Here is a 230,686-nt window from a genome sequence, read left to right as displayed (position 1 = left end):
TGTCTTACGTTTTTAAATAATTTACTAGAAAAACGTGTTATAAATTGATGCTTTAAGGTATTTAAAGAGTAGCGAGACAAGTCTTTATTTTGTTCTAAAATATCATCATTTAAGAAATTATACCCAAAAGACACCGTCTGGTTAAATTCCTTTATTTTAAAACGATAATCTGTATTTACTTCAAAACCTTGGGTATTTACTTTTGAAATATTTGTTGCGGTAAATTTAGAATCTGTTGTATTCTGACGAATAAAATCAATTAGATTCCTAGCATCTCTATTAAAAACAGCAATAGAAGAAGTAAATCTTCCAGAATTATATTTCAACCCAATTTCTTGTGCAAATGCTTCTTCTGGTTTTAAATTAGCGTTTCCTATTGTGCTTCTGTCATTGTAATACAAATCTGTATACGTTGGTATTCTGTACGTAATTCCTAAATTTCCGTACGCCTTTAAATTATCTGACAATTTAAACCCAATATCTAACCCTGGAAAAGCATGAAATTTGAAGTCAGAAAAATAGGTAACTGCAACTCCTGGTGTAAGATCTATTTTACCATCTGCCAATTTAAAACGGTGTTCTAAAAACAGGTTTGCCATGGTTCTATCTCTCTTCCCTAAATTATTACTACTAATAGAAACTCTAGAAACATCTATACCAAAACCTGTAATTCCTAAATTAGATGTATAAGAAGCATTTGTTTCTACCCCAACTTTGTTCGTAATATGTAAATTTCTAGAAAAGCTAGGGTCGTCTCTTTTCAATAAAAAGATATCTTGTCCTCTTTTCCAATACACTTTTGGTGTAATTTTAAATTTTTCCGTTCTAAAAGTTGTCGAAACTCCTAATAAGCTATTCTGTGTTTCTTCATACTCACTAAAACCAAATGCGTCTGGTGTATAAAAATTTTGTGCTCCGAATTTTTTATCGAAAAAAGTAGCTAACACTTCTATGGCTTGCTTTTTCTTATTGAAAACCCCTTTTAAGAAATAATTGTAATTGTTATAATCAGAATTATTACGGTATCCATCTGAAGTTAACGCACCAACATGTGCAAGTATTGATGCATTTTCAAATTCTTTACCAACCGTTACAGAACCATTTAATTGACCAAAAGAACCGGTTTCAATATTTGCAGAAACCGTGTTCTCTAATTTCTTTTTAGTTACAATATTTATAGCTCCTGTAAATGCATTTTGTCCGAAAACCCTTGCTGCAGGACCTTTAATAATCTCTATTCTTTCAATCACTTCAATTGGTAAAGCAGCATTCATGGTGTGATGGCCCGTTTGTGCATCATCCATTTTAATACCATCAATTAACAATAACGTTTGATCGAAACCGCCTCCTCTAATGTATAAATCTGCTTGACTTCCTGCGGTTCCTCTTCTTCTAATATCTACACCAGCAACTTGTTGTAATAAATCTGCAACATTTGTAGCAGCACTATTTTTAATAGCTTTAGCTGTAATTACTTCTAGAGTTCTAGAATTTTCTTTAAATGGCAAATCTATTCTGGTAGATTTTATTATAATAGAATCTAACTTCTGAACTTCCTTTTTTTCTTGAGAAAACAAAGTTGTCTGCAATACTAAAAATGCAATAGTTAATAATTTACTTCTTATCATTTTAATTGTTATTTTAATTTTAAAACGCTGCAAAAGTCGTAACTTTCCGGACGACTAAACTAGTCCAGTTTTAAAATGATAGATAGTCCGGTTAATACTTTATTACAACAACTAATCGATTTCGATAAATCGATACCTCAACCTGTGTACATACAAGTTTCTCAGCAAATTATAAATGCGATACAACGTCGGTATTTATCTAAAGGTACAATTCTACCAGGAACCAGAGTATTAGGGCAAATTTTAAAGATTCATAGAAATACAGCAGTTGCTATTTACGAAGAGTTGGCTTCACAGGGTTGGGTAGAAATCATACCGAATAAAGGCACCTTTGTTTTAGAGCCAGAGCAAAAATCATCAAAAATAAAAGTACCTTCTCAAAAAATAAATCAGGCATATACAACTGCCAAAACAACAGGGTTTCCCTTTCAAAAATCATTTCATTTAGCATCCACTTCTCAATTAACAGCTGCGAAATACACAATTAATGATGGAAAACCAGATTTACGGTTACATCCTGTAAACGAATTTACAAGATGGTACAGCGCTGCCATGAAACGAAAAACATTAATAAAAAAATGGAACAGCCCCAATGAATCTTCCTATTCTTTATTTCAAACGCAACTATGTAATTATTTAAATGCAACAAGAGGGTTTCATATAAGTTCTAATAATCTAATAAATACACGTAGTACAGAAATGAGTCTGTACATTGTTTCTCAATTATTAATAAAACAAAATGATGTCGTTTTAGTTGGTAATTTAAGTAATTATGCCGCTAATATGATTTTTCAAGAAGCCAACGCAACTATTAAAACAATTCCTGTAGATGCTAATGGTTTAGATGTAGATTATATTCGAAAACATTTTATAAAAGGAAGTATTCGATGTGTGTATGTCTGTGCACATAGAGATTACCCAACCATGGTAAAATTAAGTGTAGAGCGACGTTTGGCTTTATTACAATTGGCTGCAGCATATGGTTTTGCTATTATTGAAGATGATTACGATTACGATTTTCAGTTTGATGGTTCTGCAATGTTACCCATGGCAAGCGCAGATACAAATGGAATGGTTATTTATTTAGGAAAATTGGGGCAATCTTTATTCCCTAGTTTTCAAACAGGATTTGTAGTAGCACCAGTAAATTTAATTTCTGAAGCAAAGAATTATTTACAATTGCTAGACAAACAAGGCGATTTAATTCAAGAACAAATGTTGTCTGAATTAATTAATGAAGGTGAAATTTATCGTCTTATGAAAAAAAATATTGTTATTTATAAACAAAGAAGAGATTGTTTGTGTAAACTCTTAACGCACTACTTTTCAGAAATAGCACAATGGAAAATTCCTTCTGGTGGATTAGCAATTTGGTTACAATTTCAATCGAATACATCACTAGTACAACTAGCAGAAGAAGCTGAAAAAAACGATTTATTTCTGCCAAAAACAGTCCTCTATCAAGATAAAAATACGTGTGCAATCCGTTTTGGTTTTGGTCATTTAGCCCTAGAAGAAATAGAGCCCATAATTATAAAGTTAAAAAATGCTTATAATAAGGTGACTAAAAAATCTATTGAAGATTAGTTTTTTTTTTGAAGATTAAGATATTAACATCGCCATTTTGCTTGCTATTTTTTGATACTTTTATAGCATGTTTGCACTCGTAGATTGTAATAATTTTTATGCTTCTTGTGAGCGGGTTTTCAACCCCAATTTACAAGGAAAACCAGTTGCTATTTTAAGCAATAATGATGGTTGTGTTATTTCTATGAGCGATGAAGCTAAGAAGTTACAACTGCCTTTTGGTGCGCCTATTTTTAAGTGGGATGCCTTTTGTAAAGCAAACAATATTACCGTTTTGTCTTCTAATTATCCTTTGTACGGAGATATGAGTGCTAGAGTGATGAATATTTTAGCAGATTTTTCACCAGACGTAGAAGTCTATTCTATTGATGAATCTTTTTTAGAATTGAAAGGTTTTGAAAATTATAATTTAGAGGAATATGCAACAAAAATTAGAAGTCGTATTTTAAAATGGACAGGCATACCTACCTGTGTAGGCGTTGCTCCAACCAAAGCACTAACTAAAGTTGCCAATAAAATTGCGCGTTCGAATATCAAACAGTCTAAAGGAATTTGTATTATAGATTCTGAAGAAAAAAGAATTAAGGCTTTAAAGTGGACAAAAATTGGCAACGTTTGGGGAATTGGAAGACAGTTAAAAAAGCGTTTGCAAGACAAAGGTTGTATTACTGCGTATGATTTCACACAACTTTCTAGTGATTGGGTTTTAAAAGAATTTTCTATTGTAGCATGGCGTTTGCAAAAAGATTTACAAGGCATTTCTAAAATACCTTTAGAAGAAGCTGTTTCTTCTAAAAAAATGATTGCAACTACTAGAAGTTTCGAATACACCTATTCTGATATCGATAATATAAAAGAACGAATTTCTACGTTTGCAACAAGTTGTGCAGAAAAATTACGGAATCAAGAATCGAGTTGTCACATGTTAATTGTGCAACTTTCTAGCGATCGGCATAAAAAAGAACTTCAACAACACAGAGAAAGTACCACTGTTGTTTTTTCTTCTCCAACAAATTCTACTTTAACCATTGCAAATGCCGCTGTAGCAGCTGTAAAATCTATTTTTAAACCGGGCGTTAAATACAAAAGAGCAGGTGTAATTGTTACAGGATTGGTGCCAAATGATAATTTTCAATTAAATTTATTTTCAAGCGAAAACCCGAAACATAAACCTTTAATGTTTGCAATTGATAAACTGAACAAAAAGTTTAAGGCAGACAAAATTAAGTTAGGAAACCAAGATTTACAGCGCACTTGGAAAATGCGTCAGGAGCGTTTATCTAATAAATTTACAACCAATATCAATGAAATTTTAATCGTGAAATAAAATACGAATAAGTTTAAAGAAAAGTTATAATTTGCGCACGAATGGAAACATCAAAAACACTTACTTTTTTTACTCCTAAAACTTCTACTGGCAATGGTGCTGTTTTAGTTGATGTTGGCATTTCTGCTGGGTTTCCTTCTCCTGCAGATGATTTTAGAGAAACTAGAATTTCTTTAGATGATGAACTAATTCAGAATAAAGACGCTACTTTTTTCGCAAAAGTAAAAGGTCAATCGATGATTGGTGCTGGTTTAGATGATAATGATTTGTTAGTAATCGACAGAAGTTTAGAACCTACAAACAATAAAATTGCTGTCTGTTTTTTAGACGGCGAATTTACCGTAAAACGTTTACGCGTAGAAAAAAATGAAGTTTGGTTACAACCAGAAAACCCTAATTACCCAATTATAAACATCACAGAAGAGAATGATTTTATGATTTGGGGAATTGTAACAAGTGTCATAAAAAAAGTATAATTTTTTACTTCACTTAGCCTTCTTTTCAACAAAATTAATATCTTTATTTATCAATTTAAAAAACTATGGAAAACACTTTTGGAAACAAAGTATTGTTAATCGAATCTACAAATGAGGTTCGTGTTGCATTTTATAAAAAAACATACGCACACGTTGCTGGTGGCGTGCTATTATTTGTACTTTTTGAATATTTACTATTACAAAGCGATACAATTGTAAATTTTATGATGTCTATGACACAAGGTTGGCGTTGGCTGGTAATGTTAGGTGGTTTTATGTTTGTTACTAGCTATGCAGAAAGTACTGTTTTAAAAACTGCCGATAAAAATATACAATACATGGCGTATGCTTTATACGTTTTTGCACAAGCAATTATTTTTGTACCGCTTTTATACATCGCAATTTATTATACTGAAAGTGCTGAATTAGTGCAGCAAGCAGCAATTGTTACTTTGGCTTTATTTGCAGGTATTTCTGCAGTAGTTTTTATAACCAAAAAAGATTTTTCTTTCTTAAAAGCAGGTTTAACAGTTGGTTTTTTTATAGCTATGGGTTTAATCGTTGCAGGCTCTTTATTTGGTTTCGATTTAGGTTTGTGGTTCTCTGTTGGAATGTGTGTTTTGGCTGCTGGCTCTATTTTGTATCAAACTTCTAACTTGGTAAATAAATACGGAACGGAAGATTATATTCCTGCTTCCTTAGGTTTATTCGCTTCTTTAATGTTACTTTTTTGGTATGTATTATCCATATTTATGTCTAGAGATTAAGACTTAATTTAAGAATATAAATTATTCTAGACCTCACAGATTTTAAAATCCTGTGAGGTCTTTTTATTTCAATTTATTTTTTCACTAAAATTAAATAATTATCATTTTAAAGTATTTTATTATTGTTTATCAATAATTATTATATATTTGTAGTGTTAAATTATATAATAAATATGCGAAAAATTACTATTTTAAAAGCAATTGTAGATTTACTTTGGATATTTTCGATGCCAATAATAGTATTAATCGTTGGCTTTTCATTTGCGGTTTTCTTTATTGATTTAACTGATTTTAATATAAAAATAAACGCTGCAATCATCAACCAAAATGATCTGCTGTCAAAAGTATTGTTTGTAATTTCTGCCTTAAATTATTTATTAATTATTGCCGCTTTATATTTCTTTAGAAAAATATTAAATCACTTTATAAGAGTGAAAATATTTGAAGCAACTGTTATAAAATCGTTTCAACAAACAGGAAATCTACTTATAATTTCTGGTTTCATTTCATTAACAATTTCAATAATAAGTAAAATTTATTTTGAACAAAAAATAACTTTAGAGTTTGGGTTGAATCAGCATTTAGTAATTATTTGTTTAGGCTTATTCTTCTTAATATTAAGTGAAGTATTCAAAATTGCAAAAAAGACAAAACGAGAAAACGACTTAACCATATAATTATGGCAATTATAGTAAACTTAGACATTATGCTTGCCAAAAGAAAAATGCGTAGCAAAGAGTTGGCAGAAATTATTGGTATCACTACCGCTAATTTATCCATCTTAAAATCGGGCAAAGCAAAAGCAGTTCGATTTTCTACTTTAGAAGCTATTTGTGAAGCGTTGGATTGCCAACCAGCAGATATTTTAGAATATGTAAAAGGTTAGCTCTTTTTTATGTAGCTTTGGGTGATTTCTAAAAACTCAACCTTATGAAAATTACCTTTTTAAAAACACTACTTCTTACGTTTTTTATCCTCTTTATTTCTTGTGATAAAAATGAAAGTGTTAAAGAAAAATCGACTACAAAATATCATATTTCTTTTGAAAACGCGCTCCATCATGAAGCTGAAGTAAGCGTTCTTTTTTCTGATATTTCTAATGGTAAATTTACCTTTAGAATGCCAAGATCTTCTCCTGGAAGATATGCAATTCATGAATTTGCTAAAAATGTATACAATGTAAAAGCTACAAATAGTAACGGGGAGGATTTAGAAATTACAAGACAAAATCCGTATGAATGGATTGTAGAAAAACATGACGGAACTGTAAATGTTTCTTATACTGTTTTTGCAAATCGTGGTGGAGGAACTTACGCCCAAGTAGACGAAACTCATGCGCATTTAAATATTCCTGCAACGTTTATGTTTGCAAAATCACATGCTGAAAATCCGATTGAAATTACTTTTAAGACAAGGAAAGATTTAAACTGGAAAATAGCAACGCAATTAAAAAAAGAATCAGAAAACACCTATTCTGCCCCAAATTTGCAGTATTTTATGGATTCTCCTACAGAAATTAGCAACCATCAAGTTCGTTCTTTTGAAGTTGATAATCAAAAAATAAACTTTGTATTACATCACAACGGAACAGAAACGGAGTTAGACGAATACTTTGAAAAAGTAAAAAAAGTAGTATTGCAACAAAAAGCTGTTTTTGGCGAATTGCCAAAATTCGATTTTAATGAATACACGTTTTTAGCTTGCTATATTCCAAATGCATCTGGTGATGGAATGGAACATCGAAATTCAACCATTTTAACAAACACAAAAAGTTTAGCTAATGGCGGTATGAAAGATAATATTGGAACCGTTTCTCACGAATTTTTTCACTGCTGGAATGTAGAGCGAATTCGCCCGAAGTCTTTAGAACCGTTTGATTATACCGCAGCAAATATGAGTGGTGAATTGTGGTTTGCAGAAGGTTTTACAAGTTATTACACCAATTTAATTTTATGTAGAGCAGAACTCATTACCAATGAAGAGTATATTAACGGATTAAACGGAACATTTAATTATGTATGGAATTCTCCTGCAAGACAAGTTTTTAACCCTATTGAAATGAGTTATCAAGCTCCGTTTGTAGATGCTGCAACTTCTGTAGACCCTGTAAATAGAGAAAACACGTTTATTTCTTATTATTCTTACGGAAGTGTTTTGGGTTTAGCATTGGATTTATCCTTAAGAAATGAAGGTAAAAATTTAGATGATTTTATGAAATCTGTTTGGGAAAAGCATGGAAAAGATGAAAAACCATACACGAATAAAAACCTTAATGATGCTTTAAATGAATTTGCTGGTGATGAATTCGGAAATCAGTTTTTTAATAATTATATCTACAAAAGTAACAGACCAGACTACGAAAAATTATTTGCTTCCGTTGGAGTTTCTATTGAACAAAAAGAAGTAAAAAGCGATTTCGAATCATTTTTAAACGGAACAAACATTAGTGGAAACCCAAAAAAGGGAAGCTCTCTTTACAAAGCTGGTCTAGACAAAGGTGATACCATTTTGTCTATAGATAAAATGAGTGTAGCTAATAAAGATGATGTTTCTTCTGCATTAAAAAACACAAAAATTGGTGATGAAATAGAAATTATTTTTAAGCATTATGGGGTTGAAAAAACAACCAAATTAACTCTTCAAAAAGACAACAAGTATTTAATCTCTGTAATCGAAAAAGAGAAATTATCTACGGAAGTCTTAAAAAACAGAACAGCTTGGTTAGCTGCTAAATAATTAATTTTCCTACAAGGTTTTTTTTGATTTTGTAGGAATTATTTTTAACATAAAAAAACCTGCAAAATTTTAAAAATCTTGCAGGTAAATAATAATTATATTGAAGTTGTTAACTTACTTATTCATCGGCTTATCCATATTCATATACAAAATATCTGCATCCATAGCTTCTTTTCCTAGCAAGTACTTACTAAAATGATCTGCTCTTAACCAGAAAGAGTACTCTGTCATGCTTCCAAAACCATGTCTTTGTCCTGGCATAATCATAAATTTAAAACGTTTATTTGCTTTAATTAATGCATTTGCCATTCTAATAGTTCCAGCAGGATTTACATTATTATCCATATCTCCATGAATCAACATTAAATGTCCTTTTAAGTTTTTTGCCAAAGATTGATTATCATCAATTTTATATTTATGAGAAATTTTTCCTTTCGCATCAATTTCTTCTTTAACTCCATGATGTGTTTCACTCCACCAAGAATTATACACATTATTATCATGATTTCCGGCAGATGAAACTGCTGCTTTAAAGAAATCTGGATAGACTAACATTGCTGCTGTAGACATAAAACCTCCACCAGAATGACCATAAATTCCTACTTTCTCAATATCTATAAATTCATGCTTGTTTGCCAATTGTTGTGCAACATATTTCTTATCTGCCAAACCATAGTCACGTAAATTTCCGTAACCATAATTATGATACCATTTAGAACGATCTGGATGCCCTCCTCTATTTCCTAAAGTAATAACCACAAAACCAACTTGCGCCATTCTATCTAACCTATCCATTCTGTAAGAAAAAGCTTTGTTTACAGCTTCTGTTTGCGGCCCAGGATACACGTATTCTAAAAGCGGATATACTTTTGTAGAATCTAGATCAAATGGTTTATACATTACGCCGTAAATATCTGTAATTCCATCATCTGCTTTCACTTTAAAAGGTTCTGGAAATTTATAACCAGAAGCCATTAATTGCGACAAATCTGCAGTTTCTAAATCCATTACTTTTCTCCCATTAACATTTCTTAATTCAGATTTTGGTACTGTATTTACTCTCGAATAATTACTTACAAAATACTCATTAGAATCTGTCATAGAAGAACTTGCTGTAAAATTTCCTGTATCTAAAGTACGCATTCCACTTCCGTTTAAATTGATTTTATGCGTATGTAAATAATAAGGATCTTGCGTTGTATCTACTCCATTTGCTGTAAAGTAAAGAGTTCTAGATTTCTCGTCTAAACCTGCAAAACCATCAACATGGTAACTACCTTCTGTAACCTGATTTTTTAAGTTTCCATCTGTATCATATAAATAGAAGTGTGCCCAACCATCTCTTTCTGCCCAGTGCAACATTTCTGTTTCATTGTTTAACAAAATTAACGGACGCGATTCTATATATGTATTAAAACGTTCTTCTATTAAGGTTTTATATTCACCTGTATTTAGGTCTGCAACATTAATATCATATTTTTTACGATCTCTAGAGATTACACTAAAATAAATTTTCCCTTTCTTAGAAAGTAATAAAGAAGGTTTAAAATCGTCATCTCTACTAGATTGTTTTCTAGATGCTCTAAAAACAGAAATACTTTGTTGTTTAATAGTATCTAAAGCTACTTTTACATGCGATTTTGTAGGAATATCAAAAATTAATAATTCAGATTTGTAATACTCTTGTTCACCTGGCATGTGATATTTATAGGTTTCTAAAGTTGGTCTTTTCTTACCTGTAGAATTAATTACCCATAAATCTTTAATATGTCTAGAATCAGACTTTTGAAAAACAAACTTTTTAGAATCGTGAGACCAAGTTCCCCAAACCCCTTTTCTTTTGTCTTTATTCTTCTCTTTGTCTACATTATCTTCTCTAGAACCACCACCATAACCGTAGTTTTCTTCACCATCTTTAGTCCATTGGTTTTCTACAACGGTACTATCTTTTTCATTTTTGATAAACTTTTTAAAGTTCATCTTATCCATCCAATATAAATTGTAATTCTTAGAATATAAAACGATAGAACTGTCTGGTGCAACATTTGCCCACTTCTTCCAATCTTCTTTTTCTTTCTTTTTAGTATCAATAATTGTTAAGCCATTTCCACCCAATCGGTATTCTAAATGGTAGACTTTTGGCTCCATTTTAGGCTTCTTATTTTTTTCCTTTTTTATTGAAGTAGAATCTTTCTCTATTTCTTCTTTTTCGTCGTCCTTTTTATCATCAATAACTGCAACTTCTTCTGTTGAGGTTACCCTAAAACGAATTGCATTTTCGGCTTCATTAAATTTAAAACTGAAACGCGGTAAATGTTTGGCATCATAAGGATCTTTGGTTATTTCTGTTAACCATTTTGCCATTTTAACATTGTCAAATAATAGTTTTTTAGATTTTTTATCTGCATCAACTATATAATAATTAGAACCTTCTGAGGTTTTGTAAGAATACCAGAAACGATTTCCTTTTTTTAACCAATGCGGACTCACACTTGTAGAGTGTACCATTTTCGCTAGGTTTTTCGGGGAAAACTTAGCAGCAGCTCTGTAATTTGGTTTAGGTGTTTTTTGTGCAGAAATTACTGAAACAGTAAATAAAAACACAAAAAGTAACGTAATTTTTTTCATTTGTAATGCTTGTTTTATTTGAATTAAAAGCTAAAGTTCTCCAAAACAATTTACCTCACAAATTTTTAAGATTTTTTTATTAAATATTTAACAATTCAAAAACAATAAACATTCTGTTAAAACTCCTCTTTTTTAAATTTATACTTTAACTTTAACCATAAAAAACTAAAAATCCTAAACACCATTTTATTGTATTTAAAATTAAACAGACTATCTACAAGAACGTCCATTGAAAAATTTTGTTGAAAGAAATCTACCCTATTTTCTATTTGCTCATCAGAGTATTTACTATACATTCTTTTAGAGGAAGCTTCACTTAATCTCCATTTTAATAGTTTTTTTTGTTTCCACTTCTTTTCATATTCTTTAAAATTTTCTTTGCCTGTTTTAAAATAGCTATCTATATAATCACTCGCTAAATCTGCACTTTGCATGGCATATCTAATTCCTTCTCCACCCCTTGGGTTTACTGCAGAAATAGCATCTCCAATAGCAATTACTCCGTTTTTATAATAGGTATCGTTTAATCCTTCACAATATCTTAATATGCCTCCATGCACATCAATCAACGTATACTCTTGTGGTTGAATATATTCTTTAATAATTTTTTCTGTTATCTTTTTAGTAGACTTATCTGTATTTTCTTGATTTTTAGACTTTAAATGAGTTCTACCAGAGCCTACTTTTAAAATTCTATTTTCCATAGGAAAAATCCAAGAATATCCTTTCAAAGTCCATTTATGACCTAAGAAAAAAACTAATCTTTCTTTGTATTTATCATAAGTTACTTGGTCTACTTCAATTAAGTATTCTGTACCACTACCTACATCCATTTTAGGTTGCTCTTCTTTAGAGTCGTACATAACCTTTCTTAAAGGCCCCGTTGCATCTATTACAAGCCTTGTTTTTATCGTTTTAATTACAGCTGTTTCTTGGTCTATAAGATCTACTTCTACTTCAGAGTTTTGTACTCTTTTTTGCACATATTTATGTCCCATTAATACTTCACCTCCACTAGAAACAGATTCATCTGCTAAAAACTGACGTAATTTACCAAAGTCTAAAACAACCCCTTTTGGCTTTTCCCCAAACCAATCATATCCTTTTTTTGTACATTGTATCGTAATGTCTTTCCAATAAGAACCAATAATGTTATCAGGTAAGTTAAATTCATCTAATGGCTCTAAAGTCATGCCTGCACTAGAAAAATTATTATCATTAAAGCTCTTATAACGCTCTACTAATAATGTTTTATATCCTTTTTGAGATAAGTTTCTAGCTGCTTGTCCTCCAGCAGGACCTCCGCCAATAATTACAACATCGTATTTTTCTTCTTGCATAAAATTTAATTTAAATTACGTTTTTCAACGAAAAAACGCTTTAAAAGTTGCGAACATTCATTTTCTAAAATCCCGCCAACTACTTTTGTTTTTGGGTGAAGTGTTGTTTTTAAATTGATAAAACCCCTTTCTGACTCTGTTGCTCCGTAAACAATTTTACCAATTTGTGTCCAATAACTTGCACCAGCACACATTTGGCAAGGTTCTAATGTTACATATAAGACACAATCTTTTAAATATTTTCCGCCTAAAAAATCTGCTGCAGAAGTAAATGCTTGCATTTCTGCATGCGCAGTTACATCATTTAATGTTTCTGTTAAATTGTGTGCTCTTGCTATTATCTGGTCTTTCAAAACAATAATTGCTCCGACAGGGATCTCGCCTTTATCAAATGCATTTTCTGCTTCCTGAAAGGCTTTTTTCATAAAATAAATATCGTCGAAAGGTTGAATCATGTGTGATTATTATGAATGACAAAACTAAGTAAAATATTTGCGATAGATCTGTATTTATTACCCATCTGTTTTATGAACACACAAACTTATATTGTATTTTTGTATTCGAATGAAGAACTTGTTAGACAACATATCAAATCCAAAAGATTTAAGAAAGTTAAGTGCTGCTCAATTACCGCAATTGGCAAAAGATTTACGCAAATTTATTATTGATATTGTTGCTACCAAAGAAGGGCATTTAGGTGCAAGTCTAGGTGTTGTAGAACTTACAATTGCAATTCATTATTTATTTGACACTCCTAACGATTTATTAGTTTGGGATGTTGGACACCAAGCATACGGACATAAGATTCTTACTGGAAGAAAAGATGTTTTTCACACCAATAGACAGTTTGGTGGCATTGCAGGATTTCCTTCAAGAAAAGAAAGTGAATTTGATACTTTTGGCGTTGGCCATTCTTCAACTTCTATTTCTGCTGCACTAGGAATGGCAATTGCATCTAACCTAAAAGGAGAAACAGAAAAACAACACATTGCCGTTATTGGAGATGCTTCTATTGCAAGCGGAATGGCTTTTGAAGCCTTGAACCATGCAGGCGTTTCTAACGCAAACTTGCTTATTATTTTAAATGACAATGCCATAGGAATAGATCTTTCTGTTGGTGCATTAAAAGAGTATTTAACGAAGGTTAAGACTAACAAAAGGTTAGCAATTCAAAATAACATTATAAAAGCTTTAAATTTCGATTATTCTGGTCCTATTGATGGACATGATTTACCGAAAGTACTATCTGAATTAGAAAGATTAAAAACGGTAAAAGGTCCTAAGTTTTTACATGTAATTACTACAAAAGGAAAAGGTTTACAACAGGCAGAAGAAGATCAGGTCACCTATCATGCTCCTGGTAAATTTGATAAAATTTCGGGAGAACGCATACCAAAAGCTGCAAGTTTATATACTAAATACCAAGATGTTTTTGGAAAAACAATTGTAGAATTAGCTTCACAAAACGATAAGATTGTGGGCATTACGCCTGCAATGTTAACAGGAAGTTCTCTAAAACTTATGCTCGAGAAGTTTCCGAAAAGAACTTTTGATGTTGGTATTGCAGAACAACATGCAGTAACTTTGGCAGCAGGTATGGCAACACAGGGTTTAATACCCTTTTGCAATATTTATTCTACATTTTTGCAACGCGCTTATGACCAGGTAATTCATGATGTTGCACTTCAAAATTTGCCAGTTATTTTTTGTTTAGATAGAGCTGGTTTAGTTGGTGAAGACGGAGCTACACATCACGGTGTTTTCGATTTGGCATATTTACGCTGTATTCCTAATTTAATTATTTTTGCACCAAGAAATGAAATTGAGTTGCGTAATATTTTATACACTGCTCAATTAGGATTAAAAAATCCGATTGCAATTCGATACCCAAGAGGAACAGGAACTATTATCGATTGGCAACAACCTTTTGAAAAGATTGAAATAGGAAAAGGAGTTCAATTAAAGCAAGGTAATAAAGTAGCAATTTTGTCTATTGGTACAATTTCTAAAAATGTTTCTGAAGCTATTGATCTATCAGAAAAAAGTGATAAAATTTCTCATTTTGATATGCGTTTTGTAAAACCTTTAGATGAGAAACTATTACATGCTATCTTTAAAAACCATACAACTATTTTCACAGTTGAAGATGGCACTATAAAAGGTGGTTTTGGCACTGCTATATTAGAATTTGCTTCAGAAAACGAATATCTACATAAAATAAAAACAATAGGTATTCCAGATAATTTTATAGAACATGGAAGTGTTTCTCAACTTCAAAACAAAATAGGTCTAGATGCTGAAAATTTAGCAAACCTATTTTCTAAAACATAAAAAGACACTAATTAAAGTGTCTTTTTTATTATAACGGATGAGTTCTTGACTGTGCTCGAACTAACGTTTTGTAATTTACTCTATCATAATCTTTTTAGAAGATTTCTTATTGCTTTCATCAACTAAATTCACAATATAAATTCCTGAACTTACATTTATTGAAATCGTTTGTTTTTCATTAGAGTTAAAATCTAGTTTAGCTGCGTAAACTTGTCTTCCAGAAATATCAAAAACACTCACTTTCGCTTTCCCTAAAGAACTTTTAGCGAAAACAGTAAAGTTTCCTTTAGAAATTGTTGGATATACTGTAAATGTTTTATTATCTGTTAAAACATCGTCTACTGAAGCTGTACCATCTGTAAAATTACTTGTAAACAGACCTCTACCATGAGTTGCTGCTAAGACTAAATTATCTGAAGCTCTGTGTTGTAGCATATCTACTCTAACATTTCCCATTCCAGAGTTTGCAGGTTCCCAAATAACAGTTGCTGCTGTAACATTACTTGTTTTCCAAATACCAGCCTCAGTTGCTAAAATTACTTCTTTTCTATTTAAAGGATTAAACAAAGACCATCTAACAGGAATATCTGGTAAATTTCCCTCTACATCTGTCCAAGTTGTTCCAGCATCTGTAGAATACCAAACACTTTTTACACCATAATTAGAATAAGTTATTAATAGTTCATTATCTGATGCACCAATCTCTACGCAAGAAATACTACCAAACACTCCTGAAGGCTGATTTAATATCGTAAAAACATCATCATTTGCATCCATTCTTAAAACCCTACCTGTACTTGTACCAAAAAACACTTGCCTTTTACCTTTATTATAAGGAGAGACTCTAATATGAGTTACTTCTGCACTAAAAAATTTAAAATCGTTTATTACATCTTTTTCTCCTAGAAAATTACTTCTATTTCCTTGATCCTGATAATCTGGCTTTAATTTTGCTCTTGTTATTTCATTTGGTCCATCATAAGAATAAAAAACATTGTTCTCATCATCATAATCTGACGCATTTATAAAACTTCCTTTTTTACCATTATCTATTAAAGTAATATAATCTACCTCTGGTTTAGAGTAATCATATAAATACGAAACATTATTCTGAGTAGATGCAATATAATAAATACCATCTACACCATCGTTTGCCGTTTGATCTATAAAACTAAAACCACCATCTCCTCCTAATATTTCAAAAGAATTACTTATTCCTGATTCATATATATAATTGGTACCATTATCTTGCGCACCGCCTATAAAACCATTTACATTTATAGGGTCTATTGCTGCAGAATAAAATTGCGTGATGTTAAAGTTTAAGTTTCTAGGAACAATAGATCCTTCTAAATGAATAATGGAATTATTTGGTGAATAAAAGATACCTCCATCAGTTGCTATAAGTAATTCATTATGGTTTGGTCTAAATATTATATTATGTATATCTGCGTGAACATAACTTGCCGAATCGTCAATAGAAAGTTCCCAACTAGATGTCTTAACCCATGAACTTCCTCCATTAGAACTTTTAAAAGTATTTATACCTCCTACATAAACTTCGTTTTCATTTGTAGGGTTTATATTTATAATTAAGTCATACCAAGCTTGCCCACGAGTAAAATCATGATTTGGTATTGTATAATCCCAAGAGTCAGAAGGTTTTTCTACACTAGTCCATGTTACTCCATCATCATTTGTTTTAACAACTTCTCCCAAACCAGGAACAGTTCCAGTATTATTTCCATTTGAAACGCGTGAAACGATTAACGCATACACAACACTAGAATTAGATTGAGCTGTAGCTAATTCAACTCTACCAGGAGAGTTCAAGGATCCTGCTGTATATTTAGAGGTAAAGGTTGTACCATTTGAAGAAGAAAATATAGAGCCTCTTGAATCTCCTGCCCATATTTTATTATCTGCTCCTAATTCTAAATCTCTAATTGCTTCTGTAGATGCTACCATCCAAGTTGTACCACCATCTACAGATCTAAATAAATCTGTACCGTCTGACAGGGCATTTTCAACATCTCGCATTGCAGCGTATATTACTCCTATCACTCCACCTTCATCTCTAACGACAAGATCATACACATATTCAAAATTAGTTGTAGAAGCAAGATTGTTCCAGGTGACACCACCATCCATAGTTTTCCAAATTCCTGCACCATTTACTGCATCTACATTTCCCCAGCCTTCACCAGTACCCACATAAAACGTATTATTTTGCACAGGATCATAATCCATTGCAGAAATTGCAAAGTTTAACATATCTGGACTTACCATACTCCAAGCAGAATTTTCATTTGTAATATCTTCATTTTTCCAAATACCTCCACTTACTCCTCCAGCAAAAACTCTTTTATTAGTTGCATCATTTGGGTCGAACATTAAAGCTCTAACTCTACCCGCTACTTTTTTTGGCCCTCTAGACTCCCAACTAAAATTAGTTCCTGCTTTCTTACTTAAAGCAACTTCACTCTTTACCTTTTTTCCATATTTTAAAGCTTTTACTAATCGATCTTGATGTAATTTTTTGGTACTAGGATCCATTGTTCTTAAAAAATCTTGCTCAAATGCTAAATCTGGGCGGTCTTTTTTAGGTGTTGCCTTTAACTCTTTTCTACTTAAAAATGCTCTATTTGCATATGGATGATTTGCTAAATACTCAGCATATTCTTTTTGTTTTTTTTCAAAATCAGTTTCTTTATTATTATTTATCAAAACAACTGCAAATATGGCAACTACAGCCAAAATAGAAAGAGATAGTTTTTTACTCATATTTTATATTTTCTTTAAAAAGTGACTGAATTTGATAAATATTAATAATTTTACCTGATATTTCCTGTTAATTTTTTATGCATTCGTATTGCATAACTATCTGAAATTCTAGAGACATAACTACAAACCTGCATAATTCTATCATACAAATTAACCGATTCCGTTTTGTATTCTTCAGGTAATAAATTTAGTACTAAGCTATCAAAATTAGACGGATTGCCATCGAACTTATTATTAAGCGCAGTAACAAATACATCTAACAAGTCTGCAATAATTCTATAACCTGCCACCTCTTTCTCTACAACTTCTGTGCTTTTGTATATTTTATCAATACTAATCTTTATTATGTCGTTAATTTGTGCCTCATATTTACACTTGTTTAATAACGATTTTTCGAAAGTTCCGTTTAAAATGGCTTCTTCATTTGCTAAAAAGATATCGACAGCCTCATTTATTAAAACTCCAATTGCCAAAGCTCTTAAATAACTTACTCTGTCTGTGGTGTGTTTTAGTGAATGGTATTTTTTACTATCAATGGTATTTTTTACTAACTTAATCATGTATTCTAAAGCGAATTCTTCATCAATTAAACCTAAATTAATTCCGTCTTCAAAATCGATAATTGTGTAACAAATATCATCCGCAGCTTCTACCAAATAAGCTAAAGGATGTCTGTAATAAGAAATAGCTTCTGTAGATTTTTGCAACATTCCTAAATCTTCTACAACCTCTAAAAACGCTTGTTTTTCTGATTGAAAAAAGCCGTATTTTTTATCTACAACATGGTTTGTTGGTTTCTTCGGAAGACTCTCTTTTGGATATTTTAAAAAAGCTCCTAAGGTTGCATAAGATAATCTTAAACCGCCAGAAATACCGGCTCTAGATTCGGTTAAAATCTTGAATCCGTTTGCATTTCCTTCAAAATCTACTAGATCTTGATATTCTTTTATAGTAAGTTGTTCTTTGTATTTTGCGCCATTTCCTGTTTTAAAATACTCGCCAATTGCTTTTTCACCAGAATGCCCAAAAGGCGGATTCCCAATATCGTGCATTAAAGAAGCAGTACCTACAATGGCACCAAAATCGTTAAAAGTATATCCTAATTCTTGTAAGTTTGGATGACGTTCTAGCAATACTTTACCAACTCTTCTACCCAAAGTTCTACCCACTACAGAAACCTCTAAGCTGTGCGTTAAACGCGTGTGTACAAAATCGGTTTCAGATAACGGAATTACTTGTGTTTTGTCTTGTAAGCTTCTAAATGCAGAAGAAAATATAATTCTATCGAAATCTACATCGAAACCCAAACGAGTTTCGTCTTGTGCTATTCTTTCGCGTTTTTGTGTGTCGCCAAAGCGTTTTAAAGAAAGGAGTTGTTCCCAGTTCATTACTTATTATTCTTTTAATTTTAATTTTAATTTCCAATAACCTCTACTTCCATCAATTCTAATAATATAACCTTCTTTTTTTAAAAAGGTTAAGTGCTTTTGAATTGCAGATTCATTAATATTTAACTTTTTAGAAATCTTTAATCTGCTTATTTTATTGTCATTTTTTATAAGGTTTAAAATTTCTTTTTGTCTATCCGTTATTTTTTTTATTTCTTCACCTATCTGACCACCTATCTGACCACCTATCTGACCACCTAAATTTTTACTGTAAGAAAATGTCATTCTAAGAAAATTATCAGAAAAAATAAAACATTTTTTACTGTAATAATCAAGAATTCTTGGAATCCCAGAACCTAATTGTTCAACTAATTTTAAATCTTTATAAACTCTAATTAATTGTTTATTTCTTGGTACAGAAAATCCTTCAAAAAACTCTATTTCATTTAATCCTTCGGGTAAACCACCTGCAGATGTTATCTCGAGTCTGTCTGAAAATAATTCAAATTTTGGCGATACTTCTTTGCTGTAATCATTGTGCACAAAAGCATTAATAACTGCTTCTCGAATTGCTATTGAGTTCCAAAGCTGGTGTTGCTCTCTTTCTTTTGCTGTTATTTTAGTAAATGTTGAATTTTCTAACGCTAATTTATCTAAAACCTGTTTTGTTGCTTTTATTAAAGATTCATAACCGTATTCATTACTTTCTATAAGATTTGTACGGTCTTTTGTTAAGTATTTAGCAACCTTAAAAGATAAATTATTTTTATCTGAAAGTAAATACGCTACGTAATTGTATTTTTTATCTTCTGTTAAAAGTTCTAAATTTTGTGCAAATTGCTTTGGAAGGTTTACATCTATTTCTTCGTAATATATTTTTAACTGACTAAAAGATAATTCTTGAATATTAGATTTTATATTACTGATAGAGTTTCTTGTTCTTCTAAAAAATAAATTATCAATATTTACCTGTGATAATTGTTCTGCTGAGGTTCCTATTCTAATAAAACTTCCTTTTGGAGTCATTCCATATTTCCTAAAATAATAAGGTTTTTCTGAACCACTTGCTAAAATAATTTTTATAATAGATTTGCCCTCTTTTTCTTCAACAATGATGTCAAATAGCCCCATTACAGAAGGACTTATATTATTTTTTATTTTATCTTTTAATATTAAAGCATCTTTATCTGCATTTTGCAAACCAATGGTATTTCCTTCATCATCAATACCTACATAAATAATTCCGCCTTCTTTATAGTTAAGAAATGCAATAATTTCTTTTTCTATAAAGTGGGTCAACTCCTTTTTATACTCTATTCTGTTGGTTTCCATTGAAGTTCCAAAATACAAAAAAAAAGAGAAGCCTTTCAACTTCTCTTTTTATTAACTTTTAATAAAAAATAATCGAAACGATTATCCTTCACAATTTAAACAGTCTTTCTTTTGTTTAAATTTCTGAGCAGCATTCATACTGTGTTGGTAATACATCGATTTTACACCTAATTTCCATGCCGTAATATATACATCGTTTACTTCTTTAATTGGCATATCTGGGTGCACCATTATATTTATAGATTGTCCTTGATCTATATGGTTTTGTCTATTTGCCGCTTGATAAACAATTACTTTTTGATCTATTTCTGAATAGGTTTTAAATACATCTTTCTCTGCTTCTGTTAAAATATCTAAATGTTGTACAGAACCATCATTGTCTCTAATGCTTTTCCAAACATCTAATGTATTATGCCCTTTTTCTTCTAAAAGCTTTTCTAAAATAGGATTCTTAATTGTCGTTTTTATCTTCGCAATATCTTTTACATAAATGTTAGACCAAATTGGCTCGATACCTTGTGATACTTGTCCTAAAATAAATGCAGATGATGTTGTTGGTGCAATTGCGTTTAACGTTGTATTACGTCTTCCGTATCCTTTTAAAACTGCTGGTTCACCATACATTTTAGCCATTTCTTCAGATGCTTTGTAAGATCTTTCTTTAATTACTTTAAAGATTTCACTATTTAAATCATACGCTTCTGGACTATCAAATGCCAACATTTTAGATTGTAATAAAGAATGCCATCCTAAAGCACCTAAACCTAAAGCTCTGTTATCTTTTGCAAAATTATATGCTTTTTCCATAAAACGGAATGTAAACTGATCATCTCTATCTGGAGAATCTCTGTACACTTCCAATTTATTGATAAATTCTTGCATTACTGCATCTAAAAAGTACGTCAATGTTTCTACTGCATCTGTATCTTTCCATTTGTCGTAATGCACCAAGTTAATTGATGATAAACAACAAACAAAAGACCAGTCTTCATTAGACGGTAACATAATTTCTGTACACAAGTTACTTGCATAAATTTCGTGGTTTTTGTCTTTGTAAACATCTACCGTTCCGTTGTTTGCATTGTCTCTAAAAAGAATATAAGGATATCCTATCTCTCCTCTTCTTTGTAATATTTTTGCCCAAATACCTCTTTTTTCTACATCACCATCAATCATGGCTTGCATCCACTCATCACTTACAGTAACACCATGCGTTAGTTCTTGTATTGGGTTTCCTTCTGTTCCTATTTCTAAAAACTCTTTAATATCTTCATGATCTACTGGTAAGTATGGCGAGAATCTTCCACGTCTTACCGAACCTTGACTTACAACATCAACCATTTTTTCAAACAACTGCATAATGTGAACAGAACCAGACGAAGAACCATTATTTTTAACATCTGCCCCTCTTTGGCGTAATTTACCGAAATAACCAGACGTTCCTCCACCTAACTTAGACATCATACCAACTTCCGATTGTGAGAATAAAATATCTCCCATATCATCTGCCACGTGCGAACCAAAACAACTAATAGGCAAACCTCTTTTCTTTCCGAAATTAGACCAAACTGGTGATGACAAAGAGAAATAACCCGCTGCCATATATTTATAAAATTTATCAGAAAAACCATCCATTTTTAAAATACGTTCTGCATTGTCTGCAATTTCACGTATTCTTTCTTCTGGTGTTGTATCTCCTGTTAAATACCCAGATTCTAAAAATTTACGACTATTGTCTGTTAGCCATTCAATTTCTGGTTCATTTTTATCTTTAAGCATTTTCTCTCTAGAAATATTTCTTGCTTGAATTAATTTTTCGTGTTCGGTAAGTTCGGTGGTCTTAAGGTCGTTTAGGTTCATATATTTAAAATAAGTCGTCGCTGGTTATACTTTTAGTTCTTTTACTATAATTAATAGATCTTTTCACAAAGAAATCGCCATGTTTGGTTCCAATAATTTCATCATCAAACCAATCTGTTTGAGACAATAAAGCCTCATCAACATCAAATATTTTTGTAACACCAATACTTGTTAACGAATTGTTAAATCTATTTTTTATAAATTCTTTAATTACTTCTTTAGGTAAGAAATCTAATTCTCCTTCTTCGAAAATCCAATCGATTAGTTTGCTTTCAGAAAGAAATGCTTCTTTACACGTTTCTTGCACTAATAAACTATGCTCTTCATCGAACCATTCTGGGTTTTCTTCTTTTATAATTTTGATAAGATCGATACCGAAATCTCCATGAATTTGTTCTTCTTTAGAAGTTGCCTCTACTACATTAGAAATTCCTTTTAATACATTCTTATGCTTATTAAAAGCCATAATAATAAGAAACTGAGAAAATAAAGATACATGCTCTATAAATAAAGAAAATAAAATAATAGACTCTGAAAAATCTTTATTGTTTTCGCTGTTTACGTTTTTTAAGGCTAATTCTAAGTAATTAACACGTTTCATAATTACAGGGTTTTTTCTTAAGTTTTTAAACTCATTATTTAACCCTAAAATTTCTAATAAATGCGAATACGCATCATGATGGCGCACTTCACTTTCTGCAAACGTAGCACCAACCGAACCAATTTCTGGCTTTGGCATCTTCTTATAAATATCTCCCCAAAAAGTTTTTACTGCAACCTCAATTTGAGAAATAGCCAACATCGTATTCTTTATGGCATTTTTTTCGACAGGTGTAAGAGACGTCTTAAAATCTTGTATATCGCTTGTATAATTAAATTCTGTATGAATCCAATAAGAGTGTCTAATAGCATCTACATATTCACCCAAAGCAGGATAATCGTATGGCTTTAGATTTAATCTCTTTTCAAAAATATTGCTTTTTCTACTTCTAGTTTGTTCATCTCTATATAAAATGTAAGCCTTCGCAACATCATGAAAAGGACTGTCCATTAATTTATATTCTACAATATCTTGAACCTGTTCTACTGTGGGCGTATAATCTGGCTCATTTAATTTTCTCTCTAATAAAGTACCATTTACAATGTTTGAAATTGCAATAGCATCTTGTCTAGTACCATGACTTACAGTAATCATTGCTTTTTCGATAGCGTTGGTAATTTTCTCTAGCTCGAAAAGGGTAGTTTCAGAGTCTCTTTTAATTATTTGCGTAATTTCCACAGTAAGTTGGTGTTATTTTGAATGTTAATTAATCGTTAAGAACGACTTCTACAAAGATTGGCTTTTTTGTTCCAAAATGAAAGTCATAGTTATTCACAAATCCCTTGAAGTTTTTAACAATAGCACTAATTTTTCCAATATTCCAAAAAATGAACGATTTTTCAAATAAATGATAATCAATATTTTAAAACCCTAAAAACACCTAAGTTACTGCTACTGTTGACATTCTTAAAACCTTGTTTTTATAAAAATTTCTATCAAAAAAAATAAAAATTAGGTTATGAAGTAAACTTGAAAAACAATTTTTATTTACACAAAAACTTGCTTTATTTAGAATTTTTACAGATAAGAGAAGACTGCTTAAAAACTTTTAGACGGTTTATTTTTGAAGTATCTTTACAAAAAGTTTTTTCTGATGAAAAATAGGTTTCCACAAATAGTACAAATAGCTATTATTTCTGTTTATTTAATATTTTTAGCAGGTTCTGTTGTTAGAATGACAGGTTCTGGAATGGGTTGTCCAGATTGGCCAAAATGTTTTGGCTATTACATTCCACCAACTTCTGAAGAACAAATTACATGGAAACCAAACACTATATATAAGGAAGGTTTTATTATTATTAAAGATGAAGTTTTGTTTGTTGCTGAACACGATTTAAAAACGGAAGCAAACTTCAACGCTAAAAACTGGGCAAACTACACAAAGCACGATTACAATAAATTTAACAAGTATCATACTTGGACGGAATACATCAATAGATTAGCCTCTGTTTTAGCTGGTTTTGTCTTTCTATTCCTAATTTATGGTGCTTTTAAGCTCAGAAAAACTGATAAGAGAATTCCAATTTTGGCTTATACTGCCTTCTTTTTAATGCTTTTCGAAGCCTGGTTAGGCAAAACCGTAGTAGACTCTAATTTAACACCTGCAATTATTACCATTCACATGGTGGTTGGCCTTATAATTATTGCACTTTTATTATGGTTGAAGTTTATTGTTTCTGATAAAAAGCCAACGTTTAAATACAATGCCGTTTTTAATAAATTATTGATTATTTCTGTCCTTTTTTCATTGATACAAATTGCATTAGGAACGCAAGTAAGACAATTTATAGACGAGCAAGTAAAACTATTTGGCTTCGAAAACAAAGATTACAGCTTAATGAATCCTAGTTTTAAATTCTATTTTCATAGATCTTTTACCATTGCAATTGTCTTGGTAAACTTAGGAATGTTCTACATCAATCAAATTAAAAATTTAGGCTACAATTTAGTAAACTGGATTCTCTTTTTAATCTTCCTAGAAACTATTACGGGTATGTTAATGTATTATGCAGAATTTCCTTTAGGTACACAAGCCACGCATTTATTAGCTGGCGCAGTATTATTTGGAGTACAATTTTACTTGTGGCTACAGAGCAGAAAAGTAGTTAGCAGTTTAGAGTAACCGTTTTCAGTTTTTTTTGCGGTTATGCATATTCAACCGTCAACTGAAAACAACCAACTAAACCTACGGATGTGCGTTTACCCAAACCTCACCATCAGAAAAATGTTCTTTTTTCCAGATAGGTACAGTTTCTTTTAACATATCTATGGCAAATTCACATGCTTCAAAAGCTGCTTTTCTGTGTTTAGAAGAAACGGTAATTATTACAGGAATTTCGCCAATTTGCAACATTCCTTCTGCATGATGAACGGCTATTTTTTTAATATCAAATTTCACCAAAGCCAAATCTGCAATTTTTTGCATTTCTTTAATTGCCATTGGTTTGTAAGTCGAAAAATCTAATTGTGTTACCTCTTTACCTTGTGTATTGTTTCTAACAGTTCCTACAAATGCAGTAATTCCGCCACAAGCATCATCCTCTACAAAACTGTAGCACTCATTTAAATCTAATTTTTCTGAAGTAATTTTTATGGAAGTTCTCTGCATTGTTCAACAAAAATAGGGAAACAATTTTGTATTTTTGTAATTATAAAATGAAACGTCATTACGAGGAAGTTCTAACCAAGGAACCACTCCTTCAATCAGCAGATTGCTTCGTAAATTCGCAATGACTAATTAGATAAAAAAAATGAAAAATATCTTTAGAATTATCAGCCTTTTAGAAGGAACCTCTTACTTATTGTTACTTTTTATAGCTACACCAATTAAATATTTTCAGGGAGATGCTTCTTATGTAAAGATGCTAGGAATGCCACACGGAATTTTATTTATGCTATATGTTGTTTTGGCAATTCTTATCAAAAAAGAAATGAATTGGAACAATAAAACCTTAGCAGTTGTTTTAGTTGCTTCTATAATTCCTTTTGGTACTTTTTATGTTGATAAAAAATATTTTAGTAAAAAGGCAACTGCTTAAAAACTATCAACACGCAACATTTTACAGATAAAAATACTAATAAATTATTATTTTTTAAGAATTTTCGAGTCTATTGTTCTTAAAAAACTAAACACATTGGCACGCAGAAAATAAAGAAACACGTTCTATAAAACGTGTTTTTTTTTGTATCAATTAAAAAAATTACCCACCACTAACTGGCGGAATTATAGCCACCACATCATCTTCTTTTAAAAACAATTGATCTTCGGCATAAGCTTCATTTACTGCAATTGCATACGAATTGATATTTTTCAACTGCGGATATTTTTCTTTTAAAACCGATTTAAAATCAGCTACAGAAATTAAGTTTTCTAACTCAACATTTAGCTGCGTTTCACCAATTAAATCTGAAGTAATACCAAAAAGAAGGACTTCTATTTTCATCTATCAAAAATAGTTAAAACATACTTGCTCTAAACACAAAACCATTTTCTTTTATACCATTGTAGCTCGCATTTACATATTCTACACGTAAAAAACGCCATTTACCAAAACCTAAATTTGCCAAACCAATAGCGTATTCTGTATACGGACTCTTATCTGCCATAAACAGCGCTTTTCCACCAGCAACTAAGTGAAAGTTCAATTTGTTTAATAACGGAATTTTACCCAAAATAGCACCTCTAAAATTGTGCTCTACATGTATTTCTGCATACTTATCATTTGAATAAAACTTGTAATATTCTAATAAATTAAAACTACTTAAAGACCTATCTATTGGAAACAATAATTGGTTTCCATTTGCTTGTAAATTATCCATAAAAGCAATGTTTTTTTTCTCTAAAAAAGCACCCGCCCTAAACGAATAAGCAAATTTACCATAATTGCCAACATTTACATCTTGCCTAAGATTTGCTATAAAAAGATCTGAATTTAATTCAGAATTACTCGCACCAAATCTTTTTGTATAATTAAGACTTAAAGTTGGGTATTTGTCATTGCCTTCGTTCGATTTACTATCTGGGTAAGAAGCATATTTTTGTCCGAATACAAAAGTAGCACCAACATTTAAGGTTGCAATATGGTGTTCTGCAAAAGCGGCGTTTGTAAAATCTGTAGGATCTAAAGGATTGTTAGACGTGAAGCCATTCGTACTTTGTTTTGCAAAAGAATAATTAGTGGTATTAAAAAGTGGTGTTCTTTTTGCGTATTCTAACGAAGACGTAAAGTAGATTCCATTTTTAATCTCCTCTGAATAACGAATTTTAGCAAACGTTTTTTCATAAATCTTAAGGTAATTCGATCTATAGAATAAAGAAGAAATAGTGTTATTCAATTTAAAAACAGGATCTCTACCATTAAATTGTCTTGTTGTAATTCCTCCAGAAATATTTAATCTTGGTCTCGAAAAGTTGTTCCATTTTTTAGAGAAAGAGAACGTTGGTCTAAATGTTTTGTCTGAAAAACCATAATTTACATTTACGCTAGCATTCCACCATTTTCCAGCTTCATTTATTTCTTCAAAATAACTAAAACCCGCAGCAGTATATGCCCCTTGAACTGTATTAAAGCCTGTTCTTAACAAAGGACCATTATAAGAAAACGATTTGTTTTTATAAGAATTTCTATACGTATATCCCATTACTGGATCTAGCCAACCAAACTTATTTCCTTTTGCATCTATAGAATCTAAATATTTTTTAGATTTTTTAAGAACCTTAATACTATCCTTAATTTTATAATCTGTAACCTCTTCTTTTGTAAGTGGAACGGGTCTTAATTTATTCCAAAAAACAGTATCTTTTTTTGTCGCATCTTTTTCAAAGGACAAAATCTCATTTGTAAAAGTTTTTTCTGTAAAAGTTGGCTTAAAATTATAATCTGAATATGCGTAAGAAAATTTTCCACTTGGTTTAAAACCAAAAATAGAAATATCAAAATCTATAGTTTGACTAATTAAAACCCAACCTTCTATTTCTTCGGAATAATTATACCCTTGTTTTAATTTTAGAGAATTTACAATTGGTATATTTACTTGCGCTCCTGTCGCAGTAACATCTGTACCGTATAAAGCCCAATCATTTTCTACAATATAGATAAAACCCTCAAAAACACGATCGTTTTTACGCTTAGGTATTATTTTTATTTTGTTAATGAGCTTTCCGTTTTTATCATAAAAAGTTCCAACTAATTTATATTTGTAATAACTAAATGCGTTTGTAGAAATTGGAGAAACTAAACCGTTAAAAACTTCTAAACTATTTTCATACAAATCTAAATTAGAATCTTCTGCTCTATTAAAACTAACACCGTTATCTTGACCAGAAACCTTAGAGGCCACTATCTTTTCTTTGAATTTTTTTGGTTTTTTCTGAAATGATATATTCGAAAAAGTCTCTGATAAATAAATAATTCCACTTCTTGTAGAGTCTAAACCTCCACCAAGATCGCCTGTAGTTTGTCCGAAAAACTTCTCTGGTGCATCTTTAATTCTCGTCAATCCTCTTGAATAAAACTTCGCTGTATAGTTTGCATATTTGTCTGTATTCTTATCTTTATTTGCAATTACATTTCTAATAATTCTATTTGCAGGATTGTCTTTTGTTGAAATAACAATCTCTTTCAACGTTACATTTTCTTCTTCTAAGGCAACATTTAATTCAAAAGGAAAAGAAGTAACATTTACCTCTTTTTTTAATGTAGTAAAGCCTATAAATTGAAAAATTATAGTATATTTTCCTGGTTTTTTTAGGTTTAAAACATAATCTCCATTATCGTTTGTAGTAGTTCCGGTTACCGTATTATTTAAATAAACACTTACAAAAGAAAGTGGCTCTCCTTTAACATCTGTAACGTTTCCTTTTATTTGCGCATTTATAGAAAATGCAATAAATAAAAAGATAAAAGTAATTTTTTTCATAGAATAGGTTTGTTAGTTGACACAAACATAAAGTTTATGCTACAAGAAAATCATTAATATTTGTTAAACAACTTATAATGCTTTCTTAATTTCAAAGACGTTCTTAAAGGCTTAAAAGTTGCCTGCTCGTAAAAGTCTGACTAAAATATTAATATTACATCAAAATAAATCCATAAAAAAAGGATCTTATAAAAGAACATCAGTCTATAGATTTAGAAGGGAAGTTCAATTTACAAAAGATTCCTTTTCATCGTTTTCTCTTCCGTTGAAAACCATATATTTGTGGGTTCAAACAAACAACAGATTTATGAGTGATTCTAGAAAAAGACATGAAGCTTTACTATATCATGCAAAACCGAAACCAGGTAAAATTGAAGTTGTACCAACTAAAAAATATGCAACGCAACATGACCTAGCACTGGCATATTCTCCAGGAGTAGCAGAACCTTGTTTAGAAATAGCAAAAGATAAAAACAACGTTTATAAATATACTGCTAAAGGTAATTTAGTTGCTGTAATTTCTAACGGAACTGCCGTTTTAGGTTTGGGAGATATTGGTCCTGAGGCTTCAAAGCCAGTAATGGAAGGAAAAGGTTTATTATTTAAAATTTTTGCAGATATAGATGTTTTTGATATCGAAGTAGACGCTACAGATGTAGAACTTTTTATACAAACAGTAAAAGCGATTGCACCAACTTTTGGTGGAATAAATTTAGAAGACATTAAAGCGCCTGAAGCTTTTGAAATTGAAAGACGTTTAAAAGAAGAATTAGACATTCCTGTAATGCATGATGACCAACATGGAACTGCAATTATTTCTGCTGCAGCTTTAAAAAATGCCATCGATATTACAGAAAAAGATATTAGTAAAGTAAAAATTGTAGTAAACGGAGCTGGTGCTGCGGCAATTTCTTGTACACGCCTATACTTAAAACTAGGTGTAAAAAGAGAAAATGTTGTTATGTGCGACAGTAAAGGTGTTATTAGAAATGATAGAGATAACCTTACTTCTCAAAAAGCAGAATTTGCAACAGATAGAGATTTACACACCTTAGACGAAGCAATGCACAATGCCGATATTTTTATTGGTTTATCGAAAGGAAATGTAGTTTCTCCAGAAATGCTTTTATCGATGTCTAAAGACCCAATCGTATTTGCAATGGCAAATCCTGTGGCTGAAATAGAATACGATTTAGCAGTAGCCACAAGAAAAGATATTATTATGGCTACAGGTAGATCAGACCATCCTAACCAAGTAAATAATGTACTTGGGTTTCCGTTTATTTTTAGAGGTGCTTTAGATGTTAGAGCCACTAAAATTAATGAAGAAATGAAAATGGCTGCTGTACATGCTTTGGCTGATTTAGCAAAGAAATCGGTGCCAGAACAGGTAAATATTGTGTATGACGAAGTAAATTTAGCATACGGAAGAGAATATATTATTCCTAAACCATTTGATCCAAGGTTAATTTATGAAATTCCGCCAGCAATTGCAAAGGCTGCAATGGATTCTGGTGTTGCTTTAGAGCCAATTCTAGATTGGGATAAATATAGAGAAGAATTAATGGAGCGCTCTGGTACTGGTAGTAAAGAAATTAGACTTTTACACAACAGAGCAAAAAGTAATCCAAAACGTGTTGTTTTTGCTGAAGCAGATCATTTAGATGTTTTAAAAGCTGCACAAAGAGTACATGAAGAAAAATTAGGAAAAGTAATTTTATTAGGTAGAAAAGAAGTAATTCTAGAACTAAAAGAAGAAATTGGCTTTACAGACGATGTAACTATTATAGACCCTAAGACAGATGAAGAAGACGAGAGAAGAAGTCGTTTTGGCGAAGCGTATTGGAAAACTCGTCAAAGAAAAGGACGTACTTTTTCTGAAGCAAAAAAATTGATGCGAGAGCGTAATTATTTTGCAGCGATGATGGTAAATGAAGGAGAAGCAGATGCACTAATTACCGGTTACTCTAGACCTTATCCGTCTGTTGTTAAACCAATGTTAGAACTAATTGAAAGAGATAAAGACGTCTCAAAAATTGCAGCTTGTAATTTAATGCTTACAAAACAAGGCCCATTATTTTTAGCGGATACTACTATTAATGAAAACCCAACGGCTAAAGAATTGGCCAAAATCGCACAAATTACAGGTAAGTTTGTAACAATGTTTGGTATGAAACCAAATATTGCCATGTTGTCTTTCTCTAATTTTGGTTCTTCGAATTCAGAAACCTCTAAAAAAATTAGAGAAGCCGTTTCTTACATTCATCGTCATTTTCCAGACACGGTAATCGATGGAGAAATACAAGCAGATTTTGCTTTAAATCCAGAATTGTTAGCAAAAGAATTTCCTTTTTCTAAATTAAACGGCAAAAAAGTAAATGTTTTGATTTTTCCTAACTTAGAATCTGCAAACATTACCTATAAATTATTAAAGCAAGTTGAAGGAGTAGAATCAATTGGTCCTGTAATTTTAGGCTTTAATAAACCTGTACATATTATACAATTAGGTGCAAGTGTAGATGAAATGGTAAACATGGCTGCTTTGGCGGTTGTAGACGCTCAACAAAAAGAAAAAAGAAACAACAAATAAAAAGTATTACTTTAGAAGCCTGAAAAGATTTTTATGATTACACAAGTTAGAGGAAGATTAGTTGAGAAAAATCCAACAGAGGTTGTTGTAGATTGCAATGGTGTTGGGTATTTACTTCATATTTCCTTAAATACGTTTTCTGCATTACCTGCAGATGAGAACGTAATTTTGTATACGCATCTTTCTATACGGGAAGATGCGCATACACTTTTTGGGTTTATAAATAAAACAGAAAGAGCCATTTTTAAGTTCTTAATTTCTGTTTCTGGTGTTGGGCCAAGTATTGCAAGAACCATGTTGTCTTCTATGACTTCGGAAGAAATTCAGCAGGCAATTGCATCTGAAAATGTTGCATTGATACAATCTGTAAAAGGAATTGGTGTAAAAACAGCACAAAGGGTTATTGTAGACTTAAAAGATAAGATCTTAAAGACTTTTGATATTGATGAAGTTTCTATGAGCACAAGCAATACAAACAAAGATGAAGCGTTATCTGCTTTAGAAGTTTTAGGTTTTCAAAGAAAACAATCAGAAAAATTGGTTTCTATTATTGTAAAAGAACATGCAGATGCTTCTGTAGAAAAAATAATAAAATTAGCCTTAAAAAGTTTATAATCAATTGAGTACATTTTATAAAAGTACGTTTTTATTTATAGCAATTACTTTCGTAGTAAGCTTGTCTACTTACGCTCAAAAGAACACAAAGAAAGATTCTGTATCCGCCGCAATAGATTCTCTAAATCTACGCTACGATTTTAAAAGTACACAAAAGGGAGGCCTCTATTTAGATGATCTAGCAGAGAAAGAAATTATTTTTGACAAGGTCTTAAACAAATATGTTATTGTTGAAAAAATCGGGAATTACTACACAAGAACTCCTATTTATTTATCTCCAAGAGAATATCAACAATACCGTTTAAAAAGAGATATGTTGCAATACTTTAAAGATAAAGTAAGCGCAACAAACAGTAAGAAAAAAGGTTCAAAGGATGCCCAAAAAGACTTATTGCCAACTTATTATGTAAATAATAAGTTTTTTGAAACCATTTTTGGAGGAACCGAAGTAAAAGTAACACCTACAGGAAATTTAAACCTAAAGCTTGGTTTTATTTATCAAAACACAGACAATCCGCAAATTTCCGAAGAAAATAGAAGTAGTCTTACTTTTGATTTTGATCAACAGATAAATGCAAGTATTCGTGCAAAAGTTGGGGAACGCTTAGAGTTTACTGCAAATTATGATACACAAGCTTCTTTCGATTTTCAAAATTTAGTGAAAATTGGTTTCACACCAACTGAAGATGATATTATACAGGGTTTGGAAGCAGGTAATGTTTCTATGCCTATTAAAAACTCTTTAATTAACGGAGCACAAAGTTTGTTTGGTGTAAAGACAGATTTAAAATTTGGAAACACAAATGTTACCGCTGTTTTCTCTCAACAAAATTCTGAAAGTAAAACGGTTATTGCAGAAGGTGGTGCCTCTATACAATCTTTTGAATTAAGAACTACAGATTATGATAATGACAGGCACTTTTTCTTATCGCAATATTTTATAGACAATTATGCCAATTCGCTAAAGAATTATCCATTAATAAATAGCCCTATAAATATTACCAGAGTAGAAGTTTGGATTACCAATAGAAACGCAAGTACAGAAGACTTTAGAAGCATTGTTGCCTTTGCAGATATTGGTGAATCTGAAGTAGCTGTTTTGGTTGATGAAAATGGTGTGGTTTTAAACCCAGCAATTACACAAGCAAAAGTTTCTGGGAATAACTTACCTTTTAATGGTGCTAACAGAATTGGTACCGAAATTATTCCTGCTGGTGGCATTAGAGACATTTCTAATGTAGACAGTTCTTTACTACCATATAATATGCAAAACGGAACGAATTATTCCGTTCTTCAAAATGCTAGAAAATTAGAGCAAAATGAATATCGCTTAAATCCGCAATTGGGTTTTATCTCTTTAAATAGAAGGTTAAATGATGGTGAAGTTTTAGCAGTTGCGTATGAATATACCGTTGCAGGTAACGTAAACGGAAGTACAAAAAATTCTTTTAAAGTTGGTGAGTTTTCAAATGACGGAATTCAAGCACCAAATAATTTAGCGGTAAAATTATTACGTTCAGAAATTTTACAAACCAAAAGACCCGATGGAAACGGTGGTGAAGAATCTTTTCCTACATGGCGTTTAATGATGAAAAACGTGTATGCTTTAGGTGCTTTTCCGTTAACGCAAGATGGTTTTCGTTTCGAAATTCAATATAGAGATGACCAAACAGGAATACCATCTAACGTTTTACAAAACGCGCAAACTGCTGGTATTTCCAACATCCCATTACTACAGGTTTTAAAATTAGATCAATTAGACCAAAGTCAATCTAGAGAACCAGATGGTTTTTTCGATTACGTAGAAGGAATTACTGTAAACTCTGAAAACGGATTTGTATTTTTCCCGGAACCAGAACCTTTTGGAAAAGATTTAGAAGATGCGTTAACAAATTCTGCAGATGCTAAATTCTTATTTAAAGAACTATATTTAAATACAAAAATCAACATTAAAAACAACTTTCAGAATAAAGATAAATACTTTTTAAAAGGGTATTTTAAGTCAGAAAATTCTGGTGGAATTCCTATTGGAGCCTTTAACGTACCTAGAGGTTCTGTAAAAGTTTCTGCTGGCGGAAGGCAATTGGTAGAAGGTGTAGATTATGTAGTCGATTATCAATTAGGAAGAGTTCAAATTATAGATCCTGGGCTGCAAGCATCTGGAGTACCTATTAGTGTTTCAACAGAAAATAATGCTGTTTTTAATCAACAAAGAAAAACCTTTTTTGGTATTGATGTTGAGCATAAATTTTCTGAAGATTTTATTGTTGGTGCAACCTATTTAAATATTGAAGAAAGACCTTTAACGCCAAAAGTTAATTTTGGTGCAGAACCTATTGATAATACCATGTTAGGTTTCAATTTTAATTATTCTACCGAAGTACCATATTTTACAAAATTAGCAAATAAATTGCCTTTTGTAGATACAGATGCACCGTCTAATTTATCTGTAAGAGGAGACATGGCGTATTTAATTCCAGGAACGCCAAGTGGAATTGACGTTGCCGGAGCTGCTACTTCTTATATAGATGATTTTGAAGCGTCTCAAGTACCAATTAGCCTATTATCTTCTTTTGATTGGTATGAAGCGAGTACACCAAAATATTTCCCTAATTTTAATGGAGAAAGAGATGATTTATCTTACAATTACAAAAGAGGAAAATTAGCGTGGTATAGTGTAGATCAGATATTTTATGGTGTTGGAGATACACCTGCAAGTGTAGACGCAAATGAACTTTCTAGAGCAGAAACAAGGCAAATTAACTACAGAGAGTTGTTTCCTAATGTGCAGTTAGACATTACGCAAAACTCTTTGGTTAGAACATTAGATTTGGCTTATTTTCCGCAAGAAAGAGGTTCATATAACTATGATCCATCTGCAACAATACAAGGGCAAAAAGTAACATTACCAAACCCGGAAACAAGATGGGGTGGAATTATGCGTCCATTAACAACCAATAATTTTGACCAGGCAAATGTAGAATACATGCAGTTTTGGATCATGGATCCATATCAAAATTACTCTTTAGATGAAGATGAAGGTGTACCAGCAGGAGTTAATCCAAATAACCCTGCAAATCAAGTAGGAGATTTATATATTAACTTGGGTAATATTTCTGAAGACATTTTAAAAGACAACCGTAAAATGTACGAAAACGGTTTACCTGAAGATGGTTTAAAGGTAGATGGTAGCAATGTAAATAGAACTACTTGGGGAGATATTCCTAGAAACCCATCTATAATATATGCATTTAACGAAAATGATACTGATCGATTAAATCAAGATATTGGTTTTGATGGTTTAAACGATACTGAAGAAAAAAACCTTGCTGGTATTGGGCAATTTGCAGCACTAAATGATCCTGCTGGAGATAACTTTCAGTTTTTTAGAGGCTCTAACTTAGATGCTATCAATGCATCTTTAATAACAAGATATAAAAACTTTAACAATACCCAAGGAAACTCGCCAACCTTAAATCAATCTACAGAAGCGTATCCTACTTCTTCTACAACTTACCCAGATACAGAAGACATTAACAGAGACCAAACCATGAATACTGTAGAAAGTTATTATGAGTATAAAGTCTCTATGAACAAGGCAAGCTTAAGGAAAGGTGTTGGTTATATTGTTGACGAAAAAACGACCACAGTAACTTTAGAAAACGGAAATACACAACAAACAAAATGGTATCAATTTAGAGTTCCTGTAAGAAGTGGAACTCCTGTAAATGGTATTTCAGATTTTAATAGCATTCGCTTTATGAGAATGTTTTTAACTAATTTTAAAATTCCAGTTGTTATTCGTTTTGGTGAATTAGACTTAGTTCGTGGAGATTGGAGACGTTATGTAAGAACATTAGATCCTGCAACAAACCCAGACAGAGAATTAACGCAAGATGAATTAAATGATTTTGAAGTTGGTGTTGTAAGTATAGAACAAAATGAAGGAAGCTACATTCAACCTCCAGGAATTGAAAGAGAACGTTTGCAAGGAAGCACTACGGTACAATTACAAAATGAACAATCTGTAACGCTAAAAGTAAAGAGATTAAAACCAGATGAAGTAAGAGCAATCTACAAAAACATAAGTATCGATTTAAGACGTTTTAAGCAATTAAAAATGTTTATGCACTTGCAAGAAGTGCAAGGAGAATCTTTTGTAAATAATGGTGACATGTCTGCTGTTATTAGATTAGGAACCGATTTAAATGAAAACTTTTATCAACTTGAAATTCCGCTTACAGTTACAAAAAATGGAACATCTGCATTAGATATTTGGCCAGAAGCTAACAATTTAGATGCATTCTTAGAAACCTTTGGTAAAATAAAATTAGAAAGAAATAGTGCTAACTTTCCTGTTAATGATATTTTTCAATCTCAAGAACAAGATGCAAATTTACCTTATAAAATTAGCGTAAAAGGAAACCCAACTTTAGCACAATTAAGAACCATTATGTTAGGTCTTAAAAACACGTCTTTAACCGCAAAAAGTGCAGAAATTTGGTTTAATGAATTACGTTCTGCTGGTTTCGATAATAAAGGTGGTTGGGCAGCAGTTGTAAATGCAGATGCAAATTTTGCTGATGTTGCCAATGTTTCTTTAGCAGGAAGTATGTCTACAATTGGCTTTGGTAATGTACAAGATAGAGTAAACCAACGTAGTTTAGACGAAACGAAACAGTATGATGTTGCTACTACGATTAACTTAGGTAAAGTATTAACACCGAAAAGTTGGGGAATTCAATTGCCAATGAGTTATAGCATTGGTGAGAAGTTTATCGACCCGAAATTCGACCCTCAATACCAAGATGTTACCTTAGAAGATGCTTTAGAGCAAAACCCCAATAGTGAGTTTTCTAGAGATTATACAAAAAGAACAAGTATCAGTTTTATTAATGTAAAGAAGAATAGAAACCCTAATTCAACAAAAAAACCAAAATTTTATGATGTTGAAAATGTATCTGTATCTTACGCACATAACAAAGAATTCCACAGAGATTATAACATTCAGAAATATATAAATGAGAGTGTAACTGCAGGTGCCACGTATACTTATAACTTTCAAGGTAAATCGATAGAACCTTTTAAAAACATAAGCTTTTTAGAGAGCAAATATTTAAAGCTGATTAAAGACTTTAATTTTAACCCAATTCCGTCTACAATAGCTGTAAATTCAAGAATCAATAGAAATTTCACAGCGCAACAATCTAGAAATTTGGTAGTAGGTTTGTCTGAGCAGCCAGAATTAAAACAACGTAGATTTTTATTTGATTGGGACTATACCGTTGGTTTCGATTTGACAAAATCACTTCAGTTTAACTTTAATGCAACCAATAGTTACATTTATGATACGTTTGGTGCTAATGATGATATTCAAATCTATGATGAATTTTTTAATACAGGAAGAGCGAATCATTATCATCAAAAACTAAACGGAACCTATCAACTACCAATAAATAAAATTCCTTTTTTAAGCTGGGTAAAAGCAGATTATGCTTACACGGCAGATTTCGATTGGCAAGCAGCTGCACAAAGTAGTATAGATGTTGCTGGGGCCGAAGTTGCCTATGTAGATTTGGTTGGTAATGTAATTCAGAATGCAAACACCCACAATGTAAATACCACATTTACTTTTGAGAAATTCTATAAAGATTTAGGTTTCGAGAAGCTTTTAATGACTAAAACTCAAAGAAAGAACAAAAAAGGACTTCCCGGAAATAGTTTACCTGCGACTCCTGGAAGAATCAATAAAAAGAAAAACCTTTCTTTAGGAAAACAAATTTTAAAAGGTGTTTATGACGTTGTAACATCTGTAAAACAAGGTAAAATAAGTTACTCTGAAAATAACGGGCAATTTTTACCAGGTTATACAGAAGATGTTGGCTTTTTAGGTGGTGCACCAACTTCATTTGCTTTTGGTAGTCAAGTAGACATTAGAAATAAAGCATTGCAAAATGGTTGGTTAGTTGGCCCGAGAGATCCTAATAATAGCGAATATTACAATAAAACATATAGCAGAACACAGTATAATAAAATAGATTACACTTTTACAGTAAAACCTTTTAAAGATTTAAATATCGATGTTCGAGGGAATAAAATTAAAACAAGAGACTTATCGCAACAATTAGATGTAGTAGAAAACGGTTCTTCTACAGGAGCATTAGATTATAGTGCACCAGCATTTGAAACAGGAAACTTTAGTACAAGTCACTCTATGATTGCTACCGCTTTTAAAGATGGAGATGTCTTATTTCAAAAGATGAGAGCTTATAGAACTACAATAGCAAATAGGTTGGCTACAGAAAATAGCGCACCAGTTGCTGGTTATGGTAAAAATAGTCAACAAGTATTGTTACCCGCATTTATGGCTGCGTATTCTGGTTCTAACCCAGATAAAGTAAATACAGGTTTATTTAAAAACATACCAATTCCTAACTGGACTTTACGTTACACGGGGTTAATGAAACTAGATTTCTTTAAAAAGAACTTTAGCAATTTTGTTGTTTCTCATGGTTACAAATCTTCATATACAGTATCCAATTTTACAAACAATTTACAATATGATGGTGCAAATGCATTTTCAGCTACAAATTCTGCAGGAAATTATGAGCCAGAATTGTTAGTTTCTGCTGTTACTTTGGTTGATGAATTTTCTCCTTTAATAAAATTAGATATGAAAATGAGAAATTCTTTTTCTTTAAGAGGAGAAATTAAAAGAGATAGAACACTAACAATGAATTTTAACAACAGTACGTTAACAGACATTAAAGGAACAGAATATATTTTTGGAATGGGTTACGTTTTTAAAGATGTAAAAATGAATACCCGTTTTACAGGAAAGAAAACTACCTTAAAAGGAGACGTTAATTTAAGAGCAGATGTATCTTTAAGAGATAATTTAACACAAATTAGAGCTGTCGATGAAGATAATAATCAAATTAGTGGCGGACAAAGATTATTTTCTATTAAATTTACAGCAGATTATAGATTAAGTAGTAATTTAACAGCATCGTTTTATTACAATCATCAAACATCTAAATATGCTATTTCTACCACTTTCCCGCGACAAGCAATAAATGGTGGATTTAATATTATTTATAACCTAGGAGGAAATTAAACAATTAACAACTATAAAAATTTATTAAAAATGAACATTCCATCAAACTTAAAATACACAAAAGACCACGAGTGGCTTAAGATAGAAGGCAACATTGCAACTGTAGGTATTACAGATTTTGCACAAGGAGAATTAGGAGACATCGTTTATGTGGATGTAGATACTTTAGACGATACTGTAGAAGAAGGAGACGTTTTTGGTTCTGTTGAAGCTGTAAAAACGGTTTCAGATTTATTTATGCCTTTAAAAGGAGAAGTTATCGAATTTAACGAAGCATTAGAAGAGGAACCAGAATTGGTAAACTCAGACCCTTATAATAAAGGTTGGATGATTAAGATTGATATTTCTGACAGCTCACAAATAGATGATTTATTAGATGCTGAAGCATATCAAAACCTTATTCAAGGGTAAAATAATACTAATTGCAATAGGTATAACTATTTGTATTTTGTTCTTAAGCCTTATGAAGCTGCCTAAATATGACGTTTCAATTAGCCATTTAGATAAGTGGCAACATTGTTTTGCATATTTTACATTATCACTTTCTTGGCTATTTGCACTTTACAAAAAAAGTAAGAAATACTTAATTGTAGTCTGTTGCATTCTATTTGGCATAGTTATTGAATTTTTACAAAATACAATAACAAATTATAGAACAGGAGATTACTTTGATGTTGTTGCAAACTCTGTTGGTGTTTTATCAGGATTATTAGCTTTTAACCTTCTTTCTAAAAAAAAACCGGTTAAATAAAAAAAAACTTGTAATTAACACAATAATTTAGTTAAATTAGCGAACTATAAAAACTCTTATTCCATGGAAATAAAGAAGAATCCGAAATCGAACTTAGAAAATTACAGTAAAATATTTATGCAAATTGGTCTTGTATTGGCACTATTTGTAACGTATGCTGCAATTGAAAAGAAAACTTATGATAAAACTACTAGTGACTTAGCTGTTATTAGTATGAATGCAGATATGGAAGAAGATATTCCAATTACGGAAGTAAAACCACCTGCACAGCCTAAAACACCTCCACCACCAACACCAGAAAAGATTGAAGTTGTTGAAGATGAAAAGGAAGTTGAAGAGACTGTAATAGAATCTACAGAAACAGATGAAACTGAAGCAATAGTAGTTGAAGAAATCGTAGAAATAGCAGAAGCGGAAGAAGTTATAGAGGATGTTAACTTTATGATTATTGAAGATTCACCTGTATTTCCTGGATGTAAAGGAAATAAGAAAGAGTTAAAAAAGTGTTTTAGTGATATGGTGGGAAAACATTTCCAACGAAAATTTGACACAGATTTACCTAATGAATTAGGACTTTCTCCAGGTAAAAAAAGAGTTTTTATTGGTTTTAAAATTGATAAACAAGGGAACATTGTAAATGTTCAAGCTAGAGGGCCACACCCAAAAATTGAACAAGAGGTTATTAAGGTAATGAAGTTATTACCTAAAATGAAACCAGGTAAACAAAGAGGGAAGCCAGTAGGCGTAAGTTTTAATATTCCTTTTACTTTATTAGTAGAATAACAATATTTAATAGTAAAGATATAAAACGTTTAGAATGATTTCTAAGCGTTTTTTTTATGCTTAACAATAGAAGTATTTGTGCTTATAAAACTGTTCTAAATAAAGTTATAATAACTTGCCATAAACACTAAATTAATTCTAACAAATAGCGTTTAAAGTACATACTAAATAGTATTTGTAAAACATAATATTAAGCTTTCTCAGCTAAAACTTCTAAAGTGTTGTATAGCATTTTAAAGTTAGTACATGCTTTTAATTTAATAATGCATATAGTATAAAAGATCCTTTGAAGGTTTCTTTTTAAGAATTAAGCACAAAAAAATCCAAAGTAACTTACTTTGGATTTTTAATAAAATTAATAAATTAACTTTATATATTATTTATTTGTTGCCACTTTAGATTCCGCTTTCCACAAGTTAACACCTTCAATAGAATTGTTATTATAAGTTACTTCTTGTAAAGAACCTTCATTCCAAAAAAACCATTTGCCTGTCTTCTTACCTTCTTTGTAAAATGCTAACTGAGTTTTATTACCTTGTTTGTCAAAACGTGTCCACTTACCAGTTAATTTTTTATTTTTGAAATAACCCTCTGTACTTACAGAACCATCTTCATGGTAATAAGTAGCTTTCACTAGTTCTCCTTCTGCTTCGTATGTAGGTTTTATGTCTTGAGAGTACCCTATTGCTGCTATACAAAAAAGTGCGATTGTAAATATATTTTTCATGATTTGTTTTTTTTATGTTAATACTACTTACACAAATATACATTTAATTTTAACAATTTACAAACATTTAGATAACATTAAATTAACATTGAGGTTTTTTTAAACATTAACTAATTGATTTTACTACATTTACATAATACAAAATTTAAATAAGAAACATATTATGGCAATAATGAAGGTTATAGAAGTATTGGCAAACTCAGAAAAAAGTTGGGAAGACGCTACGAGAAAAGCAGTAATACAAACCTCAAAAACGGTGAAAAATATAAAATCTGTTTTTGTACAATCGCAAAGTGCAGTTGTATTTGGAGATGAAGTGACGGAGTTTAGAGTAAATCTAAAAATTACTTTTGAAGTACACTAATTCAACAAAAAAGATAGTTTTATATACTTAATCTATACCAACAATTATTGCAATAATCTTAACTTTGTGGATCTAAAAATTATAAACAGAATAATGATGGAAGAATATATTGACAAATTGAAGATAATACTGGTAGAATACACTCCAAAAATTTTAATGGCTTTAGCCATGTTAGTTATTGGATTAATAATTATTAAAGTGGTTGTTAATACAACTAAAAAGGTTCTTAGAAAGAGAGGGATTGATGTTACACTTCAAAAATTTCTGGGAAATTTATTAAGTTGGATTTTAAAAATACTGCTATTTATAACTGTAATTGCAAAATTAGGGGTTGAAACGGCTTCTTTTGCAGCAATTTTAGCAGCAGCAGGTTTGGCTGTTGGTTTAGCTTTGCAAGGCTCTTTAGCAAACTTTGCTGGAGGAGTTTTAATTATGATCTTTAAACCGATTAAAATAGGCGATTTTATTGAAGCACAAGGTGCGAGTGGTACCGTTAAAGAAATTGAAATTTTTACAACTAAATTAAACACAACCGACAATAAGGAAATCATAATTCCTAATGGGGCACTTTCTAACGGAAATATAATCAATTATAGCACAGAAGATACGCGTCGTGTAGATTTTACATTTGGTGTTGGTTACGACTCCGATATTAAGAAAACCAAAGATGTTATTTATGGTGTTATAAATGCACACCCATTGGTACTAAAAGAACCTGCTAGTGCTGTAAATATTTCTGAATTAGCAGACAGTTCTATCAACTTTTTTACGCGTGGTTGGGTTAAAAAAGAAGATTATTGGACCGTTAAATTTGATGTTTTAGAACAAACAAAGGAAGCTCTTGATGCAGCAGGAATTGACATTCCATACCCACACAGAGTAAACATCAACAAAAACGAATAAAATTAAAACGTTGGTTTCTTTTTCTTTTCTGGAATAACTACGAAATCTTTTAAATAAAAAGGCTCAAAATAAGCGACATCTTCAATGTCGTTTTTTTTGTACTTAATATAAGATAATACTGCCATTTCTTTTGAAGAAGGAAATTTATCATCAATAAAAACTGCATTTGTATGTGTAATTACTTCTTTACACTTCTGAGAACCATCACCTAAAAAATAAACTTTTCCTTTCTCTAACTCTTCATAAAAAGAAGTTTCATTTATAATTTCTGCTTTAATATCTCTTATTTTTTGGTGATTTTCATCAAAAACCGCAGCATAGACCTCCATTCTTCTTGCATCTAACATGGGTACAATTATGCCTTTATCTATAGAAATTGCGTAAGACAAAGATGTTAATGTATCTATAGAAATTAACGGCTTGTTTAACGCAAAAGAAAGTCCTTTTGCGGCAGAAACACCTATTCTTAACCCCGTATAAGAACCAGGGCCTTTGCTAACGGCTACAGCATCTATTTTGTCAATAGAAATATTGCCTTCTTTTAAAATATTATCAATAAAAGGGTGTAAAACTTCTGCGTGTGAGTAATTACCATTGTTCAGTTCTTTCATTGCAATAATTTTACTATTATTTGCTAGACTTACAGAACAGTTTTTGGTTGAAGTTTCTATGTTTAGTATAATTGCCAATTGCTATCTTTTTTACAAAGATAGCATTTCAGAAAAACAAAAACCTCACAGGTTTAAAAAACATGTGAGGTTGCATTTTAGGTTTTTAATTATACTAAAATACTAATTCTCCAGAATAGAATTGTAATACTTTGGTTTTAAAGACATAGTCGTATTTAGAACGAATCATAGCACCTTCTGCATTTACCAAACGAGTTCTTACTAAATCGAAATCGAACAAGGTCATAGCACCATAATTATATCTTTCTTGTGCATTTTTAAATGCTTCTTTTTGTGCGTCTAAAGATATTTTTGCAGCTTCGAATGCTTTTAAACCTGATTTTACATCTAAAAAAGCTTGCTCTATAGTTTGTTTTAACTGTAATTTCTGACTTTCTAATCTCGTTTCAGAAATTTCTTTATTAATTAAAGATTGCGATACTCTATTCTTAGTTTGAAATCTATTAAAAATTGGAATACTTACATTGAAACCTAATCCATAACCAAGATTATTATCTAACTGTGTAAATAGCGCTGTATTTGACACTCCATCAGGTAAATTTAAGTTAAAACCATAATTTGTTGATAAACCCGCTGATGCAGTAATTGTAGGTAAAAAACTCCCTTTTGCAATAGCAATATTGAAATCAGCATTTTTAATATCTAATTTTGCTCTTGCAATTTCTGGCATATAATCTAAAGACTTTTTAAATACAGAAGAAGAATTTGCATACAGTAAATTAGCAGAAGGTGTTTCCACTTCTATTGAAGCAACATCAAAGTTTTCTGTTGGTTCTTGTAGTAATTGAGCAATGTTTAACAATGCTAAATCCAGAGCATTTTCTTGCAAAATCACATTCTGTAAATCGTTTGCTGCTGTAGATTTAAAATTTAATAGTTCTCCTTTTGCAATTACTCCAGCCTCAAATCTAGCATTAGCAGCCTCAATCTGTTTTTTGCTAATTTCTGCTTGTACTTTTGCTACTCCTAAATTTTCTTTAGCAAAAAGAACGTTTAAATAGGTATTTACTACTCTCAGAGAAATATCATTTTCTATTTGTTTTAAATCATACAAACTAGTTTCAACGCCTAGTTGCGCTTGTTTATAAGTATTTGTATTTCTGAACCCATTAAATACAGTATAACCAGAACTTAAACCAACAGAACCCCCAAAAATACTTGTAGAAATTCTATTATTTGAAACAGGATCAAAACCAGAACCAAAATTTAAATTACCACCAGTGTTACCATTTAAATTAGGTAAAAAATTACCTTTAGCAATTTCCACATTTTTCTTAGCGAGTTCTACACTTAATTTATTCTGTTGAATAGAAATATTTTTTGCTAATGCTTGATCTACAGCTTCTTTTAAAGTCCATTTTTTCTGTGAAAAGGTAGCAATTGAAGTACATAGTGCTACAAATAGGATAAGTTTGGTTTTCAAAATCTTTAATTTTTTATTGTTATAACTAATTTTTCAATAGTTGTACCAAACAAAGAATAAAACCTAAATCACTTAAAATCAATTATTTAAAATATATTTGCTAATCGTTTTGGTTTAAAAACGAACACATTCTATCTAAAATTGAACAATTTTATCTTTTGTTAGTGATAGTAAGACGACTAAAAGTAAAATTTGTTACAGCTTTTTACTCTTATTTGAATTTTAAATTTTAGCTTTCTTGTTATGACGATAGATAGCAAGAAATAGTATACCCACTAAGAGGTAAGGAAAAATCATTAAGTATGTAATTCCATTATTCACGCCTTCTGCCATAGAAACATCACCATTCTCTAAAACGGCTTTACACATGGCACATTGTGCGATGGTAGTTTTTGAGGTAAAAACCAATACTAATAAAAAAGAGGCAATCGTTTTATATTTAAACATAATAAGGAGATATCATTAGATAGACTATAACACCAGTAATAGCAACATAAAGCCACAATGGAAAAGTTTTCTTAGCAATTTTCTTATGCTCTGGAAATTTGCCTAGTTTTGCTTTCATGTAAGTGATTAAAACAAAAGGGATAACCACAACAGACAAAATAATGTGTGTAATTAAAATAAAATAATACACGTATTTTATAACTCCTACTCCGCCAAATGTGGTAGAATCTGAAGTCATGTGATAGGCAATATACATCAACAAAAACAATAGAGAGCAGGCAATTGCTGCTGTATTAAATTGTTCGTGCAACTTTTTGTTTCCTTTTTTTATAGCGATCACTGCCGCAATTAATAAAACTGCAGTTAGACCATTTATAGTTGCGTAAATTGGCGGAAGAAATTTTAACGGTTCTACATCAAAACCTAAACTTCGAAGATTTACACCAAATAAAGCAGCAACAGCCAAAGGAATGATGACTGATAATGCTGTAATTATTTTTTTATATTTTTTTTCTTGAGCTAAATTATTCATTCAACAATATATTAATATCTTCTTTTAATTCTTTTATTTGATCTTCAAAAATTTGTTCTTTAATTGCTCTATAGTACATAATTGGGTTACCATATTCATCTCTTCTAGACCTAATATAACCATCTTTATCTACTAAAGCAAACAAACCAGAATGTTCGAAACCACCATGCTCGTCTTCCCCTTTGCCAACATATAATTTAAACCCTTTGTTAGAAAGTTCATATACAATAGCATCACTTTTTCCTGTTAGAAGGTGCCAGTTTTTATGTGTAATACCATTGTCTTTAGCGTATTTTTTTAAGGTTTCTGGTGTATCTATTTCTGGAGTAATAGAGATTGAAGCAATTCCGAAATTCGGATTTCCAAAAAAATCATCTTGAATGGTCAACATTTTTTCATTCATAATAGGGCAAATAGTTGGGCAAGTAGAAAAGAAAAATTCTACAACATACACTTTACCCTCATACGATTTGTTCGTAATTGTTTTTCCCTCTTGATCTATAAATTCAAAATCTGGTACTTTATTAAACTTCACCAAGTCATTGTCTTTAAAACGCTCTACTACCTTTGGTACTGTGTAAATTCCAAATAATAAAATAATAAATGCAATTCCTATATAAGAGTATTTCTTGTTCATGCTATTTTATATTTTTCTGTCTGCTTTGTTTTCATTTTTCTCTTTAAAAGCAGCGTAGTATTCATAATAAACCACCTTAATATCATCTTTCAGTTTGTTCTTTAACTCTGCAACTGAATTCATATCATAGCCAAAAATGTTTTCTTCATCACCAATTCTACCTCTTAGATTTAAACCTTTATCAATCAAAAAAGCTTTCGAAGAAGATAAATCTGTAAGTGGTTCATCTATAGAAAAACTCGCGTAGAAACTTTCTATATTGTTTTTAGAAGCAGCTAAGAAATGCCAATTCTTCATATCTGTAAATGCACCCAATTCTTTTTTTAATTTTTGTGCATCACTTTCCTTTCCTTTAGGCAAAACAGCTATAATTTGAAACTTTTTATTCTTTGTAAATTCCTTGTAAATCTTTTCATTTAGATTGAATAAACCTGCTTTATTTTTATCTACATCATTTCCTAAGAAACAAATTACAGAAACATGATCTATTAATTTAAACTGATTTGTTTCGTCTATTTCAGAAACATCAATTACATCTTTTGTTATGATGGGTAATTTTGTAAAATTATTAGTTCCGGTAGAAAGCAACAAAAAACAGATTAGCGGAAAAATAAATAACAAAAACAGGACAACTCTTTTCTTTGTAAAAAACTTCATAAGCGACTCTTAAAATGTGTTATTTAATTAATTTTTGCTGTATAAAAAAAGGTGGTTAAAACCACCTTTCTACTATTTTATATTACCATTTTACTAGTGGTGATAGTGTGTCGTATATGTAGCCTCCTTCAATTAATAATAAGGTTATTAAATAGGTTATTAAAAAGACTGCCGTCCAAATAATAGAACGTCTAAACCATTTTTTTTCTCCCTCTAAGTGCATAAAAACCCATGCAATACCGTAAGCTTTCGCTAGGGTTAAGATGATAAAAATCCAATTTAACCAACTTGTTCCTGGTCCATGTAGGTGTAAGGCTTCTGGTTTAATAATACCTAAATAAACTTCTACTAATGTTATAACAGAAAGAATACCAAAAACTATCCAAATTCTTTTTGTGTTTGATTCGTGTGCGTGTGCCATCTCTATCTATTTTATTTATTATACTAAGTAGAAAAAGGTAAATACAAATACCCAAACTAAATCTACAAAGTGCCAATATAAACCAACCTTTTCTACCATTTCATAATGTCCTCTTCTTTCGTAAGTACCTAAGATTACATTAAAGAAGATGATGATATTAATTATAATTCCAGACAATACGTGAAAACCGTGAAAACCTGTAATAAAGAAAAAGAAATCTGCAAAAATTGTATTACCATACTCGTTTGCTCTTAGATTTGCTCCTTCAACAACCATTTTAGTTTTAGCTAATTGAAGTGAACCTTCTTCTCTAGAGAGAATTGTTTTTTGTTTTTTTTCTAAATCGATTAGTTCTGTTCTTACTTGAATTGTAGGGTTTGCATTGTAAGCATTTATAACTTGTGCTACAGAATAGGTAGCAACTGTTTCTCCACTTTGAAACCACAATCCGTTTTTTCTAGAATGCTCTTCTATTGCATCTGTTTTAGGCCCCGTAACAAAGTCTGCCAAGGCAATCTGTTTTCCATCTTTTACAAATTGCAACACTTTACCTTCTGTTGTTTTTACAGCACCATAAGAACCTTTAATAAAAGTATTCCATTCCCAAGCTTGTGAGCCCACAAAAATAATACCTCCAATAATAGTAGCAAACATATACCAAGCTACTTTATTTTTTTTCATTTGATGCCCAGCGTCTACCGCTAATACCATTGTTACCGATGAAAATATTAAGATAAACGTCATTATAGCAACGTAAATCATAGGAAAATCTCCATGTACAAAAGGAACGTGCGTAAAAACCTCATCTGCAATTGGCCAAGAATCAATAAACTTGAAACGAGTTAAACCATAGGCTGCTAAAAATCCGGTAAAAGTTAATGCATCTGATAAGATGAAGAACCACATCATCATTTTACCATAGCTAGCACCAAATGGTCTAGCATTTCCACCATCCCAGGTTTCTTTTTTGTCAGTTGGTACAGCAATATTTGCTTCCATAAATGTTTTCTATTAATTATATGTTAAAAATAGTTTTGCAAAAATAATCTTTTTTCATCACCTAATAAAATAGAAAAAGAAAAATAGATAAATCCATAGTATATCTACAAAATGCCAAAAGATTGCACCGAGTTCAAACCCCAGCAAATCATTTGGTTTATACTTATATTTAAAATGATTATAAATAACAACTAAAAGCACAATTACACCAGCCAAAAGGTGTAAAACATGCATTAAAGTAATACCAATAATAAACGATGTTGATACTGTACTACCTTTACCGGTAAAATATAAACCAAGTCTTTTAAGCTCATTAAAGCCTTCGTACTGTTGCCAAATAAAACCGATTCCTAACAATAAAGTTACTACTACTAATATCAGTGATAATTGTCTTTTATCTTGTTTTAAAAAGCGTTGAGACAGCATTAGTGTAATACTGCTAGATATAATTAAAAAAGTTCCTATGTAAAAAGCATCAGGTAAATCAAAAGTTACCCAATCATCTCTTTTCATACTAATTACATACGCACTTGTTAAACCTGCAAAAAACATTACCATACTTATCATAGAAACCCATAACATAGGTTTTGCAGATTTTCTTTTAGCAACTGTTAATTCTTGTTGTAACGTTTGTTCTACCATCTTCCTTATTTAATGTAAAAATTTATCTACTACATATATAATTTGTACAACTGTTATGTACAAAACACTAGACAGCATTAATTTTCTTGCGTCTATATTTTCCTCACTTTTATAAAGTTTTATTCCATAATATAACATTACAACTCCTAATAAAGCTATAATTACAGCAGTTATAGGATAAATATAAAAAGAACCTGAGACTCTTAAAACAGGTGCTATCGATACTAAAATCATAACTAGCGTATAAAAAATAATCTGTTTTATGGCACCTCTATCTTTAGTTCCCATTGGCAACATATTAAAACCTGCCTTTTTATATTCTTCAAACTGCAGCCAACCAATTGCCCAAAAGTGAGGAAATTGCCAAAAAAACTGAATCATAAATAAAAAACCTGCTTCGATACCAAAATTATTTGTTGCCGCAACCCAACCTAGCATAAAAGGTATTGCTCCAGGAATTGCCCCTACAAAAACAGTTAAAGGCGTCACGGCTTTTAACGGCGTATATACACAAGTGTATAGAAATATTGAAATTGCGCCAAATAACGCAGATTTAGGATTAATGCTATATAATATTGAAAGACCTAGAATAGTAAATAAAATTGCAGTTGTTAGCGCTACGTTTACAGACATTCTACCAGTTGGCAAAGGTCTGTTCTGCGTACGCTTCATAATAGCATCTGTATCTTTTTCTATAATTTGATTAAATGCGTTTGAAGCACCAACCATAAAGAAACCTCCAAGGGCTAAGAGAAAAAGTGTAAAATAATTAACAGTTTCTATTGCTAAAAGATAACCAGCAACAGAAGAAAATACAACACTTAAAGACAAACCAACTTTGGTTAGTTGTTTAAAGTCTGAAATAATAGTTTTCATAAATGTTTTCTTGTCTGAAATAACTGCTGTATTCATATCACCACAATTAGCTTGCAAAGATATTTGATAAATATGAATTTACCATAGTTTTTAAAGCTTTTGATGTTAAATAAATAAAAAAAACCCACTCAATAAATTGAGTGGGAAAATTGCTATGAAAAAGAAAAAGTGTGGTTCTTCAGAAGAACCACACTGCAAATATACGCTTTATTTCAATATAAATTTCACAGAAATCTTAAAGAAATCTTAAATTTTAAAAATCTAAGTACCAATTGAATAAATCTGCTCTAATTCCTGCAGAAAACCAAACCGTATTTCCTTCTGATAAAATTTCGGTAGCAGCTTTGGGTGAAAATTTTCGATAGGTAAAGCTTGCAAAAATATTTAAATTATTGGCTGGGTTAAGTAAATAGCTACCTTGTAAATCTGCAATAAACAGATTTGCTGTGTTTCCTTGTGCCAATTCATTGCCTGTGTCTCCAAATCTATCTTCATAAGATTGATATATATTTCCACCATAGCTTATTGCTTCATCTTCAAAATCAAACCCTTTTTTACCTAATGTTAATTTACCACTAAAAGACCATCTGTCTTTTTTATAACGAGCTATTGCAATTGCTTCATAAAAGTTTGCACCCCATAAGTGACCCATTGGTTGACTGTAGTTACCATAATTTAAAATTGGCGATTTATGAGCAAACGTATATGGTCTGGCATAATTGTATTCAAATTGAAGAAATAAATCATCAACATTAAAAGCATCAAAATATTTTGCACCTAACTGGTATGCAAACTTATTTTGCCATTTACCAAGGTCGTTTAAATTTCCGACAGAAAATTCGTCTATAATAAATTGAGAATAGAGAGAGATATTATTATTTAACTTGTATTTACCCGTTAAACCAATAATAGCATTACCAGAATCTTCACCTCTATTAAATTCTACAGATCTATAAAAAATAACGGGATTTAAAAATCCTGCATCAAAACCATTTTCTCCCGTAGAAATAGCTGTTTCAAAGAAACCTATATTTAATTTTTTAGTTAAATTTAGACTTAAATAGTGTGCTGCTATATATTTTCTTGCATGTTCATTTGGGTTAGATACTGAAGACATTGATGGTTCTGTATTCCACATCCAAACATTGGTGTATTGAAATTTCCAGAAATCTACCTTCATCTTTAAGTATGTTGTTGGTGCAGAAACATCAGATAGAATAAAAGATCGATACCCGTCTCCAATAAAACTTCTACCATTACCAAACTGAAATTGCATAAATTTATTTGGCTGAAATGCTAAATATCCTTCAGCAACAGGATAATCAAAAGCATCCTCCTTAAATCCTTTTGCTTTTCCTCTTCCAGGAACTAATCCTTCAGAGTTTTTTGGTCTTGTTAGTAATGAAGTATTTGAAATATAACTATTTATGTAACCGGCAAATCTTGCTTGACTTTCATAAACTGTAGCAGAATATGAAATTTTATCTCCTAAACCTCCATTTACTGTTAAAATTCGTGAATTATTATAAGTATAAGAAACATCGGAGTTGTCTTTCCCTGCCTGAACATCCAATAAAAAATCTAACGTAAACCAAAAATCTTTCTTTTTTACTTGTAATAAATGCTCATTCCAAATTTTATTTCCAACCCAAGATTTAATTTCGGGTTTTAAGAATTTCTTCTTTTGGTCTGTTAGGTTTAGATACTTATTAATCTCACTATAAATATATGGTTTAGAAGCTGTATGCGTTCCATTCGCTTTGTGTAATGCAAATTCATAATCTACATATTTTTGATGCGTAAAAGGTATATTTAACTGACTAGTGTGCTCTAAAAACACAGAATCTGCAATTCTACTTTTTTCTACAATTACAAATAAATCTTCTTTTGGTTCTAAAGGTTTTTCTGCAGATAGATTCACTTCTATATATTTTACAACAGGAAACTTAATAGGAAGCTCGAATTGCATCTCTATATCTCTATTATTATATTTTGCAGGAACAATCTTCGGAAAAATCTTAAATGCTCTCTCTACTTCCTTCTTAATTTCTTCATAAGGTGTATTTACATAGATTATCTTAAATTCTCCTTCTTTAGTAACTACAAACAATACATTTGCACTTCCTTTATAATGCTCATTTTCTACAATTGGAGGTGTTTTAAATTCTGCAAAAAAATGTTTTTTTGTTGTTGATAGAAAACAATCTTCAATAGAAGAGATTTCTGAACCCTTACAACCATCGTAAACAGGAAATCTTTCTGATTGCGCATTGAATATTGATGGAAATAATAAAACTAGAAATAGGTATTTTTTAATCATTCTATAATTTTATAACAGCATTATTTTTTAATTGATATTCTTGTTGGCTCTCCTTACATATTGCAAAACCATTTTCATTAAACTCTAAACGATGCCCATATTCGCTAACCCAACCTATTTGCTTTGAAGGATTACCAACAACCAGAGCAAAAGGTAAAATTTCTTTAGTAACAACTGCTCCAGCACCAACAAAAGCATATTCTCCTATATTATTACCACAAACAATAGTTGCATTTGCACCAATACTTGCACCTTTTTTAACAATAGTTTCTAAATATTCATTTTGCCTTTTAATAGCACTTCTTGGGTTGATAACATTTGTAAAAACCATTGATGGTCCTAAAAAAACATCGTCTTCACAAATAACACCTGTATAAATAGAAACATTATTCTGCACTTTAACATTTTTACCTAAAATAACTTTTGGAGAAACCACTACATTCTGACCAATATTACAGCCATCACCAATAATACAACTAGGCATAATATGACTAAAATGCCATATTTTTGTACCTTTACCAATAATACAACCTGCATCTATAACGGCTGTTTCGTGTGCAAAAAAATCTTTCAAAATTAGTAACCTTTGTTTGTGTTGTGTTCTTTATTTATTATTTCTTTTGATGATGATGTACCAATTCGATCTACACCTAAAGCAATCATTTTTATTGCCATTTCATAATCTCTTACACCGCCTGCTGCTTTAATTTTTAATGGTTTTGCATTTTTAGAAATTATTTTCATTTTTTCTAAAGTAGCTCCATTGGGGATACTCTCTTCCGTTTTATAAAAACCTGTAGATGATTTTACAAATACATTTTTTGCATTTTCTTCTCCGAAATTATCTAATACAACTTGTTTTATAAGTCGTGAAATTACAATTATTTCTTCATTTGATAATGCAGCAATTTCTATAATGAATTTTGCGACTTTATTATTTGTTAGACAAATTGAAATGCAATTGATTACTTCCTTTTTTATTAAATGGAGATTACCTTCTTTAAAGGCTTTGTAATTTACAACGAAATCTAATTCATCTGCCCCTAAAAGGATTGCCTTTTGTGCTTCTTCTAGTTTTTTTTCTAGAGATGCATTTCCTTCAGGAAAATCGATTACAGTTCCAACTAATACTGTCGATTTTGCCTCTTGTAAAAGTTTTTTTACTATCGAAATGTAATTTGAGCGAATCATAACCAACTTATAATTGTAAACAATTGCCTCTTCTACAAGTTGCATTACTTTATCTAAATTTCTTTGCTCAGAAACACCTGCTTGCGCTGCTGTTTTTAAATAAGTGGCATCTAAAAATTGATTAATTTTCATAAAGCAAAAGTAACATAATCTAAATTACAAGTATCAAAAAACCCAACCATTTGGTTGAGTTTCAATTTTTACTCTACACTAAAAGAAATTGGTAGTGTGTACCTTACTCTTACTGTTCTATTTTGTTGTTTACCTGGTGTAAATTTAGGGAGTTTATTAATAAGTCTTTGAGTTTCATTTTCTAACTGTTTATGTGGTGCTCTAATTTTAATATCTACCACATTTCCTTTTTCATCAATTAAAAACTGTGTCTGTATTTTATGTATTCCTGAATGTAAACCCAATTCATTCGCTAAACCTGCATCAAAATTACGTTGTACAAATTGTTTCATTTTTTTATCAAAACAAAGTTTGTTTTCCTTTTTAGACAAACCTTCACAACCTTTAAAAACAGGTGCCTCTTCAATATTTATAAAAGGAACATCTTCTATTATTGGCTCATCATTAGGAATATCTACTTCAATAATATCATCCGAATTTACAATAACAGGCACTTCTTTTGGAATGTCAATAATAGTTTCCGGAACATCATTATCTACTTTCTTTATTTCATCTGGAATAAAAATTTGAGGTTGCTGAGCTTGAGGTTTTACTGTCACCTTAACTTCTTTTACAAATTCTAAAATGCGATCGGGTTCGATGTATACAATATCTGAACTTCGATCACCAATAACTGCTACCGTTTTTTCTTCAGTTTTATGTTCTAAAGAAATGTAAACTACAAAAAGTACTAAGACAAGTCCTAACTGGGTAAAAATGTTAGAGAACTTTTCTAATTGTTTGGTTGGTATTTTTTTTAAGTTTTTCATAATTAGAAATTTTATATGTTAATACTTTGTTAAAACAAAGAGCATGCCATAAAAAAACAGCATCAAATTTCTTTGATGCTGTCTGTATAGTTCTAAATGAAAATAGTTGTTATTCTAAATGTTTTGCTGCGACTTTTTCTAATTCATCATACCAATTTTGCCCAAATTTCCTAATCAAACCCTGCTTAACAAACTTGTAAACTGGTACTTGCAACTCCTTTCCTAAAGAACAAGCGTCGTCACAAATTTCCCACTTGTGGTAATTTACAGCAGAAAACTCACTATAATCTTTTACTCTTATTGGATATAAATGACAAGAAACTGGTTTTTTCCAATCAATAGCACCAGAATTATAAGCCTCTTCAATACCACAAAGTGCTGTTTTTTTCTCATCGAAAATTACATATGCACAATCTGCATCATTAATTAGAGGAGTTTCTAACTCTCCCCATTCATTTGTAACCCAAGCACCTTGTTTTTCTATCTCTTCGATTCCTTCTTTTCGTAAAAAAGGTTTTACTTTCGGATAGATTTCTTCTAAAATTTTGATTTCCTCTTTTTCTAAAGGCGCACCTGCATCACCATCTACACAGCAAGCACCGCCACAAGCAGAAAGGTTACACACAAAATCTTTTTCGATAATATCTTCTGAAACTATTGTTTTTCCTAGTTGAAACATATTGCAAAAATAAGGTAAATATTTTCTTTAACTTTACACTTTGATAAAGTTAGTTGACTAATTTTGCAAAATAAAAAAAAACGATCATGGATTTTAATTTTAAAGAAATTGTTACTGCCTTTATGGTATTGTTTGCTGTAATAGATATTATTGGAAACATACCTATTATTATAGATCTGCGTAAAAAAGCAGGTCATATTCAATCTGAAAAAGCATCTTTAATTGCAGGTGTTATTATGATACTTTTTCTGTTTTTAGGACAAAGTTTATTAAGCTTAATAGGTATTGATGTAAATTCTTTTGCCGTTGCAGGTTCCTTTATTCTGTTTTTTATCGCTTTAGAGATGATCTTAGGTATTACTCTTTATAAAGATAATGATGGTGATATTAATGCTATTACAGCTTCTGTTTTTCCTTTAGCCTTTCCATTAATAGCAGGCCCAGGAAGTTTAACAACGTTACTTTCTTTACGTGCAGAATTTCATATAGAAAATATAATTACCGCAGTTTTATTAAACGTACTTTTAATTTATGTTGTATTAAAAACTTCATCTAAAATAGAGCGCATAATTGGTCCTAACGGAATTCAAATTATTCGAAAAGTTTTTGGAGTTATTTTATTAGCCATTTCAGTAAAACTTTTTGCTCAAAATATTAAAGCTTTATTTATTTAATATGAATTTCGATGCATTAATTATAGGTGGTGGCGTTTCTGGTTTACAGTGTGCTTTGGTTTTGGGTTCAGCAAAAAATAAACCTTTTGCCATTAATAAAAAAGTGGGAATTGTAATGCACCAAAGAACATCTCATTTACAAAATGCGTTGTTTAATAATGTCTTAGGTCTTTCTCCAAAAACATTAGGAGCAAGTATTTTAAATGAAGGAAAAGAGCAGTTATCAACATTATATCCTAATGTTTTGCAAATAGAAGATGAAAAAGTGCTTTCTGTTGATTCTTTTAAAGAAGGGTATAAAGTAGTTACAAATAAAAATACCTACAGCTCTAAAGTTGTAATTATTGCTTTAAACTATTCAAAACCTTTTACTATTGAAGGTTTGGATCGTTTTATTGAGCCTCATAAAAAAGCGAATCCAGAAAAAGATAGAGTTCAACTTAAAAACACAGATCACTTTATTAAGAAAGGTTTGTATTGTTGTGGTACAATTGCCGGTTGCAGAAGTCAGTTTGCAATTGCCGCAGGTAGTGGAGCTGCTGTTGCTACAGATATTTTAACACTCTGGAACAATGGGAATCACGTTAAAATTCATGATAAAATATAACTAAAAAAATCCAGCTAAATAGCTGGATTTTTTTTTTATTTGAAACAAAAAACAATTACTCTACAGTAACAGATTTTGCTAAATTTCTTGGTTGATCTACATTTTTACCTAACATTACCGCAATGTGATATGATAATAATTGAAACGGAATTGTAGTTAACAAAGGTGTTAAAGCCTCTTCAGTTTCAGGAATTTCAATTACATGATCTGCAATTTCTTTTACCTGTGTATCACCTTCTGTAACTATTGCTATAATCTTACCCGCTCTAGATTTAATCTCTTGAATGTTACTTACTACTTTTTCGTAGTGTCCTTTATTTGTTGCTATAACAAAAATAGGCATGTTTTCATCAATTAAAGCAATTGGGCCGTGTTTCATTTCTGCTGCAGGATACCCTTCGGCATGAATATAAGAAATTTCTTTTAATTTTAAAGCTCCTTCCAATGCAACTGGAAAGTTAAAACCTCTTCCTAAATATAAACAGTTTTTTGCATCTTTATAAACAGCTGCAATTTCTTTAACTTTTTCATCAATTTTTAATAGTGCTTCTATTTTTGCCGGAATTAATTGCATTTTCTGCAAATACATTCTAAAAGCAGAATCAGATAGTGTTCCTTTTGCTTTTGCTAACTTTAATGAAATTAAAGTTAGCACAGTAATTTGAGTTGTAAATGCTTTTGTTGATGCAACTCCTATTTCTGGACCTGCATGTGTATAAGCACCTGCATGTGTTTCTCTAGCGATAGAAGAACCAACAACATTACATACACCAAAAACAAATGCTCCTTTAGACTTTGCTAATTTAATAGCTGCTAAAGTATCTGCAGTTTCACCCGATTGAGAAATGGCTATTACCACATCTTTCGGTGTTATAATTGGATTTCTATATCTAAACTCTGATGCATACTCTACTTCTACAGGAATTCTAGCCATATCCTCTAAAAGATATTCTCCAACCAAACCTGCATGCCATGATGTACCACAAGCAATAATTATTATTCTTTCGGCATTTAAAAACTTATTAATGTTATCATCTACACCAGACATTTTAATTATGCCTTCGTCTGCTAACATTCTACCTCTATAAGTATCTATAATTGCTTTTGGTTGTTCATGAATTTCTTTCAACATAAAATGGTCATAACCACCTTTTTCTATCTGCTCTAAATTCATCATTAACTTCTGAATATTAGCATCAACTATAGAATCGTCATTTATTTTACGAACTTTAACGCCTTTTCCTAGCTTTATAATCGCCATTTCTTCATCTTCTAGATAAATGGCATCTTTTGTATATTCAATAAAAGGCGATGCATCTGAAGCAACAAAAAACTCAGTATTATCTTTACCAACACCAATTGCAATAGGGCTACCTAAACGTGCTACAACAATTTCATTAGGCTTCGTTTTATCAAATACTGCAATTGCATAAGCTCCAATTACATTCTTTAAAGCTAATTGCACTGCTTTACCTAGCTTACAACCTTCTTGTCTTTTTACTTCTTCAATTAAATTTATAAGAACTTCTGTATCTGTATCACTATGAAAGGAATACCCTCTAGAAATTAACTCTTTCCTTAAAGTGTCATAGTTTTCTATGATCCCGTTATGAACTATTACTAAGTCTCCAGATTGAGAGAAGTGTGGATGAGAATTAACATCGTTTGGCACACCATGTGTTGCCCAACGTGTGTGACCCATTCCTATGTTTCCTTTTTTTCTTTTCTCCTCTTTATTTGTGATAACTTCTAGGTCAGCTACTTTTCCTTTAGTCTTGGTAAGCTGTATTTTTTTTCCATCATACATCATTATCCCAGCACTATCGTACCCTCTATATTCAAGTCTTTTAAGCCCGTTTATTACAATAGGATATGCATCTCTAAAGCCTATATAACCAGTAATTCCACACATAGCAATTATTTTTTTTTTGTTAATTCTTTTTCTTAGTATATGATAATTTTAATCTTGCTTTTTTAGTTCCATCCTCATCGAACAAAACAACAGCTCTAGGATTCCAGTTATATTGAAATACATTTCTATTTAGTGCCCCAGTAAGTATTGCATTATCTGTAGTATTATAAACCTTTAAGGCTAGTGGAGAAAAATCTTTAGATGACCCATCCATTAAATCAGAAATATAATCTGTTATCTTAAAACTATAACTTTGGGGAACATTATCATTAGATACTAAATTTCCATTAAAACTAACAGCTTCTTCATAAGAATCAGTTAAATGTGTTGGTATTAGAACACCGTTTCCATTGTCTTTATTTTGATAAACATACAATCTTTGTGGTAAAACAGCTGAATTTGTACTTAAAGTATTATTAACACCAAAAGTTAAATCTGCATCATTTATTAGAAATCCGAATTCGTTATTACTTGTATTTCTAATTGCAGCTAATTCTTCTAGATCAATATAATTATTATTATCTAAATCTTTATCACCATAAGTAAGAAGAAAAGGGTCATCTGCTTCTAAACTTAATAAATTAACTCCTAAAACTTTAATTTCGGCAGATAAACCAGTAGTTCCCTGAACAACAAAACTATTTGCAGGTGTAGAAGCAGCACTTTCTGTTTTATAAATAGTGTTTTTTATTCCTCCTAAAGGAAAAGAATATGCAGCTTTAATAACGGTATCTACCGCCATATCTTTTAAAACTGTTTTAGAGTATAAAAAATCTACTGATACTTGTGAATTTGAAAGGTTGAATGGAATCAATGCTCCGTCAACTCCTTTTGCTTTAACAATAATTCCTCTAAAATATTTCTGAAACTCTTCTGAAGAAGAGAACTCTGTATCATTAAATTTATTCCAAAACGATGTTTTCATCTCTTCTAAGTTTAACGGAATAGCTAGAAAAGGAGTGGCTACTTGAGATGTGTTTAACACTTTTAAAGTATCTTTAACTGTGGTAGTACTATTTACATCTACACTTCTATCAATTCTATCAAAACGAAAAATAGTATCGGTAGCTCGCGGTTTAAAAGAAAAACCAGCTTCTGACAACATTTTTGTTTCTTGATAATCAAAATTAGACAAATAAGAATTTTGTTTTGATGGGTCAGATGGATTCAAAACATTTAAAAAAGTTGGATTTCGATACACATCAATAGCTGTTAATGCTGAAGTGTTTCCTAAAATTGAATCTAACCTATAAGTTGTTATTCCATTAGTATTTTTACCTAATGAAACAGCTGTATAAGGAATTTTTAAAACAACTTTATCTAAATTGTAAATGGTATCTCTGTCAACAACGTCTTCACTATTTTTTAAACTACTAGGAAGCCCTAATTGAGAAACAAAACCAGCTTCTAAATTTTTAGCATTTGCGTTTTTGTAAATACCCAACCAATAATCTACCTGAGGAATGCTATTATCTTGCAACCTAGGTAAACCGATGTTGTCTGCAGCAATATTATCTATATTTATAGTGCTTATTTCTAAGTCTAACACAACTTCTCCTGTAGAGAATTTTGTATTACTTACTACACCACTTTTAATATCTGTAAAATCCTCTTCACAAGAGATAGTAACAGATGAAACCAACACTAAGGCGCTTAAATAAGCACTTTTTCTAAAAATATTTTTCACTCTAAAATAATTAAGTTGCTGAAACTATATCAGCATAAAAATTTAAATAACTTTCTTTAAAATTCTCCTCTTGATATCCTAAGACGGGAATGTTTTTTTCTTCAATAAAAGCAGACAATTCATCAGAAATATCTTCACTACCATGAATAATCGCATCAGAATTTTCTATGGCACTTTTTAATATGTTAGTATGATTAGGTGTATTAAGTATTGCTATTTTTTTGTTTTCATTTAAATCGAACTTTACTTTTTCTGCAAGGCTCTCATCTAACGTTCCTTCAAAAGGATTATTATAAATAGATGTTATAATCTTACTTTCTGTAAACAAAGGCTCTTCTTTATAGAATTCTTTTAAATAAAGAGGCAACAAAGAAGCCATCCAACCATGCACATGAATAATATCTGGTGCCCAATTTAGTTTCTTTACAGTTTCTACAACCCCTTTTGCAAAGAAAATTGCGCGCTCATCGTTATCTTCAAACAACTCGTCATCTTCATCTGTAAAAACGGCTTTTCTCTTAAAGTATTCTTCATTGTCTATAAAATAAACCTGCATTCTTTCTTTTGGTATCGAAGCAACCTTTATTATCAATGGCATGTCCATATCATTAACAACTAAGTTCATTCCAGAAAGACGAATAACCTCATGTAACTGATGCCTTCTTTCATTAATAACACCATATCTTGGCATAAAAATTCTGGTTTGTACCCCTTTAGAATGTGCATTTTTCGCAGCATTAAATGCCGTTAACGATAGTTCTGTTTCCGGTAAGTATGGTACCACTTCAGACGAAACAAATAAAATTCTCTTGTCCTTCATTAAATCAAACTCTTTTATGAGATTGCCAAAAGTACGAATTATTATGCTAATATCGTGTTAAATTGGTAAGTTTGCACACTTTAGCAACATTTTTACAATGAAGATATTTAACAACAAAAAAGACCTAAAAGACTGTCTTTTAGAATATAAAAGGAATAAAAAAACCATTGGTTTCGTACCAACTATGGGGGCTCTACATGAAGGTCATTTATCTTTAATTGAAAAAGCAGCCCAAAAAAATGAGATTGTTGTGGTAAGTATCTTTGTAAATCCCACACAATTTGATAATGTAGAGGATTTAAAAAAATACCCAAAAACGATAGAAAATGACATCAAGTTACTAACATCTGTTTCTTGTGATATTTTATTTTCTCCTTCAGTAGAAGAAATTTACTCAGCAAATATTATTTCAGAAAAATTCGATTTTGATGGTTTAGAGCATCAAATGGAAGGGAAGTTTAGAGATGGTCATTTTGATGGTGTTGGTACTGTGGTGAAAACACTTTTTGAAATTGTTGAACCAAATAAAGCATATTTCGGACAAAAAGATTTTCAACAATTGCAAATCATCAAAAAAATGGTAGAGAAACATCATTTAAAAGTAAAAATTAAAGGTTGTCCTATTTATAGAGAAGAAGATGGCTTAGCTATGAGTTCTAGAAATACAAGATTATCTACAGAGCATAGAGAGATTGCACCTTTTATTCATAAAACACTTAGAAAGGTTCAAAAGAAATTTAGCACAAAAAGTATTTCTGAAATTAACAAATGGTTAGAAAATCAATTTAAAAAACAACCTTTATTAAAATTAGAATATTTTACCATTGCTGATGAAAAAACATTAAAAACAGCAAAAAACAAAGAATCTAATAAACAATACAGAGCTTTTATTGCCGTTTTTGCAGGAGAAATTAGATTAATAGATAACATCCGTTTAAAAAATTAATAATTAAAAAATTACTATTTTTGCCATATGTTAGTACAAGTTGTAAAATCTAAAATCCACCGTGTAAAAGTTACAGGTGCAGATTTAAATTATATAGGAAGCATAACCATAGATGAAGATTTAATGGATGCAGCCAACATTATAGAAGGAGAACGTGTTCAAATTGTGAATAACAATAATGGCGAACGTTTAGAAACATACGCAATTCCTGGCCCAAGAGGAAGTGGAGAAATCACCTTAAATGGCGCTGCCGCCAGAAAAGTTGCAAAAGGAGATGTTTTAATTTTAATTGTCTACGGATTTTTAGAATTAGAAGAAGCAAAGAAGTTTAAACCAGCATTGGTTTTTCCTAACGAAAAAGATAACACACTTACATAATTTGGATATTAAAAAGATCTTAAAAGTTATATTACCACTCGCTTTGGGTGGTTTTTTAGTTTGGTACTCGCTATCAGATATTTCTATAGAAACGTTAGGCACGTATTTTAAAGAAGCCAATTATAGTTGGATTTTACTAGGGCTTTTCTTCGGAATCTTAAGCCATCTTTCTAGAGCATATAGATGGAAGTTTATGCTAGAACCTTTAGGTTTTAAACCTAAATTTGTAAATAGTGTTTTAGCCGTTTTAGTAGGTTATTTAGTGAATTTAGCATTACCAAGAGCAGGGGAAATTTCTAGAGCTACAGTAATGGCAAACTATGAGAAGATTCCTTTTGAAAAAGGATTTGGAACCATTGTAGCAGAAAGAATTGCAGATTTAATAATGATGCTTACCATTGTTGCAATTACTCTTTTTGTGCAGTTCGATTTTATTTATGAATTACTAACAAAAAACTTCGATCCTATAAAAATCGGAATTGGTTTAGCAATTTTAATCATCGGATTTTACATTTTCACTTCTTTTGTAAAAAAAGCAAAATCAGGGTTTTTATTAAAAATTAAAACCTTTGTTTCTGGTTTAATAGAAGGAGTAACAAGCATCTTCAAAATGAAAAATAAATGGGCTTTTATTTTTCATACCGTTTTTATTTGGGCAATGTATGTAGCTATGTTTTGGGCAACAATTCCTGCAATTGAAGGTTTAAATGTTCCTTTTGGTGGTATTTTAATCGGTTTTATTGCTGGTGGATTCTCTATTGCTGCAACAAATGGCGGCATTGGCTTATACCCTTTAGCAGTAGCTGGCGCCTTAGCTTTGTTTGATATTCCTACAGAGCCCGCAACTGCATTTGGTTGGATTATGTGGACCGCACAAACTGCAATGATTGTTGTTTTTGGTGGTTTAGCTTTTCTGTTTCTTCCTATCTACAACAAGAATAAGTGATTTTTGGGCGTTCCCTAAAAAGGTCGCGCTTTACGTTATATCTTTTTTTGAGATTGTCATTATCAAGAAATTTTTTCACTTTCTATGGCAATCTTCATTCTAAAAAGAGATTGCTTCGTGCCTCGCAATGACGAATCTCCATAAAAAAGGATGCCACTTCAATCGCTAACGTAAATACTTGCTAACTTTTAGAAAAATTGCAACATAAAATACTTCAAATTTTAATACTTTTCAAAGTCCTTCTAAACTACCTAAATAATTAGCGTAAATTTGTGAAAATCGTGTCTAAAAAATAAAAATGGCTAAAACAAAAACAACCTTTTTCTGTCAAAATTGTGGTACTCAACATGCAAAATGGGTTGGGCAATGTGGTGCTTGTAAAGAATGGAATACCATTGTAGAAGAAGTAATTCAAAAAGAAGAAAAACGCGTTTGGAAACAATCTACAACCGCAAAACAGACTGTAAATAAGCCTTTAAAAATTGCAGACATTGTTTTAAATCCAGAAGAAAGAATTGTAACTAATAACAACGAATTAGACACGGTTTTAGGTGGCGGATTGGTAAAGGGATCTGTAACACTTTTAGGCGGAGAACCAGGTATTGGAAAATCGACTTTATTATTACAAGTCGCTTTAAACATTCGTCAGAAAGTACTGTATGTTTCTGGTGAAGAAAGTCAGTCTCAAATAAAAATGAGAGCAGAAAGGTTAGATGCAAAAAGCTCTAACTGTTTAATTTTAACAGAAACCAACACGCAACAAATCTTCAAAAACATTGAAGAAACAATGCCAGAAGTTTTAGTGATAGACTCTATACAAACATTACACACAAGCTCTATAGAAGCCTCTCCTGGTAGCATTTCTCAAATTAGAGAAACTGCTGCAGAATTGATAAAATATGCCAAAGAAACGGCAACTCCAGTTTTATTAATTGGGCATATAAATAAAGATGGAAATATTGCTGGACCAAAAATCTTAGAACACATGGTAGATGTTGTTTTACAATTTGAAGGCGACAGAAATCATACCTATAGAATTTTAAGAAGTCAAAAAAACAGGTTTGGTTCTACCTCAGAATTAGGTATTTATGAAATGCTTTCTAACGGATTAAGAGAAATATCAAATCCGTCTGAGATTCTAATTTCAAAGAAAGATGCAGATTTAAGCGGAACCGCAATTGCATCAACCCTAGAAGGAATTAGACCTTTAATGATCGAAATACAAGCGTTGGTTTCTACTGCTGTTTACGGTACACCACAACGCTCTACAACGGGTTATAATTTAAAAAGGCTAAACATGATTTTAGCTGTTCTAGAGAAAAGAGCAGGTTTTAAATTAGGTGCAAAAGATGTCTTTTTAAATATTACCGGAGGAATAAATGTAGATGATCCTGCAATAGATTTGGCGGTTGTTGCTGCAATATTATCATCAAATCAAGATGTTGCCATAAACCCAAATGTTTGTTTTGCTGCAGAAGTTGGTTTGGCAGGAGAAATTAGACCGGTTTCTAAAATAGATCAACGAATATTGGAAGCAGAAAAACTAGGCTATAAAACACTTGTTGCATCAAAATACAATAAAATAACTTCTAAAAACCACGGAATAAGATTGGTTTTAGTGGGTAAAATTGAAGAGGCTTTTGCTACTTTGTTTGCTTAATTTAACCTTTTAAGTTTTGCTTCTCATAATAAATCTAATGTTAAAAAAAAAGCGAGAAATTTAATAATTTCTCGCTAACAATTTTAAGTATGAATATTTAAAATACTATGATTTAATATTTAAATCACAATGAATTTTCCATTCATAACTGCATAATGCCCAGGAAAACTACAAATAAATCTATAAGTTCCTGCTGCTGGTGCATCAAATTCGATTGTTGTTACTTCACCTCCACCAATTAATTTGGTATGTACAATAACGTCTTCTGTATCTTCTGGTATATATTCATTTGAAGAAGCACTTGCTGCCTTATTCCCAAATGAGGACATACTGACACCTTTTTTAAGCAAAACAAAATTATGCCCCATCACTTTTTTATCCATTTTACCAGTATGTTTAAAAGTGATTTTTACTTTTTTTCCTCCTTCAACCTTTAATATTTCTTTGCTAAATTTCATAGCATCATTAGAGGATAAATCTATGTCATTGGACGCCTCAATATCGCTGTACAAATCAACTTTAGGTTTTATTTCTTTTGGAGTTTCTGTTCTCTTGTTATTATTTGGTGCTTGCTTTTTTTCCCCTTTTCCTCCACAACTTATTATGGTAAATAAAAAGATGAATAAAACTGATAATTTGAATGTTTTCATATTTTATGTTTTATATTAAAATTTCAATACAAAATTAACAATAATGTCTTAAATAAAATAAACTATAGCCATAAAATTTAATTAATACCATCAAACTGTATTTCTGAAGAATGTATATCTGTTTAAAGAATTTTATTATTAAATTTAAACTAAAAAAACCGAACATTTCTGCTCGGTTTCTATCAATTTTATAAACTTAAAATAAGATTTTATTTCTTATTTACAGATTTTATATATTTATCTAAAGCCATTGTCATAGAAGGTGTGTCTGGAGATGGTGCTTCTATATCGCACTTTAAACCGGCTTCTGTTACAGCATTTACAGTAGAATTACCAAAAGCAGCAATTCTAGTGTTGTTTTGTTTAAAATCCGGGAAATTTTGAAATAATGATTCTATTCCTGAAGGACTAAAAAACACTAAAACATCATAAAAAACATCTTCTAAATCAGACAAATCACTCACCACGGTTCTATATAAATCTAAACGTGTCCACTTAACACCTAACTTATCTAACTCCTCTGGAACCAAAGGTTTTAATTTATCTGAACTTGGTAATAAGAAATTTTCTGTTTTATGCTTCTTAATTAACTTTGTTAAATCAGGAAAAGTTCTAGCACCAACATATATTTTACGTTTTCTATACACTACATATTTTTGCAAATAATAAGCAACAGCTTCAGACTGACAAAAATATTTCATGTCATCTGGCACTTTAAAACGCATTTCTTCAGCAATTTTAAAGAAATAATCTACAGCATTTCTACTTGTTAAAATAATAGCAGTAAAATCTTTAAAATCTATCTTTTGATTTCTAATTTCTTTTACAGAAATACCTTCAACATGAATAAAAGATCTAAAATCAATTTTCACTTTTTGTTTATCAGACAAATCAAAATAAGGAGAAGTTTCTGTCTTTGGTGCTGGTTGCGATACTAAAATTGTTTTCACTTTCATAAGCTGTCGTTTTTTAATTTAAAGCATCAATTTAAACAGTGTTAATAGCGGTGCTATTTCGAGAGCGCAAATGTACAAAATAAAATAAAACAACTCGCTAAAAATCAGGTTTTTGTTATTACTCACATGAAAAATGAATCTTACTATAAATAAACCCAAAACAATATATATATAAGACGAGGTGTTTAAAGGACTATATTGAAAGACTACAAAGGAAATTAAAAGCAAAAAACTAATAGAATATAAGTAGCTAAATTTAGAAACTACATAAAAACGAACTTGCTTTTTTACCAAAAAAAGTCTTGTAAGTGCAACTTCAAACAAACTTTTAACGATTAAATAACTAAAAACAATTCCTAAAACGGATAAGAAAGATGAAAAATTAAGGATAAAATCTACCTTTTTTTCTGAAACAATTAAACTAATTACAAGTGCTAAAACTGTAGATGAAAAAACAAACAGCAAACTGTAAAAAGAGCTAAAAAAAGAGGTATCTCCTTCTACCTCATCTTCTACAAAACCTTTGTTAAGTATTGCAAAAACATACCCCTTTAATTTTTCTGAATCTATTACTTTTAAGACACCAATAATTGCAAATAGAAACACCAAAACAAGGGGAATCCAATTTGTATTTATCGTTATTTTTTCTAGTGCTTGCACTTTTTTTTCTTTGATAAGATTAACACAAAATTAGTAATTAAAAAATGTATATTTGTATTCTTACCACATGAAATTTCATTTATGTCAGATACGTTAGTTATCATTCCTACTTATAACGAAAAAGAAAACATAGAAGCCATTATTAGAGCTGTTCTTAAGGAAGAAAAAATATTTCACATTTTAGTTGTTGATGATAATTCACCTGATGGAACTTCAATAATTGTAGAAAAATTAATATTAGAATTTCCTAATCAACTTTTTATAGAAAAAAGAAAAGGTAAAAGTGGCTTAGGAACTGCATATATTCATGGTTTTAAATGGGCTTTAGCTAGAAAATATGAGTATATCATAGAAATGGATGCCGATTTTTCTCACAATCCGAAAGACGTAATTCGTTTATACAATGCTTGCGCAATTGATGGCGGAGATGTTTCTATAGGATCGAGATATGTAAATAACCAAGTAAATGTAGTAAATTGGGACATTAAGCGATTGTTACTTTCTTATTTTGCTTCAAAATATGTACGCTTTATTACTAGAATACCTGTTTTTGATACTACTGCGGGTTTTGTTTGCTGGAAACGCAACGTTCTAGAGACCATAAATTTAGATAAAATTAGGTTTGTTGGCTATGCTTTTCAAATTGAAATGAAATTTAAGGCTTGGAAACACAAATTCAAAATTAAAGAAGTATCTGTAGTTTTTACAGACAGAGATTTAGGTACTTCTAAAATGGACGGGAACATCGTTTCCGAAGCGCTATTTGGTGTAATAAAAATGAGGTTAAAAGGGTTGCCAAAATAGCACATAAATGAATAATATTTCTATTAGAACCGCAAATTCAAACGATTTAGAAACGCTTTTAGAGTTTGAACAAGGAGTTGTAGCAGCAGAAAGGCCCTTAGATTCTTTCTTAGGTGACGGTGAGCTAACTTACTACAATATTCCCGAACTAATTACGGCTAAAAACATTCACTTTATAGTTGCCGTTTCAGATGAAGAATTAGTTGGTTCTGGTTATTTAAGAGTAGCCGATTCTAACCATTATCATAAGAATTTAAAACACGGTTATATTGGTTTTATATTTGTAAAACCCTCTTTTAGAGGTAAAAGAATTAGCAATCTAATTTTAGAATCTTTAAAAAATTGGGCAAAAGAAAAGGAACTGAAAGAGTTAAGGTTAGATGTGTATAGCAATAATGCTAGCGCCATAAAATCTTACGAACGTTTCGGGTTTACAAAGAGTTTAGTTAACATGAGAATTGATATTTAAGAAGGAAATGAAAAAATCAACTTTAATAAAAAACGCAACAATAGTCAACGAAAACAACATCTTTAAAGGTGATGTTCTTATTGAGAACGAAATAATAACAGCAATTTCATCAGAAATAAAAGCAACTGAAAATATTGAAGTTATAAATGCTGAAGGTAAATTTCTAATTCCTGGTTTTATTGATGATCAAGTGCATTTTAGAGAACCTGGTTTAACGCATAAAGCAAATATTGCAACAGAAAGTAGAGCTGCAATTGCTGGTGGAATTACTACTTTTATTGAAATGCCAAATACCGTTCCGCAAGCTACAACACAAGATTTATTAGAAGATAAATTTAAAATTGCAGCAGCAAATTCTTACGCAAACTATTCTTTTATGTTTGGTGGAACGAATGATAATTTAGAAGAATTATTAAAAACAGATCCTAAAAAAGTTGCCGGAATTAAATTATTCTTGGGTTCTTCTACCGGAAATATGTTAGTAGATAATGAAGATATTCTAGAGAAAATTTTCTCATCAACAAAAATGATTATTTCTGTACATTGTGAAGATGAAGCAACCATTAGAAAAAATACGGAAGAGTTCAAAGCAAAATATGGTGATGATATTCCTGTAAAATACCATCCAATTATTAGAAGTGAAGAAGCTTGTTATTTATCGTCTTCTAAAGCAATAGAATTGGCAAAGAAAACAGGTGCTAGATTGCATATTTTTCATGTATCAACTGCTAAAGAAACCGAGCTTTTTAGAAATGATATTCCTTTAGAGGAAAAACAAATTACTGCTGAAGTTTGTATTCATCATTTATGGTTTTCGGATAAAGATTATGAAGAGAAAGGGACTCATATTAAATGGAATCCTGCTGTAAAAACTGAAGCAGATAGACAAGGTTTGTGGGAAGCTTTGTTAGATGATAGAATAGATGTTTTAGCAACAGATCATGCACCGCACACTTTAGAGGAAAAAAACAACAACTATTTAAACGCACCAAGTGGCGGGCCTTTAGTGCAACATGCTGTTATTGCCTTATTAGAAAAAGTGAAAGAAGGCGTAATTACGATCGAAAAAGCAGTTGAAAAAATGAGTCATAATCCTGCGAAATTATTTCAAATTGAAAAACGTGGATTTATTAAGGAAGGTTATTTTGCAGACTTAGTTTTAATTGATACAAACAAACCACAAACGGTTTCTAAAGACAATATTTTATACAAATGTGGTTGGTCTCCTTTTGAAGGCACCACTTTTTCATCTACCATAACACATACTTTTGTAAATGGTAATTTAATATATAATAATGGTGTTTTTAACGATGAAATAAAAGGGAAAAGAATCACTTTTAATAGATAAAATGAAGAAAATTAGCTGCTTATTTATTTTTATACTTGTTGCTTCTTGTACAAGTAATACTATTTTTGAAAAACCAAAAGACTTAATTCCTAGAGATACGATGAGCCTTTTGTTACAAGAAATGATGATTGCTTCTAGTGCAAAATTTGTTAAAAACAAGAATGAACAAAAGAACATTAACTACATGCCTTTTGTATATGAAAGATTTAATATTGATAGTACTCGTTTTGAAAGCAGCAACTATTACTATATGTCTAAAATAGATTTGTATCACGAAATTTTAGAAGATGCCAAAACAAATTTAGAATCAAGAAACGATGTATTTAAAGAAATGCAATCAAGAATAGATTCAATTAGAAAAGACTCTGTAAACAACGTGAAAGATATTCAGAAAAGACTGGACAGTTTAAAATTAGACTCTATAAAACGTAACAAAAAGATTTTGGGAAAGACCCTTAAAAAACAATAAAGGTTTTAACTCTCATAATCATTACAAACTTCTTTAACAACCGTTTCTATTTCATCGAATTGAAAATTAATTGTTTCTTTAATCTTTTCTGAAGAATATTTAGAAATTTCATGTGCACTTTTTGCAGCGTATTTACCTAACAAAGGTTCCTTTCTGGTAAACAAAGAAAGTATTGAAGAAACACGCCAAAGAAGACTCGTTTGCCAAGGTTTTATCTTTTTTGAGGGTCTTTTTTTACCAAAAGCATCTGCAATTAAAAATAAAATTTCTTTATAAGTCTTGTTTTCTGAGACCAAGATGAAACGTTCATTTTTAACATCAGAATTCATTAATAAAATCATTGCTTTTACAACATCTTTTACACCTACAAAGCCAGTAATTCCTTCTGTGTAATACTTAAAACCATTGTAAACCTCACTGAATAATTCTCCTGAACCAGCAAACCAAAATCCACTTCCAAGAATAACACCTGGATTTACAATTACAACTTCAATTTCTTCTTGACTTGCGCGCCAAACCTCCATTTCGCCACCAAATTTGGTAATTGAATACCCACTATTATCTTGTTCTTTATTCCACTCGTTCTCCTCTGTAATTAAATTCCCGTTCAAAGAATCTCCAACCGAAGCAATAGATCCTACAAAACACATTTTTTTTATTTTCGCATCAATAGAAAGATTTACAATAATTGCGGTTCCATGAATATTTACTTTTCTCATTTCTCTATAATCTCTCGGATTAAAAGAAATAAATGCAGCACAATGATATACTTTTTCAATTCCAACAAATGCAGGAATCATCGAAGGAACATCTGTAATATCTGCTTTAAACCATTCTATTTTAGAGATTAGCGAAACATCATCCGTATAAAAAGAAAAAACTTTTTTTACTGCTTTTATTTTTTCTTCAGAACGATAAATTGCACGTATTTTTTCATCATTTTTTAATAAATGATACAATAAATGTGCTCCTACTAAACCTGTTCCTCCAGTAACTAAAATCATACTGCTAATTTATGATTTTTTCATTGATAAGTTTATCTTTGCGAAGAGAAAAGACCTTACAAGTTTCTAAAAACCATAAGGTTTAAAAACATACCTTTATAATGAAAAATTTTGTTGAAGAATTACGCTGGCGTGGGTTATTACATGATATTATGCCAGATACAGAAGAGTATTTATTAAAAAATAAAACTGCCGGATATATTGGTTTCGACCCAACTGCAGATTCTCTACATATTGGTAGCTTAGTACAAATTTTTATCTTGAAACACTTTCAAAATGCAGGGCATAATCCTATTGCTTTAATTGGTGGTGCAACGGGTATGGTTGGAGATCCTTCTGGTAAATCTGCAGAACGTAATTTGTTAGATGAAGAGACTTTGGCGAAAAATGTTGCTGGTGTTAGAGAAAATTTAGAACGTTTTTTAGATTTTGACGCTTCCGCAGAAAACAAAGCAGAGTTGGTAAATAATTACGATTGGATGAAAGATATTTCATTAATCGATTTTGTTAGAGATACAGGAAAACATATTACTGTAAACTACATGATGGCTAAAGATTCTGTAAAAAAACGTTTAAACTCAGAATCTACTGTTGGTATGAGTTTTACAGAATTTACCTACCAATTATTTCAAGGATACGATTTTTATCACTTATATAAAGAGAAAAATTGTATGCTACAAATGGGTGGTTCAGATCAATGGGGAAACATTACTACTGGTACAGAATTAATTCGTAGAAAAGCACAAGGAAAAGCATACGCTATTACGGTTCCTTTGGTTACAAAAGCAGACGGAACAAAATTTGGAAAAACTGAGGGTGGAAATGTTTGGTTAAATACAGATAGAACTTCACCATATAAATATTACCAATACTGGTTAAATTCTTCGGATGAAGATGCAGAAAACTTTATTAAAAAGTTTACATTTTTAGACAAAGAAACCATAGAAAATTTAATTGCAGCACATAAAGAAAATCCGCATTTACGTTTGTTACAAAAGAAACTAGGAGAAGAGGTTACTATTTTAACACACGGAAAAGAGGCGTATGAAAATGCCTTAAAAGCATCTGCTATTTTATTTGGAAAATCTACAGCTTCAGATTTAAAATCTTTAGACGAACAAACATTTTTAGATGTTTTTGATGGTGTACCACAAGCTACAGTTTCTGCTAAAGATATAGAAGAGGGGTTAGATATGATTGGTGCTTTGGCTGCAAAAACAAACTTTTTAGGTTCTAATGGAGATGCAAGAAGAGCTTTAAAAGAAAATGCAATTTCTGTAAATAAAGAAAAGATAAAAGAAGATTACATCATTTCTAAAGAAGATTTAATTGCTAATAAATACGTGTTATTACAACGTGGTAAAAAGACGTACTATTTATTGGTTGTAGCATAACCCACTTTAAATGTTTCCTGTTTTTAAAGATTTAGACTTTAGTAATATTACAGTTGTATTTCTGTTATTAACTGTTATCATTTTTTTTAGGTATTTAGTTTTTTCTACGGTTTATTATAGTTTGTTTTTCATTTTGTTAAAAAATAAAATTACAAATAGAATTATAAACCCTAGAAAGCCTAAAATAAAGCAAATTAAAACAGAAATATATTGGTCTGCTATCAGTGGCGTTATTTTTGCCGCGGTGGGTGTAATCATGTATTTTTTATACATAAACGGACATTCTACTATTTATATGGAGACTTCAAAAAACTCGATTTGGTATATTCCTTTAAGTATTTTTATTTTTCTGTTTGCACAAGACACGTATTATTATTGGGCACATAGATGGATGCATCTTCCTAAAATTTATAAATATTTTCATTTGGTACATCATAAAAGCATACACACTTCTGTGTTTACTGCTTTTTCTTTTCATCCTTTAGAAACTATTATACAAGCGCTATTTTTGCCAATTATTATTATAATATTACCAATCCATTTTTATACCTTGTTGGCTACCTTACTAATAATGACGGTTTCTGCAACTATAAATCATGCTGGTATAGAAATTTATCCTTCAGGAAAATTTGGTGATTGGTTAAAAAAAAGAGTTATTGGTGCTACACATCATGATTTTCATCACCGAAAATTTAATTACAATTACGGATTGTATTTTACATTCTGGGACCGCACAATGAAGACTGAATTTTACAAAAAAAAGAGCTGAATGAATTTAGCTCTTTTTTTTCCACAACATTCACAAACTCCCCCAAGCTTGCTTTCAACTACCTTTCTTTATTAATTGCTATCCAGTTTTTATCTGCTTTTAGTTTTAGTTTTTCTGCACCTTCTTCTTTCCATAGTGCTAACGTATTTGTTCCCCAAGAATTGTAAAACAAATATAATTTACCGTCTCTAATTTCAAAAGTTTTAGGGTCGATTGAGACCTTTTCTGCTTTTGCACCAACTGCATACGCACAATAACCACCATAAGCAGGAATATATTTTTTAGGCGAATTTTTAAAAATACCTAAATTTTCTTTTGTTGAAAACTTAAATTTAACTCCATCAAATTCTGTGGTAAAGTCTTTATTTCCTTTTTCTGTTTTATTGCTAAAGTAAGCCACAACATCATAACCTTCTGCAACATATCCTTTTTTGGTATTATAATCTTGTCCAAAAAAAGTTGTTGAAATAGTTAGAAATAAAATAGTAATTATGTTTTTCATCGATTTTGCTTTATCTCTTAGTCGATAAAATTTTAGAAAAATTACACTGAAAATACTTAACCTTATCTGATTCAGATAGATTAACAATTAATAAACATGGTAATACGAGTATATTATTAGCCTATTCTATATATCAAAAATAAAAAGACCTATTCTTTTTGACCATCTATTTATTTTTATTTCATAATGTTGAGTTTTTTATTTCAACCTTTTTAAAACAGTTATTATTTCTGTGGATTCTGCTCTTTCTCTATAATTCGCATCTAAAAAAGCATATTGAATGCTTCCTTTTTATCGATAACATTGGTTGCAACCAAAGGTAATTGATTACTATCATCTCCATTTTTTTTCACTTAAACCAAATCCAGCTTTATAAATAACTGAACCTCATCTGTTAATTGAAATACAACCTACTATATTCTTTTCCAATAACATTACCAACATCACTTAAAACGGTAAATTCTAAATTGTTTTTTTCTGAAGTATTTAAAGAGTTATCTGACAGCTCTGGAGTTAGTGCAATTAGTGTGGCTCCTTCTTTTTGAAATTCGGGCAATTTTCTTTGTAAATAATGTAAGGTTACATTACAATAAGGACACCAGCCATCTCTGTGCCAAGTTAAAAATACAGGTTCGTTTTCTAATTCACTATATAAATAAACCGATTTGTTTAAAGCATTTTTTAAAGTGAAATTTGGCGCTTTATCCCCTGATTTTAATGCCTTTTCAAGGATTCCTGAGTCTGCTACACTTGTAATTTCATCTGCATAAATCTAACTTTTTTTTTCTGTAAATTTTGCTACACCTTCTTTTAGTTTTACAGCTAACAATGCTTCTAATTCTCCTTTATTTTTATTCGTTTCCATCCTTTAAATTTTTCAACTAATACGAGCCTCATCCATTTTTTTAGATTCTCTTATCAATGCACTTGCAAGAACAGTAGTCGCATCAATAATTAAGCTATCTTCTATTTTTTCATACTGTATTGCAAGTGGAATTTCAGTACATCCTAAAATTACAGCTTGTGCTCCTTTTCTAGATAAATAAGTTGCCGCCATACTTAAATTTTCTTTTGCTTTCTCGTTTACCGGATTAGAAAAAGCTTTAATACCGTAACTAGTATCGTAAATTGAAGGATGCACAAATAAATCTTGAATATCTTCTGATGGTTGTATTACTTCTATATTATATTTCGCCAAAACTTCTGGATAGACCTTCGCTAAAATAGTACCAGTAGTTCCTAAAACTCCAACTTTTGTGATTTCTGGGTACTTGGTAGAAATATGTAAACCTACCTCTTCGATAAGATTAACTAGCACACAAGATTCTGGTATGCTTTTCTCAATTAAACTTAAAATAGGTCTTGCGTGTGCTGTATTACAAGGAATACCGATAATACTAGAACCGCTCGCAATTAGCGATGCTATAATTTCTGCTATCGCAATACCTGGGTTTACATCGGTTTCACCTAAAAGATATTTCGTACGATCTATTATTTTATGAGGTACAGAAAGCATCGAAACAGGCAAATGTTCTTGGTCTGATTTTGCTTCTGTAAGATCGTACACTTTCTTTATTAAATCGATTCCTGCGTAACTACCTACGCCACCCACGATACCTATCATTTTATTTTGCATTGCTATAATTTTGTGCTAATATCGCCTTTATTCAGCAAGTAATTCGGTAAGTACCTGTTTAAAAGTAGCTACAGGTTGCGCACCAGTTACCGCACTTTTTCTGTTAAAAACAACCGTTGGTACAGAGTTTACGCCTAAGCTTTTCCAATAATCTTGTTTGGTTCTTACTTCGTTTCTAGCATCTTCATTGTCTAACTTTGCTAAACCTTCTTCAGCATTTAAACCAACAGCTAATAAAGCCTCTTTCAAAATATTTCTCTTAGAAACATCTTTTCGTTCGCTAAAGAAAGCAGTTGTTAGGCACATTTTTAATTCAGTTTGTTTCCCAAAATCTTTTGCATATTCTAATAAAACGTGTGCTTCAAATGTATTTACCATGCGCATCTCATCAAAATAATCGAATTTAAAACCAAGTTCTTCACCAACTTCTGTCATATTTTGTTTCGATGCCCTTTGTTGCTCTAAAGTACTACCATATTTTTCTGTAATATGTTCATTTACATTCTGACCTTCTGCAGGCATATTGGGATTCAACTCAAAAGGTTGCCATTCAATTTCTACTTGATCTTCTATGCCAAGTTCTATAATTGCTTTTTCTAAACGTTTATATCCAATAGTACACCAAGGACACACAACATCTGATACGATATCTATTTTTAATTTTTCTTTCATTTTATTTCTATTTAATGCGAACTTAAATATAAACTTTAAAGTCCTAATTATCTCTTTCTATTACCCCTTATTTTCGTTACATGGGTTAAAAAAAGTGTTTATTATTTGCTGATAACCTCAGTCTTTAAAAAACTCTTTTCTTTTTTCTCATCTTCAATAATATTGTCTTTTGACAACATATTAAAAATCACTGAGTTTACTATTCTTGTTTTATTTACATCAGGTTTTATCATCTTTGCTTTATGAAATACACCTAAAGTTTCTGGTTCAGATTTTGGGTTGCTATTGTTTATGAATACAATTTTATAAGTATTTCTATCAAACGATTTTATCTTGGTGGTATAAGGCTCAAGTAAAGATTCATCCTCTTTAAATACTGGTGTAAAATGTTTGATATAATCTTTCGGAGCGACCGAACTATCATTCGCATATTTATGATAATCTGCGATATGTAGCTCACTATCAATTTCACTGGGCTCGTAACCTAGCATTAAAAAAGATTGCTCTTCTGCATTATCCAAATGAAAAGGTGTATTTACCTGTTGATCAAAGCGTACCAACCAATGATAACTTAATTTTTTGTGGAATTGTTTTGTTGTAAACTTTGATAATTCCTTTTTTAAGGCAACCATAATAGACCTCAGCTGATAGGAAGTTCTGTTTTTTCCGAAGTCAATATGCACAAACCCTGGCTTATCAGTACTTGTTCTGAACACATTTTTAATACAATATTCTGAAATTTCTTTAATGTTAATTTCGTTGACCTCCATCTTGTCTTAAAATTTCTACTGTTATAGTGTGACAATACCTACTACTTATACGTTACCAGAATATCCGCTACTTTTTTCAAGTTCGTTGCCACAATTTCTGTTTTTGGTGCTAACGGAAATATTTGTTGCCCAGGTCTGCTTATAAAAGCAGCTCTCCAACCTGCCCAAAGTGCGCCTGCAACATCCCAACCATGTGCTGCAATTAACATGCATTCTTCTAATTTAACGCCCATTTTATGTGCTCCCCAAGCATACGTATCTGTAAAAGGTTTAAATTTACCAGTATCTTCAACGCTTAGCCTTTCATCAAAATAAGCTGTTAATTCTGCATTCTCAAATTGTTTTTTTAACCCTTCGTTTGATGAATTGGTAAACGCAACTAATTTATAACCTTCTTTTTTTAATTGCGTTAAGGCTTCTTTTACTTCTGGGTGCGGAGGTAAGTTTTGCATAGATTCTGCAATAATCTTACGTGCTTTTTCTTCTGATATTGTAATATTATTATTTGCAGCAACCATTTGCAAAGCAGCAGCACCAATATGTCCGAAAGGTTTATAGTGTCCGCTTGCAGAAGTTACTAAAGAATAATGCAACATTGTTGTAAACCACAAAGAAAGTACTTCTTCTTTCCCCTCTAAAACCTCACCAACTCTTTTTTTCATCGGTGTAAGATCTAAAAGCGTTTCGTTTACATCAAAGAATAAAACTTTAGGTCTTCTTGTTTCTATGGATTCACTATTATTTTTCATCTTTAAAATGTTATCAATTCACTAATTTGAAGTTCTCCTTGTACATTGGTGTAATTTTTTACATCTGCAGCAAATGTTTCTGCATGCGGACCAAATGCGGCTTGAAAAGAAGCTACATCATTAAATTTTAAATGTGCGATAGCAACATAAGGAGCCAATTCCCCAGGAACTCTACTTCCAATTCCTAAGTCTAATTCTAAACTTTTAAGCGCATCGCCTAAAGCGTTTACAATCATTGGTAAATGACTATTTTTATAATAAGCTGCATCAAACTGGACATCTTTACCATTAGGATACATTACGGATACTTTAATCATAAGTATTTGTTTTATAAACCTTCCGTATGGATAACGGAAGGTTAGTTTTTATCAAAATTGAATATAAGAAACTTATTTTTTCCATGCAAAAGCTTCAAAAGCTGAATCTACAGGTGTATTTGCAATATGATTTGTATAATTACTAATCACTTTTTGAGACAATCCTAAGATAATTTCTAAGACTTGTTTCTCTTCATAACCAGCTGCGTAAAATTCATTTAAGTCATCTTGTGTAACGTTACCACGATTGCGAACAATTGTTAATGCCATGGTACGTAAAGCTTCTAATTTAGGGTTTTCTAACGGTGCTTCATTACGTAAAGCTTCTGTAATAGTATCGTCTACTTTCATCATTTTTGCAATACCCGTATGTGCAGGTACACAATAATGACAAGCATGTTCTACATTTATTGCTTGCCATACAACTGTTAACTCTTCTTCGTTAAAAGATGTATTTGTAAATAACTCATGTAATATTTGGTACGCATCTAAAAGCTGAGGAGAACCCGCAAGAACACCATGCAAACCAGGAATCATTCCGTATGCTTTTTGAGATTTATCTAATAATACTTTACTTTCTTCTGGTGCCGTTTTGTTGTCGTAAATTTTTAAAGTTGTCATAATTTCTATTTTTAAATTTATTATTTGTGTTAACTTTAACTAAACAATCGTTTAGTTATTTAGTAAAAAAAATGTTTATATATTTATAAAGGTCATTTCTATGTAATCTTCTATTTCTTTCTGAGTATTCACTCTTGCAGCAGCAGCTAAACCATGTTTTGCAAGTAATAGAAAATTAGCTTGTTTTAGAATCGTTTCCTCATCTTTGGTGGTATCCATTTGTAACTTTTCTATGAGTAAGTCTTTTAGTTTATCCATAAAATGGGTCATCTGCTCTTTAATTAATAGGTCTTCTTTTTCTGAAAACTCATTATACGTATTTGTTACTAAACAACCTTTCTGAGTGCTTCCTTTATAATCTATATCCAAAGAATCGTAAAAAAACTGCTTAATATCTTCAACACCATTGGATGCTTTTTTAAACTTTTCTAAAATAACACTCACTCTTGCTTTATAACATTTTAAGCTTTCAAGAAAAAGACCATGTTTATTTCCAAAACTTGCATATATAGAAAACTTATTAATGCCCATTTCTTTTTCAAGCATTTGCATAGACGTTGCTTCATAGCCATTACGCCAAAACAGCTGCATCGCTTTTTCTACTACTTCCTCTTCGTTATATTCTTTTTTTCTAGCCATTGTTTCTAAGTACACTGCAAAACTAAACAATCGGTTAGTAATAAAAAAATATTTAACTCTTTTTTATGTATTTGTATTACTACCATGCTTAGTTCCTGTAAAAGAATCATCTTTTACAGGGTGCTTCTCTAGAAAAAGACAAAAATTACTTCCAAGTTACGATAGCATCAAAATTTCGTCTAGATTTCTCATGTAAAGGATCTTCTTTTCTGTAACCAAAAGCAGTCATAAAAGATAGACCATATTTATCTGTGTCTACACCAAACTTTTCTTTTAGCAATACTTCTGCTTTTTCTTGATGAAAACCTTCAATTGGGCAAGAATCAATTCCTCTTAAAGCTGCAGAAGTCATCATGTTTCCTAGAGCAATATAAGTTTGTTTAGAGGACCAATCGAATAATTTTTTGTCTGTATCTAAATCAAAATCTCGTTCTTGAAATTCTCTGTAGAATTTTGAATACGTTTCAATAACATCTGCTGGTAATTGTTTTACTTCTTTCATCATGTGCATAATGTATGCAGCATCATGTTTTATCATAGGTGCCTTCATACTTAAACCTAAAACAAAATGGCTAGCAGTATCTAACTTTAAAGGTGCTCCCCAAGCTACTGGTTTTAATAACTCACGTAATTCTTTATCTTGAACAACAATAAAATGCCAAGGTTCAAAGCCAAATGAACTTGGTGACAAGCGTGCTGTTTCTAAAATAAATTTTATATCTTCATCTGAAACCGTCTTTGTAGCATCAAACTCTTTAGTTGCATGTCTAAAATAAAACCCTTTTAAGATATCTTCTCTTGAAATATTTGGTGTGTTCATATTTTTATTTATACTATATTAATTATAGTTACAAAATTAAGTATAGTTTTGTAACTTTGCAATAACGGTCTAAAAGGATAGTATAAGTTTATGGAAGATTTAAAAGAAATAAAAACCAGTATTTTAAAATTTAAAGAAAAGGAATACCCATGTTGTACTAGTTTAACAATGGGAATTATTGGCGGTAAATGGAAAACTGTAATTTTATATCATTTAATTGATAAGACACTTAGATACAATGAGCTGAGAAAAGAAATGCCAACAGTTACTGAAAGAACTTTAAGTTTACAATTAAAAAATTTAGAAGAAGATGGTATTATAAGAAGGAAAGTTTACACATCTAAACCGCCTTTAAAAGTTGAATATTCATTAACTGATTTTGGAAAAACCTTAACACCCTTGATACAATCTATTGCAAGTTGGGGCGATTTTGCTTCTAAAAATTATAAGTAAGAAACTATTTTTTATCTCCCAAAACCTTCATTAAATATTCATTTTGCTTTTCTAAAAGTTCATTGGTTTTATTCATTAGTTCGATATTCTTAGGAGTAACTACTGTTTTATTTTTAGGGTCGTCTGCTTTTTTCTTCATAGAATTCATCAACTTTACAACAATAAAAACAGTAAAAGCAATTACTAAAAAATCGACTCCGGCTTCAATTAATTTCCCATAACCGATTGCAATTTCTTCTGGTTTTGGTTTTCCATCTACCACAATTGCTTCTCGTAAAATAATTTTTTTATTTTCCCAATTAGCGCCATCGGTCATAAAAGACAACGGAGGCATTAAAACCTCTTTTACAAGCACATTTACTACTTTGTTAAAGGCAGTACCAATTATTACCCCAATGGCAATATCTATCATATTCCCTTTTACAGCAAACTCTTTAAATTCTTGAAATAATTTAAACTTCATCACTAAGCTTTATTTATAAAACCATTAAATTACAACCTCTAATATCCGAATTATCAAAACGACCAATAATTTCAAAAGTGCCATTTTTATGAACTTTTCCTAAATCTTGTGTTGCAATAAAAGAACACGAATTGTAATTTGCTAAATCTATAACATTGATGCCTCCATTTTTTTCTGATGGATTTATAGTCAAAGCATCTTCGGTATCTCTTGTTAAAATTTTCATCCAAGGAGGCGTTTCAAAAACACCATTTCCTTTCGAATAACCCTGACTTAATAATTCTGTCATTCCATATTCTGAATGAATTTCGGCAACCCCAAATCCGTCTTGAAGAATAGTGTGTAATTCTTCTCTAACCAATTCTTTTCTTCTTCCTTTCATACCACCAGTTTCCATTATAATGGTGTTCTTAAGCTTAAAATTTTGCATTTCAATTAAATCTAATAAAGCAAATGAAACTCCAATTAAGAGTGTTTTTCGTCCCATTTTATCTAATTCTATTAACTTTTTAGCCAATTCGTTAAGATTATCAAGATAAAATCCGCTTTCTATTTTTTTAGATTTCCGAATTAAATCATCTACCATATAAACCAAAGAAGAACCTTTACGCTCTAAATAATTTGGTAACAAAGCAAGTACTGTGTACGCTTCTATGTTTCCGTAAAAATGAGCAAATCCTTTTAAGTAGCTTTCTTTATAGAGATTTATATCGGTTACAAGATGTTTACTAGTTACACTACCTGTTGTACCAGAACTTGTAAAGGTTTCTTCAACGAAATCTAAGTTAGCAACGACCTCTCTACTTTTAAAAAACTGAATTGGTAAAAACGGAATTTCTTGAATAGTTTTTACATCTGAAGGATGAATATAAAGCAAATCACAAAAAGATCTATAGACTTTATTGTTCTTAAATTGATGTTTAAAAACTGTTAAAGCAGTTTCAGCGAACTCTTGTTCGTTTTGTATGTTAAAAATGTTGTTTTCCATATACTTTTGCAAAAATAGAATTATTTAACGCAACCTTTTTAAACTTTTTGCATCTTCTAAGAAAGAACCAAATTTATGAAGTTTATTTATGCTTTTATATTCACACTATTTTTTATCAGTTGTAATAATAATAATAATAATGATTCGAGCAAAGATACAATTGCAGATAAATGGAATGTGACAGAAATAATTGGTGGTTTCTCTCAACCTAAAAGCTATAAAAAAGAGACTTTTACTTGGGAATTTGATATGGTGAATAAAACAGTTACCATTGTAAATACCTCAGATGTATTTACAACACTAGCGGCTCCTAGTTTTACAAACAACCAAGGTGGCGTGTATTCATTTGAAATACTAGAAGAAAATAACAGTAAGTTTTTAATCGTTGATGATAGAAAAGGAACTATTTATTTTACTGAAAAAGATTTAAAAATAGATTACGGAATTGCATTTGACGATATAGCTTACATTTTTAAGAGATAAATTTATGAAAACAATATCTAACATCTTATTATTTGCCTTTTTCCTTTTTTTTGCATCCTGTAAAGATTCAGAGGGGTTTTTAGTACAAGAAACAAATTATATCGTTGCTTCTTCTAAAGCAGATTGCCAAGGTATTGGTCCTCAAAAATGTTACCTAATAAAAGAAAAAAACACCCAAGATTGGCAATACTTATATAGCACTATTATCGGATTTAAGTATGAAGAAGGTTTTGAATATGAGGTATTAATTTCTGAAAAAGAAATTGAAAATCCGCCCCAAGACAGTTCTTCAATAGCATATACTTTATTAAAAGTAATTTCTAAAATTGAAAAAACATCAGAAAATTTACCTAATTAAATTAAACCTTAAATATTAATTATTAAACCTTAAATTATGAGAAAAGTAGTATTATTATTAATTAGCATCATTTTATTTTCATCTTGTTTAAACGATGATGAACCTAACTTTACATATGATTTTCTAAAAATTGACAGCGCAGAAACCCCTGATAGTTTCACTTTTGGTAAAACAGATACTATTAAAATAAAATATACTTTACCAAATAAATGTTATTCATTTAGCCAACTATACTACCAATACAAAGATTCTACAAGAGTAGTTGCAGTAACTGCTTTGGTTAATTTAGATGATACTTGTGCTGAAGTAACAAAGCAAGAAGAATATTCATTTCCTGTAAAAGCAACTCAAAAAAAAGATTACGTTTTTAAGTTTTTTAAAGGTAAAGATGCAGATGGCGAAAGTATTTTCGATGAAGTTATAATTCCTGTAAATTAGTAATATCAAACTAGAAAAACTCATACAGGAATGTTGCCAACAAAAGTTGGAAGCACAATCTGAAGTTTATCAGCTTTTTGCTGATAAACTTTTTGTTGTATGCTTAAAATATTCTCGAAACTATCAAGATGCAGAAGACACTTTACAAGATAGTTTTATCGTTATTTTTAATAAAATTAAACAGTACAAAAACAAAGGTTCTTTTGAAGGTTGGTTAAAACGAATAACCATAAATACTGCACTACAAAAATACAGAACAAAGACTTGTTTAGAACTTGTAAATGAATCACCTAACCAAGAAATCATAGAGGAAATTGATTTTGAAGACGATAACCTAGATGTCGGTTTTTTATTACAATTAATTCAAAAATTGCCAGACAGGTATCGTTTGGTTTTTAACTTATATGTGTTAGATAATTACGCTCATAAAGAAATTGCTGCTTTATTAAATATCTCTGAAGGAACCTCAAAATCCAACCTATCTAGAGCAAGAAAAATATTAAAGAATCAACTAGAAATTCATCAACAAAAAGAACAAAATGCATAACTGATGGAAAATAAAAAGATAGACCGTTTATTTCAAGAAAAACTAAAGAATTTGGAGGCAACTCCAACAAATAGAGTTTGGAACAATATTGAAGCGAATCTAAAAAACAAAAAACGCAGAGTATTACCAATATGGTGGTTTTCTAGTGGAATTGCAGCCATTTTAGTTGTTGGTCTCTTGTTATATCCTTTTTCTAAAACGGTTATAGATGATGTAAAAAAACAACCAATAATTATTGCAGCTCCAGAAAGAAGTTTAGAAGATTTCAATACTATAAAAACAGATACTTTTAATACTAAAAGTGAAGAAAAAACAATAATTGTTGAAGAAAATAAAGCAAATAAAAAAAGCATTGAGAAAACAACCATTTTAGTTGCTGAGAAATCACAAAGAAATATTGAAAAGGGGAATGAGTATTCAGTTCGTAAAAAAGCTATGAAAAAGATTTTTTTAACTGACAATAAAATTAATAGAACCATAGATTCTTTTCAAAATAAAACAATTATTGTTCAAGAGAACATAGAAAAAAAAGAATCAATTTCCTCAGAAAACTCTGCGGATATGACAAATTCAATTTATAAAGATAAAAAGGAAATTAAAAATGTTAAAAAGGAAGTTATAATAGCTTTTAAAAAAGACAAGGAAGAAAAGAAAATAAATATAAATAAACTCTGGACCATTTCACCCGTTGTAGCTGTTTTAAACTCTAATTCTTTTTCTAACACTTCTCCATTAAATAAGAATTTAGAAAACTCTACTAGAGGAGATAATTCTTATTCTTATGGCGTGCAAATTGGCTATCAACTTAATAATAAATGGTCCATTCAATCAGGAATTCATTTACAAGAGATTCAATTTTCTAACAATAAGATAGCTGTGGCTTCTTCAAGTTCAAGTGTTTCTAGTGTTATTTTTAATTCGGGAGATAATTATTCTTTAAACAATACTTCTTCTGAAAGTTTTAATTCAAATACTATTCCCTTAAACGCAGTAAGTTTAGATGGAAATTTAGCTCAAAAATATGGTTATATTGAAATTCCTATTGAATTAAAATACAGTCTATTAGAAAATAGTAATCTAAAAACTCAAATAGTAATAGGCTTTAGTTCCCTTTTTTTAAATAAGAATACAGTACACATAAATGCTGGTACTCTTTCTAGATCTGGAAAAGCAAATAACCTAAACAACCTTAATTTTAGTGGAAATTTAGGTTTAGATTTTAATTATAAGTTAGATAAAAATTGGGCATTAAACTTAAACCCAATGTTTAAAACTCAGTTAAACACGTTTGATAATAATGCAAATGGATTTAAACCTTATTTTATTGGTATTTATACAGGAATAAATTATCAATTTTAAAAACAAGTAACAACCTTTTTTAAAAAGTAGATGAACATCTAACACCTATTTTTAATCATATTTATGAATTAACAAAGTAGTATTTTAATAATTTGGCTTACTTTTTGATTTGTGTTTAATAAAAAAGAGGGTATTAAAAGACATAAAAAATGAAACTATTAGCAACAACATATAGAACTTTAAGCGGTACAAAAGAAATTATCGAGCTTCCACTAAAGAAAAATTCGCAATGGATTATCTACAAAGACGGAAAACCTTCTTTCTTTGTAGATTTTTATGATTTACAAGAAGAATCTAATGCAATGATGAATAGCTTGGTTTTGTGTTCAAAAAGAACCATAACCGAAGCCTTAGAGCTAATTAACAAGAAAAACAATATTAACTTATCAATTCCAAAAATATCTCGCCTAGGCTTTAGTAAAAAGATAAAATCGGAAAGCACAAATTTAGATTTACAGCCAATTCCTAAAGAATGGTTGTCTTATTCTTTGTAGATTTTTACAACTAATTCACCTTTATCATCCATAGAAGCTCGGTACATTCCAGCGGTATTAAACTCAAAAGACATATTACCGTTTTTGTCTAAAGCGACTACGCCACCTGTTCCGCCGAGTTTTGTTAGTTTGTTTTGAATCACGTCTTTTGTAGCTTCTTTTAATGTTTTTTGTTGATATTGCATTTGCGCAGAAATGTCATACGCTACTTGGCTTCTTATAAAATATTCTCCCCAACCTGTTGATGAAACTCCGCAAGTTAAATTATTTGCATACGTACCAGAACCAATTATTGGAGCATCTCCAATTCTTCCCCAACGTTTATTTGTCATTCCTCCGGTAGAAGTTCCTGCAGAAATATTTCCATCTTTATCTAATGCCACACAACCAACGGTACCGAATTTTGCATTTTTAATATCGGCATCATAAAAAGCGGCTTTTTTATCGTCATGATCTAATTCCGTTTTTGTTTTATTTTTTATTCTTTGAAGCGATTGAAATCTTTTTTCTGTATAAAAATAGCTAGGGTCTACAATTTCCAATCCTTTTTCCTTTGCAAAAATAGATGCTCCAGCACCAGAAAGCATTACATGGTCTGAATCTGTCATAATTTTCACAGCCAGTTCAATCGGGCTTTTTACATTTTTTACACCTGCAACTGCACCAGCATTTAACGTTTTACCATCCATAAAAGAAGCATCTAATTCATTGGTTTCTTCATGGGTAAAAACAGCTCCTTTTCCAGCATTAAACAAAGGAGATTCTTCCATTACTTGTATTGTTTTAACAACTGCTTCTTGGCTAGTTCCTCCATCTTTAAGAATAGCATAACCCGTTCTAATAGCTTCTTCTAACTTAAATTTATATGCTTTTTCTTTTTCTTCAGATAGGTTTTTCTTTAAAATAGTTCCGGCACCACCATGAATTATAATTGCAAATTCATTTTGTTTTATGTTTTCTTTTTTTTCTTCAGTAGACGACTCTGACTTGTTCTTGCATCCAAAGGAAATCAATAAAACTGCTGCTGCAAAAAATATTTTTTTCATGATAACGTGTTTAGTATTAAACAATAATTATGTTTTTTGTTAAATTTATTTATTTGTTAAATAATTCGTATTTTCGAACTTCTAAGTTAAACAACTAAAACGGAACTGCAAAATGACAGACTTTGGAATAAAAGAAGCATTAAAAGAATTAGGTTTAAAAGACGTAAACAACGGAACCTCTACAGGTTCTAATAATTTTTCTAACGGAGAAGTTATAGAAAGCTATTCTCCTGTTGATGGAAAACTGATTGGAAAAGTAAAATCGACCACAAAAGAAGACTATGAAAAAGTGATGGAAGCTGCTACAAAAGCATTTTTATCATTTAGAAATATGCCTGCTCCACAAAGAGGAGAAATTGTACGTCAATTTGGTAATAAATTAAGAGAAAAGAAAGAAGCTCTTGGTAAATTAGTTTCTTATGAAATGGGGAAAAGTTACCAAGAAGGTTTAGGTGAAGTACAAGAAATGATTGACATCTGTGATTTTGCAGTAGGTCTATCTAGACAATTAAACGGACAAACAATTCCTTCTGAACGTCCAGGGCATGTTATGAGAGAACAGTGGCATCCAATTGGTGTTGTTGGTATTATTTCTGCATTTAACTTTCCGGTAGCTGTTTGGGCTTGGAACACAGCTTTAGCATGGATTTGTGGTGATGTATGTGTTTGGAAAGGTTCTGAAAAAGCACCTTTATGTACAGTTGCTTGTCAGAATATTATTGCCGAAATTTTAAAAGAAAACAATTTACCAGAAGGTATTTCTTCAATTATAAATGGAGATTATAAAGTTGGTGAAATGATGACCAATGATACTAGAATTCCTTTAGTTTCTGCAACAGGTTCTACAAGAATGGGAAGAATTGTTGGTGCAACGGTTGCACAACGTTTCGGAAAATCTTTGTTAGAGTTAGGAGGAAACAATGCTATTATTATTACACCAACTGCAGATTTGAAAGTAGTGGTTCCTGGTGCTGTTTTTGGTGCTGTTGGAACGTGCGGACAACGTTGTACATCTACAAGAAGATTAATTATTCACGAATCGGTTTATGATAAAGTAAGAGATGCCATTGTTGGTGCTTACGGACAAATTAAAATAGGAAATCCTTTAGATGAGAACAATCATGTTGGTCCAGTAATCGACCACGATTCGGTAAATACCTATTTAGCAGCTATTGAAAAAGCAAAAGCTGAAGGTGGAAATGTGTTGGTTGAAGGTGGTGTTTTAGAAGGCCAAGGTTACGAAAGCGGATGCTATGTAAAACCAGCTATTATTGAAGCTGAAAACCATTATGAAATTGTTCAGCATGAAACATTTGCTCCAATTTTATATTTAATAAAATATTCTGGAGAAGTAGAAAATGCTATTGCGCTTCAAAATGGAGTAGCACAAGGTTTATCTTCTGCAATTATGACCAATGAAATGAAAGAAGCAGAGAAGTTCTTATCTTATGCAGGTTCAGATTGTGGTATTGCAAACGTAAACATCGGAACTTCTGGCGCAGAAATTGGTGGTGCTTTTGGAGGTGAAAAAGAAACTGGTGGTGGACGAGAGTCTGGATCAGATGCTTGGAAAGTATACATGAGAAGACAGACAAATACTGTAAATTATTCTGATGAATTGCCTTTAGCGCAAGGAATAAAGTTCGATTTATAAGCTAGTTCTTATTATAAATAACAAAAAACCATCTCAATTGAGGTGGTTTTTTTGTTTAAAGGAAGTAATTAAACTATTATGACTATTTTTAGATGTACAAAAAGAAATTATTTATGAAAAAAATTATTTACTTATTTATTGCGCTGGGCATGTTTTCGTGCAAATCGGAAAAAACATACGATGTAGGGCAGATTATAACACCAAAAGGAGAAATTTTAATTTGGCTGCATGATGAAACACCAAATCACAAATCAAGTTTTAAACAATTAGCAAATGATGGCTATTGGGAAAATTATACATTTAATCGTGTAATTCCAAATTTTGTTGCTCAAGGTGGATGCCCAGATACACCTGAAGGATTTACAGACCCTGAGTATTTATTAGAACCTGAATTTAATGATAAGTTAATTCATGAATATGGTGCTGTAGGTGCTGGTAGAGATGACAACCCAAAAAAACTTTCTGCAAGATGTCAGTTTTATATTGTTCATAATAAAGAAGGCTTAAGCAGATTAGATGGTGACTATACCATTTTTGGAAAAGTAATTAAAGGTATGGATATTGTAGATGCGATTATAAATGTAGAACGCGATTCTACAAACACACCAATTACAGATATAAAAATAGATGTAAATGTGATTAAAATGAAAGCATCTGAGTTAGAAAAAGTGTATCCCAAAAGCTTACAAGCAGAATAATATTAATGCTATACATTCTGATGGTGGTCGTGAGTCTAATTCTTATAAAGTATACATGAGAAAACAGACAAATTCGGTTAATTATTCTAAGGAATTTCCTTTAGCACAAGAAATTAAATTCGATATATAAGAGGCTTTATATATTTGTAATATATTCTAAAACTCAACTTTTAAAAGTTGGTTTTTTATTATTTAATATTCCTTAACTTATCTATACAGGTGTTAATAACAATCCTTTTTAACCAAGAACCAAAGCTTGTCTTATCTTTATAAGAATTTAAACCTAAAAAACCCTTCAGAAAAGCATCTTGTATAGTGTATTTTGCATCCTCTTTATTTTTCAGACAACAACAACCAATAAAAAACATCCCCTCGCAAAACAGTTTATAAAGCTTTATATGTGCTTTTTGATTTCCTTTTTTACTCTTAATAATTAAAAGATGTAGTTCTTTATATTAAATAGTTTGGTTCTATTATTAAAAACGAATTAAAAATTGAAAGGTTTCATTATTTTTAAATTTGCCGCAAAAAAAAAGAGCTTATCATTTCTGATAAGCTCTTTTAATATTTTATAAAAAAGTATTTCTAGTTGTTAAAAGCTGTTGCTTTTCTATAATTTAACTTCTTTTACGCTATGTTTAATTATTTAAAGCTTCTGCACCACCAACAATTTCTAGAATTTCATTGGTAATTGCTGCTTGACGTGCTTTGTTATATGTTAACAACAATTCGTCTCTTAAATCTGTAGCATTATCCGTTGCCTTGTGCATTGCAGTCATTCTTGCTCCGTGTTCAGAAGCAAAACTATCTCTAATAGCTTTGTATAATTGAGTTTTTAAAGATTTAGGAATCAAAGCTTCCACAATTTCCTCTTTAGAAGGCTCGAAAAGGTAATCTGAGTTTGCTGTATTTACATCTCCATCTTCAATTGGTTTGATAGGTAGAAATTGCTCTACTTGTGGCAATTGAGTTGCTGCATTCTTAAACTGATTGTAAATAAGCTCTATTTTATCATAAGAACCATCAATATACATTTCCATTAACTTTTCTGCAACTGCTGCTACATTATTAAAAGTTAAATCATCAAATAGATCATTTCTTGTAGCTACAATACTGTATTGTTTAGATAAAACATCACCACCTTTTTTACCGATAGCAAATAAATCTACTTCAACATTACTGTATTTTTCTTCAATTGTTCTTACAGTTGTTTTAGTGATAGATGAATTAAAACCACCACATAAACCTCTATTAGAAGTAATAACTACTAATAGAACTTTAGAAACCTCTCTTTCTTTTGAATATGCTCCACCAGCATCACTGTCTGATGTTGCGCTTAAATTCTGCAACAACTCAGTTAGTTTAGATGAATAGGGTCTCATTGCCGTAATTGCATCTTGTGCTTTTTTCAACTTTGCAGCAGATACCATTTTCATGGCAGATGTAATCTGCATTGTCGATTTAATAGAGGTAATTCTATTACGTATTTCTTTTAAGTTTGCCATTCTATTGGTGTTTTGAAATTCCCGCTTTCACGGGAATGACAACTATATGTTAAGCAAAGTGCTTCGATATCTTACTTGCTGCTGCTTCTAAAACAGAAATTGTTTCTGGTGTTAATTTACCAGATTTTAATACATTTAAAGTATCTCTATGCTTTGCGTTTAAGTAATCGATATATTCTTTCTCGAATTTTTTTACTTGATTCACAGGAACATCTTTTAACAAGTTCTTAGAACCTGCATAGATAATTGCAATTTGATCTTCTACTGAGAAAGGATCATTTTGAGCTTGCTTTAAAATTTCAACATTACGTTGTCCTTTAGAAATTACACTCATAGTTGCAGCATCTAAATCTGAACCAAACTTAGCAAACGCTTCTAATTCACGATACTGAGCTTGATCTAATTTTAAAGTACCAGATACTTTTTTCATTGCTTTGATCTGAGCGTTACCACCAACACGAGATACAGAAATACCTACGTTAATTGCCGGACGAACACCAGAGTTAAATAAATCTCCATCTAAGAAAATTTGTCCATCTGTAATCGAAATTACGTTTGTTGGAATATATGCTGATACATCACCTGCTTGTGTTTCAATAATTGGCAATGCAGTTAAAGAACCTCCACCTTTTACAATTCCTCTCATAGAATCTGGTAAATCGTTCATTTCACTTGCAATCTTGTCATCATTAATAACTTTTGCAGCTCTTTCTAATAATCTTGAGTGTAAGTAAAATACATCTCCAGGATACGCTTCACGCCCCGGTGGTCTTCTTAATAATAAAGAAATTTCACGGTATGCAACAGCTTGTTTAGATAAGTCATCAAAAACAATTAAAGCTGGTCTTCCAGAATCTCTAAAAAACTCTCCAATAGCAGCTCCAGCAAATGGTGCATATACTTGCATTGCTGCAGGATCTGATGCATTTGCTGCTACGATTGTAGTGTAAGCCATTGCGCCTTTTTCTTCTAACATGTTTGCAATTGCTGCAACTGTAGAAGCTTTCTGACCGATAGCAACGTATATACAGTATACTGGCTCGCCAGCATCGTAAAATTCTTTTTGATTTAAAATAGTATCTAAAGCAACTGTAGATTTACCTGTTTGTCTGTCTCCAATAATTAACTCACGTTGCCCTCTACCAACAGGAATCATTGCATCAATAGATTTAATACCAGTTTGTAATGGCTCTGTAACCGGTTCTCTATAGATAACACCTGGCGCTCTACGCTCTAAAGGCATTTCATAAGTAGTTCCTTCAATCGGTCCTTTACCATCAATTGGGTTACCTAAAGTATCTACAACACGCCCTACAATTCCTTCACCTGTTTTTAAAGAAGCAATTCTTTCTGTACGTTTTACAGTAGAACCTTCTCTAATTGCAGTTGAAGCACCTAATAATACAACACCTACATTGTCTTCTTCTAAGTTTAATACGATACCTTCTAATCCGTCTTCGAATTCTACTAATTCACCATATTGAACATTAGATAGACCGTAAACACGTGCGATACCATCACCTACTTGTAAAACAGTTCCTACTTCATTTAAAGTAGCTTTCGTTTCGAAATTTGTTAACTGTTGCTTTAAAATTGCTGATACTTCAGCTGGTTTAATACTTGCCATCTTATATGATTTGATGTATAATTAAATTTTTGGAATGAAATGACTATTGTCAAATTCCTTTCTTAATTCGTTTAAATAATTAGAGATACTTGCGTCATATTGCACATCTCCAACGCGTAAAATAAAACCGCCTAAAATAGCTGGATTTATAACGTTTTCTAGATTTGCTTTTTGACCAGTTAAAGATACAATTTTGTCTGAAACTAACTTCTCTACCTCTTCTGTTAAAGCAACTGCTGTAGTAACTACTGCAACTTGCGTATGTTTTAAGTGATCAAAAACAATTGCATATTTTCTAGCAATAGCATCTAACATTGCTATTCTTTTATTGTCTTTCAATAAATGAAACATGCCTAAGGTAATGTTATTTACCTTACCTTCAAACAATGCATTTAATACATTTATTTTATCTGTTGCTTTTACAATAGGACTTCTTAACATTACTTCTAAGTCTTTATTCTCAGCAATAGTAGCAGCTATTAATGACATATCATCATTTACTGCAGTTTCAGACTTAGAGTCTGTTGCAAGATTTAAGATTGCTTTGGCGTAACGTAATGCTGCTCTTGCGTCTTTCATTTATACTTAGTTTAAAGTAACATCTTTTAAGATTCCTTCAACTAATTCTAGTTGATCTTTCTTGTTAGATAATTCTTTCTTAATTACAGTTTCCGCAATACCAATAGATAATTCTGCAACGCTTTTCTTAATTTCTGCTAAAGCTGCTTGCTTTTCTTGCTGAATAGATGCTTGCGCTTTTTCTATTAAAGCAGAGGTAACTTCTTTTGCATCTTCTTTTGCTTCAGAAATTATATTGTCTTTAATTTCTCTAGCTTCCTTCATCATTGCATCTCTTTCTGCTCTAGCTTCTTTGATTAACCTATCATTATCTGCTTGCAGATTTTGCATTTCTTTACGTGCGTTTTCAGCAGCTTTTAATGCATCTTCGATACCTGTTTCTCTTTCTTCTAATGAATTCAAAATTGGCTTCCAAGCAAATTTTTTCATCAAAAATATTAAAATTATTAAGATAACAAGTTGCATAAAGAACAACCCTGGTGAAAAATCGTTTAATAAAGTTTCCATTCTATAACCTAATTATATTGTTTTTGTTTAATTTAAAAAACACTTTCTGTAACCAACCGTTACAGAAATGTGTTCTTGTTCTTTTTTTAGGAATTTTAGTTCCCTCCTAAGATTAATGCACCAAATGCTAAACCTTCTAATAAGGCACCAATGATGATCATTGCAGTTTGAATTTTACCAGCTGCTTCAGGTTGACGAGCAATACTTTCCATTGCTTTACCACCGATTTGACCTAATCCAATTCCTCCTCCGATTACGATTAATCCTGCTCCAATTAAATTGTACATACTAATTGATTTTTAAATATATTAATTAAACAAATTCTAATTCTCTTCTATACTCGATTTATTTTCGAGCTTTTAATGATGCTCATGTTCTTCAACAGCCATACCAATAAATAACGATGATAACATCGTAAAAATAAATGCTTGTAAAAAGGCTACTAAAATTTCAATTACCATGATAAACAATGCCAATGCTAAAGACATTCCTGTAGACGCTACGGGCCCGAATGCTTCTTTCATGGTAACCATTAATGCAATTAAACTCATAACAACAAAGTGACCTGCTGTAATGTTTGCAAATAAACGTACTAGTAATGAAAATGGTTTAATTAAAACAAAACCTGCCAATTCTATTACTGCTAATATTGGTCTTAAAACATAAGGTACACCTGGCATCCATAATGTATGTGCCCAGAAATCTCTACTACCGTTTGTTAAGTAAATTACCATCGTAAATAATGCCAAACAAACTGTTACTGCAATTTGCCCTGTTACATTAAAACCTAATGGAGTTAAACCTAATAAGTTTAGAATCCAAATAAAGAAAAACACGGTTAATAAAAAGCTCATGAACTTTTTATATTTCTTTTCGCCAATATTTGGTCTTGCTATTTCGTCTCTAACATAAATTACTAAAGGCTCTAAAACACGTCCGAAACCTTTTGGCACTTCTCTTGTTTTATATTGTTTTGCTAATCTAGAGAATCCTAAAAACATTAAAAGACCTGCAAATAAAATACCTACAACACTTTTTGTAATTGAAAAATCTAAAGTTTTATGTGCATTTGTTGCGTGATGTGCTTCGTCAAAAGAAACAACTGTAGCTCCTTTATCTATTTCATAAATCTGGCTATGAATCTTCGCGAATTTTAATCCTTTCTTCTCTACAACGACATGACCATCATCATTATGATGAAATTCTGATGACATAAAAGCAACCAAACCTTCACTTGACCATAAAATTACTGGTAAAGAAAAACCAAAATGCTTTCTTTCTCCTGAATCTGTCGAATACGAGAAAAACGTAAAGTCGTGAGAATCTTTAAGGTGGTGTTTAATGTAAGCTTTTACTTCTGCTTGAGTATTTACCTCTCCACCATCTTTTTGGGGATGGTCTTTTTTGTCTGCTTCTGATGCAAAAGTTGTACTTGTAATAACCGCTATTACTGCTATTGTAAGAAACTTGATTGTTTTTTGTGCAATCTTCATTGTAAAAATACGCTTTCTAAATTCGCCGCAAAGGTACGCAATAATTCAAAAGTACAAACTTTTTTTTAAAAATAAAATTTAATGCTTTCTGTTCAATATTTTTACAACAAAAAACACTTCTGTTAATAAAAAAATAAACGTGGGTACTAATAGTGATAATTTTGCCGCCATTATTAGGTTTTCCCCTTTAATTATAGCTTGGTAAAAGGTTGCAGAAAACAACACAATTTTTATTAACATGGTTCCTAAGTATATAAAACCTAGTTGTTCTAGCAACTTATTAACAGAGTTTAAGAGTACTAAGTTAATACAAACTAGAATAGAAAAACCTGCATGAAATTGATACAATTTCTTTATGGAAAAAGGAACCGTTATTCCTTTATTTTCTAAAATTTCAGTATGCATATACATACCAATAAAGTATAAAGTAATAAAAACTAAAAGTATACTTAAAACCCTTTTAATCATTTATTTTATTTGCTTGTTTAATAAGTGCGTACGTTGCTATAAAAACGGCAATTAATGTAATTGTTGCCGTTAAAAAAGTAGTTGTAAATTTTTTATCTAACCATTCTCCTAAAAGAAAGCCTAAATAAATAGTTAAACCCATTTGCAACCCTGCTCCAGAAAGTTGAATGGCTTTATTAAGCGGTTTTTTCTGCGTGTTTTTTTGTTTCATTTGCTTTATTTAATTCTTTTAAAGCACCTTTCATTACGCAGGTTGCATTAAATGTTGCTCCCGGCTCTATAGATAACTTACCAATAATTACGTCTCCAGATATATTTGCAGTCGCCTTTATTGTTAATGTGTTTGCAACAGAAAGCTGACCAGAAAACTCACCCTCTACATCAGCATTTGTAGCCTCTACAGTACCCTTAATTAACCCCTCTGCCCCAATAATAACTCTACCCTTTGTTTTTAATGTCCCTTCTAAAACACCATCTATTCTAAAGTCTCCATCTGAAATTATATCCCCTACAAATGTTGAGTTTTTTGCAATTACATTTCTTTCCATAGTTCTAGGTTTTCCTTTTTGCTTTTCCTGTTTTTTATCTTTACTGTTAAACATAATTATTTGTTTAATTTTTTTAAAATTTCTTTTGCTTTCTTTCCTTCTTCTGTGTTTCCATAGTTAATAGCAACAAACTCTAATGCTTTTTTATAAATTTTTCTATCTAAATATTTACCTATAGCATATGCCTTTAAAAGCTCGAATTTCGGTTTTAATTTAGAGTTGGTAATTGTTGGCAGTACCTCGTTTACACTTACCAGTACTTTTTTGTACTCGCCTTTTTTATATAAATAATATATTTTCTTATAAGATTGTTCTACCTCATTCACGGTTACATCTTCTTCAAACTTTTTCTCAGGATTTTTAATAAGCTGAGCAAAAACAGTATTTGAGTGCTCGGTAAGAATTATATTTTTATAAAGGTTCGCCTTTTCATTTTCGCTTAAATTTTTATAAACTTGGTATAAATGCCAGTTAATTGGAAGCACCAATTCTTTTCTTGGGTTTAATGTTGATACTCTTTCTAGCCTTTCAATTGCCAATTTAGGATTCTTAAACTGCTCTTTATAAATTAAACCTAACTCATACAAAGCCTGATTTCTATCTATCTTTAAAGTGTCTATTTTTTGCTTTTCTGTTGGAATAGTTTCTAAATAACTAGCCAAATCATACCTCGTATCTTTTACAATAGTTGCCACAGAATCTTTATTTGTGCCACTAAAAGTTACGCTTGCAGACCAACGCCAATTGTCTTCTAACTTTCTAGTTCCCCATGTTTTTTGAAACTCCGTTTTACCAAAACCCAATGTTTGTGTATTATAAAAATACCATTTCCCTTTATTTACAGATTGTAAAGAATTGTTTGTACCACCAAAAGCGATCTGATTCAATCGTAACTGAGCAGCTTCTTCATCTTTCTTTTTTAAGTTTTCTATGTAATTCTGAAAAAACGATGCTTGTGCTGTTTTAGACAATGATGCTATTCTAATAATACTATCATTTACTGCAACTACCTCTTCAAATTTAATTAGAGAAGCTAAGTTTTTATGTTTTCTTTTTACGCGTCTAATACGTAGGTCTAAACTATCTTTAGAAACCTCTAAAACACTGTCATAGTAACTGCTTGCATATTGGTATTCTGAGTTCTTAAAATAAATATCTCCTAAATTCTCATAAGTAAAACTCTTTTGCTTGTCTTCTCCATTTTTAGCTCGTAAAGACCTATTGAAATAATCTAACGCTAAAGAAATGCTATCGTTCTTTTCATGCAAAACACCAACTTGGTAATATAATTGATCTAGATAAGGTCTATTATCTCTGTCTTTAATTAACTTTTCTAACCTTGTTAAAATACTTGATGAAAGTGAATCATTAGAAGCATTTTTTGCGAGTTCTATATTTGCATGAATTTTGTATTTGTAAGGTGCTTTTCTAAATGCTGTTAATCTATTAAATACCACAGCAGCAGAATCTTTTTTATTTTCGTTTGCATACAGCTGCCCTAAAACAAACATATTTCTTGCGGCTTGCTCCTTGTTTTTTTGAGTTCTAATAGCTAGTGTTAAATGTTTTTTTGCTTTTTGCAAACTATCTGTCTGTACATAAGCCATAGCCAAAGCAGTATTTGCTTGTTCTTTAATTTCGTCTGCCAAGTCTACCTCTAAAGTATCTGTTACCACCAATAAAAGCTTCATGGTTTCGATAGCAAACTCTTCATTATTCATTCTAATGTTGGCTTTTGCACGCCAAATTTTTGTTTCAGCAATTAAGTTTGCATCGGGGTAATTTGCTATAACATAATTAAAAGCTTCTACCGCAGGAATAAAACGTTGTGAATAATAACGTGCTTTTCCTAACAACAAATAAGCATCATCTATTTGACGGTTTCTTTCTAAACCATTTATATTCATACCATGCCTCTGAATTGCCTTTACTGCTTTTTCTTCTGCTTTCTCAAAAGGACCAGATGCTTGGGTTTCTGTAATTTCTTCTTTTTCACCAAAACCTGCTCCCGGAGCATTGTTTTTAAAGGTTGGTGCAGCAATTTTACGATCATCAAACACAATTGGTTCTATAGGTAATTGCAAAAACCAATCATCTTTATAACCTTGATTAATCTCTTCTATTCCTTTTTTAAAAGCTTCTTCACCATTGAATAAAATATTAAAATGTGAAGTTAATGCATGGTAGTTTCTACTGATAACAGTATCTTTTTTTGTGCTACAGGCATATATTGTTCCGAAAAGAACCGTAAAAAGAAGTATTTTTTTGATGTGTTTCATAAATTAAAAAACTCTTATCTAAAACTAATTTCTTATGAAAATAGTATAAGTAAGAGTGTAAAAATAGCAATAAAATAAGAATAGAGAGAAATGTGAGTGATAATTGTGTTTTTTATCTCTTTTTATTTTAAATCAACCCGTTAGTCATTGCGAGGAACGAGTAATATTTAACTACAAAGCAAAATAACTTTCTAATTCTTTTAGCGTTTCTTCGGATGTTTTAATGTCTTTTACCACAGTTCCTTTATCTAAAACCACAATACGCTCGCATACTTCGGTTACGTGTGTTAAATCGTGACTAGAAACTAAAACAGTAACTTCTTTATTTTCTGTTAGTTTTTTAATCATTTGTTTTAATCGAATCTGTGTAGTTGGATCTAGATTCGCAAAAGGTTCATCTAAGATTACAACTTTCGGATTTCCCATCATTGCAGCCACAATTCCTGCTTTTTTCTGATTTCCTTTACTTAAATCTCTTAAATATTTCTTCTTCCCAATAATTTCTCCGTTAAAGAAATCTTCAAACTGAGCAATAAAACTAGCAACATCTGCTTTGTTCATTCCTCTTAAATCACCAATAAAATCGAAATATTCTTCTGGTGTTAAATAAGTAATTAGAAAAGATTCATCGATAAAAGAACCTGTAAAATTTTTCCAATCTTCACTTTTACTAACTACAATATTGTTGTTCGTAACCGAGCCTGTTGTTGGTCTAATTAAATCTAAAAGTATGTTGAATAATGTTGTTTTTCCTGCACCGTTGTTTCCTACCAAACCAAAACTTTGTCCTGTTGGTATGTCTACTTTTTCTACATTTAAAACTTCTGCTTTTCCGTATTTTTTTGAAATTGTATCTATTGTAATCATTGTATTTTCTTTTAAGTTGAAACTATGCTTCTTTTCCAAAAGCGTTAATCATAACATATTTATTTTCTATATACTTTCTTTCTATAAAATTGAGTGCATATTTTTTACAAAGCAAGCCGATAACACCAATTGCTGCAACAACAATATACCCAGAATTTCCACCAACAAACTTGTCGAAAACCCAAAAAAGTAACATTGGCAAGAGCATTAAAGGAATAATAATCAAAAATTGTGTGGCACTTGTACCTTGTGTATTTCCAAATCCACTTTTATTTAAGTCGATTCTTTTTCTGTTGAACGAACCTGCGTATAATAAGAAAAGTGAATTAAAGCCGATGTTAAATATTGCGCCAGCAGTAATCATTAAGAAAATATCTAATCCGAAATATAAATAAGGGAAACTTAATAAATATAAAAAGGAAGTCATCACCACCATTAAAATCCATTTAGATTCTAAGAATTTTCTGTATTTAAAACTCTGACTCATTAACATCTTATAGTGCGCGCTGTCCCAGGCAGGAATAAACTGACCATAATTTAACGCAAAACCACCGGTAATAAATAAGGATGCAAACATTAACATTGCTGGCACTTCACTTAGAGATTTCTGCGTAAAGAATACTAAGCCATAAAAAAGAAATAAAAACGACATTAAAAAAACTGTTTTTGTTCTTTTATTTCTCCAAATTAAACGCATATCATTTTTTATAAACGGCGCTACGTCTCCTAATTTATCGGCAAAAGATAAATCTGCCGAAGTTGCTTCTTCTACTTTTTGAGAAACGGCTTCGTCTAAATAAACAAGGCTTCTTAATTGCTTATAGTTTAAATTATATAAGATTGCTAAAATGGCAACGCCAATTAAAGAAAACATAGGATTTGCATATACAGCGTCAAAGACTTGCCCACCAAATGCAGTTACATCATAAATACCAAGCTTTTGCAAACCAATTAACGAAACTAAAATAACCACAATTGCACCTAAAGCAATATTGTTTTTATTGATTAAAAAGTTCAAGAAATTTACAGATTGAATCATCAAAATAACAGCAAATAACCAACCTAAAACACCTGCTACGTTGCAACCTTCTTTAATTAAAACAATTGCAAAAGGAATGTAGAAAAATAATCCTAAAATATTAAAGAAAGAAAATGAAGATTTTGTCAATACATAATGTACGAGCTTACTTCTCTTAATTGGTAGTATTAATAATGGTTTAATATTTATTATTGGTAACTTCTGCATTAAATATCTAAAAATTAAATCTCCTAAAACTGCATATAATAAATAAGAATTTACAAGTTGTAACGGGTCTGTTTCTGGAAATTCTTTCTTTAAAAGATAATAGCCACCAACACCAACTGCTAAAAAGGAAACTATAAAATAAAGTGCTAAAAAGCCCATAATTATTTTTATAGCAATGCCTTTTCCAAAAGATGCAGAACGAAAAAATTGCTTCCATTCTAATTTTAAAAAGCGTAAAGTCATAAGTTTAATAAATTAGTTTGATTGGTAATAAGTAGTTTAAAACCACAATTTGTTACAAACTTTTTGCAAGTTTATATTCTGGATAGGTTTCAATTAACAATTCTTCTGCCTTTTGAGGAATTAAATAACCTGTTACATAAAAGAGAATGATTACTAAAGTAGAAGAAAACGCGACGAGTGCTAACCAGTGGTTTTCCATTGAACTGAAAGAAACTTTAAAGGCGTTCATCGTATTAAAAATATTGACAAACATAAGGCCAGAAAAACCATTTCTAGCACTACCAATCATAGATTCTAGTAAAAAGATTTTCTCTTGTTTTTTTGCTTTCTTTTTATCCTTTCTTCTAGAAATGGTTTGTTTAGTTAAATCGATAACAACCAAAATAAATAAGAAACCTAATAAAATATATTCTGAATATTCTATTTTTAAAATTAAGAAAAGTGATAAAAATAAACTTAGGGTAATAATAATTTTTGGCAACGTAAACCATTCTTTAAAAAAACGCCAGAGAATTTTACTGTAACGTTTGTTCATTTGTTTTTGTTTGGCTTCAACAACATCCATAAAACCAAAAACACCGAATTTTTTAAAAGACTTATCTCTTGCGTCTTCAAATGTTAATTTAGGAAATTCTTCTGAAATTTCTTCAATATCATTTGCCAAATGATCTACCAATTCACTTTGTACATCATAGTAATATACATAATGTTTTCTTGTGAATTTGTAGAGATTTTCTATGTGGGTATTTGTTAGTTTCATAATTACACCAAAATATTTGGATACTGTTTCTGAATTTCTTTTTTATTTTCATTAAAAACATATTCACCAGACCAATAAAGCAAGAATAAAACCACAAAAATCACTAACTGAATATTGTTATGTGTTGGCGCTAAAAAACTTTCTTCACTTCTAAAATTACTAATAGAATTAAATGATATAAAAACGAAGTTTACAATTTGTAAAAAAATGTTCGTTTTATTTAAAACTAAAAAACGTTCATTTTTCTGTCTTTCATCGTTCCAATTTTGATAAAAAATTCTAACAACAAGTAAAAGGGCAAAACCATATATTAGAAAGAAGAAATCTTTCTTATCCTCAAACATATTCATCATTAAAAACAACATGTAAAATAAGGCACCTAAAATAATAATTTTAGGCAATTTAAAAAATGTAATAAAATGTTTGAAAGATTGTTTATAAAATATTTTTTGTACCGATTTTGTTTTCTCTTTTAATAATTTACGAAATCCTCGGTCGCTAAAATTTCTATGAATATTTACTATTTCTCTTTTAAAATCTAAATCCGGATTTTCATCTAACTTTTGCTCTAAAATATTGGCAAAATGATCTACAATCTCTGTTCTAACCTCATAGAATTTAATGCCACAAACAAAAATGTAATTGTCTATTTGTAAGAGTTGTTCTTTTATTAATTCCATACTTATGCAACTTTATATTCTCTAATTGTCTCTATGTGTTTTCTAAAGAAAATAGAACTCGCAACAGTGGATAAAATCAAAACGAATAACAGCATTAAGTAAAAATAATCTAAGACATTTTCATTTGTAAAATAAGAAGGAATAAAAATAGGAATAAAACCAAAAAATAAATTCGGAAATTGTGTTTTTAAAACAAAGCTATACGTTGACTTCTCTTTTATTTTAAAATTTTGATAAAAAATAAAAACTAGAAATAATAAACATAAAACAGAAATGTATTTAAACAAAAAATTCATAATATTTTGAGAAGTTCCAGAAAAAGGCAAATGAAGTATATCAATTAATATGGGAAAAAAAGTTATAAAAAACGTACCTATAAAAAACATCTTCTTAGAAGAATTCTTAGCTTTATCTATTACAATTTTTGGTGCAGAATACATAATTCCAAAATATAGACTAGATGAATCTCTAAAGTGTTTATTCCATTTGTGTTTAACATCAATAAAAACAGTCTCAAAATCTAAATTTTCAGCCACTATTTTTGCTTCAATATCAGAAACAATATGATCAAAAACTTCCATTCGTAAATCTATGTAAGTAATATCTTTTACGTTTAAATAATGTGCTACTCTTTGTAATTGTTCTTTCGTTAATTCCATAGTTTCTATTATTTAATCCAAACTAAATTTAGGATTCACCAAATGCTGCATCGTTCTTAAAAACTCTTGCATTTCTTCTAACTTATTCGCCGTTTCTTTGGTACCACTTTCGGTTAATTTATAATATTTTCGGAGACGGTTTCCCACTTTAGCAACCTCAACATCTAACAAACCATCTGCTTCTAACTTATGTAAAGCAGGATACAAAGCACCTTCTGTAATTTGCAATTCGCCTTTGGTGAGTTCTTTTACTTTTTGCGTAATTTCATACCCGTACATCTTATCGTTACTTGCTAATAACTTTAAAATGATGGTTTGTAAAGAACCTTTGAATAATTTCTGATTTCCCATGTTGTAAATATATACATAATTTTCTTATACATAGAATTCTTATGTATACTTTTTTTTGAATAAAAAAAATCCTGAAAACATTAAATTTTCAGGATTGCTATATTTTAAAAAGTTTTTGCTTTTCCAAAAACAGATTGCTTCGTCGTTTTCTGTTTTCAACAGAAACTTCTCGCAATGACACTAAATATTTTACTTTTCTACCTTTAAAACATCTGCAATAATGCGTTCTAATTCTGCTTTTGGCAAAGCGCCATTTGCCATTTGTGGTTCTCCCTCTGCAGGACAAAATAACATAGAAGGTATACTTCTAATAGCAAAAGCTGCTGCTAATTCTTGCTCTGCTTCTGTGTCTACTTTATAAATATCAATTTTACCTTCGTATTCTTCTGAAAGCAATTCTAAAACAGGCGCCAATGCTTTACAAGGGCCACACCAGTCTGCATAAAAATCGATTAATACGGGTCTTTTTCCTTCAAATTTCCATTCTTTATTTTTTTCGAAATTGAATACTTTTTCTAGAAATGTTGCTTTTGTTAAATTTTCTGTCATAATAAACTCTTTTTTCTCAACAAAATTGAGATAATTATACATTGTTTCACTTCAAAATTAGTCGTAAAAAACTACAAAATATTACAAATTGATAGCCTTCACAAATTCTAAAAGTTAAAAATTGTTAAAACACTTTAAATGTAGTTGCTAAGATTTAATTTTGATGCGCATAGAATCAACAAAACAATAAAAATTTGAAATACCCAAAAACGACTAAAAAACCAGTAATTGAAGATTATTTTGGAACAAAAGTAACTGATAATTATAGATGGTTAGAAGATGATCGCAGCATAGAAACAGAGACTTGGGTAAAAGAAGAGAATGAAATTACTTTCGATTACTTGCATAAAATTCCGTACAGAAATCAGTTAAAAGAGAGGTTAACAGAAATATGGAATTATGAAAAAGAAGGGTCTCCGTTTAAAGAAGGAGATTATACTTATTTTTCTAAAAATAACGGTTTACAAAATCAGGCTGTTATCTACCGAAAAAAAGGAGAAAATGGCACTGAAGAAGTTTTTTTAGATCCGAATACGTTTTCAGAAGATGGCACAACTTCTTTAGGAGGATTGAGTTTTTCAAAAAACGGTAAAATTGCTGCCTATTCTATTTCTGAAGGAGGTTCTGATTGGCGAAAAATTATCATTTTAGATGTAGAAAGCAAAACCATAAAAGAAAATGCTCTTGTTGATGTAAAGTTCTCTGGAATTTCTTGGTACAAAAACGAAGGTTTTTATTACTCGAGTTATACCAAACCTACCGGAAGTGAATTGTCTGCAAAAACAGATCATCATAAATTATATTATCACAAATTAGGGACTTCACAAAAAGTAGATTTCGTTATTTTTGGTGATAAAGCTACTGAAAAACACAGATATGTTGGTGGTTATTTAACAGAAGACAATACTTATTTAATTGTTTCTGCGGCTGTTTCTACTTCTGGAAACAAGTTATTTATTAAAAATTTGTCTGAAGAAAACAGCGAATTAAAACCAATTATTACAACTACAGATAGCGACACACAAGTGTTAGATAACAGAGGAAGTAAGTTGTATTTACAAACGAATTTGAATGCACCAAATCAGAAAATTGTAACGGTTAATGCAGAAAATCCGACGCAAGATAATTGGGTAGATTTTATTCCGGAAACAGAAAATGTATTGCAACCTACTACTGGCGCTGGTTATTTCTTTGCAAATTATATGGTAAATGCAGTTTCTAAAGTTTTACAATATGATTTTGATGGAAACCTTATTAGAGAAGTAAATTTACCAGGAATTGGCGCAGTTGGTGGTTTCGGGGGAAAAACGGAGTTAGAAGAACTTTATTTTTCTTTTACAAATTACAACACACCTGGCGCAATCTACAAGTTTTCGCCAAAAGATGGGAATTATATTTTATATAGAAAATCGGCAATCGATTTTAATTCAGAAAACTATACAAGTACACAGGTTTTTTATGCATCGAAGGATGGTACAAAAATCCCGATGCTTATTACGCATAAAAAAGGGTTAAAGTTAAATGGGGAAAACCCGACTATTTTATATGGTTATGGAGGTTTTAATGTAAGTTTAACGCCAGCTTTTAGTATTTTTAATGCAATTTGGATGGAACAAGGCGGTGTGTATGCAGTTCCTAATTTACGTGGTGGTGGCGAACTTGGTAAAAAATGGCACGATGCAGGAACGCAATTAAAAAAGCAAAATGTTTTTGATGATTTTATTGCTGCTGCAGAATATTTAATTGCAGAAAAATATACTTCTTCAGAGTTTTTAGCAATTCGTGGAGGCTCTAACGGAGGTTTATTAGTTGGCGCAACAATAACGCAAAGACCTGAGTTAGCTAAAGTAGCTTTACCAGCAGTTGGCGTTTTAGACATGTTGCGTTATCACACATTTACAGCGGGTGCAGGTTGGGCATATGATTACGGAACGGCAGATGACAACAAAGAAATGTTCGCTTATTTAAAAGGATATTCGCCAGTTCATAATGTAAAAAAAGACGTGAATTATCCGGCAACTTTAATAACTACAGGAGATCATGATGATCGGGTTGTACCTGCTCATAGTTTTAAATTTGCTGCAGAATTACAAGAAAAACAAGCAGGAGAAAATCCTGTTTTAATAAGAATTGAAACCAATGCTGGCCATGGTGCCGGAACTCCGGTTGCAAAAACCATTGAACAATACGCAGACATCTTTGGTTTTACGTTATTCAATATGGGGTTTCAAGAATTGCCAAATCCGCCAAAAATAAAACCTTAGCTTCTACTTCTTAAAGAACTAAAAAAGACAGCTAGTTATAGCTGTCTTTATATATATAGATTGGTTTCTTTTAAAAGAAAATTTCTTATTTCGAAACTTTTTCTATTAGATATTCATTCAAATATTCTGCATCATTCTTAACACCTCCTAAGGTAGCCGAACCTCTTGTGTACAACCATGGAAGTCCTAAAAAGTACAATCCGTCAATCGTTTTACTTACACCTCTGTAATTTTTAGGATAGTGGTTTTCATCTAACTCAATGCCATCAATCCAATTAAAATTTGGTTTAAAACCGGTTGCCCAAACAATATTCTTAATGTCGTTTACCTTTTGTTTTTCAAATGTGATGGTTTTTTCATTTGCATCTAAAGTTCTACCAACACACGTAATATTTTGTTTTTTAAACAGCGTTTTTACATCTGTACCAATAACTGGCTGACCGGTATTACTTAGTTTTTTACCAATCCAAGAATATTTATTAGCTGTTAAAAAACCTACTTTACTAAACCACCACCATAATGTTTTCCCTAATATTTCTTGAGGAAGTGATACAATATCTGTGTTTCCTGAAAAATAGACAGGTGTATTCGTTTTTGAAATTTCATTTAAAATCTGTACACCAGAATCTCCAGCGCCAACAACCAATGTTGCTCCTTCTTTTAATTGATCTGGACTTTTATAATGCTCACTATGAATTTGTAATATGTCTTCCGATATTTTTGTATGACAACTAGGTGTAAAAGGTTTGTGAAAAGGACCTGTTGCAACAATTACATTTTTTGCTTCAAAAGTTTTAAGGTTGCTTTCTAATTTGAAAATGCCATTCTCCTTTTTTAAGGAAGTAATTTTATGGTTAAACTCAACCGGAATCTTAAAATTAGAAACGTATCCTTTTAAATACCCTGCAACTTCATATTTATTCGCATAATGTCCTTTCTTATACGGAAATTCTAAACCAGGTAAACTATTAAATTCCGAAGGCGTAAATAATTTTAAAGAATCCCATCTTTTTAACCAAGGCGCACCAACTTCAGAATTGGCATCAACTATTAAGTAATTTACATTTTGTTTATTTAAATAATACGCAATTGCTAAACCAGATTGACCAGCACCAATAATTATATAATCCTTCATGTATCTTTTTGTAGCCACAAAACTACTGTTTTTTAAAAGGTCTATTCTTAGATTCTGAAATTAGTTCGAAATATAACTTCTAAGAAAATATAAAAAACTAATATTTTGAAATTTGCTTATCTTTGATATGGTGTTTTAGATACTTCTAAGCTCTAAAAAGGAGAAATTAAATCTAAGATGTTAAAAAGTGTAACAAAAAGTTCATTTACAAACTAATCATTCAAACAATCAAATAATTAACTCATGAAAACAATTAAAAGAGTTTTGTTTACAACTGCAATTGCATCGTTCGCTTTTGTTTCTTGTAAAGAAGAAAAATCCGAAGAGAAATCTGCAGGTATTATCATAGAAAACATGGATACTTCTGTGGCAGCATCAGATGATTTTTTTAGACACGTAAACGGTACTTGGATTGATAGTACAGCAATTCCAGACGATCAAACATCTTGGGGTGGTTTTAACGAACTGCGTAAAAAAACAGATGCAGATGTGTTAAAAATACTAAATAATGCAATTGAGCAACGAGATTTTCCTAAAGTAAAAGATGCACAAGGAAATGAAATAGATTCAGATCAAGAAAAAGCAGTAAATTATTACCAAACAATAATGGATACTGTTGCTAGAAACCAACAAGGCAAAGCGCCTGTAATGCCATTTTTAGCAAAAATAGAAGAAATTAAAACAAAGAAAGATGTAGAAAACTATATTACAAATATGGCGCCTTATGGTGGTGGTGGTTTTTATGGTTTTGGTGTTTATAACGACTTAAAAAATAGTAGTGAATATGCTGGTTATATGAGTGGTGGTTCTTTAGGTTTATCTAGAGATTACTACGTAGATGAAAAAGTAGCAGACAAATTAGCTAAATATGAAGAATTTGTAGCAAAAATGTTTCAAGAATTTGGAGATGATGAAGCTACTGCTAAAAAGAATGCAGCTACCATTGTTGCTTTTGAAACTAGTTTAGCAACACCAATGATGTCTAAAGAAGAGAGTAGAGATACTCGTAAAATGTACAACCCAATGTCTGTAGCAGAATTAACAGCATTAGCGCCTGCAATAGATTGGAAAGCACATTTAGACGGTATTGGTGTTACAGATTTAGACAGAGTTATTGTAACAGATCCTGGTTATTTTAAAGCCATGAGTAAAGTTTTTACAAAGCGTTCTGTAGACGATATAAAATTATTATTACGTTGGAACACTATCAACAGTTCTTTAAGTTCTTTATCTACAGATTTAGAAACTGCAAATTGGGAGTTTTATAGCAAAGAAATGCGTGGTGCTAAAAAACAACGTGCAAGAGACGAACGTGCTTTAGGAAACTTAAATGGTGCTGTTGGGGAAGCTTTAGGAAAGTTATATGTAGAAAAAATGTTTCCGCCAGAAGCAAAAGCAAAGGCAAAAGAAATGATAGACAATGTAATGCTAGGTTTCGAGGTAAGAATTGCTGGTTTAGAATGGATGAGCGAAGAGACTAAAGAAAAAGCCTTAGAAAAATTACATAAATTAACTGTTAAAATTGCGTATCCAGATGTTTGGAAAGATTATTCTGAATTGCAAGTAAAAGGATTAGAAGAAGGTGGTTCTTATTTTGAAAACGCTATAAATGTTACAAAATGGAATTATAACAAAAACATGGCAAAATTAGGAAAAGAAGTAGACAGAACAGAATGGGGAATGTCTCCACAAACTGTAAATGCATACTTTAATCCTGTAAATAATGAAATCGTTTTTCCAGCAGCAATTTTACAACCTCCTTTTTATGATTATAAAGCAGATGAAGCTGTTAATTATGGCGGAATTGGAGCTGTTATTGGTCATGAAATTTCTCATAGTTTCGATGATTCTGGTGCTCGTTTCGATGGTGATGGAAACCTTAAAAACTGGTGGACAGATACAGATTCTGAAAAATTCGCAGTAATTGGTAAACAATTAGTAAAACAATATTCAGACATTATTGCCATAGATTCTATGCACTTAAATGGTGAATATACGTTAGGTGAAAACATTGGAGATTTAGGTGGTGTACAAGCAGCTTACGAAGGTTTACAAATTTTCTTAAAGAAAAGCGGTAGACCAGAAAAAATAGATGGCTACACACCAGAACAACGTTTCTTCCTTTCTTGGGGAACCATCTGGAGAACAAAAATGAGAGACGAAGCTCTTAAAAACTTAATCATGACAAACACACACGCTCCTGGAATGTATAGATCCTACATGCCTCTTAAAAACGTAGATGCTTTCTATAAAGCATTCGATGTTAAAGAAGGAGATAAAATGTATTTAAAACCTGAAGAAAGAGTAAGAATCTGGTAAAGTCACAAACCTTTTTTATATGATTCTCTTTTAAAAAAATTATATATTAAAATTAAAACCGATGCGAAAGTGTCGGTTTTTTTTATTTGGGCGTTCCCCAAGGGTCGCGCTTTACGCACTCGCTTTTTGCTGAAAAGCAAAAGAGCTCAAACAAATGCTTCAATCGCTAACGCGGGCATACTTACTATTATTTAGCTATAACAAGTCAAATAGAAATCTTATTTTTACAATATGTTAAAAGTAAATAAAATTTCATTTGGATATTCTAAAAGAAAAATTGTTTTAAGTAATTTCAATTTCACCTTAAAAGAAGGCGAACATTTATGTGTTATGGGCGAAAGTGGTTGTGGAAAATCAACACTTTTAAAAGCAATTTACGGTTTGTTAGATTTAAAAAAAGGAGAAATATCTTGGAAAGAAAATCAGGTTTTAGGACCAGAACACCATCTAGTTCCGGGTATGGATTTCTTTAAATATGTTGCACAAGATTTCGATTTGATGCCTTATACTTCTGTTTCAGAAAATATTAAAAAATTCTTGTCTCGTTTTTATCCTGAAGAAAGCGAAAAACGAACGCAAGAGTTATTAGAAGTTATAGAAATGAAAGCTTTTGAAAAAACAAAAGTAAAAAACCTAAGTGGCGGACAAAAGCAACGGGTGGCAATTGCCAGAGCGCTTGCAAATGAACCCGAATTATTGTTACTAGATGAACCTTTCGGGCAAATAGACAATTTCAAAAAAAACTCTCTAAGAAGAAAGCTTTTTGCGTATCTAAAAGAAAAAAATATTGCATGTATTGTAGCTACACATGATAAGAATGATGCGCTTTCTTTTGCAGACAAACTACTAATTATTCGCAACAATAAGATATTAATAACAGATTCACCAAAAGAGATTTATAACAATCCGAAAGAAAAATATGTAGCAGCTTTGTTTGATGATGTAAATGAAATTGTTCTTAATGGAAAAAACGTTTTATTATATCCGCATCAAATTAAAATTGTTAAAAATACTGATTTAAACGCAACCGTTTTAAATTCTTATTTTAAAGGTGCTTATTGGTTAATAGAAGCCGAATTTGAAAACCAAGTAGTGTTTTTAAATCATGTTTCAAATTTAGAAAAGGGAACTATAATAGAGCTAAAAATAAAAACCTTTTAATTCTAAAATAATAGAGTTAAAAGGTTTTAATTATACAGTTATTCAGTATAATTAAAAAAATTGGGGGAATATAATTATCTTAATTTATACAAATGTAACAGTAATCTTTTTTCAAAAAGGTTAATAATATGCTTTAAGACTGTCCAAAAGGGAAAAAACTAAATTTTATACTGCTTTCTAAACTCTTCTGGGGTAGAATTGGTGTGTTTTTTAAAGTACTTGTATAAACTTGTAGGATCATTAAAACCAGTTTTAAAAGCAACTTCTTTTATTGAAAAATTAGAATGTAAAAGAGTACTTTTTACTTTAACAATAACAGTATCATCTATAAAATTTTTAGCAGATTTATTTGTAACAAACTTTACAATTGTATTTAGTTTTTTTGTGGAAAAACCTAATTTAATTGCGTAGTCAAAAACTTTTTTAGTTTCAGTATAATTTTTTTCAAGAAGATTTTGAAATTTAATAAACTCTTTTACATACTTATTTAATTGAATTTTGTTATGTCCTTCTGCTTTTATTCTATAAATAAGTGTAATTAAAAGATGTATAAGGCTTCTAATAATTTGTATAGAAAACTTATCTCTTATGTTAAAAATTTCATTTTCTATTGCCATTACTAATCGTAAAACACCTGCTAAATCGTTTTCTCTTAATTGTGTTTTTGGTGATATTAGTAACTCGTTAAACATTTGTATTGACCTTGCAACTTCTATTGTGTTTAAATAACTATTTAAAAACTCTTCTTTAAAACACAATAAAAAACCTTCAGTTTCTTTATTTAAATAAAACTTATGTATTTGATCTTTTCTAATAGAAAGAATGCTGCCACTTCTATAATTAAAGTCTGTAAAATCTATAGAGTGTTTTCCAATACCATTGGTAAAAAACAATAAAGTATAGAAATCTACCTTATGGTTTTTGGTGATAGCATTCGTATTTTCTGCTTTAAATAAATCTTCTAATTTTAGTATATTAAAATTAGATTTTTGAAAATTTCTAGCATAATGGGTTTTTAAATTACTAATAGGCATCTAAAATACAAAATTAAGATTTTTAAAAATACACTTTTTATTCTACTTTTTCCACCTTAAAATTATTTCCATTAAAAAAGAATGTTTCCTTTTCCTTCTTTCCTAACAATAATTTACCAATTGGTGAAGATACCGAAACGGCATAATAAGAATTACCTTCAACTACTAATTGTCCTGCAGAAATACTTAAAAAATAATTTACTTTTTCGGTATAAATAATACTTCCTAAACACGCAATTTTAGACGCTTTCGCAACCTCTATTTTTGCTAAAATTTCTCTCATCTGCGTAATTCCTGCTAATTGTTGTCCTGCTTTTTCCATTTCTAACTGCAACATTGCGCGTCCCGTTTCATGCTTATCGCCAGCAGAACTTTTAGTTTCAGACTGCAACGCTTTTTGATTGGATGAAATAATCTCTTCTACAGTTTGCAAACGTTTATTTACATATTCGTCGCAAAGTTTATATAATTCTTCTTTAATATTCATTTTCTAAAGTAAATGCAAATGCTCCGTAATTTCCATGATGAGAAATTGAGCACGACTTCGTTAATCTTTTTTCTTGATAAAAAAAAAGAGGAGCACCAATAGCCGTTTTTCTTTTTTCTATTTCATCTGGCAAAACATTTATTGCTTCTGCTAATTTGGCTCTAAGGTTTCTATCTACAATATTTGCTTTTCCAATTGTAGAGAAAATAGAAGTTGTTGCTGCGTTTTTTTTTGCAATAGTAGAAATATAAAACAAGCTAAAAGCTGTAGTTGTATAAAAGACCTTATCTTTAAAAACCACAGTTCCTTCTTCTTTAGAGATTAGAGTACATTCAAACTTTAAAGGGGCAAAAAAACGTTTTTCTACTTTTTGAGTATAACACTTATAAGCAGCTTCTTTCATAGACCAAAATTGCCAAACTTTTAAAAACGGATTGTCAGCATCGTGAATCTCCTTTTGCTCTTTTTGAGTGAATTGCTTCTCTAAAAAACCTTTTCGTTGCCAATTACTTTGGGTTTTAGCAAGCTTTATATCAACAATATCATTGCCAATATTATGCATCCATTTTAGATTGAATTACGGCAACAGTTGCTTTTACAGAAAGCATTTTCTCCATAGAATCGTTGTCTATTTCTATTTTAAACTCGTCTTCTACATCTAAAATAATATCTACTAAATTTGCAGAATTTATCTCTAAATCGTTTATAAAATCTGTGTCTTCAGAGATGTTTTTAAACCCATCTTCATTTTGAATATAAGGCTTTACAATGGTTGTTAGTTTACTTATAATTTCTTCTTTTGTCATATTTTATTTATTGTTTTAGACCTCACAGGTTTTAAAAACCTGTGAGGTCTTTCTTTCTCTTAAATTAGTTATAATTTATACTTTTTAAAGATAACACAAGCATTTACATCACCAAAACCAAAACTTGCTTTTGCTAAAATAGTAATGTTTTTCTCTATTATTTTTGCTGGAATTTTATCCGAAGAAATTAATGCTGTAATTTCTGGATGCACATCTTCACAATTTATATTCGGAAACACAAATTGTTCTTTAATTTGCAAAACAGCAGCTACAGACTCAATAGCGCCAGAAGCAGCCAAACAATGGCCAACCATAGATTTTAGAGAGTTTATATAAGGGAAATAAGTTCCTTTTCTTTGCAATGCTTTGGTCCAATTTTCTATTTCTAAACTGTCTTTAGATGTTGCTGTTAAATGACCGTTTATTACATCAATTTCTTCCGCAGAAATAGCAGCATCTAAAATTGCATCTGTAATACATTTCTGAACCGCTTCTGCATTCGGAGCCGTTAACGTTCCGCCATTTCTTTGTCCGCCAGAATTTATATTTCCACCTAAAACTTCCGCATAAATTGTAGCATTTCTCTTTAAAGCACTTTCTAAAGATTCTAAAACCAAAGCTCCTGCACCACTTCCAGGAACAAAACCAGATGCAGATTTACTCATGGGTCTCGATCCTTTTTCTGGCGAGTCATTGTGTTTATAAGACATTACGCGCATTGCATCAAAACCACCCCAAGTATATAAACTACTATCGCTAGAACTCCCAACCAACATCCGTTTTGCTTTTCCGTTTTTAATACGTTCAAAACCTAATAACAAGGCTTCTGTTCCTGTTGTACAAGCAGATGAATTTGTGGTTACTTGGTTTCCTAAACCTAAAATCCCGCCTAAATAAGCCGAAATTCCGCTTGCCATGGTTTGCACCACAGAAGTACTACCTAAACGCCTTACTTGTTGCTCATCAATTTTATAAATTGCCTCTCTAAATTTTTCAATTCCAGATGTTCCTATTCCAAAAATTAAACCAGAATCATAATCTAATGCGGAGTTTTCATCCACAGAAAAACCTGCATCTTTCCACGCATCAATTCCTGCTATACATCCGTATAAAATAGAAGTACTATTAAACCCACGTAGTTGTAAAGGTGTTAAATATGTTGCTTTTTTTTCTTCAGAAATATCCGGAATTCCGCCAATACAGCAAGAAAATCCCTTGTCTTTTAAATTTTGATGAAAGGTAATTCCTGAAATCCCAGCTTTTATCGCATTTGTAAACGCAGGTAAACCAACGCCATTTGGCGACACAACTCCTAAACCAGTAATTACTACTCTATTTTTTACTTGTGCTGATTTCATTTCTTTATCGATTTTAGACCTCACAGGTTTTAAAAACCTGTGAGGTCTGTCATTATAGAGATTAAGCTTTTATCATTCCAGAAATAGTTCCTCTGCAAACCAGTTCATTTTTCTCATTCATCATTTTTACTTTGCATTTTAACTTATTGAATCTAAAATATTCTTTCTCTGAAATCACCGTTACTTTTTCATTTGGTAAAACAGGTAAATAGAAATCAACCTGATTAGAGGTTAACGCAATTTGTGGTTTTTTCTCTGTTGCTGAAATTTCGTCTTTTAATAAATAAATACCCAAACATACAACGCCAATTTGTGCCATTGTTTCCGTTAAAATAACGCCTGGTGTAATTGGATTTCCTTTAAAATGACCTTCATAAAAAAAGGCAGTTTCGTTGAAAGTGTAATTTCCTGTAACTCCATCTTCTGAAATTTCTGTGAGTTCTTCAACAAACAAAAAAGGATTTGTATAAGGAAGGTTTTTTATGATTTCTATTTGGTTCATTTATTAAGTTTAACAGACCTCACAGGTCTTATCACTGCTTATTATCATTCAATTACCACTCTAACAAAATTCGTTGCGCAGAAAAACCAGGACCAAAACTCAACATTAAACCTCTTTCTCCTTTTGCTGGATTCCGATCCATGAATCGTTCTAAAACATATAAAACGGTTGCGCTAGACATATTACCATACAAACGTAAAACTTCTTTTGTATCATCTATATTCTTTCCTAAAACACCAAATAAATCTTCCACCGTTTGTACAATTTTCTTTCCTCCAGGATGAAAAATTAAGTGATCTACATCATCAATTGTCAAATTACTACGTTCTAAAAACGGATGCACAATTGCCGGAAAATGATCTGATATTTTCTGTGGAACTTCCTTATCTAATATCATTTGTAAACCTGTATTTACCAGTTTAAAACCCATCATAGAAGTCGCATCGTAAAAGTGATACATGGCTTCATCAATAATTGCTGGCCCTTTATCTTCTTTATAAGAAGACAAAATAACCGCAGAAGCCCCATCACCAAAAATAGCAGCACTTACAATATTTGTCATCGAATAATCTTCTAACTGAAACGTTGCTGTTGGTGCTTCAACAGCTATTACAGCAGCTCTTTTATTCGGATTTGCTTTCAAAAAATTCTTCGCATAAATAATACCAGAAACTCCTGCTGCGCAACCCATTTCTGTAACTGGCAAACGCACAATATCTTGTTTCATTTGCAGCGAATTAATCAAATAAGCATCCATAGACGGAATCATAATTCCCGTACAACTTACTGTAATTATATAATCGATATCCGTAGGTTTTAAACTCGCTTTCTCTAAAGATTTTTTTAGTGATTGTTCTGCTAATTTTACAACTTCTCTTGCGTAAATATCATTTTTTTCTTCAAAAGAAGTTGCCACAAAAACTTCTTCAGGATCCATTATAGAATAGCGCTTGTCTACACCTGCGCCTTCAAAAAGTTTAATCACTTTTCTTTGAAAACGAGTATCTTGATCTTGCATCCATAATTTTACAAACGGAATAATATCTTTTGTTTCTCTGTGATATTTAGGAAGTTGTTTTGCAACTGCTATTATTTTTACCGCCATTTTTATTTCTGAATTATCCATTGAAAACGGAATGCCCATTTCCAAGAAATTTGTAATTTTACATTTAATTTTTGAGCCATTCTTTCTAAATCTTTTCTTTTGAATCCTCTTAAAACAGACGTTAATCCGTCTTCAATAATCATTTTATTTTTGATAAAAAGAGACAACAACATAAATAAATAATATGCCAATTTATGTCGATGTAAATCGTTTACTACAATTGCTATTTTTGTTTGTTTTAGAGTATTTCCCAGAAAAGAAACCAATTGTTCTTCTTTAAAATGATGCAAAAATAAGGTTGCCAATACTACATCGAATTGTCTGTTTTTAAATGTATCAGAAAAAATATCTTCCGTTTTAAAACTCAATTCGGGAAATTCGGTTGATAATTCATTTGCATATACTATTGCAGTTGGATTCGCATCAATACCTAACAACGTCATTTTGTAACCGTTTTTTCTTCCAAATTTTGCCACATCTCGTAAAATATCTCCATGACCACAACCAATATCTACAATAGTTAGCTCTTCTTCTTTTGGGTGATTTTTTAATACTTTTTTCAGCGAATTTAAAGTTACTAAATTCCCCCCTAAATACCGATTGATATTTTCTAACTTATCTAAAGTATCTCGTAGTAAATCTCCACCAATAGAAAAATCGTCCATTAATTCTTCTTTGTCTGTTCTATTTTTTGTGCTGATAAAAAAATCCATTAAATTTTCATTGGTTTACCATGTGTTTGCTTAATTATAATTGGTAATAAAAAAGGTAGTTTCTTTAAAATTTGCAATAAAACAGCTGCAATTCTATCTTTTCTAAATAACATTGCTATAAAATGACCCGCTTTTAAACGCAAGCTAAATTTTTTATTCCACTGTCTAATATATTGCTTCTCGAGTTCGTTTCTAGACACGTTTTTACCATTCAAGTAATTTAGAATCAATTTAGATGCTAGTTGTGCAGATTGAATTGCCATACTCATTCCATTTCCACAAAGTGGATGAATCATTCCTGCAGAATCTCCACACATTAGAATATGGTTTTCTACTGGCTTTTTTGTTTCAAAAGAAATCTGACTAATCGTTAAAGGCTTCTCAAAAATAGCTTCAGAATTCTTAAATATTTCTTTTAAAAATCTATTTTTAAAAACAACTTGCTCTTGAAAATCATCAATATTTTTATACTTCTTAAAGGATGAAAAACTAGTGATATAACACAAGTTAATAGCATTATTTTCAACTTTAGAAATACCACAATAACCGCCTTTAAAATTATGAAGTGCCACTAAATCTTCTGGAAAACTGCCTTTTACATGAATTTTAACCCCTAAATAAGGTGCCTTTTTTTTGATAAAATTACGTTCCATTTTCACATCTAATAAAGAACGTTTTCCAAAAGCGCCAATAGTTACTTTGGTTGTAAAATTTTGATTTTCCTTCGTTTCAATCGAAAAAATATCATTTTCAAAATCAACATTTATTACTGAATCCTGTAAAACTGTTACGCCATTTTTTAGTGCTTTTTTAGCTAATTCAAAATCTAAAGTGTATCGTGAAATCCCAAATCCTCCCAAGGGCAATTTTGCCGATATTACTTTATTTTTTGTAGTGGATAATTGAAACTTTTTAATTTTAACAGCACCAAAATCAAACGGATTGATTTCTAAAAAGTCTAAATAAGGCAATACTTCATTCGAAATATATTCTCCACAAACTTTGTGTTTAGGGTATTTATTTTTCTCAATTAATAAAACCTTTATACCAAATTTTGATAAATGAATTGCATTACACAAACCTGCCAAACCTCCACCAATTATAACAACATCAAAAATTCTATTCATATTTCAGTGTCTCCTCGAGCGCAGTCGAGAGGTTTATCATTCTAATCTATTAATTCTGCCAACTCTTTACCAACTAAACTACCAATTGCAATTCCCATTCCGCCTAAACGAACGCCACAAAAAACATTACCAGACAATTGTTTTACAATGGTTTTTTTCTGATTTCCCACGCCCATAATTCCGCTCCACCTGTGTTCTATTTCAAAATCTGTGTTTGGTAAAATTGTTTCTTTTAATATTCTTTCTAATTTATTCTGAATAATATCAGTTAGACCAAATTCTGTAGTTTCTTCTGTTTTAAAATCTAGATTTCTTCCGCCTCCTAATAAAATTCTATCATTAATATTTCTGAAATAATAATACCCTTTATCTAAATGAAAAGTCCCTTTTATATGTAGATTTTTAATGGGTTTTGTTACTAAAACTTGTGCTCTCGCTGGTTTTACTTTTTCTTCTAGAAGTTGATTTGCAAATCCATTTGTAGCAATAAATAATTTATCTGTTTTAAAGGTAATTTTATCCGTTTTTACTGCTACCAAGTTTCCTGTTTCGGAAAAACTTTCAACTGAAATATTATTCAAAATCTTCACTCCTAATTTTTGAGCTTTATTTAACAATTCAAAAGCCATTTTTCCTGTATCAATCTGTCCTTCAAAATTATTTGTAATATATTGTTGATGCACATTTTTGAAGTTAAATTTATTCTCTGAAATAGAAAAAACATCATCTTTAAAAATAGGTTTTAGAAGCTTATTTATTTGCTCTTTTTTAGAAATACATTCATTAAAAAAGGATTCAGATTCGCATAATTCATATCCTTTGTGTTGCAAAAAATTAATGTTTTTATCACCTAAATTCTTACGTAATAGTTGCAATCCTTTCCAGCGCTTATTAACCAAATTATAAATTTCTTGTTCTGTGTGTGCGTTTAAATCGTCAATAATTTCAGATATGCTTCCAAAACAAGCAAAACCTGCATTTTTAGTGCTTGCTCCTTGAGGTAACATTCCTTTTTCAATGATTAAAACCTTTGCTTTCGGGTGATTTTTTTTGAGTTCTAAAGCACAGTTTAGGCCTACAATTCCACTACCAACAATTGTAAAATCGATGCTAGAAAACCATTCTTTTAATTCCCAATAACTATAGTTCATTTATATATATTTTTCAAAACAAATACTATTTTCCATTCTTCTATATTGTGCGTAATTTGGAATTATTTTATAATTACATTTATGATAAAACTGTACAGCTTCAACTTGTCTTTTACCTGTTTCTAAAATACATTTTTTATAGCTTAATTCTTTTGCCCAAGTTTCTAATTCTGTTAGTGTTTTTTGAGCAATTCCTCTTCCTCTTTTCTCCGAAGAAACAAACATTCTTTTTACTTCTACAGAATCAGAATCAAACTTTTTAATAGCTCCACAACCTACTGCAATTTCATCAACATAAGTTACAACAACAAATTGTAAAACATCGATATTATTATACTGATTGTAAAAATCGTGTTCGTCTTCATCTGTAATTTTTAGATATGCATCTAAATGTCTTGTCAATTTAATAAAATCTTGGTTTTTAGAGTTTGTTCTTGTTATTTTTAGATTCATATTCCTGTTTTTGTTAATACGAAGAATAAATTAATCTTATAATTAATTAACAGATTGCTTCGTCATTCATTCCTAGCAATGACGGAATGCACCTTAAAATTCAAACTTTAATTGTACCCAAATAGGTGCAGTAATTTCTGTGTTTAAATTCCCAAAAGACAACCCTAATAAACGTACAGAATTTGGTAATTTATCTTGATATAACAATTCTTTTACCACAGGAAAAAACTCATTTTTCGTCTGCATAAAAGTTGCTTTTGTCTTACTTCTTGTTTGTTGTGTAAAATCTGAATATTTAATTTTTAAGGTAATGGTTTTTCCTTTAGTATCCGTTTTTTTCATGCGTCTTTCTAACTCATCTGCAATTTTATCTAACTTTTCTATCATAAAAATTTCTGAAGAAATGTTTTCACTAAAAGTTCTTTCGGCTGCAAGAGATTTTCTAATCCGATTTGGTTTTACAGCACTGTTATGAATTCCGCGAACAATATTGTAATAATGAGTTCCAGATTTCCCAAACAACTTTATCAATTCTTCTAATGACTTTTTCTTTAAATCATTCCCTTTGAAGATCCCTAAATTGTACATTTTTGCCGCAGTAACTTTACCTACTCCGTAGAATTTATTAACAGGAAGTTCTTCTAAAAACTGAATTACCTCATCTGGATGCACTGTTTTTTGTCCGTTTGGTTTGTTTATATCAGACGCTACTTTTGCAATAAATTTGTTAATAGAAATTCCTGCGGATGCTCTTAGACCAGTTTCATCGAAAATGCGCTGTCTAATTTCTTTTGCAATTGTATTTGCAGACGGATTCCCTTTCTTGTTTTCTGTAACATCTAAATAGGCTTCATCCAACGAAAGTGGTTCTACCAAATCTGTGTACTCGTAAAATATTTCTCTAACTTTTTTAGATATTTCTCTGTAACGATCAAAATCGCTATTTACAAAAATTAAATGTGGGCATTTTTGCCTTGCTAAAGTGCCACTCATTGCAGATTTTACACCAAATTTACGCGCTTCATAACTTGCCGCAGAAATAACACCTCTTCTGCCCTCTCCACCTACTGCAATTGCTTTCCCTCTTAATTCTGGGTTGTCTAATTCTGCTACAGACGCATAAAAAGCATCCATATCTACATGAATTATTTTTCTAAAAGGAGGTTGCAATTCCATGAACACAAAAATAGTCTAGATTAATTCTTCAATTTAGTTTTTTTTGATGAAAAAAGGAAATACTTTCGCGCCGTAAATTTTTGGTTTCTTTTTCATAAAATTGAATTAGAATTAAAAGGGAATCAGGTGATTTTTTTTATAAAAAATCCTGAGCTGTTCCCGCAACTGTAAGCATTGTCTAAAAATTAGATTACTGTTATTTCTCACACCACTGTCTTTACAAAGATGGGAAGGTTTTAACAAAATGCAAGCCAGGAAACCTGCCTAAAATTATATTCGTGTTTTTATGCTTTCGGGAGAAAGGCAAAAAATATTTTTAAAAATTCATAACTCAACCCTGTTTTAACTACCAAAACACTGCTTGCATATATGATGTTTTATATCGTAAATATTAAATCAATTATAATGAGAAATCTCTATTCGAAAATTATACTATTATGTATAATTACACTTGCCGCTTGTTCTAAAGAAACTAACCTTTTAGAAGAAACACCAATTTTTGACACGACTTTTATTTTAAGTCTAGAAAGTGACAACACATCTTTGACTTACTTAAACAAAGACAAATACCCTACATTAAATGTGTATTCTTCTGCCAATAGTGAAACTACATCTTTTTCTGAATTTAATAACAAGTTGTATTTGGTAAGCCAAAATGGACCTAGTTTTATTTCTATTTTAGATTTAGAAACTTTAAGTTTAGAAAATACTGTAACCACATCTAAGGTGGGCTCGCCTTCTTATTTGCAAATGTATTCTGATACCGATGGTTTGGTAATTAATACTTCTGGTAGAGGAAGAAGAAAAAAATACAATTTATCTACTGTAAATACTGTTACAGGAATTGGAGAAAGTATTACAGGTACCTCTAATGCTGTTTTATTTAATAATGCTGCCTTATTATTAGACGGAGAAAATGTTCTAATTGCAGATGGTAAAGAGTTAAAATCTTTTGATATAAACACAAAAACAATAAAAACGCTTCTAACTTTTTCTGAAAATATTTCTGGAGTATTAAGAAATAATGAAAATAATATTTGGGTTGCTACAGAAAAAAGAACGGCTTTAGCTGCATTCACAAAACTAAAGAACGATTACACCATTTCAGAAACGGTTGAAATTACTAACGAAACTATTAATCTATTTAAAAACAGTATTTTAAATATGAATTCAAACTCAGAAACTGCCTATTGGTCTGAGTCTGCTTCAGGTAAGATTTATAGATTTAATACCACTACAAAAACTGTAGAAGAATTCGCTTCACCCATAAATAATAGTGTAGCTCTTAACACAGTTGTAAAAGAGCACCCAGTTACAAAGCAAGTATATGTTGCAGGTTTAGAAGATTTTTTTAATCCTGACAACAGTATTTTAGCTATTTATAATAATGATAAAAGTTTTGCTAAAGAAGTAAAAAGTATAGGTGTTTCTCCAATCGACATTTATTTTTCTAATAAAGTTTTTTTTAATAATTAATTTATTATGAGTTTGTTGTCCTTAAATGATAACAAACTCATTTTACTCTTTTAAAAAATGAAGACAAGTATTTACAACCTTTTCTAACTCTTTAGACATGTTTTTTTCTTTCCATGGATGAGAAACATTAAAAACATGATTTGCTTTTTCAATAATTTCTAATCTGCTTTTAGAGTTCCAAGAATGTATTTTTTCACCTTCCTCTAAAGAGATTGAAGTATCTTTATCTCCGTGAAGTATTAACTGCGGGATCTTTAAATTTCTTACCGCTTTTTCAATATTTAAACGTTGTTCATTTTCTTTAAAATCTTCATAAAATTGATAAAAATGTGGCATGTTTTGCTTTGTTCTTCCGTTTAAAACATATTTAACGCCTGTTTTTTTCCAATTCTCCAAATCGCCAATAGTTGAACTTCTTGAACCAAAATCGCAAACAGAAGCTAATGTAATTACTTTTTTAATTCGAGCATCTTCATTTGCTTTTAGTAACACAATTCCGCCACCTCTACTATGTCCAATAATAGAAATATCATTAGAATCAACTTCATTCTTAAATTTTTCTTCAGATGAAATCCAATCTAAAACACTTTCTAAATCGTCTAATTCTTTGGTGTAATTATTATTTCCAAAAGCATCTAAATTTGGAAAATCTATAGGTTGTTCAAAAGTTCCTCCATTATGAGAAAAATTAAACTTAACAAAGAAGAAACCTGCATTTGCAAAAGCTTCTGCCATTAAATTCCAAGCACCCCAATCTTTAAACCCTTTGTAACCGTGGCAAAAGATAATTATTTTTTTTGGTTGATGATCTTCTTTATAAAAAACATCTGTTACAATTGGCTTATTGTGCGTTCCCTGAACTACTCTATTTTGTATACTTTTCATTTTCTCTTTAAATAAATCCTTTTATTAATGTAATAACTGCAACAAAACCCGTTAAAATAGACAATACTATATTAATGTCTTTTGTTAATTTCCCTGTTTTTTGTTGAATCTTTTTTGCAAACTTTCCGTATAAAAAAAGGACATAAAATGTACCAAGCACAGACCCTAAAGTAAAAAATAATACAGAAACCATGTGAAAACTAAATAGACGAAGAGCATCTAGCAATACTACAATTCCGCAAAAAAAAGGAATGCCAAACATGTTTATTACAGATAATGTAATTCCTGTTAAAAAAGGAAATTCTTTTTTCTTCTTTATTTCTTCAACTTTAATTTTTCCTTTTCTAGATGCGCTATAAAAATAGTAAGACAACAATATAAAAATAAGGATTCCTGCTTTTTCTAAAACACCTAAGATTGCTGGATTTTCTGCAATGTGTTTGGTTAAAATAACAGCAATAAATACCTGTGGAATTGCAATAATAGAAACACCTAAGGCATATTTATTAGAAGCTTTTCTTCCTTTTTCTAAACTAATTTTTAAGGAAGTCATATTTAACATACTTGGTGGTATAGAACCTATGGAAGAAAGAATAAATCCGATAAAAAAGGTTAAAAACAGCATCAGAATAAATTATTTAGAGAAGTAGATACACTAAGTTTACAATGGCCACAATTCCTGTTAAACATCCCAAAATAAAATCCATTTTAGCTGCAATATACGTTAGTTTATGTTGAATTTTTTCAGCAACAATAGCATATAGAGAGTACAGAGAAAAAGACCCCAATGTGGAACCAATTGAGAAGTAAAAACCATTTAATAATGAATACTCAAAATATTCTAATCCTATTAAAACAGAAATTGACGTAAAATAAAAAGGAATGGCAATAGTATTTAAAGAAGACATGATGATACCATGTGAATAGGCTTTTGATTTAGGAATTTCTTTTTTTTCTTTCTTTTCGTTTGAAGTGAAATGTATTCTAAAAAAATTGATAGATAGTAGAAAAAGAATTCCAGTTCCTATTTTTTGAATTAGAGTAATATACGTTGAGTTTTTCATTAAAATACTAGACAAATATGCACCAATATTTGCCTGAAAAAATAAAATGGTTGCATAACCACCAATTAAATAGAACGCAGCTTTCTTACCATTTCTTAAACTAAATTTTACAACTGTTAAGTTTAAAAAACTGGGTGTTATACTACCTGCTGCTGCAATACCAAAACCCAAGACAATAAAAATAAGAAAGTTCATATATTATTTTAGATACACAAATAAACGAAAAAACGCGTCAAGTAATTGACGCGTTTCGTATTTGTAGTAACTTAAAAGAGTTTTATTAAATTACACCTTGGTCTAACATGGCATCGGCTACTTTAATGAAACCAGCAATATTTGCTCCTTTTACGTAGTTTATATAGCCATCTTCTTCTGTTCCAAACTTTAAACAAGCTGTGTGTATAGAATTCATTATTTGATGTAATTTAGCATCCACTTCTTCTTTCGTCCAGTTTATTTTCATGGCGTTTTGAGACATTTCTAATCCAGAAACACCAACTCCACCTGCATTTACTGCTTTACCAGGTCCGTATAAAATTTTGGCATTATGAAACTCATGAATGGCTTCTGGAGTACACCCCATATTAGAAACCTCTGCTACATATTGTACACCATTTGCTATTAACTTTGCTGCATCTTCTCCGTTTAACTCATTTTGAGTAGCACATGGCATTGCAATATCACATTTTACACTCCAAGGTTTTTCATTTGGATAAAAAGTAGCTTCTGGAAATTCATCTGCATACGGAGAAACAACATCGTTATTACTTCCTCTTAATTGTAGCAAGTAACTTATTTTATCATCATCCAATCCTTTTTCATCATGAATATATCCATCAGGCCCAGAAATAGTAACTACTTTTCCGCCTAATTCTGTGATTTTTAAAGCAACACCCCACGTTACGTTTCCAAAACCAGAAAGCGCAATCGTTTTACCTTTAAAATCGTCATTTTTAGTTTCTAACATTTCTTTTGTAAAGTAAACGCCTCCAAAACCTGTTGCTTCTGGTCTAATTAAGCTTCCTCCCCAATTTAAACCTTTACCTGTAAAAACGCCCGAGTTTTCTTGTTGTAATTTTTTAAACATACCATACATAAAACCTATTTCTCTAGATCCTGTTCCAATATCTCCAGCAGGTACATCTGTACTTGGTCCAATAAATCTCCATAGTTCTAACATAAATGCTTGACAAAAACGCATAATTTCGGCATCTGATTTTCCTTTTGGGTTAAAATCTGATCCTCCTTTTCCACCTCCCATTGGTAATGTAGTTAAGGCGTTTTTAAATATTTGCTCGAACCCTAAAAACTTTAAGATGCTTAAATTTACACTTGGGTGTAATCGAATACCTCCTTTGTAGGGGCCAATTGCGTTATTAAACTGTATTCTGTGACCTAAATTCACATGAACATTTCCTGAATCATCAACCCAAGAGATTCTAAAAGTTAAAATACGATCTGGTTCTACTAAACGTTCAATAATTTTTGCAGCCTCATATTGTGGGTTTTCATTATAAACCGTTTCAATAGACTCTAAAACTTCTTTAACAGCCTGTAAATATTCCTTTTCGTTAGGGTGTTTCGTTTCTAGATTTATTAAAATTTCTGTGATATTCATATTAATATAATTAACAACTATTTATATAATAATTTTAATAACAAAAATACATCTTTAAAATTGATTTTTAAACAACATGTTTAGTTGTATTTTTTAATATTTAACAAAAAAATAATCCTTTTTTACGAATATGAGCTGTGTTTAAATATTTGAAGGATCTTTTTTATTATATACATATTTTTACATAAATCCCTCAGGTGGTAATTCTTCATCTGTATTTTCTTCATTTGTATAAATATCTTTCAATGAAATGCCTGCTTTAAAGATTGCTGCCCTGTTATTTGCTCCATCAACAACAGCTGTAAGTGGGGTTTTAAAAGAAATATGGCGTAAATAAGAATCTTCAAAAACAGCTTCTTGTTCATTTAAATAAGCCACATCAAAAAAACCATCTTTTATAAACGGATTTATGGTTAAATACCCCACTTTAAATGATGTCAAATTTTGAAAAAAATGTGTTCCTTGACTCGGATCTATTCTAAAATCTTCTAAACCAGATTCTACAATTATTTTTGCTGCAGAAATTTGAGACCAAATTACTGGAATTCCCAACCAAGAATCACTTGAGCCCCAACGCCCAGGACCTACCAAAATGTAGGGTTTGTCTGCTGCTACAAATTTTTTATTAATATCTTCTACTGCTTTTGCTATATCTCTTGTATTGGCCGAATTAAACGTATTGGGTTTTACATAAACAACATCGAAAATGTTTTCATATTTCCCATTTCCTAAGGCAGATTCAGAATAAATTATGGTGTCTGAAACATCTAAATTTTTAGGCAATTTACTTACCGTTTCTACACTTTCTACAATAGGCCTTATTTGTAAAAAACTAAATTCTTTTGGTTGTCCCGACGGAACATCTAGCTTTACGGCAAACTCTATTTCTATTGGGTTTCTCATTTCTCGTTGCCCAATTCGTAATAATTCTTTTAAAATTTCTGGCAACGGAAAAGTGTTGTATTTTAAAATATTATCAAACGTAATTACACGAATTCCGTCATGCATTACGCCTGGTCTAATCATATTGTTTTGTAAATCATAGGTAGATGCTACAAACTTTAAAGAACCATGGTGTTCGGCTTTTCTAATCGTTACTTTCTTTTTATTGATTCCCTCACTGGTAGATGCTTGATAACTATCTGGGTCTACATCTAAACCATAAAAATATTGCTGTGTGTTTCTTTGAGTGGAGCCCGGAGAGGATAATTGTAACACTTTTTTTGGATGATATGGCGAGAAACGTAAAGATTGCCCTCCACCTACAATTATTTCCCCTAAACCTAAAGCAATATTCGCAATTCCTTCGTTTGGTCTTTCTTCTCCAATGGGATAAAAATTAATAGAACGTGCAACTCCAGATATATTTGGATAATACACGTCTTGGTATTGTTTACCTGTAACCTCTTGTAAAATTACGGCCATTTTATCTTCTTCTATTGTGTGCGATATGGCTTTTAAATATAATTTACTATTTTCGAAAAAAGAGGATGCCATCACCGATTTTATTGCATCGGAAATCATTTCAATTTTTTTATCGATTTCAGAATCTGGAATCATATAGGTTGAAAAAACCCCTGCAAAAGGCTGGTAATTAGAGTCTTCTAAAATACTCGAAGATCTTACTGCAATTGGACATTTGGTTGTTTTTAAAAATGCTTTAATATCTTCTAAAGCCCATTCTGGTAAATCTTTTGAAATAAATTCATTTAGTATTTTTTCGTCATCCGAACACTCTGCTGCAAATTTAATTAGTTTGTGCGTATCAATAAATTGATCAAAAACGTCTGTACTTATTACAACCGTTCTTGGTATTGTTATACTTACATCTTCATATTTATTATACAAATTATTTCGCTTTAAAAAAGAGTCTATAAATGCCAGACCTCTTCCTTTTCCTCCTAAAGCGCCTTCTCCAATTCTTGCAAACCCAACAAATTCATCATATTTAAGTTTGTTAAATTTTACAATTACACCTCTAGATCTATAGATTCTATATAATTTAATAGCGCTATTTAAAAACTCTCTTATTTGATTGCTGTTTTCAAAATCGTCATACTCTATAGTGCTTAGTAAATCTCCTAAAGGAAAAAGGGCTCTAGATTTTAACCATTTAGAAAACTCGCTTCTTGTTGCATGATACATCAAACAATCTTCAGTAACAATTTTTATTGCTTTTTGAAATTCACTTAAATCTTTAACTGTTGCTAAGACTTTCATTTGCGTTGGATCCCAAAATTCGAAGTCTCCAAAAGCAAAGTATTTTACAATATAGTTTCTTATATCTACCCCTAATGTTTCTGAATGTTTATATAAAAATTTTCCTTTAAGTTCTAAAGCTCGTTTTTCATTATTTTCATCAGAAGATTGAATTAAAAATGGAAAATAACGTTTGTAATTTCGAACATAATCTAAAAACAAGAATCCTGCTTCTTCATTTCGTACTCCGTCTTTATAATAATTAACATCAGATATTACGCCTAATAAATTGTCTCTATAGGTATCGAATAAATGCATTCCTTCTTCAAAAGTTGTCGCCAATAAAATTTTTGGCCTCCCTCTCATTAAGAGCATTTTTCGATGCTCATTTAACCCTTCAGACATTATTTGTTGGGTTTGTTTAAGGATAACTTTGTAAATAAGTGGAATATATCTAGAATAGAATTTAAGCGAGTCTTCTACTAATAAAATCGCTTTTACACCAACTCCATTAATATCAACTTCGGCGTTCATTCTGTCTTCTGTTAATTTTATGATGGCTAAAAATATATCTACATTTCCATTCCAATGAAAAACAAAATCTATAATACCTGTGTTCCCTTTTTTTAGCTTGCTTCTTAGTTGTGACGAGTCATGACTTAACGCCGCAATTGGCACATCAGGAAAGGCCTCTTTAATTATTTTCGACGTTTCGAATGCTTTATAATTACCAATATCTAGCCAAGTAATAACAATGTCGATTTTATGAGAGTTCATCATTTTTAGAGCTCTTCTTGCAGAGTTTGCATGAACAAAATTTGGAGGATACCTTAAGTTTAATGAGGTGTATTCATTAAAAATTCGTTCCTCGATTCTACCATCTTCTTCAAGCATGTAAAAATCGTAGTTAGAGCAAACTATTAACACCTGATTAATTCTTTTTTTCATTAACTTATCGAAAGTAACTTCTTTAAATGCATACGATTTTAAGTTGTCTATTATATTATCTTTCATATTAGTTTCTTTGTTTATTAACACACAATATATAAATTTTAGTTTCTAAATTTTTAAAAATAAAAAAAGCGCATCAAAAATGATGCGCTTTTTTTATTTTATTAAGGTTTTATTTAGACAACACCTTGGTCTAACATAGCATCTGCAACTTTTACAAAACCAGCAATATTTGCACCTTTTACGTAATCTACGTAACCACCCGTTTCTTTACCATAGGCAACACAAGAAGTATGAATATCATTCATTATTTGATTTAATTTCTCATCAACCTCTTCTCTTTCCCAGTTATAACGTAAAGAGTTTTGGCTCATTTCTAAACCAGAAACCGCAACTCCACCAGCATTAGATGCTTTTCCTGGAGCAAATAAAATTTTTGCTTCTTGAAAAACTTCAACGGCTTCTGGTGTAGAAGGCATATTTGCGCCTTCTGCAACACAAATACACCCATTTTCTATTAATGTTTTTGCTTCGTCGCCATTTAACTCATTTTGAGTTGCACATGGTAAAGCAACATCACATTTTATTCCCCAAGGTCTTTCACCTTCAAAGAATTTTGCGTTGGTATACTTTTCTACGTATTCGTTAATTCTACCTCTTCTTACATTTTTAATGTCCATAACAAATGCTAATTTTTCAGCATCTATTCCGTCTTCATCATAAATATAACCAGAAGAATCTGACATTGTAACTACTTTTGCGCCTAATTCGGTTGCTTTTTCTGTTGCATATTGTGCAACATTTCCAGAACCTGAAACTGCTACCGTTTTTCCTTTAAAAGAATCTCCGTTAGCTTTTAACATGTTTTGTGCAAAATACACGTCTCCGTAACCTGTTGCTTCTGGTCTAATTAAAGAACCGCCCCAACTTGCACCTTTTCCTGTTAAAACACCAACAAACTCGTTGCGTAGTTTTTTATATTGACCGAACATAAAGCCGATTTCTCTTCCTCCAACACCAATATCTCCTGCAGGTACATCTGTATTTGCTCCAATATGACGGAATAATTCTGACATAAAAGCTTGACAAAATGCCATTACCTCTCTGTCTGTTTTTCCTTTCGGATTAAAATCTGATCCTCCTTTTCCTCCACCCATTGGTAAAGTAGTTAGTGAGTTTTTAAATACTTGTTCGAAACCTAAAAACTTTAAAATAGATAAGTTTACTGAAGGGTGAAAACGCAACCCTCCTTTATATGGGCCAATTGCAGAATTAAACTCCACTCTATACCCTCTATTTATTTGTGTTTCTCCGCTATCATCTACCCAAGGAACTCTAAAAAGCAAAGTCCTTTCTGGTTCTACCATTCTTTCTAATAATTTCTTCCCTTGATATTTAGGGTTGCTTTCAATAAACGGAATAACAGTCTCTGCTACTTCGTGTACAGCTTGTAAAAATTCTGGCTCGTTTAAATTACGCTCCTTAACGTAATCCATGAAAGCATTTATTTTAGATTCCATAATTTTTAATGCGATTTTTTATGGTATTAATTAAAATTTAAAGGCACAAAGATAGCTAATTTTAAATATGATAAAATTTATTATTAAAAAATTATTAAATCTCGAAACCCCTGTTTTCAATCGATTTCGTAGCCTGAATAGCAATAGTTTTAATTTCCATTATAAAACTCTTTAAAAAAATGTAAATTTGCATTCTAATCTAGAATGAAAAATGTTAGATAAAGTTAAAGAACTTATTGGTGATGTGCAAGCTTTTAAAGCAACAACCAAAGATGAAGTAGAAACATTTAGAATTAAATATTTAGGAAGCAAAGGTTTGCTAAAAGAGCTGTTTGCTGAATTTAAAAATGTAGATGCAGCAATGCGTAAAGATTTTGGACAAGCTTTAAATAACTTAAAAAATTCTGCAGAAGGCAAAGTTGCAGAATTAACAGAGACTTTAGAAGGTGCTACAAGCGATAAGTCTTTTTATGGCGACTTGTCACGTCCTTCAGAACCAATTGAGTTAGGTTCTAGACACCCAATTTCATTAGTAAGAAACCAAATTATTGAGGTTTTTAATAGAATTGGTTTTACCGTTTCTGAGGGTCCAGAAATTGAAGATGATTGGCATAATTTTACTGCATTAAACTTACCAGAATACCATCCTGCAAGAGATATGCAAGACACGTTCTTTATAGAACAAGACCCAGATATTTTATTAAGAACACACACTTCTTCTGTGCAAGTACGTTATATGGAAGAAAATAAACCACCTATAAGAACTATTTCTCCGGGAAGAGTTTTTAGAAATGAAGATATTTCTGCAAGAGCACATTGTATTTTTCATCAAGTAGAAGGTTTATATATAGATACAGATGTTTCTTTTGCCGATTTAAAACAAACACTTTTATACTTTACCAAAGAGATGTTTGGTAAGTCTAAAATTAGATTACGCCCTTCTTATTTTCCGTTTACAGAGCCAAGTGCAGAAGTAGATATTTATTGGGGATTAGAAACGGAAACAGATTATAAAATAACGAAAGGTACAGGTTGGTTAGAAATTATGGGGTGTGGTATGGTAGACCCTAATGTATTAAAAAATGCAAACATCGACCCAACAAAATATTCTGGTTATGCTTTTGGTATGGGAATCGAACGTATTGCCATGTTATTATATCAAATACCAGATATTAGAATGTTTTACGAGAACGATAAACGTTTCTTAGATCAATTTAAATCAGTTATATAATGAATTATTTTACACAATTTTGGGACGAAGAAAGAGATGATGAAAACGCAAGTTGGGGAACCTCTACTTGGTTTTTTGAAACGAATGACGCAGATGAAGTTTTAAAACAAATCACTATTTATAAAAATGATAAAGTTTTTAAATATAGTGAAGAAAATTTAGAAGATGAATTTGGTGGTTTATGTGAAGATACATTAACGATTGATGACTGCGACGGAGAAATAATCTCTAAAGAAGATTTTTATAAAATTTGGGAATCTTAATTTTATCAATTCAAATTTAAGAACACTCCTTCTAAAAAGCTATATAAAAGCTAATTAAGCAGCATATAAAGCATTTTTTTTTACAATTTCAAGCCGATATTTTTATCGGCTTTTTCATTTAACAATAATTTAACTTCGATTAGTTCTGTTTGTTCAGAACCAATAATATATCTTTGCAAATAATTTTATTGTAAATAGACCATTGGTTTTTAAAAACAGTCATAAAATAATTAAAATGAAAGAAGAAATCTGCAAAGAAAAGATGGCTTTAGTTGAAAAACTAGGGGTCCATTTAGAGAACAGAGAACACTTAGCCCCTGTTGCTGCAAGAATTTTATCTTATATAATTCTTACAGGTAAAAAAGGAACTACGTTTGAAGACATGGTAACAATTCTTTGCGCTAGTAAAAGTACCATCTCTACACACTTAAATCATTTGCAAGATTTAAATAAAATTGTGTACTTCACAAAAACCGGAGATCGGAAAAAGTATTTTATTATTAATCAAGGTATGGTAGTTCAACACATAAATACCATGGTGAATAAATGGGGAGAAGAGCGTGAAATACATTTAGAATTAAAAAAATACAAAGAAACGATAAACAACAACAAAATTGAAAATGAAAATGAAAAATTCGATTTAAGTTTTCATGACGATTATATTAAGTTTATAGATGGCGCAACGGCTTCTGTAGAAGAATTAAGAACAAAACTAACTAACAATACATTTGATATTTAAACTAAAACAAAAAATGAAACATCATAAATTATCAACATTACTAACACTAAGTCTATTTTTAATTATTGCAAGTTGTGCAAAAAGTGAAAAACAAAATACTGCTGCAGTAAAAAGGCCAGCACCTTCCTTTCCGGTAGCTAAAATGCAAACTAAAACGGTAACAGGCTATCAAGAATACCCAACAAGTATAGAAGGAGTGGTAAACAGTGCTGTAAGAGCTAAGGTTTCTGGGTACATTCAAAAAGTAATGGTAGATGAAGGTCAGAAAGTTCGTAAAGGACAAATTTTATTCAAATTAGAAACACAGTCTTTAAGTCAAGATGCTGGTGCCGCAAAAGCACGTATTAATGTAGCTCAGGTAGAAGTAGATAAGTTAATTCCGCTTGTAGAAAAAAATATAATAAGTGCTGTACAATTAGAAACTGCCAAAGCAAATTTAGCACAAGCAAAAGCAAATTACAGCAGTGTTTCTGCAAATATAGATTATGGAACTATAAGAAGCCAAGTAGATGGTAATGTGGGTGCTATTAATTATAGAGAAGGTGCATTGGTAAGCCCAAGTGACCCTAAAGCATTAACGACTGTTAGTGATATTGGTGAAGTGTATGCCTTTTTTAGTTTAAATGAAACGCAGTATTTAGACTTTTTACAAAATGCTGAAGGTAAAAACCTAGCAGAAAAATTAGCAAATTTCCCTGCTATAAACTTAATCTTAGCAAACGGAAGTATGTATGCCGAAAAAGGAAAAATTGAAACAAGTTCTGGGCAAATCAATGAAAACACCGGAACCGTAAGCTTTAGAGCTATTTTTAAGAACCCAAATCAGCTAGTTACAAATGGTAACAGTGGTAAAATTCAAATTCCTATTGTTCATGAAAATGCAATCGTAATTCCGCAGAAATCTACCTATGAACAACAAGGAAATATCATGGTTTTTAAATTAGATAAAGAGAACAAGGTTGTTACTTCTATTGTAAAAGTAAAGGCAACAGTAGACAACTTATACGTTCTTGAATCTGGCTTAGATTTAGAAGATCAAATTGTGGTATCTGGCGTTGGTAAATTAAGAAACGGAATGGCTATTTCACCACAAGTAACACCTTTTGATAAAGCTATTGAGCCTATCGCAACTTTATTTAAAAACTAGCAAACCATAAACTTATTAAGTTATGTTAAAAACATTTATTGAAAGACCCGTACTTTCAACCGTAATTTCTATTATAATCGTTGTACTTGGTATTATAAGTATCTCAAGTCTACCGATAGAGGAGTATCCAGATATTGCGCCACCAACAATTAAAGTCGTTGCTGCTTACCCTGGTGCCAATGCAGAAACCGTTTTAGAAAGTGTAATTATTCCTATTGAAGAACAAATTAATGGTGTAGAAGGTATGAGTTATATTACTTCTACAGCATCTAACACAGGTACCGCTGAAATTACCGTTTATTTTGACCAAGAAATGGATGCAGATATTGCTGCAGTAAACGTTCAAAATCGTGTTTCTAGAGCAAATTCATTACTACCACAAGAAGTAATTCAAAATGGAGTAACAACTCAAAAGCAAGAAACAAGTGCATTAATGTTTATATCTATGTATTCTGAAAATGAGGAATACGATGCCACATTTATTCAGAATTACTTAAAAATAAACGTTATTCCTGCCGTACAACGTATTAGTGGTGTTGGAGATGTTAGTGTATTCTCACAACAAGATTATGCAATGCGTATTTGGTTAAAACCAGAAAAATTAGCCGCTTATAATTTAATCCCCTCAGATATTACAGCAGCTTTACGAGAACAAAACTTAGAAGCAGCTGCAGGATCTTTGGGTCAGAATAATGGGGAAGCATTTTCTTATACATTAACCTATAGTGGTCGTTTTAAAGACGAAAAGCAATATGGAGATGTTATTATAAAAGCATTAGGAAATGGACAATTTCTTCGTTTAAATGATGTAGCAAAAATTGAATTAGACGCACAATCATATTCTTCTAATGCGATGAGTTTAGGAAATCCCGCAGTATTTATGGGGATTTTTCAAACCAAAGGTTCAAATGCCAGAGAAATTATTGAAAACATTAAAGTAACTTTAGAGTCAGTTAAAAAAGACCTCCCTAAAGGATTAAATATTTTTGTTCCTTATGACACTAGTTTGTTTTTAAATGCATCTATAGATAAAGTAATAACCACTTTATTAGAGGCTTTTGTATTGGTGTTTTTAGTGGTATTTTTATTCTTACAAGATTTTAGATCTACGTTAATTCCTGCAATTGCAGTACCGGTTTCTATTATTGGTACTTTCTTTTTCTTGAATGTTTTTGGATACTCAATTAACTTGTTAACGCTATTTGCACTAGTGCTCGCCATTGGTATTGTCGTCGATGATGCTATTGTGGTTGTAGAAGCCGTTCACGCTAAGTTAGATGAAGGAGAAAAGAATGCTAAAAAAGCTACATTAACGGCCATGAATGAAATTTCTGGAGCCATTATATCTATTACTTTGGTAATGGCAGCTGTATTTATTCCGGTAACTTTTATCTCTGGACCAACAGGAGTTTTTTATGAGCAATTTGGAGTTACTTTAATTATTGCCATTCTAATTTCTGCTGTAAACGCATTAACTTTAAGTCCGGCTTTATGTGCTATCTTATTAAAACCACATAAAGAAGATGAAGAATTAAAAGGTAAAAGCCCTTTAAAACGTTTTTACACACTTTTCAATCGTGGTTTTAGCGCTACAGTAGAAAGATACGGACAGTCACTTCATTTTTTATTTAAAAGGAAATGGATTCCTGCTCTGTTATTAGTTTTAGCTGTTGTTGGAATTTTCTGGACATCTGAAAACACACCAACAGGTTTTGTACCTAATGAAGATAGAGGAATTATTTTTGCAAATATCGAGTTACCAGCAGGTGCTTCTTTAGATAGAACAAATGCTGTTGCAAAAGATTTATATGAAAAAATAAATGGTATTGATGGTATTGTAGGCGTAAATTTTATTAAAGGTAGAAGTTTAATTAGTGGTGCTGGTAGTAATTACGGTTTCGGAATTATAAAATTAGCAGATTGGGGAGATCGTAAAGATCCATCAACATCTGTGCAAGCGATTACAGGGAAATTATTTGGAGTTGTAGCAGGAATGCCAGAAGCAAATATTATTTTCTTTTCACCACCAAGTATTCGTGGTTTTGGAAACTCTGCAGGTTTTGAGGTGAATTTACTAGATAAATTTGGTGGAGAGTTTAAAGAATTAGATAAAGTGAATAAAGAATTTGCAATGGCTATCATGAGTCATCCAGAAATTAAATATGCACAATCGTCTTTCAACACAAATTATCCACAATACGAAATGGATATTAATGTGCCTTTAGCGAAAGAAAAAGGAGTGCCTATTAATAGTATATTTTCAACATTGCAAGGATATATTGGTGGCGTCTATGCTTCTGATTTTTCTAAATTCGGAAAACAATTTAGAGTGTACATTCAAGCTTTACCAGATGATAGAGCAACTGTAGATGATTTAAATAGCATGTACGTAAGAACAAGTTCTGGTGAAATGGCACCAATTACACAGTTTGTAAAATTAGAGCGTGTATATGGTCCACAATCGGTAACACGTTTCAACTTATTTAACTCTACAACCATAACAGGTGCTACAAACGATGGTTTTAGTACGGGTGATGCCATTAGAGTTATTGAAGAAGAAGTGGCAAAATTACCAAGTAATTACACCATTGCGTATTCTGGTTTAACAAGAGAAGAAGTAAGTGCAGGTAACCAAACACTATTCATTTTTGCGTTGAGTATCTTATTTGTGTATTTCTTATTAAGTGCACAATATGAAAGTTATTTACTACCATTTGCCGTAGTATTATCACTTCCTTTTGGTGTATTCGGAGCGTATATTAGTACGTATTTCTTCGGACTTGAAAACAACATTTATTTCCAAATTGCATTAATTATGCTGATTGGTCTACTCGCCAAAAATGCCATATTAATTGTAGAGTTTGCATTGCAGCGACGTAAAAACGGAGAAAGTATTGTAGATGCTGCTATTCACGGAGCAAAATCACGTTTACGCCCTATTTTAATGACCTCATTTGCATTTATTTTAGGATTGATGCCGTTAGTATTGGCAAAAGGTGTAGGTTCTGAAGGAAACAAATCTATTGGTACAGGTGCTGTTGGAGGAATGTTAATAGGAACCATTTTAGGAGTCTTTGTAATTCCGATTCTATTTATATTATTTCAATGGTTGCAAGAAAAAGTTTCTAGTAAACCAGCAGTTATTTCTCAACAAAATGAAGATTAATCATATGATATCAATTATAAAAAATACACCCCTTCAAAAGGGACTCGTTTTAGCTGTAATGGCTTTTACATTACAAAGTTGTTTTGTGGCTAAAGAGTATGCAAGACCAGAAATTACAGAAACAGAAAACTTGTACAGAACAGATAATTTGCCATCAGATAGTATATCTATGGCAGATGTTTCTTGGAAAACGTTGTTTACAGACACCTATTTACAGCAATATATTGATGAAGGATTGCAAAATAATATGGACATTCGAATTGCAATTCAACAAATAGTTGCAGCCGAAGCGTATGCAAAACAAGGAAAAGCGGGGTATTTACCGTCTGTAAATATTGGTGCGAATGTTACACACCAAGAACTTTCTAAAAATAGTCAGTTTGGTGCGTTTTTAACTAACACTTCTACAGATCAGTTTGATGTTACTGCAAACCTTTCTTGGGAAGCAGATATTTGGGGAAAAATACGTAGCAATAAACGTGCAACACAAGCGGCTTTTTTACAAAGTGTTGCTGGTCATCAAGCGGTAAAAACACAATTAATTTCTAGCATTGCCGCTACTTATTATAGTATTTTAGCCTTAGATGCACAATTAGAAGTTACCAAAAAATCGATTGAAACAAGAAAAACCGGTGTAGAAACTATTAAAGCTTTAAAAGAGGCAGGTTTAACAAACCAGGTTGCAGTAGATCAAAATATTGCACAATACAACAATGCAAAATCTTTAGAAGTAGATTTAGAAGTTGCCCTTTTTAAAGCAGAAAATACATTAAGTATTTTATTGGGTAAAACGCCGCAGCAGATTAACAGAAGTAGTTTAGATACTCAAAGTATAAATTCTGACATGAAACTAGGTGTTTCTTCCCAGTTATTAAGAAATCGACCAGATGTTATGGCTGCTGAATACGGTTTAATTAGTGCTTTTGAATTGACAAATGTTGCTAAAAGTAACTTATACCCATCTTTTAAATTAACAGCTTCTGGCGGATTACAAAGTTTAGAATTAGATCAATTATTTAACGCAAATTCATTATTTGCGAATATTGTTGGTGGCTTAACACAACCTCTTTTTAATCAGCGAAAGCTAAAAACACAAAAAGAAGTTGCCATTGCACAACAAGAGCAAGCGCTGTTAAGATTTAAAAAAACATTGTTAGTTGCTGGTAATGAAGTTTCTAATGCACTATATGCTTACAGTTCTGAAAATAGAAAATTTCAATTCTTAAAAAATGAAGTAGAAGCTTTACGTAAAGCAGAAAAAAATTCTGAAGAATTATTAAAAAACGGATATGCAACTTATTTAGACCTATTAACTGCTAGACAAAGTGCTTTAGGTGTAGAGATTAAGGTTATTGGTAGCAAATTACAACAGTTACAATCTGTTGTAAATTTATATGAAGCTTTGGGTGGTGGTTTAAAATAAATAATTAAGAATGGTTAGTAAACAAGAACTTTTAGAATGTTCTATTACAAACTTTATCAAGTTTGGAAGCAAGCGTTTTTCTATGAACGAACTTGCTTCTGAACTTGGTATTTCTAAAAAAACCATCTACAAACACTTTAAAACAAAAGATGAACTTATTTCTAAAGGTATTCGTTTTATTATTGATAAATACCTGCATGAAGTAAATCAAATTTTAAAAAACACAAAAGATCCCATAGAGAGAATCGTCTTAATTCAGAAAAACAGTTTTCAATATTTAAATTATTTTAAACCTTCTTTCTTATACGGAATTAAGAAATATTACCACAATGCAGATGTTGTTTTCGAAAATTTTAAAAGTAATTTTATAAAAACCACATTAAAACCTTTGCTTGAAGAGGCTATAGAAAAAGAGTATCTTCGCAAAAATTTAAATTTAGATTTGTTTTGCGATTTGTATTTTACAAAACTCCAAAATATAGTTTTTGAACCGAAAAATATTTTTGACACTTATAGTGTAGATGCTGTTTTTGAACATCTAATTATAAATAGCTTAAGAGGTTTTATTACAACAAATTACAAAGACACAAAAAAAATATTTTCTTAATTATTATTTATGAAAAAAGACATTGAAATACCAGAAGTTACAGACGTAGAAATGGCAATGGTTTATGAATACAATGATATTTATAAAACAGATGATTGGAATGTTTATGTTATTAATAACAAAAAGGTCGATTTAGAAATGATGGTGATTGTTTCTCAAGGTTTTTCAGAAACAAAAACAACTTCTTTGTTGCGTAAAAAATTAGACAAACTTCCTGCCAATTCTTTTGCTAAGATTGAATTTATTCAACCAGAACTATTCGTCTTAAATAATCGTTTTCAAGTTTCTTTTTTTGAAGGAAACACATTACACGAAAAAACATTTTTCTTTAAAGAAAACACCGTTAAAGAAGGTGCTTTACGTATGATTGATGAGATTAAAAAACGTGGTATTTTAGCTAGTTAGTTATTGTGAAGTTTACTTTTTTGTAAACTGTGGCAATCTTTTGATTGAACAAACAGATTACTTCGTCCTAACATACTCGTAAAGACAATGTTATTTCTTACCTAGTGTAAAGAAGAACTACATCACTCTATTACAAGAGATTTCTCTACCGCTTAAAAAAGCTCATTTTGAAATAACAAACTATACGTATTTACAATCTGTTTATAAATACGCCCGCGTTAGCGATTGAAACGGCATCCTTTTTGTTTTTCACAAAAAGATATAGAGGAAAGCGCGACCCTTGTGGTAACGCCCAAATTCTACAAATTGCTTCGTGATTCTTCTTCGCAATGACATTATCCTAAAAACCCAATAATTAAATACATAATTACGGTAATTACACCACCAACTAATGCGTACGGTAATTGTGTTTTTACATGATCTATATGGTCACTTGCAGACGCCATAGAAGAAATAATAGAAGTGTCTGAAATTGGCGAACAATGGTCTCCAAAAATTCCTCCTCCTAAAGTTGCAGCAACTATTATAGTTACATCAGAACCATGAATATTTGCCATTGGTATTGAAATTGCCAACATAATTGCAAACGTTCCCCAAGAAGTTCCGGTAGAAAAAGCAATAAAGGAACTAATAATAAAAACCACTGCTGGCAACAATTCTGGCGACAACCAATCTTTAGTAACATTTGCAACGTAAATTCCGGTTTCTAACTCTTTACAAGCGTCTCCAATAGCAAATGCTAACAACATTAATAACGCCAATGGCATTAGCTCACTAATTCCTTTTAAAGTTAAATTAACAGCTTCTTTTGGCTTCATAATTCCTTGTATAAAATACATTGCCATGGCAACCAATAAAGCCGTAATTACTGCATATAAAACAGAGGATGACCCAGAACCTTTTCCGATGGCTTCTGTAGCATGGTTAAAAAATGAGGTTGCATTTTCAACAGAACTCCAACCGGTATAGATTAAATTTATTGGCATCATAAAAACCATTACCAAAAGCGGCACAATCATATTATACGCTTTCGCTTCAATTCCTTCTTTTGGCGGAAAAGAGGTAATCTCATCTGAAACCATAGGTTTAGAGCCTTTATTCATCAATTCACCCGTTTCTCTGGTTCTTTTTTCGGCATTTTTCATTGGGCCAAAATCTTTCTTTGTAAAAATAATAATGAAGAGAATTGTAATTGCCAATAGCGGATAAAAATTATATTTAATAGACGCAATCATTACAGAAAATGGCTTGTCAATTCCTTGTGTTAACAACAGCCCCATGATGAAAGCTCCCCAAGCATTAAAGGGAATTAAAATGGATGAAGGTGCAGAACTAGAATCTGCTATATAAGCTAATTTCTCTCTCGGAATTCCTAATTTATCGAATATTGGTCTGTACAAAGTTCCTACAGTTAAAGAACTAATACTTGTTTCAACAAATAAAAGCAACCCTGTTACCGTTGCTAAAACCTGAACCATCACTCTACTATAACCCGTTTTTTTACCTTCGAGTTTTACTAATTTTCGGTTGATAATATTGATAAAACCTTCTACTCCTCTCGAATATTGAATAAAAATTAACAATGCGCCTACCAACGCACTAAACATAATGGTTCTTGTGTTTCCTTTCGATTGAAAAACATTTACCATTCCTTCAATCATTGCTAAAGTTCCGGCTAACGGATTCCATCCTTCTATGATCAACCAAGAAAACCAAATTCCAAATAACAAAGCAATATATACTTGCTTGGTTTTTAAGGCTAAAATAATGGCAACAATTGGTGGTATTACTGAAAGAAATCCATATTCCATACAAAAAATATTTTTTTGTCTAAAATAAACAATTAAAACGATATTTAGTAAATTTGCAATCTTATACCAATTTTAACATGTCTAAATTTTACACAAAAATTACCTCAAGACTTCAAAAATTTATGGAGGCTCAAAAAATATTCTTTGTTGCTACTGCTCCTAATTCTGGTAGAATTAATTTATCGCCAAAAGGAATGGATTCTTTTAGAGTTGTTTCTGAAAACCGTGTTTTATGGTTAAATGTTACCGGAAGCGGCAATGAAACGGCGGCGCATTTATTAGAAAACGACAGAATTACCATTATGTTTTGTGCCTTTGATGGTGCACCAAACATTCTGAGATTATACGGTAAGGGGAAAGAAATTAAAGAAGGAAATACATCTTGGAATGAATTAATTGCATTGTTTCCAGAAACTCCAGGCACACGTCAAATATTTGATATTCACGTAGAATCTGCACAGACTTCTTGCGGAATGTCAATTCCTTTTTTCGAATTTAAAAGTGAACGAAATCAATTAAATGATTGGGCCGAAGATCAAGGGAAAAAAGGAATTGAACAATATTGGAAAGACAAAAACCAAACAAGTATCGATGGTTTGCCTACACATATTTTAAAATAAAAAGAAGAACAATTAAGCGCGATCTAATTTTCTAATTGCTGCAGTAAAATCTGCCAAATCGTTATTATTTTTAACTAAATAAATTGCTTCATCACACACTTTTTCTGCATTGTCAACAGAGAAATGTAAACCAACTGCAATTTTTTGCATCATTTTAACTTCTACCAACTTAGCTTCTCCATCTGCCATAATCATTCTTGTTAAACGGTATAAACGCTCTATCCTATCGTCATAACTTGCTGGCGGATTTGTTGGATATTTTTCTGGACTTGTTAAAATAAGAATAGATTCTTCTAAAGTGATATTTAAGTTTTTTCCTGCTCTAATTAACAGTTCTTTTTCGATTTCTGAAATTTCTCCGTCTGCTTTTGCAATTTTTACAATATTGGCAAAATGACCAATTTCTTGTTTGTGTTGTCCGCTTGTATATAAATCTGATATTGCCATTTTAGTTTTTTTTATAAATGTAAATAAAATGTAGTAAAAATAGTATTAAAAAAACAACAATTTTACACAAAAAATTTCTAAAAATACAAATCGAATGTTTTGCTTTTTTGTACTTTGCTAAAAGATATTATTTATAACAGGTATCTATTTATAAATTCAACTTTTTATATGAGCAACTTTTCTTACTTCAACAGAGAAAATATTACCAAAGAACTGCAAGCATCAGAATTTGATCTGCTAATTATTGGTGGCGGAATTACAGGCGCAGGAATTGCTTTAGACGCAGCTTCTCGCGGAATGAAAGTAGCCTTAATTGAAAAAAATGATTTTGCTTCTGGTACTTCTAGTAAATCTACAAAACTAATTCATGGTGGTTTGCGTTACTTAAAACAATTCGATTTTTGGTTGGTAAAAGAAGTTGGTACAGAACGTGCAATTGTACACAAATTAGCACCACATTTAGTAATACCAGAAAAGATGATTTTACCTTTAATAGATGGCGGAACGTATGGTTCTTGGCTAACCTCCATTGGCTTAAAAATCTATGATATTTTAGCTTCTGTAGAAGGTGAAGATAAAAGAAGAATGCTAGATAAAGAAGAGGCATTAGAAAAAGAACCGTTGTTGCCAGAAAGTATTTTAAACGGCGCTGGTTATTATGCAGAATACAGAACAGATGATGCGCGTTTAACACTAGAAGTTTTAAAAACAGCTTTAAATTACGATGCGAAAATTATAAATTATACAGAAGCAACCGAATTTATTTATGAAGAAAATAACGTGGTTGGTGCAACTGTAAAAGACACTTTTACCAACGAATCTTTTAACATAAAAGCAAAGTATGTTGTAAACGCAACTGGCCCTTGGGTAGATAATTTACGTCAAACGAATCACTCTAAAACTGGTAAAAGATTACACTTAACTAAAGGAGTTCACTTAGTTGTGCCACATGAAAAATTACCGATAAAACAATCTGTGTATTTTGATGTACCAGACGGACGAATGATGTTTGCAATTCCGCGTGGAAAGGTTACATATTTTGGAACTACAGACACCAATTATCAAGAAAACAAAGACAATGTAGATACGAGCTTGGTAGATGCTATGTATTTAATTTCTGCTGTGAATAACATGTTTCCTGATATTCATATTTCTTTGGAAGACGTGCAATCTTCTTGGGCAGGTTTGCGTCCGTTAATTCATGAAGAAGGTAAATCTGCTTCAGAATTGTCTAGAAAAGATGAGATTTTTGTTTCTGATACAGAATTAATATCTATTGCTGGCGGAAAATTAACGGGTTATCGCAAAATGGCAGAACGAATTGTAGATTTAGTTGCCAAAAAGTACAAGCGTAGATTCGATAAAGAATTCGAAGAAATTAAAACCAAAGAAATTATACTTTCTGGTGGTGATTTTGCAGATTCTAGTGAAGTAAATAGTTATGTTGATGCCATTCATAATAGAATAAACGAAGTAGATTTTGACAGAAAATATGCCGAATATTTAATTTATAACTACGGGAAACAAACCGATATTATTTTGCAAAAATTTGATGATTTAATGGATGAGAATCAAGCTGAAAAAATGATAAAAGCAGAAGTTTGGTTTTGTATACAAAATGAAATGACTTGTACGCCAACAGATTTTTTTATGCGCAGAACAGGTCGTTTGTTTTTTGATACGCAAAGCGTACATTTATATAAAGAATTTGTTATGAATGAATTTAAACACTATTTCTCTTGGGATGAAAAAACGACAAAAAAGCACCAAAAAGAATTAGAAGAAAAATTAACAGCTGTTATAACATTCAATTAAAAAATAGCTTATATTTGATATACGGATTTTTAATATTAAGGCTTATGAGAATATAGTTCGTTTTACTTCAACAAAAAGCAGGTTCTTTTAGGGAAAAAGAATAGCTACTATAACTAATAAAATAAACCTTAAAATTAAAAATTATGAAAACATTATACCGTGTAGCATTATTGCTATTTATTTCTGCATCTCTTTCTTTTACATCTAAAACAATATTAAAAGAAAACACTTTAACAGCAACCTTTATAGAAGTTACAGAAGATGATTTCTTCAAGTTTATAGATGCCGATAAAAAAGAAATTTTATTCTATGACGTTCACGAAGACATCGAAATTAGCCTATATGACGACGATAATCTTAATAAAAAATTTATGATTACTTGGGTTGAAAAAGAAATTGAATTAACCGATGAAGAGGGTGATTTAACTGGAGAAAAAAAGAAGGTAAAATCTATAACTGTTCTTAAATTAGTAAAATAAATTTTTATCTAAATTAAATATTCAACCGTTTTTTGAGTTTCAAAAAACGGTTTTTTTATGCACTTTCTCACAACAAATTTTTATATGTTTTACGAAGCTTTGCTGGAGAAACACATAGTTTGTATTTTAAAAACACATAGCCGTTAATTAAGTTTACTTTTAACCAAGAGTTACACGTATGTTTTCTAGCACTTACAGTTGCTTTAGGTTGAATAATTGCAAACGGAATTTGCTGTTTTCTAACTCTGTTTATTATTTCAAAATCTTCTATGATACAGAAGTTTTCATTAAACCCTTTTAACATTTTAAAAGGTTCTTTAGTAAAAAATTGACATTGGTCTCCACCACCAGCAAACAAGCCATCTTTAGTTGTAAACTTACTATTGAAATTTAAAAAAACAGAAGCCTTATCAAATTTATATGCAAAGAAACCTGCTTTATTACCTAAAGTAATTAAGCTCTTAGTTTATAAATAAAAGAACTATTTTTTTAATCTTCCTTTTCGTTTTCCTCAATTTCTTTTGTTAAATCTAAATCGCGTAAAGTTGGGTTTACAACTCCCATTGTTACTGTAGTTATTATGGTCATGGTTCCGCCAAAAACTACGGCGGCAACAGGCCCAATTATTTTGGCTGCTAAACCACTTTCAAAAGCACCCAATTCATTAGAAGAGCCTACAAACATCGAGTTTACAGAAGAAACTCTACCTCTCATATCATCTGGTGTTTTTAATTGTAGAATAGTTTGTCTAATAACCATCGAAATTCCGTCTGCTGCGCCACTAATAAACAAAGCCAAAATACTTACCCAAAAAATAGATGAAAGTCCGAATGCGATAATACTTAATCCGAAGATAAAAACAGAAATAAGCATTTTCTTACCTGTATTTTTATTGATAGGAATATAGGTTGTTATAAACATAGTAACAATACTTCCCATAGAAATAGAAGCATTTAAGATACCAAAACCTTCTGGCCCAACTTTTAAAACATCTTGCGCAAAAATAGACAAAATGGCAACGGTTCCTCCAAATAAAACAGCAATCATATCTAACGTTAAAACACCTAAGATTGCTTTATTCTGAAAAACAAAACGGATACCTGCTTTTAAACTTTCTTTCATAGGTTCTCCAATTTTTGTGTTTAAAATTGGTTTCTTTTTAATTAAGAAAGTAAATATTAAAGACAGTATCACTAGAACAAAAACGAGACATAAAGTTTTGTCTACACCAATCCAACTTATTAAAAAACCTGCTGCTAATGCTCCAGAAACAGAAGCTGTTTTCCAGGTACTTGTACTCCAAGTTGCAGCGTTATGATATATTTTTTTAGGAACTAATAAAGCCACTAAAGAAAAAATTGTTGGTCCGAAAAAAGAACGTAAAAATCCGCCAAAAAAGACCAAACCATAAATTGAATACAAAACAGTGTTTGTAGACCAACTTGCAATTATACTTTCTGTAGTTAATAAAAATAAACCTAAACTAATCAACGAAAAAGCAGCAGTACATAAGGCTAATAAGTTTCTTTTTTCTCTTTGATCTACAATATGACCTGCAAATAATGCCATTGAAAATGCTGGTATAATTTCCATTAAACCTATAATTCCTAAAGAAAGAGGATCTTTTGTAATTGAATATACTTGCCATTCGATGACAATAAATTGCATAGACCAACCAAAAACTAATAAAAATCTTACGAATAAAAAAATATTGAATTCTTTAATTCTTAATGCTGCATAGGGGTCTTGTTTTGCCATCTATTTTTAAATAAAAAATTAACTCAATTTCATATCCATTAAAATAGCAAAAGTTTGATTGATATCGTGCTCTTTTACAACAATTGTCATTTCATTAGTTGTAGAAATAATTTCTTGTAAAGGAATGTCTGCCCAAGCCAACTGCTTTAAAATAAAGTAGTAAATACCAGATTGTTCTGTATTTTCTTTTGGAAGTTTTATAGTAATAGAAGCTAATTCTATCACGTTAGAAATTAAGGTTTCTTTTTCGAAAATTTCATTTACAAAAGGTTGTAAATTTTTACTTGTAACAATGTTTGTTTCAAAAATACCTTGAGAAACGGTTAAGAAGTAATCAGAATCTTCAGATGACTTTGTTAGAATCTTCGCAATCTCCTTTAAAAGAGAAGGTGTGTTTTTAAATGTAAAATCACATAGATCTGAACGAACAATTACATCTCCTAAATCTAAAGCTAACTTTTTAATATTTTTTCTAATACGCAGCTCACTTGCAGGAGACAATCTGTTAATTGCCATCATTATTGCACCAACCTTTACATCCTTTTTTAAAGCTAACGAAACCTCGGGTAAAATAATTCTTGCTAAAGAAGAAACATTTATTAATTTTTCATTTAAGGCTTCTTCTATAAATGGTGTTTTTCTAATCGTACTTTCTACAACTTCTTGTATTGTTTTCATTCTGTTTGTTTAATAAAACGTAATAATGTTCAAAATTAAACAATTAATCTAATTTATTCGTTAACTTTTTAAATTCTTTTTTGGCATCTTTATTGGCATATAATACATTAAAAACAGCATCTATAATTGGTGTTCTTGCGCCATTTTCTTCTTTCATTTTAAATGCACTCTTTGTAGCATAATACCCTTCTGCAACCATACTCATTTCCATCTGAGCAGATTTTACAGTATATCCTTTACCAACCATATTACCAAACTGTCTGTTTCTGCTAAAAACGGAATAACCTGTTACTAATAAATCTCCCAAATAAGCAGAATCATTAATGTTCCTTTTCATTTTATGAACCTTTTTAATAAAGCGTTTCATTTCTCTAATAGCATTACTCATTAAAACAGATTGAAAATTGTCTCCATATCCCAAACCATGGGCAATACCGGCTGCAACTGCGTAAATATTTTTTAACATTGCTGCATACTCCGTACCAATAATATCATCAGAAATTTTAGTTTTTATATACCAACTTTTTAAAGATTTGCTCATTAATTTAGCATGATCTTGGTTCTGACACGCAATTGTTAAGTACGATAAACGTTCCATTGCAACTTCTTCTGCATGACAAGGCCCTGTTATTACACCAATATCTTTAAGAGGAATATTATATGTCTTATGAAAATGTTCACCGACAATTAAACCCGTTTCTGGTACAATTCCTTTAATTGCAGAAAAGATAATTTTACCATCTAATGATTTTTTTAACTTTTCTAGTTCGCCCATTAAAAAAGCAGAAGGAATCGCAAAAATTAGTACATCATAATTTGCAACAATTTTATTAATGTCACTAGATAACTCTAATTGAGCTGCATAAACATCTGCAGCTCTAAGATATGTAGGGTTATGGTTATTTTTCTTTATATGTTCTATGGCAGATTTACTTCTCATATACCAACCAACAGTCTCTAAGTTTTCTGTAAGCATTTTTACAATGGCGGTTGCCCAACTTCCACCACCTAAAACTGCTACTTTTTTCTGATCATTCATCGTTCATTCATTTTAAACCTCAAAAGTAAGAAAATTAGTATCTAATGATGAATGCTAGTATGAATTATTATCTTTGTAATAAATCTTTTTAATAAATCATGAACGTACAAATAATTAACAATTCTAAACACGCAACACCCAATTATGAAACTGAAGGTGCTGCGGGAATGGATTTAAGAGCTAATATTGAAGAATCGATTACTCTTAAGCCTTTAGAAAGGGCTATTGTAAAAACAGGTCTATTTATAGCTTTACCAGTTGGTTTTGAAGCACAAGTAAGACCAAGAAGTGGTTTAGCTGCTAAAAAAGGAGTTACTGTTTTAAATGCTCCTGGAACTGTAGATGCAGATTATAGAGGTGAAATTGGTGTAATTTTAGTAAACCTTTCTAATGAAGTTTTTATTGTAAACGATGGCGAAAGAATTGCGCAATTAATAATTGCAAAACATGAACGTGTAAATTGGCAAGAAGTTACCGTTTTAAGTGAAACTAAACGTGGTTCTGGCGGTTTTGGGAGTACTGGTGTTTAAATAGTAAAAACGTTTCTAAAAACAATTGTTTTTAGATTTATTTATAACTATTTTTTCTATGAAATAGGAATTTAAAAAATAAAAATTATGATTTTAGGTGTATGCGAGTGGTTGAGTACAAAAACAAAATTTACAGCAAAAAATATTCGAATATTGTTTGTGCTATTAGTTTTATTAGCTGGTTTTGGTATTGGAGCGTATCTAATTCTTTGGTTAGTAAAAATATTATCTAAAGAGTAATTGAAAGCTTTTTATAGAGCTGACTCATTTTTCGAACCTCTTCATGTAATAATTTAAAAGGTAGAGAAGTATGAGAATGATAATAATAACCCCTCTTTTTATAAAACTGAAAAGCTTGGGGTTGTTCATTCATTGCGTCTAACCAAATAATTTTATAGTTCTTTTTAACTGCTTTTTCTTCTAACCAAGAAAGTAGTTTTTTTCCTATTCCATTTCCTTGTGTTTTTGGGTGCAGATAAATTCTATGTAGTTTTAATTGCTTTTCTTCGGATACACCTGCTAATTTTTCATCCCAAATAATTCTAAAATTACCTACAACTTCATCATTATATAAAACAAAATAATATGCTGCTTTTTCTTCGGATAATTCTCTTAAAATATTTTCTTTAGAATATTGAGAATTCACATACCAATCTCCATTATCAGTCCAAAAATGACTGTAAGCCGAAGGGTAGACTTCTTTCATCAACTTAAAAAGAGCTGTGCAGTCTGAACTTAAAATGGTTCTTAATTGTATGTTTTGTGATATAGTAATCATAATAAAAAAATCGTCACAGATTGATTATTTCTATGACGATTTTATAAAATAATAGTTAGAACTTTTAAATAAACTTATTCTTGATTTTCAATAGCATCTTTTATTTTTCCTTCAAGTTCTTCTGCTAATTCAGGATTGTCTTTAATTAAACCTTTTACAGCATCTCTACCTTGCCCTAGTTTTGTTTCACCATAACTAAACCAAGAACCGCTTTTCTTAACAATACCTAATTCTACACCAATATCTAAAATCTCACCAACTTTAGAAATTCCTTGTCCGTACATAATATCAAATTCTGCAATTTGAAACGGTGGTGCTACTTTATTTTTAACAACTTTAACTTTAGTACTGTTTCCAATAACTTTGTCTCCGTCTTTAATTTGTGTTCTTCTTCTAATATCTAATCTTACAGAAGCATAAAATTTTAATGCGTTACCACCCGTTGTAGTTTCTGGGTTACCGAACATTACTCCAATCTTCTCACGTAATTGGTTAATAAAAATAACGGTACATTTTGTTTTAGAAATAGTACCCGTTAATTTACGCAATGCTTGAGACATTAAACGAGCATGTAAACCCATTTTAGAATCTCCCATTTCTCCTTCAATCTCTGCTTTTGGCGTTAATGCCGCAACAGAATCAATAACAACAATATCTATTGCACCAGAACGAATTAAGTTTTCGGCAATTTCTAATGCTTGTTCACCATGATCTGGTTGAGAAATAATTAAATTATCTATATCTACACCTAGATTTTCTGCGTAAAATTTATCGAATGCATGTTCTGCATCAATAAATGCTGCAATTCCTCCCGCTTTTTGAGCCTCAGCAATTGCATGTAAGGTTAAAGTAGTTTTACCAGAAGATTCTGGTCCGTAGATTTCAATTACTCTTCCTCTTGGATAACCACCAACGCCTAAAGCTAAATCTAAGCCTAAAGAACCCGATGAAATTGCATCTATATCTTCAGTAACTACATCACCTAACTTCATTACAGCACCTTTACCGTATGTTTTATCTAACTTATCTAGTGTAAGTTGAAGCGCTTTTAATTTTGCTGTTTTTTCTTTATCTGTCGCCATTTATCTGTCTTTTTTGTATTTGAATAAGTGCCACAAGTTACGAAAAGAGTTTGTTTTTTTACACATCTTTTTTTGTATTTTTATAAAAAATTGAAAAAGATGAAAAAAGAAATTGTACAAAGCTTAACTAAAAATTTTGAGGACTATTCTCAAACTACTGAAAGTGGTATAGAGTTTTGGTTTGCTAGGGATTTACAACAATTGTTAGGTTATTCTGAATGGAGAAATTTTCAAAAAGTAATTTTTAAATCTAAAACAGCATGCGAAGTAACTAATAATCTTATCTCAGACCATTTTGTTGGCGTCAACAAAATGGTTTCATTAGGTTCAGGGAGTGAAAGGGAAATAGAAGATATAATGCTAACAAGATATGCTTGTTATTTAATAGCTCAAAATGGAGACCCTAGAAAAGAAAGCATCGCTTTTGCTCAAAATTATTTTGCAATGCAAACAAGAAAATTTGAACTAATTGAACAAAGAATTAAAGATTGGGAACGTTTACAGGCAAGACAAAAGTTAACACTGTCAGAAAAAGATTTATCTGAATTAATCTATGAAAAAACTGGTAATGACAGAAATTTTGGGTTGATAAGAAGTAAAGGTGACCAAGCTTTATTTGGCAAGTCTACAAAACAAATGAAAGCTAAATTAAATATTCCAAATAGTAGGGCTTTAGCAGATTATTTACCAACCATAACAATTAAAGCGAAAGATTTTGCAACAGAAATAACTGTTTTTAATACCAAAGAAAAAGATTTAAGAACAGAAAATAGTATCTCTAACGAGCATGTTACAAATAATAGTTCTGTTAGAAAAATATTACTTGAAAGAGGTATTAAACCTGAAAACTTACCTCCAGAAGAAGATATTAAAAAATTAGAAAGAAGAGTAAATTCTGAATCAAAAAAATTAGGTAAGAACCCTAAAAAATTGAATTAATATGAAAAATATAATATCTTTAATTTCTAAAGGTAAAGACTCTAAAGTTACTATTGGAAAAGGAGAATTACTAAGTTTAAAGAAAGATAATCTAGAATATATTCATCAAAAAGGAAACAAAGGTTGGCGTAATTCTGATGATGAAATGTTTCCTGTAATTGGCCCAACTTCTAAAAATAATTTTAGAGTTCATACTAACAAAGGAGATACTGTTTTAGATCAACATGGTTTGTTAAGAGAATTAGAGTATATTTTAATTTCTTCGGATGAAAACAGCGTAAAATTCATCAAAAAATATAAAAAAAATACGAAAATAAAGAACAGTAAATTTCCAGAAAAATCATCTGAAAAACATTTATTTTGGCCTTTTGATTTTACGTTTGAAAAGAATTTTACTCTAAGTAATGATATTTTAACAATCGATTTTATTATCCATTCAGAAAAAGGAATGCCTTTTATGTTGGGTTATCATCCTGCTTTTTTATTATCTAATACTGGTAAAGAAACTTTTGTTTCTAATGATAAAAGTTTCAATTTAGAGGAGATAAAAAAAGTAGGTTCTAATGCGTTTCCTATTTTAAATTCTGATAAAATCATTCTAAAAAATATTGATAAAAAGGATTTAGAAATTACTACAAAAGGCTTTGATAATTTTATGCTTTGGACAGAAGTTAATAACATGGTTTGCATAGAACCAATTACACAATATACTTCTTATACTGACCAAAAATTCTCTGAAGATAACATGCATTTATCCAAAGGAAAAAATAGTTTTTCTGTAGCAATTAAAATTTTATAGTTTGATAGAAAAACACCGTCACTTTGTTATTCATAAACCTTGGGGAATGATTTCTCAGTTTGTAAATCCCGCAAAGCGGAAGAAAAAACTATTGGGAGAATTACACGATTTTCCTGAAGGAACAATGGCAATTGGTCGTTTAGATGTGCCTTCGGAAGGGTTACTTTTATTAACAACAGACGGCAAAGTTTCCGCAGAAATTAGAAGTAATAAATACGAAAAGGAATATTATGTACAAGTTGATGGAGTAATCACAAAGAAAGAAATTGAACAATTAAAAACGGGTGTAGAAATTGGTTTTAATGGAAAAAAATACATGACCAAACCTGGGGTAGCTTTTATGATTGAGGATCCTAAATTTCCGCTAAGAAGCATGAAAATTAGAGATGAAAGACACGGACCCACAAGTTGGGTTTCGATTATTATAAGAGAAGGAAAATTTAGACAAGTTAGAAAAATGACTGCTGCTGTAGGTTTGCCTACCTTACGTTTAATTCGTGTAAGAATTGGCGAAATAAAATTAGGAGATTTAGAAATTAGTGGCGTAAAAGAAGTAGCTACTTTTATGTGATAAATGTCACACAAAAAGAAGAAATATATTTATAATTTTGTGGTATGAATACTTCTAACACCACCTTATATATAGTAGCTGCCGTAATAATTTTACACTTTGTTGTTGGTTTTGGTTACTTGATATATAAAATAACAAAAAAAGAGAAGTAAAATTACTTCTCTTTTAACTTAGTTCTAACTAAAATTCAAATCCTAAATAGATTTGCCAAACTCTATTTTTGGGTTTGTCTTCATCATAAATATCACTTTGACCAATGTGATATCTTGCGCCTAAACTTACGCCTGCATCACTTTTAAAACCTGCTCCTAAATTTACACCCCAATCAAAATTATTAGGTTCAAATTCTTCAGAGGTATCGTACAAAATAAAACCTGAATCAAAGGTTTCTTTGTGTGAAATAGAAAATCCTATTTGTGGTCCTGCTTCTAAAAAGAAACTTTTTACAGGATACAGTTTCAACATCAATGGAATATTTATATAATCTAATTTTTGTGTGTACGTTCCGCTATCATCTACAATTTTATATCCTTGTTGCGAGTATAAAATTTCTGGTTGAATAGATAGGTATTTTCCAATGTAAGATTCGCCATAAATACCAACATGAAATCCGTGTAATTTTGAGGTTTCTGAAGTTCCATCAAAACTAACAGAAGAAAGGTTATATCCTCCTTTAATACCTGCTGTCGCTTTATTTTTTCTATCTTGTGCGCTTAATGATATTACACTAGTAATCAATAAAGCTATGGTTATATATATTTTTTTCATCTTTTTAATTATTTAAATTATCAAATTATCTTCCGCCATTTGCTTTTAAATCTGCCAAACATTGCGTGTCTAAATTCGGCACATTCCCTCCAGAAATCATACTGCCAATTCCTTGGCTGGTTTCTGCTGCCCAATACATTAAACAGTCTTCTACAATACAATGTTTTGGGTGGTCTGCATCTTCGTGATCGCTTTGTAAATCGCTTCCTAAATTTGTTAAGCCTAAAATATGACCAAATTCATGATTAATTACTGAGCTTTCTAACAAACTTCTTTCTGGTTCGAATGTACCATCACTTAAATTGTGAATTGTTTCTTCGTAAATTACAAAAGAGGTGTTCCAATATGCAGCACCTAAAATGGAACCTTGATTGGTGTCTTTAGAAGATTTTCCATCAATAAATAACACCCAAACTGCAATTGTAGTATTAGCATTGTATTTAGTTCTGTGTTCTTTTTCTAAAGCAACTACTTCTTCTAAATTATACACTGTTTTACCTGTAGCCGGAATTTGTTTTTCAATAAAGACAACTCCTTCTGGTTTAAAAGTACTCTTTTCTATAAATTCTTTAAAGTTGTTTTTTGCTGTTTCTGTTGGTTTAAAACCTTCTATATATGCAATTTCAACAACCAATTTTTTAAAGATATCTGCAGAAAGCAAATCATTTGCAGAAGAACCTGTGGCTTGTCTATTTGCAACAACGTTTGTATTTCCGTTATTTCCTCCATCTAAATTATCTTCTTTTTCTGATGTACAAGAAAAAAGGATACTACCAACTAAAACTACTTTTAATAAATTTATGTTCATTTTATTTTAATTTAAAACTTTACAACTAGTACGTGCTCTTGTAATAGTTGCAAAGTTCTCACTCACTAACTAACTAACTAACTAACTAACTAACTAACTAACTAAATTGTCCCCCGATAATTTATTAGTATTATTTAAATCTTCTTAAAAGTTAAGGTGGTAGAAGCATCTGTTTTACTTTGTAAAGCAACCATTGTGTTACTGTAAGAAGTTACAACCCAATTGTTATTTAAAGCACTTACAGAGTTATTACTACCAAATGCAACATTTAAAAAGACAGCTGTTTCTGAGCTTACAGTATATGTACCTTCGATTTCTGATAATGTTGCGTTTGCATTATTCTTAGCAACTAATTTTAAATCGTTTGTAAATTCTACAGACCAATCTACATAGTCTGTTGCCGTATTTACACCTGCTGTAATAAAACTTTCTACTTTAAATTTTGTGTTTGTTAAAGTTGCTTCTACTTCCGCAGCCATGGTTGCAGCTTCCTCTTTTTCACCTTCAAATTGTACACATTCAGAAATTGCATTTTTAAATTCTGCATCAGAATTAATTTGTACAATTGTTTCGTTACTTAAAGTAGCACTCATTGGGTAATTTACGCTAAATAATTCGTCTGATTGTAAACCTGTCATAAAAGCATATAGTTGTTTTTCAGATTGTATTACAACACTTCCTGTTTGTTCTATACTTACATTGTAAGTTAACATTGTTATCGGAAAATCGATATCTATACAAGAAATTGCATCTTTTTCTTGAGATGCTGCATTATTACATTCTTCATTTAAAGCATCTAGCTCAGATTGATTGTTTACAACTACTTCTGCATAACTACTTGTTTTTACAGTAATAGGAAAGTTAAAAGTTACAGCGTCAGAATCGTCATTTAATTCTCCCATAATATTTAAAACTGCAGAAAAGTCTAATTTACTTATTAAAGTAACTTTTTGTCCGTTTACTGTTGCTGTTAATGGAAACAATAATTCTGTACACGCATTACCGTCTAAAAAATCATCACTAGAACCATCATTCATTGCTGTTCTTTTATAATTAGAAGCTGTTGGAGATGTAGATGAATTTGCGTTTGGGTTTGTTCCTACTTCTGTACTTTCTTCTGATTGACAAGAAGTAAATCCTAAAATTGCTGCGAAAGCAATTACTGTAATTAGTTTTAATTTTTTCATTTTAATACGTTTAGATAATTAATATTTTCTTGTTTCTAATAGTAAAACAACGTTGTTTTATTTTACACTACTTTATATTTTTGAAGGACTAATTATTTGGCCTTCTGTTAGTAAAACAACTAAACATTTATTTACCCTACCTTTGTCATCAGAAAAAATTTACTTTTTTTAAAAACCCTTTTATGGCTGATAAATCTCTTTGCGACGAAATTTATTTTAATGAGTTTTATACTTCTCATATACAGTCTGCTAATAATTTTGCTTACTATAAGTCTGGTGATAAAAATACCTCTTTAGATTTAGCACAAGAAGCATTTATAAAAATCTGGGAGAATTGTGCAAAAATCGATTTTTCGAAAGCGAAGTCTTACTTATTTACAGTTGTTAACAATCTTTTTTTAAATAAAGTGAAGCACCAAAAGGTAGTTTTTGAATATGCAAAAAGTAGTCCTTATTTAGATATAGATAACCAAAGTCCAGATTATTTATTAGAAGAAGAAGAATTTAAAGAAAAGTTACAAAGAGCTATTGCAGATTTAACAGCAGGAGAACGTGAGGTTTTTCTGATGAATAGAATTGATGGAAAAAAATATAGAGAAATTGCAGAAATGTTAGAACTCTCTCAAAAAGCAGTGGAAAAACGAATGTCATCAGCATTAAAAAAATTAAGAACTAAAATTGATGGTATTTAAGGTAGGGTAAACTACTTTTTAAGTGTTTCATACATAGAAGTATATAAAGATGGAAGAAAAGAAAGACATATTAAAATGGCTAAACAGAGAAGCTTCTGATGAAGAATTTACACGTTTAAAAGAAAAAGATGCGTTTAAAACTTTAGAAAAAATTGCTCATTATTCGGCTCAAATAGAAACACCAAAAGTTGATGTTGAAAAAGCCCTTGCAGAGTTAAAATTGAAAATGCAAAACACCGGTAAAAAAGGGAAAGTTGTGCAATTTAATTATAAGAAACTCTATAAATATGCAGCAGCAGTGGTTGTGTTATTAACTACTTCTTATTTCTTTTTATTTAATACCAATGCTAATATTAAAACGGAGTTTGCACAAACAAAAAACTTCAATCTACCAGATAACTCAGAAGTAGTTTTAAATGCAAATTCAAAAATTTCGTATTCTAAAAAAGATTGGAAAGACAGTAGAAGTTTAACATTAAAAGGGGAAGCTTATTTTAAGGTTCAGAAAGGAAAAAAGTTTACTGTAAATACAGATATTGGTGAAGTTACTGTTCTTGGAACACAGTTTAATGTGAAAGAAAGAGAAAATTATTTTGAAGTAAAAACATATGAAGGTTTGGTAAGTGTTGCTTACAAAAATACTGTTGTAAAATTACCTAAAGGAACCATTTTTAAAGTAGTAAATGGTAAAATTGATAGTACACATACTTTTGATATAAATGAAAAAAATTGGTTGCAAAAAGAGTCTAATTTTAAAAGTACTGCTTTGCGATTTGTTTTAGAGGAATTAGAACATCAATTTGATTATACAATTGAAACAAAAGAAGTTGATTTAGACATTTTATATTCTGGTGGTTTTACACATACCGATATAAATATTGCATTACAATCTGTTACAATTCCGTTACAATTATCCTATAAAATTGAAGGTAAAAAAATTACTATCTTTAATTATGATAAATAAATTTCAACTATTATTAATTAGTTTATTATTAACAGTAAGTATTGCTTTTTCACAGAATACTTCTCATAAAGTAGCGCTTTCGTCTGTATTATTAGAGCTTGAGAAAACCTATGATATTAAATTTTCTTATTCTGATACGGATGTAAAAAACATTTTTATACAGCAACCAGAAAAAGGGATTACTTTAGATGAACTCTTATCTTTTTTAAACGAAAAAACATTTTTATATTTTAAAACTCTAGACAATAGATATGTAACTGTTTCCTTTTTAAATAAGTATATATCTATTTGCGGAACCGTTTTAGATTCAAAAAAATTAGAACCATTATTATTAACCTCTGTAAAAGTAAATGGTTACAAATTAGGAACAACCTCCAATAGTAAAGGTATTTTTTATTTAAAGAATGTGCCTGTAAATGCAACTTTAAGTCTTTCTTTTATCAGTTTTAAAACAAAAGTTATTACTGCTAAAGAATTGTTTTCTTCCAATTGTAATCAAATTTTTTTAGAAGAAGAAATAGCGCAATTATCAGAAATTAGAATGCGTAAATTTCTAACTTCTGGTTTGCAAAAAAATGTAGATGGAAGTACGGTTTTGAATACAGAGAAATTCGGAATTTTACCAGGTTTAATAGAACCAGATATTTTAAAAACTATTAAAATTCTACCTGGTGTAGAAAGTGTAAACGAAAGTGTTTCTAATATAAATGTTAGAGGCGGTTCAAATGACCAAAATTTAATACTTTGGGATGGAATTAAAATGTACCATGCAGGGCATTTTTTTGGTCTTATATCTGCATATAATCCTTATTTAACAAAGAAAGTATCTGTTACAAAAAACGGAACAAGTAGTGCGTTTTCAGACGGTGTTTCGTCTACCATAAATATGGAAACTTCTAACAGAATTACCAATAAGTTTTCTGGTGGTGGTGGTTTTAATTTATTAAGTGCAGATGCCTTTGTACAGGTTCCTATTAAAGAGAATTTAGAACTACATATTTCTGCAAGAAGATCTTTTACAGACCTTATAAATACACCCACATATAACAATTATTTTTCAAGAAGTTTTCAAGACAACTCTATCTCCTCTAGTGTTGTAAATAACACAGAATCAAACTTTTACTTCTATGATTATTCTTTTAAGGTTTTGTATAATATCAATTACAATCATTCCATTCGAACAAATTTTATCCATATAAAAAACAATTTAGAATATCAAGAAAAATACACTGCTAACAATACTACAATTGAAGAAAATAGTGCTCTAAAACAAGAAAATTTAGGTGTAAAAATAAATTGGGATGCCATTTGGAATTCTAAATTTTCCACTAATTTATCCGCTTTCTTTTCAGATTATAAAATAAATTCTTCCGATTATAATAAAGACACAGATCAGTTTAGAACACAGTTTAACAACGTGTTAGAAACAGCTATAAAACTGAATTCTAAATATGAATTTTCTGATGTTTTCCATTTTACTAATGGAATCGTTTTAAATGAAATTGGTATTAGAAATACCACCACTGTAAATGCGCCAACTTTTTCTAAAACAGTTAAAGATGTGTTGCTAAAAAGTGCTTTTTATTCGGAACTTGAATTTCATAAAAACAATACATATATGAGATTTGGCGTTCGTGCAAACTACTTTGATAAGTTTAAAAAACTGTTAGTAGAACCTAGAATAAATATCCGACAGCAATTAAATTCTGAATTTTCTTTAAAATTAGAAGGGGAATTTAAGAACCAAACTACAGCACAAAAAATAGATTTTGAAGATAATTTTTTAGGAATAGAAAAACGAAGATGGATTCTTTCTGACGATGAAAACACGCCTATTGTAAAAAGTAAACAAGTTTCTTTTGGTGCAGCATATTCTAAGAATAAGTTATATGTAGATATTACTGGTTTTCTTAAAAAAGTAGACGGAATTACAGCTGCTAACCAAGGCTTTTACAACAATACCCAAAACTTAAACTCTATTGGTAATTATGAGGTAAAAGGGTTAGAGTTTTTAATAAACAAACAGACTGAAAGTATTAGTACTTGGGTAAGCTATACGTATTCAAAAAACCATTATACATTTGATGTTTTTAATCCAAAAACATTTTCTAATAGTTTAGATATTTCACATTCATTAAGTGCCGCTTTTAATTATAGTTTTACTAAAAAGTTAAAAATATCTTTTGGTGGTGTTCTAAGATCTGGAAAACCTTATACAAAACCGGTTGTAGGAAATGAAACCATACAAAATGGAAATAGAACGATAGTAAATTATGACAATCCTAACAAAGAAAGATTAGAAAATTTCTTTAGATTAGATCTTTCTGGAAGTTATAACTTCGATTTTTATAATGCTATAAAAGCTACCATTCGTCTTGGTTTTACGAATATTACAGATAAAAAAAATATTATAGATTCTTACTATATTGTAGCTGATAATAGTGCTAATAATGTTACAAGAATAAACAATTATTCTTTGCCTTTTACTCCGAATTTAAGTTTTAGAGTACGTTTCTAATTAGAATTTCTATCCATTTTAATATGCGGAATTCCATCTTCTAAATACTCTTCGCTAACTTGAATAAATTGATGAGATTCATAAAATTTATTTAAATATTTTTGGGCAGAAATGGTAATTTCATCAACTTTAAAATGAATTTTTATGGCTTTTATAGAAGCTTTTATCAAGTCATGACCAAAACCATATTTTCTTTCTGAAGTAGCAACTACAACTCTACCAATACTTGCATTCTCAAAATAATCTCCTGGTTTAAAAATACGAGTGTATGCAACTATTGCATTATTTTTCGTTCCAAAAACATGCAAAGATTTTTGATCTTTAAAATCGATGTCTTGGTATACACAATCTTGTTCTACCACAAAAACTTCCGATCGTAATTGAAGAATATTGTACAATTCATTAATTGTAAGTTCATTAAATGATTTTGTTATAAATTCCATATACTTTAATAAATGCTTGTTTTCTAACTTTTTTTATTACGAAGAATAAAGCAATCTCTTTATTAACAGAGAGATTGCTTTATTCTTAGCTATGACAGATATTTAGCTAGCACAAGAAATTTTATTTACTCTTGTACCATGTCTTCCTCCTTCAAATTCTGTAGTAAGAAAAATATCTACAAAACCTATAGCCTGTTGTAAAGACACAAAACGTGCAGGAATAGTAAGAATATTAGCATTATTATGTTGTCTTGTTAATGCAACCAATTCGTTGTTCCAGCAAAGTGCAGCTCTAATACCTTGGTGTTTATTAGCTGTCATTTGTGCGCCGTTTCCAGAACCACAAAGAATAACACCAAGTGCTGCTTTACCACTTTCTACAGCATCTGCTGTTGGATGAATTGCATCTGGATAATCCATAGAATCATTTGTATCAGTTCCAAAATTTAGAACTTTATATCCCTTATTTTCTAAATGTTTTATAATTTCGAACTTGTATTCTGTTCCGGCGTGATCGTTACCAATGGCAATTGTCATAATAAGTTGATTTTAATTTAGTTGTCTGTCGCAAAAATACAGAAACTAACGGTTATCAACAGTTATAAACAATCAAAATTTTAGCATTTTTAATAACTCTTTAATTTTTAAGTTTTTAGCTTTTTAATACAATGTTAAGAAGTTGTAATGATAAACTCGTAACTTTATTTGGTAGTTCTATTTTTTATTACAATACAAGGGAGCTTACCACATAAACAACTTTTTTTATTAGTTTTTGATAAAAGTTTATCAACATAAAATTTACGTTTTGTTTACATGGAATTAGATATTAGTTGTTCAGAAAAAAAGTTAATAGCTGTTTATAACTATTGTTAACAACTCTATTTTTAAGTTGATTTTTAAGCTTTTAAATAGCTCATAAAGTGTAGATGCTTTTTAATAACTCATATATTAAAATAAAAAAATACAATTTTATAGTAGCTATTCACACACTATTATAAGCACCATTGTTTTTTAAAATTTAATAAAAGAAAAAAGTATTATAATATAGAATGTTGATAACTGTGAAAAAATAGAAATTTGTCATTTCTTAAAAGGAAGAATTTAAGAAAAAGAAAGTTTTTGAAATAGTAATAGTTTTAGATTTTGAAAAAATAAATATGAAAGAAAATAAGTTAGATTTAGATTAAACCGTTTTCTTTTCAGCTTTTAAAAGATATAAAGTGTCTTTTTGAACTTCAACAGTTTTTTCTTGAGATTCAAATTTATTTAACGAAGAATTTACCGTTATTACAGTAACAAAAATGCCTGTAATAAAGATAATAGCGAATAAAGTTATAATTTTATATAGATTTTTCATCTTAAAATAAATAGTCTCTTTCTATAAAGACGCATTATTTTAGAAATCGTTACAAATACTTTAAGATTTCTTTAACTTATTAAAACTATAATTTTAGAAAATAACAAGGAGAGGTATATAAATTAGTTAGTTGAAATAATCTAGCAGAAAACGGAATCTCTTAATTGCAAGAACAATTTTTGCTTTTAAATAATTATGAGAATCCTTATATTTCGGAATAATATCGCCGAATATATATTAAGCAGAGATTTTATTTCACCACAAACTGAATCGCTTTTTCTATAATTTTAACATTTACCGAGCCAGTTTCAATTAATTCTCCGTCTGCTTGAATAATTGGTTTCGAATTTTTTGGAATAATTGTAATTTCTTTCGTTTTGTAAGTTGCTACTTTTTTATGGTGTACAATTTTACCAGAATATAATTTAGGTAGGTTCACCACTAAATCTAAAAAAGTAAGGTTATTAACAATTGTAATATCTAATAAACCATTAGAAGAATTTACGTTTTCTGTAAACTGCATGCCACCACCAGAAAATTTACAAATTCCAAAAACTGTCATTAAACAGTTGGTTTCTATTATTTTATCATCAAAAATAATTTTAAATACAGATTTTTTATAAAAAATTAACCCATAAATTCCAGCCAATATGTAAGAAATAGTACCAAATTTTTTTAAAGATTTTAGTTTATCAACAATGTAACCATCATAACCTAAACCAGCTACATTATTAAAAAAGATAGTTTTATTATCTGTTTTTAAAATGCCAATATCTTGTAATATTATTTTCCTTTTATAGATGATTTCTATTGCTTTTTCAATTGAATTAGGAATGTTGTAAGTTTTAATCCAATCGTTTCCAGTTCCTAAAGGAAGCACTGCAATAGTTATATCAGAAGTTTTTACATACCTTTGCAGCATTATTCCGTTAACTACATTGTGTAGTGTGCCATCTCCACCAACAGAAATAATGTTTCTAAACCCTTTTTGAATCGCACTTTGTGTCAATTCAATTTCATGTTTAGAAAACTGAGTAAAAGCAAAAGAATAGTCTAAATTCTTGTTTTTTAGTAATTGTAGAATTTCCTTCCATCGTTTAGAAAAATTCCGATTTCCAGCAACAGGGTTTGCAATTACAAACCAAGAATTAGTATTGATTGTATCAATATAAGACATAAATTATAAATTAATAGTATGCCAAATTACAAAATAGATTCATAACAGTTTTTTAATACAAAATTGTTTGAATAATTGTAATTTGCAGAGTAGTCAATTTATTAAAATTATAAATTGACATAAATAATACAGTATAAATGACAAAAAAGAAGAAAAAAATATATAAAAAGAAAGGGAATGTTGTTAGAGACTTAACCAAAAATATATTTAAAGTTTTAAACGAAGACAGCACTAAAACTTATAATTACAAACAAGTTGCTGCAAAATTAAAAATTAATGATACGGATGGAAAAAATCAGATCATTCAGAAATTAGCAGAATTAGCTTCAGATAAAAAAATTAAAGAAACAGACAGAGGTAAGTTTCAAGTGAATGTAGATAAAAAATATTCTGTTGGTACCTTAGATATTACTTCTAACGGTAATGGGTATTTTATTAGTGATGATTTTGAAGATGATATTTTTATACCAAATAATAATTTAGGTAAAGGTTTGCACCAAGATACCGTTAAAGCTTATGTTTATAAAAAACGAAGTGGAAAGAAAATGGAAGCAGACGTTGTAGAAATTTTAAAACGTGCTAAAACCGATTTTGTTGGTGTTTTACAGAAAAATAAAGATAAAAATTTTGGTTTTGTAATTCCAGATAATAACAAAATGTATGCAGATATTTTTGTTTCAGAAAATAAAATGAATGGGGCAGAAGATGGTGATAAAGTACAAGCCACTATTTTAGATTGGCCAAAAAACTCAAAAAATCCGTTTGGTAAAATTACTACGGTTTTGGGTAAACCAGGAGAGCATAATACAGAAATGCATTCTATTTTACTAGAATATGATTTGCCTTATGAGTTTGAACCAGAAGTAGAAAAAGAAGCAGAAAATCTATCAATAGAAATAACAAAAGAAGAAATTTCTAAACGTAGAGATATGCGTAAAGATTTAACTTTTACGATAGATCCTAAAGATGCAAAAGATTTTGATGATGCATTATCTTTTACCAAATTAGAAAATGGTAATTACGAAATAGGAATTCATATTGCAGATGTTTCGCATTATTTAGAACCTAAAACTATTTTAGATGACGAAGCTTATAAAAGAGCAACCTCTGTTTATTTAGTAGATAGAGTAGTACCAATGTTACCAGAAATGTTAAGTAACGGTGTTTGTTCTTTAAGACCAAATGAAGAAAAGTTAACATTTTCTGCAGTTTTCGAAATTAATGAAAAAGCAGAAATAGTAGGAGAGTGGTTTGGTAGAACAGTAACATATTCAGACCAACGTTTTGCCTATGAAGAAGCACAAGCAATTATAGAAAACTGCACATTATCTGATGATATTCAATCTTATGAAATGCCTGTTGATATTTCTATTATTGATAAAGAATATACAGTAACACCAGAAATTGTAGAAGCTACTTTAAAGTTAGATGAATTAGCTAAAGTTCTTCGTAAAAAAAGAATGAAGCAAGGTGCTATTTCTTTTGATAGAGTAGAAGTGAAATTCGATTTAGATGAAGAAGCAAATCCAGTAGGTGTTTTCTTTAAAGAATCTAAAGATGCAAATAAATTAATTGAAGAATTTATGTTATTGGCAAATCGAAAAGTTGCCGAGTTTGTAGGTTTTTCTAAAGGAAAAGCAACAAATAAAACATTTATTTACAGAGTGCATGATGAGCCAGATGATGAAAAATTAGCTTCATTACAAAACATGGTTCGTAAATTTGGTTACAGCATAAATACAGATACCAAAGAAACTACATCAGACTCTTTAAATAAGTTATTAAGTGATGTGCATGGTAAGGCAGAATCTAATATGATAGAAACATTAACCATTAGAACCATGTCAAAAGCTGTTTATACAACCCAAAACATTGGGCATTATGGTTTGGCTTTTGACTATTATAGTCATTTTACGTCACCAATTAGACGTTATCCAGATGTAATGACACATAGATTACTACAGCACTATTTAGATGGCGGAGACACACCAAAAGCAGATAAGTATGAAGAAAAGTGTAAACATTCTTCAAATAGGGAAGAATTAGCTTCTAAAGCAGAAAGATCATCTATAAAATACATGCAAATTAAATACATGCAAGATCATAAAGATGAAATCTTTGAAGGTGTAATTACTGGCGTTACAGAATGGGGTATTTATGTAGAAATTGCTTCTAATAAATGTGAAGGAATGGTGAGAATTAGAGATATAAAAAGCGATTATTACGTGTACGATGAAGAGCAATATGCTATTATTGGTAAATCTTCTAAAAAAATGTATCAATTAGGTGATGAAGTAAAAGTAAGAGTAAAAAATGCCGATTTAGAACGTAAACATTTAGATTTTAATTTAATTGAAGAGTAAAATAGTATAGATTAAGATGATATTAACAACAACCCCAAATATTGAAAATTTTCAAATAGTAGACTATCTAGGAATTGTTACAGGTACTGCATATAATTCTAGTTATTCTTATAAAGGAATAAAAATGTCTTTTAAAGATATGTTTAATACTTCTAAATATTATGAAAATTATGCAGCAGGATTAGAATCTATTAAAGAAAAGGCATTTCAGAATTTAAAAGAGAATGCGATCAAATTAGATGCTAATGCTGTTGTTGGTATTCAATTAGATATAGAACCTGTTGCAAATTCAACCACTTTATTAGTTTCAATTACAGGAACTGCAGTAAAAGTGAAATAAATTTGTAGCTCATCACAATAAATTTTAATATTTACCTTTATTAGAATGGTATAATTATTGAATTAAATATGCTAATAAAACCTTTAAAAATGAAAAAAATAATTTTTATATGTACAATTTTTGTTGGTATAACAACCTTTGCACAAACTACAATAAATAATAATTTAGGAGATTTTACAACGCTGAAGATTTATAATGGTATCGAAGTAGAATTAATTAAATCTACAGACCAAAAATTAGAAATTACGGGCGATAAATCTGATATGGTAAAGATTAAGAATGTAAGTAACACATTAAAACTGTCTTTACCTTTTTCTTTAAAACCTTCAGACAACTCAGCTGAAGGGAAAGTTTTAATTAAACTTTACTACAATAAAAATATTGAGATAATTGATGCAAACGAAGGTGCAACTATTACAAGTAAAGACTTTAATCAAGATAAAGTAGAATTAAATGCACAAGAAAGAGCATTTATTAACTTAACTACAAAAACTAATTATTTAACTATTAGAGCTTCATCTGGTGGTATTATAAAAGTTTCTGGTACTGCAAAGAACCAAGAAGTAGCTGTAGATTTATATGGTATTTATCATGGTTATAATTTAAAATCTTCTGGTAATACCACCGTTAAAGCTGGTACAGGTGCACAAGCAGAAGTTACCGCAGGAGAAACTTTAAACGCTAAAGTTAGTTTTGGTGGTACTATTTTTTACAAAGGAAATCCAGAAGTTGTAAAAGATAAAAAAGTAATTGGTGGTATTATAGAAAAAAGAAATTAATAGAAGAATTAGAAAAGATTGCTATAACAACCTTTTTTGTATATTTGTAACTAATAAAATTTTAATAAGATGAATAGTTTATCTATATATTTCGGAATGATAGGTGGAATGCAAATAGCCATTATTGTTGTTGTAGTTTTACTTTTTTTTGGTGGAAAGAAAATACCAGAATTGATGAAAGGTTTAGGAAGCGGAATTAAAGAATTTAAAAATGCTGCCAAAGAAGAACCAGAAGAACAATTAGAAGAGAAGAAGTAAACTTAACTATTATTTTAAAACATAAAAAAGCTCAATTTGTATAAACAAGTTGAGCTTTTTAGTTTATTAAATCAAGAATTCCCCCAAACTTTTGACTTAATTTATTGTTCTGCAAATATAGTTTTGAAAATTGAAACTATTAAATTTTTGTTGCAAACAGGAACGTTTATGAGGTATTTGGGATAAACGGGAATGTTATTGTAATAAACTTTGCAAAGATTTTTTAGAAAATTTTCTTGAAACAGGAATATCTATTGGAATAAAATCTGATTTCAATAGATAGCCTCTAGCATTTCCAGAAATATCATCTATATAATTAGTATTTATAATATAACTTTTATGACATCTTATCATATTAGAATACTCTTTTAATTCGGTAGCTATTTTTGTTAAAGTTACTCTCAATATTTTTTCTTTTAAACCTTTTTCACTCTTTAAAAAGAAACTTGCATAGTTACCTTGAGAAGTAATGTAAACTAAATTCTCTATATGAAAAGTAATGGTCTCTTTTTCATTCTCAGAATTTATAGAAATTTTTTTGGCTATTTTTTTAAAAGAGCTAATTTCTTTTGCTCTTTTAATTGTTTTAATATTACATACCTTTTTTTCTCTTCTTTCTCTAATCTTTTTTTCATTAATAAAAATAAAGAAGGTTAAAGGAATTAAACTCACTAGAAACGTATAAAAAAGAAATTCTAAGAGACTTATTTTGATAAGATTATAAGGTTTTTTATAGATTTCGCCAAAGTACCATAAAACTATACCTATAGAGGTAACACCTATTGCCATTAATAAAATGTTTTTACCAATGGTCCAATTATCTTCATTAAAATAATCTTTAAAAATAAGTGCGGGAATGTATAAAACAAAAAAAGTTCCTAAAAAAGCAATAATGCCAATTCCTAAAGTATATTCTATAATTATTACTTCGATTTGAGAAAGGTAAAAGGGTCTAAAAATATATAAAAATAAAAATATAAATGCTCCATGAAAAAAACTTATTCTAAGTTTAAATTTTATTGATGGATTAAAATAATAAGGATTTGAAAGCCAATTAATAAACCATGTCATAGACAAATTAATGTTTTAAATTAAGTAATTAAATTTTTAAGTTCTTCTTTTTTAAAATTCCTAGAAACAGGTATTTGTATTGATAATAATTTAGATTCTAAAAAATAACCTCTAGCATTTCCTGAAATAGTATCCATATATGTTGAGTTTACAATATAAGATTTATGACATCTAATAAAAACGTTATGTTCTTTTAACTTAGTAGAAATAAGAGAAAGTGTAGTTCTTAATATCTGCTCTTCTATACCATTAGTTGTTTTCTTATAAAAACTAGCATAATTTGCTTGTGAAGTTATATAAACTAAATCGTTACTATTAAAAGTGATGTTTTCTTTATTATTTGTACCATAAATTGTAATTTCTTTTTCTTCTTTGTTTTTGTCTTTTTTAGGAACTTTCAAACTCATAATATCGTCGGATATTTTTTCTCTCTTGTGACGATGAAAAACTTCTTTATAATAAGTAACCATTACTATCGGAAAAATAGCAATTGAAAATGTATAACCAAATATATTTTTTAGATTTATTATCTGTAAATTGTCTGTAGCTTGCACTTTAGAATTATAAAACCAATTACAAAGACTTATTAATGTTACTAAAGTGGTAAGTAATAAAATATTTTTTCCAATAGTCCAATTCTCATCTTTAAAGTAATCTTTAAAAAAATAAGGTCCTCCTATAAATAGTACAAGCTGTACCAAAAAAGTAATAATACCATAGCCAAGACTATATAAAAATAAATTATTTTTTAGTTCAGCCATTCCAAAAGGCTGAAAAGCATAAACAAAAACAAAAATAAATAGACCTATTATTAAACTTAATAATAGACGAAATTTAGGTTCTGAATTAAAATAGTACGGTTTTGAAAACCAATTAATAAAAGGTTTCATTATAAATTGAAGTATTTAAGTTAAAAAAAAAATCAATTCTAAAACTTAAAGATAGTAAGTTTTAGAATTGATTTAAAAGCTTTTTATATTTTATTAAGAAGAATCTAAGAATCTCTCTTTTTAGGTTTTTGGTTTTTCATTGCTTCACCAATTTGGTTACTTGCGGTAAAACTTGCAACCATATCATTTAGCATAGTACTACCTGCTTGTGGTGAGTTTGGTAATAGAATTAAATTACTGTTGGTTTCACTACCAATAGACTGTAATGTGTCATAATGCTGCGTTACAACGATTAAAGCAGAAGCTTCTTGAGAATTAATACCAACTCTATTTAAAACGTCTACAGACTCTTCTAAACCACGTGCAATTTCACGTCTTTGGTCTGCAATACCTTGTCCTTGTAAACGTTTGCTTTCTGCTTCCGCTTTTGCTTTTTCAACAATTAGTATACGTTGTGCGTCTCCTTCATATTGTGCAGCTGTTTTTTCTCTATCAGCAGCATTAATTCTGTTCATTGCAATTTTTACTTGAGGATCTGGATCTATATCGGTAACTAAAGTTCTAATAATATCAAAACCATAATCCATCATCGCATCATTTAATTCTGCTTTCACAGCCAAGGCAATATCATCTTTTTTCACAAAAACATCATCTAATTTCATTTTTGGAACTTCTGCTCTTACAACATCAAATACATAAGAAGTTATTTGATCATGAGGATAATCTAATTTGTAAAAAGCATCATATACTTTTTCTGTAACTACTTTATATTGTACAGAAACTTTTAATTTTACAAAAACATCGTCTAATGTTTTTGTTTCAATAATTACATCTAACTGCTGAATTTTTAAACTCAACCTCCCAGCAACTTTGTCTATTAAAGGTATTTTTAAATGTAAACCAGATTGACGGATGCTATGAAATTTTCCAAAACGTTCTAAAATAGCGGCTGTTTGCTGTTTTACAGTAAAAATGGAAGCAAAAAGAAATAAAATAATTAATCCAATAAGAATGGGTAAAAAAGGTATCATAGTTATAATTTTAGTTGTTAATAATTGTTTTAGTAAAGATACTGAATTATAGTAGTTAATAATAGCATGCAGGGTAATAGATTTGTTACAGTTAAAATCAAAAAAGCCTCTCAATTTATTGAGAGGCTTCAGTTTATCTTAAAGAAATACTACAATTTTTCAATCGCGTTTTCGATTCTTTTTATGGTTTCTTCTTTACCAATCATTGCAATAATATCAAATAAATGTGGGCCAGCTAATTTACCAACTAAAGATAATCTTAAAGGTTGCATCACTTTACCAAACCCAATTTCTTTAGCAGTAATCCATTCTTTAATTTCTTTTTCTGTATTTTCTGATGTAAAATCTTCGATTGATGAAATTTGAGTAATTAATTCTTGCATCAATTCAGAAGTTCCTTCCTTCCAGTTTTTCTTAGAAGCTTTTTCATCATAAGTTACAGGAGTTTCAAAAAAGAAATTTGATAATTCCCAAAAATCATTTACAAATACAGCTCTTTCTTTTACAGATGAAACTACTTTTAAAACAAATTCTTTGTCTTTAGTAATTCCTTTTTCTGATAAAATAGGAAGGTATAAATCTGTTAATGCTGCATCATCTTTCGTTTGCATATATTGTTGATTAAACCAACTCGCTTTTTCTGGGCTAAATTTTGCACCAGATTTACTAACACGTTTCAAATCGAAAGCTTCAATTAAAGCTTCTAAAGAGAACAATTCTTGTTCTGTTCCAGGATTCCATCCTAAGAAAGCCAACATGTTTATAAACGCATCAGAAAAATAGCCATCTTCTTTATAACCACGTGAAACATCTCCGGTTTCTTCGTATGTATATTCTAAAGGAAACACAGGGAAACCTAGTTTATCTCCATCACGTTTGCTTAATTTTCCTTTACCAATTGGTTTTAAAATTAATGGCAAGTGTGCAAATTTAGGTGCATCCCAACCAAAAGCTCTGTATAATAAAACATGCAATGGCATAGAAGGCAACCATTCTTCACCACGAATTACATGCGAAATTTCCATTAAGTGATCATCAACAATATTTGCTAAATGATAGGTTGGCATTCCGTCTCCTTTAAATAAAATTTTATCATCTAAAGTATTCGTATCAATTTTAATATTTCCTCGAATTTCATCTTCCATTCTTAAAAGCTCATCTTGTGGCGTTTTAAAACGGATTACATAATTTTCACCAGAATTAATTCTGTTTTGTACTTCTTCATCAGTTAAAACTAATGAGTTCACCAAACGTCCTTTTGCTCTATTATGCCAGTTATAAATAAAGGTTTTTCCTTCAGCTTCATGCCCTTTTCTTTCAGCATCTAAAGCTTTAGGAGAATCAAAACAATAATATGCCCAATCTGTTTTAATTAATTTGTCTGCATATTCTTTGTACAATTCTTTACGTTCCGATTGTCTGTAAGGACCAAATTTTTCGTTCTTTCCTGGACCTTCATCAAACGGAATATTACACCATTCTAAAGCATCTATAATATATTGTTCTGCATTTGCAACATAACGCGTTTGGTCTGTGTCTTCAATACGTAAGACAAAAGTTCCGTTGTATTTTTTAGCAAATAAATAATTGTATAAAGCTGTTCTTACACCACCAATATGTAAAGGTCCTGTAGGACTTGGTGCAAAACGAACACGTACATTAGATTCCATTTTTTTATTTTTTTTTGATTCCTGCTTATGCTGGAAAATATATTTTATTGCACCTTAAAGAATATTTGAGATGCTTTTTTTCGTGCTGCAAAGATAGTTTTAAAAAGAGAGAATAGAAATTAGAGTATAGAAAAAAGACCTTCGAATTTCACAAAATAAAGTTTATAAAAAAACTGTCAAAATCCTTTTAATAACTTATTTCATTGCTAATCATCTCAAAAATAGTATTTTTATTAGTTGATTATGAGCGGATTCAAAACAATAGAACAAAAACTACATCAGTTTACCAGAAAATATTACGTAAACGAACTAATTAAAGGAATTATTTTATTCTTTTCTTTGGGGTTGTTATACTTATTTTTCACTTTATTTTTAGAGTATTTTTTATGGTTGAAACCAACTGCTAGAACCATCTTATTTTGGCTATTTATTTTAGTTGAAGTCTTTCTATTAATCCGTTTTATTGCGATTCCTATTTTTAAATTGATTGGTTTGCGAAAGGGAATATCTCTAGAATATTCTTCGAAAATTATTGGAAACCATTTTCCGCAAGTAAAAGACAAATTATTAAACGTTTTACAACTTAATGAGAATTCTAATCAGTCGGATTTATTATTGGCAAGCATCAACCAAAAAGCAGCAGAATTACAACCTATTCCTTTTGTAAAAGCAGTAGATTTTAGAAAGAATGCCAAGTATTTAAAATACGCAATTGTACCCGTTTTAATTTGGTTAATTATCTTAATATCAGGTAATAACGATGTTTTTACGAAAAGTTTAGACCGAGTTGTAAATCATAGAACTGCATATCTACCACCAGCACCTTTTGCTTTTTCTTTAAAGAATAAAAGTCTGCAAGTTGTTCAAGGAAAATCAATATTAATTGTTATTGAAACCAAAGGAGAAGTTTTACCTTCGGAAGCAAAAATAATTTATGATGATCAGCAATATTATTTAGAAAATAACCAAAACGGAACTTTCTCTTATACTTTTTCTGATGTTCAAAAACCCATTCACTTTTATGTAGCAGCAAATGGAGTTCAATCTCAAGAGTATCAAATAAAGGTGATTGATGTACCTACAATAAATAATATTTCGTTGTCATTAAAATACCCTTCTTATATTGGAAAGAAGAATGAGGTTATTCCGAACTCTGGAAATTTATTGGTACCAGAAGGAACATATATTATTTGGAATGTTGCTGCATCGCAAACAGACGAAATTGTATTTATTAACAATAACAAAAGAAATCTGTTTAAAAAACTTTCTACAGATAGTTTTGAATTTTCTAAACGAATTCGAAATTCGTTGAATTATCAAATTTCGTCATCTAATAAAAATTTGCAAGATTATGAGAATTTACAATTTTCCGTAAATGTGATCAAAGATGAAGTTCCAGAAATTTCTGTTCAAACAAATATAGATTCTATTTCTAGAGATGCAGCACAATTTGCTGGTCAGGTTTCCGACGATTATGGTTTGAATAAATTACAATTGGTGTATTACGACGAAAATAATCCGCAGGATTTAAAAACGCATTCTTTACCTATTTCAAAAGCAAATGTACAAACATTTTTTTATCAGTTTCCGGAAGGGTTAGATTTAGAAAAAGGAACCAATTATGAACTTTTTTTTGAAGTCTATGACAACGATGCTGTAAACGGAAATAAGAAAGCAAAAAGTAACGTTTTTAATTACAGACAAAAAACTAATGATGAAGTAGAAGAGGAGTTGTTGCAAGAACAAAGAAACACTATTAATAGTTTAGAAAACTCTATACAGAAACAACAAAAGCAACAAGAAGCGTTAGATAAAATTCAGGAAGAATTACAAAATAAGAAAAAAGTAAGTTGGAATGATAAAAAGAAAGTGGAAAGTTTTATAAAACGCCAAGAACAATATAAAAAGATGATGCAACATCAGACAGACAAGTTGCAAGAAAATTTAGACGAAAAAAAGGAAGAAAATCAAAATCTTCAGAATAAAAAAGAAGAACTTAAAAAACGTATAGAAGAACTTAAAAAAACCGATAGGCAACAAAAGCTTCTAGATGAAATCGCAAAATTAGCCGAAAAACTAAATAAGGAAGAGCTAGTTAAGAAAGCAAAAGAATTAGCACAACAAAATAAACAACAAGAACGTAGTTTAGAAAGAACTTTAGAATTGGTGAAACGTTTCTATGTGGAGCAAAAAACTATGCAGATTGCAAATAAATTAGATCAACTAGCAAAAAAGCAAGAAGATTTAGAAAAGGAGGAAACTTCAACTTTAGATGAACAAAAGAAAATAAACGAAGAATTTAAGGAGTTAAAAAAACAACTAGACGAATTGGCAAAAGACAATGAAAAATTAAAAGAGCCAATGGAATTACCAGATGTTGAAGATGAGGAAGAAGCTATTGATGAAGCGTTAAAAAAATCTGAGGAAAATTTAGAAAAACAAGACAAGAAATCAGCCAAGAAAAGTCAGAAAAAGAGTGCAGATAAAATGAAAGAGATGAGTGCTAAAATGCAAAAGGCAATGTTAGAAATGGAAGGAGAATCTATTGAAGAAAACATGGAAGACTTGCGTAAAATTTTAGAAAACTTAGTTACCTTTTCTTTTAAGCAAGAAAGTTTAATGAATAAGTTTAATGATATTTCAACTTCGCATCCAGATTTTGGTAAGGATTTAAAAGAACAGAATGATATTAGAACCTATTTTGAGCATATAGACGATAGCTTGTATGTTTTGTCTATGCGTTTGCCTAAAATATCCGCAAAAATACAAGATGACTTATCTACTGCGCATTACAATTTAGAACAATCTTTAGAAAATTTCTCTGAGAATAGGTTCGATAACGGAATATCAAATCAGCGGTATGTAATGACTTCTACAAACAATTTAGCAGATTATTTAAGTAACATGCTAAACAGTATGAAAAATGCTTCCATGAAAATGGGCAAAGGAAAGGGTAAAGGAAAAGGGTTTAGTCTGCCAGATATTATTAAAAAACAAGGAGAGCTTTCAGAAAAAATGAAAGAAGGAATGAAGAAAGGAAAGAAACTCGGAGATAAACCTGGGGACAAAGAAGGCAAAGGAAAAGAAGATAAAAAACCAGGTGATAAAGGGAAAACTGGTAAAGAAGGAAAAAATGGTGAAAATGGAGACAAGGGTAAAGATGGTAAAGGAGGTAAGTCTGCTGAAAATGGTAAAAACGGACAAGGAAATGGAACAGGAGAAAATGATGATTTAGATGGTGAATTGTATGAGATTTACAAACAGCAATCACAATTAAGACAACAATTACAAGACGCGATTAAGGAATCTGAAAACGGCAATCCGAATGGAAACGGAGATGCAAAAAAGGTTTTGAAAACGATGGAGCAGTTAGAAAATGAAATTTTAGAAAAAGGTTTTAATGGAGCAACTATTCAAAAAATGCAACGTTTAAATTATGAATTGTTAAAGCTTGACAAGGCCGCTTTAGAACAAGGGAAAGATAACAAACGTACTTCTAGCTCAAACTTAAAAGACACTCAAAGAAATAAAATAAAAGCTTTAGAATTTAAAAAGCAGTTTTACAATCAAATAGAAATTTTAAATAGACAATCGTTACCTTTGCAACAAAATTATAAACTAAAGGTTCGTGAATATTTTTCTGAACCAAAGAAGATAAAATAATGATTACCTTTAATTACGAAACTGATTTTACGTTAGAAAACGAAAGCTCTTTAGAAAACTGGATTCAGAAAATCATTTTAAAACATGATTGTGAAGAAGGTGAAATCAATTATATTTTTTGTGATGATGCATATCTTCACAAATTAAATGTGGAATTTTTACAACATGATACATTAACAGATATTATTAGTTTTGATAATTCCTTAGGGAAATTAATAAACGGAGATATTTTTATTTCTGTAGAAAGGGTTGAAGATAATGCCAAAGATTTTAAAGTTACATTTCTAGAAGAACTACAAAGGGTTATGATTCATGGCGTTTTACACTACATAGGTTTTACAGATAAGACCGAAGAAGATCAAAAAGAGATGACAAAGCAAGAAAATGCTTCTTTATTGATGTTAATTTAATGATAATCAAAATATTAAATCCCACGTTTCACGTGGAACCATAAAAAATGAGTTTATTTTCAACAACATTCGATGTTATAGTAGTTGGTGGTGGTCACGCGGGTAGTGAGGCAGCAGCAGCAAGTGCAAATATGGGCGCACATACATTGTTAATTACAATGAATTTGCAAAATATAGCCCAAATGAGTTGCAACCCAGCAATGGGAGGAATAGCAAAAGGGCAAATTGTAAGAGAAATTGATGCCTTGGGCGGTTATAGTGGAGTTGTTACCGATAAAACAGCGATACAGTTTAAGATGCTAAACAAATCTAAAGGACCTGCAATGTGGAGTCCGAGAGCGCAATCCGATAGAATGCAATTTGCAGAATGTTGGAGAACGATGTTAGAGCAAACAGAGAATGTAGATTTCTATCAAGATTCTGTGAATGGTTTATTGTTTGATGGCAATAAAATTATTGGTGTAAAAACAGCTTTAGGATTAGAAATAAAAGCAAAGACTGTAATTATAACTGCAGGAACTTTTCTTAACGGTTTAATTCATATTGGTGACAAAAGTTTTGGAGGCGGTAGAGCAGGAGAAGGGGCTTCTACAGGAATTACCGAAGACTTGGTTGCAAAAGGTTTTGAATCTGGTAGAATGAAAACAGGAACGCCTCCAAGAGTAGATGGTAGATCTTTAGATTATTCTAAAATGTTAGAGCAACCAGGTGATGAAATTACAGAGAAGTTTTCTTATTTACCAACAACTAGTGCTTTAAAAAAACAACGCTCATGTTGGCTTACTTATACTAATTTAGATGTACATGATTTGCTTCGTGAAGGATTTGATCGTTCACCAATGTTCAATGGTAGAATACAATCTACAGGTCCTAGATATTGTCCGTCTATTGAAGATAAAATAGATCGTTTCGCTACTAAAGATAGACATCAAATATTTGTTGAACCTGAAGGTTGGACAACATGTGAAATGTATGTAAACGGATTCTCGACATCACTTCCAGAAGATATTCAAGACAAAGCAATTCGTTCTATAGAAGGTTTCGAGAATGTAAAGTTTTTAAGATATGGTTATGCAATCGAGTATGATTTCTTTCAACCAACACAATTAAAACACTCTTTAGAAACTAAGTTGATTGAGAATTTATTTTTCGCAGGTCAAATAAATGGTACAACAGGTTATGAAGAAGCAGCTGCTCAAGGTTTAATGGCTGGTGTAAATGCTGCTTTAAAAACGCGAGGAAAAGAGCCCTTTATTTTAAAAAGAAATGAAGCTTATATTGGTGTTTTAATAGATGATTTGATAACGAAAGGAACAGAAGAGCCATATAGAATGTTTACTTCTAGAGCAGAATATAGAACATTATTGAGGCAAGATAATGCGGATTTAAGATTAACTCCTTTAGGTTATAAATTAGGTTTAGCGTCTAAAGAAAGAATGGATCGTGTTTTAGAAAAACAAGAAAAAACAGAATTGCTTATTAAGTTTTTGCACGAAACAAGTGTGAAGCAAGAAGAAGTGAATCCTATTTTGGAAGCTAAGAATTTAGCTTTGGTAAATCAATCTATGAAGCTTTTTAAAATTGCTGCAAGACCTCAATTAGCTTTCACTGATTTTAAAGATTTGGAAAAATTAAAAGCTTTCTTAGAAGATTATAATATTGCTAAAGATGTAATAGAGCAAGCAGAAATTCATCTAAAGTATTCTGGTTATATTGATAAGGAAAAGAACAATGCAGACAAGTTAAATAGATTAGAGAATGTTGTTATACCTTCTAACTTTAAATACGAGAAAGTAAAGTCTCTTTCTTTTGAAGCTACTGAGAAATTAAATAAAATTAAACCAACTTCTATATCTCAAGCAAGTAGAATTAGCGGAGTTTCACCCAGTGATATATCTGTTCTTTTGGTTTATATGGGAAGATAAAAAAAATAAAAATTGCTAATGTTCCTCGTGGAACAATTCTAAAATTAAAACAATATGGAGAATGAAAAAGAACTCTATACAAATTTAATACCTCTTTTAAATTGTAAAGATAATACTGTCTCTGGAGATAGTTTTGAAATAATGAAAAATGAAGAATATGAGATGTTGGTAACATCTCCTGTTCCTGTAGATTTAGAAAATTATTATAAAAGTGAAAATTATATTTCACATACAGATAGTAAAAAAACGTTGATTGATAAGATCTACCAAACTGTAAAAGGCTACACTTTAAAACAAAAGGTTTCTTTATTAAATTCATTTAAAACGGAAGCAAAAACAATATTAGATGTTGGAGCTGGAACTGGAGATTTTTTAAAAGTGTGTAAAAATAATGAATGGCAAGTTTTAGGAATTGAACCAAGTTTAGATGCAAGAAACATTGCAGAGAAAAAGGGAATTGATTTAAATGAAAAACTTTCAGATATCAGTAATCAGCAATTTGATGTAATTACGCTTTGGCATGTTTTAGAGCATGTAGAGAATTTAAAAAATACAATTAAGACTTTGAAGAGTTTGTTAAAACCAGGAGGGAGAATTGTTGTAGCAGTGCCTAATTATAAAAGTTGCGATGCAAATTTTTATAAAGAAGATTGGGCAGCTTATGATGTGCCAAGACATCTTTGGCATTTTTCACAAACTTCAATTCATAAATTATTTTCTGAAGTAGAAATGATTGTAGAAGATACGTTACCAATGAAATTTGATAGTTATTATGTTTCGTTGTTAAGTGAGAAATATAGAACAGGGAAGTCTAAGCCCATTACAGCTTTTTTTAGAGGATTTATCTCAAATTTAAATGCTAGAACATCTTCTGAGTATTCTTCGCTGATTTATGTGATAAAAAACTACTAAAATCATCTTTTAATAGCTGTATTTTAAATATTATGTCTTATTAAGTACAAATACCTTAAAGAAATTTAAAAAGGGCTTAAAACACATGTTTTAAGCCCTTTTTAAATAAATATAATTTATAGTATTTTTATTTAAAATAGTTTTTAGTTATTTAATAAGAAAACACCAAACACTGTTATAATAAAATAGACAGCTAAAGACATCGCTCCTGCATAATCTTTTGCAAGACGTTGTCCTATTAACAATAAAATTAAAGTGATCGCAGAAAGCGCAATTCCTAATGAAGCAATTTCCTTTGCTTCGGATGTGTATAATTGATAAACTCCAATCATCATTAAAATTCCGGCAACTACTTCTATAATTAAAATAATGGCTAGTAATAAAGGAACGCTGTTTTTTAAGGGTGAGTTTTTAAAATGTTCTTTTATAAAAGAAACATTGCCTTTCCAGTCTAAAAGTTTGTCTGCACCAGATTGAATAAAAGTGACGATTAAAAAAAGTAGTATTAATATTTCTGTTGGGTAGTTTGATAAAAAATTCATGAGTGGTATTTTTATTTTTTAAATAATTTTTGAAAGAATGTCTTCGTTTTTTTAGTTGCTTCTTCAAACTCTTCTTTTGTGTCCTCTGTAAATTCAGTTGCTTTTTCAGAAACATCATCATAACGTTCTTTAGCGTCTTCGGTACATTCCTCTAATTTTACTTTTACCTTCTCCATGTTTTCATCAGAAAAAGTTTCATTAATTCTTTCTTTTGCAGTCTCAAATGCTTCTTTAGCTTCTTCTTTTAATTCAGCTGCTTTTACTTTTGTAGATTCTTGAATTTCATTTGCTTGTTTTCTTAAACTTTCTAGTGTTTCTTTAGATTCTTCGGTAAAAGTTTTTTTAGTTTCCCTAGGCTTTAAGTTGTTTTTACTATTCATAATAATTTGATTTTTAATTGTTTAGGTTATTTAAGTGCTTGGTCTTTAGGTTCCCAAAGTTCGATTTTATTGTCTTCATTATCTAAAATCCAACCGAATTTACCATATTCAAACTCTTGAATTTCTCCAAGAATAGTAACCCCTTCTTTTTTTAATTCAGCCAGTAATTCAACTAAATTTTCAACTCTATAATTAAACATAAAGTCCTTTTTAGAAGGCTTAAAGTGATTGGTATCTTTTGGAAACGGACTCCATTGTGTAGACGCTTCGTTGCCTTCTTTATCTTTCCACCAAAAAGTGGAACCCCAATCATCAGTGTTAAAACCTAAATGTTTTTTATACCAATCTTTTGAACCTTTAGGATTTTCAGATTTAAAGAAAACACCACCAATTCCTATTACTTTTCCTTTCTTCATTTTTTTATTATAGTTGATTTATATATTTCTATCCATTCTTTAGCTGTTAATTTTCTATATAATTGAGCAATTAATTCAAATGGAATCTCGTCTAATTTTTTAAAACGGATACAACTTTTTCCCATATCTAATTTTCGAGAACAATGTTTGGGGTATTCATTTACAAACCAATCATAAATTTTAGGTATTGCGTAAATTCCACTATGATATAAATTTACTGAGTTTTTTTGTGAAGCAAAACTCATAAAAGATAAAGGTTGTTTTGGGTTACAGTGATAACCATCTGGATAGATAGAATGCGGAACATAATACCCAATCATACCATACTGAATTCCTTCTTCAAATCCTTTAGGTAAGTTTTCTTTGATAGTTTTTCGAAGCTTTTCTAAAGTTTCCTTACGATCTACAGGAACTTGAGTAATATAATCTTTTGGAGAAGTGGCTTTGTATTGCATTGTAAAACATTTTAAAGCTAACAAGTTAACTAAATTTTTCTTGAATTTTATCTACAATCGTTTGTGCTAATTTTTCTTTGCTTTCAACAGTCCAACCTGCTACATGAGGTGACAAAATTACGTGTTCAGAATTGATTAAATATTGAAAAGCTTCTGGCATTTTATTATCAGAAAATAGATTTTCGAAAGAAGATTTTTCGTACTCTAAAACATCTAAACCTGCTCCTAAAATTTTACCATTTTTTAAACTTGCAACTAAATCTTTGGTAACTACAGAAGTTCCACGTGCTGTATTTATCAACCAAAAATTCTTTTTAAAATTATTGATAAAAGGAGTATTTATCATGTTTTTTGTAAGATCAGTTTGCGGCGTATGTAAACTTAAAACATCTGCTTTTTCTTGTAATTTTGCTAAAGAAACTTGTTTACAGTTTTCATCACCTACATTTTCTTTTAAATCATAACAAAGTACTTCCACATCAAAACCACGAAGTTTCTTTGCAAAAGATTTCCCCATATTTCCGTAGCCAATTAAACCAACTGTTCTTCCATCGAGTTCTATTCCACGATTTTCTTCACGCAACCATTTGCCATTTCTAACTTCTTTATCCGCTTTATTAAGCTTGTTAAACAGCGATAATAACATTCCTAAGCTATGTTCTCCAACGGCATTTCTATTTCCTTCAGGAGCTGCAATTAAAGTAATTTTCTTGCTTTCTGCGTATTCACAATCTATGTTTTCTAAACCAGCGCCAACTCTACCAATAAACTTAAGGTTGGTTGCTTTGTCTAAAAAGTTTTTATCAATAGAAAAACGACTTCTAATAATAAAACCATCGTATTTATGTATTTTTCTTTCAATTGCTGCTTTTGAAGACGTGTAATCTTCATCATTAGTAAAACCTAAAGCATTTAGCTGACTTATTAATAAAGGGTGATTTGAGTCTAGGTGGAGAATTTTCATATGTAATATTAGGTTTTGCTATTCATAAAAAAAGCAAGAATCGAGAAAAGTAATTCTAGATTCCTGCTTTCGCATTTATAATATTTATTACTTTAAATGTACTTAATACTGCTCTTTATCACTAGGAAAATATCCACTTTTTACATCAGAAATATAGTTTTCGAAAGCGCCCGTCATGTCTTTATACAAGTCTAAATAACGTCTTAAAAAACGCGGATGAAATTCATGTGTCATTCCAATCATGTCATGTGTAACTAAAACCTGCCCATCAACACCATTACCAGCACCAATTCCAATTACAGGAATCGAGATTGCTTCCGCCACTTTTTGAGCTAATTTTGCAGGTACTTTTTCTAAAACAATAGCGAAACAACCAATTCTTTCTAACATTAAAGCATCTTCCATTAATTGATCTGCTTCTTCTTCTTCTTTCGCTCTAACGGTATAGGTGCCAAATTTATAGATCGATTGAGGCGTTAAACCCAAGTGACCCATTACAGGAATTCCGGCGTTTAAAATTCTCTTTATAGATTCTTTAACTTCTTTACCACCTTCTAATTTTATGGAATGCCCACCAGATTCTTTCATAATTCGAATTGCAGAACGCAACGCTTCTTTAGGATCCGATTGATAACTACCAAAAGGTAAATCTACCACCACCAAGCAACGTTCTATTGCTCTAACTACAGAACTTGCATGATAAATCATTTGATCTAACGTAATTGGCAATGTCGTTTCATGACCCGCCATTACATTTGATGCAGAATCACCTACAAGTAAAACATCAATTCCAGAACTGTCTAAAATTTTTGCCATCGTATAATCATAGGCAGTTAACATAGAGATTTTCTCTCCATTAGCTTTCATATCTACCAAAGATTTTACGGTAACACGTTTATATTGCTTCTTAGCTACAGACATATTTTATCATTTTAATTGGGGGTAAAAGTAAGAAATATCAATAGATATTTAACAATTTATACTATATTAAGACTTTCTTTTGAATTCAAAATTCATATAAATTATTTTAAGATTATTATAATAATAAAACGCTGTTAACTTTTTTTTTAATAGAAAAGAGCGTAAGAGATAATTGTAAGATTAAAAAAGAAAAAAATTAACGTTACATTTGATACTTTATTTGACTAATGGCAGAAAAAACACACACTTTAAATTCTAATAAATGGATTGATAATTATGCAGATTACTTGTATAATTACTCAATTTCTCGTGTAAATAATAGCGATTTAGCTAAAGACCTTGTTCAAGAAACTTTTTTTGCAGGATTAAAATCTGCTAAGAATTTTCAAGGAAAAGCTTCTGAAAGAACCTGGTTGGTGTCTATTTTGAAGAGAAAAATTATTGATCATTATAGAAAAATTAACTCTAATAAAGGAAAAGCCGAAGTTAGAATGAATTTTTATAATGATGGCGAAAATGAAGGAGATTGGCTAGAAGAACGCGTACCACAAAGTTGGGACAATGCCTCTGAAAAAAATATAGAAAATGAAGAATTGAGAAATCAATTAGAAGTTTGTATTAATAAGTTACCAGAAAAATATGCAATGGTTTTTAGAATGAAAACCGTACAAGAGTTTGAAACAGAAGAAATTTGTAAGGAGTTAGATATTACTTCGTCAAATTTATGGGTTATTATCCATAGAGCTAGAACTCAGTTAAGAAAGTGTATGGAAGATAACTGGTTTAATAATTAAGAGATGTTTAAAAGTTTAAAATTAACGTGCGACGAGGCGACTGCTATTTGTGATAAAAATCAATATGGTGCTGCTTCAATTAAAGAATTAGTCAAGTTAAATATTCATTTTATAAGGTGTAGAATTTGTATTTTATACACCAAACAGAATATTCGATTATCTAATTTTTATAAAGGATACTCTAAAAGCTGCAAAGACATAAAGCATTGTTTGTCTGTCGAAGAGAAAGAAGCTTTAAAAAGGGCTTTAGAAGAAAATAAATAGCATATAAATAGTCATATATTAAAACGGAACTTAATAATTTAAGTTCCGTTTTTTTGTACTTTTGAAGTTGTCCTATCGAGTGCAGTCGATAGGTTTTTTCTTAATAACCATTTAATTAGGTCTCGACTGCGCTCGACCAAACACAAGAATGCATTTCCTTCCAGAAAAAATAGATAATTACGTTGTAGCACACTCACAAGTAGAACCTATTATTTTACAAGAGTTAACAAAAGAAACTTGGCAAAAAGTACTAAACCCTAGAATGTTAAGTGGTGCTTTTCAAGGACGGATTTTATCGATGATTTCTAAATTAATTCAACCTGAAAATATTTTAGAGATTGGTACGTATACAGGGTATTCTGCGCTGTGTTTAGCAGAAGGTTTAACTTCCGAAGGAAAAATAATTACAATCGATAAGAATGAAGAATTAGAAACACTTCAAAATAAGTACTTTGAAAAATCTGGATTCCGAGATAAAATAACACAGTTTGTTGGCAACGCAATTGATATTATACCAACTATTGATACAAAATTTGATCTGGTTTTTATTGATGCAGATAAGTCTAACTACATTAATTATTTTCATTTAATTATTGATAAAATGAATTCAGGAGGAATTATTTTATCTGATAATGTATTATGGAGCGGTAAGGTTGTTGAAGCATTAGACCCAAAAGATATCGATACAAAAGTACTTTTAGATTATAATAAACTACTGAATGAAGATGCTAGAATAGAGACTGTTTTGTTACCAATTAGAGATGGTTTAACAATTAGTAGAGTAAAGTAAATATAAAAAGACTAGAACTGTCTTTTTATTGGTCCTGTAAAATGATCGATATTGTCTTTAACAGAATCAATTTCTTTGGTAATATCTTTCGTGATGTCTGTATCTACACTTACTTTATCAGAACTGTCTTTTATTTCTCTTTTAATATCATTTGTTGCGTCTTTTACTTGACGAATTCCTTTCCCTAAACCTCTGGCAATTTCAGGAATTTTGTCCGCACCAAAAACCATTACCACAATTAACATGATAACCATTATTTCCGGACCGCTAATAAATAAGAAAGTTGTATTCATAAGACAAAGATAGTGAGTTATTTTTACAAATGAAATAAACAAATAATTGTTTAACACTCCCATTTACTATTCATTATTTATTTTTTATATAATAGGTCTTTTAAAGAGTTTAAATTAGACCAAGAAACAACAATATAATTAACATTGTTAACCTTAAGCTAACCTTATTTTTCGCTTTTCATAAATTTTACTTAACATTCAAAAGTTTACAAATAGTAAAAATATACATTTATTTGCATTGTTAATTTTAATAATTGTAAAAATTAGATATATGAATTATTTTAGAATAATAATAAGCATTTTATTTACCATACTTACAACAAGTATTGCTATTGCGCAGAAAGCAACAGTAATTGGTGTTATTAGTGACGGAAAATACCCTTTACCTGGAGCAAGTGTTACTATTTTAAATACCACAACAGGTACTACAACAGATTTTGATGGGAAATTTAGATTAAATAACCTAGAAAAAGAATTTGCAGAGTTACAAATATCTTTTATTGGCTTCAATACAAAGAAGGTAAAAGTAAACTTTCTAGAAGGTAAACTAATAAATTTAGAAACCATTATTTTAAAAGCTTCTTCAGAAAATTTAGAAGAAATTGTAATTGCTAGTGGCACTAGAAGAAATAGTGAAGCAAGAGCTTTAAATATGCAAAAAAACTCTTTTGCAATTATGAATGTTATTGCTGCAGATGGTATTGGAAAATTACCAGATAGAAACGCCGCAGAAACAGTGCAACGTATTCAGGGAATTTCTATAGAAAGAGATCAAGGAGAAGGACGTTTTGTTTCTATACGTGGTTTACCACCATACTGGGCATCTACAACTATTAACGGTAATAGGTTGCCAACAGCAGAAGAAGAAACAACAACACGTGCAACAGCTTTTGATTTCTTTCCGTCTGAAATGATTGCTTATGTGCAGGCTTCTAAAGCAATTACACCAGATATGGAAGGTGATGGTATTGGTGGTTCTGTAAACTTTATTACACAAACGGCACCTTCAAAAGAAACACTTTCTATTACTGTTGGCTCTGGTACAAATATTAAAGCAGCAAAAGCAAACCATAATATTTCTTTTACTTATGGTAACAGAACAACAGATGGTAAGTTCGGTTTCTTGGTAAATGTGTCTAATTGGAAAAGAAATTGGGCAACAGATAACTTTGAAGCAAGAAGGTCTGGAGATCAAGGAGTTTTTAGATTAGAATTAAGAGATTATACAGGCGTTAGAGAAACTACAGGAATTAATACTGCACTAGATTATAAATTGAATGAGAATAATAAATTTATTTTTAAAGGAGTTTACGGTACATTAACAGATAATGAATCTCATTACAAACATAGAATTAGGTTTGATAAATTTGATGAAGCGACCAATACGTCTAGAGTAGAGTTACAAAACATTCATAACGAATTAATAACAGCATTAACTTCTTTTGATGTTGGTGGTGAGCATATTCTTAATGATGGAAATGGCAAGCTAACTTGGAATTTAGGAAGTTATGAAAATGAGTTTAAATATGGAAATGTACCAAATGCAGAAGACAATAGCTATTTTATTTTAAAATTTAATCAATCTAATATAGGTATTAAGCCAGAATATGCAGTTTCTAAAGCAGATGGCGCGGGAGACCATAGAGCATATTGGGCTGTAGATGGAGGGCCTTTAGACTTTAAGAATCCTTCAACTATTTTTAATGTATTTTCAGACCCTAATTTTAAATTAGATCCAGCGCAACAAGTATTGGCTTCAGATGGGTTAAATTTTTATAAGGTATATGTAAATGAAAAAGATAGAGTTGTTGCTTCTGCAAATTATAACCTAGATGTAAATAATACCTTCACGTTTAAATTAGGTGGTAAATACAGAGACAAATTACGAGTTGCAGAATATGGAGATTACTTTTATAAATTTAATGGAGGAAAGGTCACTTTAGCAGATTTGTCTGAGAGTTTGACAACGCAACCAGGAAGAAATAATTTTTTGAGTGAATTTGCCTCTAATGCTGCTGCTTCTTTTAATAAAGTACTTTCTACTAAAGGAATGAGTGAGTTTTATAACTTAAATCAAGATAAATTTGATTTTATACCTTCAGATTCAGACGCTTTATCTTCTGGCGGTGGTTTGTCTAGAAACTTTACCGTTTATGAAAAACAATACGCTGGTTATGCAATGGGTACTTTAAAAGCATCGCAAAGTTTAACTTTAATAGGAGGAGTTCGTTTAGAAAACACAAATACTACTGTAGAAGGTTATAGTTATAATGAAGACAACAAGCAATTAGAAAGAGTTAGCAATACAAAAACGTATAATGCTTGGTTACCAATGTTGCACGCTAAATTAAAAATATCTGATAGAACAAATTTAAGAGCTGCAGTAACAAGAACTTTTGCAAGACCAAATTTTGGAGATATCTCTCCGGGTGTTTCTTTTAGTGAAGCAGATAACGAAGCACAAGGCGGTAACCCTAACCTAAATCCTACTTTTTCTTGGAATGGAGATCTTTTATTTGAACATTATTTTTCTAATGTAGGTGTATTTAATGCTGGTGTATTTTATAAAAAATTAAAAGACCCAGTTTTTTCTTCAACAACTATAGTAAACGAAATAGAAACTAAAAGACCAGAAAATGGAGGAGAAGCATTTATTACTGGTTTAGAAATAGGTAGTAACATTCGTTTTGATGTGTTTACAAAAAATAAATTTTTAAGAAACTTTGGAGTACAATTAAACGGAACATTTATGAATTCTGAAATGATTATTCCTAATGGGGGTGAAAATGGAGATGATAGAAAGGTTTCTATTCCTTATCAAGCAAATGCGTTGTACAATGCTCAATTATTTTATGAGTCAGACAAAGTTAATGTTCGGTTAGCATTTAATCATAAAGGTAAATATGCGGTAGACTTTGGTAATAAAGATATAAATGATGAGTATTATGGTAAATATGCTACGTTAGACTTATCGGCATCCTTCAACCTTACTAAAAACCTTACCTTTTTTACAGATGTTAATAATATTTTAAATGAACCATTAATTTATCATTATGGTAAAAACGATACAGAAAGACCAAAACAAGTAGAGTTTTATGGCGTAAAAGCTAGTGCAGGGTTAAAATATAGTTTGTAATAGTAGTTTATTAAATGTAAGCAATGCTCTCAATTTTATATTGAGAGCTCTCTTCATATAAATATAGTATAGTAATGAGTTTAAAATTTTTATTAAGAGCTTCTTTAGCAGCATTTGGCACCTATTTTTGTATGTATGCTTTTAGGAAACCTTTTACTGTTGCTACTTTTCAAGAACTCTCTTATTTTGGAGTAGATTACAAAGTTTTGCTTATAATTGCTCAAGTATTGGGGTATACTCTTTCTAAGTTTATAGGTATAAAAGTAATCTCTGAAATGAGACCAAACAAGAGAAGGTTCTACTTGGTTGGTTTTATTCTTTTTGCAGAATTAGCACTTTTAGGTTTTGCAATTGTACCAGCACCTTATAATATATTGTTTTTATTTTTAAATGGGTTGCCTTTAGGGATGATTTGGGGTATTGTGTTTTCATATATTGAAGGTAGAAAAGCTTCTGAACTATTAGGGGTAATACTTTCTTCTAGTTTTATAGTTTCCTCTGGTGCTGTGAAATCTGTTGGTAAGATAGTGTTAGATACTATAAATATTAATGAATTTTGGATGCCTTTTGTTACAGGAGCAATTTTTATAATTCCATTATTATTTTTTGCATGGATGCTAGAAAAACTAGAACCACCAACAGCGGAAGATAAATTTTTAAAAACAGAAAGAAAAACATTAAGTAGGTTAGAGAGAAAGAAACTTTTTAAACAATTCTTTTTTCCTTTAATATGTATTGTAATATTTTATACATTATTAACTTCTGTAAGAGATTTTAGAGATAATTTTGCAAGAGAAATATGGGATTCTTTAGGGTATCAAAACGCGTCAATTTTTAGTATTTCAGAAATTCCTATTGCAATTATAGTTTTAGTAACTCTAGGTTATATTGGTAGTATTACTAAAAACTATAAGGCTTTTATGTATTATCACTATGTATTAATTGTTGCTTGTTTTTTAATCATAACATCTACTTATTTATTTCAAAATAACCTAATAACACCTTTAACTTGGATGATTGTATCTGGCTTAGGTCTCTACAGCTCATATGTGCCTTTTAATGGTATTTTCTTTGATAGAATGATTGCTACTTACAAAGTAGATGGTAATGTTGGTTTTCTAATTTATATAGCAGATGCTTTTGGCTACTTAGGAAGTATATTAATATTACTCTATAAAAACTTCGGACAAAAAGATATTTCTTGGTTAACCTTTTTTACAAATACAATGTATTTTCTTGGTTTTTTAGGATTAATACTTACTATTTCTTGTTACTACTATTTTAAATATAAAAATAAAAAGACGTTTAATAAATTACCAGTATATGAATAATAAATATGATTTAATAATTGTTGGAGGTGGAGTTTTGGGAACTTTTCATGCATACAATGCTATAAAATTAGGCTTGTCTGTTGCTATTTTAGAAAAAGGCGCTAAACCTCAAGGTGCTACTGTAAAGAATTTCGGACAAGTAGTTCCTTCCGGGATGAATCAAAAATGGCAAAATTTTGGAAGAAAAAGTTTAGATATTTATAAATCGATTCAAAAAGAATTCGATATATCAGTAAAAGAAAATGGTACCGTTTATTTAGCTTCTAATGATGACGAAGTTCAGTTATTAGAAGAGTTATACCAAATAAATAAAACAAATAGTTATACTTCACAAATGCTTACAAAACAACAGTGTTTAAATAAATACAGTGGTTTAAAAAGTAGTTATTGTAAAGCGGGTTTATTTTTTCCTGAAGAAGTAACTGTAGAACCAAGAACGATGATTGATAAATTACATTCTTATATGTCTAGAACATTAAAAACGCCTATTCATTATAATAGAACTGTAATTGATGTTCAAGAAATAAATGAAGAATGTGTTGTTAAAACAGCAGATAATGGCGTATTTAAAGCGGCAAAAGTTATTATTTGTAATGGTAGCGATTTTAAGGCTCTTTATTCATCAATATATAATGAAAGTGATTTAGTGGTTTCAAAATTACAAATGATGCAAACCAAGCCTCAAAAAAATTATAAACTTCAAGGTTCTATTTTAACTGGTTTAACCATAAGAAGGTATGAAGCTTTTGAAGAATGTGCATCTTGGAAAACAATTAAAGCTAAAGAAAATTCAGATAGTTTCGAGAAAAAGTATGGTGTTCATATTTTATTTAAACAAGCCTCAGATGGCTCTGTAATTTTAGGAGACTCTCATGAATATGCAGCTGCTAAAAACATAGAAAATTTAGGTTTTGATTTAAATATGGAGATTGATAATTTTATGATTGATGAAGCAAAAAAAATTATTGATTTACCAACTTATGAAATTCAGCAACGTTGGGCAGGTTACTACAGCCAATGTAAGAATAGCGATATTTTTGAACATAAAATAGGTAATAATATTCATATTGTTACTGGTATTGGCGGAAAAGGGATGACGGGTAGTGCAGGTTACTCTATAGAAAGTTTACAAAAAATAATTTAAAAGAGATAGAATGAATAAAATTAAGATGGTAGTTTTAGACATGGCAGGAACTACAATAAACGAAAACAATGTTGTTTACAAAACACTTTATAAAGTTATTGAAAATGCAGATGTAGAGGTTTCTCTAAAAACGGTTTTAGAGGTTGGGGCTGGTAAAGAAAAACATCAAGCAATTAAAGATATTTTAGCACATGTAAAAGCAGATAAAAAACAAGATTCATTAATACTATTTGAAAGTTTTAAAAAAGAGCTGCATGAGGCTTATAAGGTTTTAGATATCAAACCTATAAAAGGAGTTACAGAAACAATTTTAAACTTAAGAAATAAAGGTATTTTAGTTGTTCTAAATACAGGTTACAATAGTTTGGTTGCAAATAATTTATTACAGAAAATTAACTGGCAAAAAGGGCAACATTATGATGCTTTAATAACTGCTAGTGATGTAGTAAACGGAAGACCACACCCAGATATGATTGTAAAAGCAATGGCATTATTTAATATTACAGATGCTAGTTTGGTTTTAAAAGCAGGAGATTCTGTTATAGATATTGAAGAAGGAAAAAATGCAAAATGTGGTATTACAGTTGGTGTTTTATCTGGTGCTCAAACAAGAAATCAACTAGAAAAAATAAAGCCAACTTACATTTTAGAATCTTTAGCAACTTTAGAAACCATATTATAATTTAAAATTAAGTAAGAGGTTTCTACCCTAATAGAAGCTTCTTATTCTCTTAATTATTTTCAGAATAGAAATATAACACAAGCATTGTACAGCTATTATTGCTTGTGTTTACTGGCACATGAGGCAGCCTACCGTTAAAATATAATGAATCGCCTTCTGCTACAATAACTTCTTCATTGTCTATTATGTATTTACAAGTACCACTTAAAATATACTTAAATTCCCAGGCGTCTGTAGTAACTTTTTCTCTAAAAGAGTTTGTTGCAACAGTTAGAATAACAGCTTCAAAGCCTATAGCATTTAAACTTTTCCCAAAAATTTGATGATAAGTAAACCCTTTGGCTTCAGTTTCTTTTTCTATAAACTGTTGTTCATTTTTTTTAGTTAAAATATATTTTGCGCCCGCTTTACTTTCTACACCTTCAAAAAAGGTACTGGCATCTATTTCTAAAGCACTAATTAACTCTAATAAAACAGGTAAAGAGGGTATTGTTCTACCGTTTTCTATTCTAGAAATAAGACCATTACTAACACCAGCAATTGTAGCCAAAGTACTAATTGTAATTTTTTGCTTATTTCTAATGGCTTTTATTCTTTTTCCAATACCAATTAAAAAATTATTCATAACTTTTAACTTCTTTTTTTAAGCTTAAAAAGCTAAAGTAAAAGATTTCTTTTTAAAAACTTTAAAAACATCTATTTAGAATTTAAAATTACAAATTGTATCTTTAAAAAAGACCTATTACCATGTTAATGTTTTACACTTAGTACATAATGTTTAGATTGATTTTTATTACCTAAATAATTTCTAAAAATTCTATAGTAAAAGAAAAAGATACTTTATTTAAGACTAAAGAAGTAATAGACACTTTCTTTGATTTTTGCTGATATTAGTGTAAGCTAATAGATTTATCTAAGATATAAACGCTGCAAATAAAAATAGTTGTAATTTTAGAATTAAGAATTTTTAGAACAAGTTAATATGCTTAAAAAAGGACTACTAAGTTTGTTGGTTATTTTATTTTTCACTCATTGTAAGTCAGCAAAAATCGCTAAAAATCTGACCAAAAACGTAACTTCTTCCTTTTATAAAAATCAATTTACAGGAATTTATATATATGATGTAACCGCAGATAAAGTTGTTTATAATTACCAAGCAGAAAAGTATTTTACCCCCGCAAGTAACACTAAAATATTTACGCTGTTTGCAGGTTTAGAATTGTTACCAGACTCTATACCTGCGTTTAAATATGCGGTTAATAAAGATACTATTACTATTAAAGGAACAGGAGATCCAACTTTTTTACATCCTTTTTTTAAAGATAGTACCGCCTTAAAAAAGATAAAAGCCTTTAAAAAAGTTCATTTAATTGTTGATAATATTTCTGATAAAAGATACGGACCTGGTTGGGCTTGGGAAGATTTTGATAGTTATTTTAGCCCAGAAAAAAGTGCTTTTCCTATGTATGGAAACGTAGTTAACCTACAGAATGAAAATGATTTAAATGTTGCTCCTCAGTTTTTTAAGAAGGATTTAAAAATTACAGAAGAAGGCTACGGAAGAGAAGAGCTGGAAAATAATTTTTATTTCAGTAAAAATAGAACGCGTGAAACAGAAATACCTATGATTATAGACTCTTTATTAATTGCAAATCTATGGAATGATATTGCACCTAATAAAGTAGCTATTATTAAAGAATCTAACATACATCCGGTAACAACAGCCTATAGCATTCCTAAAGACTCTCTCTTTAAAAGAATGATGGAAGTGAGTGATAATTTTTTGGCAGAACAGATTCTAATTTTAGTATCCTCTACACTTTCAGATACTTTAAGCTCTTCTAAGGTTAGAAAACACATTTTAGAAAATCAACTAAAAGACTTACAACAAAAACCACGTTGGGTAGATGGTTCGGGTTTAAGTAGGTACAATTTATTTTCGCCGATTTCTTTTGTTGAAGTATTAACGAAGCTGTATAAAGAAATTCCAGAAGAAAGGTTGTTTCAATTTTTTCCTGTTGGCGGAGCATCTGGTACGTTAAAAAACTGGTTTTCTGGAAAATCTAAACCTTATATTCATGCAAAATCGGGCACTTTGGGTAATAATTACAATCTAAGTGGTTATTTATTGACCAAGTCGGGAAAAGTCTTAATATTTAGTTTTATGAACAACCATTATTTACATGCTAACAATGCTGTAAAAGAAAAAATGCAAACTACTTTTGAGTGGTTAAGAGATACGTATTAGTTATAAGTATTTTTGTAAAAAAAGTTATAACTTCTTAAATGCGCTATCCTTACCAAATGATACTATATTTAATTCTAATACTTTAACGGCTTTATTTTTAGTTTCAAAAAATAAAAATAATACTCGTTTTTTAATTTGGGGAGTAATTATTTTATGTGTCCCTTTTAATTGGTGTATTAGCTTGTATTGTTAGTTATTGTGCTGGTAAAAAGGAAGTTAAAACGGTTTAGCCTGTTGTTTTGTCTACTCAAATCTTTAAGTTAACTTCTTTTAAATAACTTATTAATTCTCATTTTTAAATCCTCTTTGTTTAAAAAATTGAAAAATAATATTACCGTAATATACTTATAGTTAGTTTTTTGAGTTGTTTCGTATCCCTGAAATCAGGGATACATAACCCTGATTCCAGGGATACTAAATTTATACCATTTTCAGGGATTGACACGTACGTTTTTATCTTCTAAGTTTACTAAAATAAATAATTGCTAAAAATGCTATGGTAAAAGAAAAAGAGATTTACCATCTCTTGTCAAAATATGTAAACTACAAAAAGACGTTAAAAATAGTTAGACAAGTGTAAATTCTGAAAATTGAAAGAGTAAGAAATAACAAATAAATGATTAGTGATAAAAGGACTAATTATTTATATAATAATTGTTCTAAACAATAAAAATTAACTATCACTTACACTAAAGACAATTACATTCCTTGCAACTTGTCGCCCATTTTTATTGTACCATTCATTCAAGATTTTGTCTTCATCTTTATTTTCTGGCTTAATTTCTAAAACTCCGTCTTTTTTTATTATTGCTTTCATAAATTTTTAAAGTAGAGAACAACGTATATTAAAAATACTTGCTCTTTGTTTTTCTTATAATTAATTGTTTTTCTATTGGCTTATATTTTCCTGCGGAAAATCTTCACACGCTTTCACAGTACTTTGGTTATACAAATCAGTTGTGGTTTATATTGGCTCGTCAAACAGCTGAATTGAATAATCAAAAATTGCAGCTTGTTTATAACCAAAAATGAATATTAATAACTAAATTTAAACAATTATGAAAATGAAAAAAAACAAATTAGTCAACCTTTTTAAAATGGCAATTCTATTCTTCGGAATGTCTATTTTGCTATTAAATTGCGAAAAAGAAAACCTTGTTGAACAGCAAGAAGTTTCTATTGAAAATAAATTTGAAAAGCAATTTAATAAAGAAGACTTTAAAAAAAAAATTCCTTTTGACTATGATGTCGATTGGAATAGTGCTGTAAAAGAATATTCCAAAGAATTAGAAACTAATTTTTATGAATTTGAACTTATTTATAATACTCCTTTTAATCCTACAGCAGTTAACAAAACAAAAAAAGAAGGTTTTAACACTTTCTATAAATTAGTAGTTACAGAAAATGAAGAAAATAACCTCACTTTTTTTATTGCAAAATTTTTCCAAGAAAAAGAAAAATCAATAGTTATTGAAGATTTAGATATTTCTTTAAATAAAAATACAGGTTATAAAGGACTTACACATTTATACAATAGCGAAAATGAACTACATTTTGCAAAACATGTAAATAAGGAAGAAAATAAAAAGTCTAAACTTTACTTTAAAGATAAGTCAAAAATTCAAGATTCTAATATACTAGCTAAAGGAGACATTACAAATTGTAAAACATCTACACTATATCATTATATCGATTGGTACAGATATAGTTATGATGCTTGGGGTAATTTAATAAGTGTTGTTTTCTTAAATACAGAATATATAGGTTCCTCTTCTTCAACTTCTTGTGTTACTGAATTTCAACCAGATGAACCAATTAGAATTATTAGAGGAGAAGGAGATGGCTATTTAGATTGTAATGATGGAAGTGGCAGAAGAAATTGTGCTAGAGAAGCTACTCCTATTATTATGTGTCAAATCGGTTTTAAACCTGATGAAAATGGAAATTGTGTGGAAGTTAAAAAATTAACATTAGATGATTTAGATGATGGTTTTACTTTTTCTGACACATTAGGCTTAACAAATGAGCAAGAAAATTGGATAAATGACATCAGAAATAAAGAAGCTAAAGATGCTATAACTAATTATCTAAATTCATTTGCTTTTACTCCAGAATTTGAAAATGCTAAAGTTTTTGCTTATCAGAGTATTTTAGCTTTATTTGGTAACTCTTTATTGTCTTTAAATAGTATTAATTTTGATAAAGAAATCATAATTTCAAGCTCAGTTCCTAATTGTGTCAAAACAATTATTAATAAATTGGCCCAAGATAATGCATATTTAGATTTAGGAGATATGCCCGATTTTGTGAGAGAAGAATTTAATCTTTCTGGTCATATTATGGATGTTTTTAATAATTCAAGTAAATATCACTTAAACTTTAAAGTTGGGAGTTTACAACCAAATAACCTAGGTCAAGAAAAAAATGCAGAAACTAAGTTTAATCTATCTACCAAAGCATTTGATATTACACTAAACAGCAGTTATGTTTCTAATGCTACGGATTTATCAATTGCTAGAACAGTTATTCATGAATCACTTCATGCTTATATTAGTTTAATTTATCATACACAAGTATTTTCAGACCTCCGTAAATCATTAGATAGACTTTTAAGTCAAAATGGAAATAATCCAAATACAGCAGAGCACAAATTAATGGTTAAAAACTTTATTAGTTCAATTGCTAACTCTTTAGAATCTTGGAACAATTATTCGTTAACTGACAATAATTATTATACTTATTTAAGCTGGTCTGGAGGCATGATAAACACACCAGCTTTTAATGCCCTTTCAACAGATTTTAAGCAAAGCATTATTGATGCCAACCAAAATGAAGGACAAGTTGGTTCAGGTAATTCTGCAAATAATAATGCATTAGGAACCAAAAATTGTAATTAAAGTTATGTATAAACTATTAAGATTCCTCTTTATTTTTATTACTTTTAGTTGTTGTAATGCTCAAATAAATATTATTAAAAATGATTACTGCAACAATTCAAGTGAAGCCATAAATTTAATGACTAATGAAATTAGAAAACAATCCCAAGATTGTAATCGTTTAATTGGTAGTAATGTAATTGAAAAACCTTTAGGAGAAAAATTAGATAATTTTTTGATGTCAGAAGCTTTTGAATTAATGAGTAAAATTAAAATTAAATCTAAAAATGATATTATTGATTTTACTCAATTCTTTACAAAAGAAGATTTTGATTATATGAAATGTCAATTGTCTAACAATAAAGTTAAAAACTGGAAACAAATATTAAATAAAGAAGATTTTTTTATAAAGAGTGATTCAATTAGCAATACATTAAAGAAATATAAAAATTTTGGAGACATTTTAGCTAATAAAAATTATCAAAATATATTAGAAACCAGAGGGAGATATTTATATTATTCAATACCTTTATTCAGTAAAAATAAAAAATACGCACTTCTTTACAGAGAAACAATATCCTCAGGAAGTTTGTTCATTTTAAAGAATTTAAATAATGAATGGACTTATTACGCGAAAGGAACTGTTTGGATAGAATAAATACAAACCACAACCACGTATATAAAAAATAGCAGTTAAGTACAAACTTTAAAGTTTGTGCTTTTCTGTTATATGTATTTTAAAACCTAAAAATTTAACTTAGTTTGTCTATCGTACATAATAATGCTTCCAGCTACAGCTACGTTTAAACTTAACTCAGATTTAAATTTTACTAAATGATGCGATTTTTCAATAGCGATTTTAGACATTCCATGATCTTCTGCGCCCAATAAATAAACACAACGTCTAGGATGCTCAAAGGTTTCTAATTGTACTGCTTTTTCATCTAATTCTACACCTACTAACATAGCGCCTTTTGGGAGGTTGTTAAAGAAATCCTCGAAAGTCTCGTAATGAAAATAAGGCATTGCACCAATTGCTTTATGCGTGTCGCAAGCTTGTTTTGCATAGCGATTACCAATGGTAAAAATATAACTAGCGCCCATATTTTGGGCAGAACGCCATAAAACACCTAAATTTTCAGGAGTTTTTCCATTCTGAATTCCAATTCCGAAAAAACCTTGTTCTAAATTATTTACCATTACTTCTTCAACAACATTCGTTTAATCTCATTCAATTTCATTAATGCTTCAATAGGCGTTAACGTATCTATATTTGTTGCTAAAATTTCTTCTCTAATGTTTTCTAAAAGCGGGTCATCTAGCTTAAAAAAGCTAAGCTGCATTTCTTCATGCTGTGTTTGTTTTAAAGCATCTTTTACCTCTGCACTTTTATTATTCTTTTCTAATTGTGCTAGTATTTTATTTGCTCTGTGAATCACCATATTTGGCATTCCAGCAAGTTTGGCTACGTGAATACCAAAACTATGATTAGAGCCTCCAGAAACGAGCTTACGTAGGAAAATAATGTTGTCTTTCAACTCTTTTACAGACACATTAAAGTTTTTAATGCGCTCAAAAGTAGTGGTCATTTCATTCAGTTCATGGTAATGCGTAGCAAATAATGTTTTTGCTTTGGTTGGGTGCTCGTGTAAGAACTCTGAAATTGCCCATGCAATCGAAATTCCGTCATAAGTAGACGTTCCTCTACCAATTTCATCTAATAATATTAAACTGCGCTCAGAAACATTATTCAAAATCGAAGCTGTTTCGTTCATTTCTACCATAAATGTAGATTCGCCCATAGAAATATTATCACTTGCACCAACACGTGTAAAAATTTTGTCTACAATACCAATTTTTGCATTTTGAGCAGGCACATAACTTCCCATTTGTGCTAACAAAACAATCAATGCAGTTTGTCTTAAAATAGCCGATTTACCAGACATATTGGGTCCGGTAATCATAATTATTTGTTGCTGATTTCTATTTAAAACAACATCATTGGCAATATAAGTTTGGTCTATTGGCAACTGTTTTTCAATAACAGGATGTCTTCCGTTTTTAATTTCTAAATCGGTACTTTCATCCATAATCGGACGTACATAATTGTTATCAATAGCTAATACAGAAAAAGCGAGTAAACAATCAATTTTTGCTATAATTTGCGCATTTTCTTGAACAATTTGCACATATTGTATGATATATTGTAATAACTTAGAAAATATTTCTTGCTCTAATTTCTGAATTTTCTCTTCAGCACCTAAAATTTTTGTTTCGTATTCTTTTAATTCTTCCGTAATATAGCGCTCTGCATTTACCAAGGTTTGTTTTCTGATCCATTCTTCTGGGACTTTGTCTTTATGAGAATTTCTAACTTCAATATAATACCCAAAAACATTATTGAACGAAATCTTTAAACTGCTAATTCCCGTGCGTTCTGTTTCACGTTTTAGCATATTGTCTAAATATTCCTTTCCTGTATTGGAAATGGCACGTAAATCGTCTAATTCTTGATGAACTCCAGTTGCAATGGCCTTTCCTTTATTTATGTTTACAGGCGCATTGTCAAATAAGGTTTCATAAATTTTTTCAATTAAATCGGTACACGTATGTAATTGATTTCCTAATACCTTAACAGTCTCGTTTTCGCTACTTTCTGCGGATGATTTTATCGGCAAAATTGCTTTTAGAGAATCTTTTAACAAGACAATTTCTCTTGGAGAAGCTTTGCCAGTTGCAACTTTAGAAATCAGTCTTTCAAGGTCTGATATTTGTTTTAACTGATACGTTACTGTCTTCGAAAAATCATCAGAATCTATGAAGAATTTTACCAATTCATGACGATTTTTAATCTCCTCGATATTTTTTAATGGAAGCGCTAACCACCGTTTTAAGAGTCTTCCGCCCATTGGCGAAATGGTTTTATCAATAACATCTAAAAGTGTTACGGCGTTTATAGAATTCGGATTGTAAAGCTCCAAATTTCGAACGGTAAAACGATCCATCCAAACATAATTATCTTCTGCAATTCTGCTAATATGCTGAATGTGTTTTAGTTGATTGTGCTGTGTTTCAGACAAATAATACATCACTGCTCCGGCAGCAATAATTCCGTTTTTTAAATCCTGAATTCCAAAACCTTTTAAGCTTTTTACCTCAAAATGATTGTGTAACGTTTCGTTTGCATATTCCTTTTGAAAAACCCAATCGTCTAAATAAAATGTATAATAACGGTTTTCAAAAAGTTCTAAAAATTGTTGTTTGTGTTGTTTCTGGACTAAAACTTCACTCGGACTAAAGTTTTGCAATAATTTATCGATGTATTCTGCATTTCCTTGCGCCACCAAATATTCACCAGTAGAAACATCTAAAAATGAAATTCCGAGTTGTTTTTTATCAAAATGAATAGCAGCTAAAAAGTTGTTAGTTTTTGTTTGTAAAACTTCGTCGTTTAAAGAGACTCCAGGTGTAACCAGTTCTGTAACACCACGTTTTACAATGGTTTTGGTCATTTTTGGATCTTCTAACTGATCACAAATAGCAACACGCATGCCCGCTTTTACCAACTTTGGCAAATAGGTGTTTAAAGAATGATGAGGAAAACCAGCCAAAGCAGTTTCTGTTTCACTTCCTGCGCCACGTTTGGTTAAGGTAATCCCTAAAACTCCGGCAGCTTTTTTAGCATCTTCACCAAAGGTTTCGTAGAAATCTCCCACACGAAAAAGTAACATCGCATCAGGATATCTGGTCTTGATAGCATTGTATTGTTTCATTAAAGGAGTTACCTTTTTTGGTTTCGGTTTTGCCAAGTTTTTAGAAATTTTCAGTTAGTTTTGCGAAGATAAAAATTAGTACGCAGTATTTAGTAGCAGTTTGCTGTGAACTTATTCACAAGATATGAGGAAATTAAAGAATAACGAGTTAGGCAGAATTACAGTTGATGAATTTAAAACGATAAAAAAAACGCCAATTATTGTCATTTTAGACAATATTAGAAGTTTAAATAATATTGGTTCTGTTTTTAGAACTAGCGATGCTTTTCTTATTGAAAAAATCTATTTGTGTGGTATTTGCGCAACACCGCCTAATAAAGAAATTCATAAAACAGCTTTGGGGGCAACCGAATCTGTTGCTTGGGAATATGTGGAAGATACGCTTACTTTAGTTGAAAAATTGAAAGTAGATGGTATAAAAGTTTTAGCAATTGAACAAGCCGAACACAGCACAAAATTAGATACTTTTTATCCGAAGAAAGATGAAAAATATGCTATTGTAATGGGAAATGAAGTAAAAGGAGTGCAGCAAGAGGTAGTAAGTGCTTCCGATTTATGTATAGAAATACCTCAATTAGGGACCAAGCATTCCTTAAATATATCGGTAACAACAGGTGTTGTTATTTGGGATTTATTTCAGAAAATGAATAAATTATAGTTGGTTTTAATTCTAAAATTATATTTTTAAAGCTTTACGAAAAACCTCTATTAAAATGAAGCAAAAAGAAAAGAACTTTATAGAATTATTAATTAGTTTGAACCTTAAAGTAGGATGAGTAAACTCCAATTATTTAAAAAAATAAGGAGCTTATTTTTTGCGCAAAAAAAAATAGTGTTTTTTTTATTGTTAGCAAGTCTTTCTGTGTCTTCTCAAAAAAAAGAATTAGGTAAAAATATAGATTCTATTGCTTTTTATTTAAAGAACGCGAAAGGAGCAGACAAATTTCCATATTTAAAAAGGGCAGTGCTGCTTTCTGAAGAATTAAAAATAGATTCTCTTATAAAGCAAACAAGTATTGAGTACGCAAAACAAAGTTATTTTATAAAAGATACTTTAGGGCTAACATTTTCCAAAAATAAATTACTAAAACACTTTCAACTTAAGAAAGACTCTTTTTCTCTAGCAAAAGCATATCATCTAGAAGCTTTAAACCATAAGATCAAAAATAATTTAGATAGTACTTTTTATTATTACCATAAATCAAAAAATGTTTCTATAGCACTAAAAGATTCTCTTGAAATAGGGAGAAGGTTATTATCTATGGCTATTATACAAGTAAAAGAGCTAGATTTCATAGGTTGCGAAATAACAACTATTGAAGGCTTAAAATATATAGAACCTCTTAAAAAATATAGAACACTAATTTCTTTATACCAAACTTTAGGGAATGCGTTAGGTCACTTAAAAAAGCCTAAAGAGGCGAGATTTTATTATTTGAAAGCACAGAAAATTTGTAAGTTTAATACTGTAAAACATAGAAGAGAAAAAAATTACTTAAACCTATTGAGTAATATTGGAATGACTTATAAAGATGAAGGAAATTTAAAAAAAGCAGCTTCTTTGTTTAAGGAAGGCTTAAACTCTGATAGTCTAGAAACGAAACACCCCAAACAATACCAAGCTCTTTTAGGAAACTTATCTGCCGTATACTTTAGAGAAGGAAAAACAGAAAAAGCAATAGAAGGTTATAAAATAGTTTTAAAAAGTAGAATAAAAACCAAAAACCTCTATTCACAAAGTGTTTCACATAGTTTTTTAGCAGAAGCGTATTTAAAGAATAAAAAATATTCTTTAGCAAAAAAACATGCAAAGAGAGGTTTAGAATTAGGAAAAGAAACAAGAAATAATAAACAAGTTTTAGAGTGTTTAGAATTTTTATCACAGCTTACTAAAGGAGAAACTGCTAAAAAGTATTTAAAAGATTATATAAAATTAAGCGATAGTTTATTTACTAGAGAAAGATCTTTAAAAAATCAGTTTGCTAAAGTTAGATATGAAACCGAAAAGAAAGATATAGAAAATGAGTATTTAAAAGAAGAAAACGCTAGAAAACATTTAGAATTAGAAACAGAAAAGCAACATAAAATAATAGGTTGGTTACTTGCCGGAGTTAGTGTTTTGTTTATAGGTTTTGGTCTAAGTATTGTTTCGATAAGAAGAAAGAAAATGATTTTTGAAGCAAAGATGCAGCAAATTGAAGCTCGTGAAAAAGAACGCCAGCAAATTGCAAAATCTTTACATGATGAGGTTGCAGGAGATATTAGTATGTTGCACTTAAAATTGGAAAAAACAAATCAATTAAAAGCAGCCAAAAGTTTGGATGTTATAAAGGAAAATGTTAGAAATTTATCACATCAATTAAGTAGCGAGAGTTTTGATAAAGTACCTTTTAAAGATCAGATAATAAATATTGTTTCAGATTTTTTTGAAATTGACTTTAAAATTAAAATAATAGAAATTGATAGTGTTTTATGGAAAGCCGTAAATAATTCTATTAAAAGAACTTTATTTTTATCGATTAGAGAAAGTATTCAGAATTCTAAAAAACATGCGCAAGCAACAGCAATTACTTTAACATTTAATGAAACAAAAAAAGCTGTTTTTTTAACAGTTTCAGATAACGGAATAGGATTTGATGTAAACAGTCTAAGAAAAGGAATTGGTTTGAAAAATATACAAGAACGTATTGAAGAAATTAATGGTGTTTTTTCTATTGAAAGCAAGTTAAAAAAAGGAACAATTATAAATATAGAAATACCTAAAAGTGGCAAATAAAACTAGAATTTTAATAGCAGATGATCATCAATTAGTACTACAAGGAATTTTGTGCTCTTTAAAAGATGTGGGAGATTTTGAGTTGGTTACAACGAATAATTGTGATAACGCTTTTGAGTTGATAAAAACACATCAAAATAAGAACCCTTTTCATATCTTATTTACAGATTTAAGTTTCGATAATTGTAATGAAGCTACAAATTTAGATGGAGGTGAAGAACTAATTAAAGCTATTAGAAACAATGAAATAGATATTAGAATAGGTGTAATTACTGGTCATACAGAAACCAATAGAGTTTACAATGTAATTAGTAATTTAAACCCCAATGCATATTTATTAAAAAGTAAATGTGATGCTACAGAAATTGGTTTCGCTGTTCAAAAAATGTTAGCAAACGACTTTTATTACACGCATGAAATTCATCAAAAAATAATGCGAAGAAACATTGTTCAGATACAAATGGATGATGTTGCTATTCAAGTGTTAAAAGAGCTTCCTAACCATCCGAAAATTGGTAATTTAGAAGGTATTATAACAAAACATGATGGCTCTCTTTTAAAGCTTCGTTCTATCGAAACAAAATTAGCAAATTTAAGAACAGATTTAAACGCAAATAATAATACAGATTTAATTTTAAAGGCAAAAGAACTAGGAATTATAGATTAATTCTTGGTTTTGCGGAAATCTACAGTTCTAATTACGGTTTTTCGTATAATTATTCTAATTAGTAAAACTATTTTTGTAGTGTAGATGTTTTTTATTAAAAAATCTATAAATTAATTGGGACTAATTGCAGATCTAGGATTAGGGGCCTATTTCTAACGTTAAGAAGAAAAAGAAAAAGACCTTTCTGTTAATTCAGAAAGGTTTTTTTATGTTATACAAAAGCGTAAATTAAAATTCTAAAAACAGCTTTATGCATAGTCATAAATACCTTGAATATTTCCTAAAAAAAAGAGATAAAAGCACTAATTAAGAGAATTAATGAAGTCGCTTCCAAAAGGGAAGTTATTAAAAACCTAAGACTAATTTTGCAATAGAAAAATAGATTAAAATTCCTAAAATATCATTACTAGTAGTAATAAAAGGACCTGTTGCCAAAGCAGGATCTATTCCTCTTTTTGCCAAAATAATAGGGATAAATGTACCAATAATTGAAGCGATAATAATTACAGAAACCAGAGATGCTGCAACCGTAATTCCTAAAGAAAAAGAGAAGCCTAGAAACAACATTCCTGCAGACATTAATAAAGTTGCCAATACAAAACCATTTAGTAAACCTTGCAAAATTTCTTTTAACAATCTTTTAAAAAGCGAACCCTTTAAGCTATCATTTGCCAAACCTTGTACAATAATAGCAGAAGATTGTACACCAACATTTCCTGCCATCGCAGCAATTAACGGAGTAAAAAAGAAGAGTTCAAAATGTTTTTCCATGGCTCCATTAAAACTTCCTAAAATAGAAACGGAAATGAAACCACCAAACAGCGCTAAAATTAACCAAGGTAAACGTGCTTTTGTAAGTTCCCAAATAGTATCATTTGCTTCTACATCTTGAGAAAAACCAGCCGCCATTTGGTAATCTTTATCTGCCTCTTCTTTAATAACGTCTAAGATATCGTCAATAGTAATTCTACCTAATAAAACGTTATTATCATCTACCACAGGAATGGCTTCTAAATCGTATTTTGCCATAATTTTAGCAACTTCTTCATCACCTTCATGCACATTTACAGAATCTACTTTCGACTTAGAAATGTCTGCAATTTTTTGATCTGATTTGGCAATAATTAAATCCTTTAAAGACAATCTACCTACCAATTTATCTTCTTTATCTACTACGTAAATAGAATGTACTCTGGTAACTTCTTGAGCTTGTCCTCTAATTCTACGCATACAACCAGCAACCGTCCAAGTTTCATAAACCTTTACCAATTCTTTTGCCATTAATGCACCAGCTGTATCATCTTCATAAGACAATAGTTCTTTAATGTCTGCCGCTAATTCATCATCTTTTAGGGCGTTAATTACACGTAATTGACGTTCCTCTGAAAGTTCTCCAATAATGTCTGCAGCATCATCAGAATCCATCTCACCAATTTCTCGAGCAATTTCTTTTGTAGATAAATTTTCTAGAATTTTTTCGCGGGTATCTTCATCTAATTCTGTTAGAATTTCAGATGTTTTTTCGCTATCTAAAAGTTTAATAATATAGATAGCTTCCTCAAAACTTACTTCGTCTAAAACCTCTGCTATATCTGCAAAATGGACTTCCTCAAAAAGTTGTTTTATTTCAGAATCGTTGTTTTCATAGATAAAGCCAACTAATTTTTCTAGAAATTCATCACTAATTTCAAATGCCATTTTCTATTAATTTTTGCGTGAGAGAAATAAAATCCTGAACAGATAATTGTTCTGGACGTTTCGCAAATATAGGGTCTTCTTTTAAAGAATCCGAGAGATTAAAAGACTTTAAGCTAGAACGTAGCATTTTTCTACGTTGGTTAAATGCCGTTTTTACAACCCTAAAGAATATTTTTTCATCTACAGGAAGTGAATAATCTTTTTTTCTAATAAGTCTTATTACACCAGAATCTACTTTTGGAGGTGGATTAAATACCGTTGGTGGAACTGTAAAAAGGTATTCTACATCGAAAAAAGCTTGTGTTAAAACAGACATAATTCCGTAGACCTTAGAACCTTCTTTTTCTGCAATTCTTTTAGCAACTTCTTTTTGAAACATACCTGCAAATTCAGGTACAAATTCTCTGTTTTCTATTGCTTTAAAAACAATTTGAGTAGAAATGTTATACGGGAAATTACCAATAATTGCTACTTGTTTCTTCGGAAACATTTCTTGTATATCTTTCCTTAAAAAATCGCCTTCTACAATAGAAAAGTGCTCTTTAGAAGTGTCTAATTTGATGTGCTCTAAAGGAAAAGTATCATTTAAATAAGCAATAGATTCTCTGTCTAGTTCTATGACAGTAACTTTTGCTTTTTTTGGTAATAAATATTTCGTTAAAACGCCCATTCCTGGACCAATTTCTAAGACGTCATCATATCCATTTCCAGATAAAGCATCTGCAATATCTTTTGCAATACTTTCATCCATTAAAAAATGCTGACCTAAATGTTTTTTTGCTTTTACAGACACAATATTTGTTTTTATCCTTCTAAAAGCAAAGGTACAGTTAAATCGGCATAATTTTTGTTTGATTCAGACTTTTAAAAATCAACCTAGATGAAAAAAAAAATACTTATTCTATCCTTACTATTTGCGTTTATTTGTTCTTATAGTTTTTCTCAAGACGGTAAACTAGATAAAGCAAAAGAGAGTTTAAAAAGTACAAAATCTTCGGAAAGTTCAGGAACAAGATCAGCAAAGCGTTCAAAATCGTCTTCTACTTCAACAACTAATAACAGCAATGATATAGAAAATCCGTTTGCCAGAATTATATGGTACGCTGCTGCATATACTGTTTATGGTGCTGTTTTTGAATCTCCTTGGGAAATGGCAGGCAGAATGAGTACAGCAGAAATTTCTAATTATCCTTATAAAGAATCTAAATATGGTAATTTTGTGTATACAGATGCTACTAATTATAACATTACAAGATTCGATGTTTACAATCATTTTTTAATTGAAAGTAAAAATTTATATGGTAATGATATTGGAGTAGATTTTAGGTTTTTGAAACGATTTGCCTTAGACATTAATTACACCACTTTTTCCGAAAAAGTAAACGGAAAAAGAGATTCTTTTAACATGTTTTCTACTTTATTAAAATACCATAGAATTAGAACCCAACGTTTCGATGCGTGGTTTGGCTTAGGTTTTAGACGTATTTTTAATGACGTAAAAGAAACTCGCTTTTTAATGGGGTTTGGTGGAGAACTTTTTATAGCAAAACCTATTAGCTTGGTTGCTTCTCATAAATGGGCAACAGTAAATAGTAAATCTGTTAGAAATACCAAATTGTTACTAAAATACAATATAAAGAATTACAGAATTTCTTCTGGTTATGAACATTATAAATTAGGAGTTTCTAACATAAACGCATTTTCTATTGGTGTTGAAGCTAGTTTTTAGGCGTTTTAAAAGTAAAGGATGTTATAATTAGTACCGTACCAAAACCACTAAGAATGCCACCAATTGTTTCTTCTGGCTCTATTCCCCATTTTATATATGAAAGTATAACTCCTGAAAGAATTAATAAAAAACCAAAGATTAATATATTTTTTCTGTTTTTATAAAAACCTATCTAATTACTAACGCTTGTAGGATAAAACTCGTTTACAATTTTTAATTCTGTATTAAAAGTCAGCATTTTATCTGCAAATTTCTTTAAGATTGCCAAACGAAAATCATCTGCATGTAGTTTATAATAATCATCTAAATCTTCTCTTGAGCTTGCTGCATATTGTATAGAGTATGTTCTACCGCCCATTTCTTCTTCTACCAAAACCTCTGTAAGTTTTGCTGATGTAAATTTACCTGTATTTAAAATAGCTGTTATATGAGACTCAACCCAAGTTAACCATTCGTTATGTGCAGTTCCATCAATATTTATAGTTACGTTGTATATGTACATATTAATCTGTGTAATTGTTTATTTGTGTATACGTTTAATTTTATTAAACCCTGTCTCCTCTTAGTTTTCTGTATTTTTTTCTAGCATCTACTAAGTAAATACTAGAAGGATGTTCGAAAATTATTTTCTGATAATATTCTTGTGCTTTTTCTGTGTTTTTTAAATTGTTATTATAGGTTTCTGCCATCATAAAGTAAACATCATCTGTTAAAAAACCTTGATTATCTGCTGCTATAATTTTAGACAAACTAGCAATAGCTTCTTTATACCTTTGCTGTTTGATGAGCAACTTCGCTTGAAAAAACAACACATCATCATAGATTACTTCACCAGGAATTAAACCATTGATAAATACATCTTTCTTAACAAACAAATTATTTAATTCAGTTAAAGCTTCTTCATTCTTATTCTGAAAAGCCAACAATTCTGCATTTGCCAATTGCTTTAAACCCGAAGGAATAGAATCTACGGGTTCATTATCAGAAATTTTTAAAAATAAATCTACAGCGTCATTTGCAATCAATTGTGTGGTAGAGCTTTTTAACACTTTTAGTTGTGCTTTTGCCCAATCGAAATCACCTTTAAAATAACTAGTTTGTGCTACTTTAAACCGTGCTTCTTGTCCTAATTCGTGATTTTTTAATTGTGTTTGAATTTGCGAAAAATAAATAAGAGCTTTGTTAAATTTGCCTGTAAATACTAAAACATCACCTAATTTTAACTTAATTCTTGCTTTGTCAAACTTAGAGTTTGCATAAGAAAGAGCTTCCTCTAAAACGCTGTTTGCTTGTGCTGGCTTGTTTTCTGAAAAAGTTAAAAAATCTGCATAAACTACTTGTAAATTTACAGTTGCTGCATTTTTTCCAAAAGTGGTAAAAAGATGTTGAAATAAAGTTTCTGTTCCTGGATTCTTGGTGGCAACAGCAATTTTAACTAGGTATAAATTTGCGTTAATTACTTCACTTTTAGTAGTAGATTTTTCAATTATAAAATTAAAACATTCTTGCGAAGCATCAAAAGCCTTGTTGTTGAAAGCAATTTGCCCGATGGTAAAAATGGCACTTAAATCGTCTGGTTTTCTTTGATACAATGCTTTTTCTTGAATAAGCGCCTTTGTGTAGTCTTTTTGCTGTGTAAACAACCAACTTAACAAAGTGTTCCAAGCATCTTTTGGATTGCTTGCAGACTTTCTTAAAAGTGTCTTTCTGAATAAAATGTTCGCTTCATTTTCAGCATCGTCTGTAATATACTTGCTGGTATATCTTTGTACCAAACTAAAGTATTGATCATTTTTATCTACTAAATCAATATAAGATTCAAACATTTTTTTAAAATCTCCCTTTTCACCATAAATCTGCGCAATCTGAAAATTATAATTCGCATTTTTATTAACTTCCATCGCCTTTTCATACGCTAAAATAGCATCGTCTAGCAAGTTAAAATCTTTAAAAAGTCTTCCAATTAAACCACCATACGCAGGGTTTTTATCCAAAGAATTTAAAGCCAGCGTATAATTTTCTTGTGCTTTTTCTTTTTGAAGTTGTTTCTCGTAATTATAGCCTAAATACACGTACAAATAAACCTGACTCTTATTCGCGGTTATTCTACTTTTTAGTAGGTTTTCTGCTTCTAAAAACTGATCTGTTTCTTGATAGCAAGAAATTAAGCGTCCTAAATACGTTGTATTAAACGGCGAACTATCATACAGTTTTTTAAAAACCTGAGTTGCTTTTTCATATTCTCCTTCTCTAAAATAATTTTCTGCTAAGAGATACTCATTCTGTGCCGTTTTTTGAGCTGCATTCTGGGCGATACTTAAACCATTAATAGTTAGTAAAATAAGTAGAAATATTTTTTTCATCACAATCAAAGATACTCAAGATAAATGTTAAAATTTTATTAAACCAAACGTATTTTATTTTCTATTTGTAACATTTTGGCATCAAACTTGTCTATAGAGTAAATAACCAATCAAATTTTAAGATTATGAATACTTTTTCTACACAATACGAAACTGCAAAATACAACTCAATTGAGTTTATGAAAAACGGACAAATAAGTGCCTATTTAAACTCACTTATTGAAATGAATAAATACAAGAGGTTAATGATTGCTGTAATTTCTAACTAGTTAGCAGTTTTTAAGATAGTCCGTTTTAGACTGAATGCTAAAATTACAGTATTAAATTTCTAAAACTATAAATTTATAGTTTAGCTATTTTTCATTCAAAAAATTAATGACTAAGTCTTTCTTACTTAATCATGTCAAACCCACAATATGGTACCAAAACATCTGGTATTTTAATTCCGTCTGCTGTTTGGTAGTTTTCTAAAATTCCTGCTAAAACACGTGGTAAAGCTAAAGAACTTCCGTTTAACGTATGTGCAAATTCACTTTTGCCTTCTTTATTCTTAAAACGAAGTTTCAATCTATTTGCTTGAAAAGTTTCAAAGTTAGAAGCAGAACTAATTTCTAACCATCTATCTTGTGCTGTAGAAAACAATTCAAAATCGAAGGTTAAAGCAGCTGTAAAACCAGTATCACCACCACACAAACGTAAAATTCTGTAAGGTAATTTTAATTCTCTTAAAATATCTTTTATGTGTTCTACCATTTCGCTTAATGCGTGGTAAGAATTATCTGGATGTTCAATTCTAACAATTTCTACTTTATCAAATTGATGCAATCTATTTAAACCTCTCACATGCGCACCATAACTACCTGCTTCTCTTCTAAAACAAGGCGTGTAACCTGTACAACAAATAGGAAAATCTGCTTCTTGCATTAAATTACCACGAAACATGTTTGTAATAGGTACTTCACCAGTTGGTATTAAGTACAAATCATCTTCGTTAGAATGATACATTTGTCCTTCTTTATCTGGCAATTGCCCAGTAGCAGTTGCAGATTCTGTATTTACTAAATGCGGAACTTGGTATTCTTTATAACCCGCTTCAATATTTTTATCTAAAAAATAATTGATCAATGCACGCTGTAATTTTGCCCCTTTTCCTTTATAAACCGGAAAACCAGCACCTGTAATTTTTGTGCCTAACTCAAAATCTATAATATCGTATTTCTTTGACAGTTCCCAATGAGGAAGCGCATTTTCACCTAAATCAGGAATAATTCCTTCGCTAAAAATGTTTTCATTGTCCTCTTCAGAATTACCAGCTTTTACAGAAACGTGAGGCACGTTTGGTATTTGATATAACAAATTTTGCAACGCATCTGAAATCTCACTTAGTTTCTCTCCAAGTTCTTTAGACTGCTCTTTTAACTGCCCTGTTTTTTCTTTTAAAATATTTGCTTTTTGTACTTCGCCAGACTTAAATAAGCCACCAATTTCTTTAGATAATTTATTAGATTCAGATAAAATATCATCTAGAGAAGCCTGGGTTGCTCTTCTATTTTCATCTGCTGTTAAAACTTGTTCTACTATTGTTTCTGCGTTTGCAAAATTACGTTTTGCTAAACCCACTAAAACAGTTTCTTTGTTCTCTCTAATAAATTGTACTTGTAGCATATTTTCTAAGAATTATGAAATGCAAATATATAATTTGTGAGATTGATTTACCACGAAATCAATAATAAATAATTTTGCCCTTTAGGCATGAAAAAAACGTAGTAGGAAGAATTATTTTTGTTTCTTTTGGGCGTTACCACAAGGGTCAGGCTTTCGCACTCGCTTTTTTTGTTGAAAAAACAAAAAAGAGCTCAAACAATTGCTCTATCCTTAACGCGTAGTGAATACTAAAAAAGGAAGTTAACTTAGAGTAACGCAGACCTCACAGTTTTTTAAAACCTGTGAGGTCTTTTATAAGAATATCATTTCCAAAAATGAGAAGTCAGATAACGCCTATATTACAGCAGTAAACCACCACAATTGTCATTTTTACTAAAAGGTAGAAAAGATAAACCGTACGCGAAAACTACTCAGGCTTTTCATTTATAAGGCTTTAGTGAATTTATGGCAGTAAAAACACAATATCAAACAACCTTAATATGATTTCCTCTAAAAACAGGATAAAATAAAGAAATGGATTAGAAATTTACTTAATATTTTCTAAAATATAATCTCGTGCAGTTTGTTCATCTGCCTTTAATTGAACTACTAAAGAATCAATAGAGTCGAATTTATGTTCATCACGTAAAAAATAAATCAATTCTATAGTAAGATTTTCACCATATAAATCTTGGTTAAAATCAAAAAAATGGACCTCTATCGTTTGATGATTCCCATTTACCGTTGGCCTGTTTCCAATATTCATCATTCCGAAAACAGTTTTATTTTCTATGTACGATTTTACAACATATACGCCCGTTTTAGGAATTAATTTATACGCTTCCTTAACATCAATATTTGCTGTTGGGTAGCCAATTTGTCCTCCTAACTTCTTGCCATTTACAACAACGCCATTCAGCATAAAGTTATATCCTAAATAATCGTTGGCAGTCTTTAAATTTCCAGCAGCTAAAGCGCGTCTTACTTTTGTAGAACTTACAGAAACATCATCTATATCTTGAGCAGGAATCTCTTCTACCGTAAAATCATATAAATGGCTATATTCTGTTAATTGATCGATATTTCCTTCTCTATTTTTTCCAAAATGATGATCGTAACCAATAATTAATTTCGAAATATTAAAGGTATTTACCAAAGTATCTCTCACAAATTCTAAAGCAGTGGTTCTAGAAAAAGCTTTGCTAAACGGGTGAATAATTAAGTAATCTAAACCTGTTTTTTCTAAAAGATTTGCACGTTCATCAATCGTATTAATCAATTCTATTTTTGCATCTTTTTGCAAAACCATTCTTGGGTGTGGAAAGAAAGTTAATAAAACAGATTTTTTGCCAGCTTTTTTAGCTTCAGAAACTAATTTTTCTAATATTTTTTGATGCCCAAAATGAACACCATCAAAAGTACCAATAGTAACAAAAGTTTTTTCGTCTGTAGAAAAATTAGCAATATTTTCAACTATTTTCAAGAGGAATGAATTTTTTCAAAAACAAATGTACAATTTATAAGAGTTTAATTTGTTAGAAAAAATAATTTTTCAAATGTTTGAAAAACGCAATAATAAGTCATTTTTTTTATTAAATACATAAAATTATGGGTCAAATAATAAATTATTCAAAAAATATTGTATTTTGCATAATAGTTAACAAATTAATTCAAATTATGATAAAAAAAATTTTATTAATTGCGTGTATAGCTTTTGGTAGCATTACAATGGTTGCACAAACCACTGTAACGGGTACAGTTAAAGATGCAAAAACAGGAGAGACACTTCCAGGTGCAAACATTAAAGTTGAGAATAAAGCAGTAGGTACTACTACAGATTTTGATGGGAATTTTGTTTTAAAAGTTACAGATAACCCTACTTTTACATTAGAAATATCTGTTATAGGATATAAAATGGAAAAAGTTCAGATTACAAAAAATAATCAAAAAATAGCTATTTCTCTAACAGAAAATGAAACATCTTTAGACGAAATAGTGGTTTCTGCTTCTAGAACTCCAGAACGTATAATGGAGTCTCCGGTTACTGTAGAAAGACTAGATGCTAGAGCTATTAAAAATAGTTCTGCACCTTCATTTTATGACGGTTTAGAAAATTTAAAAGGTGTAGACGTTAATACAAATAGTTTAACATTTAAATCGGTAAATACAAGGGGTTTTGCAACATTTGCAAACACACGTTTTATGCAATTGGTAGATGGTATGGATAATTCTTCACCAGCATTAAACTTTGCAATTGGTAACCTTTTAGGAATGTCTGAGTTAGATGTTAATACGGTTGAATTATTACCAGGAGCTTCTTCTGCTTTATATGGTGCAAATGCATTTAATGGTATTATGTTTATGACAAGTAGAAGTCCTTTTAATGACCAAGGAATTAGCTTTTCATACAAACAAGGGTTAACAAGTCAAGCCGCAGCAGGAGATAATAATTTTTATGATGTAAGTATTAGAATGGCACACGCTTTTTCAAATAAGTTGGCTGCAAAAGCAACTCTATCTTATTTAAAAGGTACAGAATGGTTTGCAACAGATTATAGAAATACCGTAGACGGAAAATATGCTGTAGGAGACAGGTCTTTAAATGATTTTGACGGTTTAAATACTTACGGAGATGAGGTTGCTATTAGTTTGGGTGGCGCAATAGGTAGAGTTAGTAGAACTGGTTATAAGGAAGTAGATTTAATGAAAGATTACGAAGCTAAGAGTGTAAAATTAAACACAGCTTTACATTACCGTCCTTTTGGAGATGATCGTTTAGAATTAATTTTTAACTCAAAATTTGGTGTAGGTAACACCATTTATCAAGGAGCAAACAGATATAATATTAGTGACTTTTATTTAGCACAACAAAAATTAGAATTAAAAGGTAAAAATTTCTTTGTAAGAGGGTATGTTACTACAGAAGATGCTGGTAATTCTTATGATTCTCGTTTTGCTGCAATTAATATTAACAGAAAATGGAAATCGGATCAAGATTGGTTTGGCCAATATGCAGCTGCATATCTTGGAGGTATTCCAAATGTACCAGCTTCAAATCATGCAGCAGCAAGAGCTGTAGCAGATTCTGGACGTTTAATTCCTGGAAGCCCAGGTTTTCAATCTGCTTTTAATGACGTTACTTCAGATCCTAATTTAGTTACTGGTGCTAAATTTCAAGATAAAACAAAATTATATCATGGAGATGTTAACTACAATTTTCAAGAAGTTATAGAGTGGGCAGAGTTTCAAGTAGGAGGTTCTTACAGACGTTATTCTTTAAATTCTAATGGAAGTATTTTTACAGATTATGATGGTCCTATTGATTATGATGAATATGGAGTATATACTCAAATGCAAAGAAAATTTTTAGAAGAAGATCGTTTAAAATTTACAGCTTCTTTACGTTATGACAAAGCACAAAATTTTGATGGTAACTTTTCACCAAGAGTTTCTTTAGCTTATGCAGGTGGAGAAAACAAGAATGATAACTTTAGAGCTTCTTTTCAGACTGGTTTTAGAAATCCTACAACACAAGATCAATATATTGGTTTAGATGCAGGTTCAGCTATTTTGGTCGGTTCAGCTCCAGATAATTTAGACAGATATACGTCATCTCCATTAAACGTTAGTACAGAAGGCCAGCCAATTACTGGTGGGCCAACCACAACTTTATCTGGTAGATTGGCTTATGAGAATTCTTTCTCGGCAACTTCTGTTCAAAATGGTGCACCAACAGCGTCTAATGTACCTTTAGTAAAACCAGAAAAAGTAACAGCTTATGATCTTGGTTATAGAGGTTTGGTACATGTAGGTGAATCTAGAATTACTGTAGATGTTAATGGGTACTACAATAGTTATGAAGATTTTATTGCTGTTAAAAATGTATTGGTTCCTTTTTATGGTAAGGTAGGAGATAATAGCTTATCTCTATTGGCGCTAAAAAATGGAGATTTTAAAGCGTTTCAAGCATACTCAAATTCTTCAGCAGATGTTAGTTCTTACGGAGCTTCTATTGGTTTGAATACAAAAATTTTAAGCGATTTTGATTTAGGGGTAAGTTATACGTATGCTAAGTTCGATTTTGATCAAGCTACAGACCCAGATTTTGAAGCAGGTTTTAATACTCCTGAACATAAATTTAAAATACAATTTGGTAATACAAATCTATTTAAAAACTTTGGTTTTAATATTAATGCAAGATGGCAAGATGAATATATATGGGAATCGTCTTTCTTAGATGCAACTATAGCTTCTAGAACTATGTTAGACGCTCAAATTAATTATTCTGTTCCTAGTATTAAATCTGTATTTAAAATTGGAGGAGCAAATCTTGGTGGTAAAGAATACTTTAGTGCACCAGGAGTAGGAGCAGTAGGTTCTCAGTACTATGTTTCTTGGACAATTAATAACTAATAAAAACACATTATTTTATGAAAAATTATAAATATATAGGGTTACTTCTTTTGTCAATTGGTGTTGCATCTTGTGATGTAAATAACGAATTAGATCCAATTGCAGGAGAACCAGAGCCAGTACAAGTAGCATTAAATGCAGGTAGTTTAGATTTCTCTAAATATATTGCTGTTGGTGCTTCTTTCACAGGAGGTTTTACAGACGGCGCACTTTTTATTAAAGGACAAGAAAATTCTTTTCCAAATATATTGGCTTCTAAGTTCAAATTAGTTGGTGGAGGTGATTTTAATCAACCTTTAATGGGAGACAATATTGGAGGATTCGTTTATGGAGGAACTGCAGTACAACCACCAAGATTAGTATTTAACGCAACAAAAAAAGCACCAGCACGTTTAAACGCTTTACCAACTACAAGTTTTGGTGTAAGAGCTACGGGGTCTTCTTTTAATAATTTTGGAATTCCAGGGGCAAAAAGTTTTCACTTAACTTTTGCTGGTTACGGAGCAGCAAACCCTTATTTTGGAAGAATGGCTTCTAGTGCAGGAGCATCTGTTCTAAATGATGCAATGGCGCAAAACCCAACATTTTTTACCTTATCTGAAATTGGTGGAAATGATGTTTTAGGTTATGCTACTACAGGTGGAGATGGTTCTGATATGATTACGCCAGTAAGTACTTTTAATGCTGCATTTAATGGTTTAGTTAACGGTTTAACTTCTAATGGAGCGAAAGGTGTGTTAGCAACTGTGCCAGATATTACTTTGTTACCACATTTTACAACAGTACCTTATAATCCTTTAAACCCAAATGATGCAGTTACTGGCCCTACACTTAAAGCTCAAATACCTTTACTAAATTCTGTATATGGAGCAGTAAATCAAATATATGTAGGTGCTGGACAGCCAGAACGTGCTATTGTTTTTTCTGAAACCGAAACAAATGCGGTAGTAATATATGATGAAGATGCTACAGATTTATCTGCAGCAATTACTACTACTTTAGTAGCGAGTCCAACCTTTATACCATTTGTAGAGTCTTTAGGTTTACCTGCAGCAGCTGCACCTTTGGTAGCTGGTTTGTTAGGGCAACAATATGGAAAAGCGAGATCTGCAACTTCTTCAGATTTATTTGTTTTACCAAGTAGTGCTGTTATTGGAACAGTAAATATGACATCTGCTGGAACTTTAATAGCTCAAAGCGGTGGACTTTTACCAGCAAGTTTAGCAGGACAATTTTCTGCAGAAGGAATAACACTTCCATTAGCAGATAAATGGGTATTAACACCACAAGAGCAGTTAGAAATAAAAACAGCTACAGATGCTTATAATAGTACAATAACAAGTGTTGCTAGTGCAAAAGGATTAGCGCTTATAGATTTAAATGCAATTTTAAGAGAAGCTGCAAATGGAATTAAATTTGATAACTACACAATGACATCTGGTTTAGTAACGGGTGGTTTAGTTAGTTTAGATGGTATTCACTTAACAAGTAGAGGTTATGCATTAATGGCAAATAAAATTTTAGGAGCTATAGATGTAGCTTACGGCTCTAATTTTACAATAGCAACAGATGGTCTTGCTAAAGCAGATGATTTTCCTACAAATTATTCTCCAACTTTGAGATAACTAAAATTAGATATTTATGCATAAAAAAGGTTGAGAATTTAAATTCTCAACCTTTTTTATATCTTTTATTTAAATTTTTTAGACTTTAAGAAAGCATTTTTACAGCTCTTTTAACTCCGCTTACTAAAATATCTATTTCTTCTTTTGTGTTATAAAAAGAAAAAGAAGCTCTAACAGTTCCTGGAATTTTATAGAAGTCCATAATTGGTTGTGCACAATGATGCCCTGTTCTTACCGCTACGCCAAGTTTGTCTAAAATAGCACCAATGTCATAAGGGTGAATTTCGTTTACGTTAAAAGAGATTACAGCGGTTTTTTCAGCCGTTGTTCCATAGATTTTTAAACCTTCTATTTTTAACAATTCTTGTGTTCCGTACTCTAAAAGTTCGTGCTCGTAAGAAGCAATATTATCGAAACCAACCGCATTCATGTAATCTATTGCAGCTCCAAAAGCAATTCCGCCACAAATATTTGGGGTTCCTGCTTCAAACTTATGAGGTAAACCAGCATAAGTTGTTTTTTTAAAACTAACAGTTGCAATCATTTCACCACCACCTTGATAGGGAGGTAATTTTTGCAACCATTTTTCTTTTCCGTATAACAAACCAACACCTGTTGGGCCACACAATTTATGAGCAGAAGCTACATAAAAATCAGCATTTAAGGCTTGTACGTCTGGTTTTATATGCGGTGTTGCTTGTGCTCCATCAATTAAAACAGCCGCATTAAATTGATGCGCTTTTTCAATAATTTCTTCAATAGGATTTACAGTTCCAAGTGCATTAGAAACATGATTACAAAAAACTAATTTTGTGTTTTCATTTACTAAATTATGATACGCTTCCATGTTTAAAGAACCATCCTCCAACATCGGAATTACCTTTAAAATAGCACCTGTTTTTTCACACAACATTTGCCAAGGCACAATATTAGAGTGATGTTCTAAAGCCGAAACTATAATCTCATCTCCTTTTTTTAAGAGTGAAGCAAAACCAGAAGCAACCATATTTATACTATGCGTTGTACCAGCAGTTAAAATGATTTCATACGCCTCTTTTGCATTAAAATGATGTTGAATTTTAATACGCGCCTCTTCGTACTTATCAGTTGCTTCCTGACTTAAAGTGTGCACACCTCTGTGGATATTTGAATTGTAATTGCTATAATAATCTACAATTGCATCAATTACAACTTGTGGTGTTTGAGAAGTTGCTGCATTATCAAAATAAACTAAAGGTTTTCCGTGAACCGTTCTTTTTAGAATAGGGAAATCTTCACGAATTTTATCAACATTAATCATACAAATCATATTTAGTTACAAAGATAAAGCATGAATTTTTAAAGTTTTCATAAACTGAATATGATTTTCTTATTTTTACATCACTAAACTATATTTCTAATGAAAATTTTCAAACGTATTTTACTTCTTCTCTCTGTAATTATTATAATTGCTGTTATTTATAACTATCCGAAATTGAATATTTTAGCAGGTTATTCAGCAAAAAACACTGCTTCTTCTGTTTTCCTTGGAGAAAGATCTTTGGAGTTTACAGATAAAACGGATAATAATTTTTCGCCAGTAAATTTAGCAACCGATAAACTAGATAGAATAAATAAGTTCGCAACTTCTTCTGCTTTTGGTTTGTTAACTAGAAAGGCAATTTACAGAGAAGGTTTAGGGTCGGTTTTAACGTTGGATAAAAATGATGAAATTGCTCCGTATTTAGTTCCCAAAAGATTAAAAGCAAACAATGCTACGCCTTTTCCTTATGGAAATGCACCACAAAAAGACACCGTTTTCTCTAATATAGATTATAAAAAGTTGAATGAAACGGTGAGTTCTATTTTCGGAAAAGAGAATTCTAGAGCGGTTGTTGTGCTTTATAAAGATCAAATTATTTCAGAAAAATATGCTGACGGATTTGATAAGGATTCTCGAATTCTAGGTTGGTCTATGACAAAAAGTATAATGAGTACTGTTTTTGGCGTTTTACAGCATCAAAATAAAATAAACATACAAGATGTCGCTCCTATAGATTCTTGGCAAAAGGATGCACGAAAAAACATTACCATTAATAATTTATTACAAATGAATTCTGGTTTAGAATGGGATGAAAATTATGATGAAATTTCTGATGCCACAAAAATGTTGTTTTTAGAAAGGGATATGACCAAAATGCAAGAAAATAAACCGTTAAAATATGAAACCAATGCTTCTTGGAATTACTCTTCTGGAACCTCAAATTTATTATCAAAAATTTTAAGAAAACAATTCAAAACGCATCAAGATTATTTAGATTTCTGGTACACAGGTTTTATCGATAAAATTGGTATGAATTCTATGGTTGTAGAAACAGATTTAGCAGGGAATTATGTAGCTTCTTCTTATGCTTGGGCAACTGCTAGAGATTGGAGTAAATTCGGTTTGTTATACTTACATAACGGTAATTGGAATGGAGAACAATTATTTACTAAAGATTGGGTAGATTATGTAACCACGCCAACACCAACATCAAACGGAACGTATGGAGCACAGTTTTGGTTAAACGCAGAAAAACAATTTAAAGATGTACCCAAAAACATGTATTATGCAGATGGTTATCAAGGGCAAAGAGTGTATGTTTTACCAGATGAAGAGCTGGTTATTGTACGTTTTGGTTTATCTCATTTTGAGGAAAATACTTTTTTGAAAGAAATAATAGAAGCTATTAAATAATAAAACCACTTATTTCTAAGTGGTTTATAAAACAATTTAATGTTTGGTTAATTAACTCTTTCCTTTCACTAAACTAATAGCTATTGCTACAATTCCTAAGGCAATAGTAATGTATGAATTTGTATTGTCTTGCGTCGTTACAAGGTCTAAATCTCCAATAGAAACCTGTGCTTCTGGTTGTATCATTGTGTAAATTCCGTAACCTAATAAAATGATTCCGGCTACTAATAATACTGTTTTAATTGCTTTATTCATAATTTTTTTGTTTTCAATAAAGTTACAAAAAAATAAATAAAAAAAAACCACGCTATTAGCGTGGTTTTTTTTTATATAAAAAGCAACTATGTTGCCTATAAATCGAAACCAACTTTAACACCTAACTTATTTGCAATAATTTTAGTAATACGTTGCTTTACTTCAGGTATTTTTACACTTTCTAAAACCGTATTTGCAAAGGCAAACATTAACAAAGCCTTTCCTTCTTTCTTAGGAATACCGCGTTGTTGCATGTAAAATAATGCATCATCATCTAATTGACCAATAGTACAACCATGAGAACATTTTACATCATCTGCAAAAATTTCTAGTTGAGGTTTTGCGTTAACAGTAGCTTTATCACTTAATAAAACATTGTTGTTTTTTTGATATGCATTTGTTTTCTGCGCCTCTTTATTAACAACTACTTTACCGTTAAAAACACCTGTAGAACGCGCATCATAAATTCCTTTATAATCTTGGTGACTTTCACAATTTGGCTCTATATGATGTACCAAAGTATTATGATCTACGTGTTGTTTTCCGTCTAAAATTGTAATCCCTTTTAAAATAGAATCGATGTGTTCTCCTCTTTGATAAAAGTTTAAGTTATTTCTAGTGATATTTCCTCCGAAAGAAAAAGTATGCACAGAAACAATACTATTCGATTTTTGCTCGATGTAAGAATTGTCTACTAAAGAAGCCTTCTCATCATCATTCTGAATCTTATAAATGTCTACAGTAGCGTCTTTTGCAGCAAAAACTTCAGTAACAGCGTTTGTTAAAACAGGGTTAGAAGTTAAACTTTGATGACGTTCTATAATTTGAACATGTGCATTTTGCTCAACCACAATTAAATTTCTTGGTTGCAACATTGTTGCAGCTTCAGAACCTGTTGTAAAGTTAATAATCTGAATTGGTTTTTCTACCTCAACATTTTTAGGAATGTAGATGTAAGCACCTTCATTTGCAAAAGCAGTATTTAAAGATGTAAGATTGTCTTCTTTCGCTATTTTATTGAAGTAATTTTCAATTACAGCTTTGTACTTCGGTTTGGTTAATGCTGCAGACATTAAACAAACATCAAAAGTATCGTGTGTAGTTTCAGATAGAAAAGAACTGTATTTTCCGTCTATAAAAACAAGTTTATATGCATCTATATCATGTATAAAATACTTTCTTACATCTGCTAATTCAATCGAGTTTTCTTTGCGAGGAAACAGGCTGTAGTCTTGCTTTAAAACTGAGTTTAAAGAAGTGTATTTCCAAGCTTCTAATTTCTTAGTAGGAAACCCTAAATCTTCAAAATTTTGAAACGCTTTTGAACGAATTTCATGCACTTCAGAATTTGTGTCTATGTCATTTTCAAATGCAACGTATGATGATAATAGTTTGTCTTTTAATTCCATTATTTTCAGTCTTCAGTGTTTAGTCTTCAGTTGGCAATTTATGATTTTTCATAAAAAGGATTGATGACTAACTATTTTCTTATTATTAATTCACTTTTAGCATGCAGTAACTAACTGCAAACTACTACTGATTTTTCTGCGAACTTATACGAGTTCTTGTTTAATCCAATCATATCCTTTTGCTTCTAACTCTAAAGCTAAAGAAGCGTCTCCAGTTTTTACAATTTTTCCATCGTGTAAAACGTGTACAAAATCTGGTACGATATAATCTAATAAACGTTGGTAATGTGTAATTACAATTACAGCATTGTCTTTAGATTTTAATTTATTTACGCCGTTTGCAACAATACGTAAAGCATCAATATCTAAACCAGAATCAGTTTCATCTAAGATGGCTAATTTTGGCTCTAACATTGCCATTTGAAAAATTTCGTTACGTTTCTTTTCTCCTCCAGAAAAACCTTCATTTAAAGAACGAGATAAGAATTTACGGTCTATTTCTAATAATTCAGATTTCTCACGAATCATTTTTAACATGTCTTTTGCAGGCATGTCTTCTAAACCTTTTGCTTTACGGGTTTCGTTAATAGCCGTTTTAATAAAGTTTGTTACAGAAACTCCAGGAATTTCTACAGGATATTGAAAAGATAAAAACACACCATTATGTGCTCTTTCTTCTGGTGCTAATTCACTAATATCTTCACCATTTAACTCTATAGTTCCAGCAGTAACTTCGTAATCGTCTTTACCAGCAATAATATTAGCCAAGGTACTTTTTCCAGCACCATTTGGTCCCATAATTGCGTGTACTTCACCTGCTTTTACTTCTAAATTCAATCCTTTTAAAATTGATTTATTGTCTATACTTGCTTGTAGATTTTCTATTTTTAACATCGCTTCCTGCGTTTATTTTTTTAATAATTCTTCTAATTTTTTGAATGCTATTGGAGAGTGTTGAATAATTACCTCTGCATTTTTTTCTTTAGCAAAAGCTTCAAACTTCTCCATACTTTTTAAAGTTTCTTCTGCATCATAATTAAATGACGGAACTCCTTTATTTGCTCTGTTTTCTTCAAAATGATATAAATCTCCTGTTAACAGAATTGGTTTTTCTAAACCAGCAACTTCAACATATAAAGATTGATGCCCAATTGTATGACCTGGTGTGTATTTAATAACAACGGTTCCGTCTCCAAAAACATCATAATCACCTTTTATTTTTTGAACCTTTTTAAGGGCTGTTATAGCGGCGTTTTTAGTTTTTACAGAATCGCCAACATTTGCATTGTACTCGTTTTCTTGTACAATCCAAGTTGCATCTTTCATTAAATTAGCATGACCTGTATGATCGAAATGCGAATGAGACATTGCAAAATACTTAAAATCTTCAGTTTTAAAACCAATAGATTTTAATTGATTTACTAACGAATCTGGTCTTTGAATTCTGTAAACTCCACTTGGCTCATCGAAAGGTTCTGGAATTACTAATTGTTCTGGTAAACCTGCATCCCACATTAAGTTTCCTTTAGGGTGAGAAATTACATAATATGCATCTGTAAATTGTTTAGATTGACCAGTATAAGTTGTGTCTTGTGAAAAAACTTCTAATTTTTTCACTAAAATAGAACCACCAACCAATTGAAATAATTTAACTTCTGGTTTAGAAACTACTTCAACTTTTTTTTCTGATTTTTTACAACCAGCAATACTAATCGCAAGGAATAAGAATAAGATTTTTTTCATTTTAATTTTTTGTTTATCCTACAGAACCTTCTAAACTAATTTCCAATAATTTTTGAGCTTCAACAGCAAATTCCATTGGCAATTTATTTAAAACCTCTTTACTAAATCCGTTTACAATTAATGCAATTGCTTTCTCGGTATCGATACCACGCTGGTTACAGTAAAATAATTGTTCTTCACCAATTTTACTTGTTGTTGCTTCGTGCTCTATTTGTGCCGATTTATTCTTCACTTCAATATAAGGAAACGTGTGTGCCCCACATTCATTACCCATTAATAAAGAATCACATTGAGAGAAATTACGCGCATTTTCTGCTCTCGCACTTATCTGAACTAAACCTCTATATGAGTTCTGCGATTTTCCTGCAGAAATTCCTTTAGAAATAATGGTAGACTTGGTGTTTTTACCTAAGTGAATCATTTTTGTTCCTGTATCTGCTTGCTGATGGTTGTTTGTTACTGCAATCGAGTAAAATTCACCTACAGAATTGTTTCCTTTTAAAATACAAGAAGGATATTTCCAAGTTACAGCAGAACCTGTTTCTACTTGTGTCCAAGAAATTTTTGCATTGTTTTCGCAAATTCCTCTTTTAGTTACAAAATTGTAAACACCACCTTTTCCTTCTTTGTTACCAGGATACCAGTTTTGTACTGTAGAATATTTAATTTCTGAATCATCTAAGGCAATTAATTCTACAACGGCTGCGTGTAATTGATTTTCATCTCTACTTGGTGCTGTACAACCTTCTAAATACGATACATAACTTCCTTTATCTGCAACTACTAAAGTTCTTTCAAATTGTCCCGTTCCTCCTTCATTAATTCTAAAATAGGTAGATAACTCCATCGGACATTTTACTCCTTTCGGAATGTAACAGAAAGATCCATCAGAAAAAACAGCTGAATTTAATGCTGCATAAAAGTTGTCTGTTGTTGGCACTACGGTTCCTAAATATTTTCTAACCAATTCTGGGTGTTCTTGAATTGCTTCTGAAATTGGCATAAAAATTATCCCTTTTTCACCTAATGTTTTCTTAAATGTAGTTGCTACAGAAACAGAGTCCATCACAATATCTACAGCAACATTGGCTAGTTTTTTTTGTTCATCTAAAGAAATTCCTAAACGCTTAAAAGTGTCTAATAATTCTGGATCTACTTCATCTAAAGAATTTAATTTAGGCTTCTTTTTTGGTGCAGAATAATAGGCAATGTCTTGAAAACTTGGTTTTGTATAATGAACATTTGCCCATTCTGGTTCTTCCATTTTTTCCCAAACTCTATAAGCTTCCAAACGCCAGTTAGTCATCCATTCTGGTTCGTTTTTCTTTTTAGAGATTGCTCTAACAACATCTTCACTTAACCCTACAGGAAACGTGTCACTTTCTATATCTGTATAAAAACCGTATTTATATTCTTGGGTTTTTAATTCTTGTTCTAAATCTTCTTCGGTATACTTTGACATCTTTTTCTAATTTTTAAAGTGAAAAACTTTCTCCACAACCACAAGTTCTGTTTGCGTTTGGATTGTTGAAAACAAATCCTTTTCCGTTTAAACCACCTGAGTATTCTAAAGTAGTTCCTACTAAATATAAAAAGCTTTTTTTGTCGACAATAATCTTTACATTATTCTCTTCAAAAACTTTATCGTTCTCTTCTTTTTTATTATCGAAAGTTAGATCGTAAGATAAACCTGAACAACCACCGCTTTTTACACCAACTCTTACAAAGTCGGTTATTGCGTTAAAGCCTTCATCAGTCATTAATTCTACGACTTTCTTTTTCGCTGTGTCTGAAACTTTTATCATAATTTTAAATAGATTAAATCTAAATTGAGTGCAAATATACAATATAAGTCGAAGAAAAACGAAGAACTTTCATTAGGAAAGGTAATATGTGAATTGGTTTTATTGATTACTTTTAAAAGCTTGTATTACTTATAAAACCATCATCTGAAAGCGAGTGTAGAAATGCTTTTAAATCGGCTTTTTCTTGCCTTGATAACTGCACGCCACCTTGGTTTATTTTCTTCATTAGAGGGTCTATGGTTGATGATCTTTGTAGCCCTTCAGAATAATGATTAATAACTTCTTCTAAAGTTGCAAACCTACCATCGTGCATGTAAGGTGCTGTAAAAGCAAGATTTCTTATTGAGGGAGATTTAAATTTTCCGTTATCACTAGGATCTCCTGTTACTTTACCCAAACCTAAATCAGAGAAACTAGAATCTAAACCATTGTTGTGGAATTTGTTATCTGTCCAAAGTGGATTGTTGTCACTTCCATGGCAATGAAAACAATCTCCTTTTGCTTCGTCCATAAAAATGTCAAATCCGTTTTCTTCTTCTGGTGTTAAAGTTGTTTCTCCTTGTAAATATCTATCGAATTTAGAATTGCCAGAAATAAGCGTTCTTTCAAACTGTGCAATTGCTTTTGTAACTAAAGTAGAATCTATTTTTGAAGTACCAAAAGCCTGTAAAAATAAAGTAGGATATTCTATATGCTGTTGTAATTTCTCTGCAACAATTTTCCAATTTGCATGCATTTCTATCGGATTTGAAACCGGTTCAAAAGCTTGTTTTTCTAAGCTAAAATCTTTTCCATCCCAAGTAAAACGCTCGTCAAAGTTCCATGCTAAATTAAACAATGGCATTGCATTTCTGTTTCCGAAATTACCGTTAATTCCCTCACTAAATTGTTTGTTGTCTGTAAATGCTTTCTTCGGATTGTGGCAGGAAGCACAAGATTGTGTTTCATCTCCTGATAAAATAGTATCAAAAAATAATTTTTTGCAAATAGAATTTATAATTACTTGTTTACTTAGTCTTTAAAACATCTTTTTTTGAGCAACTGATTGCGATTAGAAGGAATATGAAAAGACTTTTTTTTATCATTTTTATCATTTTTATTATTTGTGAAGTATTAAACGAACTTTATTAAGATAACGTAATTATTGTTTTTTAGTACTTAAAAAGCGTAGAAGTAAAAATAGTCATATTATTTTTACTTCTCTGTTAAAGGAACTCTGTAATTTTTAAGATTGTACCTATCTTTGCAGTATGTTAGAAGATAAAAATACACAAAAAACGTCATTAGCTGAACTAGGGGAGTTTGGTTTAATCAATCATATTACAAAATATTTTAAGATTGAAAATTCATCTACAGTGAAAGGAATTGGAGATGATGCAGCAGTTTTAGCAGCGTCTGAAAAACAAACTTTAGTAACCACAGATTTGTTAATTGAAGGTGTACATTTCGATTTAAGTTACATGCCTTTAAAACATTTAGGATACAAAGCGGTAATGGTTAATTTGTCTGATGTGTATGCAATGAACGGAGTTGCAGAACAAATTACAGTTTCTATCGCCGTTTCTAATCGTTTTCCTTTAGAAGCAATTGAAGAATTGTATGCAGGAATTCAGTTAGCTTGTGAAACCTATAATGTAGATTTAGTTGGTGGAGACACCACTTCTTCTACCAAAGGAATTCTAATTTCTGTGACGGCAATTGGTAAAGCAGAAAAAGAAGATATTGTGTATAGAAACGGTGCAAAAGAAACCGATTTAATTGTGGTTTCTGGAGATTTAGGTGCGGCTTATTTAGGGTTGCAAGTTTTAGAAAGAGAGAAACAAGTTTTTAAGGTAGACCCAAACAATCAACCAGATTTAGATAATTATACGTATTTAATAGAACGACAATTAAAACCGGAAGCTCGAAGAGATGTTGCTGGTTTGTTAAAAGAATTGGAAATAAAACCAACATCTATGATCGATATTTCTGATGGTCTTTCGTCTGAAATTATGCACATTTGTTCGCAGTCTAAAGTTGGTTGTAAAATTTACGAAGATAAATTGCCTTTAGACCCTCAAGTAATTTCTGCTTGTGAAGAATTTGAATTAGATTCTACGATGGTTGCTTTAAGTGGAGGTGAAGATTATGAATTACTTTTCACCGTGCCAATTGCAGCTTTTGAGAGTATTAAAACAAATCCTAACTTTTCTATTATTGGTCATATTACAGCAGAAAATCAAGGTTTAAATTTAGTAACTAGAGCGAGCCAAGAAATTGAGTTGAAAGCACAAGGTTGGAATGCTTTGAAAAACGAGTAAAAGAAGATACATTACTTTATAGATAAAAAGCGAAAATTTTAAATTTTCGCTTTTTTGTTTTGAGTGGTTTGTTTGATGAGATTAGTTGCGTGTTTTAAGTACAAAAGCTAGTAAATAAATCACAGATATAAAATTCGATAGGGTTTTTGTAAGTATACTTTTACAAGCCATTATTTATACTATTATAGTTTGCTTTTCATTCGCGATTACTCCGTAATATCATATTCCATTAACTAACTTGATATAATAATTAATTTTGCTAATTATCCCCCTTTAATCAGTTTCAATAAGTTTAGAACCTAATTTGGTGTGTAATACGCTTCATTTAATAATTAATATTTATAAAAAAGATATTTAACTATCTTGTTCAAAAATAATATTTCTTTCTGTATTTTTTTTATACAGATTCTTAGCAATTATCTCTGTGTTCGATGTTGAACGATAGTTTTTATTATTTGGGTTAAACAGATATTCTAGTTGATGGGCAATCATTTTTTTAAAAGGAATAAGGAAACCTTCTGTCTCGCATTGTTCTACATCACCTTTTTTTAGTAAATTTAAGACTGTATAAACGGACTCAATAGTACTAAGACAAAGTGGATCTGGCTGCTGCTTGATAATAAATTTTGATTTGATTTTATTATCAAAACTTACTCTTTTTAGCTTTTGCAAATTCGTACTTAGTTTAAGCATTTTACGAGCACAAGGCCATGTACCATCAAGAATAAAGATGTGTGGATTATTACCCATAAATGAATTTATTTCTAAACTTTTTCTTTTAGATAAGTTAAAATTATCTTTTCCTGGATAAAGTAAAAAAGAAGCATTTTTTTCTTCAGTTAGTATTTCATTTACACGATTATTATTGGTAAAATCGACACCAACTATAATCTCTGAATTTTCAAGTTGAAGCTTAGTCATGTGTCCCGTTCCGTTTTTTTCTTTTTTGTACTCCTTCGGGTGCATAAGAATAATAAAACGAGTCTTAGTTTGGAAAGGACGAATGTGTTTACAAATACAGGTGCTTGTAGGACTCATGCATTTGTAACATGTTGTTCTTGGGTTTTTTATTTCTACTTGCAAAGTGAATATCTCTTTATTTTTCTAATTATATTGATATGGTTTCGTTTCAATGACTTATAATAGAAGTTACAATTTTTTCACAAACTCCTTTAAAACTGTAGTCAATTCATCTTTATTTTCAATATGACTCATGTGTCCGTTTGGGAAAACAACAAGTTCAGCATTTGTTTTTTTAGCTTCCTCTAAAGAAGTTTCAAAATCTAAAACAGGATCTTTCTCGCCAATAATTATTAACTTTTTAAAATCATTTTCAGCTAAAACAATATTTCTGTTTGGACGAATTCTCATGCCCTCTTGTGCAGCAATATATCCCTGAATTGGAGTTTGTAAAGCCTCGTGTAAAGCAGCTTCCATTTCTGCTTTAAAAAGAACGCTGCTTTTTTTACCAAACAAATTGGTAAAAGACATTCTTACCATGCTTGTAAAGTTATTCTGAATCATTTTGTTAGCGCGAGTTCTTAGCGTCTTTCGTTCTGCATCATCGTCATTAGAAGTAGAGTTCATTAGACACAAACCCTTTATTTTCTGCGGATGTTTCTCAGTAAAAGCCAATGCAACATAACCGCCTAAAGAATGTCCAACTAAAAATGCTTTCCGAATTTTTAACTGTTTTAAAACAGCAGCTATGGTTTCTGCAAATAATTCCATAGAATGCACGTAGCCCAAACAGTCGCTTTTTCCATGACCTAATAAATCAATGGTAATCACTCTGTTTTTTTTAGATAATTCTGGCGTAATATTTTGCCACATTGTAGCATTTTCTAAAAAGCCATGAATTAAAACAATAGCAGTTCCTTTTCCTTCATCTGTATAAAAAATATCCGCATTTTTATGTTCTAAAACCATGGCAACAAATATAAGATTTGATTCGTTTTTAGAAATTTAAAAATCATAAAGTATTTACTATATTTGGTGTGAATTCATTCCAAATTAATCTTATGTTTTTTAGAAAAATTACACTCTTATCTATTTTCATTGTTTCAGTAACAATAAATGCACAAATTAAAGAGAAAAAGCTAGACCAATTAGTAGAAAAAACTTTAAAAACCTTTGATATTCCTGGTATTTCTGTCGGAATTTTAAAAGACGGAAAAATGGTCTATGCAAAAGGGCATGGTGTTCGTTCTTTAACCAATAAAAAGGACATGAACGAAAATACACTTGTTGGTGTTGCTTCTAATAGTAAGGGTTTTACTTGTTTTGCTTTGGCTATGATGGTAGACGCAGGTAAGTTAAATTGGGACGATAAAGTAAGAAAACACATTCCAGAATTTCAACTATATGACGCTTGGGTTACGCAAGAATTTACGGTAAGAGATTTGGTTACGCATAGAAGCGGAATGGCTTTAGGAGCTGGAGACTTAATGTTCTTTCCAGAAGGAAATGATTTTAAGGTTTCAGATGTCATCAATAATGTAAAATATCTAGAACCAGAAACCTCTTTTAGAAGTCAGTTTGCGTACAATAACAATATGTTTATTATTGCTGGTGAAGTCTTAAAACGTGTAAGTGGTCTTTCTTGGGAAGAGTTTATTGAAACAAAAATTATGAATCCTGTTGGCATGAATAACAGTAAAGCATCTTATAATAGAGTTACAAATAGAACAAATATAATAGATGCGCATACAAGAACAGAAGGTAAGGTACTTCAGATTCCGCACGATTGGAGCGAAACTGCAAATGCAGCTGGCGGAATTGTAAGTAATGTAAAAGACATGCTTACGTGGGCAAATTTTTTAATGAATGATGCAGTAACATCCGAAGGAAAAAGACTGTTAAGTACAAAACAATTTCATGAATTATGGCAATTGCAAACGCCGTTAAAAGTGGGTAAAAACGACGCTTATAACTCTAATTTTAAAGGGTACGGTTTAGGCTGGTTTGTTACAGACGTAAAAGGAGGTTACAAACAAGTATATCATACAGGTGGTTTATTAGGCACAGTAACACAGTTTACAATGATTCCCGATTTAGATTTAGGAATTATTGTGTTGACAAATCAAATGAACGGAAATGCATTTAATACCATCACAAATACCATAAAAGATAGTTATTTAGGGTACGAAGATAGAAATTGGTTAAAAACGTACGGAGACAAAAACAACAACTTTTTACAGTTTAACGACAGTATAAAAGCAAGTGTTTATACTAAAGTTGCTCTTGCTAAAACAAATACAAACCTACCAAAACCAAATCAGATTGTTGGAACGTATTCGGATGATTGGTTTGGAGATGTTGTTATTTCTTTTGATAATAATAAATACACAATTAAAAGTATGAGGTCTTCGGATATTGTAGGGGAGTTATTACCTTACAACCAAACAACGTATGTTGCTAAATGGAATAACAGAAGTTTTGATGCAGATGTTTTTGTGAATTTTACTTTTAATGAAAAAGGAAACGCTACCAGTGCAACAATGAAATATGTTGCGCCAATTACAGATTTTAGCTTCGATTTTGAACATTTAAAACTTAAAAAACAAGAGTAATTTTGAATAAAACAAAAGAAATTTGGATTGCAGGTTTTGCATTATTTTCATTATTTTTTGGAGCAGGAAATTTAATTTTACCTCCAAATTTAGGTGTTAAAGCAGGTGTAGATTGGTGGGTTGTTGTTTTGGGTTTCATTTTAACAGCCATTGCAATTCCTATTTTGGCAATTTTTGCACACGCAAGATTACAAGGAACTTTGTACGATTTCGGTAAAAAAGTTTCTCCTGCTTTTAGCACACTCTTTTGTTTCTTAATATATATAATTGCAGTTGCAATTCCGTCTCCAAGAACAGCTGCTGTAACGCATGAAATGGCAATTCAGCCATTTTTTGATACGCCCGCAATCTTAACAAGTATTGTTTATTTTGTGTTGGTATTTCTGTTTGCTATCAATCGTTCTAAGATTATTAGTTTAATTGGTAAGTTTTTAACGCCAATAATTGTACTTATTTTATTAGTTATTATAGGTATTTCATTTTTTACATCTACGGGAGGTTTAGGAACATCAACCTTTAAAAATCCTTTTATAGACGGACTTTTAGAAGGCTATCAAACCTTTGATGCTATTGCTGGTGTTGTTGTAGGAGCAGTAATTATTATTTCTTTAGATTATAGCAATCACACCACGTTTAACGAGAAAAGAAAACTCATTAGAAAAGCAGGGTATATTGCAGGAACAGGGTTGTTATTAATTTACGGAGGCTTAATTTTAAGTGGTGCTTTATTTGCAGCTACATTTGCTGAGACTGCCTCAAGAATAGAGGTTTTATCTGGTTTAAGTACACAGACTTTAGGAAACTTCGGAACCACTTTTTTAAGTATTTTAGTAGCTTTAGCGTGCTTTACAACTGCGGTTGGTATTGTAACAGGAACTGCAGATTATATTAAAGGAATTTGCAATAACTCTAAAACTGCTTATATAATTACGGCTGCAGTTTGTGCTATTATCGGAATTATTGTTGGTAGTTATGATGTTGGTTTTATTATTGATGTTGCGGTACCTGCATTAATGTTTGTATATCCAATAACGATTATGTTAATTTTATTAAATGTTGTACCAGATAAATATGCATCTAAACTTGTTTTTAGAGGAGTTATTTTGGTAACTTTTATCTTTAGTATTACAGATTTTTTAGGATTTATAATCCCTAGAGAAAACTTAACTGGCATTAAAAGTTTTATTCCTTTAGCAGAACATAGTTTGGGTTGGGTTTTACCTGCTTTGTTGGTTTTCGTTGGGGTGAATTTGAAGAGAAAGTAAAACTATTTTAAGCAGAAAGAAGCATTTTATTTTTATCCAAATCTCTTTCTGACCAAAGAATATAATCTGCATTTTTAGATTTTAAAGCATCCAAAAATTCCGTTCTAATTTCCTTTTCAAAATCATTAATAATAGCAATTGCTGTTACATTTTTTTTAGTACTTTTTTCTCTTACTGGCTTTATATCATTCCAAGAAAACAAAAAACTTGGTAAATTAGATTTTGTGATAGTATTAAATGATTTAATAACAGTTTCTTTATCTTTTTTAGCAATCTGAAAATCAAAATTAAACTCTAAACCTGTTTCTCCTTTAGAAATAAAATCAGGAGTATATATTATGTCTTGAGAGTCTAAATAACTACGAACATCTTCCTTAAATATCGAAGACACTTGATGTTTTGACAAAACAT

The 230,686-nt window shown here is 30.6% G+C and carries 223 protein-coding genes and 1 riboswitch (2 of these 224 cut by a window edge); of the genes, 91 read left to right on the top strand and 132 right to left on the bottom strand.

Annotated features, from left to right (window positions below):
* On the bottom strand, nt 1–1,628 hold the 5' portion of the coding sequence (locus CW731_RS11670; protein WP_100946898.1) for a TonB-dependent siderophore receptor. Its footprint begins 196 nt before the window's first position; only the first 1,628 of its 1,824 coding nucleotides appear in the window; its start codon is at nt 1,626–1,628; the stop codon falls past the left edge of the window.
* A 75-nt stretch (nt 1,629–1,703) separates the two neighbouring features.
* Here CW731_RS11670 and CW731_RS11665 point away from each other — a divergent pair, with 75 nt between their 5' ends.
* From CW731_RS11665 to CW731_RS11635, 7 genes are all read left to right on the top strand, one after another.
* On the top strand, nt 1,704–3,215 hold the full coding sequence (locus tag CW731_RS11665; RefSeq protein WP_100946897.1) for a PLP-dependent aminotransferase family protein: 1,512 nt from the start codon (nt 1,704–1,706) through the stop codon (nt 3,213–3,215).
* A gap of 67 nt (nt 3,216–3,282) precedes the next feature.
* A complete protein-coding gene (locus CW731_RS11660) occupies nt 3,283–4,542 on the top strand; it encodes a Y-family DNA polymerase (protein WP_100946896.1) in 1,260 nt (419 codons plus the stop codon).
* 41 nt (nt 4,543–4,583) lie between these two features.
* The gene (locus CW731_RS11655; protein WP_100946895.1) at nt 4,584–5,018 is read left to right on the top strand and encodes a LexA family transcriptional regulator; all 435 of its coding nucleotides are present in this window, start codon (nt 4,584–4,586) and stop codon (nt 5,016–5,018) included.
* Between the two features lie 65 nt (nt 5,019–5,083).
* On the top strand, nt 5,084–5,785 hold the full coding sequence (locus tag CW731_RS11650) for a Bax inhibitor-1 family protein (protein WP_100946894.1): 702 nt from the start codon (nt 5,084–5,086) through the stop codon (nt 5,783–5,785).
* Between the two features lie 173 nt (nt 5,786–5,958).
* Nucleotides 5,959–6,462 (top strand): DUF2975 domain-containing protein, encoded by a 504-nt coding sequence (locus tag CW731_RS11645; protein WP_100946893.1) that lies wholly within the window; start codon nt 5,959–5,961, stop codon nt 6,460–6,462.
* Nucleotides 6,463–6,464: 2 nt separating this feature from the next.
* Nucleotides 6,465–6,671 carry a helix-turn-helix transcriptional regulator gene (locus CW731_RS11640; protein WP_100946892.1) on the top strand — a complete coding sequence of 69 codons (207 nt, stop codon included), beginning with the start codon at nt 6,465–6,467 and terminating at the stop codon, nt 6,669–6,671.
* A 44-nt stretch (nt 6,672–6,715) separates the two neighbouring features.
* Nucleotides 6,716–8,521, top strand: coding sequence for a M61 family metallopeptidase (locus CW731_RS11635; RefSeq protein ID WP_100946891.1), 1,806 nt, complete (start codon nt 6,716–6,718; stop codon nt 8,519–8,521).
* 114 nt (nt 8,522–8,635) lie between these two features.
* On the opposite strand, the gene CW731_RS11630 is transcribed toward CW731_RS11635, so the two are convergent.
* The 3 genes from CW731_RS11630 to CW731_RS11620 form a co-directional block, all read right to left on the bottom strand.
* On the bottom strand, nt 8,636–11,149 hold the full coding sequence (locus CW731_RS11630; RefSeq protein WP_100946890.1) for a prolyl oligopeptidase family serine peptidase: 2,514 nt from the start codon (nt 11,147–11,149) through the stop codon (nt 8,636–8,638).
* Nucleotides 11,150–11,265: 116 nt separating this feature from the next.
* A complete protein-coding gene (locus CW731_RS11625) occupies nt 11,266–12,489 on the bottom strand; it encodes an NAD(P)/FAD-dependent oxidoreductase (protein ID WP_100946889.1) in 1,224 nt (407 codons plus the stop codon).
* A gap of 5 nt (nt 12,490–12,494) precedes the next feature.
* Nucleotides 12,495–12,944: a nucleoside deaminase gene (locus tag CW731_RS11620; RefSeq protein ID WP_100946888.1), complete on the bottom strand. Its 450-nt coding sequence runs from the start codon at nt 12,942–12,944 to the stop codon at nt 12,495–12,497.
* A 109-nt stretch (nt 12,945–13,053) separates the two neighbouring features.
* On the opposite strand from CW731_RS11620, the gene dxs reads away from it, so the two are divergent.
* Nucleotides 13,054–14,820, top strand: a complete 1,767-nt coding sequence (dxs, locus tag CW731_RS11615; protein WP_100946887.1) for a 1-deoxy-D-xylulose-5-phosphate synthase — start codon at nt 13,054–13,056, stop codon at nt 14,818–14,820.
* Between the two features lie 75 nt (nt 14,821–14,895).
* Here the strand turns inward: dxs and CW731_RS11610 are convergent, their stop codons facing one another.
* The 5 genes from CW731_RS11610 to CW731_RS11590 all read right to left on the bottom strand — a co-directional run bounded on the left by CW731_RS11610 (nt 14,896) and on the right by CW731_RS11590 (nt 23,463).
* The gene (locus CW731_RS11610) at nt 14,896–17,604 is read right to left on the bottom strand and encodes a T9SS type A sorting domain-containing protein (protein ID WP_100946886.1); all 2,709 of its coding nucleotides are present in this window, start codon (nt 17,602–17,604) and stop codon (nt 14,896–14,898) included.
* 50 nt (nt 17,605–17,654) lie between these two features.
* The gene (locus tag CW731_RS11605; protein WP_100946885.1) at nt 17,655–18,992 is read right to left on the bottom strand and encodes a deoxyguanosinetriphosphate triphosphohydrolase; all 1,338 of its coding nucleotides are present in this window, start codon (nt 18,990–18,992) and stop codon (nt 17,655–17,657) included.
* Between the two features lie 6 nt (nt 18,993–18,998).
* A complete protein-coding gene (locus CW731_RS11600) occupies nt 18,999–20,324 on the bottom strand; it encodes an RNA-binding domain-containing protein (protein WP_100947696.1) in 1,326 nt (441 codons plus the stop codon).
* Nucleotides 20,325–20,405: 81 nt separating this feature from the next.
* On the bottom strand, nt 20,406–22,184 hold the full coding sequence (locus CW731_RS11595) for a ribonucleoside-diphosphate reductase subunit alpha (protein WP_100946884.1): 1,779 nt from the start codon (nt 22,182–22,184) through the stop codon (nt 20,406–20,408).
* Nucleotides 22,185–22,188: 4 nt separating this feature from the next.
* Complete coding sequence (locus CW731_RS11590; RefSeq protein ID WP_100946883.1) at nt 22,189–23,463, bottom strand: ribonucleotide-diphosphate reductase subunit beta; 1,275 nt, start codon at nt 23,461–23,463, stop codon at nt 22,189–22,191.
* A gap of 415 nt (nt 23,464–23,878) precedes the next feature.
* On the opposite strand from CW731_RS11590, the gene CW731_RS11585 reads away from it, so the two are divergent.
* Nucleotides 23,879–24,907 carry a heme A synthase gene (locus CW731_RS11585; RefSeq protein WP_100946882.1) on the top strand — a complete coding sequence of 343 codons (1,029 nt, stop codon included), beginning with the start codon at nt 23,879–23,881 and terminating at the stop codon, nt 24,905–24,907.
* A gap of 63 nt (nt 24,908–24,970) precedes the next feature.
* Here the strand turns inward: CW731_RS11585 and CW731_RS11580 are convergent, their stop codons facing one another.
* Nucleotides 24,971–25,393: a molybdenum cofactor biosynthesis protein MoaE gene (locus tag CW731_RS11580; RefSeq protein ID WP_100946881.1), complete on the bottom strand. Its 423-nt coding sequence runs from the start codon at nt 25,391–25,393 to the stop codon at nt 24,971–24,973.
* Between the two features lie 142 nt (nt 25,394–25,535).
* Between CW731_RS11580 and CW731_RS11575 the strand changes: the two genes are divergently transcribed.
* Nucleotides 25,536–25,823 carry a DUF3817 domain-containing protein gene (locus tag CW731_RS11575; protein WP_100946880.1) on the top strand — a complete coding sequence of 96 codons (288 nt, stop codon included), beginning with the start codon at nt 25,536–25,538 and terminating at the stop codon, nt 25,821–25,823.
* A gap of 162 nt (nt 25,824–25,985) precedes the next feature.
* Here the strand turns inward: CW731_RS11575 and CW731_RS11570 are convergent, their stop codons facing one another.
* Together CW731_RS11570 and CW731_RS11565 are read right to left on the bottom strand one after the other, a co-directional pair.
* Nucleotides 25,986–26,228 (bottom strand): MoaD/ThiS family protein, encoded by a 243-nt coding sequence (locus CW731_RS11570; RefSeq protein WP_100946879.1) that lies wholly within the window; start codon nt 26,226–26,228, stop codon nt 25,986–25,988.
* Nucleotides 26,229–26,241: 13 nt separating this feature from the next.
* Nucleotides 26,242–28,704 (bottom strand): DUF5686 family protein, encoded by a 2,463-nt coding sequence (locus CW731_RS11565; RefSeq protein ID WP_100946878.1) that lies wholly within the window; start codon nt 28,702–28,704, stop codon nt 26,242–26,244.
* Nucleotides 28,705–29,011: 307 nt separating this feature from the next.
* On the opposite strand from CW731_RS11565, the gene CW731_RS11560 reads away from it, so the two are divergent.
* The 6 genes from CW731_RS11560 to CW731_RS11535 all read left to right on the top strand — a co-directional run bounded on the left by CW731_RS11560 (nt 29,012) and on the right by CW731_RS11535 (nt 40,560).
* Nucleotides 29,012–31,294 (top strand): NADP-dependent malic enzyme, encoded by a 2,283-nt coding sequence (locus CW731_RS11560; protein WP_100946877.1) that lies wholly within the window; start codon nt 29,012–29,014, stop codon nt 31,292–31,294.
* 33 nt (nt 31,295–31,327) lie between these two features.
* Nucleotides 31,328–31,909 carry a Holliday junction branch migration protein RuvA gene (gene ruvA, locus CW731_RS11555; RefSeq protein WP_100946876.1) on the top strand — a complete coding sequence of 194 codons (582 nt, stop codon included), beginning with the start codon at nt 31,328–31,330 and terminating at the stop codon, nt 31,907–31,909.
* A gap of 4 nt (nt 31,910–31,913) precedes the next feature.
* Nucleotides 31,914–39,026 (top strand): cell surface protein SprA, encoded by a 7,113-nt coding sequence (gene sprA / locus CW731_RS11550; protein ID WP_100946875.1) that lies wholly within the window; start codon nt 31,914–31,916, stop codon nt 39,024–39,026.
* Between the two features lie 30 nt (nt 39,027–39,056).
* Nucleotides 39,057–39,437, top strand: coding sequence for a glycine cleavage system protein GcvH (gcvH, locus tag CW731_RS11545; RefSeq protein ID WP_100946874.1), 381 nt, complete (start codon nt 39,057–39,059; stop codon nt 39,435–39,437).
* A gap of 52 nt (nt 39,438–39,489) precedes the next feature.
* Nucleotides 39,490–39,777, top strand: a complete 288-nt coding sequence (locus tag CW731_RS11540) for a VanZ family protein (protein WP_232734666.1) — start codon at nt 39,490–39,492, stop codon at nt 39,775–39,777.
* 63 nt (nt 39,778–39,840) lie between these two features.
* Nucleotides 39,841–40,560 (top strand): energy transducer TonB, encoded by a 720-nt coding sequence (locus tag CW731_RS11535; RefSeq protein WP_100946872.1) that lies wholly within the window; start codon nt 39,841–39,843, stop codon nt 40,558–40,560.
* A gap of 376 nt (nt 40,561–40,936) precedes the next feature.
* Here the strand turns inward: CW731_RS11535 and CW731_RS11530 are convergent, their stop codons facing one another.
* The gene (locus CW731_RS11530; protein ID WP_100946871.1) at nt 40,937–41,287 is read right to left on the bottom strand and encodes a toxin-antitoxin system YwqK family antitoxin; all 351 of its coding nucleotides are present in this window, start codon (nt 41,285–41,287) and stop codon (nt 40,937–40,939) included.
* Between the two features lie 163 nt (nt 41,288–41,450).
* On the opposite strand from CW731_RS11530, the gene CW731_RS11525 reads away from it, so the two are divergent.
* Both CW731_RS11525 and CW731_RS11520 read left to right on the top strand, forming a co-directional pair.
* Nucleotides 41,451–41,651: a dodecin family protein gene (locus tag CW731_RS11525; protein WP_100946870.1), complete on the top strand. Its 201-nt coding sequence runs from the start codon at nt 41,451–41,453 to the stop codon at nt 41,649–41,651.
* 96 nt (nt 41,652–41,747) lie between these two features.
* Entirely contained in the window at nt 41,748–42,554 is an 807-nt protein-coding gene (locus CW731_RS11520; protein ID WP_100946869.1) for a mechanosensitive ion channel family protein, read from the top strand.
* 2 nt (nt 42,555–42,556) lie between these two features.
* Here the strand turns inward: CW731_RS11520 and tsaB are convergent, their stop codons facing one another.
* From tsaB to CW731_RS11445, 15 genes are all read right to left on the bottom strand, one after another.
* Entirely contained in the window at nt 42,557–43,243 is a 687-nt protein-coding gene (tsaB, locus tag CW731_RS11515; protein ID WP_100946868.1) for a tRNA (adenosine(37)-N6)-threonylcarbamoyltransferase complex dimerization subunit type 1 TsaB, read from the bottom strand.
* 94 nt (nt 43,244–43,337) lie between these two features.
* Nucleotides 43,338–44,666 (bottom strand): TolC family protein, encoded by a 1,329-nt coding sequence (locus CW731_RS11510; RefSeq protein ID WP_100946867.1) that lies wholly within the window; start codon nt 44,664–44,666, stop codon nt 43,338–43,340.
* A gap of 222 nt (nt 44,667–44,888) precedes the next feature.
* Entirely contained in the window at nt 44,889–45,113 is a 225-nt protein-coding gene (locus CW731_RS11505; protein WP_100946866.1) for a hypothetical protein, read from the bottom strand.
* Entirely contained in the window at nt 45,106–45,645 is a 540-nt protein-coding gene (locus CW731_RS11500) for a DUF420 domain-containing protein (RefSeq protein WP_100946865.1), read from the bottom strand. The genes CW731_RS11505 and CW731_RS11500 overlap by 8 nt, the downstream gene beginning before the upstream one ends.
* The gene (locus tag CW731_RS11495) at nt 45,638–46,282 is read right to left on the bottom strand and encodes an SCO family protein (RefSeq protein ID WP_100946864.1); all 645 of its coding nucleotides are present in this window, start codon (nt 46,280–46,282) and stop codon (nt 45,638–45,640) included. The genes CW731_RS11500 and CW731_RS11495 overlap by 8 nt, the downstream gene beginning before the upstream one ends.
* A 6-nt stretch (nt 46,283–46,288) precedes the next feature.
* Complete coding sequence (locus tag CW731_RS11490) at nt 46,289–46,939, bottom strand: hypothetical protein (RefSeq protein ID WP_100946863.1); 651 nt, start codon at nt 46,937–46,939, stop codon at nt 46,289–46,291.
* Between the two features lie 82 nt (nt 46,940–47,021).
* Nucleotides 47,022–47,360 (bottom strand): cytochrome C oxidase subunit IV family protein, encoded by a 339-nt coding sequence (locus tag CW731_RS11485; RefSeq protein WP_100946862.1) that lies wholly within the window; start codon nt 47,358–47,360, stop codon nt 47,022–47,024.
* A gap of 18 nt (nt 47,361–47,378) precedes the next feature.
* The gene (locus tag CW731_RS11480) at nt 47,379–48,359 is read right to left on the bottom strand and encodes a cytochrome c oxidase subunit 3 (protein ID WP_100946861.1); all 981 of its coding nucleotides are present in this window, start codon (nt 48,357–48,359) and stop codon (nt 47,379–47,381) included.
* A 57-nt stretch (nt 48,360–48,416) separates the two neighbouring features.
* Nucleotides 48,417–49,001, bottom strand: a complete 585-nt coding sequence (locus CW731_RS11475; protein WP_100946860.1) for a cytochrome c oxidase subunit 3 — start codon at nt 48,999–49,001, stop codon at nt 48,417–48,419.
* A 9-nt stretch (nt 49,002–49,010) separates the two neighbouring features.
* Nucleotides 49,011–49,913 (bottom strand): heme o synthase, encoded by a 903-nt coding sequence (gene cyoE, locus CW731_RS11470; protein ID WP_100946859.1) that lies wholly within the window; start codon nt 49,911–49,913, stop codon nt 49,011–49,013.
* A 217-nt stretch (nt 49,914–50,130) separates the two neighbouring features.
* A complete protein-coding gene (locus CW731_RS11465; protein ID WP_100946858.1) occupies nt 50,131–52,197 on the bottom strand; it encodes a gliding motility protein RemB in 2,067 nt (688 codons plus the stop codon).
* A 1-nt stretch (nt 52,198) separates the two neighbouring features.
* Nucleotides 52,199–52,771, bottom strand: a complete 573-nt coding sequence (locus tag CW731_RS11460) for an acyltransferase (RefSeq protein ID WP_100946857.1) — start codon at nt 52,769–52,771, stop codon at nt 52,199–52,201.
* Nucleotides 52,772–52,773: 2 nt separating this feature from the next.
* Nucleotides 52,774–53,520: a deoxyribose-phosphate aldolase gene (deoC, locus tag CW731_RS11455; protein ID WP_100946856.1), complete on the bottom strand. Its 747-nt coding sequence runs from the start codon at nt 53,518–53,520 to the stop codon at nt 52,774–52,776.
* A gap of 68 nt (nt 53,521–53,588) precedes the next feature.
* Nucleotides 53,589–54,329 (bottom strand): energy transducer TonB, encoded by a 741-nt coding sequence (locus CW731_RS11450; RefSeq protein ID WP_100946855.1) that lies wholly within the window; start codon nt 54,327–54,329, stop codon nt 53,589–53,591.
* A 109-nt stretch (nt 54,330–54,438) separates the two neighbouring features.
* On the bottom strand, nt 54,439–55,008 hold the full coding sequence (locus CW731_RS11445) for a DUF3109 family protein (protein ID WP_100946854.1): 570 nt from the start codon (nt 55,006–55,008) through the stop codon (nt 54,439–54,441).
* Nucleotides 55,009–55,094: 86 nt separating this feature from the next.
* Between CW731_RS11445 and CW731_RS11440 the strand changes: the two genes are divergently transcribed.
* Nucleotides 55,095–55,682 carry a MarC family protein gene (locus CW731_RS11440; protein ID WP_100946853.1) on the top strand — a complete coding sequence of 196 codons (588 nt, stop codon included), beginning with the start codon at nt 55,095–55,097 and terminating at the stop codon, nt 55,680–55,682.
* 1 nt (nt 55,683) lies between these two features.
* A complete protein-coding gene (locus CW731_RS11435; RefSeq protein ID WP_100946852.1) occupies nt 55,684–56,289 on the top strand; it encodes an FAD-dependent oxidoreductase in 606 nt (201 codons plus the stop codon).
* 55 nt (nt 56,290–56,344) lie between these two features.
* Here the strand turns inward: CW731_RS11435 and glmS are convergent, their stop codons facing one another.
* The 3 genes from glmS to CW731_RS11420 are packed head-to-tail and all read right to left on the bottom strand — an operon-like array spanning nt 56,345 to nt 60,708.
* Nucleotides 56,345–58,201, bottom strand: a complete 1,857-nt coding sequence (glmS, locus tag CW731_RS11430) for a glutamine--fructose-6-phosphate transaminase (isomerizing) (RefSeq protein ID WP_100946851.1) — start codon at nt 58,199–58,201, stop codon at nt 56,345–56,347.
* 19 nt (nt 58,202–58,220) lie between these two features.
* The gene (locus CW731_RS11425) at nt 58,221–59,888 is read right to left on the bottom strand and encodes a DUF4270 family protein (RefSeq protein ID WP_100946850.1); all 1,668 of its coding nucleotides are present in this window, start codon (nt 59,886–59,888) and stop codon (nt 58,221–58,223) included.
* 10 nt (nt 59,889–59,898) lie between these two features.
* Nucleotides 59,899–60,708: a glycogen/starch synthase gene (locus CW731_RS11420; RefSeq protein WP_100946849.1), complete on the bottom strand. Its 810-nt coding sequence runs from the start codon at nt 60,706–60,708 to the stop codon at nt 59,899–59,901.
* Nucleotides 60,709–60,805: 97 nt separating this feature from the next.
* Between CW731_RS11420 and panC the strand changes: the two genes are divergently transcribed.
* The 4 genes from panC (at nt 60,806) to radA (ending at nt 64,638) form a co-directional block, all read left to right on the top strand.
* Nucleotides 60,806–61,654 (top strand): pantoate--beta-alanine ligase, encoded by an 849-nt coding sequence (gene panC, locus CW731_RS11415; RefSeq protein WP_100946848.1) that lies wholly within the window; start codon nt 60,806–60,808, stop codon nt 61,652–61,654.
* A 27-nt stretch (nt 61,655–61,681) separates the two neighbouring features.
* A complete protein-coding gene (panD, locus tag CW731_RS11410; RefSeq protein WP_100946847.1) occupies nt 61,682–62,032 on the top strand; it encodes an aspartate 1-decarboxylase in 351 nt (116 codons plus the stop codon).
* 1 nt (nt 62,033) lies between these two features.
* Nucleotides 62,034–62,978, top strand: coding sequence for a lysylphosphatidylglycerol synthase transmembrane domain-containing protein (locus CW731_RS11405; RefSeq protein WP_100946846.1), 945 nt, complete (start codon nt 62,034–62,036; stop codon nt 62,976–62,978).
* 298 nt (nt 62,979–63,276) lie between these two features.
* Nucleotides 63,277–64,638 carry a DNA repair protein RadA gene (gene radA / locus CW731_RS11400; RefSeq protein ID WP_100946845.1) on the top strand — a complete coding sequence of 454 codons (1,362 nt, stop codon included), beginning with the start codon at nt 63,277–63,279 and terminating at the stop codon, nt 64,636–64,638.
* Nucleotides 64,639–64,757: 119 nt separating this feature from the next.
* Here radA and azu read toward each other — a convergent pair whose 3' ends face one another.
* The 3 genes from azu to CW731_RS11385 form a co-directional block, all read right to left on the bottom strand.
* Nucleotides 64,758–65,288 carry an azurin gene (gene azu, locus CW731_RS11395; protein ID WP_100946844.1) on the bottom strand — a complete coding sequence of 177 codons (531 nt, stop codon included), beginning with the start codon at nt 65,286–65,288 and terminating at the stop codon, nt 64,758–64,760.
* A 209-nt stretch (nt 65,289–65,497) separates the two neighbouring features.
* Nucleotides 65,498–66,244 carry a uroporphyrinogen-III synthase gene (locus CW731_RS11390; protein WP_100946843.1) on the bottom strand — a complete coding sequence of 249 codons (747 nt, stop codon included), beginning with the start codon at nt 66,242–66,244 and terminating at the stop codon, nt 65,498–65,500.
* An 18-nt stretch (nt 66,245–66,262) separates the two neighbouring features.
* Complete coding sequence (locus CW731_RS11385) at nt 66,263–66,904, bottom strand: DUF4271 domain-containing protein (protein WP_100946842.1); 642 nt, start codon at nt 66,902–66,904, stop codon at nt 66,263–66,265.
* Nucleotides 66,905–66,985: 81 nt separating this feature from the next.
* On the opposite strand from CW731_RS11385, the gene CW731_RS11380 reads away from it, so the two are divergent.
* The 4 genes from CW731_RS11380 to CW731_RS11365 are packed head-to-tail and all read left to right on the top strand — an operon-like array spanning nt 66,986 to nt 69,994.
* Complete coding sequence (locus tag CW731_RS11380) at nt 66,986–67,708, top strand: polyprenol monophosphomannose synthase (RefSeq protein ID WP_100946841.1); 723 nt, start codon at nt 66,986–66,988, stop codon at nt 67,706–67,708.
* Between the two features lie 7 nt (nt 67,709–67,715).
* Nucleotides 67,716–68,177 carry a GNAT family N-acetyltransferase gene (locus CW731_RS11375; RefSeq protein WP_100946840.1) on the top strand — a complete coding sequence of 154 codons (462 nt, stop codon included), beginning with the start codon at nt 67,716–67,718 and terminating at the stop codon, nt 68,175–68,177.
* Between the two features lie 7 nt (nt 68,178–68,184).
* Nucleotides 68,185–69,525 carry a dihydroorotase gene (locus tag CW731_RS11370; RefSeq protein ID WP_100947695.1) on the top strand — a complete coding sequence of 447 codons (1,341 nt, stop codon included), beginning with the start codon at nt 68,185–68,187 and terminating at the stop codon, nt 69,523–69,525.
* A gap of 1 nt (nt 69,526) precedes the next feature.
* Entirely contained in the window at nt 69,527–69,994 is a 468-nt protein-coding gene (locus tag CW731_RS11365; protein WP_100946839.1) for a DUF4296 domain-containing protein, read from the top strand.
* A 5-nt stretch (nt 69,995–69,999) separates the two neighbouring features.
* Here CW731_RS11365 and CW731_RS11360 read toward each other — a convergent pair whose 3' ends face one another.
* Nucleotides 70,000–70,998 carry an NAD-dependent epimerase/dehydratase family protein gene (locus CW731_RS11360; protein WP_100946838.1) on the bottom strand — a complete coding sequence of 333 codons (999 nt, stop codon included), beginning with the start codon at nt 70,996–70,998 and terminating at the stop codon, nt 70,000–70,002.
* Nucleotides 70,999–71,099: 101 nt separating this feature from the next.
* On the opposite strand from CW731_RS11360, the gene tyrS reads away from it, so the two are divergent.
* Both tyrS and CW731_RS11350 read left to right on the top strand, forming a co-directional pair.
* A complete protein-coding gene (gene tyrS / locus CW731_RS11355) occupies nt 71,100–72,392 on the top strand; it encodes a tyrosine--tRNA ligase (RefSeq protein ID WP_100946837.1) in 1,293 nt (430 codons plus the stop codon).
* A gap of 10 nt (nt 72,393–72,402) precedes the next feature.
* Complete coding sequence (locus CW731_RS11350) at nt 72,403–73,161, top strand: sterol desaturase family protein (RefSeq protein ID WP_100946836.1); 759 nt, start codon at nt 72,403–72,405, stop codon at nt 73,159–73,161.
* A gap of 58 nt (nt 73,162–73,219) precedes the next feature.
* On the opposite strand, the gene CW731_RS11345 is transcribed toward CW731_RS11350, so the two are convergent.
* The 10 genes from CW731_RS11345 to CW731_RS11300 all read right to left on the bottom strand — a co-directional run bounded on the left by CW731_RS11345 (nt 73,220) and on the right by CW731_RS11300 (nt 79,887).
* Nucleotides 73,220–73,663 carry a YHS domain-containing (seleno)protein gene (locus tag CW731_RS11345; protein WP_100946835.1) on the bottom strand — a complete coding sequence of 148 codons (444 nt, stop codon included), beginning with the start codon at nt 73,661–73,663 and terminating at the stop codon, nt 73,220–73,222.
* A 394-nt stretch (nt 73,664–74,057) separates the two neighbouring features.
* Nucleotides 74,058–74,396, bottom strand: a complete 339-nt coding sequence (locus CW731_RS11340; protein ID WP_232734757.1) for a peroxiredoxin family protein — start codon at nt 74,394–74,396, stop codon at nt 74,058–74,060.
* Between the two features lie 144 nt (nt 74,397–74,540).
* A complete protein-coding gene (locus tag CW731_RS11335; protein WP_100946834.1) occupies nt 74,541–75,299 on the bottom strand; it encodes an aspartate/glutamate racemase family protein in 759 nt (252 codons plus the stop codon).
* A gap of 27 nt (nt 75,300–75,326) precedes the next feature.
* Nucleotides 75,327–75,971, bottom strand: coding sequence for a DsbA family protein (locus CW731_RS11330; protein ID WP_100946833.1), 645 nt, complete (start codon nt 75,969–75,971; stop codon nt 75,327–75,329).
* A gap of 101 nt (nt 75,972–76,072) precedes the next feature.
* The gene (locus CW731_RS11325) at nt 76,073–76,741 is read right to left on the bottom strand and encodes a hypothetical protein (protein WP_100946832.1); all 669 of its coding nucleotides are present in this window, start codon (nt 76,739–76,741) and stop codon (nt 76,073–76,075) included.
* Between the two features lie 41 nt (nt 76,742–76,782).
* Nucleotides 76,783–77,490: a haloacid dehalogenase type II gene (locus tag CW731_RS11320; RefSeq protein WP_100946831.1), complete on the bottom strand. Its 708-nt coding sequence runs from the start codon at nt 77,488–77,490 to the stop codon at nt 76,783–76,785.
* Nucleotides 77,491–77,492: 2 nt separating this feature from the next.
* Nucleotides 77,493–77,807: an EthD family reductase gene (locus CW731_RS11315; RefSeq protein ID WP_100946830.1), complete on the bottom strand. Its 315-nt coding sequence runs from the start codon at nt 77,805–77,807 to the stop codon at nt 77,493–77,495.
* Nucleotides 77,808–77,879: 72 nt separating this feature from the next.
* Nucleotides 77,880–78,428, bottom strand: coding sequence for a carboxymuconolactone decarboxylase family protein (locus CW731_RS11310; RefSeq protein ID WP_100946829.1), 549 nt, complete (start codon nt 78,426–78,428; stop codon nt 77,880–77,882).
* A gap of 75 nt (nt 78,429–78,503) precedes the next feature.
* Nucleotides 78,504–79,067, bottom strand: a complete 564-nt coding sequence (locus tag CW731_RS11305; RefSeq protein WP_100946828.1) for a TetR/AcrR family transcriptional regulator — start codon at nt 79,065–79,067, stop codon at nt 78,504–78,506.
* A 145-nt stretch (nt 79,068–79,212) separates the two neighbouring features.
* Entirely contained in the window at nt 79,213–79,887 is a 675-nt protein-coding gene (locus tag CW731_RS11300) for an NAD(P)H-dependent oxidoreductase (protein ID WP_100946827.1), read from the bottom strand.
* A gap of 90 nt (nt 79,888–79,977) precedes the next feature.
* Between CW731_RS11300 and CW731_RS11295 the strand changes: the two genes are divergently transcribed.
* Nucleotides 79,978–80,340 (top strand): helix-turn-helix domain-containing protein, encoded by a 363-nt coding sequence (locus CW731_RS11295; RefSeq protein ID WP_198519816.1) that lies wholly within the window; start codon nt 79,978–79,980, stop codon nt 80,338–80,340.
* A 4-nt stretch (nt 80,341–80,344) separates the two neighbouring features.
* Here CW731_RS11295 and mscL read toward each other — a convergent pair whose 3' ends face one another.
* Nucleotides 80,345–80,803, bottom strand: coding sequence for a large conductance mechanosensitive channel protein MscL (gene mscL / locus CW731_RS11290; RefSeq protein ID WP_100946826.1), 459 nt, complete (start codon nt 80,801–80,803; stop codon nt 80,345–80,347).
* A 13-nt stretch (nt 80,804–80,816) separates the two neighbouring features.
* The gene (locus CW731_RS11285) at nt 80,817–81,791 is read right to left on the bottom strand and encodes an acyl transferase (protein ID WP_100946825.1); all 975 of its coding nucleotides are present in this window, start codon (nt 81,789–81,791) and stop codon (nt 80,817–80,819) included.
* A gap of 75 nt (nt 81,792–81,866) precedes the next feature.
* Here CW731_RS11285 and CW731_RS11280 point away from each other — a divergent pair, with 75 nt between their 5' ends.
* The 6 genes from CW731_RS11280 to CW731_RS11255 all read left to right on the top strand — a co-directional run bounded on the left by CW731_RS11280 (nt 81,867) and on the right by CW731_RS11255 (nt 85,470).
* Entirely contained in the window at nt 81,867–82,274 is a 408-nt protein-coding gene (locus tag CW731_RS11280; protein ID WP_100946824.1) for a hypothetical protein, read from the top strand.
* 4 nt (nt 82,275–82,278) lie between these two features.
* The gene (locus tag CW731_RS11275; RefSeq protein ID WP_100946823.1) at nt 82,279–82,632 is read left to right on the top strand and encodes a DUF4377 domain-containing protein; all 354 of its coding nucleotides are present in this window, start codon (nt 82,279–82,281) and stop codon (nt 82,630–82,632) included.
* 36 nt (nt 82,633–82,668) lie between these two features.
* The gene (locus CW731_RS11270; protein WP_100946822.1) at nt 82,669–83,070 is read left to right on the top strand and encodes a hypothetical protein; all 402 of its coding nucleotides are present in this window, start codon (nt 82,669–82,671) and stop codon (nt 83,068–83,070) included.
* A gap of 4 nt (nt 83,071–83,074) precedes the next feature.
* On the top strand, nt 83,075–83,617 hold the full coding sequence (locus tag CW731_RS11265; protein ID WP_100946821.1) for an RNA polymerase sigma factor: 543 nt from the start codon (nt 83,075–83,077) through the stop codon (nt 83,615–83,617).
* 3 nt (nt 83,618–83,620) lie between these two features.
* Nucleotides 83,621–84,976, top strand: coding sequence for an outer membrane beta-barrel protein (locus tag CW731_RS11260; RefSeq protein ID WP_100946820.1), 1,356 nt, complete (start codon nt 83,621–83,623; stop codon nt 84,974–84,976).
* Between the two features lie 149 nt (nt 84,977–85,125).
* Entirely contained in the window at nt 85,126–85,470 is a 345-nt protein-coding gene (locus tag CW731_RS11255) for a hypothetical protein (RefSeq protein ID WP_100946819.1), read from the top strand.
* On the opposite strand, the gene CW731_RS11250 is transcribed toward CW731_RS11255, so the two are convergent.
* On the bottom strand, nt 85,458–86,516 hold the full coding sequence (locus CW731_RS11250; RefSeq protein ID WP_100946818.1) for an isoaspartyl peptidase/L-asparaginase family protein: 1,059 nt from the start codon (nt 86,514–86,516) through the stop codon (nt 85,458–85,460). The two genes, CW731_RS11255 and CW731_RS11250, sit on opposite strands and share 13 nt — an antisense overlap.
* Before the next feature lie 112 nt (nt 86,517–86,628).
* On the opposite strand from CW731_RS11250, the gene CW731_RS11245 reads away from it, so the two are divergent.
* Entirely contained in the window at nt 86,629–88,170 is a 1,542-nt protein-coding gene (locus tag CW731_RS11245; RefSeq protein WP_100946817.1) for an aldehyde dehydrogenase family protein, read from the top strand.
* A 113-nt stretch (nt 88,171–88,283) separates the two neighbouring features.
* Nucleotides 88,284–88,868 carry a peptidylprolyl isomerase gene (locus tag CW731_RS11240; protein WP_100946816.1) on the top strand — a complete coding sequence of 195 codons (585 nt, stop codon included), beginning with the start codon at nt 88,284–88,286 and terminating at the stop codon, nt 88,866–88,868.
* A 188-nt stretch (nt 88,869–89,056) separates the two neighbouring features.
* Here CW731_RS11240 and CW731_RS15980 read toward each other — a convergent pair whose 3' ends face one another.
* The 18 genes from CW731_RS15980 to trxA all read right to left on the bottom strand — a co-directional run bounded on the left by CW731_RS15980 (nt 89,057) and on the right by trxA (nt 103,229).
* Complete coding sequence (locus CW731_RS15980) at nt 89,057–89,236, bottom strand: RNA polymerase sigma factor (RefSeq protein ID WP_100946815.1); 180 nt, start codon at nt 89,234–89,236, stop codon at nt 89,057–89,059.
* A gap of 270 nt (nt 89,237–89,506) precedes the next feature.
* Nucleotides 89,507–90,373: an ATP synthase F1 subunit gamma gene (gene atpG, locus CW731_RS11230; protein WP_100946814.1), complete on the bottom strand. Its 867-nt coding sequence runs from the start codon at nt 90,371–90,373 to the stop codon at nt 89,507–89,509.
* Between the two features lie 49 nt (nt 90,374–90,422).
* Nucleotides 90,423–92,000, bottom strand: a complete 1,578-nt coding sequence (atpA, locus tag CW731_RS11225) for a F0F1 ATP synthase subunit alpha (RefSeq protein WP_100946813.1) — start codon at nt 91,998–92,000, stop codon at nt 90,423–90,425.
* Between the two features lie 21 nt (nt 92,001–92,021).
* Nucleotides 92,022–92,579, bottom strand: a complete 558-nt coding sequence (gene atpH, locus CW731_RS11220; protein WP_100946812.1) for an ATP synthase F1 subunit delta — start codon at nt 92,577–92,579, stop codon at nt 92,022–92,024.
* Between the two features lie 6 nt (nt 92,580–92,585).
* Nucleotides 92,586–93,086, bottom strand: coding sequence for a F0F1 ATP synthase subunit B (locus tag CW731_RS11215; RefSeq protein WP_100946811.1), 501 nt, complete (start codon nt 93,084–93,086; stop codon nt 92,586–92,588).
* A gap of 95 nt (nt 93,087–93,181) precedes the next feature.
* Nucleotides 93,182–93,373 (bottom strand): ATP synthase F0 subunit C, encoded by a 192-nt coding sequence (gene atpE / locus CW731_RS11210; protein WP_100946810.1) that lies wholly within the window; start codon nt 93,371–93,373, stop codon nt 93,182–93,184.
* A 72-nt stretch (nt 93,374–93,445) separates the two neighbouring features.
* Entirely contained in the window at nt 93,446–94,579 is a 1,134-nt protein-coding gene (gene atpB, locus CW731_RS11205; RefSeq protein ID WP_100946809.1) for a F0F1 ATP synthase subunit A, read from the bottom strand.
* A gap of 78 nt (nt 94,580–94,657) precedes the next feature.
* Nucleotides 94,658–95,047 (bottom strand): DUF6168 family protein, encoded by a 390-nt coding sequence (locus tag CW731_RS11200; RefSeq protein ID WP_100946808.1) that lies wholly within the window; start codon nt 95,045–95,047, stop codon nt 94,658–94,660.
* Nucleotides 95,040–95,258 (bottom strand): AtpZ/AtpI family protein, encoded by a 219-nt coding sequence (locus CW731_RS11195; protein ID WP_100946807.1) that lies wholly within the window; start codon nt 95,256–95,258, stop codon nt 95,040–95,042. Before CW731_RS11195 ends, CW731_RS11200 begins: the two co-directional genes overlap by 8 nt.
* Nucleotides 95,224–95,649, bottom strand: coding sequence for a polymer-forming cytoskeletal protein (locus CW731_RS11190; RefSeq protein WP_100946806.1), 426 nt, complete (start codon nt 95,647–95,649; stop codon nt 95,224–95,226). The genes CW731_RS11195 and CW731_RS11190 overlap by 35 nt, the downstream gene beginning before the upstream one ends.
* A 2-nt stretch (nt 95,650–95,651) precedes the next feature.
* Complete coding sequence (locus tag CW731_RS11185) at nt 95,652–97,874, bottom strand: lipopolysaccharide assembly protein LapB (RefSeq protein ID WP_100946805.1); 2,223 nt, start codon at nt 97,872–97,874, stop codon at nt 95,652–95,654.
* A 171-nt stretch (nt 97,875–98,045) separates the two neighbouring features.
* On the bottom strand, nt 98,046–98,741 hold the full coding sequence (locus CW731_RS11180; protein WP_100946804.1) for an ABC transporter ATP-binding protein: 696 nt from the start codon (nt 98,739–98,741) through the stop codon (nt 98,046–98,048).
* 22 nt (nt 98,742–98,763) lie between these two features.
* Entirely contained in the window at nt 98,764–100,230 is a 1,467-nt protein-coding gene (locus CW731_RS11175; protein WP_100946803.1) for a DUF5687 family protein, read from the bottom strand.
* Between the two features lie 52 nt (nt 100,231–100,282).
* The gene (locus CW731_RS11170) at nt 100,283–100,990 is read right to left on the bottom strand and encodes a hypothetical protein (RefSeq protein WP_100946802.1); all 708 of its coding nucleotides are present in this window, start codon (nt 100,988–100,990) and stop codon (nt 100,283–100,285) included.
* Between the two features lie 2 nt (nt 100,991–100,992).
* Nucleotides 100,993–101,670 (bottom strand): hypothetical protein, encoded by a 678-nt coding sequence (locus CW731_RS11165; RefSeq protein ID WP_100946801.1) that lies wholly within the window; start codon nt 101,668–101,670, stop codon nt 100,993–100,995.
* Nucleotides 101,671–101,672: 2 nt separating this feature from the next.
* Entirely contained in the window at nt 101,673–102,329 is a 657-nt protein-coding gene (locus CW731_RS11160) for a hypothetical protein (protein WP_100946800.1), read from the bottom strand.
* Between the two features lie 12 nt (nt 102,330–102,341).
* Nucleotides 102,342–102,680: a PadR family transcriptional regulator gene (locus CW731_RS11155; protein ID WP_100946799.1), complete on the bottom strand. Its 339-nt coding sequence runs from the start codon at nt 102,678–102,680 to the stop codon at nt 102,342–102,344.
* A 189-nt stretch (nt 102,681–102,869) separates the two neighbouring features.
* Nucleotides 102,870–103,229 (bottom strand): thioredoxin, encoded by a 360-nt coding sequence (trxA, locus tag CW731_RS11150; RefSeq protein WP_100947693.1) that lies wholly within the window; start codon nt 103,227–103,229, stop codon nt 102,870–102,872.
* 194 nt (nt 103,230–103,423) lie between these two features.
* Between trxA and CW731_RS11145 the strand changes: the two genes are divergently transcribed.
* Entirely contained in the window at nt 103,424–105,493 is a 2,070-nt protein-coding gene (locus tag CW731_RS11145) for a prolyl oligopeptidase family protein (protein WP_100946798.1), read from the top strand.
* 85 nt (nt 105,494–105,578) lie between these two features.
* Here the strand turns inward: CW731_RS11145 and CW731_RS11140 are convergent, their stop codons facing one another.
* The gene (locus tag CW731_RS11140) at nt 105,579–106,628 is read right to left on the bottom strand and encodes an NAD(P)/FAD-dependent oxidoreductase (protein ID WP_100946797.1); all 1,050 of its coding nucleotides are present in this window, start codon (nt 106,626–106,628) and stop codon (nt 105,579–105,581) included.
* 243 nt (nt 106,629–106,871) lie between these two features.
* Here CW731_RS11140 and CW731_RS11135 point away from each other — a divergent pair, with 243 nt between their 5' ends.
* Nucleotides 106,872–108,947 (top strand): M13 family metallopeptidase, encoded by a 2,076-nt coding sequence (locus tag CW731_RS11135; RefSeq protein WP_100946796.1) that lies wholly within the window; start codon nt 106,872–106,874, stop codon nt 108,945–108,947.
* A 231-nt stretch (nt 108,948–109,178) separates the two neighbouring features.
* Nucleotides 109,179–110,108: an ABC transporter ATP-binding protein gene (locus tag CW731_RS11130; RefSeq protein WP_100946795.1), complete on the top strand. Its 930-nt coding sequence runs from the start codon at nt 109,179–109,181 to the stop codon at nt 110,106–110,108.
* 158 nt (nt 110,109–110,266) lie between these two features.
* Here CW731_RS11130 and CW731_RS11125 read toward each other — a convergent pair whose 3' ends face one another.
* From CW731_RS11125 to dinB, 12 genes are all read right to left on the bottom strand, one after another.
* On the bottom strand, nt 110,267–111,142 hold the full coding sequence (locus tag CW731_RS11125) for a helix-turn-helix domain-containing protein (RefSeq protein WP_100946794.1): 876 nt from the start codon (nt 111,140–111,142) through the stop codon (nt 110,267–110,269).
* 37 nt (nt 111,143–111,179) lie between these two features.
* Nucleotides 111,180–111,629: a 3-oxoacyl-ACP synthase gene (locus tag CW731_RS11120; protein WP_100946793.1), complete on the bottom strand. Its 450-nt coding sequence runs from the start codon at nt 111,627–111,629 to the stop codon at nt 111,180–111,182.
* On the bottom strand, nt 111,619–112,191 hold the full coding sequence (locus tag CW731_RS11115) for a 4'-phosphopantetheinyl transferase superfamily protein (RefSeq protein WP_100946792.1): 573 nt from the start codon (nt 112,189–112,191) through the stop codon (nt 111,619–111,621). The genes CW731_RS11120 and CW731_RS11115 overlap by 11 nt, the downstream gene beginning before the upstream one ends.
* Nucleotides 112,184–112,435: an acyl carrier protein gene (locus CW731_RS11110; RefSeq protein ID WP_100946791.1), complete on the bottom strand. Its 252-nt coding sequence runs from the start codon at nt 112,433–112,435 to the stop codon at nt 112,184–112,186. Before CW731_RS11110 ends, CW731_RS11115 begins: the two co-directional genes overlap by 8 nt.
* Nucleotides 112,436–112,503: 68 nt before the next feature.
* Nucleotides 112,504–113,793: a beta-ketoacyl synthase gene (locus tag CW731_RS11105; RefSeq protein ID WP_100946790.1), complete on the bottom strand. Its 1,290-nt coding sequence runs from the start codon at nt 113,791–113,793 to the stop codon at nt 112,504–112,506.
* Nucleotides 113,794–113,854: 61 nt separating this feature from the next.
* Nucleotides 113,855–114,295 (bottom strand): 3-hydroxyacyl-ACP dehydratase FabZ family protein, encoded by a 441-nt coding sequence (locus CW731_RS11100; protein WP_100946789.1) that lies wholly within the window; start codon nt 114,293–114,295, stop codon nt 113,855–113,857.
* A gap of 52 nt (nt 114,296–114,347) precedes the next feature.
* Complete coding sequence (locus CW731_RS11095) at nt 114,348–115,400, bottom strand: type III polyketide synthase (RefSeq protein ID WP_100947692.1); 1,053 nt, start codon at nt 115,398–115,400, stop codon at nt 114,348–114,350.
* Nucleotides 115,401–115,402: 2 nt separating this feature from the next.
* Nucleotides 115,403–116,113, bottom strand: coding sequence for a methyltransferase domain-containing protein (locus CW731_RS11090; RefSeq protein WP_100946788.1), 711 nt, complete (start codon nt 116,111–116,113; stop codon nt 115,403–115,405).
* Nucleotides 116,113–117,240 (bottom strand): NAD(P)/FAD-dependent oxidoreductase, encoded by a 1,128-nt coding sequence (locus CW731_RS11085; protein ID WP_100946787.1) that lies wholly within the window; start codon nt 117,238–117,240, stop codon nt 116,113–116,115. The genes CW731_RS11090 and CW731_RS11085 overlap by 1 nt, the downstream gene beginning before the upstream one ends.
* A gap of 41 nt (nt 117,241–117,281) precedes the next feature.
* Nucleotides 117,282–118,391: an FAD-binding oxidoreductase gene (locus CW731_RS11080; RefSeq protein ID WP_100946786.1), complete on the bottom strand. Its 1,110-nt coding sequence runs from the start codon at nt 118,389–118,391 to the stop codon at nt 117,282–117,284.
* Nucleotides 118,392–118,844 (bottom strand): GNAT family N-acetyltransferase, encoded by a 453-nt coding sequence (locus CW731_RS11075; RefSeq protein ID WP_100946785.1) that lies wholly within the window; start codon nt 118,842–118,844, stop codon nt 118,392–118,394.
* Between the two features lie 93 nt (nt 118,845–118,937).
* On the bottom strand, nt 118,938–120,020 hold the full coding sequence (gene dinB / locus CW731_RS11070) for a DNA polymerase IV (protein WP_100946784.1): 1,083 nt from the start codon (nt 120,018–120,020) through the stop codon (nt 118,938–118,940).
* Nucleotides 120,021–120,084: 64 nt separating this feature from the next.
* A riboswitch (cobalamin riboswitch) is annotated at nt 120,085–120,303 on the top strand.
* A 122-nt stretch (nt 120,304–120,425) separates the two neighbouring features.
* Here dinB and CW731_RS11065 point away from each other — a divergent pair.
* Entirely contained in the window at nt 120,426–121,496 is a 1,071-nt protein-coding gene (locus tag CW731_RS11065; RefSeq protein ID WP_100946783.1) for a DUF5074 domain-containing protein, read from the top strand.
* Between the two features lie 42 nt (nt 121,497–121,538).
* Here CW731_RS11065 and CW731_RS11060 read toward each other — a convergent pair whose 3' ends face one another.
* From CW731_RS11060 to gdhA (CW731_RS11035), 6 genes are all read right to left on the bottom strand, one after another.
* Entirely contained in the window at nt 121,539–122,381 is an 843-nt protein-coding gene (locus tag CW731_RS11060) for a S9 family peptidase (protein ID WP_100946782.1), read from the bottom strand.
* A 7-nt stretch (nt 122,382–122,388) separates the two neighbouring features.
* Nucleotides 122,389–123,006, bottom strand: coding sequence for a LysE family transporter (locus CW731_RS11055; RefSeq protein WP_100946781.1), 618 nt, complete (start codon nt 123,004–123,006; stop codon nt 122,389–122,391).
* Between the two features lie 13 nt (nt 123,007–123,019).
* Nucleotides 123,020–123,640, bottom strand: coding sequence for a LysE family transporter (locus CW731_RS11050; RefSeq protein ID WP_100946780.1), 621 nt, complete (start codon nt 123,638–123,640; stop codon nt 123,020–123,022).
* A gap of 85 nt (nt 123,641–123,725) precedes the next feature.
* Nucleotides 123,726–125,063 (bottom strand): NADP-specific glutamate dehydrogenase, encoded by a 1,338-nt coding sequence (gene gdhA, locus CW731_RS11045; RefSeq protein WP_100946779.1) that lies wholly within the window; start codon nt 125,061–125,063, stop codon nt 123,726–123,728.
* Between the two features lie 180 nt (nt 125,064–125,243).
* On the bottom strand, nt 125,244–128,276 hold the full coding sequence (locus CW731_RS11040) for a PEP/pyruvate-binding domain-containing protein (RefSeq protein ID WP_100947691.1): 3,033 nt from the start codon (nt 128,274–128,276) through the stop codon (nt 125,244–125,246).
* Nucleotides 128,277–128,389: 113 nt separating this feature from the next.
* A complete protein-coding gene (gene gdhA, locus CW731_RS11035) occupies nt 128,390–129,733 on the bottom strand; it encodes an NADP-specific glutamate dehydrogenase (protein WP_100946778.1) in 1,344 nt (447 codons plus the stop codon).
* Between the two features lie 211 nt (nt 129,734–129,944).
* Between gdhA (CW731_RS11035) and pheS the strand changes: the two genes are divergently transcribed.
* The 8 genes from pheS (at nt 129,945) to CW731_RS10995 (ending at nt 138,714) form a co-directional block, all read left to right on the top strand.
* On the top strand, nt 129,945–130,964 hold the full coding sequence (gene pheS, locus CW731_RS11030; RefSeq protein WP_100946777.1) for a phenylalanine--tRNA ligase subunit alpha: 1,020 nt from the start codon (nt 129,945–129,947) through the stop codon (nt 130,962–130,964).
* Entirely contained in the window at nt 130,964–131,227 is a 264-nt protein-coding gene (locus CW731_RS11025) for a hypothetical protein (RefSeq protein ID WP_100946776.1), read from the top strand. The genes pheS and CW731_RS11025 overlap by 1 nt, the downstream gene beginning before the upstream one ends.
* A 235-nt stretch (nt 131,228–131,462) precedes the next feature.
* The gene (locus CW731_RS11020; protein ID WP_100947690.1) at nt 131,463–131,966 is read left to right on the top strand and encodes a GbsR/MarR family transcriptional regulator; all 504 of its coding nucleotides are present in this window, start codon (nt 131,463–131,465) and stop codon (nt 131,964–131,966) included.
* Between the two features lie 13 nt (nt 131,967–131,979).
* On the top strand, nt 131,980–133,113 hold the full coding sequence (locus CW731_RS11015) for an efflux RND transporter periplasmic adaptor subunit (protein ID WP_100946775.1): 1,134 nt from the start codon (nt 131,980–131,982) through the stop codon (nt 133,111–133,113).
* Nucleotides 133,114–133,135: 22 nt separating this feature from the next.
* Entirely contained in the window at nt 133,136–136,279 is a 3,144-nt protein-coding gene (locus CW731_RS11010) for an efflux RND transporter permease subunit (RefSeq protein ID WP_100946774.1), read from the top strand.
* Nucleotides 136,269–137,702: an efflux transporter outer membrane subunit gene (locus CW731_RS11005; RefSeq protein ID WP_100946773.1), complete on the top strand. Its 1,434-nt coding sequence runs from the start codon at nt 136,269–136,271 to the stop codon at nt 137,700–137,702. Before CW731_RS11010 ends, CW731_RS11005 begins: the two co-directional genes overlap by 11 nt.
* A gap of 10 nt (nt 137,703–137,712) precedes the next feature.
* Nucleotides 137,713–138,309: a TetR/AcrR family transcriptional regulator gene (locus CW731_RS11000; RefSeq protein ID WP_100946772.1), complete on the top strand. Its 597-nt coding sequence runs from the start codon at nt 137,713–137,715 to the stop codon at nt 138,307–138,309.
* Nucleotides 138,310–138,318: 9 nt separating this feature from the next.
* On the top strand, nt 138,319–138,714 hold the full coding sequence (locus tag CW731_RS10995; protein WP_100946771.1) for a hypothetical protein: 396 nt from the start codon (nt 138,319–138,321) through the stop codon (nt 138,712–138,714).
* Between the two features lie 335 nt (nt 138,715–139,049).
* Here the strand turns inward: CW731_RS10995 and CW731_RS10990 are convergent, their stop codons facing one another.
* Nucleotides 139,050–140,525: a Na+/H+ antiporter NhaC family protein gene (locus CW731_RS10990; protein ID WP_100946770.1), complete on the bottom strand. Its 1,476-nt coding sequence runs from the start codon at nt 140,523–140,525 to the stop codon at nt 139,050–139,052.
* A 77-nt stretch (nt 140,526–140,602) separates the two neighbouring features.
* Here CW731_RS10990 and CW731_RS10985 point away from each other — a divergent pair, with 77 nt between their 5' ends.
* Complete coding sequence (locus CW731_RS10985; protein ID WP_100946769.1) at nt 140,603–141,145, top strand: pyridoxamine 5'-phosphate oxidase family protein; 543 nt, start codon at nt 140,603–140,605, stop codon at nt 141,143–141,145.
* 12 nt (nt 141,146–141,157) lie between these two features.
* On the opposite strand, the gene CW731_RS10980 is transcribed toward CW731_RS10985, so the two are convergent.
* The gene (locus CW731_RS10980; RefSeq protein WP_100946768.1) at nt 141,158–141,592 is read right to left on the bottom strand and encodes a fructose 1,6-bisphosphatase; all 435 of its coding nucleotides are present in this window, start codon (nt 141,590–141,592) and stop codon (nt 141,158–141,160) included.
* A gap of 168 nt (nt 141,593–141,760) precedes the next feature.
* On the opposite strand from CW731_RS10980, the gene CW731_RS10975 reads away from it, so the two are divergent.
* Entirely contained in the window at nt 141,761–143,407 is a 1,647-nt protein-coding gene (locus tag CW731_RS10975) for a glycerol-3-phosphate dehydrogenase/oxidase (protein WP_100946767.1), read from the top strand.
* A gap of 143 nt (nt 143,408–143,550) precedes the next feature.
* A complete protein-coding gene (locus tag CW731_RS10970; RefSeq protein ID WP_100946766.1) occupies nt 143,551–143,886 on the top strand; it encodes a hypothetical protein in 336 nt (111 codons plus the stop codon).
* A gap of 67 nt (nt 143,887–143,953) precedes the next feature.
* On the opposite strand, the gene CW731_RS15835 is transcribed toward CW731_RS10970, so the two are convergent.
* From CW731_RS15835 to CW731_RS10950, 4 genes are all read right to left on the bottom strand, one after another.
* Complete coding sequence (locus CW731_RS15835; protein WP_232734664.1) at nt 143,954–144,190, bottom strand: hypothetical protein; 237 nt, start codon at nt 144,188–144,190, stop codon at nt 143,954–143,956.
* 185 nt (nt 144,191–144,375) lie between these two features.
* Nucleotides 144,376–145,644 carry an MFS transporter gene (locus CW731_RS10960; protein ID WP_100946765.1) on the bottom strand — a complete coding sequence of 423 codons (1,269 nt, stop codon included), beginning with the start codon at nt 145,642–145,644 and terminating at the stop codon, nt 144,376–144,378.
* A gap of 18 nt (nt 145,645–145,662) precedes the next feature.
* The gene (locus CW731_RS10955) at nt 145,663–146,322 is read right to left on the bottom strand and encodes a hypothetical protein (protein WP_100946764.1); all 660 of its coding nucleotides are present in this window, start codon (nt 146,320–146,322) and stop codon (nt 145,663–145,665) included.
* 43 nt (nt 146,323–146,365) lie between these two features.
* Nucleotides 146,366–147,361 carry an NAD(P)H-dependent glycerol-3-phosphate dehydrogenase gene (locus CW731_RS10950; RefSeq protein ID WP_100946763.1) on the bottom strand — a complete coding sequence of 332 codons (996 nt, stop codon included), beginning with the start codon at nt 147,359–147,361 and terminating at the stop codon, nt 146,366–146,368.
* 98 nt (nt 147,362–147,459) lie between these two features.
* Here CW731_RS10950 and dut point away from each other — a divergent pair, with 98 nt between their 5' ends.
* The gene (dut, locus tag CW731_RS10945; protein WP_100946762.1) at nt 147,460–147,891 is read left to right on the top strand and encodes a dUTP diphosphatase; all 432 of its coding nucleotides are present in this window, start codon (nt 147,460–147,462) and stop codon (nt 147,889–147,891) included.
* 87 nt (nt 147,892–147,978) lie between these two features.
* A complete protein-coding gene (locus CW731_RS10940; protein ID WP_100946761.1) occupies nt 147,979–148,131 on the top strand; it encodes a PspC domain-containing protein in 153 nt (50 codons plus the stop codon).
* On the opposite strand, the gene CW731_RS10935 is transcribed toward CW731_RS10940, so the two are convergent.
* Nucleotides 148,121–148,669 (bottom strand): GNAT family N-acetyltransferase, encoded by a 549-nt coding sequence (locus CW731_RS10935; RefSeq protein ID WP_100946760.1) that lies wholly within the window; start codon nt 148,667–148,669, stop codon nt 148,121–148,123. The genes CW731_RS10940 and CW731_RS10935 overlap by 11 nt on opposite strands.
* Before the next feature lie 74 nt (nt 148,670–148,743).
* Nucleotides 148,744–149,751 (bottom strand): recombinase RecA, encoded by a 1,008-nt coding sequence (recA, locus tag CW731_RS10930; RefSeq protein ID WP_100946759.1) that lies wholly within the window; start codon nt 149,749–149,751, stop codon nt 148,744–148,746.
* Between the two features lie 99 nt (nt 149,752–149,850).
* Between recA and dinD the strand changes: the two genes are divergently transcribed.
* From dinD to CW731_RS10915, 3 genes are read left to right on the top strand one after another with little or no spacing between them, the layout of a single operon-like run.
* The gene (gene dinD, locus CW731_RS10925) at nt 149,851–150,690 is read left to right on the top strand and encodes a DNA damage-inducible protein D (RefSeq protein WP_100946758.1); all 840 of its coding nucleotides are present in this window, start codon (nt 149,851–149,853) and stop codon (nt 150,688–150,690) included.
* A gap of 1 nt (nt 150,691) precedes the next feature.
* Complete coding sequence (locus tag CW731_RS10920; RefSeq protein ID WP_100946757.1) at nt 150,692–151,489, top strand: aldose 1-epimerase; 798 nt, start codon at nt 150,692–150,694, stop codon at nt 151,487–151,489.
* A gap of 4 nt (nt 151,490–151,493) precedes the next feature.
* On the top strand, nt 151,494–152,060 hold the full coding sequence (locus CW731_RS10915; protein WP_198519886.1) for a pseudouridine synthase: 567 nt from the start codon (nt 151,494–151,496) through the stop codon (nt 152,058–152,060).
* A 180-nt stretch (nt 152,061–152,240) separates the two neighbouring features.
* Here CW731_RS10915 and CW731_RS10910 read toward each other — a convergent pair whose 3' ends face one another.
* The 3 genes from CW731_RS10910 to CW731_RS10900 form a co-directional block, all read right to left on the bottom strand.
* A complete protein-coding gene (locus CW731_RS10910; protein WP_100946755.1) occupies nt 152,241–152,828 on the bottom strand; it encodes a porin family protein in 588 nt (195 codons plus the stop codon).
* A gap of 25 nt (nt 152,829–152,853) precedes the next feature.
* Entirely contained in the window at nt 152,854–153,636 is a 783-nt protein-coding gene (locus CW731_RS10905; RefSeq protein ID WP_100946754.1) for a membrane metalloprotease, read from the bottom strand.
* A gap of 134 nt (nt 153,637–153,770) precedes the next feature.
* Nucleotides 153,771–154,823, bottom strand: a complete 1,053-nt coding sequence (locus CW731_RS10900) for a hypothetical protein (RefSeq protein WP_100946753.1) — start codon at nt 154,821–154,823, stop codon at nt 153,771–153,773.
* 182 nt (nt 154,824–155,005) lie between these two features.
* Between CW731_RS10900 and CW731_RS10895 the strand changes: the two genes are divergently transcribed.
* The 3 genes from CW731_RS10895 to CW731_RS10885 are packed head-to-tail and all read left to right on the top strand — an operon-like array spanning nt 155,006 to nt 158,997.
* Complete coding sequence (locus CW731_RS10895) at nt 155,006–155,515, top strand: RNA polymerase sigma factor (RefSeq protein WP_100946752.1); 510 nt, start codon at nt 155,006–155,008, stop codon at nt 155,513–155,515.
* A gap of 49 nt (nt 155,516–155,564) precedes the next feature.
* On the top strand, nt 155,565–156,479 hold the full coding sequence (locus tag CW731_RS10890; RefSeq protein ID WP_100946751.1) for a FecR family protein: 915 nt from the start codon (nt 155,565–155,567) through the stop codon (nt 156,477–156,479).
* Nucleotides 156,469–158,997 (top strand): carboxypeptidase-like regulatory domain-containing protein, encoded by a 2,529-nt coding sequence (locus CW731_RS10885; RefSeq protein WP_100947689.1) that lies wholly within the window; start codon nt 156,469–156,471, stop codon nt 158,995–158,997. Before CW731_RS10890 ends, CW731_RS10885 begins: the two co-directional genes overlap by 11 nt.
* Here the strand turns inward: CW731_RS10885 and CW731_RS10880 are convergent.
* The 4 genes from CW731_RS10880 to CW731_RS10870 all read right to left on the bottom strand — a co-directional run bounded on the left by CW731_RS10880 (nt 158,994) and on the right by CW731_RS10870 (nt 161,974).
* The gene (locus CW731_RS10880; RefSeq protein ID WP_100946750.1) at nt 158,994–159,440 is read right to left on the bottom strand and encodes a GNAT family N-acetyltransferase; all 447 of its coding nucleotides are present in this window, start codon (nt 159,438–159,440) and stop codon (nt 158,994–158,996) included. The genes CW731_RS10885 and CW731_RS10880 overlap by 4 nt on opposite strands.
* 102 nt (nt 159,441–159,542) lie before the next feature.
* The gene (rpiB, locus tag CW731_RS10875) at nt 159,543–159,977 is read right to left on the bottom strand and encodes a ribose 5-phosphate isomerase B (protein ID WP_100946749.1); all 435 of its coding nucleotides are present in this window, start codon (nt 159,975–159,977) and stop codon (nt 159,543–159,545) included.
* Between the two features lie 646 nt (nt 159,978–160,623).
* A complete protein-coding gene (locus CW731_RS15690) occupies nt 160,624–160,797 on the bottom strand; it encodes a hypothetical protein (RefSeq protein WP_198519815.1) in 174 nt (57 codons plus the stop codon).
* Nucleotides 160,798–161,047: 250 nt separating this feature from the next.
* Complete coding sequence (locus CW731_RS10870) at nt 161,048–161,974, bottom strand: diacylglycerol kinase family protein (protein WP_100946748.1); 927 nt, start codon at nt 161,972–161,974, stop codon at nt 161,048–161,050.
* A gap of 137 nt (nt 161,975–162,111) precedes the next feature.
* On the opposite strand from CW731_RS10870, the gene rnr reads away from it, so the two are divergent.
* From rnr to CW731_RS10850, 4 genes are all read left to right on the top strand, one after another.
* The gene (gene rnr / locus CW731_RS10865; RefSeq protein WP_100946747.1) at nt 162,112–164,337 is read left to right on the top strand and encodes a ribonuclease R; all 2,226 of its coding nucleotides are present in this window, start codon (nt 162,112–162,114) and stop codon (nt 164,335–164,337) included.
* A 16-nt stretch (nt 164,338–164,353) separates the two neighbouring features.
* Nucleotides 164,354–164,677, top strand: coding sequence for a YbjQ family protein (locus CW731_RS10860; protein ID WP_100946746.1), 324 nt, complete (start codon nt 164,354–164,356; stop codon nt 164,675–164,677).
* 89 nt (nt 164,678–164,766) lie between these two features.
* On the top strand, nt 164,767–165,456 hold the full coding sequence (locus CW731_RS10855) for a head GIN domain-containing protein (RefSeq protein ID WP_100947688.1): 690 nt from the start codon (nt 164,767–164,769) through the stop codon (nt 165,454–165,456).
* 69 nt (nt 165,457–165,525) lie between these two features.
* Complete coding sequence (locus CW731_RS10850; RefSeq protein WP_100946745.1) at nt 165,526–165,714, top strand: twin-arginine translocase TatA/TatE family subunit; 189 nt, start codon at nt 165,526–165,528, stop codon at nt 165,712–165,714.
* 195 nt (nt 165,715–165,909) lie between these two features.
* On the opposite strand, the gene CW731_RS10845 is transcribed toward CW731_RS10850, so the two are convergent.
* The 4 genes from CW731_RS10845 to gltX all read right to left on the bottom strand — a co-directional run bounded on the left by CW731_RS10845 (nt 165,910) and on the right by gltX (nt 170,376).
* Entirely contained in the window at nt 165,910–166,785 is an 876-nt protein-coding gene (locus tag CW731_RS10845; protein WP_100946744.1) for a LytTR family DNA-binding domain-containing protein, read from the bottom strand.
* A 20-nt stretch (nt 166,786–166,805) separates the two neighbouring features.
* Nucleotides 166,806–167,546, bottom strand: a complete 741-nt coding sequence (locus CW731_RS10840; protein ID WP_157812223.1) for a LytTR family DNA-binding domain-containing protein — start codon at nt 167,544–167,546, stop codon at nt 166,806–166,808.
* Between the two features lie 233 nt (nt 167,547–167,779).
* The gene (locus tag CW731_RS10835) at nt 167,780–168,706 is read right to left on the bottom strand and encodes an SPFH domain-containing protein (RefSeq protein ID WP_198519814.1); all 927 of its coding nucleotides are present in this window, start codon (nt 168,704–168,706) and stop codon (nt 167,780–167,782) included.
* Nucleotides 168,707–168,855: 149 nt separating this feature from the next.
* Nucleotides 168,856–170,376 carry a glutamate--tRNA ligase gene (gene gltX / locus CW731_RS10830; protein ID WP_100946742.1) on the bottom strand — a complete coding sequence of 507 codons (1,521 nt, stop codon included), beginning with the start codon at nt 170,374–170,376 and terminating at the stop codon, nt 168,856–168,858.
* Between the two features lie 243 nt (nt 170,377–170,619).
* Here gltX and CW731_RS10825 point away from each other — a divergent pair, with 243 nt between their 5' ends.
* From CW731_RS10825 to CW731_RS10810, 4 genes are read left to right on the top strand one after another with little or no spacing between them, the layout of a single operon-like run.
* Complete coding sequence (locus CW731_RS10825) at nt 170,620–174,039, top strand: DUF4175 family protein (protein ID WP_100946741.1); 3,420 nt, start codon at nt 170,620–170,622, stop codon at nt 174,037–174,039.
* A complete protein-coding gene (gene ybeY, locus CW731_RS10820; protein WP_100946740.1) occupies nt 174,039–174,449 on the top strand; it encodes an rRNA maturation RNase YbeY in 411 nt (136 codons plus the stop codon). Before CW731_RS10825 ends, ybeY begins: the two co-directional genes overlap by 1 nt.
* Nucleotides 174,450–174,496: 47 nt before the next feature.
* Nucleotides 174,497–176,374 carry a tRNA uridine-5-carboxymethylaminomethyl(34) synthesis enzyme MnmG gene (gene mnmG, locus CW731_RS10815; protein ID WP_100946739.1) on the top strand — a complete coding sequence of 626 codons (1,878 nt, stop codon included), beginning with the start codon at nt 174,497–174,499 and terminating at the stop codon, nt 176,372–176,374.
* A gap of 54 nt (nt 176,375–176,428) precedes the next feature.
* Entirely contained in the window at nt 176,429–177,286 is an 858-nt protein-coding gene (locus CW731_RS10810) for a bifunctional 2-polyprenyl-6-hydroxyphenol methylase/3-demethylubiquinol 3-O-methyltransferase UbiG (protein WP_100946738.1), read from the top strand.
* 143 nt (nt 177,287–177,429) lie between these two features.
* On the opposite strand, the gene CW731_RS10805 is transcribed toward CW731_RS10810, so the two are convergent.
* From CW731_RS10805 to panB, 6 genes are all read right to left on the bottom strand, one after another.
* A complete protein-coding gene (locus tag CW731_RS10805) occupies nt 177,430–177,828 on the bottom strand; it encodes a DoxX family membrane protein (protein WP_100946737.1) in 399 nt (132 codons plus the stop codon).
* 11 nt (nt 177,829–177,839) lie between these two features.
* Nucleotides 177,840–178,208: a hypothetical protein gene (locus tag CW731_RS10800; protein WP_100946736.1), complete on the bottom strand. Its 369-nt coding sequence runs from the start codon at nt 178,206–178,208 to the stop codon at nt 177,840–177,842.
* Between the two features lie 26 nt (nt 178,209–178,234).
* Nucleotides 178,235–178,624, bottom strand: a complete 390-nt coding sequence (locus CW731_RS10795; RefSeq protein ID WP_100946735.1) for a VOC family protein — start codon at nt 178,622–178,624, stop codon at nt 178,235–178,237.
* Entirely contained in the window at nt 178,621–179,079 is a 459-nt protein-coding gene (locus CW731_RS10790; RefSeq protein ID WP_100947686.1) for a DUF1801 domain-containing protein, read from the bottom strand. Before CW731_RS10790 ends, CW731_RS10795 begins: the two co-directional genes overlap by 4 nt.
* A gap of 25 nt (nt 179,080–179,104) precedes the next feature.
* Nucleotides 179,105–180,043, bottom strand: coding sequence for a 2-hydroxyacid dehydrogenase (locus CW731_RS10785; protein ID WP_100946734.1), 939 nt, complete (start codon nt 180,041–180,043; stop codon nt 179,105–179,107).
* Nucleotides 180,044–180,145: 102 nt separating this feature from the next.
* On the bottom strand, nt 180,146–180,964 hold the full coding sequence (gene panB / locus CW731_RS10780; protein ID WP_100946733.1) for a 3-methyl-2-oxobutanoate hydroxymethyltransferase: 819 nt from the start codon (nt 180,962–180,964) through the stop codon (nt 180,146–180,148).
* A 227-nt stretch (nt 180,965–181,191) separates the two neighbouring features.
* Here panB and CW731_RS10775 point away from each other — a divergent pair, with 227 nt between their 5' ends.
* The 3 genes from CW731_RS10775 to CW731_RS10765 all read left to right on the top strand — a co-directional run bounded on the left by CW731_RS10775 (nt 181,192) and on the right by CW731_RS10765 (nt 182,812).
* The gene (locus CW731_RS10775) at nt 181,192–181,758 is read left to right on the top strand and encodes a sigma-70 family RNA polymerase sigma factor (protein ID WP_100946732.1); all 567 of its coding nucleotides are present in this window, start codon (nt 181,192–181,194) and stop codon (nt 181,756–181,758) included.
* A 3-nt stretch (nt 181,759–181,761) separates the two neighbouring features.
* On the top strand, nt 181,762–182,022 hold the full coding sequence (locus tag CW731_RS10770; protein WP_100946731.1) for a hypothetical protein: 261 nt from the start codon (nt 181,762–181,764) through the stop codon (nt 182,020–182,022).
* Between the two features lie 148 nt (nt 182,023–182,170).
* Nucleotides 182,171–182,812 carry an O-methyltransferase gene (locus tag CW731_RS10765; protein ID WP_100946730.1) on the top strand — a complete coding sequence of 214 codons (642 nt, stop codon included), beginning with the start codon at nt 182,171–182,173 and terminating at the stop codon, nt 182,810–182,812.
* Nucleotides 182,813–182,823: 11 nt separating this feature from the next.
* Here the strand turns inward: CW731_RS10765 and CW731_RS10760 are convergent, their stop codons facing one another.
* Complete coding sequence (locus CW731_RS10760; protein WP_100946729.1) at nt 182,824–183,105, bottom strand: twin-arginine translocase TatA/TatE family subunit; 282 nt, start codon at nt 183,103–183,105, stop codon at nt 182,824–182,826.
* Between the two features lie 271 nt (nt 183,106–183,376).
* Between CW731_RS10760 and CW731_RS10755 the strand changes: the two genes are divergently transcribed.
* The 4 genes from CW731_RS10755 to CW731_RS10740 all read left to right on the top strand — a co-directional run bounded on the left by CW731_RS10755 (nt 183,377) and on the right by CW731_RS10740 (nt 189,398).
* The gene (locus tag CW731_RS10755) at nt 183,377–186,241 is read left to right on the top strand and encodes a TonB-dependent receptor (protein ID WP_100946728.1); all 2,865 of its coding nucleotides are present in this window, start codon (nt 183,377–183,379) and stop codon (nt 186,239–186,241) included.
* 74 nt (nt 186,242–186,315) lie between these two features.
* A complete protein-coding gene (locus CW731_RS10750; protein ID WP_100946727.1) occupies nt 186,316–187,572 on the top strand; it encodes a DUF5690 family protein in 1,257 nt (418 codons plus the stop codon).
* Nucleotides 187,565–188,716: a TIGR03364 family FAD-dependent oxidoreductase gene (locus CW731_RS10745; RefSeq protein WP_100946726.1), complete on the top strand. Its 1,152-nt coding sequence runs from the start codon at nt 187,565–187,567 to the stop codon at nt 188,714–188,716. Before CW731_RS10750 ends, CW731_RS10745 begins: the two co-directional genes overlap by 8 nt.
* Before the next feature lie 10 nt (nt 188,717–188,726).
* On the top strand, nt 188,727–189,398 hold the full coding sequence (locus tag CW731_RS10740; protein WP_100946725.1) for a phosphonatase-like hydrolase: 672 nt from the start codon (nt 188,727–188,729) through the stop codon (nt 189,396–189,398).
* 49 nt (nt 189,399–189,447) lie between these two features.
* On the opposite strand, the gene CW731_RS10735 is transcribed toward CW731_RS10740, so the two are convergent.
* Nucleotides 189,448–190,023 carry an XRE family transcriptional regulator gene (locus CW731_RS10735; RefSeq protein WP_100946724.1) on the bottom strand — a complete coding sequence of 192 codons (576 nt, stop codon included), beginning with the start codon at nt 190,021–190,023 and terminating at the stop codon, nt 189,448–189,450.
* Between the two features lie 357 nt (nt 190,024–190,380).
* On the opposite strand from CW731_RS10735, the gene CW731_RS10730 reads away from it, so the two are divergent.
* Entirely contained in the window at nt 190,381–191,646 is a 1,266-nt protein-coding gene (locus tag CW731_RS10730; protein ID WP_100946723.1) for a D-alanyl-D-alanine carboxypeptidase/D-alanyl-D-alanine-endopeptidase, read from the top strand.
* A 673-nt stretch (nt 191,647–192,319) separates the two neighbouring features.
* On the opposite strand, the gene CW731_RS15600 is transcribed toward CW731_RS10730, so the two are convergent.
* On the bottom strand, nt 192,320–192,463 hold the full coding sequence (locus CW731_RS15600; RefSeq protein WP_157812222.1) for a hypothetical protein: 144 nt from the start codon (nt 192,461–192,463) through the stop codon (nt 192,320–192,322).
* A 247-nt stretch (nt 192,464–192,710) separates the two neighbouring features.
* Here CW731_RS15600 and CW731_RS10725 point away from each other — a divergent pair, with 247 nt between their 5' ends.
* Complete coding sequence (locus CW731_RS10725) at nt 192,711–194,543, top strand: hypothetical protein (RefSeq protein ID WP_157812221.1); 1,833 nt, start codon at nt 192,711–192,713, stop codon at nt 194,541–194,543.
* A 4-nt stretch (nt 194,544–194,547) separates the two neighbouring features.
* Complete coding sequence (locus CW731_RS10720) at nt 194,548–195,180, top strand: hypothetical protein (RefSeq protein WP_157812220.1); 633 nt, start codon at nt 194,548–194,550, stop codon at nt 195,178–195,180.
* Nucleotides 195,181–195,266: 86 nt separating this feature from the next.
* Here the strand turns inward: CW731_RS10720 and CW731_RS10715 are convergent, their stop codons facing one another.
* Together CW731_RS10715 and mutS are read right to left on the bottom strand one after the other, a co-directional pair.
* Complete coding sequence (locus CW731_RS10715) at nt 195,267–195,722, bottom strand: RNA methyltransferase (RefSeq protein WP_100946720.1); 456 nt, start codon at nt 195,720–195,722, stop codon at nt 195,267–195,269.
* A complete protein-coding gene (mutS, locus tag CW731_RS10710; protein ID WP_100946719.1) occupies nt 195,722–198,331 on the bottom strand; it encodes a DNA mismatch repair protein MutS in 2,610 nt (869 codons plus the stop codon). Before mutS ends, CW731_RS10715 begins: the two co-directional genes overlap by 1 nt.
* Before the next feature lie 88 nt (nt 198,332–198,419).
* Between mutS and CW731_RS10705 the strand changes: the two genes are divergently transcribed.
* The 3 genes from CW731_RS10705 to CW731_RS10695 all read left to right on the top strand — a co-directional run bounded on the left by CW731_RS10705 (nt 198,420) and on the right by CW731_RS10695 (nt 201,738).
* Complete coding sequence (locus tag CW731_RS10705; RefSeq protein WP_100946718.1) at nt 198,420–198,953, top strand: RNA methyltransferase; 534 nt, start codon at nt 198,420–198,422, stop codon at nt 198,951–198,953.
* Between the two features lie 204 nt (nt 198,954–199,157).
* Nucleotides 199,158–201,071, top strand: a complete 1,914-nt coding sequence (locus tag CW731_RS10700; protein WP_198519813.1) for a tetratricopeptide repeat-containing sensor histidine kinase — start codon at nt 199,158–199,160, stop codon at nt 201,069–201,071.
* Nucleotides 201,061–201,738, top strand: coding sequence for a response regulator transcription factor (locus CW731_RS10695; protein ID WP_100946716.1), 678 nt, complete (start codon nt 201,061–201,063; stop codon nt 201,736–201,738). The genes CW731_RS10700 and CW731_RS10695 overlap by 11 nt, the downstream gene beginning before the upstream one ends.
* A gap of 345 nt (nt 201,739–202,083) precedes the next feature.
* Here the strand turns inward: CW731_RS10695 and mgtE are convergent, their stop codons facing one another.
* Both mgtE and rsmA read right to left on the bottom strand, forming a co-directional pair.
* Nucleotides 202,084–203,436: a magnesium transporter gene (gene mgtE / locus CW731_RS10690; protein ID WP_100946715.1), complete on the bottom strand. Its 1,353-nt coding sequence runs from the start codon at nt 203,434–203,436 to the stop codon at nt 202,084–202,086.
* Nucleotides 203,426–204,229: a 16S rRNA (adenine(1518)-N(6)/adenine(1519)-N(6))-dimethyltransferase RsmA gene (rsmA, locus tag CW731_RS10685; RefSeq protein WP_100946714.1), complete on the bottom strand. Its 804-nt coding sequence runs from the start codon at nt 204,227–204,229 to the stop codon at nt 203,426–203,428. Before rsmA ends, mgtE begins: the two co-directional genes overlap by 11 nt.
* A gap of 87 nt (nt 204,230–204,316) precedes the next feature.
* Here rsmA and CW731_RS10680 point away from each other — a divergent pair, with 87 nt between their 5' ends.
* A complete protein-coding gene (locus CW731_RS10680) occupies nt 204,317–205,165 on the top strand; it encodes a hypothetical protein (protein ID WP_100946713.1) in 849 nt (282 codons plus the stop codon).
* Between the two features lie 172 nt (nt 205,166–205,337).
* Here the strand turns inward: CW731_RS10680 and CW731_RS10675 are convergent, their stop codons facing one another.
* Both CW731_RS10675 and CW731_RS10670 read right to left on the bottom strand, forming a co-directional pair.
* The gene (locus tag CW731_RS10675; RefSeq protein WP_100946712.1) at nt 205,338–205,667 is read right to left on the bottom strand and encodes a DUF4286 family protein; all 330 of its coding nucleotides are present in this window, start codon (nt 205,665–205,667) and stop codon (nt 205,338–205,340) included.
* Between the two features lie 43 nt (nt 205,668–205,710).
* A complete protein-coding gene (locus CW731_RS10670; RefSeq protein ID WP_100946711.1) occupies nt 205,711–207,528 on the bottom strand; it encodes a tetratricopeptide repeat protein in 1,818 nt (605 codons plus the stop codon).
* A gap of 125 nt (nt 207,529–207,653) precedes the next feature.
* Here CW731_RS10670 and CW731_RS15685 point away from each other — a divergent pair, with 125 nt between their 5' ends.
* Nucleotides 207,654–207,797, top strand: a complete 144-nt coding sequence (locus CW731_RS15685; RefSeq protein WP_198519812.1) for a hypothetical protein — start codon at nt 207,654–207,656, stop codon at nt 207,795–207,797.
* Nucleotides 207,798–207,918: 121 nt separating this feature from the next.
* On the opposite strand, the gene serS is transcribed toward CW731_RS15685, so the two are convergent.
* A complete protein-coding gene (gene serS, locus CW731_RS10665) occupies nt 207,919–209,193 on the bottom strand; it encodes a serine--tRNA ligase (RefSeq protein WP_100946710.1) in 1,275 nt (424 codons plus the stop codon).
* Nucleotides 209,194–209,719: 526 nt separating this feature from the next.
* Nucleotides 209,720–210,655, bottom strand: a complete 936-nt coding sequence (locus CW731_RS10660; RefSeq protein WP_100946709.1) for a bifunctional riboflavin kinase/FAD synthetase — start codon at nt 210,653–210,655, stop codon at nt 209,720–209,722.
* A gap of 194 nt (nt 210,656–210,849) precedes the next feature.
* Here CW731_RS10660 and CW731_RS10655 point away from each other — a divergent pair, with 194 nt between their 5' ends.
* Together CW731_RS10655 and CW731_RS10650 are read left to right on the top strand one after the other, a co-directional pair.
* On the top strand, nt 210,850–213,585 hold the full coding sequence (locus CW731_RS10655) for a TonB-dependent receptor (protein WP_100946708.1): 2,736 nt from the start codon (nt 210,850–210,852) through the stop codon (nt 213,583–213,585).
* Nucleotides 213,586–213,602: 17 nt separating this feature from the next.
* Complete coding sequence (locus tag CW731_RS10650) at nt 213,603–215,210, top strand: G-D-S-L family lipolytic protein (RefSeq protein WP_100946707.1); 1,608 nt, start codon at nt 213,603–213,605, stop codon at nt 215,208–215,210.
* Between the two features lie 85 nt (nt 215,211–215,295).
* On the opposite strand, the gene CW731_RS10645 is transcribed toward CW731_RS10650, so the two are convergent.
* Nucleotides 215,296–216,510 (bottom strand): aminotransferase class V-fold PLP-dependent enzyme, encoded by a 1,215-nt coding sequence (locus CW731_RS10645; protein ID WP_100946706.1) that lies wholly within the window; start codon nt 216,508–216,510, stop codon nt 215,296–215,298.
* Between the two features lie 99 nt (nt 216,511–216,609).
* Here CW731_RS10645 and CW731_RS10640 point away from each other — a divergent pair, with 99 nt between their 5' ends.
* Nucleotides 216,610–217,926 (top strand): serine hydrolase, encoded by a 1,317-nt coding sequence (locus CW731_RS10640; protein WP_100946705.1) that lies wholly within the window; start codon nt 216,610–216,612, stop codon nt 217,924–217,926.
* 51 nt (nt 217,927–217,977) lie between these two features.
* Here the strand turns inward: CW731_RS10640 and CW731_RS10635 are convergent, their stop codons facing one another.
* From CW731_RS10635 to CW731_RS10605, 7 genes are all read right to left on the bottom strand, one after another.
* Nucleotides 217,978–218,181: a hypothetical protein gene (locus CW731_RS10635; protein ID WP_100946704.1), complete on the bottom strand. Its 204-nt coding sequence runs from the start codon at nt 218,179–218,181 to the stop codon at nt 217,978–217,980.
* Nucleotides 218,182–218,276: 95 nt separating this feature from the next.
* Nucleotides 218,277–219,590 (bottom strand): Fe-S cluster assembly protein SufD, encoded by a 1,314-nt coding sequence (gene sufD, locus CW731_RS10630; protein ID WP_100946703.1) that lies wholly within the window; start codon nt 219,588–219,590, stop codon nt 218,277–218,279.
* Between the two features lie 144 nt (nt 219,591–219,734).
* Nucleotides 219,735–220,484 carry a Fe-S cluster assembly ATPase SufC gene (sufC, locus tag CW731_RS10625; RefSeq protein WP_100946702.1) on the bottom strand — a complete coding sequence of 250 codons (750 nt, stop codon included), beginning with the start codon at nt 220,482–220,484 and terminating at the stop codon, nt 219,735–219,737.
* Between the two features lie 12 nt (nt 220,485–220,496).
* Nucleotides 220,497–221,333, bottom strand: a complete 837-nt coding sequence (locus tag CW731_RS10620) for an N-acyl homoserine lactonase family protein (protein WP_100946701.1) — start codon at nt 221,331–221,333, stop codon at nt 220,497–220,499.
* Nucleotides 221,334–221,346: 13 nt separating this feature from the next.
* Nucleotides 221,347–222,795 carry a Fe-S cluster assembly protein SufB gene (gene sufB, locus CW731_RS10615; protein WP_100946700.1) on the bottom strand — a complete coding sequence of 483 codons (1,449 nt, stop codon included), beginning with the start codon at nt 222,793–222,795 and terminating at the stop codon, nt 221,347–221,349.
* 13 nt (nt 222,796–222,808) lie between these two features.
* A complete protein-coding gene (locus CW731_RS10610; RefSeq protein WP_100946699.1) occupies nt 222,809–223,138 on the bottom strand; it encodes an iron-sulfur cluster assembly accessory protein in 330 nt (109 codons plus the stop codon).
* Nucleotides 223,139–223,250: 112 nt separating this feature from the next.
* Nucleotides 223,251–224,099 carry a cytochrome-c peroxidase gene (locus CW731_RS10605; protein ID WP_368356664.1) on the bottom strand — a complete coding sequence of 283 codons (849 nt, stop codon included), beginning with the start codon at nt 224,097–224,099 and terminating at the stop codon, nt 223,251–223,253.
* 289 nt (nt 224,100–224,388) lie between these two features.
* Between CW731_RS10605 and thiL the strand changes: the two genes are divergently transcribed.
* On the top strand, nt 224,389–225,438 hold the full coding sequence (thiL, locus tag CW731_RS10600) for a thiamine-phosphate kinase (protein ID WP_100946697.1): 1,050 nt from the start codon (nt 224,389–224,391) through the stop codon (nt 225,436–225,438).
* 354 nt (nt 225,439–225,792) lie between these two features.
* Here thiL and CW731_RS10595 read toward each other — a convergent pair whose 3' ends face one another.
* Both CW731_RS10595 and CW731_RS10590 read right to left on the bottom strand, forming a co-directional pair.
* Nucleotides 225,793–226,521 (bottom strand): tRNA-uridine aminocarboxypropyltransferase, encoded by a 729-nt coding sequence (locus tag CW731_RS10595; RefSeq protein ID WP_100946696.1) that lies wholly within the window; start codon nt 226,519–226,521, stop codon nt 225,793–225,795.
* A 66-nt stretch (nt 226,522–226,587) separates the two neighbouring features.
* Nucleotides 226,588–227,367, bottom strand: coding sequence for an alpha/beta fold hydrolase (locus CW731_RS10590; protein WP_100946695.1), 780 nt, complete (start codon nt 227,365–227,367; stop codon nt 226,588–226,590).
* A gap of 92 nt (nt 227,368–227,459) precedes the next feature.
* Between CW731_RS10590 and CW731_RS10585 the strand changes: the two genes are divergently transcribed.
* Complete coding sequence (locus CW731_RS10585; protein WP_100946694.1) at nt 227,460–229,010, top strand: serine hydrolase; 1,551 nt, start codon at nt 227,460–227,462, stop codon at nt 229,008–229,010.
* Nucleotides 229,011–229,012: 2 nt separating this feature from the next.
* Nucleotides 229,013–230,275: a branched-chain amino acid transport system II carrier protein gene (gene brnQ / locus CW731_RS10580; RefSeq protein ID WP_100946693.1), complete on the top strand. Its 1,263-nt coding sequence runs from the start codon at nt 229,013–229,015 to the stop codon at nt 230,273–230,275.
* A 7-nt stretch (nt 230,276–230,282) separates the two neighbouring features.
* On the opposite strand, the gene CW731_RS10575 is transcribed toward brnQ, so the two are convergent.
* Nucleotides 230,283–230,686 carry the 3' portion of a DUF1828 domain-containing protein gene (locus CW731_RS10575; protein WP_100946692.1) on the bottom strand. 379 nt of this gene lie beyond the right edge of the window, so 404 of the gene's 783 nt are visible here — the last part of the coding sequence; the start codon falls outside the window, past its right edge; it ends in the stop codon at nt 230,283–230,285.

The organism is Polaribacter sp. ALD11 (assembly GCF_002831685.1).
Lineage (GTDB): Bacteria > Bacteroidota > Bacteroidia > Flavobacteriales > Flavobacteriaceae > Polaribacter.
Note: the sequence above shows the minus strand (reverse complement) of the source record. Positions and strands in the feature narration are given on the sequence as shown.

Bases quoted from the DNA above. Each gene is read 5' to 3' on its own strand.
- CW731_RS11665 (WP_100946897.1), top strand. From the start codon at position 1,704: ATGATAGATAGTCCGGTTAATACTTTATTACAACAACTAATCGATTTC.
- CW731_RS11660 (WP_100946896.1), top strand. From the start codon at position 3,283: ATGTTTGCACTCGTAGATTGTAATAATTTTTATGCTTCTTGTGAGCGG.
- CW731_RS11655 (WP_100946895.1), top strand. From the start codon at position 4,584: ATGGAAACATCAAAAACACTTACTTTTTTTACTCCTAAAACTTCTACT.
- CW731_RS11650 (WP_100946894.1), top strand. From the start codon at position 5,084: ATGGAAAACACTTTTGGAAACAAAGTATTGTTAATCGAATCTACAAAT.
- CW731_RS11645 (WP_100946893.1), top strand. From the start codon at position 5,959: ATGCGAAAAATTACTATTTTAAAAGCAATTGTAGATTTACTTTGGATA.
- CW731_RS11640 (WP_100946892.1), top strand. From the start codon at position 6,465: ATGGCAATTATAGTAAACTTAGACATTATGCTTGCCAAAAGAAAAATG.
- CW731_RS11635 (WP_100946891.1), top strand. From the start codon at position 6,716: ATGAAAATTACCTTTTTAAAAACACTACTTCTTACGTTTTTTATCCTC.
- CW731_RS11630 (WP_100946890.1), bottom strand. From the start codon at position 11,149: ATGAAAAAAATTACGTTACTTTTTGTGTTTTTATTTACTGTTTCAGTA.
- CW731_RS11625 (WP_100946889.1), bottom strand. From the start codon at position 12,489: ATGCAAGAAGAAAAATACGATGTTGTAATTATTGGCGGAGGTCCTGCT.
- CW731_RS11620 (WP_100946888.1), bottom strand. From the start codon at position 12,944: ATGATTCAACCTTTCGACGATATTTATTTTATGAAAAAAGCCTTTCAG.
- dxs (WP_100946887.1), top strand. From the start codon at position 13,054: ATGAAGAACTTGTTAGACAACATATCAAATCCAAAAGATTTAAGAAAG.
- CW731_RS11610 (WP_100946886.1), bottom strand. From the start codon at position 17,604: ATGAGTAAAAAACTATCTCTTTCTATTTTGGCTGTAGTTGCCATATTT.
- CW731_RS11605 (WP_100946885.1), bottom strand. From the start codon at position 18,992: ATGAACTGGGAACAACTCCTTTCTTTAAAACGCTTTGGCGACACACAA.
- CW731_RS11600 (WP_100947696.1), bottom strand. From the start codon at position 20,324: ATGGAAACCAACAGAATAGAGTATAAAAAGGAGTTGACCCACTTTATA.
- CW731_RS11595 (WP_100946884.1), bottom strand. From the start codon at position 22,184: ATGAACCTAAACGACCTTAAGACCACCGAACTTACCGAACACGAAAAA.
- CW731_RS11585 (WP_100946882.1), top strand. From the start codon at position 23,879: ATGAAAAATAGGTTTCCACAAATAGTACAAATAGCTATTATTTCTGTT.
- CW731_RS11580 (WP_100946881.1), bottom strand. From the start codon at position 25,393: ATGCAGAGAACTTCCATAAAAATTACTTCAGAAAAATTAGATTTAAAT.
- CW731_RS11575 (WP_100946880.1), top strand. From the start codon at position 25,536: ATGAAAAATATCTTTAGAATTATCAGCCTTTTAGAAGGAACCTCTTAC.
- CW731_RS11570 (WP_100946879.1), bottom strand. From the start codon at position 26,228: ATGAAAATAGAAGTCCTTCTTTTTGGTATTACTTCAGATTTAATTGGT.
- CW731_RS11565 (WP_100946878.1), bottom strand. From the start codon at position 28,704: ATGAAAAAAATTACTTTTATCTTTTTATTTATTGCATTTTCTATAAAT.
- CW731_RS11560 (WP_100946877.1), top strand. From the start codon at position 29,012: ATGAGTGATTCTAGAAAAAGACATGAAGCTTTACTATATCATGCAAAA.
- ruvA (WP_100946876.1), top strand. From the start codon at position 31,328: ATGATTACACAAGTTAGAGGAAGATTAGTTGAGAAAAATCCAACAGAG.
- gcvH (WP_100946874.1), top strand. From the start codon at position 39,057: ATGAACATTCCATCAAACTTAAAATACACAAAAGACCACGAGTGGCTT.
- CW731_RS11540 (WP_232734666.1), top strand. From the start codon at position 39,490: ATGAAGCTGCCTAAATATGACGTTTCAATTAGCCATTTAGATAAGTGG.
- CW731_RS11535 (WP_100946872.1), top strand. From the start codon at position 39,841: ATGGAAATAAAGAAGAATCCGAAATCGAACTTAGAAAATTACAGTAAA.
- CW731_RS11530 (WP_100946871.1), bottom strand. From the start codon at position 41,287: ATGAAAAATATATTTACAATCGCACTTTTTTGTATAGCAGCAATAGGG.
- CW731_RS11525 (WP_100946870.1), top strand. From the start codon at position 41,451: ATGGCAATAATGAAGGTTATAGAAGTATTGGCAAACTCAGAAAAAAGT.
- CW731_RS11520 (WP_100946869.1), top strand. From the start codon at position 41,748: ATGGAAGAATATATTGACAAATTGAAGATAATACTGGTAGAATACACT.
- CW731_RS11505 (WP_100946866.1), bottom strand. From the start codon at position 45,113: ATGTTTAAATATAAAACGATTGCCTCTTTTTTATTAGTATTGGTTTTT.
- CW731_RS11500 (WP_100946865.1), bottom strand. From the start codon at position 45,645: ATGAATAATTTAGCTCAAGAAAAAAAATATAAAAAAATAATTACAGCA.
- CW731_RS11495 (WP_100946864.1), bottom strand. From the start codon at position 46,282: ATGAACAAGAAATACTCTTATATAGGAATTGCATTTATTATTTTATTA.
- CW731_RS11490 (WP_100946863.1), bottom strand. From the start codon at position 46,939: ATGAAGTTTTTTACAAAGAAAAGAGTTGTCCTGTTTTTGTTATTTATT.
- CW731_RS11485 (WP_100946862.1), bottom strand. From the start codon at position 47,360: ATGGCACACGCACACGAATCAAACACAAAAAGAATTTGGATAGTTTTT.
- CW731_RS11480 (WP_100946861.1), bottom strand. From the start codon at position 48,359: ATGGAAGCAAATATTGCTGTACCAACTGACAAAAAAGAAACCTGGGAT.
- CW731_RS11475 (WP_100946860.1), bottom strand. From the start codon at position 49,001: ATGGTAGAACAAACGTTACAACAAGAATTAACAGTTGCTAAAAGAAAA.
- cyoE (WP_100946859.1), bottom strand. From the start codon at position 49,913: ATGAATACAGCAGTTATTTCAGACAAGAAAACATTTATGAAAACTATT.
- CW731_RS11465 (WP_100946858.1), bottom strand. From the start codon at position 52,197: ATGATTAAAAAATACCTATTTCTAGTTTTATTATTTCCATCAATATTC.
- deoC (WP_100946856.1), bottom strand. From the start codon at position 53,520: ATGAAAATTAATCAATTTTTAGATGCCACTTATTTAAAAACAGCAGCG.
- CW731_RS11450 (WP_100946855.1), bottom strand. From the start codon at position 54,329: ATGAAAAACTTAAAAAAAATACCAACCAAACAATTAGAAAAGTTCTCT.
- CW731_RS11445 (WP_100946854.1), bottom strand. From the start codon at position 55,008: ATGTTTCAACTAGGAAAAACAATAGTTTCAGAAGATATTATCGAAAAA.
- CW731_RS11440 (WP_100946853.1), top strand. From the start codon at position 55,095: ATGGATTTTAATTTTAAAGAAATTGTTACTGCCTTTATGGTATTGTTT.
- CW731_RS11435 (WP_100946852.1), top strand. From the start codon at position 55,684: ATGAATTTCGATGCATTAATTATAGGTGGTGGCGTTTCTGGTTTACAG.
- glmS (WP_100946851.1), bottom strand. From the start codon at position 58,201: ATGTGTGGAATTACTGGTTATATAGGCTTTAGAGATGCATATCCTATT.
- CW731_RS11420 (WP_100946849.1), bottom strand. From the start codon at position 60,708: ATGAAGGACAAGAGAATTTTATTTGTTTCGTCTGAAGTGGTACCATAC.
- panC (WP_100946848.1), top strand. From the start codon at position 60,806: ATGAAGATATTTAACAACAAAAAAGACCTAAAAGACTGTCTTTTAGAA.
- panD (WP_100946847.1), top strand. From the start codon at position 61,682: ATGTTAGTACAAGTTGTAAAATCTAAAATCCACCGTGTAAAAGTTACA.
- radA (WP_100946845.1), top strand. From the start codon at position 63,277: ATGGCTAAAACAAAAACAACCTTTTTCTGTCAAAATTGTGGTACTCAA.
- azu (WP_100946844.1), bottom strand. From the start codon at position 65,288: ATGAAAACATTCAAATTATCAGTTTTATTCATCTTTTTATTTACCATA.
- CW731_RS11390 (WP_100946843.1), bottom strand. From the start codon at position 66,244: ATGAAAGTGAAAACAATTTTAGTATCGCAACCAGCACCAAAGACAGAA.
- CW731_RS11380 (WP_100946841.1), top strand. From the start codon at position 66,986: ATGTCAGATACGTTAGTTATCATTCCTACTTATAACGAAAAAGAAAAC.
- CW731_RS11375 (WP_100946840.1), top strand. From the start codon at position 67,716: ATGAATAATATTTCTATTAGAACCGCAAATTCAAACGATTTAGAAACG.
- CW731_RS11370 (WP_100947695.1), top strand. From the start codon at position 68,185: ATGAAAAAATCAACTTTAATAAAAAACGCAACAATAGTCAACGAAAAC.
- CW731_RS11365 (WP_100946839.1), top strand. From the start codon at position 69,527: ATGAAGAAAATTAGCTGCTTATTTATTTTTATACTTGTTGCTTCTTGT.
- CW731_RS11360 (WP_100946838.1), bottom strand. From the start codon at position 70,998: ATGATTTTAGTTACTGGAGGAACAGGTTTAGTAGGAGCACATTTATTG.
- tyrS (WP_100946837.1), top strand. From the start codon at position 71,100: ATGAAAAATTTTGTTGAAGAATTACGCTGGCGTGGGTTATTACATGAT.
- CW731_RS11350 (WP_100946836.1), top strand. From the start codon at position 72,403: ATGTTTCCTGTTTTTAAAGATTTAGACTTTAGTAATATTACAGTTGTA.
- CW731_RS11345 (WP_100946835.1), bottom strand. From the start codon at position 73,663: ATGAAAAACATAATTACTATTTTATTTCTAACTATTTCAACAACTTTT.
- CW731_RS11335 (WP_100946834.1), bottom strand. From the start codon at position 75,299: ATGCAAAATAAAATGATAGGTATCGTGGGTGGCGTAGGTAGTTACGCA.
- CW731_RS11330 (WP_100946833.1), bottom strand. From the start codon at position 75,971: ATGAAAGAAAAATTAAAAATAGATATCGTATCAGATGTTGTGTGTCCT.
- CW731_RS11325 (WP_100946832.1), bottom strand. From the start codon at position 76,741: ATGGAGGTCAACGAAATTAACATTAAAGAAATTTCAGAATATTGTATT.
- CW731_RS11320 (WP_100946831.1), bottom strand. From the start codon at position 77,490: ATGAAAAATAATAGTGAATCCATAGAAACAAGAAGACCTAAAGTTTTA.
- CW731_RS11315 (WP_100946830.1), bottom strand. From the start codon at position 77,807: ATGATTAAAGTATCCGTAATGTATCCTAATGGTAAAGATGTCCAGTTT.
- CW731_RS11310 (WP_100946829.1), bottom strand. From the start codon at position 78,428: ATGACAACTTTAAAAATTTACGACAACAAAACGGCACCAGAAGAAAGT.
- CW731_RS11305 (WP_100946828.1), bottom strand. From the start codon at position 79,067: ATGGCTAGAAAAAAAGAATATAACGAAGAGGAAGTAGTAGAAAAAGCG.
- CW731_RS11300 (WP_100946827.1), bottom strand. From the start codon at position 79,887: ATGAACACACCAAATATTTCAAGAGAAGATATCTTAAAAGGGTTTTAT.
- CW731_RS11295 (WP_198519816.1), top strand. From the start codon at position 79,978: ATGGAAGATTTAAAAGAAATAAAAACCAGTATTTTAAAATTTAAAGAA.
- mscL (WP_100946826.1), bottom strand. From the start codon at position 80,803: ATGAAGTTTAAATTATTTCAAGAATTTAAAGAGTTTGCTGTAAAAGGG.
- CW731_RS11285 (WP_100946825.1), bottom strand. From the start codon at position 81,791: ATGGAAAACAACATTTTTAACATACAAAACGAACAAGAGTTCGCTGAA.
- CW731_RS11280 (WP_100946824.1), top strand. From the start codon at position 81,867: ATGAAGTTTATTTATGCTTTTATATTCACACTATTTTTTATCAGTTGT.
- CW731_RS11275 (WP_100946823.1), top strand. From the start codon at position 82,279: ATGAAAACAATATCTAACATCTTATTATTTGCCTTTTTCCTTTTTTTT.
- CW731_RS11270 (WP_100946822.1), top strand. From the start codon at position 82,669: ATGAGAAAAGTAGTATTATTATTAATTAGCATCATTTTATTTTCATCT.
- CW731_RS11260 (WP_100946820.1), top strand. From the start codon at position 83,621: ATGGAAAATAAAAAGATAGACCGTTTATTTCAAGAAAAACTAAAGAAT.
- CW731_RS11255 (WP_100946819.1), top strand. From the start codon at position 85,126: ATGAAACTATTAGCAACAACATATAGAACTTTAAGCGGTACAAAAGAA.
- CW731_RS11250 (WP_100946818.1), bottom strand. From the start codon at position 86,516: ATGAAAAAAATATTTTTTGCAGCAGCAGTTTTATTGATTTCCTTTGGA.
- CW731_RS11245 (WP_100946817.1), top strand. From the start codon at position 86,629: ATGACAGACTTTGGAATAAAAGAAGCATTAAAAGAATTAGGTTTAAAA.
- CW731_RS11240 (WP_100946816.1), top strand. From the start codon at position 88,284: ATGAAAAAAATTATTTACTTATTTATTGCGCTGGGCATGTTTTCGTGC.
- CW731_RS15980 (WP_100946815.1), bottom strand. From the start codon at position 89,236: ATGTTTTTTATTGGTTGTTGTTGTCTGAAAAATAAAGAGGATGCAAAA.
- atpG (WP_100946814.1), bottom strand. From the start codon at position 90,373: ATGGCAAACTTAAAAGAAATACGTAATAGAATTACCTCTATTAAATCG.
- atpA (WP_100946813.1), bottom strand. From the start codon at position 92,000: ATGGCAAGTATTAAACCAGCTGAAGTATCAGCAATTTTAAAGCAACAG.
- atpH (WP_100946812.1), bottom strand. From the start codon at position 92,579: ATGAAAGACGCAAGAGCAGCATTACGTTACGCCAAAGCAATCTTAAAT.
- CW731_RS11215 (WP_100946811.1), bottom strand. From the start codon at position 93,086: ATGGAAACTTTATTAAACGATTTTTCACCAGGGTTGTTCTTTATGCAA.
- atpE (WP_100946810.1), bottom strand. From the start codon at position 93,373: ATGTACAATTTAATTGGAGCAGGATTAATCGTAATCGGAGGAGGAATT.
- atpB (WP_100946809.1), bottom strand. From the start codon at position 94,579: ATGAAGATTGCACAAAAAACAATCAAGTTTCTTACAATAGCAGTAATA.
- CW731_RS11200 (WP_100946808.1), bottom strand. From the start codon at position 95,047: ATGATTAAAAGGGTTTTAAGTATACTTTTAGTTTTTATTACTTTATAC.
- CW731_RS11195 (WP_100946807.1), bottom strand. From the start codon at position 95,258: ATGAAACAAAAAAACACGCAGAAAAAACCGCTTAATAAAGCCATTCAA.
- CW731_RS11190 (WP_100946806.1), bottom strand. From the start codon at position 95,649: ATGTTTAACAGTAAAGATAAAAAACAGGAAAAGCAAAAAGGAAAACCT.
- CW731_RS11185 (WP_100946805.1), bottom strand. From the start codon at position 97,874: ATGAAACACATCAAAAAAATACTTCTTTTTACGGTTCTTTTCGGAACA.
- CW731_RS11180 (WP_100946804.1), bottom strand. From the start codon at position 98,741: ATGATTACAATAGATACAATTTCAAAAAAATACGGAAAAGCAGAAGTT.
- CW731_RS11175 (WP_100946803.1), bottom strand. From the start codon at position 100,230: ATGACTTTACGCTTTTTAAAATTAGAATGGAAGCAATTTTTTCGTTCT.
- CW731_RS11170 (WP_100946802.1), bottom strand. From the start codon at position 100,990: ATGAAACTAACAAATACCCACATAGAAAATCTCTACAAATTCACAAGA.
- CW731_RS11165 (WP_100946801.1), bottom strand. From the start codon at position 101,670: ATGGAATTAATAAAAGAACAACTCTTACAAATAGACAATTACATTTTT.
- CW731_RS11160 (WP_100946800.1), bottom strand. From the start codon at position 102,329: ATGGAATTAACGAAAGAACAATTACAAAGAGTAGCACATTATTTAAAC.
- CW731_RS11155 (WP_100946799.1), bottom strand. From the start codon at position 102,680: ATGGGAAATCAGAAATTATTCAAAGGTTCTTTACAAACCATCATTTTA.
- trxA (WP_100947693.1), bottom strand. From the start codon at position 103,229: ATGACAGAAAATTTAACAAAAGCAACATTTCTAGAAAAAGTATTCAAT.
- CW731_RS11140 (WP_100946797.1), bottom strand. From the start codon at position 106,628: ATGAAGGATTATATAATTATTGGTGCTGGTCAATCTGGTTTAGCAATT.
- CW731_RS11135 (WP_100946796.1), top strand. From the start codon at position 106,872: ATGAAAACAATTAAAAGAGTTTTGTTTACAACTGCAATTGCATCGTTC.
- CW731_RS11130 (WP_100946795.1), top strand. From the start codon at position 109,179: ATGTTAAAAGTAAATAAAATTTCATTTGGATATTCTAAAAGAAAAATT.
- CW731_RS11125 (WP_100946794.1), bottom strand. From the start codon at position 111,142: ATGCCTATTAGTAATTTAAAAACCCATTATGCTAGAAATTTTCAAAAA.
- CW731_RS11120 (WP_100946793.1), bottom strand. From the start codon at position 111,629: ATGAATATTAAAGAAGAATTATATAAACTTTGCGACGAATATGTAAAT.
- CW731_RS11115 (WP_100946792.1), bottom strand. From the start codon at position 112,191: ATGCATAATATTGGCAATGATATTGTTGATATAAAGCTTGCTAAAACC.
- CW731_RS11110 (WP_100946791.1), bottom strand. From the start codon at position 112,435: ATGACAAAAGAAGAAATTATAAGTAAACTAACAACCATTGTAAAGCCT.
- CW731_RS11105 (WP_100946790.1), bottom strand. From the start codon at position 113,793: ATGAAATCAGCACAAGTAAAAAATAGAGTAGTAATTACTGGTTTAGGA.
- CW731_RS11100 (WP_100946789.1), bottom strand. From the start codon at position 114,295: ATGAACCAAATAGAAATCATAAAAAACCTTCCTTATACAAATCCTTTT.
- CW731_RS11095 (WP_100947692.1), bottom strand. From the start codon at position 115,400: ATGGCGGTAAAAATAATAGCAGTTGCAAAACAACTTCCTAAATATCAC.
- CW731_RS11090 (WP_100946788.1), bottom strand. From the start codon at position 116,113: ATGGATTTTTTTATCAGCACAAAAAATAGAACAGACAAAGAAGAATTA.
- CW731_RS11085 (WP_100946787.1), bottom strand. From the start codon at position 117,240: ATGAATAGAATTTTTGATGTTGTTATAATTGGTGGAGGTTTGGCAGGT.
- CW731_RS11080 (WP_100946786.1), bottom strand. From the start codon at position 118,391: ATGAACTATAGTTATTGGGAATTAAAAGAATGGTTTTCTAGCATCGAT.
- CW731_RS11075 (WP_100946785.1), bottom strand. From the start codon at position 118,844: ATGAATCTAAAAATAACAAGAACAAACTCTAAAAACCAAGATTTTATT.
- dinB (WP_100946784.1), bottom strand. From the start codon at position 120,020: ATGGAATTGCAACCTCCTTTTAGAAAAATAATTCATGTAGATATGGAT.
- CW731_RS11065 (WP_100946783.1), top strand. From the start codon at position 120,426: ATGAGAAATCTCTATTCGAAAATTATACTATTATGTATAATTACACTT.
- CW731_RS11060 (WP_100946782.1), bottom strand. From the start codon at position 122,381: ATGAAAAGTATACAAAATAGAGTAGTTCAGGGAACGCACAATAAGCCA.
- CW731_RS11055 (WP_100946781.1), bottom strand. From the start codon at position 123,006: ATGCTGTTTTTAACCTTTTTTATCGGATTTATTCTTTCTTCCATAGGT.
- CW731_RS11050 (WP_100946780.1), bottom strand. From the start codon at position 123,640: ATGAACTTTCTTATTTTTATTGTCTTGGGTTTTGGTATTGCAGCAGCA.
- gdhA (WP_100946779.1), bottom strand. From the start codon at position 125,063: ATGAATATCACAGAAATTTTAATAAATCTAGAAACGAAACACCCTAAC.
- CW731_RS11040 (WP_100947691.1), bottom strand. From the start codon at position 128,276: ATGAAAGATAATATAATAGACAACTTAAAATCGTATGCATTTAAAGAA.
- gdhA (WP_100946778.1), bottom strand. From the start codon at position 129,733: ATGGAATCTAAAATAAATGCTTTCATGGATTACGTTAAGGAGCGTAAT.
- pheS (WP_100946777.1), top strand. From the start codon at position 129,945: ATGTTAGATAAAGTTAAAGAACTTATTGGTGATGTGCAAGCTTTTAAA.
- CW731_RS11025 (WP_100946776.1), top strand. From the start codon at position 130,964: ATGAATTATTTTACACAATTTTGGGACGAAGAAAGAGATGATGAAAAC.
- CW731_RS11020 (WP_100947690.1), top strand. From the start codon at position 131,463: ATGAAAGAAGAAATCTGCAAAGAAAAGATGGCTTTAGTTGAAAAACTA.
- CW731_RS11015 (WP_100946775.1), top strand. From the start codon at position 131,980: ATGAAACATCATAAATTATCAACATTACTAACACTAAGTCTATTTTTA.
- CW731_RS11010 (WP_100946774.1), top strand. From the start codon at position 133,136: ATGTTAAAAACATTTATTGAAAGACCCGTACTTTCAACCGTAATTTCT.
- CW731_RS11005 (WP_100946773.1), top strand. From the start codon at position 136,269: ATGAAGATTAATCATATGATATCAATTATAAAAAATACACCCCTTCAA.
- CW731_RS11000 (WP_100946772.1), top strand. From the start codon at position 137,713: ATGGTTAGTAAACAAGAACTTTTAGAATGTTCTATTACAAACTTTATC.
- CW731_RS10995 (WP_100946771.1), top strand. From the start codon at position 138,319: ATGAAAAAAGACATTGAAATACCAGAAGTTACAGACGTAGAAATGGCA.
- CW731_RS10990 (WP_100946770.1), bottom strand. From the start codon at position 140,525: ATGGAATATGGATTTCTTTCAGTAATACCACCAATTGTTGCCATTATT.
- CW731_RS10985 (WP_100946769.1), top strand. From the start codon at position 140,603: ATGTCTAAATTTTACACAAAAATTACCTCAAGACTTCAAAAATTTATG.
- CW731_RS10980 (WP_100946768.1), bottom strand. From the start codon at position 141,592: ATGGCAATATCAGATTTATATACAAGCGGACAACACAAACAAGAAATT.
- CW731_RS10975 (WP_100946767.1), top strand. From the start codon at position 141,761: ATGAGCAACTTTTCTTACTTCAACAGAGAAAATATTACCAAAGAACTG.
- CW731_RS10970 (WP_100946766.1), top strand. From the start codon at position 143,551: ATGAAAACATTATACCGTGTAGCATTATTGCTATTTATTTCTGCATCT.
- CW731_RS15835 (WP_232734664.1), bottom strand. From the start codon at position 144,190: ATGTTAAAAGGGTTTAATGAAAACTTCTGTATCATAGAAGATTTTGAA.
- CW731_RS10960 (WP_100946765.1), bottom strand. From the start codon at position 145,644: ATGGCAAAACAAGACCCCTATGCAGCATTAAGAATTAAAGAATTCAAT.
- CW731_RS10955 (WP_100946764.1), bottom strand. From the start codon at position 146,322: ATGAAAACAATACAAGAAGTTGTAGAAAGTACGATTAGAAAAACACCA.
- CW731_RS10950 (WP_100946763.1), bottom strand. From the start codon at position 147,361: ATGAATGATCAGAAAAAAGTAGCAGTTTTAGGTGGTGGAAGTTGGGCA.
- dut (WP_100946762.1), top strand. From the start codon at position 147,460: ATGAACGTACAAATAATTAACAATTCTAAACACGCAACACCCAATTAT.
- CW731_RS10940 (WP_100946761.1), top strand. From the start codon at position 147,979: ATGATTTTAGGTGTATGCGAGTGGTTGAGTACAAAAACAAAATTTACA.
- CW731_RS10935 (WP_100946760.1), bottom strand. From the start codon at position 148,669: ATGATTACTATATCACAAAACATACAATTAAGAACCATTTTAAGTTCA.
- recA (WP_100946759.1), bottom strand. From the start codon at position 149,751: ATGGCGACAGATAAAGAAAAAACAGCAAAATTAAAAGCGCTTCAACTT.
- dinD (WP_100946758.1), top strand. From the start codon at position 149,851: ATGAAAAAAGAAATTGTACAAAGCTTAACTAAAAATTTTGAGGACTAT.
- CW731_RS10920 (WP_100946757.1), top strand. From the start codon at position 150,692: ATGAAAAATATAATATCTTTAATTTCTAAAGGTAAAGACTCTAAAGTT.
- CW731_RS10910 (WP_100946755.1), bottom strand. From the start codon at position 152,828: ATGAAAAAAATATATATAACCATAGCTTTATTGATTACTAGTGTAATA.
- CW731_RS10905 (WP_100946754.1), bottom strand. From the start codon at position 153,636: ATGAACATAAATTTATTAAAAGTAGTTTTAGTTGGTAGTATCCTTTTT.
- CW731_RS10900 (WP_100946753.1), bottom strand. From the start codon at position 154,823: ATGAAAAAATTAAAACTAATTACAGTAATTGCTTTCGCAGCAATTTTA.
- CW731_RS10895 (WP_100946752.1), top strand. From the start codon at position 155,006: ATGGCTGATAAATCTCTTTGCGACGAAATTTATTTTAATGAGTTTTAT.
- CW731_RS10890 (WP_100946751.1), top strand. From the start codon at position 155,565: ATGGAAGAAAAGAAAGACATATTAAAATGGCTAAACAGAGAAGCTTCT.
- CW731_RS10885 (WP_100947689.1), top strand. From the start codon at position 156,469: ATGATAAATAAATTTCAACTATTATTAATTAGTTTATTATTAACAGTA.
- CW731_RS10880 (WP_100946750.1), bottom strand. From the start codon at position 159,440: ATGGAATTTATAACAAAATCATTTAATGAACTTACAATTAATGAATTG.
- rpiB (WP_100946749.1), bottom strand. From the start codon at position 159,977: ATGACAATTGCCATTGGTAACGATCACGCCGGAACAGAATACAAGTTC.
- CW731_RS15690 (WP_198519815.1), bottom strand. From the start codon at position 160,797: ATGAAAAATCTATATAAAATTATAACTTTATTCGCTATTATCTTTATT.
- CW731_RS10870 (WP_100946748.1), bottom strand. From the start codon at position 161,974: ATGTCTTATATTGATACAATCAATACTAATTCTTGGTTTGTAATTGCA.
- rnr (WP_100946747.1), top strand. From the start codon at position 162,112: ATGACAAAAAAGAAGAAAAAAATATATAAAAAGAAAGGGAATGTTGTT.
- CW731_RS10860 (WP_100946746.1), top strand. From the start codon at position 164,354: ATGATATTAACAACAACCCCAAATATTGAAAATTTTCAAATAGTAGAC.
- CW731_RS10855 (WP_100947688.1), top strand. From the start codon at position 164,767: ATGAAAAAAATAATTTTTATATGTACAATTTTTGTTGGTATAACAACC.
- CW731_RS10850 (WP_100946745.1), top strand. From the start codon at position 165,526: ATGAATAGTTTATCTATATATTTCGGAATGATAGGTGGAATGCAAATA.
- CW731_RS10845 (WP_100946744.1), bottom strand. From the start codon at position 166,785: ATGACATGGTTTATTAATTGGCTTTCAAATCCTTATTATTTTAATCCA.
- CW731_RS10840 (WP_157812223.1), bottom strand. From the start codon at position 167,546: ATGGCTGAACTAAAAAATAATTTATTTTTATATAGTCTTGGCTATGGT.
- CW731_RS10835 (WP_198519814.1), bottom strand. From the start codon at position 168,706: ATGATACCTTTTTTACCCATTCTTATTGGATTAATTATTTTATTTCTT.
- gltX (WP_100946742.1), bottom strand. From the start codon at position 170,376: ATGGAATCTAATGTACGTGTTCGTTTTGCACCAAGTCCTACAGGACCT.
- CW731_RS10825 (WP_100946741.1), top strand. From the start codon at position 170,620: ATGAGCGGATTCAAAACAATAGAACAAAAACTACATCAGTTTACCAGA.
- ybeY (WP_100946740.1), top strand. From the start codon at position 174,039: ATGATTACCTTTAATTACGAAACTGATTTTACGTTAGAAAACGAAAGC.
- mnmG (WP_100946739.1), top strand. From the start codon at position 174,497: ATGAGTTTATTTTCAACAACATTCGATGTTATAGTAGTTGGTGGTGGT.
- CW731_RS10810 (WP_100946738.1), top strand. From the start codon at position 176,429: ATGGAGAATGAAAAAGAACTCTATACAAATTTAATACCTCTTTTAAAT.
- CW731_RS10805 (WP_100946737.1), bottom strand. From the start codon at position 177,828: ATGAATTTTTTATCAAACTACCCAACAGAAATATTAATACTACTTTTT.
- CW731_RS10800 (WP_100946736.1), bottom strand. From the start codon at position 178,208: ATGAATAGTAAAAACAACTTAAAGCCTAGGGAAACTAAAAAAACTTTT.
- CW731_RS10795 (WP_100946735.1), bottom strand. From the start codon at position 178,624: ATGAAGAAAGGAAAAGTAATAGGAATTGGTGGTGTTTTCTTTAAATCT.
- CW731_RS10790 (WP_100947686.1), bottom strand. From the start codon at position 179,079: ATGCAATACAAAGCCACTTCTCCAAAAGATTATATTACTCAAGTTCCT.
- CW731_RS10785 (WP_100946734.1), bottom strand. From the start codon at position 180,043: ATGAAAATTCTCCACCTAGACTCAAATCACCCTTTATTAATAAGTCAG.
- panB (WP_100946733.1), bottom strand. From the start codon at position 180,964: ATGTCTGTAGCTAAGAAGCAATATAAACGTGTTACCGTAAAATCTTTG.
- CW731_RS10775 (WP_100946732.1), top strand. From the start codon at position 181,192: ATGGCAGAAAAAACACACACTTTAAATTCTAATAAATGGATTGATAAT.
- CW731_RS10770 (WP_100946731.1), top strand. From the start codon at position 181,762: ATGTTTAAAAGTTTAAAATTAACGTGCGACGAGGCGACTGCTATTTGT.
- CW731_RS10765 (WP_100946730.1), top strand. From the start codon at position 182,171: ATGCATTTCCTTCCAGAAAAAATAGATAATTACGTTGTAGCACACTCA.
- CW731_RS10760 (WP_100946729.1), bottom strand. From the start codon at position 183,105: ATGAATACAACTTTCTTATTTATTAGCGGTCCGGAAATAATGGTTATC.
- CW731_RS10755 (WP_100946728.1), top strand. From the start codon at position 183,377: ATGAATTATTTTAGAATAATAATAAGCATTTTATTTACCATACTTACA.
- CW731_RS10750 (WP_100946727.1), top strand. From the start codon at position 186,316: ATGAGTTTAAAATTTTTATTAAGAGCTTCTTTAGCAGCATTTGGCACC.
- CW731_RS10745 (WP_100946726.1), top strand. From the start codon at position 187,565: ATGAATAATAAATATGATTTAATAATTGTTGGAGGTGGAGTTTTGGGA.
- CW731_RS10740 (WP_100946725.1), top strand. From the start codon at position 188,727: ATGAATAAAATTAAGATGGTAGTTTTAGACATGGCAGGAACTACAATA.
- CW731_RS10735 (WP_100946724.1), bottom strand. From the start codon at position 190,023: ATGAATAATTTTTTAATTGGTATTGGAAAAAGAATAAAAGCCATTAGA.
- CW731_RS10730 (WP_100946723.1), top strand. From the start codon at position 190,381: ATGCTTAAAAAAGGACTACTAAGTTTGTTGGTTATTTTATTTTTCACT.
- CW731_RS15600 (WP_157812222.1), bottom strand. From the start codon at position 192,463: ATGAAAGCAATAATAAAAAAAGACGGAGTTTTAGAAATTAAGCCAGAA.
- CW731_RS10725 (WP_157812221.1), top strand. From the start codon at position 192,711: ATGAAAAAAAACAAATTAGTCAACCTTTTTAAAATGGCAATTCTATTC.
- CW731_RS10720 (WP_157812220.1), top strand. From the start codon at position 194,548: ATGTATAAACTATTAAGATTCCTCTTTATTTTTATTACTTTTAGTTGT.
- CW731_RS10715 (WP_100946720.1), bottom strand. From the start codon at position 195,722: ATGGTAAATAATTTAGAACAAGGTTTTTTCGGAATTGGAATTCAGAAT.
- CW731_RS10705 (WP_100946718.1), top strand. From the start codon at position 198,420: ATGAGGAAATTAAAGAATAACGAGTTAGGCAGAATTACAGTTGATGAA.
- mgtE (WP_100946715.1), bottom strand. From the start codon at position 203,436: ATGGCATTTGAAATTAGTGATGAATTTCTAGAAAAATTAGTTGGCTTT.
- CW731_RS10680 (WP_100946713.1), top strand. From the start codon at position 204,317: ATGAAAAAAAAAATACTTATTCTATCCTTACTATTTGCGTTTATTTGT.
- CW731_RS10675 (WP_100946712.1), bottom strand. From the start codon at position 205,667: ATGTACATATACAACGTAACTATAAATATTGATGGAACTGCACATAAC.
- CW731_RS10670 (WP_100946711.1), bottom strand. From the start codon at position 207,528: ATGAAAAAAATATTTCTACTTATTTTACTAACTATTAATGGTTTAAGT.
- CW731_RS15685 (WP_198519812.1), top strand. From the start codon at position 207,654: ATGAATACTTTTTCTACACAATACGAAACTGCAAAATACAACTCAATT.
- serS (WP_100946710.1), bottom strand. From the start codon at position 209,193: ATGCTACAAGTACAATTTATTAGAGAGAACAAAGAAACTGTTTTAGTG.
- CW731_RS10655 (WP_100946708.1), top strand. From the start codon at position 210,850: ATGATAAAAAAAATTTTATTAATTGCGTGTATAGCTTTTGGTAGCATT.
- CW731_RS10650 (WP_100946707.1), top strand. From the start codon at position 213,603: ATGAAAAATTATAAATATATAGGGTTACTTCTTTTGTCAATTGGTGTT.
- CW731_RS10645 (WP_100946706.1), bottom strand. From the start codon at position 216,510: ATGATTAATGTTGATAAAATTCGTGAAGATTTCCCTATTCTAAAAAGA.
- CW731_RS10640 (WP_100946705.1), top strand. From the start codon at position 216,610: ATGAAAATTTTCAAACGTATTTTACTTCTTCTCTCTGTAATTATTATA.
- CW731_RS10635 (WP_100946704.1), bottom strand. From the start codon at position 218,181: ATGAATAAAGCAATTAAAACAGTATTATTAGTAGCCGGAATCATTTTA.
- sufD (WP_100946703.1), bottom strand. From the start codon at position 219,590: ATGGAATTAAAAGACAAACTATTATCATCATACGTTGCATTTGAAAAT.
- sufC (WP_100946702.1), bottom strand. From the start codon at position 220,484: ATGTTAAAAATAGAAAATCTACAAGCAAGTATAGACAATAAATCAATT.
- CW731_RS10620 (WP_100946701.1), bottom strand. From the start codon at position 221,333: ATGAAAAAAATCTTATTCTTATTCCTTGCGATTAGTATTGCTGGTTGT.
- sufB (WP_100946700.1), bottom strand. From the start codon at position 222,795: ATGTCAAAGTATACCGAAGAAGATTTAGAACAAGAATTAAAAACCCAA.
- CW731_RS10610 (WP_100946699.1), bottom strand. From the start codon at position 223,138: ATGATAAAAGTTTCAGACACAGCGAAAAAGAAAGTCGTAGAATTAATG.
- thiL (WP_100946697.1), top strand. From the start codon at position 224,389: ATGTTAGAAGATAAAAATACACAAAAAACGTCATTAGCTGAACTAGGG.
- CW731_RS10590 (WP_100946695.1), bottom strand. From the start codon at position 227,367: ATGGTTTTAGAACATAAAAATGCGGATATTTTTTATACAGATGAAGGA.
- CW731_RS10585 (WP_100946694.1), top strand. From the start codon at position 227,460: ATGTTTTTTAGAAAAATTACACTCTTATCTATTTTCATTGTTTCAGTA.